The following is a 230,686-nucleotide window of genomic DNA, read 5'->3' as shown; positions in this document are numbered from 1 at the left end:
TATGTAACGGTGGAGACCGAAGGCAAGCTGACGCGGGGAATGACAGTTGCAGACAGACGGAAAAAGACGGATCGTCCAGCGAATGTACAAGTATTGGTGGGCGTTGACCGGGAAGCATTTATGAAGCTGATCTTTGATTCACTGGAAAAGCTTGATCAAGAGCTGCTGCTAGCGGCTGAAGGGAAGTAGCCTATGGCAGGATGGGAGAGACTTCAAGAGACCGTGCAGTTTGAAATTGCTCAGCGTGGAGAAGAAGGTTGCGAGATTGATGGGTTCGCGGATAAGCTAGCGGCTGCTGGTGCCGATGAGCTCAAGCTGATGCAGGTATACAATGAGCTAATGGAGCTTACGATTAGTGAGGATTTTCCGTATCAAGAGCCATCCTCTCTGGAGGAGATTCGTCAACTACGTCCAGAAGGTCCACGTAAGCTTGAGGCGGACTGGAGCGAGGCAGAATGGAGAGATAAGTTCTATGGAGCCTGGCTCGGTAGAAGTGTCGGCTGCGCACTCGGGAAACCGCTGGAGTATTGGGACTATCTCTATGGGAAAGATGGCCGTTCGGGCTGGGAGAATATTGAGCTATGGTTTCAGGGTGCGGACGCCTGGCCAATTACTGGCTATACGCCTGGGCATTCACGGGCAGAGGCTGAATATGGTCTTGGCTTAAGTGAATGGACATATGCGAGTACCCGCGAGACGATCAAGTATATGGAAAGCGATGACGATATTCGCTACACTGTCCTGGGTCTTATGCTGCTGGAGCAGAAGGGTCTGAACTGGGATTCTTGGGATATCGGAAAGCTGTGGCATACACATTTAACATATAGTCAGGTGTGCACGGCGGAGACACAGTCATATATGAATTTTGCGCAGGAGACCTCTCATCTGCATGGCGAGAAGCCTGCGGATTGGCTGGTGCGGCAGGAAAGAGTGCGGATGCACTTAAACCCTTACCGCGAGTGGATTGGTGCCGCTATACGCGCAGATGGACTGGCTTATGGCGCAGCAGGTTATCCTGAGCTTGCGGCAGAACTAGGCTGGCGCGACGCTTCATTTTCACATGTGAAAAATGGTATCTACGGTGAGATGTTGAATGCGGCGATGATATCGGCAGCTTTTGCAGAGAAGGATAATGAACGGATCCTAGAGATAGGCCTTAGTGAGATTCCGCGTACCAGTCGTTTGGCCAGTGATGTTTTGCGGGGGATAGATATTGCGCAGAAGGCCAAAAGTGAGCGGGAGTTGGTTCGTAACATTTGGGATACTTTTAGCCACTATGATGCAGTCCATACAAATAATAATGCTGCTCTTGTAGCTGCGTCGCTTGTTTATGGCGGGAATGACTTTGAAAAAACAGTTGTCACTTCCGTATATGGTGGAATGGATACAGACTGTAACGGGGCTACTGTGGGCTCAATTATGGGAGCGAAGCTTGGAGCAAGTAAGTTGCCGGCTTCATGGATCGAACCGCTTCACGATACGTTATATGCCGATCTGCCCGGATTTCATCCGATAGCGATTTCGGAATGTGCGGAACGCAGCTACCAAGTGTTCTTGAAGATTCGCAGAGAGCTTGGCGAAAAGGCATAAAAGATTTAGCGAGTATGGGACTCGATAGATCAGGGATTCAGGGATTACTATATGAATTATGGGATGTCTTAAGCTATTGGCTTAGACATCTTTTTTTGTGTAACAGCAGGTCTTTAATCACACTCCAACGAACCAAATGTAGCTTTAACTGCATTTCATACACTTAAAAAAACCAAATATGGCTATATTAACAGTGGAGCGTTTAGTGGTGGGGCAATAGGAGAATCATGATTTCAAGAGGGAAGGATTATCTTTGCTAACCCTTTTTATTTTATTAATAAATGTGTAAAAAGAGCCCGGTATAAAGGGGTTTTAGGTTTTCATCAACCTTCCTGGTATATCATTTAAAGAAAAATGATGACACAGCAGAAGAAATGTCTTATTATTTAAGGAGATTTTTAATAAAACAGATTTTAGAAAATTGTAATACAATGTCTCACTTGATGGAGGTTCATTATATAAGGGAAAGGAAGGGGGAGCTTCTAATACTGTCGCTGAGTCGGGTAAGTAAAGGGTACAAGCTGAAGGAAGGCATCTATCAGGCTGTAGATGAGGTATCGCTGGAGGTAAAGCAGGGATCCATTCATGGGATCATTGGTGAGAGTGGTGCGGGGAAATCTACGCTGCTGCGACTGATGAATCTTCTGGAACAGCCGGATGAGGGAACGGTTACCGTAGATGGCCACAACCTGACCGAAATGCCTAGTAAAGCACTGCGTAAAGCAAGGCAAAAGATTGGAATGATCTTTCAACAATTTAATCTTGTTTATAACGTCACTGTAGAGCGGAATGTTTCGATCCCGCTGGAGCTGGCAGATGTCCCAAAGCATGAACGAATGAAGCGTGTGAAGGAGTGTCTGGATTTTGTTGGACTGGCAGATAAGGCAAAACAATATCCGGCACAGCTCAGCGGAGGACAACGTCAGCGTGTTGCGATTGCCCGCGCGCTAGCGAACAGTCCGGGAATATTACTGTGTGACGAGCCAACGTCCTCCCTGGACCCTGGAACCACTACAGATATCTTGAACGTGCTGAAGCATGTGAATTCAAGTCTTGGAGTAACGGTTGTCATTGTTACGCATGAGATGGATGTTGTCAAAAGCATATGTACTCATGTATCGGTGATGGAAAAAGGGCGCATTGTAGATTCGTTCTCTCGTGAAGACGGTGAATTCCGTCCAGCGGCAGCCACTACCGGGACATACCGCGATCAGATTCTTGGTAAAGCGGGGGAAGATCATGTTTGATAGTGTACTTCAATATCAGGCACAGATGTGGGATTCGATTGGTGAAACCTTTGTGATGGTTGGTATTTCTGTTGGAGCGGCCGTGCTGCTGGGGCTTCCACTGGGTACCTTGTTGTTTTTTTTCCGAAAAGGGCAGCTTTATGAGAATACAACGTTGTCTCTGGTGCTCAACAGTATCGTTAATATTATCCGCTCTTTTCCGTTCCTGCTGCTGGTCGTTGCGCTAATTCCAGTCACTCGTTTCCTGGTCGGGACCGCCATTGGTACGATTGCAGCAGCGGTTCCATTATCTATAATCGCTATTGCCTATTATGCTCGGTTAGTGGAGCAGTCGTTGCTGGAGGTTCCTAAAGGGGTCATTGAAGCAGCATTATCGATGGGAGCCTCGAAGCTGGGCTTGATCTTTAAATTTCTGTATGTGGAAGCTCGTTCGGGTCTAGTCCTTGGACTTACTACTTCTACAATTAGCTTTATCTCCTTCTCGACCGTGATGGGAGTTGTTGGTGGGGGAGGGGTTGGTGATTTCGCTATCCGTTATGGTTATCAGCGTTTTGAGACGGAAGTGATGATCTATGCCATTCTAGTGATGATTGTATTAGTCCAATTGGTTCAGTTCACCGGGGGGACTATCGCAAGGCTGTTGGATAAGCGGTAATACAAAATAGTTCAATATATAAACTGGGGGTTAGTAGTACTAATGAAAAAATCAATGATACTTGTGCTTACATTAATGGTATTGGTCGTAGCGGGTTGTGGCTCTAATAAAGCAGCCGAGAACAATACTGCAAAAGGTAGTAATGATGAGTTAACCAAATTAAAGATCGCTACACTGATCCCACCTATGACAGAAATTCTGGATATTGTGAAGCCGCTCCTGAAGGAAGATGGCATTGATCTGGAGATCGTTGTTCTCTCTGATAATGTGCAGCCTAATGAGGCGTTGGCTAATAAAGAAGTAGACGCTAACTTTTTCCAACACGTTCCTTATATGAAGCAATATAATGAAAGCAAAGGCTCTAATCTGGTAGAGGTACAGCCTGTTTATGACGCTATTTATGGCGGATACTCCAAACGTTATAAGACTATAGCTGATCTTCCTGAAGGGGCTACGCTTGTAATGGCTAATGATCCATCTAACATCGGCCGTTCATTGCAAATGTTCGCTGCAGCTGATCTTATTAAGCTAAAAGAAGGCGTAGGCATTCAAGCCACACAAGCAGACATTACTGAAAATCCAAAAAAATTCAAGTTTGAAGAAGTCGATCTCCTAATGCTGGCCCGTATGCTTGATGATGGCGATCTGGTAGCCATGACTCCGGCTTATGCGAGCCCACTAGGATTGACACCGAAGAAAGATGCACTGATTACGGAAGGCGAAGATTCCGAATTCACAATTACTTTGGTGGCACGTGAAGATAACAAGGACTCTGACGCCATTCAAAAGCTGGCTAAACGGATCAGCGGTCCTGAAGTGAAAAAGTTCCTTGAGGATAATTACGCGGATATTGCGTTGCCTGCGTTTAAATAAGCTGAATATGGATCTATAAAAAAGGGCAGCCCGGCGATATTTACCGGGCTGCCCTTTTTGTAATAGGAGTATTTAGGTGTGTCTTACATTACTCGGCTTCTCTCAGCCGTTCCACAATGGATGCTTGGGATAACGTTTTATAGGCTCTCAGTGTCACTGTGTAAGCGAGAATTAACAAAATAGGAACGGTGAGGATAAACGGCAGCCAACTCATCTGAAATACCATAAAGGCCATATTTTCCGTGATGTTTTTGGAAAGGTTATAGGTCAGCAATACACCTAATGTTGAGGTTATGAGGACGGTTAGCAAAACGGTGTAGAATCCTTCAAGGATCAGCATACGTTTTAGCTGCTTTTTGGTCATGCCAATACTCTCCAGCATGGCAAGTTCATTCCGGCGGGAGACTACCCCGGTGAGTACAGTGTTGATATAATTCAGCACCCCGATTAGAGCAATGACCAGGCTAAGCCCATACCCGACGGTTTGAAAAATGCGAATGAATCCACCGAGCTCATCCTTGTAATCCTCCCTTGATTTTAAAGTTAATTCATCAGTTGAATCTGTTAAAGCTTTGACCACTTGTTCTACCTGGTCCAGCTTAGTCGGATCGACATGTAGTGTGGCTGAAACGATATTGGCTGGATCTGTACCCTTCGGCATTTCCTTCTGCAGCTCCGAAGCAGGGAGGAAGATGTTGTAACCTAACATAGAGTAAGATTTTGTTGTGGCAGCATATACTGCATCATGTTTTACTACTGCCATCACTTCATAAGATTTATCCGACTTCTCGAAAGTGACTGTATCTCCAGGATGATAATAGGTGCGGTAGCTATCTTCTTCTATAAACATGGCCTCAGATATGACCGCATATTTTCCTGAAGCAAACTTCTGCCTGTTAAACTCCCCTTCAATAATATCCTTGTCCACAAGATCATACCAGCCCGGATCTAATCCATATAAATGATTGTAGACCATCCCCCCCTTATCTAAAGTGGAGAGAAGATAAGGATGTGGGTCAGCAGCTGCCATTGGCTCCAAAATAGCCCGGACAGCATCATCGACAGGAGATGGAACATATCTGTGGTAAACCTTATCAACAGTTTCTACACCGTCAATTTTACTTAGATTGTTGGCGAATTCCTCTGAAAGCTTATATGGATCACCGTCTCGAGGTCCTGTAATACTGACTAGCACTTCATTCTGAACCACAAAATCACCGGAGATAAAGGCACGCAGATATTTATTCACATCCAGTGAGGAAATTACTGTAAAAATGGTACTGAACAAGATGATACTCAAGGAGAGTGAAGAGAGCATCAGGATCAGCTTCTTTTTGCTTCTGAACAGGTTGGAGAACGCCATGTTGTGAAGTTTTGCGCCATGTTTTGATTTTTTGGCATTCCGTTTTCCACCGCTGCTGACTCCGGCAAATTTTACAGCCTCTACCGGCGAGGTTCGCGAAGCCATTCGGCCCGGTTTGCTTGCGGCGATCCATACTGTCATAAACGAGAATGCTGCTGCACCAATAAATATCCACGGGCTAGCAGAATAGACATTATCAGTAGAACCGTTTAAAAATGAGGAGGCCATAGGGAGAATCAGCAGACCTAGCAGATACCCGAACCCCAATCCAAAAGGCAATGCGACGAGATAAAGTGACCGGGCCTGAATGGAGATGATCTTTTTCAGTTGTCGGGGTGTGGTACCGATGGTCTTTAGCAGCCCGTAAAATTTGACATCCCGCACGACGGAAATAAAAAAGATATTGTAGATTAGTAAATAGCCGCTCAGCATGGTGATAAGAATGACAACTGCATAAGGAATGATATTCAGTAGATTATCGGAGAGAGAAACACTTGTATAAGCCGGATTGACACCATAAGGTACATCCAGGCCGGTGTCCGTCAAAATCTTTTGTACCTTCTGTTCAATATTATAAGAATTATTAAACATCACCCCTAGACCTGCGGTGTTCACATAAGAACCCGTTGCCTCAGAGATGTCCGGGTCAATATGGGAAATGTTCTTCTGTGTAAATGCTTCGGATACAAAAGCCAATCCTGACATCGCCAAATTTTGATCGGTTTCGTAATATCCGGAGAGCTTAAAGTCTTGGCTTATGACTTTTTCACCAATGTCTATATCCAGCTTCACAGTCTGGCCTAACTCATGTTTTGCTCCTAGCAAGTCAAGCGCCCAAGTATTTAGGACGATTTCATTCTCTTGGGAGGGCAGTCCGCCGGCTATAAAGTTGATAAAACCGTGTTTGGCATAATTCTCGTCAATTCGAAGGACCTCTACCCGGTGATTCTTGAACAGACTGGTGCTTATATCGCCAACCTTAAGGAAGACGCCATACTCTTTGATGGATGGTTGATTCTTCAGCTTCTCCAACTCGGCAGGATTCAGATATTTGAAGCTTCCATGATAATCGCTGCCGGTAGTCTGCATTTGTGCGCGTTGCATCGATTTGTTAATACTGAGCGCCAAGGTAAACACGCTGGTGATCAAAAGCGTAGTCAGTACGATGGCACAGATGATAGTGAAATTGCGAGCACGGTTGGCTTTGAGGCTTTTTTTGGCTAAAGTAGCAATGGTCTTATGGTTATTCGTGCTGATCATGGCTGGCTCACTCCGGAGCTACGGAGTGAGCCAGTGAAAATGACGCCATCTTCAATACGGATAATACGGTCAGCAGTTTGAGCAATTTGTTCATTGTGTGTGATCATCACAATGGTTTGGTTGAATTTTTCACTCATCTGTTTAAGTAAAATCAGCACTTCTTGGCTTGTTTTGCTGTCCAGATTACCTGTAGGTTCATCTGCTAAGATGATTGAAGGTTTGGTCGCCAATGCTCTGGCTATTGCCACCCGTTGCTGCTGTCCGCCAGACAGATTAGAAGGTAGAGTATTCATCTTTTCCTGCAAGCCTAAAGTGCGGATGATTAGATCAAGATAAGTTTCGTCAATTTTGCCACCGTCCAGTTCAATGGGCAGCACAATATTCTCCCGCACATTTAGTATGGGTACCAAATTGTAATTCTGAAAAACAAACCCCACCGATCTGCGCCGAAAAATGGTCAGCTTCTCATCACTCATCGCAAAAATATCGTTCCCGTCCACGTAAACCTTGCCCTCTGTTGCCCGATCTAATCCGCCAAGCATATGAAGAAGAGTGCTTTTGCCGCTGCCGCTAGTGCCGACAATGGCGACAAACTCCCCTTTATCCACTGACAGTGATATACCGTCCAAAGCCTTAACGCTTGAGCCAACCTTTCCATAGTGTTTTTTTAAATTTTCAGTCTGTAGAATCGGCATAACTCTTCCCCTCCAATGAGATCTGTTTGTCCATGATTTAAGGGTAGCAAATCAATCTGACAGGAGAGTGTCTGAATTCTGACCATAATGACACATTCTATTTCAGCGCTGGGGCAGGTAAACAGAGAAAGTTGTACCTTTTCCAGTTTCAGAAATGACGTTGATATGGCCGCCTTGCGCCGTGATAATCTCTCTGGACAAAAACAACCCGATGCCGACCCCCTCGAATTCACGCGCTTGCTTTCCTCGGTAAAACCGCTTAAAGATGTGAGGGATTTCTTCGCTGGGGATTCCAAGTCCAGTATCGGTAAGGTGGAGACAGGTGAACATCTCGTTGCTTTCAGCAAGAACGGAAATTTGTCCGTTATGCGGTGTGTACTTCACAGCATTCTCGAGCAGGTTGAATAGTGCTTCACTTGTCCATTTGACATCGTGGCAGGCTAAGATGTGTGTCCCGCAGTCAATATTGATCGTAATTTGTTTGTTTTCCGCTTGTGCATAAATCTGGGATAAAGCCTGCGTCAGAGTTTGTATGAGCGGTTTCGCCTCAATCTGCTGTAGGGAGATCATTCCTGTTTCCAAACGTGATAATTTGATTAGAGACTGAATCAGCCAATCCAACTTATCTGACTGCGCTTTAATATGCTGTATGTAGTGCCGGACATTCTCATTTAGTCCGGGCATCTCTTCGAGCAACTGACTGAATACCATGATATTAGAGAGGGGGGTCTTGGTTTGATGGGAGATATCCGAGATCAGCTCTTTTATTTTGTTTTTCTCTGTTTGGATATTTCGTTCATTCGCCTTAGCCATCCCTATATACCGCTTTAGTTTATGTTCCATCGAAGACAGAGCGGTTTCTTCATAGTTAGTGAGTGGCGGCAGGTCATGTATAGCCCGTTCAATCGCAGTGTCCAAGGTCTGTATATAGATTGCGATCTGGCGGTTCCATAACCAGACCCATACGGCTCCTGTCGCTAATATACAGATGATAAATAGAGAAGTCAGTTGGAGCAGAGTGGGGTCGAACCCGTACAGAAACATTATACTGCCGATAAAACAGGCTACTAGTATAAGGATGATCAGTAAAAAGAGCCTATGAATTTGCTTGAAATTAGCAGGTGGGCTATTGGTTTTCATGGTTTTTGCCCTTCAGTCCACATGTATCCAAGTCCGTAAATGGTCTTGATATATTTGGGTGCTGCCGGGTCATCCTCAAGTTTAGCACGCAGCCGTTTGATGGCTACTGTCAATGCGTTTTCATCCACAAATTCGGCATCCTTGCTCCAGATCTTGTCTATCAGCTGTTCTCGGGTCAAAATATTGCCCGTATTCGTCACCAGCAGCCGCAGCAGTTTTTGCTCAGTTTTGCTCAGCTGGAGCGATTGTTTATTTTTGCTGTACTCCAGTTTCTCAAAATCGAGTTCTAAGGGACCCAATGTTATTTTTCCAGTCCCTAGTGATTCCGTTCTTCTGAGCACTGCCATTACTCTGGCGCGAAGCACCATTAGGCTGAATGGTTTAGTGATATAGTCATCGCCCCCCAATGCAAAACCGGTGATAATGTCGGACTCCATATCATTGGCGGTTAGGAAAATAATGGGTACGCGTGAGGTCTTGCGAAGTTGCTCGCAATAATCCAGTCCACTGCCGTCTGGCAGATTGATGTCCAGAATGATGAGATCAATAGGGTTAACTGCGAAAATATGCTCCGCCGCGGCAATATCGTAGGCTTGATGGATCATGACATTGTTTTGAGAAAGAGTGAGAGCGATCCCTTTATTTAAACTACGGTCGTCCTCAACGATCAGTATGTTCATAGTAATTCTCCTTTGTTTCTTATTTGATCATTATACATTCTCGGGATTTATTCGAAAGCGAGATTTTTATTTAGTAGACAGTTGAAAGTGGACTTTTCTTTATAATCTTTAAAAATGTTTTATTGTATATTAAATGTAATTTTCTAGAACAAATAGTTAGTATAGTCCTCAAAAAAAACATTGTAAACGAATTTTTTTATATAAAATAGTAAATTAATGGAATAAAGTGGATCTTGGAAAAAAATGTCGAAGCACACACTATTTATTCTAGTTATTGGTATTGCAAGAAATTTCACGACGGTATGACACATGAAGAATCAGATATTCTAAAGAAATAGAGGGGTTGTGCATGAGTATATTAAAAGCTAACGACTTGAGAAAGTATTACGGTAGTGAACCAAACCCTGTCAAAGCGTTGGATGGCATAACAATGAGTGTGGAGCAAGGTGAATTTGTGGCTATCGTTGGGACTTCCGGCAGCGGTAAGTCTACGCTACTGCATATGCTCGGGGGCCTTGATAATCCTACCTCTGGCACCGTAGAAGTGAATGGGAAAGAACTGTCAAAGATGAACAGTGATCAGCTTACGATTTTTAGACGTAAAAATATCGGGTTCATTTTTCAAAATTATAATCTAATGCCGATACTTAATGTCTACGAGAATATCGTTCTGCCGATTGAACTTGATGGAAACAAGGTGGATAAGGAGTATGTGAACATCATTGTAAGGATGTTAGGACTGAAGGAGAAGCTGAATAATTTACCCAACAATTTGTCTGGGGGCCAACAACAGCGTGTAGCAATTGCAAGGGCTTTAGCGATGAAGCCCGCTATTATCCTTGCCGATGAGCCCACTGGAAATTTGGATAGTCAAACAAGTGAAGAGGTAATCAAGCTGCTGGAAATGACTAGTCACCAACTAAATCAAACAATCATTATGATTACACATAACAACGAAATTTCCTTGCGTGCTGATCGGATTCTCCGTATGGAGGATGGGAAAATCGTGGATTAGAGAGGGAAAAAATGTATAGAAATCATTCTTCATCCGTCATCCGAAAATTATTTCAGAGATACTATAAGGCAAACAAAACCAGAAATATTATATTGGCATGCGCCATCATTCTTACGACCATTCTGATTACAGCAGCTTGCAGCACATTTTACAGTTACTTGAAATTATCTAAACATCAAGAAATGAAAGAAACCGGGACAAGTGCTAATGTTATTTTGAGTCGTCCAACACAGAATCAATTAGATTTATTAAGTAAATTTGATATTTTAAAGCCTGAAATGAATATTCAAACCAAAATGGGATCACTTGTCAATAATAAGGGACAGGCTGGGATTGATATACAGATGATCAGTTCTACAAATTGGGAGGAATATAGCGGATCACTTGTAGATAATATGCAGGGTACCTATCCTGCTAAAGGCAATGAAATCATGATGTCAACATGGCTGTTGAATAGGTTGGGATACTCAAAGCCGCAGACTGGAATGGAGGTTTCATTGTCTGTTGCTATCAGTGATATTTCAAAAAACGGCGACGCAGAGGTTCAGAGCCTTCCCTTTACTCTGTCTGGATTCTATGAGGACACGGTAAATATCAATTCTGAAAACAATCGAATTGTCTTTTTTTCAGAAACATTTTTAAGAGAACATCCGCAGGAAGTGCCGAATCTTGTAGGGTTATTATTTAAAGATACCAGACATTATCACGATAAAATCGAGCAGATTCGAGCCTCCATTGATTTGGATGGAAATCAGCAGTTGATTCCTTCATATGACGGTAAATTGAATATGAATGTCAAGGATTCACTGGTTGCAGTAATAATGGTTTTGTTTTTTATGTTTGATGGATACCTTATTATTTTCAACGTTGCGTATATCTCTATTACTCGAGACGTACGATTTTATGGGCTGCTGAAAATGCTGGGAATGACTAGTGCGCAAATCAAGCAAATTGTCTATTACAGTGTTGCTAAAGTAGCCTTTTTTGCCCTGCCTGTGGGGATGCTGTTGGGATGGGGGCTTTCATTTTACGTAGTGCCGCTTGCCTTATCTTCGTATGAGGGTTTCTCATCCATAGATAGGCAAGTCAACTTATGGGTGTTGCTCTTGGCCCTATTTTTCTCAGCGTTAACTCTATTTTTAAGCTATAGAGCACCTGCAAAGAAGGCAGGGAGAATTTCTCCGATTGAAGCGTCGAAACATACTGATACACAATCCGGAAAACAAAATTCAAGAGGTAGACATGGCGCGAAAATACCGTATATGTCGTTAAAAAATATACTCCGTAGTAAAAAAAGATTGCTTTTTGTTGTGTTAACGCTCTTCTTAGGCAGCACTGCACTTGTGGTGCTTTCCACATTTCTAAAATCCTTCAGTGCGGAGGAATACATCAATGCAGAGGTTAAATACGACATTGCTATGTATAACCAAATGACCAGAGCCAGTTTTAATCCAACAGAGGAGCAGCACTTTACTCCTGAGTTGTTGTCGCAAATTTCCGCAGTAAACGGGATCCGTGAACTCGAACGAACGACGGTAGTATCTATTTTCCAGCATTATTCAGATAGTACTCATGGTGAGTGGCTGCGAAATTACAATGAATTTCGTGCAGGTGTGAATGAGGAACTCAGAGATAAAAAACATTATGAGGAAGATCCTAAAACTAACTTTTGGGGTTTATTGATCGGCATTGATGATAAAAAACTGGAGGAGTATAACCGTACTGCTAAGAACCCGATTAATTTAAGCGACTTTTCCAAAGGGAAGATAGCATTGGTAACTGATATTAATGGGAATGGCATTCCAATAGGTGTACAGATACCCTTTACGGTAATTGACAACAACAAGAGCTATAAGGTGAAAATTGGCGGTCAAATGACGTTTGAACGTGATGCTATGAATAGTGGTGCTGCTCCATGGCTAATTGTGTCAAATAATGTTATCAACAAATATCATTCTGATGCTGTGATTTACTCTATTAAGATTAATGCGCAAAAAGGAAAAGAACAGGATGTGTTGAATGAGGTCAAACTCCTTACAAGCGGAGACAGCAGCATTTCACGCACCTCAAAAATTGAACAGGCAAAAGCGTTTGCTGACTTAAAGCAGTCTTTTTCCAATCTTTCTATTGTTATCATTATCATTTTAAGCAGCATCGGTGTTTTGAATTTTATTAACACTATATTAGTAAGCATTGTATCCAGAAAACAGGAGTTTGCTGTTCTAGCATCTATTGGCGCGACGAAGAAGCAGATTAAATGGCTGATCACCTTTGAAGGAATATGGTTTGCTCTAATTGCTTTTGTTCTTACATTAATAGTGGGTAGTGGCATTAGTTATCTGGTCTTTAATATATTGCATGAATATATAGGCTATGGAGTGTTTAGATATCCGGTTACCTCTTTAATCATATATTCGGGGGTTGTCTTGTTGATCTGTTCTATAATTCCTGGTTTGTTGTACAAATCTATTTCCCGTTCAAGTGTTATTGAACAGCTAAGACAAGCGGAATAATAATGTAAGGGAGGTGGGAACTTTGAAACACAATAGTGGAAAAACTATGAAAAAATTGGCAAAGCGCTCTCTTAAATCTAGCAAAAATTATTTTGCTATTCTGGCAATAGCCTTGGCTGCGATTATGTTCACCAGTGTATTTACTATTGCAGGGAGTTTGTTAGAGTCAATGAAAGACAACAAGATGAGAATCGCGGGGAGCAATGCTCATGGTGGATTTCATCAAATGTCTATGCCTGAGTATAAAAGAGTCTCTTCAGATTTAATGATTAAGGACATCTCCTATTCGGTTCTTATCGGTGATGCACAGGGGGCTGCCTTTTCTAAGTTACCTACAGAAGTGAGGTATGGTGAGGAAAAGTATGCAAAATGGGCGTATAGCTTACCACAGCTTGGAAACATGCCACAGCAAAAGAAAGACATAAGTGTAAGCACCTTGGTATTGGATGCGCTGGGTCTTCCCCATACATTAGGTCAATCTATTTCGTTAACCTTCAAAACAGATGAAAAAACAATAACAGATACCTTTACCGTTTGTGGAATTTGGGATGGAAATCCGCTCTCTTGGCGTCAAAATATTTGGCTTTCTCGTGAATATGCAGATTTAATAGCTCCTGTGGCAACTGAACCATGGAACAACCGTCCCAATGTGTACTCAGGCTATATCAACAGTCAATTTTGGTTTTCGAATACGTGGGATATTGAAACGAAATCTGAACAACTTGCCAGCAGAAGTGATTTTGATGGTCAAATAACTGTTAACGCTTCTTATGATATTCTAGGATCTGAACCTCAAAATATACTTCTAGGTTTCCTTGTAATCACAGTGATTTTCTTAGCTGGATATTTGTTAATCTACAATATATTCTATATTTCAATTGCACAAGAAATTAAATCTTATGGATTATTAAAAGTCATTGGGACAACTTCAAAACAAATCAAAAGAATGGTTCGTTATAAGGCAATATATCTTGCTTGTATCGGTATTCCTTTTGGACTAGTGATAGGTTGGACGATCGGTCGTTTTCTTGTTCCGGCTATTATCGATATTTTTGGTGAAGATATGCGCGTCGTAACAAGTGTACACCCGCTTATTTTTGCTATTGCCGCTATATTCAGCCTCTGCACAGTGTTATTAAGTTGCTTAGGGCCAGCAAAGGTTGCATCAAGGGTTTCTCCAATAGAAGCTCTAAGTTATGTTGAAGGAAAACAGGCGGGAGAACTAAGAAGAAAAAAGAAAAAAGCTCAACCAATAACATCCGTTCGTCTAGCAATGGCTAATTTAAAGAGGAACCCCCGAAAAGTGATCATCGTCACGCTTTCTTTTACACTTAGTTTGGTTATTCTTAATAGTACTTATGGTCTTGTGCATTCTTTTGATTTTAATAAGTTCATTGAGTTTCAGTCTGTTTCGGACTTTACGGTTGCTGATACTTCTATCATAAATAATTCGCCTCCATTTGATACTTCCGGTGTAAGCAATGAGTTCATAAAACAAGTAGAGTCATTGGACGGGCTTGAAAATAGCGGTAATGTTTATGTACTCCCTTTAACACAAAATTTAAGTGATCAGGCAATGTCTGCGCTGAAAAGAGAAGTCGGATTGATGAATGAAAAGGACCAAGAGGAATTTCTGAGTTCTCAGGAAATGGTGAAACGGAGATCAATAGTGAATACATTTGGTTTCAGTGAGTGGCCGGCACAGATGATTCAAGTAAAGGAAGGAGCTTTGGATCAAAAACGCTGGGAGAACGGAGAGGGAATCTATGTTACTAACTGTAAGAAATTCCTAGATGGTACAAGCAGCATTTATCATCCGGGAGATAAAGTTAAAGTGAGTTTTGGAAACGGAAAGGAAAAGGAATATGAAGTGCTTGCCATTGTTGATTTTCCGGGAGCTATTCACTCAGTGGCATATTATGATATAGGATTAGAGTATTTGTTGCCTTCGGATGAACTGCTTGCCCATGCAGATTCTATGCTGCCAATGTATACAATCTTTAACGTAGATGATGAACATTTAACTCAGACAGAAAAATGGCTGGAGGACTATTGCTTACATACGGATACCGGATTGGATTTCTATTCGAAGAATACTTCTAGAGAAACCTTTCGTAGTTTAATCTTTATGTATGAGGTGGTAGGAGGTGCATTTTGTATTCTGCTAGGTGTTATTGGGATTCTGAATTTCATAAATTCCATGCAAACTTCTATTTTAACCAGAAAACGAGAAATTGCCATGCTGCAATCAATAGCCATGACGGATAAGCAGGTAAAAGAAATGCTTATCTTTGAGGGGGGCGGGTATGCCTTCCTAGGGCTGATGTTTTCGATTGTGCTAGGAAGCTTGGCAAATACTACCCTAGTACCCGCAATGGGAGCAGAACTTGATTATTTTACTTGGACTTTTACATTAACCCCTATTTTACTTAGTATAATCCCCTTTATGCTGATCTCTATTGTAGTACCCGTTTTGTGTTACCATAGCATATCTAAGAAGACTATTATTGAAAGATTACGGAGCGAGGTTTTTTGATAAAGAGCCGCATAGTTAACCCTAAAGGAAAGTTCAAAAGGGCATCACCTATATAGGGTGGTGTCCTTTTAATTTTTGATGGGTAGCATTCCCATTTATATGTGCAAAGGTTGGTTATGAGCTACAACTAGCCCAACAGTGGTCTGTAGTCGTACAGCTACCTCGACTAAGGTCCAGTACGAAAAACCGTCGTTGGTCTGTTTTGAAAGTCTGCGATTTACCCTAGAATAAGGCTATAAGGTTAAGGACAACGAAAGGCGGTGAGAAAAAATGCAAAGAAGACAAGGAAACGGATTAGCGGTTGTACTGATTGTGATTGGTGCGGTTATGCTGCTCGGCATTGCGCTTCCTCTGATCCACGGAATGTTCAGATTACTTTTCCCGGTATTGCTGGTTGTTCTCGGGTACTACGGGATTAAGAGCGGACGCAAGATTATTGGTTGGGTACTGATGTTCATTGGTGTGATGTCCCTGATCGCGAAGCTTTCCTGGATCATTGGACCACTTCTAGGAGTGGCGTTGATCGTCTGGGGCGTATCAGCATTAAAGGGCAGAAGTAACAATGGTACTTATTAAGAAGCAATGTACTTAAACAAGAAGCAGGGAGGGAGCAGGAGATCATGAGTGTTTTTCGTCGCATGAGGGATATTACTGTAGCTAATCTAAACGAACGTCTGGAGCAAAGCCAAGATCCCGTGAAACTAATTGATCAATTTCTACATTCAACCCGTGAGGAAATCAGTGAAGCTGAAAGGCTGTACCAGCAATATGCTTCCCACACGAAGCAATTGCAGCAGCAAGTGAACCAAGCAACTGCCATGAGAAACAAACGTGAAGAGCAGGCGTTGTTGGCACTGAAAGCAGGCGAGGATCATCTCGCGAAGCTGGCTTTACAAGAAAAGATCATTCACGAGGAAAAACTGGAGCAATATAGCGGGCTGCTAGAACAGAGCAAGCAATCCTTGTTTGAACTTGAAGCACAGCTGAATGAGCTGAAAATAGAGTATCAAACGGTGTACAGCAAACGTCAGTATTATTCGGCACGAATGGAGTCGCTGCGATTGCAGCAACGGATGAATCAAAGAGCCAGTGCTTATGGCAATGGTGGTGATGTTCCCAAAATGTTCGGACGTCTGGAAGATCAGATGTCGGATTGGGAATTAGAAGCAAAGAGCTTGCGTGATTTGCGGCGCATGGGACAGGAATATGCGGTGCAAGCGGGTGAGACCGTAGCGACCGTACTCGAAAGAGAAATGGCTCGCCTAAAGGAAAAACTGAACAATGGTGGAAAGGAGTAGCGCTATGAGTCGATTGTATCGTTCAACAAGAGATAAAGTGATGACGGGTCTTGCAGGTGGATTATCTGAGACACTCGGTATTGATTCCACGTTATTCCGGATTCTATTACTGGTCAGCATTCCGTTTACAGGTGGTGCGGTGATTCCGGTATACTTCATTGCAGCAATGGTCATTCCTAAGGAACCGACGCATTATAATCCATTTGGACCAGGGCCTGGGGCACCGGGTGGCCCATTCGGCGGACCCTACTCAGGCAGACCGGAACATGGACACGGACCACAAGCTACTGGCGGATATGGACCTTATGGACGCCAGCCAAATTACAATCCTAATTTTGAGAAGAACAACGCTTATTCCGCACCGGACTCCGGTTTGGATGCGATGATGAAGGATATTGAGAAGAAGGCTTTGCAAAAAGAAGTAGAAGAACTCAAACAAAAACTGTCTAAATATGAGAAAGGGGAATTGTAAATCATGGGAGTATTTCAAAGAATTAAAGATATGACAAAAGCGTCGGTAAATGACTTGTTGGATAAGGTAGAGGACCCAATCGTAATGCTTAACCAATATCTGCGCGATATGGAGGCTGAAATTCACGAAGCAGAAGTAACAGTTGCTAAACAAATGGCTAACGAACGCCGTATGAAGCAACGTGTGGAAGAAGCAGCAAAAATGTCTGCACAACGTGGATCACAAGCTGAACTGGCACTGAAAAATGGCCAAGAAGAAGTAACTCGCAAGCTGTTGGAAGAAAAAATCTACTTTGACCAAAAGCAAGTGGAGTACAGTGATCTTCACGCACAAGCTGAAGTACACGCTAAGGAATTAGTGCAACAACTGCATGACATGAAGGATGAGTTCTACAAGCTGCGCAACAAACGTAACGAGCTTGTATCCCGTGCTCAAATGGCTAAAGCTAAAAAACAAATGTCGCAAATCAGCAGCGTACATTCCATTGAAAGTGGCAGTGCATCACTCGGATTCCACCGGATGGAAGAGAAAATTATGCAGCTTGAGGCTGAAGCAGATGTAATGCGTGCACCTTACAGCCCATCCGCTGCTTATAGCAAACCCGTTGATGTTGAGAAGCAACTGAAAGTGGATGAGCAATTGGCACTACTGAAAAACAAGCTGAATGATACACCCGCGGCTCCTTCTCTAAACAAAAAAGAACAATAAATCCTGTTCCTAAAACTTGGACGGATATGATATGCTGGACAAGAAGAAGCCATACGGTATGGATCTCCATACCGATATGGCTTTTATAGCGGCTAGCTATAATATTTAACGGTGATAATATTCCTCATCATAGTGACGGATATCTAACCGATAGTATAAAATGAGTTTTGCTTCGCAAAACTTTTAGGAGGTGCGAAATGGATAAACGAAACCGTTTGATTGCCATCGGACTGATTGCTGTTGGCTGCATGATGATTTTTGGTAGATGGCTCGGCTTTTTCTCCATTGTCGCGCTTCTGTTCCTGCTGCTGGGAGTCTACCGTACGACATCAGGCAAAGTAAAGCAGGGCTATAAACTGCTCGGGATAGGTGCTGTATTGCTTTTGCTGGACCATTTGGTGCTCGTGCTGGGGATTTGTTTAATCTCACTTGGGATGTTTTTTACCAAATCCAAAAGAGTACAGCGTAAGGAAGGGTTTATGCAGAAGCAGAACTTTTCATCCAGATTTGACTGGGACCGCTCACCTTGGGTGATGCACAGCCTTAGCTCTTGGCATGTACTGGGTGAGGCCGATGTGGATCTTTCATTAGCTATGGCGGATCATAAGGAAACGGTCATGCTGTTTCAAGGGATTTTTGGCGATATGGACATTAACCTGTCCGATGATTACGGCGTGGAAATTGAAGCTTTTGTGCTCTTTGGGTCCATTGAATTCGGCAACCAGCGAGATACAGGGATGTTGAACCGTCTGAATTGGAAATCAGCTAATTATGACAGCAGTGAATACAAAGTGAAATTTAGTGTTTCTTATTTAATGGGAGATCTAGATGTACGATTATCCTGAAAAGCTTGATAGAGAAGGGAGAGTCCCCCGCATGGAAAAAAAGAACAAAAACATGATATCACGCAGCATGGGTGAGGGGGCTCTGTTCTCTTTGGTCATGCTGCTTGTGATAATGTATGTCATGTATACATATGGCTATTTGAAGCCTTTTGAAAGCTGGAAATTTGGCGTGCGGACAGCGGTCACTCTAATTCTTCTGCCTATGGGCTTTGGGATTGGTTATGGCTTTTATCAGAGCTTTCGTGTGAAGCGGCAGTTGGAACGTCTTAGGCAGACCCTCGTATTATGGGAAAAGGGGAATTTGACGCTGTCCATGCCGGATCTAGGTGATGATGAGCTGGGAAGGCTCGGAGAACAGCTTGGCCGGATTAGCGGCAAATGGGAGAATCAAGTGACGACGCTGCAGCGGTTGTCCACGAATAACGCGAAGCTTGCGGAGCAGGCGCGGGTATCTGCTATTATGGAGGAACGGCAGCGGCTTGCGCGTGAACTGCACGACGCTGTTTCCCAGCAGCTATTTGCAATCTCCATGACTGCCACGGCGGTGGGCCGGACCTTGGAGAAAGATTTCGATAAAGCCCAGCGGCAAATTGCGCTTATAGAAGAAATGTCTGCCGTTGCCCAATCGGAGATGAGGGCATTGCTGCTGCATTTAAGACCTGTTTATTTGGAAGGAAAGGGCCTCGAACAAGGTCTGCAGGAATTGATCAAGGAGCTTAAGATCAAGGTTCCAATCGAAATTGTATTTGAAATGGACCCTGATGTGCAGCTGTTAAAAGGGGTAGAGAATCACTTGTTCCGTATCGTCCAAGAGGCGATTTCTAATACACTTCGTCATGCGAAGGCAGAAAAAATGGAAATCCGGCTGCATAGACGGGGAGATACAGTTCGCTTGACGTTGCGTGATGATGGGATCGGCTTTGAGATGGACGACACCAAACAAGCTTCCTATGGTTTGTCGAACATGCAGGAGCGGATTAATGAAATCGGAGGCTCCATTCAGTTCATCACCGCTCCGGGTAAAGGAATGCGTATTGAAATTACCGTTCCGTTAGTCAATGAATAATAGGAGGAAAGAGTAACCATGGAGATGGAGGAAGCAATTAAAGTACTACTCGTAGATGATCATGAAATGGTACGGATCGGACTAGCAGCTGTTTTAGGTACCGAGGATGGAATTGAGGTCGTAGGTGAAGCTGGAAGTGGAGAAGAAGGCATTCGGCTGGCTCAGGAGTACAATCCCGATGTGGTCTTAATGGATCTCGTAATGGATGGGATGGATGGCATAGAAACGACTAAACAGCTGATGAAGCAGTACCCAGAGATCAAAGTTATTGTTCTTACAAGCTATTTGGACGATGAAAAGATGTATCCTGTTATTGAAGCGGGCGCCTTTAGTTACCTGCTGAAGACTTCGCGGGCTAGTGAAGTGGCGGATGCGATCCGCGCTGCGGCAAGAGGACAGTCCGTGCTTGAGTCACAGGTGGCCTCTAAAATGATGAACCGTTTTAGAAACAATGCAAAAGGAGAATCACCTGCTTATAAAGAGCTTACGGAGCGCGAGATGGAAGTATTACGTCTGTTGGCGCAAGGTAAATCCAATCAGGATATTGCCGATCAACTAATTATTGGAATCAAAACTGTGAAATTTCATGTGACGAATATTCTCGCGAAGCTGGGCGTGGAAGACCGGACCCAAGCAGCAATTTATGCATATAAAAATGGACTAGCTGAATAACAATAAAGGACTGAAGCCTCTGCTTCAGTCCTTTTTATTGTACAAGAAAGTGTGTTTTGGGGCTCCCGCAAAGTACTTGAGTACGCATCGAAGTATAAACCCTCACTTGGTGGGGATATTTCAGGTATAGAATCTCCTAATTCGAACATACTGTCTAGTAGATTGCTAGAGAGGTTCGAAGGGAGAATGACATATGCGGAAGATGAAGCTGAACAACGGAACAAAAAAAGGGACTTTTTTTATAATGATAATCGTGTGCTGCGCTGCGGCTCTGCTAGTTAATCTGCAAAGTGTTAAAGCGAATTCACCCGTTCTTGATGAGGGCGATAACCAAGCTTCAACAGGAGCCGAACTGAATCATGCTCTTGTGAGCTTAATTGATCTCGGAAAAGAAACAACCGTTTCTGATTCACCGCTGCGTTTAGTGTTAAAGTGGCAGGGAGAAAGCAGCAATTACGCGGATCTGTCTGCCGAAGTTGCTAAGCTAAGCACAAGTCTCGGATTGAATGTACCGTCAGGTACTGAGGAAGATGGACATATGACGTATCGTACAGAAGCTGTAAAACCATATGAATCGCGGCTCTCCTTATTTTGGAGTGAGCTTAGCGAAGGCAACAGTTATGTGATTGTAACGTTAGAAGCGGCTGATCTGCAAAATGAAGCCAGCTTTCAAGCGGCTGCTCGTGAAGTAAGTATGATTCTTGAACAGAATAAAATTAAGGTGGAATGGAATGTATCCCTTCAAGGAAGCGCGCAAGAACAGGGAGCACCTGAAAAAGTTCTAGCACAGACGGAGTCATTGATGCATGACCGGTTTGAAGCTGTGACCGGAGGAGAAAGCTACAAGGATATCTCAACGGTTAGCCGTACGTATTCGATTCCTAATTTGAATCGCTTCGTGATGAGTGGAAATCAGTCAGTTTCTGCCCAAATCGCAGTGCATCATGAAGATCAGAAGGGGACAAACCGCGTAACTATAGGCTTTCCTTTAATAACCATCGAATATTGACATTTTTCTCTTATATAAGCGCAGATATAGTTAATAATAAGAAATATTAATTGAAATTTGCGAAATCCCGAGAGTATTTGTCAGGAATGTGATAGCATCCTTTTTAGGAATATGCTAAAATGACATAACGTCGTTATTCACCTTATGTTAGTACCGACGCTGAGCATGTCAATAAACTATATTACATACAGAAAGATGAGGAGCCATGGCTGAAAATCAAACCCTTGATGCACTGCACACACCCGGTGCTGTCTTTTTTATCTTTGGGGCAACCGGAGACTTAGCCCGGCGTAAGCTTTTCCCGGCGATTTACAGCTTGTACCGTGAAGGTAAGCTGGCACAAGATTTTGCGGTAATTGGCGTGGCGCGGCGCCCGCGTACTCAGGAAGAATTTAGAAGTGATGTGAAGGAATCCATCCTTGAATTCTGCCGTTACAAAGCGGGAGAAGAAAGCGAATGGAATGAGTTTGTTCAGCATTTCGAATACAAATCTCTGGACATTAACAATATTGATGGTTTCCGCGAGTTAAGAGCACAAACTGAAGTTCTTGAAGAGAAATTCAGTATTCCGGGCAATCGGATGTTCTATCTTGCGCTGGCGCCTGAATTGTTCGGCAGTGTCTCCTTCAATCTTAAAGCTGGCGGGATGCTGGATAGTACGGGTTGGAATCGCCTCGTAATTGAGAAGCCTTTTGGTTATAATCTGGAGTCGGCTGAACAGCTGAACGAACAGATTCGTCAGGTCTTCAAAGAAGAGGAAATTTACCGGATTGACCACTATCTTGGTAAAGAAATGGTACAGAATATCGAAGTGATTCGTTTTGCTAATGCTTTTTTCGAACCGCTCTGGAATAATAAACATATTGCCAATATTCAAATTACACTTGGCGAAACCGTAGGTGTAGAAGAACGCGGTGGTTACTATGACCATGCGGGAGCCTTACGGGACATGGGCCAGAATCATATACTGCAACTGCTGACTATGATTGCTATGGAACCACCAAGCCGTCTGCTCGCAGAAGATATTCGGGATGAGAAAGTGAAGGTACTTCGTTCCCTTCGTCCTTATGCGACATCTGATGAGGTGCGTGAGAATGTCGTAAGAGCACAATATATTCAAGGCTTACACCAAGGCAAAACCCTTCCTGCTTACCGTCAGGAAGATAAGGTTGACCCTGAGTCGAATACAGAGACGTATTTTGCTGCCCGTGTATTTGTAGATAACTTCCGCTGGGCTGGAGTTCCTTTCTACATCCGTACAGGTAAACGTCTCCCAGTGAAGACGACGGAAGTGGTAGTTGAGTTCAAAGGTATGCCAACCAACGTTTATTTGGGACAAAAGCATAAACTTGAGCCTAACCTCCTTGTAATCCGTGTGAACCCAATGGAAGGCATTTATGTAAAGATTAATGCCAAGAAACCAGGTTCAGAGTCTGAGATTCAACCGCTGGCTATGGACTTCTGTCAGAGCTGCCTGGTTGGAATCAATTCTCCGGAAGCATATGAGCGCTTGTTACATGATGCCGCACGCGGCGATTCCACTTATTTCACTCGTTGGGATGAGGTATCCTCGGCATGGTCATTCGTGGATCGTATTGCGAAAGCATGGAGCGAAGAGTCTAGCGACTTATCTTCTTATCCTGCTGGCTCTTGGGGTCCAGTGGAAGCAGATGAACTGCTTGCTAAAGAAGGTTTCCATTGGTGGCCTGTAAACGGCCAAGATGAAGATAATGTGGTTTGGCTGAAGAATAACTAAACCTTGAGTTAATGCTATCTCCCTGCAGAGGATGCAGGGAGATTTTTTGTAATGCTAAGATCTAAAAGATCGGACTTCAGGCGGTATTTAGGGGATCTGGGCACTGTTCTAATAACTGCACTTTGTACAATTAAAATCGCTTATCTCGTTGTGATTAGTTTTTTAGATGTATTTTCTGCAACTATAATCACCGGATAAGGCGGAAAAGCGTGCACAACTTATTTTTAATTGCATCAAATGCAACTAAAGGCTAATGAAAATGCTAATACTTCAAGTAAGTGTAGGAAATACATCTATTTTCTTGAGCGATGATATGTGGGGATCATAATCCAACCATTTGGGAGATATTTTGCGGCACGCGCTTTTTAGTAGATAATGTCTGCCGGATTTTGATATACTTTAGAGGATGCTTTCACTTGAAGCGGACTGGAGCTAGACCTAAGAGCTATTCATTCAGAAATGAAGGGGTATGAACAATGAGCAGAGCACCGATTTGATGAACCCCAGTGTAATTGAAGCAGAAGCAGGAATTTTATATATGAAGGGATATGTGTAATGAACAAAGCAATAGATCAGAAGCTGCAAAAGGAAGTGGATAGACGCAGAACCTTTGCGATCATTTCCCACCCGGATGCGGGTAAAACAACTTTAACGGAGAAACTGCTGTTATTCGGTGGCGCGATCCGTCTGGCGGGAACGGTTAAGGCCCGTAAAGCGAATAAACATGCGACGAGTGACTGGATGGAAATTGAGAAGCAGCGGGGGATTTCTGTAACGTCTTCCGTGATGCAGTTTGATTATTTGAATCATCGCGTGAACATTTTGGATACACCGGGTCACCAAGACTTCAGTGAGGACACCTACCGTACCCTAACTGCAGCGGATAGTGCGGTCATGCTTATTGACGTGGCAAAAGGTGTGGAAGCCCAAACCACCAAACTGTTTCAGGTATGTGCTAAACGGGGCATTCCGATCTTTACCTTCATTAACAAGCTGGACCGTGAAGGACGTAGCCCGTTTGATCTGATGGAAGAGCTGGAGCAGGTTCTTGGTATTCGTTCTGTGCCAATGAACTGGCCGATCGGTAGTGGTCGTGAGCTATGCGGCGTATATGACCGGATGAAAAATCAGGTAGAGCTGTTCCAAGGTGATGATCACTCCGTAATCAAGGTTCAAAAGGTTGACGGATACCGTGATCCAATCATTCGTGAAATGGCTGGAGAGTATCTGCATGATCAACTGTGTCAGGATCTGGAGCTGCTGGATGTAGCAGGCGATGCTTTTGACTATGAAAAAGTATTAAGTGGTGAACTCACACCTGTGTTCTTTGGCAGTGCGATCAACAATTTTGGCGTACAGACTTTCCTCGATAATTTCTTGGATCTGGCACCGAAGCCTGAACCACGCCGCAGTACTATAGGGGTAGTAGAACCAACGAATGAGAAATTCACTGGTTATGTGTTCAAAATTCAAGCGAACATGAACCCGGCTCACCGTGACCGGATTGCTTTCCTGCGTATTGTGTCCGGGAAATTCGAACGGGGTATGAGCGTGAAGCATGTACGTGCCGGTAAAGATATCAAGCTGGCGCAACCACAGCAATTTTTGGCGCAAGACCGCGATATCGTAGAGGAAGCTTATCCGGGAGATATCATCGGTCTGTTTGATCCAGGTATTTTTAGAATTGGTGATACCTTGAGCCAAGCAGGAGATATGGAATTCGATGAGCTGCCAACGTTCTCACCAGAGATTTTTGCTAAAGTGAGTATAAAAAATGCATTGAAATCAAAGCAGTTCCAGAAGGGTGTCGATCAGCTGACTGAAGAGGGCATGATCCAGGTGTTCCGCACGGTCAACTTTGACGATATTTTGCTTGGTGTAGTTGGACAACTGCAGTTTGAAGTGTTTGAGTACCGCATGAAGGGTGAATATGGTGTGGATGTTCAGTTGCAGAGAATGCCATACCAGTTTGCACGTTGGATCGTAGATGATACTAAGCCGGATGCGAGCAAATTCAGAATCAACTCAACGTTGGTGACGGATAAGAAGGGCAATTTTGTCGTGTTGTTCGAGAACGAATATGCTATGCGGACAGCGATGGATAAGAACCCGACAGCTAAATTCCTGGAAATGGCTCCAAAAGCATTACTATAATTAGGACGCTATAACTTTCTGAATGTAATAATAAAACCTCCGCCTCCATAGGTGAAGTTACACCATGGTGAGCGGAGGTTTTTTGACTAGTTGTGGTCAGTTTACGATGTGATATCCCCAGGGGTAATAGTCTCCAGGTGATCATGTAGCATGGTAACCAACCTATCTTGCTTAGCGGGATCTAAATCCTTCCAGATCATTTCGAACACGGCGCCAAGTCCCGGGAGTGCTGCCTCCGGACCATCCACAGAGCCTTCAATCATATGACGTAAATCCTCTTCAGATTGACCGTGCACTTTATGAATAATCGCCTGGCGCAAGTCAATGGTAACGGGCATAATGTACCTCCTTTTTTGAAAATATAGTGATATTGACCTCGTTATAATGTGCCCTGCAAAGGTGCTGGAAATTCAAGTTTTTGTCCAAATATAAGATAGTATAAGTTTGACACATATATATCATCCTTATATTCCTACGAGAAACGGTTGTCATCCATAAGGACGGCAATGACGTTTCTTCTTGGCTTATGCTATACTGTTTGAGATATAGAATGCTACGGGAGGTACATAGACATGGCCAAAAAACAATATGCCGTCATCGGTATGGGGCGTTTCGGATCTAGTGTTGCTAAGGCGCTCAGCGGCATGGGGTTTGATGTACTTGCGATTGATGCTGACGAGCAGCGAACACAGGAAATTTCAAGTATTGTAACTCATGCCGTATCTGCAGATTCCACGGATGAGGAGGCGCTGCGTGCCCTTGGTATTCGCAATTTTGATGTGGTGGTTGTAGCCATTGGCGAGGACATACAAGCTAGCATCCTGACAACACTTATCCTAAAAGACCTGGGTGTGCCTGCAATTCTGGCAAAAGCCAAAGGTGAACTGCACGGCAAAGTATTAAGCAAAATTGGTGCGGACAAGGTGATTTATCCTGAACGGGATATGGGAATGCGGGTTGCGCATCATCTTGCTTCGCCTAATATATTGGATTATATTGAGCTGTCGCCGGACTACAGTATTCTGGATATGAAGGTATCCGGACCGATGCTCGGAAAAAATCTACAGGAGCTCGACATCCGCGCAAGATTTGGCTGCAACGTAATGGCCATCCGCCAAGGTGAAGAAATGAACATCTCTCCCCGTGCAGAGGATCGCCTGATCGATGGCGATATCCTTGTTATTGTTGGGCATAAGGATAATTTGACGAAGCTGGAGATGGCGTATCAGTAGGAACAAAGAATAAATGGCAAGGCAGAAGAAAGGAAGACTTTATGGAAATCATGTCTCCGCAAAATACGCGGGTTAAAGAGTGGGCCGGGTTACAGGAGAAAAAGCATCGTGACAAGGCTCGTAAATATATCGTAGAGGGCGTTCATCTGGTTCAAGAAGCACTGCTGGCTGAAGCAGATGTGGAATGCCTAGCTTATGACCTCGACAAAGGAATGCCTGCTGAACTTAAGGGGCTGCTTCAGGCCGTTCAGGGAATGGAAGTGATTGGCGTTTCGGCGGCGATCATCTCAAAATGCAGCAGCACCAATACGCCGCAGCCGGTGTTCGCCATCGTGCGGAAGGAACAGCAGGCTGTAGAAGCTATCCTAGCGAAGAAGGATAGCCTTGTGGTTGTGCTGGACGGCGTGCAGGATCCCGGCAATGTCGGCACCATCATTCGCAGTGCGGATGCAGCGGGAGCAGACGGAGTGATCCTCGGACAAGGCTGTGCCGACCTCTATAATCCGAAGACCATCCGGTCCACGATGGGCTCGATGTTCCATCTTCCGGTGGTGGAGGGAGATTTAAGTGAGATTTTGCCACAGGCCCGGGAAAATGGGGCGCTGCTGGTGAGCACTTCGCTGCAGGGCGAAGAATCGTGCTATGAGCACGATTTTCAGGGCAGCCAGTGGCTGCTGATTGGCAGCGAAGGAAAAGGCATCTCGCCGGAAACGGCGCGACTCGTGGACAAGAGTATCATCATCCCGATGGCAGGCCGCGCGGAATCGCTGAACGCCGCAATGGCGGCGACGATTTTGCTGTTTGAGGGCATGAGACAGCGGGGATTTTAACAAATAAATAATTCCTGTCGATTTTCAATAAAACTGTCCAGGAATAAAAATTAGCATCCACAAGAAGACCAAAGACTGGAGAAGATCGATTCTTTCCTCGATCCATTTCCCAGTCTTTTTGTCGTTGCTGTAGAACATAATGCAGGATTTTCAACCTGTTTCTCGAATAATTACTCCATCAGTAACCCAAGCAGCTCAAGGGTTCAGAGGTTGTGGGAGGTCTTTACTCAAGCTTTTACTCAAGCCATTGCCCTGGTTTTTGAGAACCTGATCCCAGTGTTCCCCTGACATTTTCCCAGTCTTTTCAGACACTAATTTTTATTCGTTTTCGTTCACAATTGAACCAGTTTTCTTCCAGTTTTCTGCTCTTGTAACCTGACATGACGGGACACGAATTATTATCTCGAAAATGAAGGGGAAGCCTTGTGGGGAAAGGGATTGAGGCATGTTGTATGAGGGAAACATTTGGGACAGGAATTATTATGTTTTTACAAAGTAATAGGATTTTAGGCAAGAAAAAGTAAGGAGAGGACAGAATGGCGAAACATGGCGATGGATTGGGAATTGAAATTGTCAAAGCAGTAATAAACGGAGAGATTATTGAGCCAATTACTTTCCAAAAAGTGAAAGAGTTTTGTGATAAAAAAGGGATTCAGGCAAGTCAAAATCATATGCGAGTAATACTTTCGAATGCCACAGAGAATACGCATAGCCCGACTTATAAAAGATACTTTGAGCGTGTTGGAAGAGGCAAATATAAAATACTTCCTGAATATAGGCGACAACCGATGTATTACTGGTTGAATATCGATAAAGCAATATACGATTGGACGTTTTCCGATTTAATGGCAGGCAGGAGTCAATCTTATTCTAACCTTAACCCTAATGGAAGCAGACGAAAGAATGAAAAATGTTTCAAAAGTATTCAGATTGGAGATTTTGTAGTTGCATATGAAACAGGCGATACTAAGGCAATTACGACAATATGCCAAGTGATTGATAAGTATGAAGAGAATGATGAAATAATAGTCAATTTTCAGAAAATGAGAGATTTTAATGTGTTCTTAGACCTGGATTTAATGAGAAAAATGAAATCCTTGAGTGATTGCCAAGTCATTGGGAACCATAGAGGAACTTTGTTGGATCTTGAATCCAAGTATTTTGAATTGATTGTACAGATGCTCGAAGAACTAAATGCTCTTGAAAATTATCAGGAGGAGCTTCATGAAGCAGTGCGGAAATCTTTGTCCGATGGGAGCAAAGAAAGAAAAAAACGATTAGAAAGCAGAGATGTACTAATCCCTGAGTCGTATGAGACAATAACGAGAGTGTTCAAGCGTAATCCTGATGTAATTGCAGAGGCTCTCGTTAGAGCAAATGGAGTTTGTGAAAAATGTAAAAAGCCAGCCCCGTTTAGAAAGGCTGTAGACGGATCTCTATACCTTGAAGTTCATCATAAAATAAGATTGGCAGATGGCGGGGAGGATACTGTTAACAATGCAATTGCCGTTTGTCCAAATTGCCACAGAGAACTGCATTTTGGATCAATCGGCTGAAACAATATAAGGGTAGAATATATGGGACTTTGTTCAGGGGGGGAATTGATTGGAATTATTAGATCTCATACGATATGAAAACGAAAGTACATATGTAGATTTTAAGCGGAGTCAGTATGAGAACAAAGAGAGCTTCTTGAAGGATATTATGGCTATGGCGAATGCCAATACTGATATTGGTAAGAGATACATCATTATCGGGGTAAAGCATTCACCAAATGGTAGTAGGGAATTTTTCAGTATACCAAGGGATGAATTTAAGGATGATGCAGACTACCAGGATCTCGTCAGGCAAAATATTGAACCAGAGATTAAATTCATTTATAAATCCTTTGAGTTTGAAGAGCATCTTCTTGGCATTTTTGAAATCTCAGAATGTGAGCAACGCCCTTATGTGATGAAGAAGACTCAAGGAAAGCTTGAACAAGGAGCTTGTTATATTCGAAGGGGTTCCCAACAAGGACGCGTCATTCGAGCGGATTTGGAAATCATCTATGAAGAGCGATTTAAGAAGCAACGGGAAAGGAATGTCAAGTATTCATACCTTGATTTGTTGAAACACGAGTTTGAGAATAATAAAGCTCTACTGCATCATATGGAGCGATTTGCTTCTGGAGGGCCTGTCATCCCTGAGTTGTGGTCTCCCGCCGCTGAAATAGCAAATCACTTTATATTTGAAGCCTGGGATTCCATTATGAGATCAGGTATCATCGCTTCTCTTGAGTTTGATGAAATACAAACTTATCGTCAGGCTATACAGGCAATAAGAGAAGCCGTTTTCTACGTGCGGAAAGCTCATTCCAATTGGATTCGAGCTTTAACATGGAACGAACCTCTGTACGTGTCAGAAGCGGAGACAACTGAATTGAAGCAACCGATTTCACCAAATTTAATGCTTCAGCAAGACGTTCGGGAATGTGAGAAGGCAATTAACGATGCAGTAGAGGCAAGTAAACGTGCCATAGTACTTTTGAAATCAAGTCATGGTATTTTTTAGATTAAGCGAAAGGTTAGTTAATAAGTATCATTTCATGTAACTGAACAAGCCCTGCTGAATTGCCCCTAAAGGGGTATAAACGCAGGGCTTGATTTTATATCAGAATTAGAAGAGTTGTGACAATAGTTCCGCATCCTCCTCAGAAATCGGATTTTCAAGAGAGGGTGCTGGCTGGATTAATGTCTGAGCCGTGTTACATTGGCTTTGTAGAATCTCTGCAACAATTATTCTGACCTCTTCGTGCGATATGGATGAATGTTTGCCTCCACTAATATATGCATCTACAGCTTTTGTAATGAAATCACTTTTGTTAGAGATCCCGATCAAATACTCATATACGTGCTGGTACTCCTTTTTGAAAGAGATAGATAAGCGATTACGATTGCCCATGGTGTTTCGCCTCCAGAATGGTAAGAAAGCTCAGTACATTTGAATTTTGAGCGTTAATGGATATAGGGGCGGCGGCTGGGTATTCTTTGATTAGATGTTCTTTCAGTAACAAAGCACCTCCACCAATAAGATGAACCTCGGTATTTGCGAAGCTGACTTTACGAGAGCGAGCGAAATTAAAAATCTCTTTAACATGGTTTTCCATCAATTGTTCAATAATTTTTTTACTATCCTCCATCTTCTCCCCATTCATAATCAAGTATTTGTCTCGATGGATTGCTTCTACGTCCGCATCGGATATAGTTGTGCCGTACCTGGTTGAAAGCTTATCTGCAATTTTGCTACGTAGGATGTTTACTCCCAGATCAGCAGTGATCATTTTGTCGTAGCTTGGAATTAGTTTATTGAATTCCTGAATGTTGACATTAAGCGAACCGATATCGAAGATCAATACTCGTCTCTGACGAAAATAATTCAAGTCGCTATAAACGGCGCCAATACCTTCGGGTAGAAGATAAAGGGTTTCGATACGGAAGAGAAATGGCTTTTTGTTAATGATTATGCTCACTGTTTCACCATTGTTTCGAATGAAATCGTTGACCTCCGTCTTTTGTTTCTCGTTTTTATATAATCCAACTGGAATATTAACCGCCAATGCTATATTGCTTAATACAGTGTTTAGCTTTGATTTTTGAAGTAGCTGGGCAATAGCGAGGTATATACAGATTCGATGAGCATCCGATTTTTTGCTTAGAGCGAAATCCATCTTGCTCTCGTCCAGCATGTTCCCCACAATATAGCTCTTCCCTCCAAACTCGACCGTGTAAGAGCCAGGCGTTAATTCTGCTCCATTATTGTTGACTTCTTCGACCTTGGTCTGGAATTGTATATTGTGTATGCTGTCTTCTTTCATTACTGCTTTCGTGTAGCTCTTGCCGCTGTCTACGGCAATGAGAAAATTATTGTGCATTTTGGTCGCCCCCTTATTTGATAGTTTTATAGATTCTATGCAAAAATATGTGACCTAATCGCACAAGTTCGCATATTTTTGCATTTACGTGTCTGACGATATGCGATAATGTCGGATTGGAAGAGAGCAGAGAGAAAGGAATAGGGGGCAAATCAACTTTCGGAATACATTAACCTATATATAGGCGCAAAAAGTTCTTCGGTAGTTTCTTGAATGCAATCTTCATCAGAAAGTTGCAGAATCCCCGTTAGGAGCCAATCATCTATAGGATACTGGCAAAACATGCGTTAAGGTTATACTATTCGCCTTCGCTTTATGAATGATTGCAATCGACTGTAGGTGTTTTTTCAAGGCATTCATCTGATTGGTGATAAGCATTCATACTTGATAAGGAACGCTGCAACCAGCGTTAAGGGTACAATAAAAACATTTGTGAAAAGATTTTGGTTGCATGCAATCTTCGATAGTTCTTAGTACGACAACATCAAAGAGAGTGATGCGGAAACCACCAACGGAATACGGGAATAGCAAGGGGAATAATATAGTCCTTCATCAGTTTTTTTAAATTTTATTTGGCACAGATAGTTCAGAAATGATGCTGAAAAATCCAAGTGGATCATCTGTTTAATTGCAGAACTAATCAAACTATAATTAACAAGGATTAGACATGTATAACAAGAAGAATGCTTAATCCATACTGCAAAAATATACGATATGATTCGAATGCGATAATCTTTTCAAAGGAGGATTTATAAAAATGGCTGATATTGCAGCAGATATGGAGTTTGCTGAAGAGTTCAGAAGTTACTTATCGTGGACTTATGATAATCCCAGAGTAGTAAGCGATTGCTTATCCAGATGTCGGAGAGTGCAAAAATTTGAGGGAGATCTTTGGAGACATTATCAAGATGATAGAGGTCAGCTTCTTTTAGACAAATTGACCTACACACTTGAAGATGTTCAGAAATGCATGAAGCCGAAGCACTCTATCCCCATAAAAGGAACTAAAGGATTGAAATCTGTTTATGAGGGAACGCAATCCTTGATGCATTCAGTCAATAAATACTTTGAATTTTTAAGTCTACGATAATAGTCTATGATAATTCTGAAAAAGCAAAAACGGTCAGTCGATAATTTCAGTTGCGTCCCGCTGATTTCACTCACCTTTTTCTTTTGCCTTGCCTCTTTTTTAGTCGTGGAAAATAAATTTTCAATACAGTTACAAAGGAAACTGTATAATGTTTACAAATTTACTTCTAATGGGTAACATTGAGATTGGAGTTGTTTCAAACTCTGCTCCCAAAAGAGTGATCCATCACCTTGCCAGGGTTTTCTGGTGGATCACTCATTCTCTCATCCAGGAGGACTAAATGTGAAATTTACTGAAGAAGAACTTGAAAGTTTCCAACAGGTCATTGATAATTTGGAGTCAACTCATGCAAGCATATTGTTAAAGGTATTGTATTACTACGTCAAAAATGCATCGACTACCATAAGGTTTCAGTTGCAACCAAGCGTGTTGGAACGGCTTGAACAGCGGGATTATGACGAGTACGACCCTATAGTTTATGAGGACTTGAGAAAGTGTTGGAGGATCATCGCTGAAATAGTACAAGAAAAAGAGATAATTGATAGTGAGCATGACGACGATTTTGATGATGGGATCTATGCGGTTCCGAGTCCAAAATGTTTGCCAAAATACAATTTCCGAGAGGTGTTTCGATACAAGAAAGAAAACGGAATCGATGAATTGAGTAATGCTGATTTAAATAAATTCAGAATCACCCCAAAAGGCTTTGTTTGTCGATCGGTAGAAAAGGTAGAAGATGCCACCCACTAGTTACCAGCTTTCTGCAATCATCGCCAATGCGATGTGACACCCTATGAATTGTATCGGATTTTTCATGATCGGTACGGCGATGAATTTCTCATCCAGGATAATAACGACCAATTTTCACTAATCTATCTTTGGCACGTTGGTAGATTTGTGGTTCTTGAGGAGACTTGGAGGCCAGGGAATAGCGATGAATTAAAATACGTTGGGGGCGTTAGCGGGATGGTAAATCATTTTGATCATCAGGAAATCATTGCCACAAATTTGAGGTTGTTCATACGGGAGGAAGGCTATTCAAGACTGTCATTTTCAAAAGTAACAGGAGTGCCTCGAACTGCTGTTGATCAACTTTTGAGCGGTATAAATAACAATGTTTCAGAGTACAACGCACTTATCGAAAGGATAGTTCTCAGATTCAGCCTACCAAATGATTATTTTTTAAAAGAAATTGCTACACCAAAGCCCCCCGCAGTCAAGTTGAGTTCCGAAGCTCAAAAATTGATGGATGGTTTAGAAAATATTTTGGATATTTATTCTATGTATCTTGATTGAATAATTACCTGGATCAATTAACTACAAGTTTATAAGCAATATCGGTGTGTTGGAATGAAACTGAAAATTAAAGTGCTATGGATTAAGGCTTCCATGAAGAACAAGCGTAGTCATAGAGTTATGAATATGTTACTTAATATATATGAAAATGTCTTATTCACTTCGTCTCCTTATGAACAAAAATGGGGTGTGAGAAATGGTTCGAGTAAATCATAAACCCAAAAACCAGTCAAGATATGATACGAAGATACCTGAAATTGGGCGACGTGAAGTAGAACTATCAAAAGAAGCGTTACATTTATTGAGACTTGATCAGAATTTCATCTTTAGCAGTTGTCTAAAGCGGAATAATGGAGGTAAAAAAGAAGATGATTGATGATATCCAACACCTCATTGACATCAATGATCGAAATTCGGCATTCGAATATCTCAAATACAGCCAACAAAGAACAATGCGTGAAATTGCGTGTAGATTGATTTACAAAGGCATTGAGGATAATACCTTCATTTCTCAAATTACCTTTCGGCCCATTGCGGAGATCGAGGAATTACGCACCTCTTTGACGCTTGAAGAAGCGATGGTCGAGCTTGGCTTGTCCGAAAAGAGTCTTCGAAAATATATTCGGCGAGGACTTACCATGCATAATGGGAAAATCCCACGCTATGCGGTGGAAATCATGAGAGATCCCGCCTATTGCATCAAGATGCAATTTGAGTTTCAGCGAGAGAAGCTTGAAAATCAAACAAAAGAAGAGCGTATTGAGGATATCCGAGAACAAATTGTTGAGTTTGAAGATGAGTTTGGGGGAGAATTTGAAATAATATATGGGCATTTGTCCGATGAAGAGATTGATGAGATGGACAATAGTATTGATCTAAAAGTATGGAGAGATTTGGTTGAAGAGTTACTAAAAAACACAGATAATTGAGATGGTATAATTCTGTGTTTCTGACATTGGTTCACTCCTTGATTTGAATTAATTAGCATCCAGTTATAATAAAAGATGCTAATTGTATTCAAATGTTCCAACTTGTACAAAGGGAAACCTGCGCATCAGCTATGGATTAGAATGACTTCTTGTGCTGTTACAAAGCACTAAGTGGTAGTAGCAATTATTCAACAGTATAACTTCTTGTGCTTCTCACTTTGCGAGAAGAGGCTCCTACGCCTTGTGCGTGGAGCCTTTTTTTTGCACTCTTCTAAAGAACGTTATAATGCTGCAACTAAAAGTCTATAATCTATCATCCACGGGAAGAGGGGCTTCGTTTCTACGGGTGACATCTAATTTCGTGTCTTCCTGCGGAAATCCACTCAATAAGATTCACCGCGCTCTGTTGTGCTCGCCTGTGGCGACCGCTCGGCCTACGGCACTTACTGCAAAACAGAGCCGTAGAAACTCGCCCCTCCAGGGAAACCCCGTTGCCCATTGCATGGGCAAGCATTTCTGGCGAAATGCAAAAGCATTGTTGACACATCTGGCGATGTGTCAAGCGGCTCTGTTTGAGCCGCAAAAGCATGTTGCCGCCTAAATGATGCGGCAAGCGTCTCTATGTGACGCAAATACCCATCGACCATCTGCGATGGTCGTTTAAACAGATTGCCGCTGCGAGCGAATAGATCAAACAACAAAGGAGGTGATTACACTTATGGCGAGACGAAGCAAACCACTCGTCACGCAATTTTTCAATCGGGATCGGCTTGCATTCACAGCAATGCACAATGTTGGTCATGTCAGTCATGAACATTTGCGTCAATGCGGCTTGGCTGATTCTCGTATTTCAAATTTGATAAGAGACGGGCATATGGAAAAGGTAGCTTACAAAAAGAATGGGAAAGCCGAAGAATGTTATAAGCTCACTAAATCTGGGCGTGAAACTGCTGCTCGCCTTTGGGGATTGAGTTATGCGTATCATGCTCAATCCCCACTTCATGACTTATCAATAGCTGGAAAATATTTCAGTTTGCCGCAGGAATTACGAGAAAGTTGGAAAACGGAAATTCAAATTCGGAACGAGTTCTTTGAGCAATTGGAATTTCTTCGAGAGCAAGGGAAGGAAGGGGAGGCAAATCGGTATGAGAATATGTTTAATAAAGGCTTAATCTCAATGCCAGATGCCACCTACACCAGTGAGAGCAGTCAGGTTACAGGATTTGAGGTGATCACCAATTCCTATGGAATTGAGGAGTTAATGGCTAAAGAGGCTCTTGTTCAAATCATGAACTACAAATACGAAACAATCAGAATTTAATAAATGGGGGTGATAAATTATGACAATCTCAAACGCTAATAAACAAGCGATTTGTGAAAAATATAGAACTTATCTTGAAATTATTTATACTTTCGGTAACAAGGTAATGCTGATGAAGCAGTTGTACCAATATGCACAAGTGATGGGCATTGTAAGGAGTCTCTCGGCTTTTTATAGTTCTATCACGGAGCTTGTTAATGCCGATATTCTAAGAAGAGAGTCGTTCAACGCTTTCGGTAAGAAGTCCCAACTCCAAATGCTTGTGATGAGGAAATATGCTATTCGTTATTTAGAGGGGAAACATGATAGCTATAGTGTTGCGTCAGTTCCGAAGGCTCTGGGAAACGAACGGATTCTGCTCAGCATCTTTAAGAGTTGCTACATTCTCAATAAGATTGTTCCGCTAATCCAAAGAATCTCTAAGGAAGTCGCACTTGAGACGATCAATCAAAAATTAGAGCATCAACATAGCTCCGTTATTCACAATAAAAACCAGGGGCTATCCATCATATCTAAACTGCGAGTAGATATAACGCTCCAGGACCATCTGGATATGTTGTCAATTGATCAAGATATCGAAAGAATGGAAGCAATCAAGCGAAAAATGGAAGGAGGCTTAAGGAGGGGGTCAGAGGTATCCGATGGAAAAGGAAAAGGTCGAATTCAATCTTCTTCAGCATCACCCATTGATGATGTTGAGAATGTCACCGAGAAAAAGTTCGGGGATCCAAGCAAGAAAGAAAAGATCACTAACTATACCATTGATACGATGCTCGCTTTTAATGCATACATTGCACAGATCAGATTCGATGAAGGTCAAATTAAGATTTCGGTATTGATTTTCGATATCTACAACAAGTCAAACATTTATAAAATAGGAACCCATATCGCATGTATGTATCATATGTTCCGCAAATATTTCAAGAGTGAGCTTAAATTAGCGGTAGGCATCGTATCAATTGATAAATTCGCTTCAAAGCATTTGGAGACGCAGGCGAAATCAGCGGCCATCGATTTTGTTTCTAAAGAGCGGAAAGGTACGAGGCTATCTTATCTATTGGGAAACTGGCATGTTGATCAATTGATGCAAGAACAAATTGAAGTGTATTATATCGACTATAATATCACTAATGAGTTTCTGGATGGAATCAAACATGCGAACCTAATAAGGCGTTAATTGCTGGTGGTAGAAGCTGAGAAAGATGAAAGCAAATAACGGGAAAAGAATGGTTCGCTTATGGCGAACTTTTTCTTTATTATAAGATAAAGATACGAGAAATAAGGTGAGGGAGTAGTGTCAAAAAATCATGTGGAAAACTAAAAGAACTAAAGTCGATAAAGCAAAGATAGAAAAAGAAAATAAACAGAGAAGAGATCTCAAACACATACTAATGACTGCTCAAAGGATAATAAGCCAGACTACCACATACAAAGAAACTCATCCGATTTATTTGCTTATTAAGCAATTAGTCGATCTGGAATTGCATAGAAACATTTACAATTCCATTTCAACTCATGAGCCTAATAGGGTTGAAGATTTTAATAATTTCTACTTGCTTCCGTATAACTATAAATCAGATAAGGTTTATAATTTGATTTCTTCTAAGAGGAGGGAAAAAGACTACTTATACATAAATGAGCATGACAGATATGTTTCCTACGACTTGTTACTTATTGAATCTAAAATTGAAGGAAAAACCGCTTCTATTAAGTTGGGGTTTGATCCAATTTTAACAAGACCTTGGAATGAAGATAAATTGGTTAGAGCAATTTCTAATATTGGTTCTGGGAAGCCCTGTGGCGAATGGATTGAAGACAGTAATCATGATGCTGATCTGTGGCTTCCATTTGGAATTACCTTTGTTAACAATGGTAATCATTCCATAACAACGGGAGTACTCAATAATGAAGGATCGCTTAATGTCACAAGCATTTATGACATCAGTAAGATCTTTCCTCACATTTATTGTGACGGGGTTAACTATTTCAGAAGTAAAGATAATAGCTTATATGCTCCAGTCAGGAACTTCTCATTAGCCGCTATTTTTGAAATTGGCAGATTGATAAAAAGGAATGATTTTTCTGGAGAAAAAATAAAATTCAGGGATCTAACAAATCATTCATACACTTAATTTCCCGAGACTTCTGACTTACACTTCGAGTTGAAATATAATCTGAACATATCTGACTCAAATAATCAATATGAAGATGTGACTCTCATTAAATGAAGAACAGCCAATACAAATTCGGAAAGCGAATTGAACGCCCAGGCATGGTTGTCTGGGCAATTTTAATGTCGTTAGAATTGTGGTACTGATGGGGCCCTATTATGGTTATGTTCAATGAGAAATAGTAAAATGGTTATACTGGGGGAGCTGAAATGGAAGGCATACAAAAGATCCGTGATACAATTAATAGTTATGAGCGACTGCTTGAAATCATAGAGAAAAATGCAGATGGAGATAATATCTGTAAATTGATGAAAAAAGAAATATCTGCGCTATATGGGCTGTCATATACAGGAACATGCAAAAAATTGAAATTTCTCTTGAAATATGGACTTTTGGAATCGGTCAATGGCGGGATTTCACGAACCGAGAAGAAAGTGGTTCAAGATACACCGCTGTCACTGTTGCCGAAAGTTCTGCTGTTAATGGCGAAAGAGCCTGAAGTATACGACAGTCTCAAGCAACAAGCAGAGCTGCTGTCTGTATCCATGGAGGACGTTCAAACGGCTTGGGGTTTCTATTCTTACTTCTTCGGATCGAAATATCCGCAAGAGGAAGATCTGTTGCAATCCAGAGTAATTGATACATATTACTTAATAGATGCCAAAATGGTTGAAAAAATCGAAAACTCTGAATTAATTACAAATGTATTAAAATCCAAAAGTGTAAGCACTAAATATGCTCAGCGGGAGGAAAAAAATTCATGAAAAGATGCCTTCAAACTCTTTTTAAAATTGTTATTTCAGGTGTTAACCTTTCATCAGAATTTAAAATGACCGATACTATGCACAGCAATCAGGTCAGTGATGTGATTTGCAGCGTTGGAGAGGGGGGCACGGTTGTTATTAATGGAACCATTAGCGGTGAGGATAAAAACGAAAACTTTCTGATTGCGGAAGATTTAAAAGAGTATTTTCTTAGGTTATTTTCGTTGTTTGGAGTGAGTTGTCGTATCAAAAAGTTTGAAATAGATACGGCTACGGATTACTTGACTGCGCAAATTGAAATAAGTCCGCCCAAAGCAACGGTGGACGGTAGTAAAATCAATGCTCAAACGGCTAATGTAGCATCTCAGTATTTTGATCCTCATAAGTCGGCTTTGTATCATAATCTTGTCGAGTCCAATAATAGCATTGATATGCTTCATCGCTTTCGTTCACTTTTTTCTGCTTTTGATAGTTTGAGTCCGAAGAACATACAGGGTCACATTGACTATCATGCATTGAAAGCGGGCTATGCCGCTGAAATTGCAGTACGCTATCAAGGAATATTTATTAGCAGGTATATTGACATTGTAAATGAATTTTGCAACGCCAATCTTGAAGATGTTCGAGCTAATAAAAACTACTCAACATTGTTAAAGAATTCGAAACAGCGTTTAGGGAATACCAGTTTGATTGATGAGGAAGTTGCCTTCTATCTGTTAAAATGTATTCAAGTAATTCGAAACAAGGTTAATCATGGCGACTTTTCGGGATTAAATCGAAAAATAATTTCTGGTTCATACGAATTGCTGTTACCAATAGTACAGAAAATGTTCTGTGACTAATCGGTTTGTTAAGATAGAAAAATGGACATCGGAAAACAGGGAGGAATTCTACCTGCTGCTTCGTTGCTTTCAGCAATCCCATCCTGATTATATGGTAACATCTTCCCGAATTTGGTTGACAACTATTAATACATATCAAATCATGAGTCAGCCTTTCGGCTGGCTTTTTTAATACCGTTATGAAGGTAACTTAATTACACATTCAGGATAGGGAGGGTCCATAACCTCCACTGGTATTGACCACTTTGACTCCATGATATCCATGATTTCCACTGTCGAAAGATTGAGGTCATCAGCCTGTTCAATCGTTCGATTGAACTCACGTACAAACTTCAGTTCAGCCTCAATTTTGTGCGCCTCGACTTGAAGCCATTCCATAAATTCATCTGCTTCCGCCTCTGAAGGAAATGGATTCGCCGTTTTTTGGATTCCGAATATTGTACTGCCAATGCGTTCACCGCCCAAACTATAGATACTAAACTCCATGTCGAACTTATCAAAATTGACAGGTGTTAAAAAGAAGTATTCTTTCTTGTACGAAATCAGCCTTGTCATATTAAACCCTCCTGTTAAGTAAATTCATAAATCCAATCGATGGACATCCACAACAATAGGCATTCTCCTTTATTTTGAAATGTTTGATAAGCCATTTTTGCCAACCTGTTATTTTTGTTCTTCTATATGATAAGCACTTGAATGCGACAAAATAACTGTTAATTCGAATCTATTGTTCTTTTTTGGCTTCGATAATGTTACAAAGCAAACGTTATAGATATATGTTAAACCTCTTCTTACATCTCTGATAGATCCCCACCCTCCTGCATAGCATATAAGCGGATCAAAAAACGAGGAGGTGCATTTATGTACGGGCATCAATTATACAGGCTGCCGACGGATGAACAAGTTAAGTTCTTGAACGCTGAATTGAAAAAGGAAGATTATCAGATCCTCGAATCTTGCGGATGATTTGAGGGTCGACGAAGGCGATCTAAGAGAAGATTTGGCTGAACACGGTTGGTTTTATATCGCAGAGCTAAATCGATTCGTGAAAATCGAAGAACAGCAAGCTTCTTGAGTGGAAAATTTAAAAAAAGGCAGCTCACCAAGTGGGATCTGCCCTTTACCTTATGTATTCAACGGGCTAAGAACCTTAAAAAGTTATAGATTCAGCCTCCAGAAACTATAACAACAAAAGAAAAAGAGAGGCTTACCAACACTCCCCTGCCAAGATTGTGTTCAATACAAGCTCTCTCTTCATTCACTTATGAAGCATTATACTACAATGAACGAGAAAATATAATCATCGAATTGTTTGAGATGGTTCGATATTTGAAACGAGTGAATGAAAGAGGAACAGGCGAGTAATGGTAAGCCTCCAGGAAAAGGAGGCTATTTATCATGAGAGCAATAAGGGTTTTTAATCAAGTGCCAGTCCTAAAAGACGGGCAGATCGACAAGCAAGCAGAGAAGCATATTAGGTTTTTGAAGGCAGTACATCCGCAGCTTACGGATGAATACTGGAACGAAGGTCGAGTTGAGCTTCGACCGATAAAGCGTGATGCAAAGCTCAAGGACTACCTCAGAAGTTTTGGTACTTGGCATTTTGGCGATAAGGATGTTGCTGAATTGAGTAAATTTCTTCAACAGATTAATGGCAAGGGGGTTGATCTATACTTTTCCGCGTTTGCTTTTGACTACAGCATGGACGTGTTCAAGAAAGATGGGAAAAAATACGAAAAAGGGAAAATCAACAACGATAATGCTCTGTTTACAAGCATTTTGCCCATGGACTTTGACAGTATTACGGCAGAAGAATTTCTAATTGAGAAACAGCGGACACCGAAAGGAAAGCTGAAAAGAAAAATGCCAAAAAGGATATTGAAATTCTTGAGGTGAAGCAAATTAATGAGGAACAGTTGAAGTCTGTTTACAGCATGCTTGATTTTGAGCGGCTTCCGTTCGCAGTTCGGAAAATATTGGATGGAACTCAGGAAGGGCTTCGCAACAAAGTCATGTTTTTCATCATCCCATTTTTAAGGAACAAATTGGGGTTAGACATTCAAACGATAAGAGAAGTCATGATTCGTTGGGGAGAACGGTGCTCGCCAATTTTGGATGCCGATGAGATTTATAAAGAAGTAAACAGGATCTACGGATTGGGTTTTCAAGGGAAACATGGTGTGTACACGCAAGAGTTGTTTCGAGCATACGGATATCTGGATTTTGATCAATACAAGATCAGGGATGAGGTTGAGATTACAAACTCCTTTTTCGATGATTTCGCTGAAATGGCTGACGCATCCATTAGAATTTTTCTCTCAATGAAATTAGCGGCTGAACTGGGCGAAGTCAAGGAATTCAGCAAAAAGGATATTCAACATTTTGCAAATATGTCGGAGCGAACGATCGAACGCAATATTAAAGCTTTGGTTGGAAAGAAATATATATCAAAGCGAAGAGCGAATCGGAGGAAGGGGGAGGCTTATGTTTATTATCCGACCCCTTTCTTTAGTACGGGGAAGGGCTTTACTTCGTTTGGCAATGCTTTGTTAGAAAAAATGCTGAAAGAACTTACGGATGGCGAAATCAAGCTTTATTGCTATCTACGCCGCAAGTCAGGAAATCAAGAAGTGAGTTTTTGGGCGAGTCAGGAATATATTGCTGACAAGATCGGCAAAACTCAGCAAGGCATATCATTACTCACGGACAATCTCAACAAGAAAGGATTTATAAGGAAAATAACTGAAGTCAACGGCAAGATTAAACAAAGCAAATACATTTTGAAATTCTAAAGACCTGGCATTCAGGTCTTTTTTTTGTAAGGATTAACCGTCAATTATTTGTGTGGTTATTAATGCTGAAAAGCCTTGATACATATGGGTTTGCAAATATTAACCGTCAGTTATTTGTAGTATTAATAGAAACAGGAGAGGGAGCGAAGTGAGAGGATGCGAATATGGAAACAATACTTGAAACTGCAATACAACATTGAATTAATTTAATAGATGCGATACTTGTCTTTAATAGGTTGCATGCATATAACATAAAAACCAATAAACAAGGAGGCATATGCATGCACTTTAAATCTGTGGAGCACGAAAGACGATTCATTGGATTATGCTAAGGAGACAAAACGAATGTTAAGGACATTGAACGAAATTCGCTCTTCTACATTTTTTCAGAATCAGATTTGTTATACAAAAATATCGAGATGCTGTACAATTTTGAGGATCACACTATAAGGCTGGAGGCTTACGATCAAGCTTTCCTGACTGGCGGCATTCGTAGCTTGGTTGATTTGGCATTTAATCTGTACGGTTCGGATGCAGAGTGCGAGGTTCGCTATCTGTTCAACACGCTTGACGACCGCAACAGCATACTTGCATTACATGCAATCCAGTATCGTTTTCAAATTCCAGTTGAGATTGTCGATTTAAAATAAAGTAGAAGAGACATTAAGATGGAGAGGGAAGTGGTTATGGACGAAGAAAATAAATTTTTTTCATTAGTGTTAGATTTCTTGGGTGACGAAGCAGTGGAAGCCGAGGAATACGAAAGTGAATCCGTTCGTTGAATCTCAAAGATGTAAACTTTGAAATCGATGGAGCGAAGTGGGAAGAAGCCATTTTAAATTACTTAAAGCAAAATGGGTTTAATGATATCGGCTTTGAGTACGGGGTTGGGAATTGGGTTACAGTTTTTAACAAATGAGATGAGGGCATCGAATTCACTGATATTGGATTCGATGCCCTTTTGATATTGTTACAAAAGAAACCACATAGAAATATCATAAGAAACAGAGCTGGAAAATCAGCAAGGTTTAACAGCAATCATTAACTCGTCTCTCCAAAAAATTATGTTCAAACCTGTTAGCGACTATGATGTAGGGTTAACAACAAATCAGGATTCCTAACAGGGAGAATAATGGAGGGCTTAGATGGACGTGAAAATTACAGGGGAACTAAGTGAAGGAGAAACAGGTGGTTCTGATAAATTTGGACTTCTGATCAGGCATTACCGCAGGTTACGCAATTACTCGCTGAAGGATCTTGAAAATGCCAGTGGTGGATCAGTTAGCGCGGGCTATATTCATCGACTCGAAAGCGGCGAAAGAAATAGCCCGAGCATTAAAAAAATTATTGCACTGGGAAAAGCGTTGCGAATTCCAAGTAACGTATTGGTCGCAACCTTGCTTTATGAATTAGATGAAGAGGAGAAACCATTTTCGCTTTCTGAGGTGTTAATCCAGAACAGCTATTTTTTAGGGAGCGGAATGCTCAATGCAGAAAAAAAGCAGTTGCTTATACGCATTGTTGAGCATATCGATCATGCCGAATGGTCGCCGAAATCTAAAATGAAGGAGATGTATCAGCGCTTTCGGAGCTGGTTGATGATTTTAAACAGGCGGTCAATTGAACAGTGAGAAGTAAAGGAGCGAGCGATTCGCTCCTTTTTTCATACGATTTTTTGTTCAGTTGATAGAGGTAACACTCAAACTCTATTGCATTGTATGAGTAACCATGGAAAGTATGTAATAAGGAAGAAATTGTTTTGTTGGTTTGATATAATTAAAGTAATGGAGGTGAACCAATTTGATTTTCGATCTTTTTTCCAAAAGGGGCAAGAAACCTGATAAAGAGATTTTCATATACGATGATCTCCCAAAGAATTTTCGAATTCAGGTTATACATATTTGGTCTGATGCTATTGGAAAATGGTATTATGAAACCGATTATTTGGGCAAAGTTTATACCAGTCCATCGAATAATATCTGGCTTCAAATCCATAAACAATTGTGCAAAGAATACGGAATCTTTTCTCTTAGCGAGATGGGCGATAATCCCTTTGCCAAATGTCAATACTTCATTCAAAATACCACTACGGAGCAAGTATTAGATATCATTGAAATGAGCTTTTTGTGGATAGACAAGGTGATAAGCAGTTGGGAGCAATCAACTTTGCAAAAAGCCAAAATAACGCAAAGAGCTGAGGATGCAATTGAGGAACTTAATCAGCGTTTCCGCGAACATGCCATTGGCTATCAGTATATAGAAGGGCGAATTGTTAGAGTTGATTCGGAATATATTTACACCGAAGCTGTCCAGCCAGCAATTACTATGTTATCTGAAGAAGGATTCGAAGGGGCATCCCAGGAGTTCATGTCAGCGCATGAGCATTTCCGTAAGAAACGGTATAAAGAAGCTGTTTCAGATGCTCTGAAGGCGTTTGAAAGCGTCATGAAAACGATTTGTAAACGTAAAGGCTGGGAAGTCCGAGAAAACGCAACAGCAAAACCCCTCATAAATACGCTTTTTCAAAATGGGCTGCTATCAACAAGTCTACAAACACAATTTAGTTCTCTGAGGGATACTTTGGAGAGTGGGTTGCCTACTATTAGAAATAAAAATAGCGGACATGGACAAGGGGAGAATGTTGTCCATTTGCCTCCTCATTTGGTTGCGTATGCTCTACATCTCGCGGCTACAAACATTTTGTTTCTAATTGAATCCTACAAGGCTTTAGATTGAAGGAGCAACCTGAATCAAATACAGCAGGAGAATGGGGGAAGATGGAAAAGACAGGGCAAGTCAGGTTAGGGGATGATAGGGAAGAAACGTAGGGGGAAAAGCGTATAGCAGACGTATTCCAAGCGAGAAATAGGGCTTAAAAAGTTATGTGGACAGTTTTTTTAAAACTAAATCGCTAAAAGAGTGATTTTTGGAATCAAAACATAACAAACTTGCTGCATAACATATAATTATGATGACAGAATATGTTTAGAACAATAGATACTTGTCAGATTTCCGATTAGTCACTATAATTAGGTTATAGCTAACAAAAGTTAAAGCGTTTTGTCTTATGTAATGCAATTACTTTCCTGTAAAAAAAAGGAAACTCATTGCATATAGGACAAAGCGCTTTTTTTGTTGCCTAAAAACGAAAGGATGGTCTCAATGGAATTAGAATTTAGTTGCAAGATTGTTAAGTATGATCCAGGTGAAGACTTAAAACATAATGCTGTCGTTATTTTTGATTTCGACATTGAGGTGAATAGGCTTAGTGCTCTTGTGAAGGGTTTATTGGTTTCGCCCTTCTTACTACCAATTAAATCCATTGAATATATCGACAATAGTGTCGGCAAGTTTTCTGACTTTTATAATGGCGAAATTATCAGTCAAGCTACCATAGAATTTTATAATCTGAATGGTGTAGTAGTTTCTTTTAAAAATGGTCATATTCGAGGGTGGATAGAAGACGAAGTGTTAAATAAGTGGGGAGTGAGAAGTGTTAGTCAGTTTTTCGATGGTGATTTCCTCAAAGATGTAATATTAACGAACTATCGATTTGGTCGAGCACAATCTAAATTAACAGAAGCTTATATTATCTCAATAAAGTCTTGACATGAAGAAAAGGAGATGTGTGAATTGTTGAATCAGTTCAAGGAAGAATTACAGCGGGAGGGAAAAAGCCATCTCACGATTGAGGCGTATCTAACGGATATCGAACAGTTTCAGAGTTGGTTGCAAGGTACACTTGGATATGAAACTGATGCTATTACGGAAACAGATGTCAGGGAATATCGACAGTATTTGAATTTACAGAAGAAGCTTAAAGCAACCACTATCAATCGGAAACTGAAGAGCATTTTCTGTATCAGCGGTTTTTGTCTAAACAGGGCATTTGCAAAGAAGAGATCAGGTTAAAGCGGGTACTGTTAAAACATACGATAGACTTTGTTCACGAAGTTAAAGTGGTGGAGAAGCAAGAGTTATATCGGTTTAAGCGAACCATCGAGGCAGAAAACAACAAGCGGGACATCGTTATTTATTACCTGTTGTTTGGTACTGGGATTAGATGCTCAGAACTGGTCGCTATTGAACTGGATGACTTTTATCTGACAGAACGTAATGGAAAGAACAACTACAGCCATGTGCTTATTAGGAACGGTAAAGGAAGTAAATCTCGAAAAGTGAACTTGAATGCTCAAACCGTTAGTGCGATCAAGGACTATTTGGATGTCCGCCCGACTTCAGAATCAAACCGACTACTAATTGGTCAACGAGGACCGCTTACCAGGATGGCAATAAATAAGATATTGGAAAAATATAGTAAAAAGGCACAATTGGAAGAAAGGGTAAATCCACACTCCGCCAGACATACATTCTGTTCGCAATTGATCAAAAGTGGTGTTGATGCTAAAACGGTAGCCCTACTTTCGGGGCATAGCTCTATTGACATGATATATCGATTTTATGTTAGTAGCAGTGCGGAGGATAAACAACGGGCGGTCGATGGACTACAAATATAAATAAAGAGAGGTAGATAAATATGGAAAAAGATGTCTCATTTTTGATTGTCAGACGGTTAATCGAAGATATGCTTGGACGATATCTAATTGATGCAGTCATTGTCAAAGCTCGCGATAGAGAAGATCTGAACATCAAGGTCGGTATGTATGAAAAGTGGCGAGAACTTATATCCATTGGACTTCATAAGAACGGATTGATCCAGGAGCCTTATGTAGCAAAAAGAAATGATGAGCTGAAATATTGAGTGGATACACGCGGCAAGGCGGCTCAAAGATTGGGGATATTCAGAACATCAGGTCGCAGACGAGATCCTTTTATTAATGGAACTGTTGCGCGGCGGAGCAGGAACGATAAAAAATGCAATTGAGCGTTTCGAGAGCGGCATTCCAGAAGAACAAGGAAAAGGGCTGCTACTATTCAAGCATTTGCTTGCTACGAAACGAATCAAACTCGATATGGATAAGCCCATTGACCTGAATCAGGTCGTCGAAAGCATCGAGTTCGTTGATTGTAGTAAAAAGGGAAGTGATACATTTGCCAACGTTAGCAGTTAACACGTTACTTCAAATCGGAGGAGATCCGAAGCAAATTGAAAGGATTTTATGGATAGATGCTGGACGAGTCCATTGCTATGTCATAAATATCATTGCTGATCGTTCTCCTGAACTGCGGTTGATCCAGGATATTGAACGAGGATTGCAGGAGGAAGTTATCCATGTCGTCGATGATCAATGGTTTTCTCTTATCTGTGAAGAGTTTTTATCTGAAAAGGCAAGGGTGCAAATGGAGGGTGCATGGGGAGCTATTCAGGAATTAGTGGATAATGAGCCAGCCATATTTGATCAGCACCTCCGTAAGAGGCTGATTCAAGAAGCTTCGAGACTATCTGGACTAAGCCCGAAAACAATTGGACGCTATCTGAAATCTTTTTGGGGCAAAGGGAAGGTCAAGTATGCTTTAGCTCCTTCGTTTGATAAAAGAGGGGGAAGGGGGAAGACAAAGGCTTCAGGTCAAGCAAAGCGTGGAAGACCAAGGAAATACAGTCAAGATGAAGGAATCAATGTTAGCATGGAAATTGAACGCATTTTTCGAGTGTCCTTGAAGAAATACTACTACACTTCAAAAAAAGCACCGCTAAAGTTTGCCTACCAAAAGATGATACAAGAATTCTATAGTCAGGATAGCAAAATAGAGAATGGCGTAAAAATGCCTATTATTCATGATCCTAATGAATTGCCCACATATGCTCAGTTCAAATACTTCTTTAGAAAGGAAAACAACATCAAGAAGGAGATTTCGACTCGATACAGTTCAAAAAAGTATGAGTTGCTTCATCGTCCAGTATTGGGGAGTGCAACGGCAGAAGCAATTGGGCCAGGTTCACGCTATCTCCTTGACGGAAACAGTTTCGACCTGTATTTGGTTTCACGCATAAACCGCAATTGGATTATTGGCCGTCCCTGTCTGTATTATGTGCAGGATGTATTTAGTCGTATGGTCACTGGCATATATGTAGGTTTAGAAACAAGCTGGCTATCTGCGGCAATGGCTATTGCAAATTGTTGTGAAGATAAAGTAGAGTTTTGCAAACAGTACGGAATCGACATCCGCCCTGAAGAATGGGAGGCAAAGCATTTACCTGAAACCATTCTTGGGGATCGAGGAGAACTATTTACGAAAGATGCTGAGATGCTCATTAGCAGTCTTCACGTCAAAATTGAGAATACGTCCAGCTACAGAGGAGATTTAAAAGCAATTCTTGAACGGCATTTTAGAACAACAAATGATTTGACGAAAATGATGCTTCCTGGAAACATTAATCCTGACTTCAGGCAGAGAGGTCCTTCCTCACACGATTACAGATTAGACGCAAAATTAGACTTATATCAATTCGCCCAAGTTATTATCCGTTGTGTGCTATACCACAATAATCACTACTTACCAAATTATCCTCGCGAGGAAATGATGATTAGCGATGATGTGGAAAGCATCCCATCAAAAATCTGGCAGTGGGGTGTGAAGTTTCGATCGGGTAAATTGAGGGAAGTGCCGAAGGAAGTTGTTTTATTAAACTTACTTCCAACTGCTGAATGCCTGATCACTTTCCAAGGTTTAAAATTCAAAGGCTTGTTTTATAGCAGTCATACCGCACTCAAAGAGCGGTGGATGGAGAAGGCAAGAATAGGAACATGGAGGATTCCTGTCAGCTACGATCCGCGAAATTTGGGGACGATATATTTGCGTGGAATAGGCGAAAAAGGGTTTGAACCGTGCTATCTGTTAAGTCAGTACAATCAATTCAATGGTCGCACCCAAGAGGAAATTGAGTATTTGCAGGAGTTTGAGCGAATGCAGAAGGCACAACATGCTGAAAAAGAACTACAGCCTCAAATTGATCTGATTACGCACATCGAAGCTATTGTGCAGGAAGCGGAAAAGCAAACGAAGGAACAGCAAATCCCCACTTCAAAAGCAGAAAAAGTTCGTGGGATTCAGGAGCATCGGAACTTTGAAAAGCACTTTATTCAGAATGAGGATTCCATACATGCTCAGCTTGGAACTGAGGAACAAATCATTTCTAAGAACAAGCCAAATTCCGATATCATGGAGGACTATTTCAATGATTTTAATTTACTGAGGAAGGCTAAACGAGAGGAGGGGGAATATGGCTGAATGGGTACAGATTCCTGATGGGGTTTTAGCACAGGTGGCCCAATACTCTACCCAAGTAGTGGGTCAATACAAAGGCAACCCGCTTATTGAAGCGCAACCCTCGATAATGTCTAAGGGAGAGGTTGTACAAGCCTTGTCCAGCAGCTATCCGCACTTTGATGCTGATGAACGATATGCCGACAGCCATTTTCGGTTCCACATGATTCAGCAATTGCTTAGTTATTTTCAGCCTATGCCCCTACACATCGATCTCGAAAACAGAATTTCAAGATTGATTCGACAGGGCTACGTGAACCGCAATCCCATGAAACAGCATTATGCAAGTCAATTGGTTCAAGGGCATGCTGATATTCTACGTGGTCAAATCAGTCAAACCGTGCAAGCATTTTCTTCTGGTTTGACTATTGTAGGCATTAGCGGGATCGGAAAGAGTACGGCAATCAATCGCATATTAAGTTTAATGCCTCAAGTCATCAGTCATTCGGAGTACAACGGTATTCAGATAAGTACCTATCAAGCTCTTTTTCTGCGTTTGGAATGCCCTCCAGACGGCTCTATTAGAGGATTGATCAATAATTTTTTTGCGGAGATTGATCAACTTCTTGGGACGAATTACATGGATCGTTTTGGTAAGAACGGAAAGTTATCTGCCGCATCTCTGATGCCTATTGTTGCTCAAATTGCTCGTAGCTGTAACTTAGGACTTCTTGTAGTTGATGAAATCTAGAACTTGTCTGTAGCGAAAAGTGGTGGCTCGGAGAAGATGTTATCATTCTTCGTCTTATTGTCTAACGTAATTTCATTGCCAACAATCTTGATCGGAACGCCAAAAGCTCAAGCGCTTTTTTCAGATTTTCGTATAGCAAGACGTGGGAGCGGTCAGGGAGACGTAGTTTGGCTTCCAATGAAAAAAAACGAGTCGAGTTGGCGACTGTTCATTGAAGGAATATGGGACTACCAATGGGTGAGAAGTCCGATAACTTTAACAAAAGAGCTGGATGACGCAATGTATGAAGTGTGTTGTGGGATTACGGATATTGCTGTAAAAATTTTCATTTTGGCTCAAATTCGAGCAATTACATCAGGAACGGAGATGATAAGTCCAGAAATCATTCGAAGTGTAGCGAAGGATAATTTGAAATTGGTAGAGCCAATGCTGAATGCTCTTCGCACAGGCAATGCCGTCCAGATTGCGAAGTATGGTGATATCAATATTGCCCCAATTGACGGATTTGTCGCGGCTGAACAATCCAAGCTGGATTTGGGCAACATGCTTCAAACGTTCCAGCAAGCAAGGAAAGAGCAGCAGGTAAGTGCTGAACGATTAAAACAAGACGCAATAATGCGCTTAACTCTCTTGGGGATACCTGAAAAAGAAGCGAAGCAAAATGTCAGCAAGGTTCTGTCGGATAAGCCGCATGCTCAAAACATCCAAGAAGTTGTTCAGGAAGCTTATAAGCTCTATCTTGGTCTAATTGAAGAGAAGCAGAGTGACAGTAAGTCGCAGTTCCAATTTAATGAAGATCAAGATTTGAGAAAAATGGTCAAGGCAGGTAAAGAAATAGGGTCAACTGCATATCAGGTGCTTAAAGAAGCTGGATATATCGCATCTGATTTTTCATTGGACATTGGAAGTGAAATTGGATGATATTACAGTTTCCGATGCCTTACGGGGGCGAGCTATTATACAGTTTGCTTGCCAGAGCTGGTCTTCGTAGTGGAAATGTAAGTCACAGAGCTATATTGATAGATTTATTTGGAATGGACAGTTTCACAGCAAGTGTTGAATTACAGCCAGGTATTAGCAACATTATCTCGAACTTACCTGTTGGCTCAACGATATCAGCAGACCAACTCATCTTTCAGAATACGATGTACCCCTTCTTTACAGCCTTTCGAGATGAAGAGCAGGCACATAGGATATATAGTAGTTTACTTGATGAACATGGGCGAGATCTGCATAATGCAATTGGGCTTATGTCATCAGCCATAAAGCCGCTTACTCACTTCCAATTTTGCATACTGTGTAATCAGGAAGATATCAATAGACATGGTGAGTTATACTGGAGGCGGTTATTTCAAGTTCCAGGTGTTCATATCTGTGTAAAACATGGCATTTGGCTTTCAGAAAGTACGGTTTCAGCGAGAGGAAGCACAAAGTATGTTTTTACAGCTCCGACTCAAGATAATTGCTCTGATTATCATGTGCAAATGGTTGCGGACAAGGAAATGTTAGGGCAATACAGTTGCATCGTGAACAATATTGAGAAATTGTTCAATTTTAAATACCCTAATCGTCCGTTGGATTGGTTCTATTATCGCTACAAAAATCAGTTGATGTGGAAAGGATATACCTCTGAGAAGGGCAGAGTGGATCATCAGCGAGTCCAAAAAGATTTTGTTGATCATTATGGGAGTGAGTTGTTGAACATCCTCCAATCTTCAGTGAGCGGGGAAAGCACTTGGCTAAAGTTAATTTTTCAAAAGCATCGTAAAGGATTTCATCCGATTCGTCACATACTCGTTATGCAATTCCTTGGGTTGACGCCTGAAGATGTTTTTGACGCAGACACATTAGGAACATCAGTTGAGTATGGCAGCACGATATGTAAAGCTAAAAGAAAAATTATGAAGAAAACAATGACTGAAGAATATAGGGAACGTGCCAAAAAGGAAAGGCGAGAAGCTTGGTTGCAAATACGGAGCCAGTATCCCCACCATGGCAGATTAGAGCTAAGGAGACTCGATCCAAAGGTTTACGCTTGGCTCTACCTGTACGACCGAGAATTTCTTATTGAACACATGCCCGAAAAGATGCCACCGAAGGCTGGTTCCATGCGTCACGATTGGGATAAGCGGGATCAGGAAATTCTTGATCGGGTAACTGATATTGTTCAACAGTTGATGGACGAGAAAGGAAAGCCTCGACGTTTAACATTGAAACGAATTCAAGAAATTATGGAAGCGCAATGCCTGATGCCTAAACATTTGAAGAAGATGCCGCTAACTAAAATGTTCCTTGAACGGATGATAGAGGATTCTGAAACATTTCGTAAACGTAGAGTATTGTGGGCATTAGGGGAATTGAAATCGAACGATGAGGCACTAACTTTGAATAGGGTTAAGTTAAAAGCTGGGGTTAGTCAAATTCCAGAAGAATACTTGATTGAGCTTACTGCAATTGCCCAAAAATAAAAAAATGATCAAAGGCTTATGGAATGCAACTTCCATAAGCCTTCAATTTTGGAGTTGAATATATTCCGAAAAAAGACCTTTTCGGAATATATATACGGTCTTTATTCCTATATATTGCAGGACAATATTACCATTTGTCGAATTAATAAGAATATAAGGGAATTTTGTATAACTTAGTATTTTGCAAAACTAAAATAAGGGTTTCTATCTATGAATTTTAACAGGTCTATTAATAAAAAATAAGGAGGACTTTCTATGTGGGCAGATAACGCTTCTAAGATAGATATGCTTTCATTTGGACCCTATGCTGAATTATTACACGAAATTGCATTAAGTGAGAGGGTAAACCCATTAACAATTGGCCTATTTGGTAATTGGGGGAGTGGAAAGTCGACAGTTCTTAATCTGATTGAAAAGAAGATAACAACTGAAGCTAATAAAAAGGTTGCATCTATCTTTGTTAATGCGTGGATGTTTGAAGGATATGATGATGCGAAAACAGCATTAATGGAAGTGATTTTAAGAACATTAGAAGAAAATAAGGATGTCAACGAAAAGGTCGGAGGCGCACTCAAAAAGTTAAAAGATAGAGTGGATTGGTTTAGGTTGGGAGGGTTTGCCTTGAAAAAAGGAACTCCTCTGCTTCTAAGTGCGGCATTTGGAAATCCCATACCAATTATAATGGAAGGATTAAATACGTTTATTCCTAAAGATAAAAGTCAAGTAGAAGAGAAGATTGCACAATTAGCTGAAATGAAAGAATTTATAAAAGGTCTTCCTGAAGATAATGTGGTTCAGAATATCAGGAAATTTCGTGAAGAATTTGAACAAATGATGGTTGATTCAGGATTAGAAAATTTAATCATAATTATTGATGATTTAGACAGATGTAGTCCTGAACGAATTATTGAAACTATGGAAGCAATTAAATTATTTTTGTCTGTACAAAAAACAACTTTTATTATAGCAATAGATGAAGATGTTGTTAGTTATGCGGTACAACGAAAATATCCTAAGATTGATGATGCTTCATTGGATATTTCAAAGAATTACATAGAAAAAATAGTGCAAATGCCAATAAAAATACCTGAGCTATCTGACATTGAAGTGAAGAACTACTTATTACTATTAGTTTGTGAAATGTTCTTGAATGAGGAACATTTAGATAAGTTACTATCTGGACTGAGAGTAAGGAAAATTTTTGTTAAAGGAGAGATTATAAGTCAAGAAGAGATCCGTTCAATATTAGAACACGACGGTGAAATTTCAGATGCGCATTTTAAACCAGGTCATACTAAAGAAGATTTTGAACTGCAGTTGGACGTTTTTGGAAGAGTAGCTGATGTTATTTCATCTACGTTGAAAGGCAACCCCCGTCAAGCTAAAAGATTCTTGAATACCTTCTATTTAAGAAAGAAGCTGTCAGAGATACAGGATCTTGAACTTGATTTAGCAATACTTGCTAAGTTAATGGTTCTGGAATATACCAATATTGATCTCTTTAGAGAGATATATTCGTGGCATATAGCAAATGAGGGATTTGCCAGAGAGCTTGCACCGTTAGAAAGATACTCTATTGATCAAGAGACTGGAAATATTCAAGAAATGAAACAACTCTATAGTAATGCGTGGTTTAAGCCGATCATTCAACAATGGCTATTAGTAGAACCGACCCAGTTGTCTGAGGAGGATCTAAGACAATATTTCTATTTAGCAAAGGATTCAATCAAAGAGAAGAATATTTCAATGTTGAATCTAACGGCTGAAGAAAGAAAATGGGTCAACGACATATGTGTTGACGGCCTTCAAGAATCGTTAAGACAACAAAAAATAGAAGAGTTTAATAAAGCAGACGTTGATCATTCGAAAATTATAAAAGGAATTGTTGCAAAGTATCAATTAAACAAGGAATTTATCCTAAAGGTATTAGTTAGAATTTATCTATTGTTTCCTATTCATAGAGAAGAAATGATGAAAGAATTTAAGAAACTTAGAAAAGTTGAGATGTCTCCTACAAATATCATGCTTTTCAATTTAGTTAAACAAGTAAATACTCCTCATTATGATGAATTGAAAAAATATTTCACTGAAGAGGGAATTGTAGATGTAGAACTTTGGGATAGTGTAGCTAATAGAAGAAGGTAAATGGAGGGAAAGCATGGGAACTTCGAAAGGATACCTACCACCAACTGGGCACTTATGGAGTGATACAAAAAGAGCAGTTTCCAGCATGAATCGTAATAGCTATAGTAGTAGTTCTATTGGTAAAGCTGTTTCAAGCTTCTCCAAAGCGAATAGTGGAACCAGATCACAAGGAAATTCGGCAGTAGGAGCTTCTGGAGCTAAAGCTTTGAATTTTGCCGACCTTGTTAGGAGCATCGGACTAAATAATGCTCTCGACCAAGTGGGTTTAACACATTTGATAGGTCAAGATCCTCAGGCAGTATTTGAGGGTTTATTGAGTTATTTTTCAGAAGGTACAGATTCTCTCCAACAATCGATTGCTGATCAGGCTATGCAAGAATATATGGCAGAAATGATGGGGAGTGTACGAAGCAAAGAAGAACTTGATGATGCTTTTGCTAAATTGGAGACTGATTTGTTTATACAAGATTTTTTAACAAAATACGTTCAGGTATCATTCTTTACTAATTTTGCTGAAAAAATCAATGCTCTTTGTAAAGATATTGGACAAGCTTTGAAAATGCAGGAAAGAATCAAGGAGTTTATTAGACTTGAAATTGCAGATAATTATACACGAGATGGTATGAAGAATATGGATTGGAGAGGGAGAGAAGGAAGAGAGTATATAGAACGAAAGTGTGAAGATGTATGGGGAATTTTTGAACGGTGGGGTGATTCCGAATGAATGACATATGGATTGTGAAAAATGAACAGCAAGTAGATGCTCAAGGCATAACATTTAATCTGTCCTCTAAAAATAATAAGTCTAATATTAAGTCAGACATAGAGAACTTGTGGCGAATGTTTAGTTTGGAGAATGTATCTCCAATTATTGAGGATTTTTTAATAATTGGAATGGCAATCTTCACGGTCGATAAAAAGGTATCCAGAAAGTTTTCAACAGATGGGTGGAGCAGGGGGATAATTGTACATATTCCAGTTTTAGAATTACAGAAATGGCTAACCATTAAAACTAAGTTGGAGAAAACACTGTCTTTTTTAAGTGGGGATACTTGGAGCCTTTCATTCTATTCTACGGAAGAGAGATTCAGAGGTGATAAGATTAATAAAGATTATAGTGTTAAGAATCGAGACACCTTTGATTGTGTCTCTCTGTTTTCAGGGGGATTGGATTCGTTCTGTGGTGCATTAACGTTAATGGAAGAAAAGAAGAATCCATTATTCTTAGGTTTTAAAGAATATCCATTGCTTATAAAAAGGCAACAATCACTTTTCAAAGAAATACAACAAGCCTATGGACAGCAAAGCTCTGACTTTGTTCAATTCAGCGTTACACCAAGTAAGCCTATTAATATAAATGAAAGTGTTGCTGGTGAAAGTACAAGTAGAAGTAGATCTTTCCTGTTCATTGCAGGTGCAGTCGCAGTTGCTTCAATTATTGGAGAAAACACACCAGTATATATACCTGAAAATGGATTTATCGGTATCAATGTTCCTTTAACACAGAGTAGAAGTGGAAGTTGTAGCACCAGAACAACTCATCCATTTTTTCTGAAATTACTAAATGAGGTCCTTGATGAAATTGGAATTACTCATCAAGTAAAGAATTTTTATTCTGGAATGACAAAAGGAGAAATTGTTAAGGAACATAAAAATAATGTTGTTTTTCGAGAGAGGTTTAAGGAAACCTTATCATGTTCACATCCTTGCCAGGGGAGATATGATGGAGTTAGTCCACCTGTAAATTGCGGTTATTGTTATCCTTGCCTCATTCGCAGGGCATCGCTAATCGTCAATGATTTTTTTGATGATCATTATAATGTGAATTATGAGTTGAATAGAAGTTTTATCGAAGTAAATAATAAACTTGATGGGAAGGCAAGTGACCTCAAGGCGGTTTTGTTTACGTTAAAAAGATATGTAGATAAAAGACATGATCAATCGTTTATAAGAAGGTTACTACGTATACAAGGCCCTTTAACAAGCGAGGAAATAAACTCCTACGAGAGAGTTTATAGAGAATCTTTAAAAGAAATTTTACAAATGATTGATTATGAAGAAGTAACTAACGGTGGGGGATTAAAAAACTATATGGATCTAAAGGAAAGCTATGAAGAACTTAGTTGATTTTCATGTTCATATTGATTATTACCCAAATTACAAAACAATTTATGATTTCTATACTAATCAAAAGATCTATGCACTGTTTGTTACGAACTTTCCAGAAGTCTTTAAAAAGGCTATGGATACTTTTCCAGAATCAAAGTACGTCAAAATAGCATTAGGTTATCATCCAGAAATGATCAACATACGGCCATTCAAAAAAAAGGCTTTTGATGAATACCTCGATGAAACTAAGTATATAGGTGAAGTCGGACTGGACTTTTCCAAAGACCATATTAAGAATCGGGATGAACAAATTAAAATTTTTCGCCATATTTGTCGTAAAACCGCTGATACGAATAAAATAATGTCTGTTCATTCACGAAATGCAGAAATGGATGTTTTAGCAAACTTAAAGGAGTTTGGAATTAAGCATGCCGTTTTTCATTGGTATACTGGGAGCATAAAAAACCTACAGGAAGTTATTGAATCAAATTATTATTTATCTCTTAATCCATCAATGCTAAAGACAAAAAAGGGAAAGGAGATAGTTCAAAGTATACCTTTGCGACAAATTTTGATTGAGACTGATGGACCGTATAGTAAATATAATAATCGTCAGATTGTACCAGATGATATTCCTTCAATTTATCGTGATTTTGAATTCTTTTTAGGAATTGAAAATTTAAAAGAAATCGTTTTTGAAAATCTGAATAAATTGCTTATAAATCAACAAAAAAGATTTTAGACAATACTGTACTATCTCGGTTAACGTATTACGAAAACGTGTCTTTCCAGAATGTTTATACAATCATGACATACCAAATTAGAATGCGAATACGCAAGCAGGAGGCTACATTGTGACTAATATAAAGATTCAAGAACCTTTTAAATTTCTGAAACATTCTGAGGGGGCGGAAAAGTGGCACAAATCATTTGAAAAAATGTGTTCTGAAATTCTTCATGTTGAGCACAGCAATGATACAGTGATAAGAATTGATGGATCAGGTGGGGATGATGGAATCGATGTATTGGTTAAAGGTTCCGACACTAAAATGTCTATATATCAATGCAAGTTTTATACTGATACCTTTCATAAAGAAAAAATCTCTTCTTCCTTTTTGACTGCTCATAAAAAAAATAAGAACGATAACTTCAAACAATGGGTTTTAGTAATACCAAAGACACTGACTAACAATGAACGACTTTGGTGGGATGAATTTACTCAAGAACATAAAGACAAAGATATTGAATTTATAATATGGGATGAAGACAAGATAGTTTATCTGTTGAAGAAAAATCGTTTATATGATTCATATTTTTTGAATGAGAATGAACTTGAAGAACGCAGAAGATCTGAAGAGATGATTGCTGAGTGGAAAGAGGAAAGAAACTTATTTGAAGAAACCTCTTTTTATTTAAAAGCATATGATGTGTTTAAACGAAACAATATTTTATTTGTAAGCGGGCAATCCCAATCAGGAAAGACATCAATAGCGAGAAGCATATGTTGCTCGACAATAGAGGAAGACGAGCAACTCATAGTGTTACCTCTAACATTAAATAAGTTTAAAGATTATTATGATTCGTACAGAATAAAGAGGATATATCTATTCGATAATGCATTCGGTGAAAGAGAGGTGAAGAAAGAAAGATTTAGTGAAATAGACGAAGAAATGATTTCTTATTTAAACAAGGCTATTAGAGCGGGTTCTAAAGTTATTTTTACAAGTAGAGATTACATATTTAAAGAAGTTATAGATGGTGAAATATTAATAGGTTATTTCGACAAATTTCCGCAAATATTCAATAAACGAAATATTGTAAATATAGAAGATTACTCGCATATGGAAAAGAAAAATATTCTACTAAAACATGTTAACGCAAGCGATATGGAAGAACAAAAAAAACTTGTACTAAAAATCTATCTAAATAAAATTATTCATTTAGGAGAATTCACTCCTGAACTTATTCGAAGACTTGTAGATAATCATTTAAACGAAAATATCGAATTTAGTTGGTCAGGTATAGAATATTATTTTAAAAATCCGATTGCGTACATTATAACTTTGTTCAACGATCTTGAAAAAGATAAAAAAACAGCATTATTATTAATGCTTTTGAATGAAGGACAATTGCCGACACTTTTAGATGATGATTTTTTGAAAGGTAAAATAGAAATAATTCAGAAAAATGTTGATTCTTCAAGAATAAAAAATGCCTTAACTCATATACCGAGCAGTTTGATTAAACGAGAAATTATATCAAGCCAGACAGTTTGGAAGTTTCATCATCCAAGTATCGAAGAAGCTTTAGTTGAAAAGCTTGTGAATAATGTGAAGAAGAACGATCAGCAAATCGAACTTTTTTTGAAAGTTGCAGACTTTAGAACTTTAATTGATAATATAACAGTTGATCCTTCTAATGAGAATAGAATTTTTATTTCCAAAGAACTCTGGGGAAATATGTCTAAAAGGTTATTTGGAACTATAGGTAATACAAAAGCCAACTATGATTATTTCAAAGATAGCTATATTTTCAGAAAAGAAGATCTCGCAAGATTTTTTGCTGAGCAAACAAATGATGACTTTTTAGAATGGTTTAATGATGAATATAGCGATAGCCCTCAAGTATGGAAAGATCTTGTTTCAAAAAGCATATTTAATCAACTGCATAGCATAGGTTCGTACAAATTAGCTTACAGGTTGGATGAACTTGGCTTCCTTTCGTTAGATGTGAAACATGAAGTAATTGCAAATATTGAGGAAGTTGCAAGAGGAACTTTTGATGTAACTTTCTTAAAAGAAAACGATATGCAAAAATTCATAGGAGAAGAAAAAGCATTTGAGCTTCTTCAATACTATAAACATGAAGGTATAGCCTTAGCAGAAGCAGAAATGGATGGACTTTTCAACGATGATATTGACTTGAGTGGAGATTTAGAAGAAGCACTTGATTCTCATTTTGCGTCATGGCGCTCTTCAGTTGAATTATTGAGAGATAAGTTAAGCGAAGAAGGCTTATTAAAATCTGATTTAGATTGTGAATTTGAAAATTTGTTCGCTCAAGTAGAGGAATGGAAAGACGAAATTATACAAAATCATGAAATAGAGACTGAAGAAGAGTGTGGTCTTCGTGATGAAGTGCTAACAGAGTTTGTTCGTAAAGCAATTTATATTTCTTCGGAAAGTGATCTTGTACAACTGTTAAAAGAGTTGATAGATAAAATGGTAACCGATCTTTATTATAGTTATGAGGATGTAGTAATATATGTTGGTCAAGTTTTGAATTTAGAAGACATACAAGGTCATAGTGTAATAATAAATCTTAAAAAAGCTTTAATTCAATATGTAGAGAACAATGCTCATGATAATATTTAAGTAAGTAAAACCAATATCTACTTTTTAACAAATAAATAATTCCTGTCGATTTTCAATAAAACTGTCCAGGAATAAAAATTAGCATCCACAAGAAGACCAAAGACTGGAGAAGATCGATTCTTTCCTCGATCCATTTCCCAGTCTTTTGTCGTTGCTGTAGAACATAATGCAGGATTTTCAACCTGTTTCTCGAATAATTACTCCATCAGTAACCCAAGCAGCTCAAGGGTTCAGAGGTTGTGGGAGGTCTTTACTCAAGCTTTTACTCAAGCCATTGCCCTGGTTTTTGAGAACCTGATCCCAGTGTTCCCCTGACATTTTCCCAGTCTTTTCAGACACTAATTTTTATTCGTTTTCGTTCACAATTGAACCAGTTTTCTTCCAGTTTTCTGCTCTTGTAACCTGACATGACGGGACACGAATTATTATCTCGAAAATGAAGGGGAAGCCTTGTGGGGAAAGGGATTGAGGCATGTTGTATGAGGGAAACATTTGGGACAGGAATTATTATGTTTTTACAGGGATAAATTGTCACCGTTTGTAACGTAGTTTTCTCACACTAAATCCAGTCCTGATGATCAAGATAATCTTGATCATCAGGACTTTTTTATAATCCTGCAACAGTATTGGCTGCATATTAGGCTGGTCATTTCCATTCTCAATACTTATACATTCTTTAGAAATTACTGTTTTCCGAGTATTCATCTGTCATTCTTTTTTACGACAAATATATACGAATGTTGGAGGGAAAGTGTAAGGCACAAATTCAATTTTCTCAATAAGTAGTTGTTTAGCCCATTTTTTTTTCATGTGCAGCGAGTGCTGATATGCAACTAAAATTCCGCCTGGTTTAAGTGACTTAACAATCTGATGTAGGATTTTGTCACGCATTTCAGTTGAAAAATTAAAAAATGGTAATCCGCAAATTATGCAATCTAACTCACGGATGCCTTCCTGATTCAATTTCTTGAGTAAGTAGCTGGCGTTGGAATGGAAAATGCATTCCGGATAAATTGCTTTTAAGTGTTCTCTCATTTTTTTATTCCGCTCAAACAAAAGCACTTTTGTAGAATTCGTTAATTGTGATGTCATGAGATGTGTAATAGCACCTGTACCAGCTCCAAGCTCTGCAACGGCATTTACATTATGCCATAGTACAGACTGGACTATTTTATTGGCTAATAATTGCGAACTGGGTAGAATATTTCCTACCCGCTTTGGATCTTTGAGGAAGCCTTGTAAGAAAAGTAAGTATTCAGACATAATCAATTAGCAATCCTCTCCGAAAGGCAATCTCAGTTGGAATGTGAAGACGTCATGAGTGTGTTTAAGCGTTAAAGTACCCTTGTGCAACTCAGCAATATTCCTAGCTATCGAAAGACCAAGTCCTGCTCCGGTTTGAATTCCCTGACTTTTTCTTGAGTGGTCAACCTTATAAAATCGGTCAAATAGACGGTTTTCTTGATCCTGTGAGAGGGGAGTTCCTTTATTTTCAATCTCAATGGTACAGTGTTCAGGATCGGTTGTAATTCGTATGCTAATGCTTCCCGGGCTGATGGAATATTTTAAGGCGTTCATAAGTAGATTATCTATGGCTCTGGCTATTTTCTCACTGTCGATTAAGGTGATGATTGGACTCTTATCTATATCTTTTATAAGGTGGACATTGTTTTCTTGAGCGATCGGTTCGAATTCGAATAACAATTGATTCAAAAGCTGCGACAAATCGATTCTCTCCAGATTTAAACGGGAATCCACCGAATTAAGTCGGGTATATTCAAACAAATCATCGAGGAGTTTCTTCAAATGAAGCGCCTTGTTATAGGTGTTTTGAATAAAACGTGTGTATTCTTTTTTATCTTGGTACGATTCTGTACGTAAAAGCTCAATATACCCGATAATACTTGTAAGAGGGGTACGTAAGTCGTGTGAAATCCCCGTGATCATCTCCATCTTGGATTTTTCTATTTCGCGTTCCTTGATGATCTGTTGCTCTAAGCGCTCTGCCATCCGGTTGATGTTCAAAGCCACCAGTCCTAGTTCATCTTGGCGCACAACATTTACCCGATAACTCAAATTACCTTCGGATATAATCTGAAGTCCTTGTTCCAGCACAATTAAATCTTTGACGATTCGCCGGGTCAATGTAAAAAATGTAATAACGAATATAATGAAAAACATCGGAGTAAGAAGGTAGGCAAGAAAATTGAACACCCAATCCAATTTTGTTGCATTTCTAAAATGAAAGAACAAGATGCTAAGTGAGGTATTTATCGCAATGGTAATTATGAAACTCAACACCATCCTGATTAAGATATTGGATTGAATGCGTTTATTTATTTGTAGATTTCGTATGATTTTAATCAACTTTGTAACCAACTCCCCAGACTGTCTTAATATACAGAGGTTCTCTTGGATTTTCCTCTAATTTTTCTCTTAAGTTACGAATATGAACCATTACGGTATTGTCAGAATATCCGTAAGGCTCTTTCCATACACTCTCGTAAATTTGCTCCGAACTATAAACTTGCCCAGGCCGGCTTGCAAGCAGGGTTAAAATCGCAAACTCTAGTGGAGTTAATGAAACTTCAATTCCATTTAACTTTACGGAATGTTTATTTTTATCTATGATCAGGTTTTTAATTATAAGCAGAGAGTTGAATTCTTCCTTTCCAATTAAGGACTGACGCCGTAACTGAGCTTTTACACGGGCCAGTAGTTCCAGTGGATTAAACGGTTTGATCATGTAATCGTCTGCCCCGGTAGTTAGACCTGTGATTTTATCAATGTCCTCTTGCTTGGCTGAGAGCATAATAAGTGGGATATTTGATATTTCCCTAATTTTGAGACAGGCTGTGATACCGTCCATTTGAGGCATCATGACATCCAGGATAACTAATTGAATGGAAGTTGTTTGTATTGTACTCAATGCCTCTTGACCATCTGCAGCTTCAAGCACTTGGTAACCTTCATTTCTTAAATAAACATGAATCACATCTCGAATTTCAGAATCATCATCTGCAACAAGAATTGTATTCAATGGACGCTGCCCCTCTTCTATATTTATTTTATTATGTTTCCCTTTTACGACAGACGTAGACGAAAGCGGGAGGGAAATTAAATGGCACATATTTTATTGTATCAATATTAAAATATTCGGAGAGTTGCTTCTTCATTTGAAGTGAATACTGAAAGGCGATAAATAATCCCTCAGGTTTAAGGGATTGGTAGATCTGTTCAACCAATGTATTTCTTAATTCGGGCTCAAAATTGAAAAAGGGCAGCCCACTAAAAATACAATCCAACTGATGAATATGTGAACTTTTAATTGTTTCTACTAAACTAGCAGCATTATGATAACAGGAAAAGTCCGGATAGCTTGTCTTCAGGTTATGCCTCATGGTTTTATCCATCTCAAATAGTAACACTTTCGTTGTACTAGTTACCTTAGTATTGATTACACGGGTGATTGCACCTGTACCTGATCCAAGTTCAGCGACTGCTTTAACTTCATGCCAAGGGGCTTGGTTAACCATGCTGTGTGCCAGAAACCGGGAACTCGGGGTAACACTGCCTACCTGTTTTGGATCATGAATAAAACTTCTTAAAAATAAGAGTTTTTCATTGAAGCTCATTCGGAATTCCTCCATAATTTTAGAATTGATTTAGATGTTTATTAATTTTGATAGGATGTGATCTCCAAAGTACGTTCCTACAAAAAAGAACAGTAAGGTCCAACTTAAAGCACTGGGATATGAAATAAGGGCAAATCGTTTATAGCTTGTACCGCTGAGCCCGATCAACATGGGAATGATGTAACGTACAACTGGAATAAACATGCCGATATACATAGCTGTACGCCCACGTTTTTTTAGAATCTGCTCTGCTTTTTTAAAATGTCTGTTAGCTTCAAATTTGCACTTCAGCTTTTGCCCAAAGAATTTACCTGCAAAGTAGGCAACCGTAAAGGCCGTTAATAGCCCTGATAAAATGCAGAAATAAGTCATCCAGGAATTGATAATCCCCATGTGGCTTAGGGTAGCTCCAGTGAGGATTGTAATTTCATTAGGGATTGGAATTCCAAAAGGGCCTAACGTGAAAGCAAGATAAAAAATCAGATATCCATACTGATTGATTAGCTCTAAGACGGTATTACTGGCCAATATGCCACCTCCTTCGCTTACTTCAATACAGAAATCTTAACTAAAAAAACTGAGGAATTAGGTGGGGGAATTCTAAAGAAATCCTGAAGAGACTTAAAATTCGATAGGATTGGCCAAGTCTCTTATCCATAGGGGGCTAAATTATGATAGAAGAGGGGATCCGTTTCTGCCCTGCAATTTGAAATGTCGTTGATATCAAGGAATTAGTCCCACAGTCACAATAAAAAAGTCCTGAGGATCAAGAAACTCTTGATCCATCAGGACTTTTTACATAATGACCTACCCTTTCATCATCAAACGAAGCGAAACGATGATGAGAAAAACGGCTAATAGCTTTAAAAGCAGCTTGGCAGGAAGGCGTTTTGCCAGGCGTGCGCCAATTTGACCGCCGATAATTGCGCCAGGTGCTAGGGCTAACACCATAAACCATTCAACATTCAATAAAAAGGCATGTGTTGTGGTGCTTACGATAGCTGACAGGAAAATTTGAAGCATAGAAGTTGCAACAGCGATATGGGGGGCAAAGCCGAGAAGTAAGGTCATTGTCGGAACCATAAGACTCCCGCCGCCAATCCCAAATAGGCTTGCTACAAAGCCAACGAGAAAACTGATGATTATGCCGGTAGGCATATGATAAGCATATTCGAAATGAGCCCCGCTATTATCGGAAAAGCTTCGCTTCACGGTTGGTTTGAAAGGCCAATGGATGGGTTTGTTCGGCTTGAACAAGAGCAATAAAGCGACAAGGATTAAGAAAATACCGAAGCTTACGAAAAACATTCTCCCGCCCATTTGCTTGGTAAAGAGTGCACCTATTACTGAACCCGGAATCGAAACGGCGGCGAAGGTGAGCGCTGCTTGATAATCGATTCTCTTCTGCTTTGCGTACACATAAGTACTTGAGATGGAGTTGAAAAGCAGCATCGCCATTGATGTTCCAGCCAGATGTGAAGGCTCCATATCAGGAAAAAGGAAAGCCAACGCAGGCACAACGATGAACCCGCCGCCAAGTCCGACCAATGAACCGGAAATGCCAGCTGCTAGCCCGATGACTAAGAGCAGTAAGTAAGTTAGCACAACAGCATGTTCCTTCCTCTACGTGAATTTTACAATCATTTATCTTACCAGAAAAAACGTCCCGCAAATAAATTGTTTTTTAGCCAATTGCGCTGTTCTGCTGCTAAACGGGGATCATTGTCCATTTGGGACAGGATATCTTTTTTTACAAGTTTGCAGACGGATTGAACAATAGTTTGATCCTGGCTAGCATCTAACCAGAGAATTTCCGCAGACCGGGGATTAGGGGTGTATCGTTGCCAAGCAGGTTGTCCCTCAGCATTAGGATTACCGGTATATAGGAAATGCCGTAAATAGTCCCTCATTAGGGAAGAGAGCATGTTACGCCCAGGCTCGTTATGCTCGGAAATTACATCCGCAGGAAATCTTTCCTGGACACTGGAAAAGTCACCTGTATAGAAGGGGATGTCTGCACCATGCGGGGCACCCATAAGAAAACGGATATAAGGATCGATCACTCCGTCTCTTAACCCCCAGGCGAAGCGGTAAGCATAGATGGGCATCTCCGGAATCGCACTTAATAATATCTCTGTAGTCTGCTCTACATTAAATTCTGCATACAGATCGCTCCCATATTGGACTGCAGCTTCATAGAGCTTCTTTTCTTCCAGATTTCCAGCTAACTCTTCCTTTTGCACTAGGGAGAAGAAATGAGTATCCCATAAAGTGAACTCGGAGAATTCGCTGGCAGTGCTGCCAAGGATGATCGGCAGGGAAGGGTGATCGCGGTTATTTAGATTGTCGAAGCCACCAATAGGAATGACCGTGCCATCTTCGATCAAATGGGGAAAAGCAGCCATCTGAAGCCCCGTCTCACGAATGATTTCGACAAAGTGAAAGGCATTCTGACGATATAGGAAGGCGGAAATCTTATCCGCAGATTGTGTGGAAATCCATTCTCTTGCCTCATCTTGAGTGCTGACCATTCCTGTTTTTATTAATAACTCTGTTAAAATGTCATCTGCTTTTTCTTCGCTTTGCTCCGTAACAGCCGTTGTTAAACCTCCGCTCATAATAAAAAGCTTATGAAAGAGCCCTCTGCCCAGCGGTGAAAGGTAAGCAGCTAATGCATTTCTTGCACCTGCAGACTGGCCCCCTAATGTTATGTTCCCTGGATTTCCCCCAAAGCAAACAATGTTATTGTGCAGCCACTTTAGCGCATGAAGAACATCGAGGAGACCGTAATTTCCTGAGTCATCCAAGGGGTCCCCGGTTCGGAGTGAGGGATGCCGGAAAAATCCCATTGCTCCTAAACGGTAATTCACTGTAACCACTATACTATTTGTCTTACACGCCAATTCTCCACCTTGAAAATCCCGTCCCGAACCCCCAATATTTCCGCCGCCGTGGAGGAAGACGAATACGGGTAAGCCTGCCTCGGCATGATCCGGTCGCCAAATATTCAAAAAGAGGCAATCTTCACTGCCGCCAGGTTCCCCTTGAATGAATTGGACACTGCTATTATTAAAATGGCATGCAGGCAATACACCTGTCCAAGGTTCTATCTCACGCGGTGCTTTCCATCTGAGCTTATCTATGGGAGGTTCCGCATAAGGAATCCCTAACCATGCGATCGCCCCAAGTTCTGGCAGACGTATGCCCTTAAGCTGACCACTGGAGACTGTAATAATTTCTTCCATGGGTTCTCGTGTGCTCATTTATAGTTCCCCTTTCTCCTGCAGATTCTTATGTATTTTTAATTCTCTTTATTATAGTGTTCTGCTATGATGATGAAAAATATATTATTATATATAAAATACATAACTCTAAGGTTATAGAAGAGGTGGTTTCGTTGGATTTACTTTCGCTTCGGTACTTTCAAACGGTTGCAAAGCTTGAGAATATGACCCTGGCAGCCGAAATACTCCAAATCTCACAGCCTGCTATTAGTAAAATGATCAAAAATCTTGAGGGCGAATTAAACGTCAAATTGTTTGATCGCACAGGAAAATACATTCGATTAAATGAATATGGAAAGCGGTTTCTTGTGAAAGTTGATTTAGCCCTACAAACGTTAGAGGAGGGGAAAACAGAGCTATTGGACTTGTCTGAGCGACCGACAGGAACTGTAGTGATTTTTATCCAAGCGGGTTCCTATTTGCTTCCGGATATGATCACATTATTTCGTCAGAAGTACCCGGAAGCTCAATTCAAGCTATTGCAGCAGGATCAGGAGATCTCACGTTATCCGGCTTTTGATTTGTGTATTTCTTCTACTCCGCTCAAGATTCCAGGAACAGTGTCCACACCGGTATTAACGGAAGAAATCCTGCTGGCGGTTCCTAATGAGCACAGGCTCGCAACCCGTAAAAGTGTACGTCTGAATGAACTCGCGGAAGACGGTTTTATCAGTTTGAAAATAGGCAAGCAGCTGCGCGAAACGACGGATTCTCTCTGTCACGCCGCCGGATTTGCTCCGCGTATCATTTATGAATGCGATGAGCCTTCGATGGTACGCAGTCTAGTCCGTTCGGGACTAGGGGTTTCTTTTATCCCCGCTGTAACTTGGGGGGGTTCTCAAGGATCCTCTGTTGTGCTTCTTCCCATTGAAGAACCCATAAGTACCCGCACCATTGAAATCTCATGGTATACCAACCGGTACATGACTAATGTCGCTAAAAAGTTCAAGGCCTTTGTTGAGGATTATTACAAGCAGTTAGAAGAAGAGAAATTAAAAAATGAGTCAACTAACCCTAAGGCTTAATTGACTCATTGTCAGCAACGCTAATCATTTAATCCCTTACCCTCAAGGATTTGCGGGATGAATTTTTCAATTCGGGATACGCGGGTTTTGGATTGTTTCGCTTGAGAAAAATGATAAATATATGCGTTTTGCCGTCCAGGCGTTAAGGCTTCAAAAGCAGTTTTTAAGCCAGGAAGTTCAGCGAATTTAGTCTGAAGCTCTTCAGGAATGAGGTAATCCTCTTTCTTTTTTAATTCGACTTCCAAACCCGCTTTTTCAACTTCTATGGCATTTTGAATGTAGGCTTTCAGAACAGCTTCCATTTCAACGATTTGTTGCACATTCGTAAACCGAATTTGGCGCGCTGCCTGCACATTTTCTGTTTGTTGAATTAGAATCCCATTGGGATCCTGTAACAAGGCACCTTTGTGAAAGAGAAGCGCACAATATTCTTTAAATCCATGAATTAATACTATGTTTTTATCATCAAATGTGTAACATGGATGCATCCACTTATAATCTTCGGTCAGCCCGCAATCAAGCACGATCGTTCTCAACTGCTCATATTCTTCCCGCCATTGTTTCGCTTTACTTAAGAATTTATCAACCCTAGGATTCAATACATTATTTGTCATAAAAAACACCTATCTTCATCAAAATTTTCAATACAATTTTACTGTTTTTTTATGGAATGTACAGTCGGAATCTTCTGAGAATGGGCAACCTATGTTGTCTCCCGTTCGATCAGTTGGAACGATAGGGGCTGCAGCTCCATATCCAGTCCAAGCAGGGTTGGAGCCAGCAGAAGAAAGGCGTTCTCCGCCTGTCCCGCAATCGGATTCCGAACAGTGGTAATTCCGAGCGTCTGCGACAGCTCCGAATTATCAAAACCAACGATGGCTAGATCACGGGGCACATCCAGCTGCTGTCTACGTGCTTCGCTCAGAACGCCCACCGCCACCAAATCATTGGAGCACAGAATAGCATCCGGCTGATCGGGTTGTCCAATTAGGGTTCGCACCAATTGCTCTCCGTCACGGATTCCATAAATCGTGGAGTAATACCATTTCTCAACGATGGGAAGATTATATTTGGTCATGATTTGCTCATAAGCTAGTCGTCTACTCTGGGTATTTATGCTGCTTGGGCGGCCAAAAGCATTAGCGATACGCGTATAACCCCGCTCTATCAAATGCTCTAGAGCGAGTGCATATCCATCATATTGGTTCATGGCAACTGACGGTATTTCAGGATGGTCCATGCGTTGCCAAGACACAATCGGGCCGTATTTGCAGTAGGAAGTTATGACATTTTTATCGTTAACAGCGGTCAGAATAAGCAGAGCGTCGACTCTTTTTTGTTTGAGATCCTCGAAGGCCTGAAGTTCCTTTTGTTTATCACCGCCGGTGGTATAAATAATCGTCTGATACCCGTAACGGCCGGAAATTTCGACGAAGCTGTTCATGAAGCACAAAATAAGCTCGTTGAGGTCTAAGGTAATCATGCCGATTTGCTGGGTTTGGCCTTTGGATAAAGATATGGCATTCCGATTGGGAACATAGTCCGTCTCTTTCATAATGGCGAGAATTTTCTCCCTAGTTTCCTTGCTGACATGGGGAGAATCGTTCAGGACTCGGGATACCGTAGCTTTGGAAAAGCCCGACAGGTTAGCAATTTCGTCAAGTGTGGACATCGGCTTATCTCCTTTGCAAGATTAATCCTTGACATGTAACGCGTTCCAAGGTTTAGGATTCGGATTAGAGCAGTAAACCTATACTATCACAATAGCAAAGGCGGGAAGAAATATGAACTTACAATTTCCAGAAGGATTCCTATGGGGTGGGGCTGTAGCCGCTAACCAGCTTGAAGGGGCATATCAGGATGATGGCAAAGGCTGGTCTACCCAAGATGTCATGCCGCATGGCATTAAGTCTGCGCCTACAGAAGTTCCTACCGACGATAACATGAAGTTGATTGGTATCGATTTCTATCACCGATATAAAGAAGATATTAAGCTGTTTGCGGAAATGGGCTTTAAAGTATTCCGGACGTCTATTGCCTGGTCCCGGATTTTCCCGAAAGGGGACGAGCTGGAGCCGAATGAACAGGGCTTGCAGTTCTACGACGACCTGTTCGACGAGTGTCATAAATACGGCATCGAACCGCTAGTTACGATCTCCCATTATGAGACCCCGCTGCATTTGGCACGAGAGTATGATGGATGGGTTAACCGTAAGATGGTGGAATTTTACGAGCGTTATGTGAGAACGATCTTTAATCGTTACAAGAACAAGGTCAAATACTGGCTGACCTTTAATGAGATCAATTCTATCCTAGAGTTCCCATTTATGAGTGGCGGAATAAATACTCCATTGGAAAAATTGAGTAAGCAGGATCTGTATCAGGCCATTCACCATGAGTTCATTGCAAGTGCTTTGGCGGTAAAAATCGGTCATGAGATCAATCCTGATTTCAAAATAGGCTGCATGGTGCTGAGCATGCCAATTTATCCGCTCACTCCGCATCCGGACGACTTGATCAAGGCGATGCAAAGTGATCACAAAAATATGTTTTTTGCGGATGTTCATAGCAGAGGTTATTATCCAGGCTATATGAAACGGTTCTTTAAGGAAAATGGAATTCACATTCATTTCGAGCCAGGGGACGAGGAAATTCTAAAGCATACCGTGGATTTCATATCGTTCAGTTACTATATGAGCACATGTGAAACGGCTGATCCGGAGAAACAGATCAGAGGAGAAGGAAACCTGCTGGGCGGGGTACCGAATCCGTATCTGGAAGCGAGCGAATGGGGTTGGCAGATCGATCCGCAGGGCTTGCGTTATGTGATGAATATGTTCTATGACCGATACCAAAAACCGCTGTTTATCGTGGAAAATGGCCTTGGCGCCGTCGATCAGCTGGTTGTAGACGGGAACGGTGAGAAGATCGTAAACGATGATTACCGGATCAATTATTTGCAAGATCATTTGGTTCAAGTAGCGGAAGCTATTGCTGATGGCGTAGAAGTTATGGGATACACAAGCTGGGGCTGCATTGACTTGGTTAGCGCAACAAGCGCCGAGCTGAAGAAACGTTATGGTTTCATTTATGTAGATCGTCATGATGATGGTTCAGGTACACTGGAGAGATACCGTAAGAAGTCCTTCCACTGGTACAAAGAAGTAATTGAATCCAACGGACAAAGCCTGTTCTAAAAAAAAAGTCCTGATAATCAAGTTATTCTTGATTTATCAGGGTCTTTTTTTGTTATCCAATATTATACAGGCTCTGGTTTATTGTTGACATCATTAATTGAACATGTTAATTTGTAAATAATAAATTAATCGGATATCAGGATTGCTACTGCATAGCAGGCAAAACCTAAGTTTCATTTATGATTACGGGGATAATCTCTCTCGTACATAGATGTGATTTAGGTTTTTTTGTGTTCCCTGATATCGGTGATTAATTGATCTGTTACAAAGGGGTGTATAAAAATGAGTTATGAACAGCTAAGTAAAGACATTATCCAATCTGTCGGTGGGGAGAAAAATATTAACAATGTGATTCATTGTGCCACGCGACTAAGATTCACACTTAACGATGAGCAAAAAGCTGATAAAGAAAATTTGGAAAAAATGAAAGGGATTATTGGGGTAGTTAGCAAAGGGGGACAGTTTCAAGTTATAGTGGGTACCCATGTTGCTGATGTGTATAAAGAAATTGCCAAATCCATATCCCCTAACAGTGACTCTGGCGAGAACAAGGTAAAGAAACCTATAGGGACTCTGATTTTTGATGTTATTTCTAGAAGCTTTTCGCCTCTGATTGGTGCTTTAGCAGGTGCGGGTATGTTGAAAGCGCTATTAACCGTACTTGCATCGTTACATGTTCTAAGTGCGGATAGTGAAACTTACAAAGTATTAGCCGGCGCTAGTAATGCTGTGTTTTATTTTCTACCCATTTTCTTAGGAATTACGTTATCGATTAGGCTGGGTGTTAATGCTTATGTGGGTGGTAGTATCGGTGCGGCTTTACTTGAACCTAATATTACGGGATTAGCAAGTGTTGAATCTCCACATTTTTTAGGTATTCCTTTAGTAATTTCGGACTATTCATCAAGCGTGTTTCCGATTTTTATCGCCATCTGTATATACGCTTTATTGGATAAGCAGCTAAGAAAGTTTATACACAAGGATTTGCAGATGTTCTTGGTCCCTATGCTATGTTTGATTGTGATTGTTCCGTTAACTATTTTGGCTTTCGGACCGTTTGGCGTGAATGTAGGGAATTTAATTGGAGACGCTATTTTGTTCCTCAGTACGAAAAGCGGTATTGTTACAGGGGCAATTGTGGGAATAGCTTGGACGTATTTGACTGTACTCGGATTGCACTGGGGACTTGTGCCAATTATTCTTGAGAACATTGCTAAGGGTGGAGATCCGATATATGCAATGGCCGGCATGGCCATCTTCGCGCAGCTGGGTGTGGCGTTGGGTATCTTCCTGAAAACAAAGGACAAACAGTTGAAAACATTGGCCGGCAGTACATTTATACCAGGCGCGCTTTCAGGTGTAACAGAACCTATTATTTACGGTTTGCTGACTCGTTACAAACGGACTTTCATTTATGTAACCATTGCCGGCGGTGTAGGTGGAGCACTTAGTGGTCTTTTCAAAGTGAAGATGGAAGTCTTCGCATTTGTGAGCGTATTAAGTCTTCCCGCATTCTCTCCGCTGGTCGTTCAAGCGATTATAGCAGGTGTGACCATTGTATTGGCTATGGTAATTACCATGGTATTTGGTTATGAAGATAAAAAGAAAGTGAATATTGTAGAAGAAAAAACGAATACTGAAAAAAGCGAGGTTATCCTCCCTCACGCCGTTAAAAGTTCAACCGTTGTAAGCCCTCTGGCTGGTAACGTAATCCCGTTAACCTCAGTAGATGATGCTGCCTTTGCTTCTGAAGCAATGGGCAAGGGGATTGCAATTGAACCCACAGAAGGTAAGCTTTATTCACCGGTAAGTGGAGTTGTATCCACTATTTTCAGAACAGGTCATTGTATTGCGGTAGTATCGGATGAGGGTGTTGAGGTCTTGATTCATATCGGTATAGAAACCGTGAAGCTAAAAGGTAAATACTTTGATGTGAAGGTGCAAGAAGGAGCAACCGTTAAACAGGGTGATCTATTGATTGAGTTTGATTTTGAACAAATAAAAAATGAAGGTTATCAATGCACAACACCGATAATTATTACCAATACGGCTAATTATAGTGATGTGATTGGTACCAATAAAACAGTTATTACACCGGGCGAAGATTTGCTGACTGTTGTAGTGTGATCTATTGAAGAGTCATAAGGTATGAATGGAATCGATCTCTTAGTACTGCTACTTAGAGATCGATTTTTTATTATAGAATACTATAAAAAAGTGCTAGCTTCGTAAGATGAAAAGGTAAGGAGCTGTAATATGCGGATCGAAAAAGTGTTAAACAACAATGTTGTTACTGTCATAGATGACCAAAATTTTGAACTAGTAGTTATGGGAAGAGGACTGGCCTTTAAGAAAAAACGTGGAGACTTTTTAGAAGAAGATAAAATTGAAAAGATATTCACTTTAAGTAATCAAAAACTTTCAGATAAGCTAAAAACGCTGCTTTCCGAGATTCCAATCGAGCACATGGAGCTCTCAGAAGAGATTATTAACTTCGCCAAACTGCAGCTCGGTAAAATGCTGGATGACAGTATTTATGTTAGTCTGACAGATCATATCAGTTTTGCGCTGGAGAGATTCTCAAAAGGGATGAAGATTAAAAACGCCATGCTTTGGGAAATCAAAAAATTCTATAAAGAAGAATATGAGGTTGGGAAAGCTGCGCTTCAAATTATACATTCCAAGCTCGGAGTCAGACTTCCCGAAGATGAGGCCGGACATATTGCGCTCCATCTGGTGAATGCAGAACTAAATGAAGAGATGCCTAACATGGTGAATATCACCAAGATCATGAACGACATCCTAAATATCGTGAAGCGCCATTTCAGGCTAGAGTACGACGAGGAGTCCCTTGCTTATTACCGTTTTATCACTCATTTGAAATTTTTTGCACAACGTCTCATCAACGGTACTCCACCTCCTGATAATGAGAATGGCTTATTTATTTTGGTAAAGCAGCAGTATAAGGAAGCTTTCGCAAGCGTCGAGAAAATTAAAATCTATATTGATAAAACATATAATCGGGAGTTAACAAATGATGAAATGCTGTATCTGACCATACACATTGAAAGAATTACAAACCAGATCATGGAGTAGGGACGGTTAAGCATTAAATTTTAACTTTGACTTTCGGGAGAATCGCGTATAAGATTACTAATATGTTTTCTGTGATAATCATTATCAATAGATTGATAACGGTTATCATGGAATCAACTTCGAACGTTGAATCCAGGGGGATAAAGCAAATGCACAAAAGGTTAATTAGTTTATTTATGGTTATTGCTATTATATTGGTCGTATCAGGCTGTGGTACTAACCAAAAGAACAATTCAACATCGAACGCGGGAGCAACTGATAAACCAGCTGCTGAAAACGCGGGCAGTGAATCTACAAGCGGTCCTATTGTATTAAAGGATTCTAAAGGTGAGATTACGCTGGACAAACCTGCGCAAAGAGTTGTGGTATTGGAATGGACCTTTACGGAGGATGTTATTGCACTGGGAGTGCAGCCAGTAGGTAACGCAGATAACGAAAACTATAAGCTGTATGTGACTTCTGAAGCACCACTTGATGCAAACGTGACTGATGTTGGTTCCCGTGACGAGCCAGATCTGGAGACAATTGCTTCATTAAAGCCTGATCTGATTATTGCCAATACGGGTGGGCATGAAGGAATCTATGATCAACTTAAAAGTATCGCTCCAACATTGATTTTCGGCTTGTATCCGAATGAAGGAGAAGGTAATCAGTACACACTGATGGAAGATACTTTCAAAACAATTGCAGCGGCAGTAGGTAAAACAGCAGAAGCCGATAAGGTTCTTGCTGATTTGGATGCACATTATGCAGATGCAAAAGCAAAGCTGGCTGATGCAGGCAAAGAAGGCTTGAACTATGTACTGACACAAGCATACAGCTACCAGAATGCAGCAACGATGCGTCTTTTTACAGATAATTCACTTGCGGTACAAACTTTGGATCGGATCGGTCTGAAAAACGACTGGAAACCTGAAAATTTCGAAGTTTACGGATTCAGCACCTCTACAGTTGAAGCATTGCCTGCGGTTCAGGATACAAATCTGATCTATATCGTCCAAGAGGATGATAATATTTTCACGAAAGAACTGAAGGATAATTCCGTTTGGAATGGCCTTAACTTTGTGAAAGAGAATCGCACCTTCGGATTGAGCAGTACTACTTGGGTGTTCGGCGGTCCGATCTCCTCCAAAGTTATCGTGGATGAAGTTGTAAATACATTAACGAAATGAGTGCGGTTATGAACGAAAAGAGTAGCAAAGAAGCCTCTATCGGCATGAACTGGCGGATCATTGGAATATTTGGGGGCGGCTTTGCCGTCCTCTTCATTCTGTTCGTTTTAAGTTTGGGCTTTGGGGAAGCCAAGATCCCTGCAGCTACTGTAATAGATGGCTTGCTGAATCGCCAAGATATAATGGAACATAATCTGCTCTGGGATATCCGCATGCCACGTACAGTTATTGGTCTGCTGGCCGGGGCTGCTCTGGCTGTGGCTGGGGCATTATTGCAAACTATAACGAAGAACCCGCTTGCTTCCTCAGATACACTTGGGATTAATGCCGGGGCATACTTTATGGTCGTGCTTGGTATGGTAGCTTTTCCTGCTTTGCAGCATGAGTTTCCATTTTTGTTGGCAGTTGCAGGGGGACTGCTTGCTGCTTTAGCCGCTTATTTATTGAGTGGAGGCAAGGCGGCCACACCTGTTCGGCTGGCTTTGTCAGGTATGATCGTCTCCATGGTGCTCGGAGCGTTTACATCGGCCATACATATTTTTAAAAGAACAGAAACACAAAATCTGTTTTTATGGGGTTCAGGTTCCCTAATCCAGTTGGATTGGGACGGTGTTATATATGCCTGGCCTTTTGTCGTAGTGCTGCTATTGGCAGCGATATTTGCCGGCAGACAATTTGATGCGCTGGAGCTCGATGAGTCAACCGCTCGTTCACTTGGACAGCGAGTAGGGTTAATTCGGGCGACAGGACTTGGCCTATCGGTATTAATGGCTGCGGTTGTAGTCAGCGTGGTCGGACCGATTGGCTTCGTCGGCTTAGTGGCTCCCCATCTTGTCCGGCTTAGTGGAATTCGCAAGCATCGCCTGCTCATTCCTGCAAGCGCGTTGTGGGGAGCCTTGCTCATCACGGCAGCGGATACGCTAGCGCGTGTAGTGCGAAGCAGTGTGGGTGAAATGCCTGTTGGTGCAGTTATGGCGATTATTGGAGCCCCGTGGCTCATTTGGCTGGTACTCACCAAGATGAAAAATATATCGGGCTCAGGCGCTGGCCAATCATCGATGAGTATCGGTGGGGCGGGACTGCGTCTGCGCTTTGTGCCGACGGCTATAGTTATGACTGTGCTGCTGATTGCTATTATCCTGGTAAGCTTATCATTTGGGGGAACAAAAATACCGATCAGCGAATTGCTGAGCAGTCTGTTCCATAGGGGGGATCAATCCTATTCCGTCCTGCTGAATTTACGGCTTCCCCGTACACTCGTAGCGGCTGCAGGAGGGATCGCACTTGCAATCAGTGGTGTACTGATTCAGAGTGCTGTTCGAAATCCACTGGCAGATGCCTCTATTATTGGTGTGACCTCAGGGGCTGGCTTTGGTGCTTTGGCCGTAATGACCGTTTGGCCAGCATTGACGGTATTTGCAGTTCCGCTTGCCGCAATCGTGGGTGGGGCACTGGCTGCAGCTTTTGTCTTTTTTATGGCCTGGCGCAGGTCCTTGAATCCATCGGTTCTGATCTTGCTTGGAATTGCAGTTTCTGCTATTGCCTCTGCCGGAATCCAGGTCATGATCGTCAAAGGAAGTTTATGGAGCAGTAGCTCCTTAATTTGGTTAACGGGTTCGACTTATGGACGAAGCTGGAATCAATTTTACATCCTATTTGCATTCCTGCTTGTACTTGTTCCGATTGCATACTATTTGGGCCGAAAATGCGATTTGTTGGCATTTGGTGACGAGAGTTCAACAGGATTGGGCTTGCCGGTTCGAGGAACGCGGCTTTGGGCTATGATTATCGGCGTTTTGCTTGCAGCGGGAGCCGTTGCAAGTGTGGGAACAATTGGCTTTCTCGGACTCATGGCGCCGCATGCGGTGCGGATGATGATTGGTCATCATACGAGACGCTCGATTGTTTTGTCAGGATTACTTGGCGGCTTGATGCTCGTCATTGCCGATACGCTCGGAAGAACCATAATGGCGCCGAAAGAAATCCCTTCAGGCCTTATTATTATGCTGATTGGGGCTCCGTATTTCTTGTTTTTAATGTACCGGTCACAGGTTAGAAAAGTGTAGATTTTGTTATAAGAAAAAATCAGGGGGTGCCCCATCAGCCGTAAAATGGCTGCTGGGCACCCCCTGATTAATTAGAGCTTGCTCCATCAAGAACGCCTCAAACATCGTTTCATCTGTTTAAAATTCCCCTTCCTTACGCTACAGCTATCGGACACAGATGACCTTAAACGCAGCTTTATTTCGCATTTGAAGTGACAACGGACCGCATAGTCGCTATTGGCATGAAAAGCACCCGATTTGCCCTTCTTCCTATGAAATAACGTCATTGGAGTCCGAAACCAAGCTCCAAAGGCTAAAAATGCGCATATAACGTCATCTGATTCCGTAGGCCTCAACGAATGATGACAATTTATTGGTGCAGGCCACCAACGCCCATAAACAAAAAGCAGCGATTCTCCCATACCGGGGAAAGCTGCTTTTTTAATTGGATATTATCGATTTGTGAACAATTATTTAACTATTATTCTTAATTTTGTATATTTCCATTTGCTAGTTTATACTTTAATCTTATGCTGTAGAATTTTGGAAATAAGGAGTGGGATTATGTGAGGCTCTTCGACAGAAAAGGTGTACAAGACGACAGCAAAACTATTAACAACTCTGGCGAATTAAGAATCAACATTTTTTTCTTTAGCACTTTTATTATTTTTTGTGTGATTATCCTACGCCTTGCGGTCTTGCAATTTGTCGAAGGACCTACGTTATCTGAAGCTGAGGCTAATCGGGATACGAAAATAGTGGCATTATCGGCATTGAGAGGGAATATCCTCGCTGCTGATGGTGAGAAATTGGCATACTCAACGCCCGTTCAATCTTTGTACCTTACTTTGGATAAGGAATATACCGCAACAAAAACAGATAAAACTACGAAAAAAGTTACCTTAACTGCTGAGGCAAATAATAAATCAAAGGCGCTCGCCAGCAAGTTAGCAGAAGCCTTCGAAACTTATGGTGATCCTAATGAGAAAAAACTAACCACAGAAGAGATCCTTGAGTCTATGGATTTATATTCAAAAAAACTCTCTGGTTATGTAGCGAGAAGAATTAAATCAGGTTTAACTAAGAAAGAAATCGCTTATTTTTTAGAACACAAAAACGAATATCCAAACCTTGAAGTGATAGAGGAAAGCAGCAGGCATTATGATACCGATACGGTGGCTGTACAAGCTGTTGGCTACGTGAAATTTTTCAAATCCTCTACTAGTTTAGATCTTTATAAGGATGTACTTCAGGCGATGAAAAATAATCAGCACCCTGGACTTAACTATAAAGAGGATGAGCTAGTAGGCTTTGATGGCTTGGAGCTGCAATACCAGAAGGAGCTTCGGGGACAGAATGGTTATAAGGAAGTTTCTGTAGATCCGCAGAATATGGCAGAAAAAATTGTGAGTATTGAACCCCCGGTCAAAGGAAGCACTATCTGGACGACCCTTAATAAAAAAATTCAGCTGAAGACCGAAGAAGCCATTAAAGATCAGATTCAGTGGTTGCATTCACACACCGTTCAGGGAGAAACACATCCTGATGCTCTAACAGGTTACGCTGTAGCCATGGAAGTGGATACAGGTAATGTTATTGCTATGGCAAGTATGCCTGACTATGATACCAACAGCTGGGCTACGGGTTCGATCTCTCCAGAGGTGTATAAAAAAATTGAAAAGCATTACCAAAATGGAACAATAACTCCATACTCATCGGGAAGATCAGGGCATAATTTTGAATCTACTGTGCTGCTCGGTTCGACCATAAAACCATTGAGTGTGTTAATTGGCTTAAAAGAGGGCTTTATAAGTACTTCTTCTACCTATCAAGATAAAGGGATCACCTCATTTGGTAGAGAAGGACATGAGACTAATGTAAGGAACTCATCCAATCATGTATACGGCTCTTTGTATCCTTATACAGCCATTGAAAAATCTTCAAACGTATATATGGTTGATATGATCGGGAAAAAATTGTATGACAAATACAAGTCTAAGGGCATTGGGGTATGGGACACATATATGAAAGAATTCGGTCTAGGTGTTCCAACAGGGATAGGTTTACCAAGGGAATACTTGGGTGATCTGAATTATAAAGCTGAAGCTAAAGCGGGTTCAGTTCAGTCGGCACTTGTTTATGCTTCTTTTGGGCAGCAGGGACGTTATACCGTTCTTCAGTTGGCGCAATATGCGGCTACACTAGCCAATGAAGGGCAACGAATCAAACCACAGCTAGTAAGCAAGATCACGGACTCCAAAGGTAAAGTTATCAAAGAATTCAAACGGGAAGTGCTTGATGAAGTGACTACTTTCGATAAATCCTATTGGCGGGAGATAAAGAAAGGGATGAACAGTGACGTTAAAAGTGCCTTCGGAGATTTCCCCTATGATTTTGCGCGTAAAACAGGAACTTCACAACAGACGGATAGTAAAAACATAAACCGTGATAACGGAGTGTTTATAGCTTTTGCACCACGTGAAAATCCAAAACTTGCTGTAGCTGTAGTTATTCCTGAAGGCGGATTTGGATCTAGCAGTGCAGCACCTGTAGCGAGAAAAATTTTTGATGCTTATGATTGGGAGTACGGATTGGATGGAATTCCGAAGAAAAATGTGGATAAAAGTATCAGCGAATAACACAAAGGAGAGAGCGCACACTGCGCTTTCTTTTTCTTTTTACAGAGTGGTTTGTGGCGGATCGAAGGAACGGGTTCCAGATTAAAATATTGTAACCATAAAGCGTGAAACTTTTATCCTAGTAGGAGCGTCAAAAGGTTAGGAAAAAAATGTATTCGTCATTCCAGGAGGGTGAATCTGTGAAGAAGTTATGGATTTCTATTTTAGTGGGCTTATTAGTTTTGCCGATGATGTTTCAATCTTCAGTGAAAGCTGCTACTGCGCCCATCAGCATTTTTATTGACGGGGTTCGATTGTCCACAGATCAAGCACCGGTGATGGTAAATGGACGGACGATGGTACCCCTACGGGCAATCTTTGAAGCCTTTAATGCTACCATCAAGTGGAATCAGAAAACACAAACTGTAACTGCAACTAAAGATGATACAACGATTATGTTAAAGATTGGCTCAAAGACAGCCACGATTAACAATAAAGCTGTAACTCTAGATGTGCCGGGACAGAATTTGAAAGGAAGAACGATGGTTCCTACACGGTTTGTAAGTGAGTCATTGGGTCATGATGTGGGTTGGAATCCGAGCACCAAAGTAGTGACCATAACGACTTCCGGCGGTAAAACTGGAACTGTAAATCCGGCATCGAATGTGCAGTTAAAGGATGTAAGTGATAACGGTGACGGCCGTGATCTCCAGGTCAGCTTCACCCAATCTTCTAATGAAGCTCTTGTGGATCATTACCGGGTAATGATTGTAAAGGCTTGGAGCACTTTTAATATCTCATCTGCACAAAAGGTTACATCCGCCAATTATTCTACTGTTTTAGCTACAGGCACTAATCCTACGATTAGAATGACCGCAAATTCAAGGGATGTGGATGGTGACCTCATTAAAGGTAATCAAACCTATGTAGCTTATGTTTTCGCAGTGGGCAAAGGCAATAATACCAGCGCTCTCTCGTATAGTTCTTCGACTATATCGCTTAATACTAATACTGTAGTCGTTGCTCCAAGTAATGTACAAGTAAGTGATGTGAGCGATTATAGTGATGGCCGCGATTTAGCCGTAAGTTTTAATAAGGTATCGGATGAATCCAAGGTGAGTTCTTACCGGATATTTGTAGTCAAAGCTACTAATTATTCTTCTTTTAATTTGGCGGCAGCAAATGCTGTTAGCAGTTCAAATTACACACAGGTCAACAAAACAGGCTCCAATATCACTCAGATCCTATCGTCAGGAGCGAGGGATGTAGATGGAGCCCTCATTAAGACGGGAGTTGGTTACCGTGTGTTTGTTATGGGTGTAGATAGTGGCAGTAATACAGCCAATAATTTATTGTCTGCTGCTTCATCTGCGATTACGCTGTCCTCGGTCAATGTCTCTAATTTAAGTGTAAGCGACGTTAGTGACTTTGGAGATGGCCGTGATTTAAAAGTATCCTTTAACCACGCTACAGATGAAACGTATATTAGCCAGTACCGAATTCTAGTTGTGCCTACAGCTTATTCCAACAACTTTAGTTTATCTGAGGCGAATAATGTCTCCAGCTCTTACTACACAACGGTGAGCACAACAGGATCTAGCACCAGTCAAGTGTTAGCCTCGTCAGCAAGAGACGTGCGTGGTAATTTGATTAAGAATGGAACACCTTACAGAGTGTATGTGTTAACGATTGGAAGCGGGAAGAATTTGGGCACCAACATTCTCTCAACGGAGTCAACATTAATTACGTTGGTTGTCGACTACAATGTGAGTGCTGTCTACAATTTGGATGTAAGCGACGTAAATGATTATGATGATGGCCGTGATTTAAGAGTATCCTTTGACCACGCTACGAATGAAACGTATATTAGCCAGTATCGCATCCTGGTTGTACCTACTTCCTATTACAGCAGCTTCAGTTTATCTGACGCCAATAATGTGTACAGTTCCAACTACACAGCAGTGAGCACAACAGGATCCAGCACCAATCAAGTGTTAACCTCGTCATCAAGGGACGTGCGCGGTAACCTGATAAAGAGTGGAATCAATTACAGAGTATATGTATTAACCGTCGGAAGCGGGAATTACTCGGGCAGCAATGTTCTTTCTTCTGGTTCACCTTTAATTACGTTGAATGTAGATTACAAATTGGCTCCTATTTCGAGCTTGGATGTAAGGGACGTTAATGATTACGAAGACGGCAGGGATTTAAAAGTATCCTTTAACCATGCCACGGATGAAACGTACATTAGCCAGTATCGAATCCTGATTGTACCTACTTCCTATTACAGCAGCTTTAGTTTAACCCAGGCAAATGCGGTTTCTAGCTCCAATTACACAGCGGTAGGCACTTCAGGAAATAACACCAGTCAAGTCTTGGATTCTTCAGCCAGAGATGTAAACGGAAATTTAATAAAGAGTGGAATCAGTTACAGAGTGTATGTGTTGACGATTGGCAGCGGCAAGTACTCAGGCACTAATGTGTTGTCCTCAGAGTCGAATGCCATAACTTTATCCACTAAGCTGCCGGTAACCTCTGTCACCAATGTAACGTACAGTGTGGATGAGGGTAAAATACTAGTAAGTTTCAACCGTTCCTCTAACGAGTCTAACATTTCGGAATATCGAATTCTGGTGGTTCCGTCCAAACAAGGTTTTGGTTCAGCGGAAGCAATTGAGGTGAAATCCTCGTATTATACGTCGATAACGCCTAACGGAACGAATCCTACAATTGTAGCCTCGAGAAGAGATGTTAATGGTGCATTAATTGTTAAGGGTGTTAAATATAAAGTATATGTTCTTGCGGTAGCCAATAATAATGGCGTGCAGAGTGGTGGTCTTTCGGATTCAACGGAAGAGATTGAAATATAAGGATAGGGAATAAAATCATTATAATATAAGGCAAAAAACCTTCATTGAGCACTGGGCTTGATGAAGCGCTTTTTGCCTTGTTTTTTTGTTTTCTATTTTTTATAAAAATAGGGTTGCGATTATACACATTTAAAACATTTGGTTTAACCTATTGGAAGCGCTATAATTGAAAATAATTACATGCTTAAGGAGTCTATCATGAAAAGAGGCAGGATATTCTACAAGATTTTTGTTCCTATTCTGGTGCTGGGAATTGGCCTGGTTATTAGCTTCGGTGGCTATATTTATCTGACGACGATTAATTCGGTAAATGAAAGAGTAGCGGATGATAAACAGAGTTTAATTACTCAAATTAAAAACACCTTGGAACAGAAAATTCAGACCATCGAATACGCTTTTAATACTTACAGTACCACCAGTTCCTTCAGGGAGGTCGTGCAAAATCCGATCACCGAGCAGGATTTTGAGAAGTATCGCGAGATTAATTCCCAGCTTAACTACATTGCCAGCATGGGGATGGATTTTGTTAATTATTCTCTAATCAGTTTGGAGCAGAAATGGCAGATTTCCAATGGTAAGCTTTCACATTTAACGGAAGAAGAGAGCAGGACACTTTATGAGAGCTATATTAATAACCGTAGCCGGGGGTTGTTTTGGGTTAAGACGGATAAGGGTATCCGCTTTGTAAATACCCTGCCGGTATTCTCACAGACCAAACAGGCGATTGCCTTATCTGATATATCCCTTCAGACCTTGCAGAGCACCCTTCAGACCGAAGGAAACACACCGGTGTTTATTCTTAACCGGGAGGGTGAGCTTTTATATGAGTCGGAAACTGGAAAGTCCCTGCTGACTAATAATCAACTTAGCCATATCACTAATGTTGCTGGAGGCGGGGGGCAATTGGGGACGATTGCCATGGAGCGGGCTGATCACCAATCGATAAAAGCTATTTATGCTAAATCTTCTTATAATAATTGGATTTACGTAACTATTTTGGATAAATCAGAAATTTCTGATGCACTAAAGACAACCCGATTTGGGATTGTGATGATGGTACTGCTTATTACGTTGTTGATTGCGGTAGTCGCTTATGTGATCTCTTTGTATTTCACCAAGCCATTCCGGCAGATTCAGCGCCGATTATTGCCTGCCAATGCGGAGCTAGAGCCTAAGAATGAGGTAGACTGGATTATTAATTCGATTGATACCATCTTATCGGAGAAAGAAAGCCTAGAGGGTCTGATTGAGTCTGAGATGCCTAAGTTGGAAACTCAGTTTATTCTAAATCTGTTTCGTAGCCGGATATCCCAAGAAGAGCTTAATCTGGGTTTGCCTCGTTTCGGTTATGAGCTGTCACAGAATTCGGTGTATGCAACGCTGCTAATACAGCTGGATAACTATGGGGAACGGCAGGCTAGCGATAAGGATCTTCTGCTTGTAGCGGTTAACAAACTGGTGGAAGAGCTAATTCCGCAGGAGAAGCGGATGATTCCTATCCTATTAAATGACCGTACACAAGCAACCATCCTGATCTTTGAGGGAGCGAATGAACAGGAGAACCGGAGAATAGCACTGGACTATGCCAAGACAATTATTCGAACAGCTAGAGAGATCCTGAAACTATCCATTAGCGTTGGAATCAGCAATTTTTATGATAATTTATTGTTTAGTAGGGAAGCTTGCGAGATGAGTAAGCAGGCGCTGCATCATCGTTTAAATCTGGGCAAAGAGTCTATCATCTTCTATGAGGATATATCGAAGGTGATCTCGGGTCCAGTTCTACTGCATTATCCGTCTGAGTTTGAGTCCCAGTTATTTGACGCGATTCGGATTGGAGATGAAGAACAAGTCTCCTGTTCTCTGTATCCATTACTCGGGGAAATGATGAAGCACAGTAAGAACCCTTTGAATTTCGAAGTCACATTAATACGTTTCGTCAACAATCTGATTCAGTTGGAGCAGCTGCTGGGTGTAGAGGTTCTGCTGACAGAGGACAATTCTACGTTGTATCACCGATTGTTAGACATCCGTAATCCGGAAGAGATCGAACGCATTTTGGTCAAAGAAGTTATCCATCCGATGGTGACCAGCGTTAAGGAGAAGACAGACCGTCAGTTCCGCCTCTTATCCGATAAAATTGCGGTGATTGTCCGCTCGGAATTTGATCAGGACTTAACGCTAGAATTAATTGGTGATCGTCTCCATTACAGTCCGAACTATTTAAGCAGTATTTTCAAAAAAGAGTACGGGATGACGTTTAGCGAGTATCTGATGAACTATCGTCTGGAAATGGCTAAGAAGTGGCTGGTGGAAACGGATATGACCATTAAAGAGATTGCTGAAAGGCTGCAGTACCATAATCCACAGAACTTTATTCGATCCTTCCGTAAAAAAGAACATGTAACACCAGGTGCATACCGAACCCAGAAACAGGAGAAGTAAGGCGCTGAACACAAACAGCCAGCCCCGGGAGACCGGGGCTGGCTGTTTGTGCAGCTGCAATGTTTTAGCCTTTTACAGAACCCAGCAGGGCTCCTTTGGTGAAGTGTTTTTGTACGAAAGGATAGGCGAGCAGCATTGGAACGGTTGCGACTACGATAACCGCCATTTTGATGGTTTGAGCAGGTGGGATAATATCAACAGAAGCATTATCTCCCTGCATCCCGCTGGCGACGATAACAATTTGGCGCAGCAGGACTTGAATAGGCCACTTAGTGGAGTCTGTCATATATAAAATTGCACTCATATAAGTGTTCCAGTAAGCTACCCCGTAGAACAAGGAGAGGGTCGCGATAGATGGCATCGCCAGCGGAAGCATGATTTTGAAAAATACACCAAAATCATTAGAGCCGTCAATCTTGGCTGATTCCTCTAGCCCTTCCGGCAGCGCCTGGAAGAAGTTACGCATAATGATCAGGTTAAAAGCATTGATCGCAACAGGCATGATCATGGACCAGTAGGAATCGATTAATCCGAAATATTTAACTACCAGGAAAGTAGGGATCATTCCCCCGCTGAAGAGCATGGAGAACACGATTACGAAATTGATGAAATCTCTTCCGTATAGATATTTTCTAGATAATCCATAAGCCATTAAAGAGGTAAGAACCATACTGACAACTGTACCCACTAAGGTTACACCGATGGATACGCCAAGCCCTTTAAAAATAGTAGGCGTTGACAGTATATAACGGTAAGCATCCAAAGAGAATGTCGTCGGGAACAGGATGAAGCTTTTTTCTACTACCTCCTGTGTTGAAGCAAAGGAACTGGCAAACACATTGACAAAGGGTAAAAGACAGGCTAGGGCAATGAGTGTAAGCAGTGTGGTATTTACAATAGTAAACAGCCGGCTACCCATATTTTCTTTTTTAAAAGATGATTGCGACATGCAGATATCCTCCTTGTAATCGTTTCATTGAAACTTTAACAGGGGTCTGTTATTCCGTATATAATCATTAGCTTGGGCTTTGTTTTGGGAGGAAAAAGCGTGATAAGGCATAGATGATCTTTATGTATTGTAGTAATCACTATAAGATGCACGGGCCTGGAAAACCTTATAGCTGTAGGGTTCTCGGAGTATCAGTATCTGATGATTATATACGTAATGGACGAATGATCGTAATCTGGGAATCGTAAAGAAACGCGATCAAGGAGGCCGATCAGGTGAAAGAGGCAAACGTCACCATGCTGAACACGAAAGTTAATCCAGTAAGAAAAAAGCGAACGGGGCCTAGCTGGCTGAGTTTAAAAAGAAACAAGTTATTGTATCTAATGATACTCCCGGGATTTTTGTATTTTGTTATTTTTAAGTACCTGCCTATGGGCGGTCTTATCATTGCATTTCAGGACTATCAGCCGTTTCTGGGTATAGCGGATAGCCCGTGGGTAGGGTTTAAGCATTTCGTCCGATTGTTTACAGAACCTACCTTCTTTATGCTATTGAGTAATACACTTATCCTGTTTGCATTAAACATTTTTATTTTCTTCCCGCTACCTATTATAGTGGCGCTGATGCTTAACGAAGTTCAGCACAAGTTATTTAAGAGCACCATTCAAACGATTATTTATATCCCCCATTTCATGTCATGGGTTATCATCGTCTCCATTTCCTATGTATTTATGAATGTGGATGGAGGGGTGCTGAATGAGATGTTGGCGGCCCTTGGGATGCAGAAGATCAGCTTTTTGACTTCTCCTGAGTGGTTGCGTACCGTGTATATCGGACAGATCATTTGGAAAGAAATTGGTTGGTCAACCATTATTTATTTGGCAGCCATTACCGTAGTGGATACGCAGTTATATGAAGCAGCTGAGATGGATGGAGCGGCAAGATTACGCAAAACATGGCATATCACCTTGCCGGCGATTCGCCCAATCATTATTACCTTGCTTATTCTGAAGATTGGCCACACGCTGGATCTGGGCTTTGAGCATATGTACTTGCTGATCAATTCCTTGAACCGCGAAGTTGGAGAAATTTTCGATACCTATATCTATACAGCTGGTTTAAAGAACGGACAATTGAGTTTCAGTACCACAGTAGGTCTGTTCAAGGGTGTGGTTGGCTTGATTCTCGTTATGCTGTCGAACAAGTTAGCCAAAAAAATCGGCGAAGATGGTGTTTACTAGGCTTCATAGTATGCTGAATTCTTACCTCTGCCTTAAAGGCAGAGGTGGAAGATACAACACAAATACATTAGTAAAAGGGGTAATGTTGATGAATCGCAATTACAAAAAAATTGCAGCCTTAATGTTGTGTAGCGGGTTAGTACTCACTGCATGCGGAGGAGGCAATAACGCGAAGGAGTCAAATTCTTCAAATGAGGGAACGAATTCAACGGCTAAAACTACTGCCGCACCTGCAGATGTGCTAGATGCTAAAGCAAAGATTAGCTGGCTGAACATTTTACAAACGTCTACAACACCAACGGGTCCTATTCTGGATAAAATTGAAGAATTGACGAATACAGAGATTGAATTCTCATGGATTCCGGATCCTTCCAAAGAAGAACGTATTAATACTTCATTAGCATCGAATTCCCTAGCAGACATCGTTACCCTGACTATTCTTGATAACTCTTCTGTACGTAATGCACTGAAGGCCGGTATGTTCTGGGAAGTAAGTCCTTATCTTGATGAGTTCCCGAATTTGGCTAAAATTTCACAGGATACACGTACATCGGCATCGATTGCAGGTAAGCTGTACGGGGTTCCTTTCCAGAAGTCCTTGGCTAGAAACGGCGTTGTTCTCCGTAAAGATTGGCTGGATAAGCTTGGACTGCAGGTTCCAAAAACAACAGATGAGTTGATGGAAGTTGCGAAAGCGTTTACCGAAAAAGACCCTGATGGTAATGGCAAAAAGGATACCACAGGCTTCATGGACCGCAGCGATCTTGTATATGGAGCATTTAAGACATTGGGCTCATACTTTGGAACACCGAACTATTGGAGTGTAGATGATGCGGGTAAAATGACACCAGAGTTCGATACAGAGGCTTATGTCAAGACCATGGATTATATGAAGACTCTTTATGATGGTGGTTATATCAATCAGGATTTTGCTGTGACGGCTAAAACAGATCAGCAGCAGAATTTTGCGCAAGGAAAGGCTGGAATTTATGTGGGTGCCTTGTTTGACAGCAAGAACCTGCTGAATCTGTCTAAAGGCATACAGGATGGTATGGATTTGGTTATGGTTAACGATATCACTTCCACCGGTAATGAAGCGGATCGCGCCATTTGGGCTGGTAATAACGGAATTGGGGGACTGTTGTCTTTCCCGAAATCCGAAGTCAAGGATGAAAATGAATTAAGACGGATCTTGAAATTTGTTAATGATCTTATGAATGAAGATGTCTATGGCTTGATGACTTATGGTATTAAGGATGTCCACTATACAATCGATGGAGAACAAGCGGTTACGATTAAGGATACAGATCTCTGGAAGCAAGAAGTTCAGCCATTTTCGGCATCTCGTCCATTAGAGAATGGATTCATTATCCATGATGCTGATCCACTCAAAGTTGAAGCTGATAAGCTGATCGTTGAGAATGCTAAATATGCTGTACTGAATCCTGCTTACTCTCTGGAATCTGAGACCTATTCTACTCAAGGATCTGAGTTGCAGAAGATTATGACAGATGCCACTTATAAATATATCCTAGGTAAAATTGATTTGGACGGATTTAAAGCTGAGGTTGAAAAGTGGAAGAAATCCGGCGGCAGCAAAATCATTACTGAATATGAAGCTGCTTATAAAGCTGTAAATCCTTAAGAAGTACTACAGACTATATTCTAAGAAAATAGTAGAGGGGTCCTAAATGGGGTGGCTGCGTTTAGGACCATATCTATTCAAACAGGAGGAAAAAATGAAAGACAACAATGCACTTAGGAGTATGGGCTGGGGTGTTCGAATGGCAGATTCGATTATGGAGCGAACGCCAAGATTATATGAGGATAACGGATATCATGGAAAATGGTCTTATGATTATGGAGTCATCTTGAAGGGTTTTGAGCTGCTGTGGAGACAGACCGGGCAGGTTAAATATTATCAATTCATCAAAGATAATATGGATTATTTTATTGAGGAAGACGGCTCTGTGAAGGGATATCGCCTGAGCGAACATAATATTGATCACTTAAATAACGGAAAGATCCTATTTGTGCTCCATAAAGAAACTGGGTTAGCGAAATATAAAATGGCTGCAGATTTATTAAGAAAGCAGATAACAACGCATCCTCGAACCTCAGAAGGTGCGTTTTGGCATAAGAATGTATATCCTTATCAGATTTGGCTGGATGGCTTGTATATGGGCTCTCCTTTCTATCTGGAGTATTTACTTGAGTATGAAGGCGGCAAGGGTTTGGACGATGTGACCCGGCAATTTATTCTGTGCGAGCGTCATACCAAGGATGCTGAGACGGGTCTCCTGTTTCACGCATGGGATGAAAAGCGGGTACAGCCGTGGTGCGATCCTGAAACGGGGTTGTCTCCGAACTTTTGGGGGCGTTCGCTGGGGTGGTATGTGATGGCGCTAGTGGATGTACTCGGCATGCTCCCTAAGGAACACGCGGATTACGAGATCGTGGCACGTATACTGACAGATACGCTGACAGCGCTTCGTCAGGTTCAGGATGCGGATGCTGGAGTATGGTATCAGGTTGTAAACATGGGCGGCCGTAAAGGCAATTATTTGGAGGCTTCCGCCTCTAGCATGATCACCTATGCAATGGCTAAGGGCATTCGGATTGGTGTACTCGATGATAGTTGGTTCGAGACACTTGACCGTGCTTATCAAGGCCTTATTGCTGAATTTGTGCTGGAAACCAAAAATGGCTGGGTTAACCTGAATAAAAACTGCCAGGTCGCTGGACTCGGTGGTGAAGACCGGAGAGATGGTACTTACGCCTATTATATCAGTGAACCGATCGTAACCAATGATCAGAAGGGGCTTGGCGCATTCCTCCTGGCTTGTGGAGAATATGAATATTTGCAGCGTCCCGCCGTGACGAAAGGAAGCGAGTGAAGCACATGTCTATCTACAATATAAACGACTACGGAGCACATCCTAATCGTGCAGAGCCTTCAACGGAAGCGATAGCCAGTGCCATTCATGCGGCAAGCGAGGCAGGGGGAGGAACAGTTTATGTTCCTTCCGGGCACTATCAGACGGGTGCTATCTTCATGAAAAGCAATATTGAGCTGAAGCTCAGTCCTGGAGCTGTGCTTAGCTTCAGCTCTGATCCTAACGATTATCCGGTGGTGGATTCCCGTTGGGAGGGTGTGAAGCAGAACGTCCATGCTTCATGTATTTTTGGAATAAATCTAGAGAATGTATCGGTTACAGGTGCAGGCAAGCTGGATGGAAGGGGCGCACCTTGGTGGGATAAACATCGGAATTCTCCTGATTCACTGCTGTATCCCCGCCCGAAGCTTATCAGCTTCGACAACTGCCGTAGAGTCACGCTCAGAGATCTGACACTCGTGAACTCCCCAAGCTGGACTGTGAATCCTATCTGTTGCCATGATGTTACGATTGATAATCTGTCGATCTATAATCCGGCGGATTCGCCTAATACAGACGGTATTGACCCAGAATCCTGTGTGAATGTCCGCATCAGCAACTGCAATATCGATGTGGGTGATGACTGCATCGCCATTAAAGCAGGGACGGAGGATACGAAGGAGCGGGTTGCCTGCGAGAATATCACGATAACTAACTGCACGATGATTCATGGTCATGGCGGTGTGGTGCTGGGAAGCGAAATGAGCGGAGATATCCGTAATATCGTGATCAGCAATTGCGTGTTCAAGCAGACGGACCGCGGCATTCGGCTGAAGTCCAGACGCGGGCGCGGAGGTGTTGTCGAAGATATTCGTGTCAGCAATATCGTGATGGAGGACGTGATCTGTCCGTTTATTCTTAATCTTTATTATTTCTGCGGACCACGTGGTAAGGACAAATATGTATGGGATAAGAATCCTTATCCGGTGACGGAGGAGACCCCCTGCTTCCGACGGATTCATTTTGCTAATATTACTGCTCGGAATGTTCACGCGGCTGCAGGTTTTCTTTACGGCCTTGCGGAGCAATACATTTCAGAAATTACCTTTTCCGATATTGATATTTCCATGGCAGAGAATGCAATCCCTGGCCGTCCAGCCATGATGTCAGGAATCCAGGATATGAACAACCGTGGGTTCTATCTGGGCAACGTAAGAGATATTCGCTTCCGCCAAGTGACGATCGAGAATCATGAAGGACCGGCTTTTTATATTGAAAATGGAGAAACGGTAGATATCACCGGCTGCCAATCGAGAAACACCCGTAAAGTGGAAGAATTAGTGCAGCAAGTAACCGTTATCCCGTCACAGGAAGATCTAAGTGAGCAGACAGACTGATAATTGACAGGATAGACTGCAGATTTGCTTTGGGTGAAGGGTGCGGATGTATGGAAATAGGAAGGAGTATGAAGATGATTACAGATAACATTCAGACAGGAGTTATTCACAATCCCATATTAAAAGGCTTCAATCCTGACCCTTGTATTGTAAGAGCAGGGGAGATGTACTATATTGCTGTTTCTTCTTTTGAATGGCTGCCCGGTGTGAGGGTGTATCAATCAGCGGACTTAGCAGACTGGGAGCATTGCACAGATATTCTGACTCATCAGGTGGATCTGCGGGGAAATCCGAAAAATTGCAGTATCTGGGCTCCACAGCTTAGTTATTATGACGGTTTGTTTTATCTGATTTATACCGATGTTAAGAGCACCAAACGGCCTTTTAAAGACTGTCATAACTATCTGATCACTGCGGAGGGTATTGAGGGACCTTGGTCTGAACCGGTATACCTAAACAGCAGCGGGTTCGATCCATCTCTGTATCATGATGAGGATGGGCGCAAATGGCTGCTGAATGAGCTGTGGGATTACCGGATTACGGAGGGCAACAAGTCCTGCGGGATTGTAATTCAGGAGTACGATCCAGAGCAGTGCCAATTAATAGGTGAACCTGTGAAAATCTTTGATTGCACGCCGCTGAAGAAGACGGAAGCGCCGCATATTTACAAGCGGGGAGGTTATTACTACTTAATTACTGCAGAAGGCGGCACTGGATCGGGGCATGCCGTAACCGTAGCGCGCTCCAAGGCGCTGCTTGGTCCGTATGAGGTGGATCCGCTCAATCCGATGTTGACCTCTCGGGATAATCCCGAGCTGCCGCTTCAATGTGCCGGCCATGGAAGTCTGGTAGAGACACCAGAAGGTGAATGGTATATGGCCCATTTATGTACGCGACCCCTGGAAGGCGAATACGCCATACTGGGGAGAGAGACTGCCGTTCAGCAGGTGCACTGGAATGAGGAGGGCTGGTTAAGACTAACCTCAGGCGGAAATACACCACAGCTCAAGGTACCAGCACCTAAAGGAACACAGTTCCTGAACCAAGTGCGGACGCTTGAATTTGAGGATGATTTTAACGGCCCAGAATTGAAAAAGAACTGGAATACATTGCGGATTCCTAGGAATGAAAGCTGGTGTTCCCTTGCTGAAAGACCGGGCTGGTTAAGAATCAGGGCCGGGGAGTCCGTGCAGAGTCTGTTTGAGCATCATATTCTGGCTATTCGCCAGACGGATATAAGCTTCCGCGCTGAAACAGCGCTTGAATATGAACCGAATACTTATCTGCAGATGGCAGGACTACTGTTATACCTGAATGAGGATAACTATCTTTATGCGTATATCAGCCAGGAAGAAGGACGTGGCAAGGTGCTGCGGTTAATGCGCTGTCAGCGCGATGAATTCACTGCGGAGCCTGTAATGATTGAACTAAATGCAGGGGAGACAGTGCGGATCGCGGTTGAGGTGCAGGAAGTGACTGGGCAATTTGTTTATCTTAAGGGTGACGATACGGAGTGGAAGCCACTTGGCGATCCGCAGAATATCAGCTTTTTGTCGGGAGGCTTCACTGGGAACTTTGTTGGCATTGCGGCGCATGATATGCAGCAGTTCGGTGGGAGCAGTGCTGATTTCGCATATTTCCGTTATCAGGGCAAGGAATAATACACACGGCTTTACTAAGGAAGGGGTTGCTCTGAGGACAGGGCCCCCTTCTTATTCCAATAGATATTAGGAGGTCTTGTATGAAGAGAAAATGGTTATCCGGGGCGCTGGTTGCGAGTCTTCTTGCAACATGTATGCCATTTGGTGGTGTCGAGGCCGCTTCTTTGGAAGCGCTTCCTGCCTTTCCGGGCGCGGAAGGCGGCGGCAAATATGTAACCGGCGGAAGAGCTCAACCTGTGTATGAAGTAACGACGTTGGCTGATTATGGTATCAAGGAAACTCCGATCCCCGGCTCCTTCCGCGATGCGGTAAGCCAAAGTAATCGGACCATTGTTTTTCGAGTGGGGGGAACCATCCATCTGAAGGAATCCCTCAAGATTACCGGCTCAAATCTGACGATTGCCGGGCAAACGGCTCCAGGTGACGGAATTACAATTGCCGATTACACAACCTCTGTTGAAGCTGACAATATTATTATGCGCTATATGCGTTTCCGGTTAGGCGACCGGGTAGCTAGTGAAGATGATGCTTTTGGATCAAGGTACCATAAGGATCTTATTATCGATCATAGCTCATTCAGCTGGTCGGTGGATGAAGTGGTCAGTCTGTATGATAACGAGAATACTACTGTGCAATGGTCGATATCCGCTGAAAGTATGCTGATGACGACACACCAGAAGGGACGTCACGGCTACGGAGGAATCTGGGGTGGCAAAAATGCCAGTTTCCTTCACAATCTGATTGCTCATAGCACCAGCCGCAACCCCCGTTTGCCGACGGTGACCAAATTGGTGGACCTGACGGAAATGTCTAATAACGTTATCTATAACTGGGGATTCGCTTCTACCTATGGTGGGGGAGCAGAAGATTATCGATATAATATCACTAACAATTATTATAAAAATGGTCCAAACACCTACACCAGTGTAAAAAATCAATTGTTTGGGGAAGTGTCACCAGAAACCCGGTTGTTTATAGATGGGAACATCATGGATGGTAATCCGAAGGTTACTGAAGACAACTGGAAGGGTGTACAAAAGTATTCGGATATCTCTAAGCTTACGGAGCCGGCAAAGATGCCTAACCCATATACGGCAGTGTCGGCGGAAGAAGCCTACGCAAATGTAATGGCGGATGCTGGTGCCACTCTGCCAAGGCGTGATGCTTACGATGCGCGGGTCATTAATGATGTGAAGAATCGCACTGGACAGCATATTAATTCACCTATTGAAATAGGCGGTTACCCAGACTATACAGAGACAGCTTCCAATGTAATCGACATGGATCATGACGGTATGGATGACAGCTGGGAGATTGCTAATGGACTAGACCCTACCGATTCTGAGGATGGTAAGAAGACGACGTTATCTGCGGAGGGCTATACGAATCTAGAAGTGTATCTGAATGATCTGATTGTTTTGGGAAAAGCAGGGAATGAGCATACAGACAATCCTGTAACCGCTATCAATTATCCTGTGAATAACCAAATCATAGAGTCGGGCAACAATGTGAAGGTTACAGCCTCTGCCAGTGATAGCGATGGTATTGCTAAGGTGGAATTTATCGTTAATGGTGTGAAGCAAGCCGAAGCTACCACAGCACCTTATAGTTTCGATTGGAACAATGTGCAGGATGGTACCTATTATCTCGTTGTTCAGGCTATAGACAATAAGGGTCTCAAGACACAATCTGATAACGTGGCTATTCATGTCAACACGTCTGGATCCGTTCTTCCTTGGACTTCGGTGGATATTGGCCATCCAGGGATAGCGGGAGTGACTACGCTTCATCCGGATAGCGGGAAGATTACGCTCAAATCGGCTGGACTTATCGGAGCAACATCAGAGAGCGAAACGGCTGTTGATAACTTTCAGTTTGCTTATCAAACCCTGACAGGCAATGGTGAAATTATTGCTAGAATCGATTCTGTAACGGGAACTGACGATTATGCCAAAGCAGGTGTCATGATTCGTGATAATCTCAATGAGAACTCTAAAATGACAATGCTGGCAATCCCTTATGTCAAATATGGCAAGAAGGGAGTTATGATTACCCGCTCCACCACAGGAGCCAAGGTGGTAAAAACAGAACCGGACAGCTTCATCAATACACCTTATTGGGTGAAGCTGGTTCGTCTTGGTAACGAAGTGACAGGCCTGGTATCGCCGGATAAAGTAACATGGAGCAAGGTAGGCACGGTGAAGCTTGACCTGAATGATACGGTTTATTTTGGTCTGGCAGCCGATGCCGCTAAGGTAGATAACGAGGTTAATCGTTATAATGCATCTGTCTTCAGTGAGGTGGAGCTGAAACCGCTTAGTGATCAGTTTCCTACTGCGCCCCGTGGTCTTACAGCGACAGCAGGTGAGGAAAAAGTGAAGCTGAACTGGGAGGATGTTGGTTCTGCCAAGTCGTATAGTGTTAAACGTAGTGAGGTTTCAGGCGGTCCATACAAGACGATCAATACTGAAATTAAAGATAGCCTATATACTGATTCCGGACTCAGCTCCGGAAAAACTTATTACTACGTGGTCAGTGCAGTGAATGAGCTTGGTGAAAGCTTTGATTCCGATGAGGCCAGCGCTACGGCTGAAGGTGAAGCAGGTAATGTGTATTATGTGGATGAAGACTTTGAACAGGTTGCTGTGGGTGTGACACCAGAGTATTATGATGTGACTCCAAATCCACAGAGTGAAATTCAAAAGGTTATTGTATCTCCCACACCGTCTGACAGTAAGGGGAATACGTCAGATCAAGTGTTGAATGTGTTCGATGGTGCGAACGGCAGCGTGCAGTTTATCCGCAAATTCGCGCCAATTACGGGTGCACTCGTTATTGACACTGACTTTATGTTTGCGACAGAATCGGGAACCTCGGTGTTCCTGCAGGCCCAGAGTACAGATGGAAGCAAAACGGCATTCTCCATTGAGAGCAGAAAGCCAACGCTTCCTGAAGCTACAGGTAAATATACGCTAACCATGAGTAGGGGAAGCAGTCAGTATCATCAACTGATGAACTCTTATTCCCTAAAACAATGGTATAACCTGAAGCTAAAGGTGGATGTGAACAACGATAAAGTGGATGTATATATCGATGATCAGCCTGCGGGCTCTTTTCCGTTCACAACCACGAATTTCGCCAGCTATGGCATTGGGCGTATTTTGTCCAAGACACCGGGCGGCGGCTCAGGAAATTATTACTTAGATAATTTAAAGATCTATGTTGAGCCGATTGAAACACCGCTTGGACTGACTGGACTTCCAGGAAACCAAGCAGCCCAGCTATCCTGGCCTGCTCTTGAAGGGGCAACTTCCTACAATATTAAGAGAAGTCTTAAGAGCGGGGGGCCTTATGAGACTATTGCCAACGCTATTACAGAGACATCATATATTGATACTGAAGTTACCAACGAAACTACCTATTATTATGTTATCTCGGCGATGGCGCCCACTGGTGAATCGGGAAATTCCAATGAAATTAGTATTACCCCATCCGCTTTGGCGGTGAAATTGCCTGCGCCAGAATCGTTCGCGGCTATAAGCCGGAATGCTCAGCTGGATCTCAGCTGGAATGCTGTGGAGAATGCAGCCAGCTACAGCATCAAGAAGTGGAATGAGACTTCAGGCAGCTATGAACTCGTGGCAAAAGAAATCGCCGGCACAACTTACCGCGTCGGAGGTCTGGCCAACGGGCAAACCTACCGTTACGTCGTATCTGCAACAAATGTGGCCGGAGAGGGAAAAGAATCAGCGCCTGTTGAAGCTACTCCGCAATCTCCTTTGGGAACGCCTGTGGTTTCCATTGAAGCTGGTGACAGTGTAGTGAAACTAAGCTGGCCAGCGATTGAGGAGGCGAACCAGTATATTGTCAAACGTGCCTCATCGGCGAAAGGTCCTTATGAAGTGCTCGGGTCTGATTTATCAGACACAAGCTTTACTGATAGTGGGCTCGTAAACGGAACACCGTATTATTACAAAGTCAAAGCAATAAATGGTACCCGTAGTAGTCTAGATTCAGCTGTTGCCTCAGCGGTTCCATACCAGAATTCCGGCCAGCCGCAGGCTCCACAAGGAGTTAGTGCTGAGCCTGGCAACACTGATATCCATCTGACTTGGAATGTAGCTGATGGAGCTAGCAGCTATCAAATTCTACGCTCGGAGAGCGGTGGCAGTTATGCGGTCGTGGCCGACGGCATCGAAGCAACCGATTATACCGATAAAGGCTTGAGCAACGGGACTGCCTATCAATATGCGGTAATCGCCATCGGTGATAAGGGTGCCAGTCTTCCATCCGAGGTGGTCAAGGGAATTCCAGCTCCTGTCATTATTGTTGCTCAGAATGGGACAGGAGATTATAAAACGATTAATGACGCTATTCAAGCAGCACCTGATAATAGTGCCCTAACCACGATTATTAAAGTGAAGAACGGCACGTATAAGGAGAAGGTGCTTGTACCTTCTAGTAAGATGAATATTAGTATCATCGGTGAGAGCCGGGAAGGTACCGTACTTATTAACGGTGACTCCGCGAAAACCATTGGCTCAGATGGTAAAGAAATGGGCACCAGCGGCAGTTATACACTAAAGGCTGCTGCAACTGATTTCACACTGGAGAACATGACGGTTGAGAACAGTGCTGGGCGGGATGCCGGTCAGGCAGTCGCTTTATATGCTGAAGGAGACCGGGGAGTGTACAGAAATGTTAAGCTTCTAGGATATCAGGATACCCTGTTCGCAGATAAGGGAAGAGCCTATTTCGTCGACAGCCATATTGAAGGTACAGTGGACTTTATCTTCGGTAATTCCGCTGCCGTATTCGAGAATAATGTGATTCAAAGTGCGGGTGCTGGCTATGTTACTGCGCCTTCCACGGCAACGGGTAAGCCTGGTTATGTGTTCATCAATAATCGACTAACTGCCAGTGAGGGTGTTGCTGCTGGAACCGTTGATTTGGGCCGGCCATGGAGAGAATATGGCAGCTCTACCTTCATTGACACGGAGCTGGGAGCTCATATTCGTGCTACTGGCTGGCATGAATGGTATGAAGGTCGTTCCAAAACTGCACGGTTCTCTGAGTTTTTAAGTTACGGAGAGGGTGCTAATGCAGCTTCACGTTACAGCTGGTCCAAACAATTAACAGCAGAAGAGGCGGCTGCCTATACGATTGAAGCTGTGCTTGGTGGAAGTGATGGCTGGAATCCACAGCAATCCAAGATCTTAGTGGGTCAAGAGCAGATACCTGAGGCACATGTCTCTTCAATTACTGTAACGGGTAAAGATGGAATTAGCAGCATTGAGTCGAAGGGCGGTGCCTTGCAGCTGCAAGCCTCTGTGCTTCCAGAGAATGCGACGAATCCTAAAGTTATCTGGACGGTAACTGAAGCAGATGGGGTAACCTCTACGGATAAAGCGGTTATTAATGAGAAGGGCTTGCTGACAGCTAGAAAGAACGGTAGCGTACAAGTAACTGCGCGAGCTATAGATGGAAGTGGAGTATCCGGAAGCCTAGAGATTAACATCAGCGGACAAGATGAGATTGCCCGTAATCTGCCCGCTGCAACGCTGAACGGACCGGTCACAGTGGTGGCAGGACAGGATTTCACTTACCGTGTAGGGATTACAAATGTTACTACCTCCGTCTACAAGGAAGTGTATGCTGTAGACTTTACCATGGCATATGACGTATCTGGTGTGGAATTTGTATCTGCTCAGACCTTGCCAGACGGATTCAGCATCACTCATATTAATGAGGACAGTCCAGGTCTAATAACAGTTAGTGTAGCTGGAACGGAGGCAGGAAATATCCTGACCGATGATGCGGAATTCTTAGAAATGGTCTTCAAAGCGAAGAAGACAACCCGTGAAATCGCCGTGCCGCTTGGATTTATTTCTTTCCGGGGATCCAACACAGATGTTGATTTTGACATCCTGCATGAGGCACAGTCGGTTGTTCATGTCATGCCTATATCCGTCATGGAGATAAAAGTCTCCTCCAAAGATAATGTGAGCGAAATCAAGTCAGGGCAAACCCTGCAAATGGCAGCTGTAATCCTGCCGGACCATGCATCCGATCCAGCAGTGAGCTGGTCAGTAGTGAATGAGGATGGATCAGCTACTGAGCGAGCAACTATTACGGATACCGGCTTGCTCACTGCAATTGCAGCAGGCACGGTAACCGTGAGAGCGACAGCTAAAGATGGCTCCGGTGTTGTAGGTACGATGTCCATTGAGATTAAGGCAAAATCGCAGGTTTCAGAATCGGGCGGTACTTCATCTTCAACGACAGTCAAACCAGTGAAACAACCGGAACCAACTGTGAACGCAGATGGAGTTACTCTTTCCGTGACAGCGGATGTGAATGGTAAAGCTATTGCAGAGGTATCCTCAGCGATTCTGCAACAAGCAATTGGCTCAATGCAGAATGGAGTATTGAGAATCACAGTGAAGCCAGCCTCTGCCAGCTCGGTGGTTGAACTGACCTTGCCAGCTCGTGAGTTGGCTGGAGCGGGAGCAAAAGCAATTCAACTTTTAGAAATAGACATGGGATTGTCTACGTTCCGAATAAATGCTGACCTGCTTCTTGCGATGGCAGGATCTGACGCCGTAAGCGTTAAGCTTGTAGTTGGCAAAGTTGACGCGAAGACACTGTCGCTTCAGACAGATGTCGGGGATATTTATGAGTTTAAGTTCTTTGTTGATGGCAAACAGTTTGACAGCTTTGGGCGTGGACTGAAGGTTGAACGGGATTACAAACCAAAGACAACTTCAGGTGTAGAACAAATAGTAGTCTACCAAATCCGTGAAGACGGGACTGTGGAGGTGGTTAGAAACTCTCAGTTTAATCTGACAACTGGCAAGATCATCTTTAGACCAGACAATTCCAGCAGATTCGCAGTAGCATATGCGGAAAATTCCTTTAAGGATATCGCTGGACTAGGCTGGGCACAAAATAGCATTCAAGCCCTCGCCGCCAGAGACATCCTGAATGGCACCGGAGATCATAATTTCGGGCCACAGCTGAATGTAACTCGGGCACAGTTCTTGAAGATGCTGATGCTTGCATTAGAGCTAGAGGAAGGTAATGCGGCAAGTACATTTAAGGATGTTTCACTGGATGCTTGGTACTACAGCTCCGTTGCTGCTGCTCAGCAGCTAGGAATTATTCAGGGCAGATCTGATGGAACCTTCGGTGCTAATGAAACGATTAGCCGTGAGGAAATGGCGTTGATGGCTTATCGTGCAGCACAGCTCGCTAAGCTTACGGTCGTGGGAGTGGACCAGCCAGTGAATTTCAATGATGCCGCTGACGTTTCAGCCTACGCTCGTGAGGCTGTACAATTCATGAGCGGAGCAAAGATTATTCAAGGTGTGGGCAAAGATAACTTTGCACCTAAAGCCAATACAACTCGTGCTCAGGCAGCTGTTATTGTCTATCGATTGTTCCAGCTAAATCCTTAAATTTCAAGTTGACACCCTGTGTGATTTATCATATTATGATTGGAGTTGTTATAAGTAAATAAACCAAACTCTATCCAGTGGATGGAGTGGCGGAATTTTGTCAAAGATGTATTCTTTGGTTTCAATCGCCCCTTGTCATTTCGATGACAAGGGGCTTTATTATGTTAATGAGCTTGCTCAAGAGAAAGGGAAGAGGTTTACGATGAATATGAAGTTATTCAAATATGCTTTACTAGTTTTTTTAGGCGCTTGTAGTTATGGCTCACTCTCTACGATCGTCAAGCTTGGAATGAACGATGGTTTTAGAATGAAACAATTGGTAGGATCACAATACTTTTTTGGATGGTGTATGCTGCTCTTGCTGGTCTTATTATTTTCTCGAAAGAAATTAGGGTTAAAAACAGGCGGGAAATTATTAGCCGCTGGGATCACCATCAGTTTAACTGGCATATTTTATGGCTTCGCCGTTGAACAATTACCTGCTTCGATTGCGATTGTACTGTTATTCCAATTTACTTGGATCGGTGTAATTCTGGAGGCAGTTGTAGATCGAAAACTTCCTAGTCGGGAAAAAGTGATTTCGATGGTTATCCTTCTAATTGGTACAGTATTAGCGGGGGGCATCCTTGAGCCGAGTATAGGTGGAATTACGACCACTGGTGTGATTTTTGGCTTAATGTCAGCCGTGTCGTTTGCTTTCTATATTTTTGTGAGTGGAAGAGTAGCTACGCAGGTGCCTGCCGTTAATAAAAGCTTGTATATGACCACTAGTGCAATGGTTATTATTATGACTGTTTTTTCGCCTTCGTTTTTATATGACGGTGCGATTACCGATGGGCTTTGGAAATACGGCCTACCTCTAGGTTTGTTGGGCATCGTAATTCCAGTTCTGTTCTTTTCGATCGGGGTTCCGAAGCTGGGTTCAGGTCTAGGCGCGATTTTAGGGGCAGCGGAGTTACCGGCAGCTGTAGTAGCCTCCGTGTTAGTTCTGCAAGAAGAGGTATCATTACTTCGCTGGATCGGGATTATCGTAGTTCTGATCGGGATCGCAGCTCCACAAATCCTACCGATGGGGACAGGGAAAAAGTCATCCAAACCATCACCAAAACAATCACTCCGTAAGGTAGAACTTTAATCGGCAAACTGGCATCGATGGTATGATCTGATCCTGAGAGGATTAGATTATCTATCGGTGTTTTTTTTGTGGAAAAAAAGATTGGTGTTAATTTTTCTGGTATCGATAATGGATGTCTATTATATAGTGGTTCTATTCTTAACTAAATGGAGATGACCACTTATGAACACTAAAAACTATGACTATTTTAAAACGCTGCATGATCAAAAAAATCCACTGATCCTGTACAACTGCTGGGATGTAGCCTCGGCTAAAGCAATAGAGCAAGCTGGATCAAAGGCGCTAGCAACCAGCAGCTATTCCATGGCGGAAGCGTGGGGATATTCGGACGGTGAACAGCTTACATTTGAGCTTATGCTTTGGATGATATCAAAGATTGCCGAACGAGTAGCAGTTCCATTGACCGTAGACATCGAAGGTGGATATGCTATAGATGAGGATATTTTAGCGCATAACATGGAGCAGTTATTTCAATTAGATATCTGTGGTATCAATTTTGAAGATCAGATCGTAAATCATCCTAACAATGAACTATGGGAGACCAGCGAACAAAGCCGGAGGATCAAAACCATACAACAAGTAGCCTCCAAACTGCAAAAGCGCGTGTTTATTAACGCTAGAACGGATATCTTTTTCAAGGCTAAGGAACATTCGATGGATCTAGTGAATCAAGCTATAGAACGTACCTATGCTTATGCTGACGCTGGAGCGGATGGGATTTTTATACCGGGGCTCGCTGATCCAAGCTTGATTGAACAATTTGTTGAAAAATCGCCACTGCCTGTGAATATTATGGTTATGGACGGTATGCTTTCAAATCATGAATTGCAAAATATTGGCGTGAAACGGATTAGCTATGGACCGCGTAGTTTCTTTCAGGCACAACATAACCTCCAAGAAAATGCCCGGCAAACGCTTGATGCCTCAGGACTTTATTTAGAAATGAGCTAACCACACTATGATAACTAATGAGCAGGATATCGATAAATATTATAAGATGCTGGTCGAGAAAAATTCGAATTATGAGGGCGTATTTTTTGTAGGAGTGAAAACAACGGGCATCATGTGTAGGCCAACTTGTCCCGCTAAAAAGCCATTAAAAGAAAATTGTGAGTTTTTTGCTACAGCCAAGGAAGCCTTATTAGCTTCATATAGACCTTGTAAAAGGTGTCAGCCGCTATCCAATCCAACAAAAATGTCTCCTGAAGTAAAGCTGCTAGTAGAAGCTATTGAGAGCAATCCGGAACGAAAATGGACAGATAAAGATTTTGATGAGCTGTCTATTAGTGCAAACACGGCACGCCGCCAATTTAAGAAACAATTTGGAATGACCTTTATCGAATATGCACGTTCTAGACGTTTAGGACTGGCATTCAAACATATTAGGAATGGGGATTCAATCATTAACGCACAACTGGAAAGCGGGTACGATTCGAGCAATGGATTTAGGGATGCTTTTTCACGAACGATGGGGACTGTCCCGAATCATTCCAAGCAGATTAAAGTGCTGTACTGTACTTGGATAGAAACGATATTGGGTTCTATGCTGGCCATCTCCGATGAAGAGAGTCTTTTACTGCTGGAATTTGTGGATCGCAAGGGACTTGAAAATGAAATCAAGAGATTACGCACTCGCTTAAATTCAACTATATTACCTGAAAAGGTAGCCGTCCTTCACCAAATTGAGGAGGAATTGAAGCTGTATTTCACCGGTGAACTTACGGAATTTACAACGCCGGTTCGTTATCTGGGCTCAGACTTTCAGCAAAAGGTGTGGAATGAACTCCGGAAAATACCTCTGGGACAGACAGCTTCTTATAAGGAGCTTGCAGAGAAAATCAACAATCCTTCTGCTTGCCGCGCTGTAGCAAGGGCGAATGGCACCAATCAACTCTCAATCTTGGTTCCATGTCATCGAGTGATAAATAGCAATGGTGAATTGGGGGGCTATGGAGGCGGGCTTGCCAGAAAAGAATGGTTAATCAAACATGAGTCTAACCGCTCCTTAAAGGAGAATAATTTCATTTAACTACTTCTCTCTATTACGGAGAAAGTGATGGGTCCCCTTACTTCAAGGCAGGAGATTCATCACTTTCTGTACTTAAATATTGAACTAACATGTCCACAAATCGGTTAGCAATTTGAATATCCTGAAGTTCGTTGTTGAAATCGTCTTTGGAAATCAGGCTCATTTTCTGCAATAAACCCATCATAGACGTGAAGATGAAATGAGCAGTGGATAAGGGTTCTGTATCAAATTTTAATGATCCATCTTTAACTCCGGCCTCCAGAGCATCCATTAAGAAATGTCGTTCTTTACCCCGCATCACAAAATTTCTGTAATTTTCTTTGAGTTCTTTACTGTAATCATAGGCTTCAAAATGCAAATCGAATAGAAGAATGAATTTGATGTAACCTGGGTGTTGCCGGGCATAATCAATCCAAGCATTAAGCATCGAAGCAAGCATTTGCTTACCATTCATTTCAATTGAAGAAGGTGCGCTTCTAACAAATTGCGTCATGCTCTCCAGGATTTCCATCTGGACCTCAAAAATCAGTTCGTTCATGGACTGGAAATGCTTATAAAAGGTAACCCGGCTTACACCAGCCACGTCGCAGACATCCTTAATATTAACTTTGAGAAAGCTTTGCTTCATAAAAAGATCCTTCGCCGCAGCAATCAATTCTTCCCGGTTTCTGTTTTTTAAATTCTGGTGCCAGTTCTCAGTCATGGGTTACACTCCTTTTTTGTTCTTTTTTTGGTTTTTGTAAGGTGATGAAAAAGGCAGATGCCAGGATAATTGCCCCAAAAATATAGGGAATATCCATGTGTTTGTCAAACATCAATCCCGCTAAAATGGGTCCAAGTATGTTTCCAATGCTGGTATACGTTGTATTTAATCCGGCAGCATATCCTTGCCGATCACCAGCTGAGTTGGCAATCAATGTACTTACTGTGGGTCGTAAAAAAGCATTAAAAGCAAAAAATAAACCGGATACAACTAATAAATAACCTAAATTGATTTTGAATATCATCAACAATAAGGTTATAGCGGTCATCACCAATGATATACGTATAAGCTTTATCTCGCCAAGTCTCTTAATCAGATGATCAAGCAGCCAGATCTGCACAATAATGCCTATAATAGCACCAACCGTAATAATGATTGAGATTTTCGTTGCATCAAAACCGTATTTTTGTTCCACAAAAAGGGCGTACACCGTTTCATAATTCATCAGACCAAATGTCATGATCAGAATGAGCAGAAGATAGCGGAAATAGGACGTCCGGAATGAATTTACGATTTGATTACGAATGGATTCGCGAGGGGCCTGTTTGTTAACAGATTTCCGTTTTTCCTTTGGGAGTGTCTCTGGCATATAAAAACAAAGTATCGTAGCGATAAGCCCAAGTCCACCCGCAAAAAAATAAGGCATGCGTATGCCAAACCCAGCGATAATGCCGCCTAACCCTGGACCAAGCACCATACCCAAATTCATGGAAGCCCCCAAGTACCCCATACCTTTAGCGCGGGTTTCATGGGTAGTGATATCAGCGACGTAGGCCATATTGGAAGGAACCATGATTCCGATACCTATACCCCCAATAAATCTAGCGACATAGAGTAGGGGCAATGTCGTAGAGACAGCAAATATCAGATCTGAAAGTACCGTTAAAAACATTCCGGAAATGATCATTGATTTTCTTCCCCATTTATCCGAAAGCTGTCCCCCTATAGGTGAAAAAATAAACTGTGCTGCTCCAAAAGCTGCAATAAGATATCCGGCAGCAGCCCCTGACGCATTAAACAGCTTCAGATACTCAGGTAGAATGGGAATAACCATACCTTGCCCCAATAAAGCGATAAATAGATTCAACATCAGAATGAAAAGTGGAAATCTAGCAGTCTTAGATAAGCTGCTCATATCTTAGCCCTCCCATATGGTTTACACTATGTAATTCTTTACTCGATGTAAACCATGATAATGGAATGATGGGCCCTTGTAAAGGTGTATCTGAAATTTAGGATACGTCGTTTTTTGTACGTTTTTTCAAGTAAAAAAAGTACTGTTTTAAACAAAAGAAGGAAAATTTATGAATTCACATCATTATCCAAGTATGATAGCATGATCTATATATTTTGGTGTAAAGCGCGGGCTTAACTTAATAAGATTGGAGCGAACATCATGCTTAAGGTTCTGATCGTGGACGATGAACCCTGGGTTCTTGAGGGGCTAAGGACGATGATCGACTGGGAAAAATTCGGTTATGAAGTTTGTGGTGAAGCTCAAAACGGCACGGATGCGATGAGGCTTATCCAGGAGAATAAACCGGAACTGGTTCTTACGGATATTAATATGCCTGTAATTAACGGACTTGAGCTTATTACAAAGTTGAATGAGGTCATGGAGAAACCTCCTAAATTTGTGATTCTGTCTGGATATGATGACTTCAAGTATGCACGTACGGCATTGCGCCAGCGGGTAAATGAATATTTATTAAAACCCATTGATGATGAAGAAATAGAGGCTTTATTAAGCAGGATCACTCCAATAATCCAAAATGAAATCGCTTCCAATGAGGAGTTTGATAAAAAGCAATTTTTTATCGTAAATAATATCATCAACCGCCTGATCCAAGGGGAGTATAACGAAAATTTAGAGCTTCTAACCCGAAACACCTTGAAGCTTCAAGCGGATGCAGAGTTAATGTGTATTCTTATCGAACCGGCCTCCTCTATGAATCCATTCCAACCGCAGATAAGTGATTATTTTTCCGAGGAACACTTCTGCTTCTTTCAAGACGGATCGGGAAGAGCGGGGATCATTCTTCAGTCTGCTTCTATCGGCAATGAGAGCCTGGAGACTATCGTCAACCAGATGCATTCAGATCTCACTGAACAATCACAGGAGCTGGTCTTTTTAGCACTTAGCAGCAGAATGGTCGGGGTGAGCTCGATTCGAGAGATTTATAGGCAGGCACTTGAGGTATGGAAACGAAAAACGCATCAGCAGAAAAGAGGGGTCTTTTATTATAGTGAGCTTAGGAACCTGAAAAAGGAAGAACCTCATGAGGACCATTTCAGACAGCTGCTGCATAAGGTCCAAACGAATGATACGGAACAGATCCAGCCTTGTGTAAAAGAAGCGTTCACTGCTTTCGTTGAGAATCTGTTGACCCTTGAAGTTGTAAAAGCAAAAGTGGCCCATTTAGAGCTTACGATCTGTAGAATTATAGCTCAAATGAATGGAGACCCGGATACGATTATGATTAAGCTTCAGCAAGAATACGGAAATCTAGGTGAGCTTAGTGATTATTTTATATTAAGCCGTTATGTACAAAGTCTGTGTGAACGGGCTGCCGTCTATCTGTCTGAACTAGAGCAGCAGAATGAACAAAATACGATTTACAAGGTTATTCAGTATGTGGATCGGGAATTTCGGAATAAATTAAAGCTTCAGGATTTGGCACAACAATTTCATATTAATTCTACCTATTTGGGACAACTGTTCAGAAAGCAAACGGGTCAGGGTTTTAGTGAATACCTAAATGCCAAACGGATTGAAGAGGCAAAAAGTCTGCTGAAGCGAACACAGTTAAAGATATCGGATATAGCGGTGCAGGTGGGATTCTCTAACACTGATTATTTTATAGATAAGTTTAAGCTGCTTGTAGGGGTAGTACCATCCGTGTATAAAAATGAGAATAAGAACCAACAGCTCTAGGGGAAGCAAGGTGTTTCATATGGAGAGAAAAAAATTCAGATTTAGAAAAGTAGTGAATGATATTCCCTTGAATTATAAATTTTCCCTTATTTATATCATAGGTGTTCTTCTCCCTATCATTATTATTAACCTTGTTTTTTTGGATCGGATTTCCGATCTGATCAAATCGAGAGAGCAGCAGAATCTAGAGATATCCTTAGAAAGAGCCCGAAAGGATATTCATGACTTCATTGAAGGTGGGGTAGCTGTCAGCTATACGCTTTCTGCTGATAAGAACCTGTATGAATTGCTTGAGCGGACGTATGGGAACTCTATTGAATTCTATGACACTTTTGATGAACAGCTAAGAGGCCGCATGAATAGCTATATGCCGGTGAACAATCAGATTGAACGGATTACTGTATTCACGAACAATGATTCCATTGTTTCTGGCAGCAACTATCAGGTCATCAATGAAAAGGTTATGAATAGTGAATGGTATAAGCAGTCGAAGGCTGCGAATAAACATCTGTTTCTTGCCGCTTATCATATGAGTGACATCTCTAGTGTGATTTCTACAGCGCCTTATTTGAGTGTTATTGAGCGAATGGACGCTTACAGCTCATACAATAAATTTGAAAAGCTGCTTAGAATTGATTTGGATCTCAGTAAAATATATGACGTGATTATCAGAGAAAAAGATTACTTGAGTCTTTATCTGGTTAACGAGCAGGACGAGATTATTATGTCTGCCCAAAGCGGGTATCAAAGAGGCACCACGGAACCTTATCCCGTGTTCAAGCTGCAGGATGATGAGCGCAAGGAGGATGTGCATATTGTACCCGTCGGCGGAGCTAGTTATATAAAAGGCTGGCGGATAATAGGAATTACACAAGGTGAGCGTATTGCCCAAGCGATAATGGAGATTCGGATTTATGCAGGGATTCTGGCGTCTATTGTCACGCTAATCACAACCGCTTTTTTATATGTGATGTTAAGATCCTATAATTATCGGGTGAAACGGTTGTCCAGACATATGCAGAAAGTATCCAATGAGAAATTTGAGCTGATTCGGATTGATGAAGGTCAGGATGAGATCGGGGGCTTGATCCGTAATTTTAACAGGATGACCACTACCATTAATTCCTTGATCAATGATGTATATAAACTGGAGATTCAAAAAAATAATCTGGAGATGGAAAGAGTAAGAGCTGAACTGAATTTCCTGCAAAGCCAGATGAATCCGCATTTTCTGTTTAATACGTTAAATGCCATTTTGGTGGTCTGTACTAAAAATAATTACTCGGATGTTACGGATATCATTAAGAGTTTATCGAAATTACTTAGACGGCTGCTGAGCTGGAAAGAGGATCTCGTTACCTTGGAAGAAGAAATGACTTTCATCGAGATGTATTTGAAAATTGAAAAATTCCGGTTCAGGGATAAATTCGACTATCAATTTGAGATCGATGAGCAGTCGCTTCAATATAAGATTCCCAAGCTAAGCATGCAGCCGCTCGTTGAGAATTCCTGCAAACATGGTCTACAGGCCATAGAGGGACTAGGTGTGATAAAAGTGAAGACGTTAGTGGAGGAGGGACGATTAAAAGTTACCGTCTCTGATAACGGTAAAGGGATAGAGCCAGAGAAGCTGCAAGAATTATTAGGTAATGTTCAAAATGAAGCGTCATCAGGAACGAACATCGGAATCCGCAATGTGTACCGCCGATTAGAATTGTACTATGAAGATCAGGTCCGTTTTGATATCAGCAGCGTTCCGGATGAAGGGACCATTGTCACTTTTGACATTCCACTAAAACTCCTGGAACGGAAGAATAGCTAGAAAGTGAGGGACCTCCTATGAAATACAAAGTATTATTGATCGATGATGAGCCTAGTGCGCTTGAAGCGATGCAACTGTGGATTGATTGGCAGGAGCTTGGCTTTGAGGTATGTGGGACCTCCAGCAATGGCAAAGAGGGACTGGAGTTAATGAAACAGCTAGAGCCAGATCTTGTAATTACGGATGTTAATATGCCGCTAATGAATGGGCTGGAGATGGTCGCAGCTTGGCAACAAGCTGAGATTAAGGAGATCAAATTTGCCATACTAAGTGGTTATAGTGAGTTTGAATATGCCAAGACAGCTATACATTATGGAATTAATCATTATCTGATGAAGCCAGTGTTTCCCGAAGAGGCGGCAGAAGAATTGCTGGAGATATATCAGGAGCTGGAGCAGGAAGCTCAGAAGCGCAGTTTAAATCAAATAGCCTCCGCGGAGGAGGCTGTTTCTCTCCTGAAAGGAATGCTGCATGAGAAAGCTGAGCAGTCGAATCAGGAGGTACTTAACCGACTATCGAAAGGTAAAAGCCATTGGAATATTTGTTTGATACAGACAGAGCCGGTTTTATATACGGAGATCAGAGAGCAAGCCTCAGCCCTCCTAACCGATAAAGATTCTATGTTTCTGATGGATCTGGAGAGTCATTGTTTTGGAATCGTATATGGATACAATTCATTGTCCACTGAGGGAGCTGTGATCGATCAGATTGCAACTCCTTTGCTGAATGAACACCCCAAACAAGCTTTATATATTGCAACAGGTGCTGGTGTAGGCTCCTTGCTTCAGATCGGGAACAGTTTCCGAATGGCGAAAGAAGCATTAATGTATTATTTTTATTTTTCTGAAAATGTAGAGATCCTGACTTATCAGGAGATTAAGGATAGTCCCTTTAGTTATCATTATGATCAAATTCAACTGATGGATGACTTGATAAGACCGATTAACACCCTGGACTCCGCAGGCTTTAGCCAAGCTGTGAACTCGGCAGCCCGCAGTTTCCGGGAACAGCGCATCGCTCCAGAGGTTGTGAAGAAAATTGTTATTCATATGATGTATAAGATTATTGAGTTTACCTCGGAAGCCAGTGAAGTTCATGAGTCCTCCTTATCTAATCAAATTAGAATCCCCGCGATGTTAGACTCAATGATCACCTTGACGGACTTAATGCGTAATTTGCTATTCTGCGGCGAGGCCAGTATCGATATCCTTCTTAAGGAACAAAACCTAAAATCACAGGGGATTGTTCAGGAGATTAACAATTATATTGAAGAGCATTTTCGCGAATGTCTTACCATTAAGAGACTATCAGAGGTTTTTTTCCTGCACCCGGTATATCTGGGTCAATTATTGATCAAGAAGAACGGTATTAATTTCAATGAACAGCTGCATAACCTCCGAATAAAAGAGGCAGTACATTTACTTCAACAAAATAAATTAAAAAATAGTGAAATCGCTGAAAAAGTGGGCTATGGCAATTATAGTCAGTTCCTCAAGCAATTTGAAAAAAAGCTGCATATGAGCCCTAACGAATTTAAAAACACTAATACCTAAACTTTTTGGGGGTACATCTTTAATTCTGGCGTATTTTCAGAAGATTATCACCTCTATAATTTAACTTGTAAGGGCTTACAACATTGTTACACCAACAAATATATGGAGGTGCTTTATGGGGGGCAAGTTAATATCCAAATGGAAACTTAGTCTGATTGCTGTGTTATCCCTAAGCTTTACCTTAGCAGGGTGCGGAGGAAATAACAGCAACAATACGACGGCTAAAGGGGAAGACAAACCAGCAGAAACAGCCACTTCAACTGCTGCAGGAACAGATTCTGAGAAGATTGAACCTTTTGAAATTAGTATCTTTCTTGGAGAAGCAGGCCAGCAACCAACACCAGATAATAAAATTTATAAAATGATTAAAGAAAAAACAGGCGCATCCTTCAATTTCGAATTCTTAGCTGGGGATCTTAACCAGAAGTTAGGCGTAATGATTGCCGGTCAGGATTATCCGGATTTGATGACTGCCAATACTAAGCTGACAGGAGCGGAAGCTTTTATCCCGCTTGAAGATTTGATTGAACAATATGCTCCAAATTTGAAAGCGCATTACGCAGATTACTGGAACATGATGAAAGACCCGAATGATGGACATATTTATACGCTTCCGAATTATGGTGCGTATAACGGTAAAGTGAATACAACCTATTATGCAGGTCCTGCTTTCTGGATTCAGAAGGACATCCTGAAAGATGCTGGTTACCCACAGGTGAAGACCTTGGACGAGTATTTTGACCTCATTGTGAAATATAAAGAAAAAAATCCAACCATCGATGGAACGCCAACCATCGGATTCGAAATTCTTAACAACGACTGGAGAAACTGGGGGTTGTTTAACGCTCCTCAGCATCTGATCGGACACCCTAATGATGGCGGGGTAGTAGTTAATGATAACGTTGCAGAAATCTTCGCAGATAAAGACTATGCTAAGCAGTACTATCAAAAGCTTAATGAAATGAACCAATTGGGCGTTATCGACCAAGAAACATTTGTGCAAAACTACGATCAATATTTGGCGAAACTGTCTAGTGGAGCCGTTCTGGGAATGTTTGATCAGCACTGGAACTTTGGTTCAGCAGAAGATTCACTCCGGACACAAGGTAAAGATGAAAGAACTTATGTAGGACTTCCACTTGTGTTTGATACCAGCACTAAAGATTATTATCTGGATCGCCCAGCGCTGAACTTGAATAATGGCTTCGGGATCAGTATCAATGCCAAAAACCCTGAAAGAATTATTAAACTAATGGATACATTGATTCAAGAAGATTGGCAAAAAATCTTCACTTGGGGTATTGAAGGTGAAGATTATCAAGTGGAAAATGGCCGTTTTATAAGAAATGAAGAACAACGGAAGAACGCAGTTGATGCTACATGGAAGCTCAGCAACAAAGCAGATGCTTGGTATGCTACAGCTCCGAAATTGCAAGGATTCTTTGAGGATGGAAACTCAACAGATGCTGCGGCTCAACCAGAAGAATACCGGGCTGCACTCAAGCCGTATGACAAGGAAATCCTTGATGCTTATGGCTACAACAGTTATGTGGATTTCTTCAGCGAGCCTGAGCCGAACCCCGTAGCTTATCCAGCTTGGTCCATAGATCTTGTTGAAGGCTCAGATGCCAAAATTGCCGAAACGAAGCTGAATGAATTGCGAACCAAATACCTGCCAAAAGCAATCTTGGCCAGTCCATCAGAATTCGATAAGGTTTGGAATGACTTTGTTGGAGAAATTGGTAAAGCGAATGTCAAAGCCTATGAAGACAAAATCAATGAACAGCTTAAATGGAGATTTGATACTTGGAGTGTTAAATAGTTAGAGCTTGCTTAAAAATCAGAAAGTGGTGGCTTATTAGGCCAACCACTTTCTGAAATATATGGATGATGTGGGGAGAAAACATATATGGATGAGATATTAACGGGGAAAAAAGTTAACCGGCATCCTAAAAGAAAAAAGAAGCAACCGATTACTATGACCTTGATTAAGAATCAGAAACAGCTGATTTGGATGTCGGTTCCATTAATGCTTTATATTATACTATTTGCTTATGTTCCCATCTGGGGATGGACGATGGCTTTCCAAGATTATAAACCAGCTAGAGCATTTAGTGAACAAACATGGGTGGGTTTAAAACACTTCAAGTTTCTTTTTACGGACGATAGCTTTTTGAGAGTACTGCGCAATACGTTGGCCATGGGCCTAATTAATCTAGTTCTAGGATTTGTGACTGCGATAATACTGGCATTGCTGCTTAATGAGATCAAAAATGTATTTTGGAAAAGAACCGTTCAGACCATATCCTACTTGCCTCACTTCCTCTCTTGGATTATTGTAACAGGCATTGTAGCTACTTCTCTTTCGGTTAATGACGGGATTATCAACATCGTGCTCATGAAATTGCATCTCATTGATTCACCGATCCTTTGGTTGAGTGAAGGGAAGTATTTCTGGGGTATTGTAGGTGCTTCACACGTCTGGAAAGAAGTCGGATGGAGTACTATCATCTACTTGGCGGCTATCGCCTCTATTGATCCGGCTTTATATGAAGCTGCTGAGATTGATGGAGCGAACCGGTATAAGAAAATGCGTCATGTAACTTTGCCGGGCATGAAAGCAACCATTGTAATCCTGTTAATAATGTCCGTAGGACATGTACTGGAAGCTGGATTTGAGGTTCAGTACTTGTTAGGAAACGGGCTTGTCGTAGATTGGTCGGAAACGATTGATATATTTGTATTGAAATATGGTATAGCGCAAGGGAATTATTCCTTAGCTACCGCGGGTGGTATTTTCAAAACAGTCGTAAGTGTAACGTTGCTGCTATTAGCTAACTGGACTGCGAAGCGGCTAGGGGAAGAGAGGCTGTTATAATCATGGAAAAAACTCAATTGATTCCTCAAAAATCTCCAAAAAGTAATGCTGGAAACCGGATGAAAAATCTGAGGTTCGAACCCGTAGTGTTCAGCACCTTCAATACTATATTTATGGTTTGTCTAGTTATTGTTACCTTGTATCCATTCCTGAATACTATAGCAGTCTCCTTTAATGCGGGGAATGATACCATCCGCGGCGGCATTTATTTATGGCCTAGAGAGTGGACCATACAGAACTACAAAGCGGTTTTTGCCTCAGGTACAATTTATAATGCTTTTTGGATTTCGGTAGCACGAACAGTGATATCTACGATCCTGAATCTATTTTTAACCACGATGCTTGCGTATACGTTAAGCCGGAAAGAATATGTTTTCCGCAAACATATTACCTTTATATTCGTCCTTACCATGTATTTTAGTGCGGGTCTGATTCCAAACTATTTCCTTATGAAGGATCTTCATTTGCTCAATTCGTTCTGGGTATATGTAATCCCGTCCATGGTAAGTGCATTTAATATGATCGTTATCCGTACTTATATTGGTACCTTACATGAAAGTCTTATGGAATCTGCAAGAATCGACGGTGCCGGGGAATTCAAGATCTTCATGAAAGTAGTCTTCCCTTTGTGTAAACCTGTTCTTGCTACCATCGCCCTTTTTGTTGCAGTAGGTGCGTGGAACCAATGGTTTGATGCGTTTATCTACACCTCTTCCCGCCAGAACTTGAGTACATTGCAATATGAATTAATGAAGCTGCTATCCTCTACTATGAACTCGAACAGTAACCCTAGTGTAAATAACGGGACAGGGATGACTCAGGAGTCGGTACATGCCATGGTTACACCAATCTCCATACGGGCAGCCGTTACGATCGTTGCTTCGGTTCCAATTTTGCTAGTTTATCCATTCATGCAGAAATATTTTGTGGTCGGTCTAAATGTAGGAAGCGTGAAGGAATAAGGAGCTTGCAATCACTATTAAGTAATAGGAAGGTTGTCTGTTAAATTATGACCCCATCTTCAATCACATACACGAATCCGATACTTCCAGGCTTCTATCCTGATCCAAGTATCACTCGGGCAGGGGATGACTACTATTTAGTTTGCAGCTCCTTTGAGTATTTCCCTGGCGTACCTATTTTTCATAGTCAGGATTTGATTCACTGGACACAAATAGGTCATGTGCTCAATCGTGTAAGTCAGCTGGATACTCGTAAAAGCAAGAGCTCTGGAGGGATATTTGCCCCAACGATCCGCTATCATGAAGGAACGTTTTACATGATAACGACCGAAGTACACGGGAAAGGGAATTTCTATGTTACGGCTACGGACCCTGCGGGTCCGTGGTCAGATCCGATTAGTATTCCTTATGGAGGAATTGATCCTTCTCTAATGTTTGATGAGGATGGAAAAGTATATGTAACCACCCAGCAGGGGGCAGATTATGACTCCCATGCCATCCAATATGAGATAGATATCGCTACGGGAGCAGCATTAACAGAACCAGTTGTCATCTGGACTGGGGATGGCGGACCTTGGACGGAAGGCCCTCATTTGTACAAAATAAATGGAATGTACTATATCATGACGGCTTCAGGAGGAACGGCTAAGGAACATCGGGAGATCATTGGCCGCAGCTCCTCTCCTTATGGACCGTTTGAACGATTGCCGCATCCGATATTGACGCACAGCGGTACTGACAATCCCATTCAGTATTTAGGGCATGCCGATTTGATTGAGGATCGTAACGGGGATTGGTGGGCCGTATTCCTTGGAGTAAGACTAGTAGATACAAAATTCACTGTGCTTGGAAGAGAGACTTTCCTTGCTCCCGTAAGCTGGACTGAAGACGGATGGCCGATGATCGATAATAATGAAGACACAGTTGGACTGGAAATGAAGGTTTCACGTGTACCTGGTCAATCGCCAAAACCTAAGACTAGTGGAAGACATGATTTTGATGATCAAGTATTGCCGCTGGGATTAGCCTTTCTGCGGAATCCGGCTGAGGGAAGCTGGTCCTTAAACGAAAGACAGGGATGGTTATCTCTTCGAGGACAATCTGCAGGTCTCAGTGAAGTAGGCCAAGTGGCTTTTGTAGGCAGAAGACAGCAGCATACTTCGGCAGAATGGAGCACGCTGCTTGAAATGCCTTCATCTATTGCTGATGTGGAAGCTGGACTTTGCGCCAGATTAGATGAGAATGCTCATTATGAAATTGGACTTGTTCAAAAAAACGGGCAAACAGTGATTACAGCTCATGTGACTATGGATGGAGTAACCCATACAGTGGCAGAGGTTCCAACTACTGCCGAGCGAATTTATTTGAAAGTTAAGGCTGAGCTTACCGAATACAGCTTCCTTTATTCTTTGGATGGGCAGGAGTGGAATAAGCTATCAACAGCAGCAGCGTATCCATTATCTCCTCAAGCCGTAAAAGGAAATGGATTTACGGGTGTTCTTATCGGATTATATGCAACAGGTCATGGCAAGGTGGCTGAGGTGCCTGCCTACTTCGATTGGTTCGATTATCAGTCTTAATTATTCGAATACTGATATAAATGCTTTTGTCAGGAGGGAACTTGTTGAGACAAGCTAGTGATTACACAGAACCTGCACTAAAAACAATATTTGCTGAGGATTTCAAAATTGGTGCAGCCGTTAACCTGATGACGATAAAATCACAGGAGCACTTGCTCGCCTATCATTTCAATAGCATTACCGCTGAGAATGAGATGAAGTTTGAAAGTCTGCATCCGCTTGAAGACATTTATAACTTTAAACTAGCAGATCAGTTGGTTGCGTTCGCCCGAAAACATCATATGGCTATGCGTGGGCATACTTTAGTCTGGCATAACCAGACTACGGACTGGTTGTTTGAGGATAAGAAGGGCGGGTGTGTAAGCAAAGAGACATTGCTTGCACGGCTCAAATCACATATTCAGACCGTGGTTGGGCGTTACAAGGAAGATATCTATGCTTGGGATGTTGTAAATGAAGTTATTGCAGATGAAGGAGAAGAACTTCTTCGCCAGTCAAAGTGGCTGGATATTGTCGGACCGGAGTTTATCGGCAAAGCGTTTGAATTCGCTCATGAAGCCGATCCTAAGGCTTTATTATTCTACAACGACTATAACGAGTCTAATCCTCTTAAGCGTGACAAAATCTATAAAATGGTGAAGTCGCTGCTGGAACAAGGAGTGCCGATCCATGGCGTCGGATTGCAAGCCCACTGGAATCTATACGATCCGAGCTTAGACGATATACGTGCTGCTATTGAGAAGTATGCATCTTTAGGGCTTCAGCTCCAATTGACAGAGCTGGATGTGTCCATGTTCCGTTTCGATGACAAACGAATGGATTTAAAGGTCGCACCTGCCGAACTGCTCGAGCTGCAGGCAGAGCGCTATGAAGCGATGTTTGCTCTGTTGAAAGAATACCGCGACGTGATTAGCTCAGTCACTTTCTGGGGAGCAGCGGATGACTATACATGGCTGGACGGCTTCCCTGTTCGGGGACGGAAAAATTGGCCATTTCTATTCGATGAGCAGCATAATCCTAAGCGAGCGTATCACCAATTGCTTAACGCTGTCACCAAATCATAGAGCGGGTAACCTGCTCAAGCTTGCGAATCATGAACCCGTCCTTTTCAATCCAGGGCGGGTTATTTATACGGGAGGAATAAACATGACAAATATCGCTTATGAGGCTTGGCTCAATTATGGTCAGCTGAAATCAGGATCTCTATACAATCAATATATAGATTGGTGTGTTGAGTTGGTAGTAACGGAGGACAACGAGACGATTCAGGCGGCAGCCGCGGAATTCATACAGGGGATGACCTCTATGCTGGGCAAAGCGCCACTGCTCACAGCGAAACCTGAAGGACCGTGTATCGTTATAGGAACCTTCCAAGGGGGGAATCCATTAATTAGTAGAGTATTCGCAGGAGAACGAACCGATTCACTGGGTCCTGAAGGTTTCCTTATACGTACAAATGCTACTGAGCAATGTATCGCTGTCGGTGCTTCAACGCCTGTTGGAATATTGTATGGCGTATTCCATCTGTTACGGCTGATAGGAACAGAAAGCGAGATAGACGCTCTGAATTTGTCTATGAATCCGGTGAACGGCCTGCGAATGATTAATCACTGGGATAATTTTGATGGCAGTATTGAACGTGGCTATGCTGGACGGTCCTTTTTTTACGAGTCCAATCAATTTCTTAACGATACAAAGCGGCTGCGTGATTATGCCAGATTGATGTCCTCTGTGGGGATCAACGCGATTTCGATTAACAATGTGAATGTTCATGAGCTTGAATCTCTATTTATAACGGAGCAATATTTGCCTGATATCGCGTTAATTGCAGGAATATTCCGCGTATACGGAATTAAGCTATTCCTCAGTGCTAACTTCGCCAGCCCGATACAGATCGGAGCATTGGAGACAGCTGATCCACTGGACCCAGCGGTGCGGCAATGGTGGAAAGATAAGGCTGGTGAGGTTTATCGAGTGATCCCTGATTTTGGCGGGTTTGTGGTCAAAGCGGATTCAGAAAATCGACCTGGACCATTCACTTACGGGCGTGACCATGCCGATGGCGCTAATATGCTGGGAGAAGCACTGGAGCCGTTTGGCGGAATCGTGATTTGGCGTTGTTTCGTATATAACTGCAAGCAGGATTGGCGTGACCGTAAGACAGATCGGGCCAGAGCAGCGTATGATCATTTCAAACCATTGGATGGCCGATTTAATGATAATGTAGTGCTGCAAATCAAGAACGGACCGATGGATTTTCAAGTTAGAGAACCGGTATCTCCGCTGTTTGGCGCACTGGAACATACCAATCATCTGATGGAGTTTCAGATTGCTCAAGAATATACAGGGCAGCAGCGGCATCTCTGTTATCTCGTTCCACAGTGGAAAGAAGTCCTTGATTTCAATACTTATGCCAAAGGGCAAACTACGCTTGTGAAACATATTGTGGACGGATCGGTGTGGGGAAATAAGTATAATGGTGTGGCTGCTGTAACTAATGTCGGGGATGACATGAACTGGACGGGGCATGGGTTAGCTCAAGCCAATCTGTATGGATATGGGAGATTAATTTGGAATCCGGAGCTGACGGCAAAAGAAATAGCTGAGGAATGGATTCGCCTTACCTTTGGCACTGATAAAGGTCTAGTGGTTGCTATTCGCGGGATGTTAATGGACTCATGGAGGATTTACGAATCTTACACAGCTCCATTAGGTGTGGGCTGGATGGTTAATCCGGATCATCATTATGGGCCGAATGTGGATGGATATGAATACGCCAAGTGGGGAACGTACCATTATGCGGATCATAAGGGCATTGGTGTGGATCGTTCAGTCAAATCGGGAACGGGGTATAGCGGACAGTATATGGGTCTTAATGCATCAAATTATGAGAATCTAGCGTCTTGTCCAGAAGAGCTGCTGCTGTTCTTCCATCATGTTCCATACACGCATGTTCTGCAATCGGGGCAAACGGTTATACAACATATCTACGATACTCATTTCGAAGGGGCAGAGCAGGCTGCACAGCTTCTAGCAACATGGGAATCACTTGAAGGCAGCATGGATAGTGGATTGTATGTGCAAGTGAAGCAACGTCTTGAAGAGCAAGCAGAGCATGCGCAGGAATGGAGAGATCGGATCAATACGTATTTTTACCGTAAGAGCGGAATTGAGGATCTTAAAGGCAGAAAGATTTATTAGATTTTGAACCGAGGGATGATGATAGTGAGCCTCACGATTAGAGCGATTTTGAAAGATTTAATGGGAACTGTGGAACAGATAGAAGGGACTGTGGATATTCTGAACCCAGGGGAACCGGAAACTGAAGTCACAGGGATTATTACGGCCTTCTCTGCCACACAAAATATTGTGGAGCAAGCAATAGCGTTAGGAGCCAATTTGCTGATCACGCATGAAGGTGTATTTTATAGCCATCATGCAGCGAGCGAGTGGTTAGAAGGTGATCCGGTTTATCATGCGAAAAAAAGTCTGATCGAACATTCCCCAATAGCTATTTTTCGTTATCATGATTATTGGCATCGGCAAGAGCCGGATGGGATTATGATGGGTTTGCTGCGAGAGCTGGATTGGTCAGACTATGTGGAAGAGCAGCAAGCGGCTGCTACGATTCTCACTATTCCTGCTATGACTGTAATGGAAGCTGCTCAGTATATTAAAAGTAAGCTAGGCATCTCTTATGTACGCGCTGCTGGTGACCTGTCTCTGTCCTGCAAACGCGTAGGGATATTAATAGGTTACAGGGGAGGCGGGATGATGGCTATTCCGCTTTTTAATGATCACAATCTTGATTTAATTATCGCTGGAGAGGGACCAGAGTGGGAGACTCCGGAATATGTGCGGGATGCAGGGCACCAAGGCAGATCTAAAGCGCTCATCATGTTAGGTCATGCGGAGAGTGAAGCACCGGGGATGAAATATTTAGCTGAAATCTTAGCAGACAAATATCCCATGCTTCCTACCCGGTTCATTGCTGAACAACCCATCTATCAGATGGTTTAATCTGGGGAAATTAAGAGTGCGGAATAAATAAACATATTATGGAGAAAATGAAGGGAAACAGGTCACTGAGAAAGGAGTGTTTCAATGGAAATTCCTTTGGAGGCTGATGAAGTATTAAGTCGGATCAAAAAGCTGCAAAGCGACGGAAGCTCAATCAGTAAAAAACAAGTAAAGCAAAGCGACCCAGAGCTTATGAGAAGTGCGCTGTTCTTTTTTCCAAGCTGGGAGCATGCATTGAAAAACGCCGATCTTTTGTAGCCATAGTATTGTAAAAGGAAGCTAAGTGGACAGGGGGAGATCTCTGATTCTGCTTAGCTTTTTTCTTTTTTATGAAATCATTCGTGCTGTTCATGTGAAATAATATTAACAAGCTTGCCAAACGGATCGGGGACATAGAAACGACGAACACCCCAAGGTACAGAAACTGGCCCAATAGTGGTATTGAAGATTGTCGTTTCTTATTAAATAGGAAAGTACTGGTGAAGCACCCCCTTTTTCGCTTGCTTCAGAGCTGTTTTTCTAAAGAAAACGAGTAAACAAGAGCAAAAGAAAGAGAAAATGAAGAGTATGCTTAATATGAAATGAAAAGCATTGCTTTCAACATTATTTTGACCAGAGCCCTCCTTTACAAGAAAACCTTACAAGAGTATGATTCATCTCAGAACTGAGAATTATCTTAAATTTACAATTACATAAGCAATCCGCTTAATTTCCGTTTCTGGAAAGCGGGGGAACCAACAACTGGCAGCCGATGTGAGAGTCGGCACTGGTTATGGGGTGAATCCTGTTCCGGGTGCATAATATGCATCCCTGCAGGTAGGGCAACTCTCACTGCCCGAATCCGACAGCTAACCTCGTAAGCGTATGGAGAGAGGATGAATGGCGTGTTTAGTGATGAATAGCCACAGAGAATCCCTCTGTGGTTTTTTGCTGCGTTTTTAAGCAGATATAGTCGTAGAATTTATTATGAAAGAGGTGTTACCTTTGCCTATCGCTAAACTGAACGGAACTTCGCTCTATTATGAAATCAATGGAACTGGCACTCCGGTTGTGTTTATCCATGGACATGGATTAACACACAGTATGTTCAAACCACAGCTGGAGTATTTTTCCGATAAATATAAAGTGATTTTGTGCGATTTACGGGGGAATGGCAAGTCTGGTAAACTGCTGGAGGCCCCACATGAGATTATTGAGACGCAATGTCTGGATCTGATTATGCTGTTGAATGACCTAGGTATCCGTGAAGCAGTTTTTGTAGGAATCGCCTATGGTGGCTTAGTCGTTCAGCATATTGCCAAACAATATCCTGAGCGTGTAAAAGCAATTGTGGTCGCGGATAGCTTTTGTAGGACTCACGGATCAACAATAGTAGGGAAAATACAAACTATGGCAGCATATTGCAGTTTACTAATGTATTATCTCCCAAGCGAGCTGGTGTTGCCTTCGATTCGGATGATGTACCGAGAGCGCTGGAGTCTGGCCTACAATGAGATTAGAAGAGGACTGCTGGACAAACGCCCCCGGGAGTTATATCGGCAAAGGCTGGCTACGAGCCATGTTGATTACACCAGATGTTTAAAGGCTTTTAAACGTCCCGCTTTGTGTATTGTAGGGGACTTTAATGAATTTGGAGTGAATTGTATGAAGGAAATGGTGTCTCAGCTGCCGCAGGCGCAGTTGGCGATTATTCCGAACGCATTAGATCCAAGTAATCTGTGCCAACCGGAGCAATTCAATGCGATTCTTCAACGTTTCTTAGAGAAGCAGCAGGGCAGTCAGCAGATTAGCTGATCTATAGGGAGACCTTCACAAGCGAGCGTTTAAGTGAGAAAATAGGCGTCCCATAGCCAGGGCGGAATGAGCTGGCTATGGGTCGTCTTTCTGGGAAGAACTTTAGGGGAATTCTCCCTAAAATGAAGGAGATTATGGCTCCTAGAACGTAGATTAGGGAAATCCTCCCTAATAATAGGATGTTTTTAGCCATAAATGGGTATTTGCATGAATTTTTAGGGAGGAATTCCCTAAAAACCTCATTTTAAAGCGATTATCGATGAACATTAGGGAGGATTTCCCTAATATAATGGACATCCAATTAAAGGCTGGCTTATCCGTAGTGAAATCTACGAATGAGCCAGCCTTTGGTTATTTTACTAACGCTACTTAATGTCCCTACCCTACCACAGCACCAAATATAGCTCACCAGACGTGGGAAAGAACAGTAGGCCCTAAGTAGTGATGGTAAGTGTATAGAAGGAGGCGTAGTAAGCAACGCATCTGCTACTCTTGCATTTTGTACAATGCGATCTACTCGTGTAAGATTAAGATAATTCATACTAAAGGAGCTGAGTCATGATGTCTCAAGCTGAAACTATAAAACTGACTTCATTATCTTCAAAAGGGGGCTGCGGCTGCAAAATCGGTCCCGCCGATCTCATGCAGGTTATTCGTAGTCTGCCACCAACTGTTCCTAACCCGGATCTACTTGTAGGTCTTGATACTAGTGATGATGCAGGGGTGTATCGTTTAAGTGATGAATTAGCGTTAGTGCAAACTGTTGATTTTTTCACGCCGATCGTGGATGATCCCTATTCATTTGGTCAAATTGCAGCAGCCAATGCATTAAGCGATATTTATGCGATGGGTGGAAAGCCGCTTACGGTGCTTAATATTGTGGCCTTTCCTATTTCTGTTTTAGATAAAAGCATTCTCGGTGACATTTTGCGCGGTGCAGCGGATAAAGTACAGGAAGCAGGAGCTACTCTTGTGGGCGGACATTCCATCGACGATAAAGAGCCCAAATTCGGATTGGCCGTTACGGGCCTTGTGCATCCTGACAAAGTAAGAACGAATGCGGGCGCCAAGGTGGGAGACAAGCTGATTCTAACGAAGCCTATCGGTGTGGGGATCTTAACAACTTCCATTAAAAAGGATCAGCTATCTCCTGAAGAAACCACACGCCTTACGACAGTAATGTCTACTTTGAATAAAAAAGCGGCTGAAATCATGGAGCCTTATGATGTACATGCTTGTACAGATGTTACCGGATTTGGGCTACTGGGACATGCCTCGGAAATGGCTAAAGGGAGCGGCACGGGCCTGATCATTCGTCAAGGCGATGTACCGATGCTGCCAAGAGTAAGAGAGCTTGCGGAGCAGGGATTTGTTCCAGGAGGCACTAAGAATAACTTTGCCCATCTGGAAGGCAGCATTCTTTATCCGGAGGAGATGGACCAACTAAGCCGCTATATTCTATGTGACGCTGTGACTTCTGGCGGACTGCTGATCTCTGTGGCCCCTGAACAAAGCGAAGATTTGCTAAAAGAGTTAGTAGATGCAGGGGTAGAAGCGGCATTGATCGGAGAGGTAACGGAAGAGCATCCGGGTCAGATTACAGTTATAGCTGCTGTGGAATAACTGTTGTATATCAGCTTAGAGCAAATTATGAAGGTTAGCCACCAGAGGAGAGAGCATATTGTTTCAGGACATTACACTGGAAGAACTTAGAGTGTTAAAAAACAAGAAGCAGATCACCATTATTGATGTTAGATCTCCTTCTGAATATAAAGATGCAACGCTGCCGGATAGTTTGAATATTCCTTTTTTTGATGATCAGGAACGGGCTGAAGTAGGGACGTTGTATAAACAGACAAGTGTGCAGGCCGCGAAAGAACGTGGTTTGGAGATTGCTGCGGCAAAACTGCCTTCTTTTGTCAAAGAATTTGCAGCGATTCAAGGAGACAAAGCTGTATTCTGCTGGAGGGGAGGTATGCGCAGCCGTACAACTGCGACCGTACTCTCTTTAATGGATATTCATGCTTACCGGCTGATAGGCGGCTATAAGGCTTATCGTAAATGGGTGCTCGACGAATTGGAGTCCTATGAATGTAAGGCGAAGTCTTATGTGATTCACGGAAATACAGGCACAGGTAAAACCAATCTGTTACACCGCCTGAAAGCGCAAGGCTACCCCGTTCTGGATTTGGAAGGGATGGCAGGTCATCGTGGTTCTATTTTTGGTGAGATTGGCCTTCGTGCGAACAATCAAAAAACGTTCGATAGTCTTCTTTTAGAGGAGTTAATTAAGATCGGGGATTCTCCTTATGTACTATTTGAAGCGGAGAGCAAAAAGATTGGTAAGGTAGTAATGCCCCCATTTATGGCCGAGCAAAAAGAGAGCGGAACGCAGATCTGGATTGAGATGCCTTTGCATGCCAGAGTGGAGCAAATCCTTGAGGATTATCGGCCAGAAGAATACAAGGAGCAATGTATTTCTGCATTTCGGAGTATTAAATCCCGAATTCATATCCCTATTGCGGCAGAAATCGAGCGATGCTTGCAGGCAGATTTGTTCGGCGAAGCTGTGGCGCTGCTGTTAGAGTATTACTACGACCCTAGATACGATTATACGTCCACTCAGTATGAAGGCATTGAGAGAGTTACTTTTAAAGTGAATAATCTGGATGAAGCTGAGACTGCTGTGCGTTCTTTTTTTAAACATCAAGAAGTATAAGTTTCGCGTTATGGTTAAAGGGGGCTTTACTTAATATGATCTATTTAGATTACAACGCTACAACACCAGTAGATAAGGAAGTAGCAGAGGTTATGATCCCTTATCTTTACGGTCATTTTGGGAATCCTTCAAGCAGTCATTCTTTGGGGCGGGAAGCTAAACTCGGAATAGAGCAGGCAAGAACACAGGTGGCTGATTTCCTGAATTGTGCGCCGGGTGAGGTGCTTTTTACCAGTGGGGGTAGTGAGTCTAATAATACTGTCATTAAAGGAGTAGCCCAAACGTATCGCCATAAAGGTAATCACATTATCCTGTCTGCTATTGAGCATCCAGCGGTAATTAAACCTTGTCAGTACCTGGAGCAGATGGGATACAACCTGACTTATGTACCTGTTGACTCGTATGGAATGGTGCAGGTTGACGATGTGAAAAAGCAGCTCACGGACCAAACCATTCTGGTCTCCATCATGCACTCTAATAACGAAACGGGTACGATCCAGCCGATCAAGGAAATAGCTGAGGTCTGCCACCAACGGGGCATTCTTATTCATACAGATGCTTCACAATCTGCGGGAAAAGTAGACCTCGATGTAGCGGACTTGGGAGTGGATTTTCTAACGCTTGCAGGCCATAAATTATATGCGCCCAAAGGCATTGGAGCATTGTACATTCGGGACGGCATTCACATTGAGCCTTTGATACACGGTGCGGGCCATGAACAGGGGCGAAGAGCGGGGACAGAAAATACACCCTACATTATTGGCTTAGGAAAAGCCTGTGAGCTTGCTGCTGACTCTGATTCTAGAAAAAGAGTTAAGCAAGTTACGGAGTATTTCTATGGAAGACTGCAGGAGTCTTTTGGCGAAAAAATTCATTTGAATGGTCATAAACACAAGCGCTTGCCTAACACCCTTAACGTTAGTTTTCTTGGAGCAGTGGGTCATGAAATTATCGATTCCCTGGAAGCTGTGGCGGCTTCAACTGGCTCAGCGTGCCATTCCGGTGAAACGTTGATTTCGCCTGTTTTAAAGGCTATGCATGTGTCGGAGAATATTGGACGGGGAGCGGTTCGTTTTAGTGTGGGACGATATACGACTACAGCGGAAATCGATGAGGTCATCGATAAGCTGAAGGTGTATTTGTTATAAGCTGAAATCGTATTAGTTGTGAGGTTCGTTTTTGCAAACAGTGGCAAAGTGTGAATTCTAGTGAACGGACTATGATTCTCAGTGAACGGATTATGGCTCCCAGTGAATGGATTATGGCTCCCAGTGAATGGACTATGATTCTCAGTGAACGGATTATGATTCTCAGTGAACGGAGTAGCTATCGGACTCAGGCGCTCTTATTTGCAATATTTTCCTATTTTTGAGTTGCTATAGGACTCCATAGGCGTTATTAGTACAAAATAGACACTACTCAGTATCATTTCTGCCCAATAGTGCCTCTCAGGTCCGATAATCTCTCTAAACAGTGATAAATTAACGAATAGCGGCATCTGAGTCCGAAAGATCAAGCGTTGAATACGCATATTACAAAAAAAGCATCTGCCACCTCCTTCAAAAGGAATCGCAGATGCTTTTTTAACTTTTTTTTAGTGATTATACAATCGTAAAGCCAGCACTTGCATAACCAGTGACTGTATTTACAAGGGTAAGACCTGTAGCGGTGGCTGAGAATACCATAAGCAAACGTGTCTGTGGTGTTACAGTAAAATTGATACCATTCGTAATTCCGCTGACAAAAGTTCCAAGATTAATAGTACCGGTGATAGGTGGAAGTGGGACTGTTGCGCCTGGAATAGGAGTAAATGTGTTATTTGGTGTGGCAGATTGGTACAATTGCGCTGTTACATTTATCGTAGTACCAAGCAGCGATAAAGCTATGGTATTACTGAAGTAAGCGGCAATGGAAGTTATTACTCCTGCTCGAGGAGTTGAGAATGCAAAATTGATAAGCGGTCCAAGGAGAGTACCTGTCAAATCAATATTACCGCCAACAAGCGAAATGCCTGTGGCTGAACTTCCGAAGCCTACAAGGCTTGTTGTTCCAACCAAACCACCTAAAACCGTGGTCATAATAATAGGTCCTCCGGATGCCAGCGGAATAATTGCACCGTTACCGGTTGCACCAGTGACTCCGGTAATGCCAGTAGCTCCGATCGCGCCTGGATCACCCGTGGCACCCGTTACACCGGTAGCTCCGGCAACGCCGACCGCCCCCGGATCACCCGTCACCCCTGTGGCACCCGTAGCTCCGGCAACGCCGACCGCCCCCGGATCACCCGTCGCGCCCGTTGCCCCCGTAGCTCCGGCAACGCCGACCGCGCCCGGGTCGCCCGTCGCGCCCGTTGTACCAGCAGGGCCCGCCAAGCCGGCAGCACCCGTCGAGCCCGTCGCTCCAGTTGCTCCTACGCCTGGACCCGCTGGTCCTTGCGCACCTGTTGGTCCTTGAATCCCTTGCACACCCTGTGGTCCTTGAGGTCCCATCGCACCACCAGCGATTAACAAGTAATCTGGTGAACTGCCAGGTATTCCAGTAGGTCCAGAAACAGTAGCAATATAGGTGCTGCCATTGAAGGTTACTACTTGACCTGCTGGATAAGTAGGACTTTGTGCAGGATTAAAGATTACAATTCCTTGCAGCCCTACCCCTTGCGGACCCTGAGGTCCTTGAAGTCCAGGCGTTCCTTGAGGGCCTTGAGGGCCTTGTGGTCCTTGCGGTCCTTGGGGGCCTGTGGAGCCACCAGCAATTAATAAATAGTCTGGTGAACTTCCAGGTGTTCCCGTTGGTCCAGCAACAATAGCAATATAGGTACTGCCATTAAAGGTTACTACTTGACCTGCTGGATAAGTAGGGCTTAGTGCAGGATTAAAAGCAACAATTCCTTGCAGCCCTACCCCTGTGGTTCCCTTTGCGCCCGGAACCCCTTGCGCTCCTTGCGGACCCTGGGGACCCTGTGGCCCTTGAGGTCCAGTCACACCTTTAATCGGTAATCCAATTGCTTGTGTAATAGAAGCTTGAATATGTCTGATCTGAATAATCAGCTGATCTTTACAATTAGAGTCAATCTTCGTGGCGAGAATAAAAGATAATAACTCAGTTAACAACAGTTGAAGATTAGTGCCCACGCTTACGACAGAGAAGGGACTGACTTCGGTCGATACAATGGTTATCTCTACTACAGAAAGTAGCTCAGTTCTAAAAGGGCTGCATAACTTAGAGGTATGCAAGAATTCCAATAGTTCTCTTAACACTCTTTGGAGATTGGCAATATGAAGTGTTGTGGGATTCGTAAGTACGGGGGGCACCACTGCAGAGAGATCAGTGACTATTTTTAATAGTGCGTTACACTCCCTCTTTCTAATAGGACTGCTGATCCTTCCATGCTTGTTTAGGATAGCATCGCCTTTAAATGGTCTGTAATCAGGCATATTTCTATATCTCCTCCTTGAACTTCTCCTGTTCATTCCTTTAAAAAATGGGAACCTGCCCAATCAGCATATTCTGAGAAGCGGAAGTGGTTACAAAAATTGCCCTAAAAGCCGTTATTCCTGAAAGTCGTTATTAATGAAGTAATACAAAAAAGGCAGGCCACCGCTAATTACGGTAGTCTACCTTTTTAATAGATACGTTAAGTAGTCTCTCCCTTAATAAGAGTTACGTCTACAGTAGTGTTGTTGATTAGCTCTCCGTCAGCACTTTCGATCATTTGCAGGAGAGTATTGGTCAGCATGACCCCGATCCGATCACTAGGTTGCATAATGGTAGTCAATTTAGGACTCTGAAGCATGCGGGTAAAGCTGTGGTAATCATAACCGATGATTTTCAGTTGCTCGGGCACTCGAATGCCTTGCTGTTCAGCATAAATGTATAAAGCATAAGCCACAATATCATTACTGCAAAATACTCCGTCATATTCTCGAAGTTGGGCCGGAGAGATATTTTCGGTGACAAAGGACCAAAAATAATCAAAGGTAAGCTTGTTGTGCGCGCCTTCGATAATATCGTAAGTTACACCATGTTTCATACTTGTGATGACAAAAGCATCCCGACGGCGATTCGCTAGAATATCCAGATCTAGCGGGCCGGAGATATGTAGCAACCGTTTACAGCCCAGCTGTATCAAATGTTCGGTAGCTAGCTCACCACCGCGGTAATTATCCGATCCCACACAAGGGATATTGGAAGAAATAAAACGGTCAAAAGAGACAATAGGGAAAGGGACCTTTTTATAGCTTTCAATATTCATGGTGTGGCTGCACATGATAATGCCATCTACTTGATTCTGGCGAAGCATGCTAATATAGTTGGCTTCCTTCTCAGGATCGTCAAGAGAATTACATATTAGCAATTTATAGTTTTTTTCATTAGCACTCATTTCAACATACTTGATGAGATCGGAAAAGAAAGGGTGGTTCGAATCTGGAACAATAATCCCAATAAAAAAGGATTGATTCTTCTGTAAGGCTCTGGCGATTTGATTAGGATGATAATCTAAGGCGTCCATCGCTTTTTCAACTTTTTTTCGCGTCTCTTTGCTGATATATCCCCGGTTGTTCATTACTCTGGACACGGTAGCTACAGCAACGCCCGCCTCCTTGGCAACATCTTTAATACTTGCCATACCCTCATCCCCGTTTCATAAAATGCTCTAATCTATATTCTACAACTTTCTTGGATTGTTGACACTAATCGAGACTAACAATTGTAAAAGCATAGATAGTTTTTGATAGTTATAATAGGTATGTTATACGTTACCACAAATATATGGATATAATATTAAAAATCAATAATTATACCCATATTTTATTGATTTAATTATATGAAAACGTTTGACATATTATTTGCGCATCTATAAAATTGGTTTTGAATAAACCTTCATCTAGGGAGGAACAAGATTGTTAGGAGAACGCTTTCATAAGTTGCATTAGTTTGATGATTTCTCAGACCTTATGAAGCAAGAGTGTATAAATTGAAATAGAAGGAGAACCTCAATATGCAGATTAAAAATGAAGCTATGCTTATCACTTACGCAGATAGCATGGGAAACAGTTTAAAAGAACTAAACGAAGTACTGGATACACACTTGCAAGGAGTCGTGGGTGGGGTTCATTTATTGCCGTTTTACCCCTCTTCGGGCGACCGGGGATTTGCTCCGATGGATTATACCAAGGTTGATTCGGCTTTTGGCGACTGGGCGGAAATCGAAGAGATGAGCGAGAAGTTCTACATGATGTATGATTTCATGATCAATCACATTTCACAGCAGTCTCCATACTTTCAAGATTTCCTTGAGAAGAAGGATGCATCGCAATACAAGGATTTATTTATTCGTTACAAGGATTTCTGGCCTAACGGTGAACCAACTGAGGTTGATGTGGATTTAATTTATAAACGTAAACCGCGGGCGCCATACGTAGAGGTTACTTTTAAAGATGGGACGAAGGAAAAGGTTTGGTGTACGTTTGATGAGCAGCAGATCGATCTGGACGTGACTACCGAAACCACGAAGAAATTCGTGAAAGACAATCTGACCTTCCTTGCTGATAAAGGAGCATCGATTATCCGGCTGGACGCTTTTGCCTATGCCAACAAAAAGATGGGTACCAACTGCTTTTTCGTAGAACCGGATATTTGGGAAATGTTGAATTTGTCTAAAGAAGTAGTGGAGCCTTATGGCGTAATTGTTCTTCCGGAAATCCATGAGCATTACAGCATTCAATTGAAGATTGCAGACAAGGATTATTATGTCTATGATTTCGCCCTGCCAATGTTGGTATTACATGCTCTATACAGTGGAAAAGTAAATCGGCTTGCGCATTGGCTGGAAATCTGTCCGAGAAAACAATTCACTACCCTGGATACACATGACGGCATTGGCGTGGTGGATGTTAAGGATCTGATGACCGACGAAGAAGCTGAAATGACCAGAGAAAGCCTATATAGCCAAGGAGCGAATGTTAAGAAAAAATATAGCTCCGCCGCTTATAATAATCTGGATATTTATCAAATTAACTGCACTTATTATTCTGCACTTGGCAATGATGATCAGGCGTATCTTTTGGCCAGAGCTATTCAGTGCTTCGCCCCTGGTATTCCACAGATTTATTATGTAGGTCTCTTCGCTGGCGAGAATGATATTGAACTGCTCGAAAGCACAAAAGAAGGACGCAATATTAACCGCCATTATTATTCTAAAGATGAAATTGCTGCTGAGGTACAACGTCCTGTTGTTCAAAAGCTGTTCGCATTGTTGAAATTCAGAAATAGCTGTCCAGCTTTTAATGGTGAGATCAAGATTGTACAAGGTAGTGAGAATGAGCTGAACATCACTTGGAAAAATGAAAACAGTGTGGCGAAGCTTGAAGCTAATCTGTTGACCAAAGAATATACCATTCTTGCAGGTGAGAATGAAGCAAATATTGCGAAGGTATTTTAATATTTCACATGATATCGAAGGGTGTTCCAAAGGCCAATGTAATGGCTGCTGGAGCACCCTTCGTTTTGGAGTATAGGTGATTCATGTTATGAACTGTTTTTGGTCCGTCTGAATTCTATTGGTGTAAGGCTGAAGTTGCGTTTGAACATCCGGTGGAGATAAGAACTGCTAGTGAAGCCAGTTACTTCAGCAATATCCGATACCGATAAATCACTTTCTACAAGCAGGCGGCATACTTCCTTCATCCGTACCTCCATAATGACATCCACAATAGTGGTTAGGGTCTGCTGCTTATAAAGTCTGCTGACATAGATTGGAGACATATTAAGTTCATCGGCAATTTGGTTCAGACTCAAGCAAGGGTCCGTGTAAGATTGCTGAATGGTTTGGTTGATTTGCCGGATTAGATCGCTTTGCTTGGAGCTGCGCTTATCCGCTTGGAATTCCTGAATATGCTCGAAAAGCTGGTAAAAAGCCGCTTCAAATTCTTCTATCGTTTCATAATGTTCAAGCGAAGGCATCACCATCATCCCTTCGGTGGAGGTAGGACTAAGCTTCTTGATGTTATCGACGATTCGTTTAATCGTTAGCGTCACCCTTGAAACAGTAAGTTCCAGCACATGATAGGGATATTGCTCCATTTCACGTACCATTTCGGAGAAGTGACTGCGGGCTTCGTCTGTTCTGCCACTTGTGAGCGCATCGACCAGCTTTTTTTCGCTGTCAGCCGGGTAGGAGTAAAGATTGTTCTGAAGCTCGCTAATGCGCTCAGCATTGATCAAGCTGCCATGACCATAAAACAGTCTATGTTTGGAAGCTTCTCTGGCCTGACTGTACAGCCGGTTTAGTACATCTGGATTATCACTGATGGGGCTGTACACTAACGACAGTCCGATTTTTAGATAATCACAACAGGCCACGCGGATCTGCCGCAGCAGCACTTCAATTAGCTCGGTATCCAGATGTTCAGTGGAGGTCATGCTGCTAAGCAACATTACCACGCTATCGTCATTCATATCTACAGTTTCCACCTGATAAGTCTGTCCACAGATCTCTGAGGCAATATTCATGATGGCAAACTTGTACGGAAGGAGATAAGAGCCTCGTTCCTTTCGCAGAGCTTCGTACTCATCAATGCGTAGTAATACTAGCCGGTAGCCCTCGTTTAAATTAAAAGAAATACCCAGCTGTTGAACATCATTTTGCCGGCTGTTATGAGGAGATTTAATGCCAAGCACCAGATTGCGTAATGAATTCTGCCTGATCGTGAACATGCTGTTGCGTTTATCTGCCTCAAGGGTGTTCATTCGGCTTACGATCGAATCAATCGGCAGATAAAGCCGTTTGGACAGTACCCTAGAAATAACAAGACCGAACAATAAAATAATTAAAGAAATCAGAAGCGTAGTATTGCGGATATGATTGGTCTGTTCAGTAATTACCTCATAAGGAGTAATGCGCACATATTGCCAGCCAAGCGAATCGGGCGAAGTATAGGACACCAGTGATTTATTCCCTCTAAAAGGGGCAGTAAAATAGCCGGCAGAACGTGCTTTTACTTGATGCTCCAGCCAACTGTTTTCATCCCCGGAGAGCTTCTCCAATGTCAGCTTATTCCCCGACAGAAAACGGCCTTGGTCATCCAAAATGTAGGTACTGCCACTACCGGGTGTATTGCCGTTAGCCAGTTCTTTATTGATCCAAGCCGCGGATATGTTAACAATAACCGCAGAGTTAATAGAGCGGTCCCAATTGATCGCATCATAGCAAAGGTAAGTATAGACTGAGATGGTTTTTTTCTCAGGTTCATCTATGGAATAGGTTCGCGGAATCGGCGTAAATGTTTTGTAATCCTGATAATGATTCAGCATCTGAATAATTTCAGTGTCCACCAGTTCGCGGGTGGTGAATACGCCATTCTGGCCCTGTGCTGCCGAAATATAAACCGTGTCATTATTCGGATTATATACATAGATGGATTCAATATAAGGCATGGAATTTAAGTAGTTTCCGAGATCGGACATCGCCGCGGTTACCTCATAAATAGAGGGCTTGTTGTAGAACAACAGATGAGAAATCGTGCTGGTTCGATACAGTTGAAATGAAAGCGTTTGCGCGACTTCAGCCATGTTGACCACTTTTTTGCCAGTCTGGGTCAGATCCCTTAGATCGGAGCGAAAGGTTTGCGTCTTCTCGACGCCGATGTAGTACGTATAGTAAACAAAAGTAGAGATAAGAAGGGTTAACGATATGCACAGGGTTATGGTGGTGAGCAGCTTGCCATACAGTAGTCTTTTTCTCCGTAGATCATTATTCTTCATACCGTCCCCCCTGATCATCATATGACTTACTCGGACAAGACTCTGGATGAATTCATATTATGAAGTTCCTTTATTATAAGTCCCAAGAGTGAACAGAACAGTGGAGCAACCTTAGAATCCTGCATTTTTCCAATCTGAAGGGAGTGAACAAATTAAATATTCGTGTACAAAACAGTCTTTTCTACAAGGATTATAAGGAGTTAGCGAAGCTTGAGAAGCTCAGTGGGTCTCCGAAGACTTTTACATAAACATCCTGATTGTTCAGTTCCTGTTTCGCCAGTTTGTGCAGTAAGGCTTGTAAGCTTCACTTCTGTGTTCAGAAGAATCCCCCTATAGTGGAATTATGCAGTTTCTATATTAAGGGGAGTGAGAGATCTTGAGCCAAACCTCATCCAAAGGAATTTCAAACGTCGAACTTGGCATCCAGACTGATGGTAGAGCACGCTTACGAACGACAAGAAAGAAGAAAGGATTGTTGTATGAGCTGGTGCACAATCGGGTAATGTTTCTGATGCTGCTGCCCACCTTGATCTTTTTTCTGGTGAATTCCTATTTTCCAATGGTAGGCATCTATTATGCGTTCACTCAATTCGACTTCAACAGCAGCATGTTCAACTCCAAGTTTGTGGGATTACAGAATTTCGAGTTCCTCTGGAGATCCGGTACGCTGGTGAAGCTCACGATGAACACGATAGGATACAATATTGCTTTTATTGTACTAGGGAATGTGCTGGCAATTGTCTGTGCGATCCTGCTGAGTGAGCTCAATGGAAAATGGTTTAAAAAGATTAGCCAATCGGTAATGTTTCTGCCTTACTTTGTATCCTTTGTAATTCTCAGCGTAATTGTCTACAACTTGTTTAATTATGACAGCGGTTTCTTAAATACAATGCTTACCCAATTTGGCCTTGATCCGGTCGACGTTTACAGTAAACCTTGGGCATGGATCTTTCTGATCATTATCTTTTATCTATGGAAAAATCTTGGCTACAGCATGGTGATTTATCTGGCGGCGATTACGGGGATTAGTGACGAATATTATGAAGCGGCCAAAATTGATGGCGCTAATATTTTCCAACGGATTTGGTATATAACGGTGCCGATGCTGAAATCAACCTTTGTGGTGCTGCTGCTCTTTGCGCTCGGGAGTATTATGAAGGGCCAATTCGATCTTTTCTATCAATTAATAGGCAATAACGGGCTGCTCTACAATACGACGGATATCCTTGATACCTATGTATACCGTTCGCTTAAAGTAACCTTTGATGTGGGCATGGCAACGGCTGCCGGGGTCTATCAATCCTTGTTCGGCTTCGTCCTCATTATGACGGTCAACTACATTATCCGCAAAATAAACGATGACTACGCCCTGTTCTAGGAGGATAAGAAATGAAAATTCAAAAGGATAAATATACGCGAATGCTTCATTGGATTGCCTATGTGGTCATTATTGGCTTATCGATCGCTTGCCTGCTGCCCTTTTTGCTAATTATCTCTGCATCTTTGACCAGCAATGAGTCCATTATTCGCGATGGCTATCATCTGATTCCGGCACAGTTCTCACTGGAGGGCTACAAGACGGTATTCATCTTCCCGGATGAGGTGCTGCGGGCATATGCGGTCACAGTCAGCACAACTGCTATTGGAACGGTAATGGGACTTTTTTTCATGACTATGGCGGGTTATGTACTGGCGCGTAAAGATTTTAAATATCGAAATAGCTTTTCCTTCTATATATACTTTACGACTTTGTTTGGGGGAGGACTTGTCCCGTGGTACATCATGATTACGAAATACCTCGGTCTGCTGGATTCCTATGCGGTACTGGTGCTTCCAGGTCTGATGACGCCATTTTTGATCATTTTAATGAAAAACTTCATCAAATCAGCAGTTCCTGAGGAATTGTTCGATTCTGGCAAAATAGACGGGGCCGGTGATTTCCGGATTTACTGGCAGATTGTACTCAAGCTTTCCATGCCGGGCATCGCTACAGTCGGTTTGTTTCTGGCTTTGTATTACTGGAATGACTGGTTCACCTCTTCACTGTTCATCAATGATACGCATAAATATCAGCTGCAATTCTATCTGTACAATGTTATTAATTCAGCACAGTTTATCGCACAGATGGGGGCGGGAACCGGGGTGTCACTGGCTACGGAGGTCCCTGCTGAGTCTACCAAAATGGCGATGGCAATTGTCGTGACGGGACCTATTCTTTTTCTGTACCCGTTCGTTCAGCGTTATTTTGTCAAAGGCCTGACCATCGGCGCTGTAAAAGGTTAGAACCGCAACCTGCCCACTACCGGGTTAAGGTACAGTCGGCTAACATAGAAGCATAGTGAAAAGGGAGGATTCAGATGAATAAACAACGGGGCAAACGCATGTCTATTCTGCTTACGTCAGTACTGGGCTTGACGCTGCTGGCAGGCTGCGGGGGGAATTCTAATTCTGCAAACGGAGACAATGCGGCGGTAAAAGAGAGTAATAGCGGAGGAAACACAGCACAAAGTACGAACGCAGGGACGGAGGAGAAGACCGGACTGGACACTTCCAAAAAGGTCGAGCTGCAATTCTATATGCTAGGCGATGCGCCGAAGGACCTCTCAAGCATTGAAGCGGAAATTAACAAAATGGCCGAAGAGGATCTGAATGCAACCGTTAAATTCAACTATACAACCTGGACAGATTGGGATCAGAAATATAAGCTGCTGCTGTCGTCGGGTCAATCAATCGATCTGATCTTCACTGCGGACTGGACACAATATCAGGCTTATGCGAAAAAGGGAGCTTTTTTAGCTATTGATGATCTGCTGCCTAAAGCTGCCCCAGAACTCCAGCAATTCGTACCACAGGAAATGTGGGATGCTGTGAAGATTGATGGCAAGATTTACACCGTTCCAGCGACTTATAAGGAGTATGTAACGAACGGCTTCGTATGGCGTGAGGATCTGCGCAAGAAATACAATCTGCCTCAGCCGACAGATCTGGCTAGCTATGAAGCATACATGGAAGGAATCAAGAAAAATGAACCGCAGATGTCACCTGCTTCTTTTAACAGTGATGTAAGAGGTAACATTCATGATGTATATTCAACACTTACCGCACAGGTCGGCAGTCCCCTGCCTTATGGTATTGGTATTAAGTACGATGATCCTTCAAAAGCTTATCTGTATTGGGGCTCGGAGGAACATAAAGAAGAGCTGCTGACGATGAGACGCTGGCAGGAAAACGGATTGATTTCCAAAAACGTCCTGAACTTGAAGGATACCATCCAGGCTCCGATTATCGCGGGCAAGGCAGCAAGCATCTTCGGAGATAATCCGACTCGCTTCAACGATACGTTGATGAAGGTGAAAGCAGCACATCCGGATTGGGATCTAGGTTACTATCCTTATGGCAATACCATTGGTTATGCAACACCAGTTCATCCTATTCATAATGGTTTCGCCATTCCGAAGAGCAGCAAGAACCCTGAACGTGCACTGGCCTTCTATGAAAAAATGGTCATGGATAAACGTTATAATCAGCTGACACAATACGGTGTGGAAGGAAAGAACTATAAAATTGATGCGAACGGCTACTATGAACTTATTGGAGATGCTTCAACGAACGGTTTTACACGCGAGGGAATGAATGGCTGGGCCTGGCGGAATCCGGAGTTCATGCTATTTGATAAATCCTATGATGGCGTGAAGGAAATTTTCGCTGAGCTCGACAAAATTCAGAAGCCGGATATTTTCACCGGTTTTGCTGAGGATTATACCTCTTATCAGGCGGAAAAAGCAGCACTAGAGCAGGTGGAAAAGCAATACCTGTATCCATTGCAAGCTGGATTAGTAGAGGATGTTGATGCGGGTTTAGCCACCTTTATGGAAAAGGCTAAGCAAGCCGGTCTTGAGAAAATCCAGACCGAATATATCAAGCAATGGGATGCTTATGTGCAGGAGAAAGGTTTGAAATAATAAAAGTAGCAAGGGATGTTCCTTAAGCCTAATGGCAGGGAGCATCCCTTTTTTTGTGTTCTTTAACGTACTCAGATTTACGAGAAACGTTGACGGAATTCCCGTGGAGTGGTTCCTTCTATTCGAATAAAGCTGGAGCTGAAGTAAGGCGCCTGATTGAAGCCAACTTCCTCGGCTATACGGGCAATTGTGTAGCTGGTCTGCATCAGCAAAAGTTTACTTTGCTGAATCCGATAATGCAGCAGATATTCCATCGGCGCACAGCCGTATTCCTTCTTCATGCAACGAGCGATATATACAGGGTGAAAGCTTAGACTTTCCCCGAGCTGCTGCGCAGTGATATGCTCACGAAAATGGCTGCGTAAATAGGAGGCCGCTTGCTCTGCACATATTTTGGAGGGCGAGGGGCGCTCATGGCTGAGGGAGGCGGATAACTGCTGTATAACCTCCTGAAACAACAGCTGCTGCTGAAATGGAGTATCGCTTAAATGGGAATTAGGCACAAGCTGATTCAGCTGCGAGAGCAGCTCTTCCATCTTGGACGGCTGCAGCAGAGTTGTATATTGAGGCAAGCGTAAGCTAAACGGCCGGATATCAAATTCGTCAGATTGCAGGGAGTTCTCTATTTTGACGTTGTCTTTCTCAAGCCTAGCAGTCGTATCCTCGGTCATATTCCAGTCGCCCACCGTTTGGAAATGCAGCCAATAATAAGAGGTGGATTCCTTGCAGCTATCCGTACTGAAATGATGGCTGTCTGGACGAAGTAAGAGCGCCTGACCTGCTTTTACTTGAAAAGGGAGACCGCCTTCACTCATATATAAACAGCCTTGTTTAACTACAAGCAAATCGAACACCCGGGTATTATGGCGGCTCATATGATAATGGCCGGGGGAGAAAGTATGGAATCCGCTTACAATGTAGTACAGCAACGGAGGAACGGTGAAGTTCAAGATGTTCATGTCAGAAGCTCCTTTTAGTGAGGTTGGAATAATGTAATAATTGGTTTGAAATCTGTACCATCATCCAAAGTATATCATCTATAATTTAGTCTGACATAATGAATAAAGATGTTATTTTTTAGGCTAAGTCTGTAGGTATGGTTTACGAGGAGGGTTTGTATAGTGAAAAAAGAAAGACAGGGTTTTGGGCTCTGGGTATTGGCTTGGCCTATATTTATAGAGGTATTTCTACAGACTCTGCTGGGTACGGTAGATACATTAATGGTCAGCCGTATCTCTGATGATGCAGTCGCCGTAGTCGGCATTTCCAATCAATTGTTCGGTGCATTGACCACACTTTTTACAACATTTGCGGGTGGAGCGGGGATTCTGATCGCACAGAGAATGGGCTCCAAACGTTTTGGTGAAGCGCGCACGATTGCTATTATGGGGGTAACGGTTAGCCTCGTGTTGGGGATTGTCGTGAGTATTGTATTGTTTTTCTATGCGGGCCCTATTGGTGGGGTTCTAAATATAGCACCTGAGCTATTGTCACTTTCCAATGTCTATATCTCCTACGTCGGCGGTGGACTTTTTATGGTAGGGATGATCGCTTCCCTCGGTACCGCTATCCGGAACACAGGGAATACCAAAGGGCCGATGTACACAGGGATTATAATCAATGTCATCCATATAATTCTGAACTATATTTTTATATTTGGTGTATTCGGTCTGCCACAGCTAGGCCTTGCGGGCATCGCGATCTCCAGTATTGTCAGTAGACTGGTCGGAGTGATTATTCTCTACTCCTTATTCCGGCGTTCTTTCGAGATCAAGGTTAGACTTAGAGATTTCCGTATATTCAATGGCAAGCTGTTCAAGCAAATTCTGAAGATTGCCTGGCCTCTCGGGATCAATTCTTCCTGTTGGGTATTCTCCCAGCTTATTGTGTATTCCTTTCTGGCTGCACTTGGAGCCGAAGCGTTAGCAGCACGCACGTATCTTAACACCCTGGAGTCCTTTTGCTTCACGCTTGGTTATGCTTTTGCGCTGGCGGGGCAGATACAGATTGCTCATTTATTCGGAGCAGGCAAACTGAAAGAAGCTTACCGCAGTGCATATCGTACACTCTTCATTGGTTTGAGCATTGTGTCAGCTAACATGCTGTTACTATTCCTGTTCGGAAAACAACTGCTCGCTTATTTCACATCTGATCCGAAAATTATTGCGATCGGGGTTTCTTTGTTAGCTCTAAATCTATTGCTACAGCCCTCCAAAATGCTGAATATGGCCCTCGGCAACGCGCTGAATGCCATCGGGGATACGCGTTATACGATGTATACTTCCATCGTGTCTATGTCCCTCATTGGCGTGGGCTGCTCCTATTGGTTAGGAATCAGCTTCGGCTGGGGACTCATAGGAATCTATTGTTGTATGATAGCCGACGAATTGGTGAGAGGTTTGCTTGTTTTGGCGCGCTGGAGGGGGCGAAAGGTTCTCCGACAAGCAGACACCGGCTTGAGTGAAGAGAATGCTTCACTACATGGAGCGGGGAAAAGAAGCGCCTCGTTAACCACATAAGCGGGACTCTATAAGCCCAGCTTGATGGGCAATGGAGTGGTTTTAGAGTCAGATGTTGTTTGTGGAGTAGTGTTTTTGTTTCGGCAGTAGGGTGGTAGTAGTGCTGCAGTAGTGCTGCAGTAGTGCGACAGTAGTGCGACAGTAGTGTGATAGTAGGGAGGCTGTGGGAGGGCGGTAGTGGGGCGGTTGCGGGCGGGTCAGTGTGCTTTCGGACTCAGCTGCCGCTATTTGCTAATTTAGAGCCTTTTGCGGGTAGTTTCGGACTGGAGAGGCGCTATTCCTCGTAAAATGGCTCATAATGGGGTGATTTTGCGGCAATAGTGACTCTGGAGTCCGATAGCTTATGAAAAGAGACGTTTGTGCGGAAATAACGGCTCTGGAGTCCGAAAGCGACTTTGAAAGTCCAAGTAACACCGTGCACCCAAGCGACAACGAGCACTTCAAGTAACTTTGATCATCCCGAGTAGCGTCGAGGACTTCAAGTAACTTTGATCATCCCGAGTAGCGTCGAGCACTTCAAGTAACTTTGATCATCCCGAGTAACGGCGAGCACTTCAAGTAACTTTGATCATCCCGAGTAACGGCGAGCACTTCAAGTAACTTTGATCATCCCGAGTAACGTCGAGCACTCCAAGTAACACTAAGCATCCCGAGTAACGTCGAGCACTCCAAGTAACATTAAGCATCCCGAGTAACATCGAGCACTTCAAGTAACATAGATCAACTCTGTGGCTTAAAAATTGATTAGTTTAGGGGCAGTAGGGCGGTTGCGGGAGGTCTGGCGTTGTGCTTTCGGACTCAACTGCCGCTATTTGCTAATTTAGAGCCTTTTCCGGTTAGTTTCGGACTGGAGGGGCGCTATTCCTCGTGAAATGGCTCATAATGGGGTGATTTTGCGGCAATAGTGACTCTGGAGTCCGATAGCTTATGAAAAGAGACGTTTGTGCGGAAATAACGGCTCTGGAGTCCGAAAGCGACTTTGAAAGCCCAAGTAACACCGTGCACCCAAGCGACAACTAGCACTTCGAGTAACATTAAGCATCCAGAGTAACGTCGAGCACTTCAAGTAACATCGTGCACCCAAGCGACAACGAGCACTTCAAGTAACATTAAATTTGCTGATGTTTTTTTGAAAGAGGTTACCTCATGAGTAGAAATAGTTACTTCTGTGAGGGCCTCTTTTTTATGCGCGTATAAAGTTTAAGTTTGACGGTCCTCAAATTTGATTATTCATTCATATAGAGTTTGATTCTATGATATAAATGAGGTAGCCTTTATAGAATGGGTAGCCGTTATATAAATACATGTTAGTGAAGGGTTTGAGGGAAATGTTGTTGTCAAAATGGAGAGGGTTTTCGTTACTAGGGCTGCTCTTAATGCTTGTACTATTATCAGGCTGTTCTAAAGGAACAGCGCATGTCACAGTGAATAAGAATGGAAGCGTAGATTTTGCAGTGAATATGAAAGTGAATTCGCGGGCAGAAGCGTTGATTAGCGGAAAAATGGAAGATGCTCTGGTAAACAAACTTAAAGATCAGGGGATTGAGCTAGAGAAAAGCCAAGATGGAAAATCTACAGTCTATGAATTCATGAAATCTTATGCCTCTTTTGAGGAAATGAAAGCACTCTCTGGTGACTTAGATATTGTGGACCTGAAATTAGATACCAAAGATTATTGGGTTTATACCAAATATGATGTTGAGGCGAAGCCTAAATTAAATAGTTACATAGACACCATAATGGATAATATGGGATCGCTCAGCTTATCGAAGCCGATTATTCGGGCGTTTTTGCAAAACATGGCTTTTGACTTTAAATTAACGTTACCTGTGGATTTATATGGAGACAATAATGCAAATGTGGAGGACGGCAGAACCCTTACTTGGAATGTTACACTAGCGGATACAGAGCCAATTCAAATGCAGGTTTATGTGCCTAATGTATGGAATATCGTGATTGTGCTTATCATTTTAGTGGTGGTTATTGTAACTGCGATTATATTGTTTATCAGAAAAAGAAAGCAGCGTAATAGAAAACGGTTCTAAGTGGGTTCGTAAGGTTTCGGAAGTGCCGGGAAGCTAGGATGCTTTACCGGCCTTCTTTACTTTTTAGCAGGCACAGAGTTATAATTAGTACCAAGTACTAATATCAGATACTAATTGAAGAGGTGATTGGAATGACAGGTGCAAAAATTACCGCTATCGGAACCTATGTCCCAGCTAAAAGACTGACTAATGCCGATCTGGAACAGATCGTAGATACAAATAATGAATGGATTGTGCAACGGACCGGAATCCGTGAGCGTCGAATTAGTCGGCAGGATGAGTATACAAGTGATTTATGTGCAGCAGCTGTGCAGGATCTTATGACTCGTTATGGAAAAAGCGTTCAGGATGTCGATATGGTCCTGGTAGCTACGAGCACACCTGACTTTTCCTTTCCCTCAGTAGCTTCTTTGATTCAAAATCGTTTTAACATTCCACAGACTGCGGGTGCTATGGATTTGAGTGCAGCATGCGCGGGTTTTGTCTATGCACTGCATACTGCTCACAGTTATGTGGCTTCAGGAATGCATCGCAAGGTACTGGTTATTGGTGCGGATACGATCTCCAAGATTACGGATTATACTGACCGCAGTACATGTATTCTTTTTGGGGATGGAGCGGGAGCTGTACTTGTGGAAAGTGATGAGCAGTCGACGGGATTTTTGGGCTTCCAGCTGGCAAGTGATGGCGGTGGGGCACATCATGTGTACCGTACGGGGCTTGCCCATACTGTAAACAATATTGAGCTGGTAGATACACAAATGCTGGTACAGAACGGACGTGAAGTGTTTCGCTGGGCGGTCAGAACGGTTCCTTTAGGTGTGCAACAACTGCTTGAAAAAGCGGAGGTAACTCTGGAGGAAGTAGACTGGTTTATTCCACACAGCGCTAATATGCGCATGATTGAGCCAATTTGTGAGCGATTAAATTATCCGCTGGAGCAGGTGCTGCACAGTCTTGTGAATTTCGGCAATACTTCTGCTGCCACGATTCCTTTAGCACTCGATTTGGGCATCCGCGAGGGTAAAGTACAAAATGGACAAAAGATCCTGATGTATGGTTTTGGTGCCGGATTGACCCAGGCTGGACAATTGATTGAGTTGAATTTGGATCATCAGGTAGGGATACCTACTCCATATTAAGAGGTGGAATTTGGCGAGTTAATGTCCAATGAATGTTTATAACGAAACGTTTCGGTTAATCAATAAAAAGACAACGCCGTTTGCGGAAACCCGCTTACATTGGCTGTTGTCTTTTTTTTTGTTGATTACTGAGTATTTAATTGACTGCCACAGGATTCACGTACAATAAGCACAGGCTCCACTACAAACGATCCACCGCCAGACTGATTGTTAATCAAGTCATAGAGCATATGAGCAGCGAGGATGCCAAGTCGTTCTTTGTTCTGGCGGATGGTCGACAGTTTTGGACTGGTATATTTACAGGCTTCAATGTCGTCACAACCGATAATGGCAATATCTTCAGGAACGCTGAGGCCGTGTTCTTTCAAAGCCCGGATGGCTCCCAGAGCCAGCAAATCAGAAGCCGCAAAAATGGCTTTTGGTAAATTTCCGGCTTGAATTAATTGCTGCATAGCCGTATAACCGCTGGGCTCAAAGAAATCGTCGCCATGAACAAACCACTGACGGTTCAAAGTGAGGCCGAAGCTTTCAATAGCTTTGACATATCCGGATTCCCGCAGGTTAGAAATATCTGAATCCGCTGCACTTCCGATAAATCCAAGCTCTCTATAGCCAAGTAGATAAAAATGCTCCACGACCTTGGAAGAAACCTGAAAGTTATCTGACATCACAAAGCCGGATTTTTTGCCCTTTAGCTCAAGGTCGACCCCGATACAAGGAATACTGCTCATATCCAGATCGCGGATGGTAGGCTCCATCTTTTGCCCGGAAATAATGACACATCCATCCACATTAAAATGAACAGATCGAGCGAAATAATCGCCGCTGCTGATGAATTTCTCGTTGGAAAAGAAAATGAGATCGTAGCCCAGAACGCCCATCTGCTTTTTAAAGGAATTTAGCACTTCTACGAAAAAGGGATGGGTAAATTCGACATTAAGCTCGCCAGCAAAAATAACCCCGATCAGATTCGACTTCTTAGTTGCGAGTGTCTTGGCGGAGTTGGAAGGTGAATATCCGGTTTGTTCGATGATCTCCAAAACTCTTTGCTTGGTTTTTTCGGAAACATCGCTGTAATTGTTCATAATTTTCGAAACAGTCGAGACAGAAACGCCGGCCATTTCGGCAATCATTTTGATATTCATAGTTAATAAAGCCACCCTCCGCTAAATAGTTGAAATTTGAGAAAAAGACTGTTCTAGAGCGGTTATTTGCGAGTTATTATGAATAGGGTGAATAAAAATTCAATTATTTTCAGTCTATTATTATTGCCGAAACAAGTCAAATATATATTTCACTATGCAGATTTATTCCAAAACAATCTATGTAAAAAAATTCAAAATTACATCTTTACAAAAATAGAAAACTAAGCAACAATAGCATTGTCGAAACCGATTTCGATTTTTCGCTTGAATTACGAATATTACGAAATTCGAGGAGTGATGTTTAGGATGAAAAGGAATTTCACAGCAGCGCTTGCTGCTATGCTCCTTGTCACCGGGCTGCTATCACCGGTTGGGAGCATGAATGCTTCAGCGGCAGAGGGGTTAAAGGAAAACTCACCTGATTCAGCGGCAATGAAAGTGGAAAATGAACCAATCAATGGATTGAAAGCGTTTACCGATGTATCTCCAAGTCATTGGGCCGCAGGCCCATTACAGCGTTGGAGCGCAAATGGGATCATAAGCGGATATGACGACGGGTCGTTTCGTCCGGGTAAGGAAGTCACGAAGGCAGAATTCGCAGCTATTATGAATCGTATATTTAATTATCAGGAGCAATCGGATAAGGTTCCCGCTGATGTCCAGGCTACAGACTGGTATAAAAATGATATAGCCAAAGGGATTGCAGCTGGATATTTAAGCAGTGATCAGAAGAACAATATTTATCCTTCAAAAGCACTTTCGCGCGCTGAGGCGGCGTTAGCATTGGAGAAAGTGTTTCGTTTCAATGCAGACAAAAGCAGTACAGCAGCATTCACCGATCTGAACGGAGTCAGCGATGAAACCGCAAAAGCAATAGCTGTTCTATCGAGTGCAGGTTTTGTAAAAGGATATCCTGGAGGTTTGTTTAAGCCAGATGGTGGGATCACCCGTGCAGAGTTAGCTCAGTTGGCTGATCGAATGGTTTCGGGACTCCTCCTGAAATCAGGAGAGACTTCACTAGGAACAGTTAAGGGCAATGTAGTCATTAATCGGGCTGATGTGATTCTTAAAGACACGGTCATCCAAGGTAATCTTTATCTAACCGAGGGGATAGCTGACGGGAATGCAAAGCTTGAAGGTGTAAAGGTAACTGGGACTACTTTTGTACGGGGAGGCGGCGAGCAAAGTATCGGCTTACACCATACTTCTCTTGGACTGCTTCAAGTAGCCAAGCCTAATGGTAAGGTTCGGATTTATGCCAGCGGGTCGACAGCTGTGGGTACAGTGCAGCTGCTATCTGGGGCAATCTTGGAAGAAAGCAGCGATCTTACCGGGGCAGGGTTTGGGGATGTTGAGATGAATGTCGTTCCTCACAATATTTCGCTTCGCGGAACATTTGCAGCGGTTCGTTCGGCAGACTCAGCAGTCAGCGGTTCTTTGTTAAGAATCCTTGGAACTGTCGGCAGCCTTACTCTGGGAAGTCCGACCCAATTAACATTGGAGAACAATTCACAAGTGGCGGCACTAATCCTATCTACGAGCGCTGGAGGTACAGCAATTCAAGGCAGCGGAAGCGTAACCACAATAGATAACAAAGCCGATGGAGTAACGATTGGCGGTGTAGCATTAAAAAAAGGAAACACTGGCAAAACAACATTGCCAATAGCAAGCTCAGCGCCAAGCAGTTCGGGGAATGTAGGTCCAATATCGACACCAAACTCCACACCTGAAGCAACGGCGACACCTACGGCAACTGTTACGCCAATCGAAACACCAACACCAACACCAACACCAACACCAACAGCCACACCGACACCGACACCGACACCAACACCAACACCAACACCAACACCAACACCAACACCAACACCAACACCAACACCAACACCCACAGCCACGCCAACAGCCACGCCAACACCAACCACTGATCCGTGGACACTGGTGTGGGGGGATGAGTTTGATGATGGAGAGATTGATGCTACAAAGTGGACCTATGACCTTGGAGATGGTTCGCAATACAACAATCCAGGTTGGGGAAACAATGAGAAGCAGTGGTATACCAACGATGAGAAGAATGTAAAGGAACAGGACGGTAACCTGATCATTACGGCCCACAAAGAAGAAAAAGCTGGCAAACAATATACTTCTACACGGATTAAGACTAAAGGGTTGTTTAGTAAGAAATATGGGAAATTTGAAATTCGGGCCAAAGCACCTACTGGAAAAGGGTACTGGCCGGCGATCTGGATGCTGCCGGAGAACGATGTGTACGGGACTTGGGCTGCTTCCGGTGAGCTTGATATTATGGAAGGCTGGGGCAGTCGTCCAGACACGGTAGCGGGGACGATTCATTACGGCGGTATGGCGCCGAACAATGTATACTCCGGCAAAGAGTATGTATTTCCGGACAACGCTACGATTGAGCAGTTCCATACGTACTCTATTGAGTGGGAGCCGGGCGAAATTCGCTGGTATGTGGATGGTGAATTATATTCGACCAAAAATGACTGGTACAGCATCAGCAATGGGCAGCCTGCCAATAATGTGTATCCAGCGCCGTTTAATCAGAAGTTCCATTTGCTGATGAATCTGGCCGTAGGCGGTAACTTTGATGGTGATCCGACTAGCGAAACCGTATTTCCAAAATCGATGGAGATTGATTACGTTAGAGTCTACGAGCTGACAGGTCGTGAGTACCGCGAGCCTATTCCAGTTACACTGGAGAAGGCAGCCTATCCAGAAGGCTCCAAGCTTGCACTGGCAGACGGCAACATGGTTTATAACAACAATTATTCGGAGCAGGTGCCGGGGGATGGCGGTATGGGAATCCCGAATACCGCACATTGGGCACTTTATAAAGAAGCAGGGGCTGAAGCTACGGTTTCTACCGTTCCTATTGGGGAGCGCAATTATGTGAAGGTAGATATCAGCAGTGGCGGCGGCAATTTTTATTCGATTCAACCCCAAGCTATCGTATCTATAGCTAAAGGCAGGTTCTATAAACTCAGCTTCGATGCCAAAACCGATATGTCCCGCAGTATGAGCGTTCGGTTAACAGGTGGAGAATCTCGTGGATTTGCAGCGTATTCTCCATCGCTTAAGGTAGATCTAACTTCAGCGATGACGCATTACGAAACGATGTTTCAAATGAAGGAGAACTCAGATATTGCTGCACGCGTCGAGTTCAACGTGGGTACCAATACTTCACCGGTATGGTTTGGTAATGTCAGATTAGAAGAGATTGAGAATATTCAATTCCCGCATGATAGTGCGAAGGAACCGCTGCCCAACGGTAATCATCTGTACAATGGTACTTTCGATATTGGGGAACCCAATCGGATGAGTTATTGGCATACGGAAGCAGCTGGTGGTGCAACGGTAGAATCAAGCGTTAATGACAATGGCCAGTTAAAGCTACAGATTGGCGGCAGTGAAAATGGTGAGGTTCGGTTACTTCAGAAGGGAATTCAGCTCATTCAAGGGCAGGACTACGAGGTTACCTTCAATGCTTCAGTCTCCTCTGCACGCACAGGAACGGTCCAACTACTAGGAAAAGACGGCAGTGTACAGGCAGAACAACCGGTTAGCTTAAGCGAAGGTGAGCAAAAAATTAAAGCCACCTTTATCAATCTTAGAGGTGCAACCGATCATGAAGGACAATTCGTATTACTGTTAAACGGAGCTGTGGATACAGTCGTTCTGGATAACTTCCAGATGATACGTACTAGCTTCTATTTTGATCCATCGCTAATATATTACCCGCTCCTGAATGGTGAATTTAACTTTGGGTTTAGCGCCTGGGATCGCCTGTTGACAGAGCAGGGTGGTCAGAGCAGCGCTACGGTTGCAGATGGAGCAGCAAAATTTAGCATTACGAATACCGGCAGTCAGGCGTATTCTGTAATGTTGTTTCAGAACAACTTGAAAGCTGCTGCTGGAATGGATTATGTGGTTGAATTTGATGCCAGTTCAACCGTAATCCGCAAAATCGGGGTGAACGTAGAAAATGGTACGTATAAGGCCTCGTTCAGCAATATTGTGGAGGTAATGCCGGAGACGAATCATTACAGATTCGAATTCCGGCAAGGCAGCAAGGATACATTGTCTCTTAAATTCCTGCTTGGGAAGGTTGAGGGGATTAGTATTCCCCAAAACCATGATATTATCATTGACAATGTGAAATTTGAGATCAAAAATGCACCGGCCAAACCGCAGGAGCTGCTAAGCGACAGCAGCAATAACAGAGTTTCGCAGCCGATTGAGCTTACTTTTATCGATAATGAAAATTGGCGGAATCAAATCATGGCGGTAAAGGTTAACGGTACAACACTTAATGCAGAGCAGTACACTATTGAACCGGGGAAAATCACAATTGAAGCAGCAGTATTTCCGGCAGAAGGAAGTTATACCATTACTGTTGAGGCTGAACATTATGTTACTGCAACTGTCGCGCAGACTATTCTAGCTAATGATAACAATCTAGTTATCAATGGTTCGTTTGGCAGCGATAAGACGGGCTGGACTACATGGTCCGGAGAAGGTGGCGTCTCCGCGTTTAATGTGAAGGATGGCGTAGCTGAAATTCTGATTACGTCGGCCGGATGGGAGGTGTGGCATACACAATTTTTCCAAGAGGGTATTCCACTGGAGGGCGGAAAAACGTATGAGGTGAGCTTCAAAGCGAAATCAACGGTTCCGCGCCAAATTGTGTTAGAATACTCCAATACTTCAGCTGCTTCCGCGCAAGCTAAGTTTGATATTCATGCGGATTGGGCTACTTATACAGCACAATTTACGGTGTCGAACAGCAACCCGCTGAAGCTTAATTATCTGATCGGCAAAACGCTGGGCGCTGATCCTGCGGCTAATAGTACGCCGCATACGATTTCTTTTGACGATATTGTGGTCAGGGAGGTACAAGGGGGTCCACCAGTAATACCGCCAAGCGGTACGCTGGATAATGGAACCTTCGATGTAGATGCAACGGGCTGGAGCCAGTATTTTGACGGAATCGGATCTGCTTCTGTTCAAGAGGGGGAATTTGCTATCAACTTAACAGGTACCGGGCAAGCCCCTTATAGCGCACAGGTGGATTACGAAAATCTCAAGCTCGTTCAGGGAAAAACGTACACCTTGAAGTTTAAAGCTCGTTCTACAGTAAACCGCAATATTCAGGTAGCTGTGGAGCATAAAGGCGGGGACTACACCAAATATATGGAAGCTGAGCTTGTAGCCTTGACCCAGAATATGGACGAATACAGCTACACTTTTACAATGAATGGGGCTACAGACGCTGGTGTTCATCTGGTGTTTTTGCTAGGGCTTATAGATGGGAATAGTACGGAGACGAATAGTGAAATTAGCGCGGGCAGTACAATTTATTTGGATGATGTAAGCTTGATCGAAGGGTAAACGAAAAAAACGGCAGTGTTTTCCTTTTACAGGAGCACTGTCGTTTTTTTGTGTGTTTTTTGTGGGTTTGATTTAAGTTTCTTTAGGGATAAATTCAAAAATTTTGCCACTCTCAAAAGATTCTATTAGTTTCAGCAACCAGCGGTAGTAGTTAATGGATTCAGTTATTTTTTCTTCATCTGTATTTAAGAGCTGCATAAGTTTACTATCGTCACTATACTCTTTTTTCATATCGTTAATTTCTGCAAGTGATTTCGCTAGTGAGATCATATTACCTTCGACGGCTTTTCTCCATTTAATAGAGAAGTAATCACTGAAGTTCTGATGCCAGTCAGGCACAGTGGTGAACAAGTCTTTGCGCGTCCCTCTCCCCCATACTTTGTCGATCATTTTCAGATCTAGAAGGGTACGGACTCCCGTACTCATGGACGTTTTACTCATTCCCATTGTTTTGCTGAGCTCATCCAGTGTCACTGGACCTTGATTGAAGTACATATAACCGTATAAATGTCCAATAGACAAGGTAATGCCATACAGATCCATGTTTTTGCCGATAGAATCGATCACACGTTCACGGGCTTTACTAATCTTCTCTATTTGTTCGGGCGTAAGCCCTTCTAAATCGTTCATGATGTCCCTCCTGAGGAATAGGTCGATAGACTGCAACCTTATACAATGTATTGTAATCAAATCCCCCTCCATAAGTAAAGAATTCATGAATAAAGGAATTTGGCGTAAAACAGAGTATTCCATACATAAAGTTCGTAAAGTTAAAACTGTACACTAATTTTTATCCGTATATGGTGTTTGCATGAATTTTCAATAGTCCGGTAAACTACTATAAGTGAACTAAACCCGGATAACATTTCGGGAGAAGGAGGACGGCATGGCTATTATAGAGGTGAAACAACTAACCAAAGTATTCGGTCATGATGCGGGACGCGCGATTCCTTTATTAGAGCAAGGGATGTCGAAGGAAAAAATTGCTCAGGAATTGAAGTTGACAGTCGGAGTCAACAAAGCCGAATTCAGCATTGAAGAAGGAGAAATATTCGTCATTATGGGTTTGTCCGGCAGCGGTAAGTCGACGCTGGTTCGTTTGTTGAACCGCTTGATTGAGCCTACAGGGGGGCAAGTTCTTTTTAAAGGGAAAGATGTTGTGAAAATGAATCCGGAGCAGCTGCGCCAATTCAGACGGAAGAACATCGGCATGGTGTTTCAGAAGTTCGCATTATTTCCACATCGAAGCGTACTGGAGAATGCAGCATACGGGCTTGAAGTTCAGGGCGTAGATAAAAAGAAAAGAACTGAACTGGCAACAGAAGCCTTGCATCTGGTAGGTCTGAAAGGTTGGGAGAATCATCGTCCTGATCAACTCAGTGGAGGGATGCAGCAGCGTGTTGGACTGGCACGGGGCCTTGCTAACGACCCGGATATCCTGCTTATGGATGAGGCATTTAGTGCACTGGATCCGCTTATTCGTAAAGACATGCAGCAAGAGCTGCTGGAATTACAGGCCAGAGTGAAGAAGACCATCGTGTTTATCACTCATGATCTAGACGAAGCTTTGCGGATTGGAGATCGGATCGCACTGATGAAGGACGGAGTCATTGTGCAAATTGGTACACCGGAAGAAATCCTCATCCAACCTGCCAATAAATATGTAGAGCGATTCGTGGAGGATGTGGACTTGTCCAAGGTGTTGACTGCAGCTCATGTAATGCGTCAGCCGGAAACAGTCAGACCTGAACGCGGGCCTCGGGTAGCGCTTCAATTAATGCGTGACAGTGGTATATTCAGTCTGTATGTAGTGGACAAGGAAAATAAGCTTCTGGGTGTTATTACAGCTGAGGATGCCCTTAAGGCACTGAATGATAATAAATCTATTCTGGAAGTAACGCGGAGAGAAATCCCACGTGTACAACCGGAAACGCTACTCAATGATTTCTTTGAATTAATATCTGAGACACATTTGCCTGTAGCCGTCGTAGATGAAGCGGATAAATTGAAGGGTATTGTGATTAAAGGAGCCGTTCTTTCCGCACTCGCCGGCAACGCGGTACCGGAAGGAGGATTATAATGGACATTCCTAAACTGCCTTTGGGAAAGGCACTCGAGTGGTTGGAAAATTGGCTGACGACTTATTGTGGGCCCCTGTTTGACTTCATCCATTCGATTATCGGTGGTATGGTGGCTGGCATTGAAAATGCACTTACCTTCCTGCCAGCATTAGTACTTATCGTGCTTATTGCAGCTTTGTCTTATTGGATCGGTAAATGGCGCATGGCACTATTTGCGGTCATTGGGCTGCTTCTGATTGATAATCTTGGATTATGGGGACCTTCTATGCAGTCCTTGGCCCTTGTTCTAACCGCCTCGATATTGGCTGTAGTAATTGGTGTGCCGATTGGTATTTTATGTGCGCAGAGAAATACCGTTAGAAATATAGTTACGCCTATTTTGGACTTTATGCAGACGATGCCGGCTTTTGTATATTTATTGCCAGCAGTATCCTTTTTCTCACTGGGCGTAGTTCCAGGGGTTATTGCTTCGATTATTTTTGCAATTCCGCCAACGATTCGCTTGACCAATCTCGGAATTCGTCAGGTTTCGGAGGAACTGGTGGAGGCAGCAGATGCTTTCGGATCGACACCTACTCAGAAATTAGTTAAATTGCAGCTTCCGATCGCTTTACCAACAATTATGGCAGGTGTGAACCAGACCATTATGTTGTCACTGTCAATGGTTGTTATCTCATCGATGATTGGTGCACAGGGCGTGGGTGCCTATGTATACCGTGCGGTATCACAGGCTAAGACAGGAGACGGATTCGAAGCAGGGATTGCGATCGTTATTATCGCCATTCTGCTGGACCGTTTGACACAGAACGCACTAAAACCAAAACAAAGATAGGAGTTTTAAATAAATGAAGAAGAAAAATATAGGGGTATTCCTGTTAGTTATTATGATGATTGCTGTTATTGCTGGATGTTCTTCATCAAGTAAAGAGAAGGTAAAATTAGCATATGTAGCATGGGATTCGGAAATTGCGAGTACTTATGTAGTAAAGGAAGTACTTGAAACTAAGCTTGGAGCTACCGTTGAAATGCTGCAGGTAGATGCTGGTCCAATGTGGGCTGGGGTTGCAGACGGTAGTGCGGATGGAATGGTTGCAGCTTGGCTGCCAAGCACCCATGCGGCTTATTTAGAGAAGTACGGTGCAAAAATTGAAGATTTGGGTGCAAATCTAAATGGAACTAAGGTTGGCTTGGCTGTTCCGGCCTATATGGATATTAACTCTATTGAAGACTTGAAGAACAGTGATATGGCAGCAAAGCTGAACAATCGCATTATCGGCATTGAGCCAGGTGCCGGCATTATGACAACCACAGAAAAAGCTATCGCTGAATATGATCTTAGCGATTACACACTTCTTGAAAGCTCATCCGCAGCGATGGCTCAGGAACTGCAAAAGGCTTATGACAACAACGAGCCAATCGTTGTTACAGGCTGGACACCGCACTGGATGTTCGCTAATATGGATCTGAAATATCTGGAAGATCCAAAAGGGGTTTACGGTGCGGATGAACAGATCCACACGATGGTTCGCCAAGGTCTGAAAGATGACATGCCGAATGTCTACAAATTCCTGGATCAATTCGAATGGACAGCAGAAGATATGGCCAAAGTAATGATTGAGGTTCAGGGTGGGAAGTCACCAGAAGAAGCCGCTAAAACTTGGGTGGAGAGCAATCCGGATAAAGTGAATGCTTGGGTTGCAGGTATAGAATTGTAAGTAGATTAAAAACTGTGTTATGATGTGAAGAATAAATGGAAACAAAAATGTAACTTGTACGCTACTACTGTTCTTTACACATTACACTTCATAAGCAAGCTCATTCAATAAAACACCCCGTAAGGGGTGTTTTTCTTGGGAATATAAGCAAAGTATTACAAGCTCTTAGTGTACCTGCTTATATTTCAATAAGAATGGATACCTAGTTTACACACTTAGACTTATGCTTTGTCAAAGTAAATCAGGAGGCAGCTGCTGCAAGGAGTCAAGAGAGGAGACTGCTTCATGACAGAGACCATAAATACCTGGATTGATTGGCTGCTGCAAACGCTGGGCCTTAGCGGGCCATCTATTTTATTCGTGACCATCCCGCTCGCACTTTTGCAGAGTATATTAGGATTTTTTCCATTCGTAATTTTGATCGTGCTGCATGTCTCTGTTTTTAACGTAATTGGAGGCATGCTGATCAGTTGGCTGGCCTGTAATCTGGGCGGAATACTGATGTATTTTCTCATTCGGCGATATCTGTATAACTGGTTTGACCGAAAATGGAGAAGTAAACTGAAGCGCTATGATAAATGGCAACGTTACTTGGATCGATATGGGATTTGGACACTGGTGCTATTGCGTACGATCCCGATTATTCCGAATAATGTAATCAATTTCATGTCTGCTGTTTCACCGATTAAAGCCTCATCTTTTATATGGGGAACCGTACTTGGTAATTTGTCTTATATATGGTTATTCGGTACGATCGGATCCACCCTAATTGTTCCGCGTGAAGAATGGAATGGTTATCTTACCTGGTATGCGGTGTTTATAGCTATTCTCATTGGCATCTTTATTCGGCGTCATTGGGACCATTTGCAGGAGGATAAGCGGAGCAGAATGCACTAATATCATCTTCCCAGTTCATGATCTAAAGGATGAAGAACGTTACTTCAGGCGCAGTTTGCCGGAGGGAACGTTCTTCTTTTTTGTCCTCTTAGCGAATACCTTAAATTAAGTGGAGGTGGCTTGACCTCTGCGTAAGGCGGGAGGGACTATTGCAATGGGCAGATTGAAAAAATGGGGAAACCGAAGGCTGAGAATACCTGATCTAGGCCATTTTCGGCTGCCAAAAATAAATGGGGACACGAATCGGAGATTCTCAGCGAGAAGCTCCGCATTCAAGTCAAAACCCAGCCGGGCAGCGGTTAGGCCGCAGCGTACGCGCTTTGAAGCCAAACGTAGCAAAGGCCGCTTTAGATTATCCAGCCGGCCAGAGAGTAAGGTAACGGTTGCAGGCGGAAGAACACATAAGCCAAGAAGCCGACGTAAATTTTGGCTGATAGCCTCCTTAGTAATACTTGTGCTGGTGCTGCAATCCTTGCGCTATGTGGAGCTGCATATGAAACCGCCCATCCTGCATTTAGCACAAATACGTGTGAAGCAAATCGCTACGGAATCGATTAATAAGGCGATTACCTCACAGGTTGCGAATGGAGGGAATGCGGAAGAGCTAATTGATTGGAAGACGGATAAGAACGGGAAAATATCAGGGTTCATGCTCAACTACGCGGAGCATATGCGTATTACTTCGCAAGCGGCACAGGTCATTCAGTCTACGCTGCAGGAATTGCATAATCGAACAGAATATATTCCGCTGGGGCAAGCGCTGGGCAGTCCCCTTATTGCTTCTTATGGACCCGATATTCCGATCAAGATTGAACCACAAGGTGCGGTTAAGGTTGAACTCAGCACCCGCCAGCAAAACGCTGGGATCAATATGATTCTGGTCGAGGTATACATTCATATTGTGACAGAGGTTGCAGTCGTCATTCCTTTTGATATGGAGCCGCAGGTAGTGGATACAGAAATTCCTGTGTCTTATCTGATGGTTGTTGGAGATGTACCTATGTATTATTACGATAATCAAGGTCAACCTGTGGGGGCGAACGGCAGCAGTGCTCCGGGAATTGCCATTCCTGCTCCAGCTGTAGGCGGGGATAAGAGTGGAGTAGTGGATCAGGGCAAGGATACCTCCAGTAACAGTCAGAAAGATAACAGCTCGTCTCCAGCGGCAACCGATCCCGCGAGTACGGGGGCAGATCATACGGAAGAAGACAAAGGCGTGGGCGGAGGAAATTAAGGGGATATCACGCTTCAGCGCTCATAGACTATAGGTAGAACAGCTTTAATAAATGGAGCGTGAATCCTAATGTCGCAAGAATCTCTGAATGTGGAACGCTTGGCGGGAAGGTATGGGTTCTTGGAGCGCACGGGACTACTTCCACTGCCGAGTAAAGATGGACTTACCCTTGTAGTTGAGCTAAGCCGCCTGGAATGTGCCGCAGCTTGCTTACCCTTGCTGCTGCTCCATTCTGGAGAGTCTGTGCGCATTATTGCTGTGGCGATGACTCCTGATTTTCCTATGGAAACTTTAGCGGGACAGTTCTCACGGGAGCAGCCGATTCTCTTTTTTCCTTATGAAAAGGAGGAGTACATACCTAACCAGGCTTTGGCACAGATCGAAACCAGTTTCGCGGTTTTGCTTGAAGATTCGATCATGGTATCACCTGGCTGGCTAAGTGAGCTATTGTGGGTTCCTTTTGATGACGCTGCAGTTAAGGTGGTGGCCCCTCGCTCTTCAACCGAAAGAGGGGAAGGGAAGAAACGTCTTCACTTCGGCACCTATGATGAGTTTGCTGCTCATATAAGCTACAGTCTTGGCCGGCATCAAGGAGAGTGGCGAGAGATGGATGTACTAACGGGTTCTTGCCTCCTGTTCTCTAAAGAGCTGCTTCAGCGTATTGGAGGGTTGGACACCTCGCTTCAAGCGCGGCCTCTTATGATTGCCGATTGGTGTCTTCGAGCCCGGCAGTCTGGAGCCAAGCTGGCGCTAAGTGATGCTGTGTATGTTCATGCTATACACTCACTTGATAGGGGCCAGAGAAGGCTGAACGGACCAACACTTGCGGCTGGCTGGCAGGCGTACAGTACAAAATGGGCGCTGGAAGATGTCTTAGCAGCCGAAGAACATCTTGTACCGCAGAATGGATTCTTACAATCAACACAACCTGTTATTCCACTCGGTAAGGCATCCTTGGCAACGCCATTAGTGACGGCGATTGTTTATTGTGAAGAGGATGGGAATGGGGACCATCTTCCGCAGGAATGGGCAGCTACACAGGAGCAGCAGAGCTACAAGAATATTCGCTGGATCTGGATCAAGGACAGCTGGATGAACATAGCTTCCGGCTTGCCAGTAAATGAACAGGATGTAGTGATTGCAGTTCGTGGTCAAGAGGCTTGGCTGCGGGCTTTGAAGAATGCATCTGCATTATTTGAGAGTGAGATAACTGTGTATTTATCAGACTCTATCAGATATGAGAAATATTACGTTGAACGGGTAGTGAAGGCGATCACCCAAGGTTCCGCAGATCTGATCGTTAGTTTATCTACGGATATGGACGAAGAGGTGGGGCGGTTGCTTAGGGGGGACCCTTCGGGAATTGTTTTTCCATTAGAGCGAGTTGCTCATAAAGGCGGGAATGTGCCTGGAGTGATTACCTGTAAGGCGTCTACTTCGCACCAATTGCAGCTTCACCCTGAAGCTTCACTAACTATAGGTTATGTGGGGGATTTGTCCGAACCGCAGGGGAAGAAGGCAGATAGGAGCAGGGGCAAGGAGGCGCAGTCATGAAATATTTAATTCTGAGCAGAGGCTCCTGGGAGGAATACGAATATAAAAGACTGTTGGATCTTCTGCCCGAGCGGGAAGAGGTCTGTTTTGCCGGAAGAATGACTCTTGAGCAGCAGACTAACAGCCAGATCAAGCCGGTAATGATCGCGGATATTCATACTCTCAAGGCGAGGGAGTACACACTTCTGGTCTCTTCTCCCTATTGGCTACCAGAGGTTCTTTCTTTGCAAGCGGGATATATAGTGGCTTTGTTAGAGCGCTGTCCGGAAGAAGAAAATAAGGTCTTATGGGATAAATACAGCGGCTTGCTTGGAGCAAAGGCCGATCTAGTAGGAACCCGGTCAGAACGGATCTATTTGGAGCAGAGCTTGTGCAGGGAGAATGTTATTTATCTCGACGGGGATCAGCAGGAATCGTATGGAGTTGTATGTCAGCGCGAGCGGATTTATTTTCTGACAGATTATGAAGTGTTATGGAGTAAGGCGATTGGGAGCTTATGGCAGGAGGAGCCCCTCCTTGCTAAGGACTGGTTTAGGATTCAACTCCAGCTTAGGGCGGATTATTATACTTCGATGTGCGCCAAGCTGCCCAGCCAGCCTGTTGTACATTATTTGGCAGCATCTTATTTGTATTTGCTTGGGGACTCCACAGCGAATCGATATCTGGCGCAATCCTTTGAGTTAATGGTTCTGTATGAATATTTGGATTGCCTTATTTCACACTTCCGGTTTTTTTCTGCAATAGAAGCCAAGACAGGGAATCTGGAAACGGCGGTCCGCCAATTTGCGATTACAGCATTTACCGCAGAGGAGAAGCAAGCAGTAGAAAGGATGGAGGGCTGGCTCCATTCCGGGCAGGATGAACTGGTTCGCGCGGAGTTGTTCCACCTGAATGAGGATGAGGCAGCGGCGGTAAGAATTTTAAGTCCGCTAACTTCTTCCGAGGCAAAAGCGTTGCTGGTGCAAAATTATGTGCGGACTTTTCAATGGGAAAAGGCAATAGTGCTGCAACATGAGCAGGAAGAAAATGTGGATGAAGCCATGGAAGGCACCATACACTTGCTGTATGGCAGGCGGCACGAGGCCATTCGCAGCTTTTTAAATGCAGGAGGGCAAGACAATCAGGCATGGCCACTTTTGTCAGAGATGGCAGATCTCGAAGAGGCTGTAAGACGATTGAGAAGGAGAGTGGAGGATGAGTAGTCATAGAGGGCCACTCCGCAAAACATCAGGCAACCGTCTGACCGCTATTATGCAGGTTAGGAACGAAGCCGGAAGATATTTAGAGCAGGTGCTGGAGGAATTAAGTGAGTTCGTGGATGATATTGTGATCGTGGATGATGGAAGTACAGATCATACGGCTCAGTTATGTCTCTCTTTTGCCAAAGTTAAGAAGCTCGTAACCCTGCAAAGCTCTTTGTTTAACCGTGAATGGGAGCTACGGCAAACATTGTGGGAGCTGGCGGTATCTACGAATCCGGATTGGCTGCTGTCTGTGGATGCCGATGAATTCTATGAAGAGTCTGCTAAACGGGAGATGAGGCGACTCATCGATCAGGATGTGTATGACTGGGTATCCTTCCGATTATTTGATTTTTGGGGCGGCACCACACATTACCGTGAAGATGAGCATTGGAATATCCACACGAAGCATACCCGTACACTAGTCCGCTATTTGCCGAACTTTCATTATTTTTTTCCGAAAATGGATCATCATGTGCCAAGACTTCCGCTCTCTTATTCGGTATTGCCGGGGTTTCTTACCGAGCTGCGTGTGAAACATTATGGTTGGGCGATATCCCCTGAGGAGCTTCGGCGAAAATACTCGCGTTACCTGGAGCTTGATCCAGAGGGGCGCTGGGGTAGTCTGGAGCAGTACGAATCTATCCTTGATGAGCAGCCCCATCTGGTGGAATGGCAAGAGGAGCTTTGAAATCCGCATCTGATCTGCCAACCGGCTAAGTCCGGCTGGCAGATCTCAGAAGCAGCGCAGAAGGGATATGAGCTGATGGTATCCCTTGCGGATATACTTCTGCTGCGAGCTGCAGCTTGTAATAAGCGAGGCTCACGGCTGCGGTAGCCCCCCCGACTCTACGCAAAGCGGCTTCATCCTCTACATGAAGGATGGGCATCTCTCCACAGGAGTAGGCTATCGCAGCGTATAATTGCCACTCGGTACAGTCCGCAGGTGTATGATATTGAGGGTGCTTGCTGACATAAATAGAGCACCATTGTTTTTTTATGGAGGTGGGGGCTTCAAGTAATCCGTAGAGTAAGGGCTGCGGCAGACTGGACCAGTGTAAGGAAGATCCTTCCGAATGGCGATAAAGTGCTAATAAACTATTCCAAGCACCAGTCTGAAGCAGCAATTGTGCTGCATAGCTTAGATCCGAAAGATCAGCTTTAAGGCTATAATTCCCTGCTAAAATATGATGGATCGATAAAATCCCCGGTCTGTAAGGCAATAGACAGACAAGCCAGCGCATGGCAGACTCTGTATCTCCAATACGGCAAGAGAAAGCCCACAGATAGCCAAGTACAAAGGATCGGTTGGAAAGATGGGAAGGATCATGAAGCAGCTGTTCAAGCGGTGCGAGTGTCTGAAGATGTTCCGGTTGATTGTTTATTTCCAGAATCGCCTGCAATGCAGTCTGAACAGATGAGGGTAACTGGCTGGCTGTAGAAAGCTCAGCTTGCCATTCCGGATCGCGGGCATTGAGCGCTGCGGGCAGAAGATAAGTCAAAGTATCAGGAGATAAAGAGTGCAGATGGTTGTGGGTCAATGCTCGTAGTTGTGCCTTCTCTCCAGATAGAAGGCTTAGTGGGATGAGTTCTTTCCACGCCTCGTTATAATCAGGCTTATGTTGTATGGCAGCCTCGTAATGTCTCCACGCATCCGGATATTGGTATAACTTCTCACAGACTCTTCCGGCTAGTAGTTCTGTCCGATACGTTCCACTGCCTGAGGAAGAAGGGTATTTATGTGCTGTATTTCCGCTCTGAAGTGCGTTCTCCAAGAAATGCTTGGCTGAGCTGAGCTTCCCTTGTTCCAGTAACAGGAGGGCATAGCTTTCTAATAAATCAGTGAAATCGGGAAAAAGACCGCTCCCCGTACGAAAAACTTCCTCGGCTTCCTGCTTTCGGCCACATAGTTGTAAGGCGTACGCCGTCTTAAGGTAAATATCTGAGACATAACCGGAAGGGGCTGGAGCATCGGTGAGCAGCGGAAGGAGGATCTCTGCCGCTTCTTTATATTGACCCTGCTGATAATACTCTGCCCCTAACGCGTAACGAAGAAAAAGATGGTTCGGTTGAAGCCGCAGACCCCTGTTGATGAGTGCTAAATTGCGGTTATATTTATTTTTACGCATCAGTTCATCTTCTAAATATCCGTAGTGGAAAATACGCAAATCTGCATAAGTGATCTCCCCAGCTGGAAGCTCCCAAATGCTGCTGGCAATCTCCTCATGAATACTTCCACGAAAAATAATTCTTTTATCATTTTTGAATAATCGACAGACATGATCTGTAACAAAATCCGCTTCAGGTATTTCACCGACATAGTGGATAATGGGCAGCCAATACCCATGAATATACTCGGCACCAAGCAAGGGCTGGAGCAGCTCCTCACTCCAATGATCCACAGCCTCATCAGCATCCAGTACCAGAACCCAAGCGGAAGTTGCATACTCTAGGCTTATATTCCGCGCTTTGGAAAAATCATTTTCCCAAGGAATGTCGATAATCTTTGCACCGAACCTCTGAGCGATTTCTTTACTGTTATCCTCTGAGCCTGTATCCGCAATGATAATCTCAGACACTAGCCCGCGCACAGAGGATAAGCATTTCTCCAGATGGTTTGCCTCGTTCTTAATAATCATGCAAAGTGTGATATCCGGTGTGGTCATAGGAATACGTCCTTCCTAATCTGAAACTCTGGGCAGTGGAAGTGCGAGTCGCACTCTTTTAGCCGCTGGAGAATAGGGGGTTGAAGAAGTGAGGGAGGCAAGCAGACGATCCGCCAACAAAAGCTCCGAACGCCCTGGGTGATAGGCTGGGTTGAATAACGAGTCATTAGATGAGGACTGCCCTGTGGTCTTCATCAGCTGTTTTGCTGCCTCTTCACATCCCTCAATCCGCAATAAATCTAAGAGAAGTCCGCTTTTAGCGGCTGTGTATTCGGGTAGATGAGCGTGAAGCCAGCCCAAAATTTCATTTTCGCGCTCAGCACATTTTAAGGCTCGGATCAGTCGGGTTATAATGGGCGTTGGCTCGGGATGAAGCTGAGCAGCTTTGGTATAACAGACACAGGCCTCGGTCTCATCGCCTATTTCTTCGCATAACTGTCCCAGCAAATAAAATGTCAAATAAGATCCGAATCCGGACTCGGTATGGTAACCGGAAGGAGCTTCTCCAATGACTAAGGCTTGCAGCAATGCTGTTTTGGCCTCAACTAGGGCCCCCATTTGAAACAGCAGCACACCTTTGATATGAGCCAAGTCAGGATAATCTGGATGTAAGGTTATCCCTGAGTCGCAAGCTTCCAGCGCCGCGTTGAAATCTTTTAATTCTGCCAGGCAGCGGATTTGATATTTGTGCAGCAGATGAACATAACTTGTGTCGGGTGGAGCTTCGTTAAGTGATCTTTTGATATGCTCTAGAGCCGGTTGATATTCACTAAGCCGCATATATTCAACAGCCATATTGAAATGGTGGAAGGGGTCATTGGGATTTAACTTTAGCTGTTCCTTGAGCAGCTCTACATTTCGTTTGATCTTATCTTTTTTTGCTACTACGCCGTCTGCATAACCGTAATGATGGATGACTACGTTGCTTAAATGCATAGCTGCTTTGGGTGTAGCTCTTACGATCGTTTCTGCAATCTGTTCGTGGATGATGCCGCTGAAACGGTACTGCGGGCGGTTACGGAATAGCCGGATAATCGGATTAACAGTAATGGTCTGGGAAGCTGCGGTTAAACCTTTATGATTATGAATGCGCAGAAAAAAAGCTTCATACTCCAAATGCTCCGCACACAGCAACAGCTCCCCCTTACTTTTCGCATCCAGTTCCTCGTCTCCATCCAGAATGAGAATCCATTGTCCGTGGGCTTGCTGAAGACCCGCGTTGCGGGCAGCGGCAAAATCGCCATTCCAAGGATGGTGAACAACTTTAGCTCCAAAGCTTAGAGCAATTTGTAGCGTGGAGTCAGTAGAGCCAGTATCGACTACAATAATCTCATCGGCGACACCACGTACACTTTTTAAACATTGGCTTAGGTTATCTGCTTCGTTCTTAACGATCATGCATAGAGAAATCAGAGGTTTTTGGCTGGGCATGCTCATTTGGCTGTCCTCCCCTCACTCTGGCGGAAGCTCCACTGTGTATGCCACGGTGTACGATTTAGTAAAAAGATGGATTTATGGATGGCACCAATATCCGTTTGCAGTGGACCATGAACGTTAGCTGCATCCAAGCTGTTCAGTGCCTCCTCCATGCTAAGCTTCGCTTGTTGAAGGTAACAGAGTGCTAAACCCACTCGGGCAGCCTCATGCTCAGGCATCTGCTCCAGCGCTTGTTGAAACCATTCACTGGATTCCGTGTAATGCCCCTTGTCAAAGACCATCTCACCTATATAAAAAAGAACCTTCGCATCAGCCGCTTGATCGCTAACTAACCTGATAAAATGCTCACCGGCTGCATTCCTATTCCCTTCTTTATATAATGCTGCGGCTAATTCAGACCGAAAGGTAGGGAACAGCTTTATCAAAGCTTCGCTTAACGCGGGCTGGTGTAGTTTTACTGATTGTTCGATCAAATCTGAAATGAATGAGGAATGTAATGTTAATGAATCTACCTCTGCTTCAGCGGGATCTACCTTTTGTTGCTGGTGGCACTTCTGAATGTATTGCAGTCCGAAACGGAGTTCGTCTGGTGCATAGGTTAGCAGGTCATTGTGGAATTCTCCAAAAAGCGCCCAAGAGCAAATAGCCCAGAGGGTAGCCCACTTTTTCAGATATTCTAAATCATGGTTATCTTGCGTAGCTAAGGAGGTCATTTGTCTTATGGTTGCATAGGCGTCCTCTAGCTTGCCGGTGATCAGGAGTGAAGAGATCATCCAATTTGCCGTCTCTAATTCCAAGGGAAAAGTGTCTCGGGATAAGTTAGTGATGGTCTCATTAGCATTTATCGCAAATAAGCTGTCAATGATTGCAGCTCGTTGGGCAGCATTAGTTGGGGGGACGAGTTGTATCAGCAAGCTGGCAATCTCCTCGTCGGGTACAGCTAAGCGTTGAAAAGCAGAAGCTATTCCCTGCAAGGCAGGCCTATATAAAGAGTGGTGTTGAAGCGCACGGTGGTAGAATCTCGCAGCGTCCTCCTGAAGCTCAAGCCGCTCTGAGATTAAGCCTAGTCGATAAAGTGGGCGGAAGGTGTTCATCCCTTGCTCAGATACATATTTTTGACTAACCTGATCTCCAGAAATGGATGCTGCACGCTGATAAGCTTGAAAAGCACGTTCTAACAAGCCTTGACTCTCCAAAGATTGGCCTAATAAAAAATGCAGGTCAGGGTAATCCTCATAACGCTCCAATTCAGACAACAGCAAGGGATCTATGATATTGGTTTTTCCTTGAGTCAGATAAATTTTACAGAGATCTCTAATCATCGTAGGACGGTAAGAAGCTTCAAGTGGCACATGGTGAAGGGTCTGGCGAAGTAATGTCTCTGCTTCCTGAAGACGACCGTCCTGACAGCAGGTGACTGCTAAATTATACGAGTGAAAAGGATCTTCCGGTTGTTCGGCTAAAGCGAGTCGCAGCAGCTGCTCATTGCGTTTGATTTTATTTTTTCGTGCCATGATTTCCGGCAAATATCCGAAGTGTTCAATCTCAATATCACTATGCACAATCGCCGAGATGTTATGTGATTTAAGAATTGCAGCGTCAATTCCTTCATGAATTCTTCCGCTATATCGATAACCCTGTCCATTTCGGAATATACGAACCGCACTGTGCTTTACCTTATCCTCAGGCCGAACGCCAAGCCAATTATCAATGTGTACTGTAAAAGCCTGAGCTTGCGTGTTTTGCAGGAGGCTGCGGAGTTCCGGAAGTGGAGTTTGCAGGCGTTCATCGGCATCAAGGACTAGAATCCAATCGGTATCCGCCTGATCGAGACCTTCGTTACGTGCTGCAGCAAAGTTTTCTGTCCATTCCCGTTGGAATACTCTAGCCCCGTGCGCTTGGGAAATAGCTATGGATTCGTCAGTAGAGCCTGTATCTATGATCACAATCTCGTCAACACCTGCTACGCTTGTGAGACAGTGGGGCAGAAGATCAGCTTCATTGTTAACGATGAGGTGGACGCCAAGCGTAATATTGTTCACGTTGTTTCCTCCTTGTTACATATGTAGAAGTAGAAATCAGCTTTTGCTATCAAAAGAAAAAGCGCATGGATATCCATGCACTCTTTCGTTACAACATATGATGGGCATCTGCATTACGTTCCCTGTGCGTTGAAACTTACATTGATTGTTGAGGCGGCCCCTGCATTCGTTGATTGATAGGATAAGCGTGTATATTTCAGGAATCTGGCTGGAACTATGACATCGATAGAACCTGCTGCTAAAGGATTATCTCCTGTGGTATCGACGAAATAGTTCGTTCCGTCAGCACTGATTTCTACTCGTGTGTTGACTGGGTTAGCTCCAGTGTTATTGATGAAAAAGGAATAGGTCCCCAATACGCTCGTAGTCACTGCTGGCAGTGGAGTATAGGCATTAGCAGTTGCAATACCCGTCGTCGTCTGTTCGATAAAGCTGCGTTGTGAAATAGAGGTCACACTACTGAGCGTACCAGCCGTAATGGTGGCTCCAAGCACGCTGGTAATGGTCCCGTTTAAGAGGTTGGTGACCGTACCTGCGGAGGACAGAGTACCCGCAGTGATCGTAGCTCCGAGCACGCTGGTAATGGTCCCGTTTAAGAGATTGGTTACTGTACCAGCCGAAGACAGAGTACCGGCTGTGATCGTAGCTCCAAGTACGCTGGTAATGGTCCCGTTTAGGAGGTTGGTGACCGTTCCTGCTGAGGACAAAGTACCCGCGGTGATCGTAGCTCCAAGTACGTTAGTAATCGTGCCTTCGAGAATGTTAGTAATGGTACCTGCTGAGGATAGGGTACCAGCTGTGATCGTAGCTCCTAGCACACTAGTAATGGTCCCGTTAAGGATATTGGTGACCGTACCTGCTGAGGACAAAGTCCCCGCGGTAATAGTTGCGCCTAGTACACTAGTAATGGTACCAGCCGTAATCGTAGCTCCGAGCACGCTAGTAATCGTGCCTTCGAGAATGTTAGTAATGGTACCTGCGGAAGACAAAGTACCAGCTGTGATGGTAGCTCCAAGTACGCTAGTAATAGTCCCGTTAAGAATGTTGGTAACCGTACCTGCGGAGGACAAAGTACCCGCAGTGATGGTAGCCCCGAGCACGTTAGTAATGGTACCTTCGAGAATGTTAGTAATGGTACCTGCGGAAGACAAAGTACCAGCTGTGATGGTAGCTCCAAGTACGCTAGTAATGGTCCCGTTAAGAATGTTGGTAACCGTACCTGCGGAGGACAAAGTACCCGCAGTGATGGTAGCTCCGAGTACGCTAGTGATCGTCCCGTTAAGAATGTTGGTAACTGTTCCTGCTGATGACAAAGTACCCGCAGTGATGGTAGCTCCGAGTATATTGGAAATCGTACCATCTAGGATAATTGTCGTTAGATTTCCGCCTGGATCTGTAGTGAGCGGATGATCAATCAGCGAGGCATCCCGGCCAAAAATAAGCGTTCGTAGATTATCGGGATTAGCTTGAAAAGAGCTGTAGTTAGGCAAAGTTCCTCGTCCCTCTCTTATAAAATTGTTAACTCATACCTATAGACTGGGCTTGGACGTATACATCAATTTTGCCTAAACTCGTTGACTGTTGCGTGGAGGCGGATATCCGAGTCCACTTTAAAAATCTGCTTGGCACTAGCACCTTCATTTCTTTTGCAGCCACGATCTCTTCTGAATCTATAAAAGAATCAAAACTGTTCGGACTAATCTCCAAGCGGACGCTAACAGGGTGGTCTCCTTGGTTCATAACTGCGTAAGAGATCATCGTTTTGGTTCCGCTTTTTTGCCAAGGCAGAGGTGAAATGGAGCTGGACACGGGGAATCCGATAAATTGATGCTCGGAAAATAAAGGACTGATCGTCACCTTACGGCGGTTTCTTCGACCCTTTGGAGGTGGAAATGATTGCGGATTTCTAGAACAATTCCCCTGTTTTTTTGAGTGTTTTATTTTGCTGCGCTTTTTTAGTTCCAGACCGTTATGGATTTCATTCACCTCCTACGGGTTTTCTGGAACCCTATCCATAAAAGGACCCTAACCGTCGTTTGAGCCCTGAGCATCAATAAACCGCAGTTCAATAAGCCGCGAACCGTTAGGGACAATCCTTAGCCATTCGAATGGTGATAATAATATATGGTGAAAAATAAGAGGTGATTGGGCTGGAAAAGCAAAAATACGCACATTCCCAAACAACCTGTTACTTAGAGCGGCATAAAATAAGATAAGCTCAAGTACGGGGAGGATAGCGCATGCCAAACGATTCAGTCTTTAATCAGAGTAGCCAGCCACTCTTTACAGAACAAGTCAACACGTATGTTGCACCTGGTATAGATTCAGCTCCGGAGGGAGGAGCGGCTAAGGCGGGGCTATTGTTTGGAATCCCTTTTACTTCTACGGTAACGACTGCTGCACCGTTAGTTGTTCAGATTAGTAATCCGGCAGGCAGCGGACGTACATTGTATGTATCCCGGGTTGCAGCTAGCTCGGCAACAGCTGCTGTTACTTTATCTCTGCTTCGGAACGCTACGGTCACCGGGACTACCGTTACACCGATAAATTTTAATTTTGGAAGTGCGTTAACCAGTGTGATGACGGCCAGAACCTCGACTGCTGCCCCTACGGGAGGTCCGGCCACTCTAGTATCTTTATTACTGGCAGCGGGGCCCGTCATTGTTGATTTTACTGGACAAATCGTTGTTCCTCCCGGAAATTCTATAACCACGTCCATCACGATTGCATCGGGAACTTCAGCAGCGACAACATCTATTAGTTGGTGGGAATATTAGAAATGGGAGGGGATAATCATGCCTAATCAATATGTGTTTAACGACAATGATCAACCTCTTTTTGTGGATATGGTCAATACCTTCCAATCTCCGGATATCAGCGCGCCACCTGAAATAAGTGCTTCGAAGGCTGCGGTCTTGTATTCTACCAACACATCCGCGTCTAGTTTGGTCGTACTTAGTCTTATTTCTGCAATTACTTCTATTCGGATTAGTAATGCTGCTGGTAGCGGGAAAACCGTATATATCTCTCGTATTAGCGGCAGTATCGGCGGATCTTCTCTGCTATCGGCTATGTCTGGAAGCTTTACAATTGTAAAAGGAGGGACGTTAACCTCTCCTGCAACCTTGACACCAACCAATAATAATCTCGGAAGCGCGGCTACAAGTGCGATGACCGTTCAATCTTCAACAGCGGCAATTAGCGGGGGGACGACGCTTTACAATTATCAATTAGCTCCAGGCGCTTTCTCACAGAACTTTACGGGCAGCATCATCGTTCCGCCGGGGACTGCTATTTGTGCTAACGTAACTTCATCTAGCTCGGCTGTAGGCTTAACGATTACTTCTGCACTTGGTCTTCTTTGGTGGGAGCAATAGAGTTTATATTTTTTTTTGAACCTATAACGGTGGTAAACCTTGACATCATTTGGTTAAGGTTTTACATAGAAGGTTGGAATGAATAGAAAATAAAGGGGATTGGCATTATACAATAAAGTTGGAATTCAGTATGGAATGTGAAAAGAGGGACAATTATGGAAAGTTGTTTATTTATTCATGGCTTTACCGGAGGTGAGCATGAAATCTCTCCCTTGTCCCAGTTTATGGAGCAGCATAATTATCGTTCCAGAACATTTACCCTGAAGGGGCACGGGGGCAGCAGGAATGATCTACTGCATTCGGATCGACATGATTGGCAGCAAAGTGCTGAGGATGAATTAACAGAGCTGTTAAAGACAAATGACGGCGTTCATCTGATCGGTTTTTCAACCGGTGCTCTTATTGCTTCACATCTTTCCGTGCGCTATAAACCTTGGATTAAATCTCTCACTTTGTTGTCTACCCCTGTGTTTCCGCTGAATCCTGTAGAAATTATTAAGACCCTTGGGAGCTTTTCCATGCTAAAAACTTATATTAGTAAATTCAGTTCAACGCCTCCAAAAGCAACTCGAGAGTTCCAGCGATTGGTTCGTGAGAGCTTTTCTGTCTATCCGCATATTGAGACTCCAACCCTGATCGTGCAAGGAAAAAGAGATCATCTAGTGAAGACTAGAAGCGCCGATTACCTACGACATCATATGATCAAGGCGACCCAAAAACAGGTGCTGATGGTCGACAACAGTGGTCATATGGTGTGCCATTGTGAAGAGAAGGACCGAATTATGAATGAGGTCTTGCAGTTTATTCAGACGGCGGGACGCTGAACTCAAACAGTAAATATTCAACCCCAAGAGCTTCCTAAATAGGAGCTCTTTTTTTGTTGTGCATTTCAATTTTAAGGCTTGACAATGCGTCTTGTGTCATGGTAATTTTTAGTAGGGAAACCGGTTTCCCTAAAATTCGTTTGTTTCTATGCCAAAAACATCGCTGGAAAGGTCGTTTTTAATCCAAGAAGTAGGTTTTAGTGTGTTATGAATACGCTTTAATAAGAGAGGGAGATGCGCGCGATGAAACGTAAGTTATGGTACGTGCCCGTTCTGATTACATCTATTCTTCTTTCTACTGTGATTAATTTATTCGTCTTAGCGCCACAACAGGCAGATGCAGCCAGCATCGGTACGATTAACGAGAATGATACCATTTATCAGATTATGGTTGACCGGTTTAATGACGGGGACTCTTCCAACAATGCTACGGGAGCGGCAATTCGCTATGGCGAGAACTCTGAAGAAGATTTCCGTTATATGAAAGGCGGAGATTGGCAAGGAGTGATCGACAAGCTGTCTTATATTAAAAATATGGGCTACACCGCGATCTGGATTTCCCCAGTGGCGGAGCCGCAAATGACGAATCGGGAGAACAATGGCAGTGGTAAAAACACGGCGTATCACGGGTACAACGTTAAGGACCCTAACGCAGCCAATCCCTACTTCGGTACAAAGGAGAAGCTGAAGGAGTTAGTGGATTCCGCACATGCGGTTGGCATCAAGGTGGTTATAGACGTTGTGCCAAACCATATCGGGGATTATATGCTGGGTACCCAAGCCTACTATGATATCCCTAGTCTGCAGCCAGCAGCTCCTTTCAATAACCCGGCTTGGTATCACCATAACGGAGATATCAACTGGTCTTTGGCAGACGGAAGATACGATCAATGGGCACAGGATTACTTAGAAAATCATGATTTAGGCGGACTGGATGACATTGACTTCGATGTCCCTGCTGCTAAAAAGGCCATATTTGATTCGATTAAAGGCTGGTTTGACTATACAGGGGCAGATGGTGCGCGTGTAGACGCAGCCAAGCTGATGAAGCCGACTGATATTGGTGAATTGCAAAATTATCTGGGGGTTAATACCTTTGGCGAGAATTTTGACGGCAATGCTGAATTTGTCTCGCGCTGGGTCGGCAACAACAAGGAGTGGGGCATGCTTGATTTCCCAATGTTCTTCTCCGTTCTAAATAGCTTCGCATATGGGCAGTCTTTTGACTCCAATATTAAAAGCACCTTGGCACAGGATTCCTACTATAACGGAAATGCCAATCACATGGTTACCTTTATCGACAATCATGACCGCAATCGTTTTCTCACAGAAGCTGGAGGAAGCGTAGATAAGCTGCAGAACGCTTTGAGTTTTATTTTTACAGTGCGTGGAACACCCGTTGTCTTCCAAGGTACGGAACAGAACAAAGGCAATGGTAATGGGCAGATTATGACGGGAGGCATCGCCGATACCTGGAACCGCTGGTCAATGGTGAAACGGGATGCAAACGGCAATGTAATAGAGAATTATTTTAATGAGAATGCCAGCACCTACAAGCACGTAGCCAAACTTAATGAGATTCGGAAAAATAATCCGGCACTCCGTACAGGCACTCAACGTGAAATGTGGTCTGCACAGAACTTATATGCTTTTTCACGTCGTATTGACACTGGAACTAATCTGGGGCAGGAAGTTATCTCCGTATTCAGTAATAAATCCAGCGGCTCGCAGACCGTTACCATTCCACTGCGTGCAGAGAGCAGCTTGGCAGTCGGGACGGTTCTTTATAACCAGTTGAACACTTCGGATACGGTAACCGTACAATCGGGTGGAGCAACTGGCAAGCAGATCACTGTAACCGTGGGTGCAAATGCAGCCAAAATCTATGCCAAACAACAGCTTCCTACAGATACAGTTGCTCCAACTGTACCCACTAACGTGACCGCAACCGTTCAAAATGCATCCAGTGCTTTAGTAAGCTGGACCGCTTCCACCGACAATGTAGGTGTGACCGGATATGAAATTTATCGCAACGGCGTAAAAGTGGGTACATCCGCAACTACTTCATATACGGATAACGGATTATCTGCCAGTACTACGTATGACTATACGGTAAAAGCAATGGATGCAGCAGGCAATCTATCCCTCCTTAGCGCGATTGCTTCAGTGACAACACCAGCGGGGAACAGTGTCACTATTTACTATAAGCAGGGCTATACCTCGCCTTATATTCATTATCGTCCTGCAGGAGGAACTTGGACGACATCACCGGGTGTGGCGATACCTGTCTCTGATGTAGCAGGCTACAACAAAATAACGATTAATATTGGCTCAGCCAGCCAGCTTGAAGCTTGCTTTAACAATGGCAGCGGCACTTGGGACAGTAACGGGGGCAGCAACTATTTATTTAGTGCCGGCACCTGGACCTATACACCAACTGGCAATATTCAATCGGGTGGACCCGTGACGCCGACACCAACGGTAACGCCGACACCGACACCGACGGTAACACCAACGCCAACTCCGACGGTAACGCCGACACCGACACCAACCGTAACGCCAACACCGACGCCAACGGTAACGCCGACACCGACACCAACCGTAACGCCAACACCAACACCAACGGCAACACCTGTCGGCAGCACGGCAACGATCTATTATAAGAATGCGGCTTATAGCAGCTCTTATATCCATTATAAGCTCGATGGTTCAACGGTCTGGACGACGTCTCCAGGCGAGCAGCTTCAAGCTTCTGCTTTTACAGGATATAAGGCGGTTACGATTCAGTTGGACACGGCAGCTGGGCTGACCGCAGCCTTTAATAATGGCAGTGGCACATGGGATAACAATGGAGGCAATAACTATCATTTTGCTGCGGGCACCTGGAGTATGGTGAATGGTAACATCACCGCAGGAGAGCCACAAGCGGATAGTGTTACATTCCGAGCAACTGTTCCTGCGTCTACTCCTGTGAGTGATCCCGTTTATCTCTCCGGTTCCTTCAATAGCTGGAATGCGGCAGATCCGAACTACCAACTGACGAAGGGTAGTGATGGTATTTACTCCATCACACTAAGTCTACCGGCGGGAACAGCAATTCAATACAAAGTTACACGAGGTGCTTGGACTAATGTGGAGGTGAATTCGAATGGATCGGATCTTTCCAATCGAACCCTTACGCCATCAGGCGGTGCACAAACCGTAAATCTGACGGTTCAGCGCTGGAAGGATCTATAAGCTTCATAATATCTACAGCTTAAACACACCAAGGAGCGGCTCCCGTATGGGGCCGCTCCTTGGTAAGCAGTATGAAGCTTTTTAATTGCATAAAGTACAATTAAACTTTCTGTTTGAAGCTGGTAGAAAGATTTAACTGTATTTTGTGCAGTAGAATTCAGGAAAAAGGCTGTTTTTTGCCGATTTCACGAGTTTTGACTGCACAAAGTGCAATTAAATCGAATGTTACCCATCCTATAAGGATATCTATTGCACAAAATGCAATTAAATCCGATGTAGCCATTTTGGCTACTCAAATTCTATCAAGCTAAAGCAGTTACTCCAGACAATCAAGCCGAATCAGCACGCAGCGCAATAAAGTTCAGTCAGCTACACAAGCTCAATCAAGCTCAGTTAGTTACTCAAACAATCAAACCGAAACAGCACGCAGCGCAATAAAGTTCAGTCAGCTACACAAGCTCAATCAAGCTCAGTTAGTTACTCAAGATAATCAAACCGAAACAGCACTCAGCGCAACCAAGCTTCCTGCCTCTTCACTAAGTTCCCGCCGGGAACTGGGATCTCATAGTTGACTCACGAGGAATGAGTTCTGGCTCGAGAAGCAAATGCCTAGAGGGTATGTTGTTGTTACGAATGCGTTGCATCAGCAGCTCGCCTGAAGATATCCCCAGCTGGAAGGTGTCGATATTTAGCGAGGTTAGAGGAGGCGTAGTGTAACGGGACAGAGGATATTCATCAAATGCGGCAATGCCGAGCTGTGAGGGAACATGAATATCCAGTGATTTTGCAGCTTGAAGCACCCCGAAGGCAACATAGCTGTTCATGCATACTACGGAGTCTGGTCGATCTTCGCTCTGTAGAAGCTCAAGTGCAGCAAGATAGCTCTCATGTTCATCAGCCTTACAATTGATAATCCATTGCTGCTGATCGGCAAGATCTGCTTGCTGCAATGCTTGCAAATATCCACTCAGACGATGAGTATAAATCTTTTCCTGCTGCTGCCCGCCTATGAAGGCTATTTTGGAGTACCCCTGCTTTATTAAATGTGAGGTCAGCATGCTGCCGCCTGCTTCATTATCGAAATCAACCCAGCTTCCGGGAGTCATAATTTCGCCGATGGAGATGTAGGGAAACTCCAAGCGGTTCAGTTCTTCGCAAAGCTCTTCCGTTAGTACGGAGTTATTCGCTATGATTCCGTCGACACGTTTGCTGAATACAAGTCTATTTAGAAAATGTCCTTCCGGACTACTATGCTGCACATTGGAAATAGTCAGCTCGTATTTTAAAGGTGCAATTACACTTTCTATTCCACCGATGATGTTGTAGAAAAACTGGTTTAGAAATTCACTTTCCTTGGACATATCGACCAGAAGACCAATATTACAGCTGCTTTGTCTGGCTAATCCGGTAGCGATACTACTTGGTGTATAGTTCATTTGCTTCATAATTTCGCGAACTTTGTGTTTCGTTTCCTGTGATATTTTTGGGGAATCGTTTAATACTTTGGATACGGTAGATTTAGCCACATTGGCTGCTTTGGCAATATCAGAAATGGTTACTTTCATTGTCTTCCCCTCATAATCCGGAACGGTATTTGTAACCATAATAACACAAATTTAGCAGTCTCTCTAATCACAATAAGTCTCATAGATTTAACGATAAAAGTATAAAAAGGAGTTTAGAAGTTATGCCTCATACATGGTTTTTATATCATACAAGTGAAGATCCGTTTGCCTATCCTATGGGTACGGGCATCTTGAAGCTCAGACTGTTCACGCAAGCTGGACAACAATTATCCTGTACCGTCATCTACTCAGACCGTTATGATTCTCCGGGGCATGAAGTTCCTTTGCAGATGGAGCGGATTGGGTCGGCAGGTGTTTATGAGATACATGAAGCGGTCATTGAGACCCCTACTAAAAAATGCAGATATCTATTCCATGTAACTAATCCTGCTGGTGAATATGTCTGGTATGGAGAGAGAGGGGCGTCGGAGAACCGGGAACGCGCGGGTTCTTTTCAATATGCATATCTCCATCATTCTGAGGCGTTGAAGTTACCTTCATGGAGCATGGATGCAGTAACCTATCAAATCTATCCCAGCAGTTATAACGAAGGGACCTTACAAGGCATCTCTGACAAAATGCCCTACCTGCAACAGTTAGGAGTAAACGTTGTTTATATGACGCCTGTATTTGAGTCTCCTTCAGAACATAAATATAATACCTCCGATTACTATAAGGTTGATCCAGTATTTGGGGATACGGAAGGATTGAAGGCACTGGTCAGCCAGGCGCACAGGCATGGAATCAAAGTGATTTTAGATGCTGTGTTTAATCATTCGGGAGATCGCTTTTTCGCGTTTAAGGATGTGTTGGCAAAAGGAGAGCAATCTCCGTATAAAGATTGGTTCTTCATTCATTCCTTTCCGGTTACGCAGACTCCTGTACCCAATTATGAAACGTTTGCCAAAGCTGAAGCGCATATGCCAAAGCTGAACATGGATAATCCGGATACGGCGAATTACATGATTGAGGTTGCGAAGTATTGGGTGCGCGAGACAGGGATTGACGGCTGGCGTCTGGATGTGGCCAATGAAGTTAATCCGCGTTTTTGGTCCCGGTTTCGGCAAGAACTCAAATCTGAATATCCTGAAATCCTGCTGATCGGTGAGATTATGCATGCTTCTGGGCCATGGCTTAGAGGGGATCAGTTCGATGGAGGAATGAATTATGTGCTTCGTGATGCAGTATTAGAATTTTTTGCGGAACAATCGACGGGGCCAGTTCGCTTTATGGAGCAATTGCTCCATCAGGAGGCGTTGTATAATGACCAGGCGAATTCGGCTATGTTTCAGTTGCTTGGCAGCCATGATACCCTGCGGTTTCTTACGGCATGTAAAGAAGGTGGGCGTGGTTGGGACCGCTTGGGTACCGCTGTTGAACGTATGATGCTGGCTGTTTTTTTCCAGATGACCTATATCGGCATTCCAATGATCTATTACGGGGATGAGGTTGGGATGGAAGGGGCGACGGACCCCCACTGTAGAAAAGCTATGATATGGCAAGAACAAGCTCAGAATGCAGTGCTGCATAAGTGGTATCAACAGTTGATTTCTCTGAGAAAAAGTCATGAGGTTCTGCGCAAAGGCTCCTTCCGTCCTTGGTTTACTGATGAAGTTCGTAATGTGCTTGGTTACATACGAGGTGTGGAGCACGAAAAGATAGGGCTGATTATCAATAATTCTCCAAACCCTTACCAACTAGAGCTTAGCCCATATCGAGCTGATAAGAACGAATTAACTGATTTATTGTCTGGAGTAATTTTTAAAAATAATAATAAGCTTACGGTCAGCATTGAACCATTCGGCTGTTTGATGTTGTATTAAAAAAGAAAAGGCCCCTCTCTAAGGAAAGGGACCTTATTCTAATTTACGGCACTTTTTTTGCTTCTTTTGTTCTTTAAGTCTCTATATTCCTGATTCTCCCATTGTTTCAGCAACGGAAACGGATCAAAAGCCCATTCGGTAATTCCGCGATCGCGGTAAATGCCAAAATGTAGATGCGGAGGAAATTTCCCTTGAGTTCCGGGATTGCCGTAACCCGAGCTGCCTACCCAGCCAATAATCTCACCGGGGGTGACTATATCTCCGCGAGAAATGGTTTTGTTATATCCAGATAGATGAGCGTAATAATGGTAACGGTTCTCAATATCGCGAATCCCGATTCTCCAGCCGCCGTATCGGTTCCAGCCTTTTGTCTCCACTAAGCCAAAGCAGGTGCTTCGGACGGGCACTCCTTGAGGTGCAAATAAATCTGTTCCTTCATGGATACGTGCTCCACCCCAGCTTCTTCCAGTGCCCCAAGTGCTACGATAAGAATAAAGGTTACTTAAGGGAAGCGGGAAGGCATTGCCGGATAGGTCCAGCCGTCCAAAATGTTCATATAACTTCGCGAACTGGGTAATGCGCTGCGAGGCGCGGCCATTGTGATAATACTCCCAGACCCCGATACTGAAATCACTAGCGGATTGTCCATACTTCAATAAGTGTCTAGCCATGCTATAGAGAACGTCCGCATCATTCTCTGGATCAGCAATGCCGTCTCCTGAGCCATCACTGCCAAAACCATCAAAGAAGCTAATGGAGTTCGGGGAAGTATCCCCTTGATCCGGATTGAGTGGACCAGCCCATACCGGTGCCGGGATCTTTATGGCTGTAAGGCGCGTGGAGACAGGCTGCCCTGAGGCTCCCTTTTTGGCGAGCGTGCGTTCATATTGATCAATGGCTGCGAACCTAAACCACGGGATACCAGTAGCTGCGCTCATTTGCTCATAAATCTGTCTACGGCCAGACCATTGCGCTTCTTTGCTAGCACTAGCGGGATCCCCGCTGCTCATCACCGGTTGGATTGTAGGCCGCGCTACAGCTGCTGAAACGGGAAGGTTTAAACCACCCCAGAGGATAGCGGCCGCGGACAGGCATAACAGGGTTCTCCGGTCTTTAATATTCTTAAATAGGGCCAGCAAGATAACAGCCTCCTTTTGTCCGGGCATTAAATTGAATGTAGTCACTTCGGATGAAGCTTTTTTATAGATTGGTGCAAAATGCTACTTTTTATCCGTTCTTGTCTAAAGGTACCAGAAAAATCTCGCTGGAAACTCCAGATGATACACCCTGCATATTTCACAAAAACAGGCAATTGTAAATCGCACATGTTATAATATGAGGCAGCAACTTTCATCTGCAGCATCACATTCAGGAGGAAGCGGGGTTTATCATTTTGTCTAATAAAACAGCAAAGCAACCTAAACCGGATTGGATTAAGATTAAGCTAACTACCGGTGACAACTATCAGGAAATCAAAAGCATGATGCGTTCCAAAACTTTACATACCGTATGTGAAGAAGCTAGGTGTCCGAATATTTATGAATGCTGGGCAAACCGTACGGCTACCTTCATGATTTTAGGTGATATTTGTACACGCGCATGCCGTTTTTGTGCAGTGAATACAGGGATGCCTACAGAACTGGACCTGCAGGAGCCTGAACGTGTAGCTGAAGCTGCAGAGAAAATGAATCTTCGTCACTGTGTGGTGACTAGTGTGGCCCGCGATGATCTTGCGGATGGTGGCGCTCAGATTTTTGCTGAGACGGTAGCGGCGATTCGTAAACGCCTTCCGTTATGTAGTGTTGAAGTGCTTATTCCAGACTTTTTAGGAGACCGGAATAGTCTTGAGATTGTCATGAACAGTAATCCAGACATTCTTAATCATAATATTGAGACCGTGGAACGGATGTCAGATCGTGTACGGGCTAAAGCGAAGTACCCTCGTTCCTTGGAATTGCTGCGCAGAGCCAAGGAAATGAAACCCAATATTCCAACCAAATCGAGCATCATGCTTGGTGTCGGTGAAGAGTGGAATGAGATTTTACAAGCAATGGATGATTTGCGAGCCGTAAATTGTGATATATTGACTTTAGGACAATATTTGCAACCCACTCCAAAACACTTAAATGTGGAGAAATATTATCCACCGGAGGAATTTGCACTGTTGAAGGAAGAGGGAATGAAGCGTGGCTTCAGCCACGTGGAATCAGGCCCGCTAGTTCGCAGCTCTTATCATGCGCATGAGCAGGTGAAGTCTGCAGCTCAAGCTCGCGAGGAGCGTGCGGTTTCTTCTAGCTAATTATTGCTTTTCTGTGGTTTAATTCACGGAGAATGTTAGTAAGAGGAGGAAGAAGCGACAGCGTTCTGATATCTCTGCTCTTAGGTTACCCATAAAAATCGTTGATTTGCGTCATCGGAGGGGAATATTGGTGCTGTAGGAGCGGTTCTAGAACAGCGACCGAAAGCCCAATATTCCACATAGATGGCGGCATAATCAACGCCACGATACCCAAAGAAAGGCAGGCGACAAAAGGTTTGATCGTAATAGGCGGAAAAGGCTATGAACTTATGTTGGATCATAAGGATGGTTGGAATCCGGAGGCGTTTCGCGGGAGATATAGCGAGGTGCTGGAAAGATACGACTATATTATCGGTGACTGGGGTTACAGTCAGTTGCGTTTGAAAGGTTTTTACCGGGACAACCATCCTAAGGTGAATCGGGATACAGCGATTTCGGGTATGGTTGATTATATTAATGAATATTGCAATTTTGGCTGCGCTTATTTTGTGCTGCATAAATTGAAAGAGGTACCACAGGAAGGCATGTTCAAGGATATTTTAATCAAAGAAATACCAGAGCCGAGTGATGAAGAGGCCTTGGAGCAAGAAGGGGAAGCTAGTGATGAAGCGGCTGCAGATAAAGAGTTCTCTGTTAAAGAAACATCCTCTAAGCAAGGCTCGAATCACTCATTGGCATTTAAAGAGATGACTTCTTCTAAGGACAATATGGCGAAGGATAGACCTGTGAGAGAACATCAGAGCCGAAATCACCGGGGCAAGGATTCACAGGGCAAGAAATCCAAAAAGGATTTCCAAGGCAGACCGCCACAAGGTCAGTCTCAGAAGCCCCAAAACACACCAAAACCTCAAAGCGCTCAAAACAACCAAAACAACCAAAACATAGAAAATTCACAACCTTAATGATGAAAGCTGAACCATAAGTAGAGTCCTTCTACGAATGAGCCAGCTTTTTTTCTTATAAAAAATAGCAGAGCAGCGTTTCTCCCGGTACTTGGAGATCGCTGCTCTGCTGTTGCTGTGCCGCTCGGTGTTGCTGTGCCGCTCGGTGTTGCTGTGCCGCTCGGTGTTGCTGTGCCGCTCGGTGTTGCTGTGCCGCTCGGTGTTGCTGTGCTGCTGTGTGTTGCTCTGCTGCTCTTTGCTGTTAGTCGTTGGCTGCTTGACCCAGCAGTTTCATCATCCCCTAAGGCTTAAGGACCCAGATGCCGTTATTTGCGAATTTTCAGCCTTTTGAGCGGGGTTTCGGACTCCAATGATGCTATTCGTTAGAAAGAGGCGTAATTATGGTGTTTTTCATACCAATAGCGACTATGGGGTCCGATAGCATAACAAATATGGATTAATATTGCGTTTAGGGTCATCCATGTCCGATAGGTGCTACAGATGTTTCGTAGGTGCAAATATTATCAAACTAAACAAAGAACAGAAGTTGTCTCAACGGCCATTTCATGGCTTATGTGACAACTCCTGTTTTTACTCATTGGTGCTTGATTCAGCAGCTTAATGATTAGTGAGATTAAGGATCTATTTTACAGATAATTTCAATTGTTTCTGTGTTGCATTGTAACTCCATACAAGCGCAGGGAACTTCTTCTTAAAGGCATTTAATTCAATGAAGGTCTCGCCGTTCTGAGAAAGCGCCTCTTTGGAGGACAATGTAAAGCCGGTCGCTTTACCTGCCCCGTTCGTTACGATGACTTTTTTGTTCTTGGCATCCCATGTGATGTCGCCTTCGATCAGTGCACCTAATACGAGCGAAGAAGCATAAGTCTTATCTCCTTGCTTTATTAGACCCACATTACCAGCAAAGGCAACCCCGTTGACGTTCAAGATATGATGATCACCGGAAACCTCAATGCTTTTCATTCCTGCAATCTGAAGAGCGGTAATCAGCTGTGCAGTTTTGCCTTTAACCTCAATATCCGGTGCAAGGCCGATGTGATTAAAGTCTTCTTTATTTGGAGTTAGGTATTTCTGCGTAGTCAGCTTCAGCATGTCTCCATTAGACATTGGAAGCAGGCTCTGAATACGTGCTTTGCCGAAAGAACGAGTGCCTACGACGGTAGCGAGCTTATTGTCACGTAATGCGCCAGTAAGCGCCTCAGAAGCGCTGGCAGTGTACTCATTCGTTAGAATAACGACGGGTACACCTATTTTGCTGCCGCTGGTAATCGTTACTGGAGTAAGTGCTCCGGTTTGATCGGAGGTATACATCATGATGCCTTTATCCATAAAATTGGAGGTAATGTTGTATGCCGAATCCATATAGCCGCCTAAGTTGTCACGCAAATCAAGCACCATCGATTTCATACCTGCTGCGCGCATCTTTTTCAGCATGGCGGCGAATTCTTCATCGGAATTCTGTGTGAAACCGCTCAGTGTGATGTAGGCTATTTTCTGTCCAACAATGGTTCCGGTAACGGAAGTTGAGCTGATTTCATTCCGGGTTACACGAAATGATTTAGACACTCCATTCCGGAGCACCTGCAGAGTGACCTTGGTGCCTGCGGCTCCGCTTAACTCGTCACCTTCAGTCTCTTCAACGGGGATTCCGTTAATTTTGACTATCGTATCGCCGCGTTTCAGACCTGCTTGTTCTGCAGGCGAACCGGGTGTTATGTCTTCGATGTAGAGTTCTGTTGCGGTATATTGCAATCTAACACCAATACCAACGTATTCCAGATCAACATCATGTTCAAATTGTGCCGCTTCCTCGGTATTGAAGTATTGGCTATAGGGATCATCCAGGGTGTTCACCATGCCGTCAATGGCTCCACGAATCAAGGTATCCTTATCTACACCGGAGAGGTTATAGTTCTCCAGAATATTCATGACTTCATTGATAAGATCACGGTTATCTGTAGATGCCTGAGCGGCATCGGCAGCAGACACCACTGGAGCAAAAGTTAGGGATAAAGCCAGACAGCTGCCTAGAAGTGCACTTATTACTTTATTGGATTTCATGGAATCATACGCCCTTTTTATATAATTTATAAGATAAGAAAGTATACACTGCACGAATTAACTTTCTGTGACGTATGGTTGTTAGGATTTCACAAGTTTATAGTAAACGCTGTAGGTGTTATCAGTAGTCCATACCCCGTTATCCGACTTGGATAAAATGAAGATCGTGCCTTGCTCAAAAGTTTCCTCTTCACTGGCATCCTTCTCTTTGCTTTCTACATAAATAGCTGCTTCTTTGGCGCTAAAATAGTAGATACTCGAAACGCTTGGAGTATAAATGACGTCATATGAAGTAAAGAAATCTTCCAGATCTTCCTTAAGGGAAGTATCATATTCTTCTCCGTATGAAGTCATGGTGGAAAGAACAGCGGCCGAATTTTGTTCATTCATAGCTTGATAATATTTGGTGATATTACCTTTGATGGCATCCGCATCATTTTGAGGAATGTTAGCTGCTGTTTTTAGAGCTTGTTCACGAGTCAGCAGTATCACGGAGCTTTGGGATTCCACAGATGATATTTTCCAGCTTCCATTCTTGCGGATAAGTGTATACATGTATTCGTCCTCTGTATCTGGCGTATAGGCCCCACCTGTCCGGCGAGAGCTTTCCAGTGTATAGACAGTAGCGTCATTGCCTGAAATATCAATGATTTCCAAACTCTCAATAGTATTTTTTATGTCAAAAATCTCAAAGGATGCATTAAGATCCGCCACCGAGTCCGCATTAGAGGATTCTGAATCCATAAGGGAATAGAAGCTAATTGCTTTTTCTTCATTGAAATATTTATTAGACAAACGGATTAATGCTGTAATCGCTGCTTCGTCCTTATCTTTGGATACTGGGGTGGTGATTTGCACGCTTCTGCTGGTTGAATTCCAGACGGCTGTGCCTCCGGTTGCCTCTGCGATAAAACGTAAAGGAATGTATGTAGTGCCAGCTGAGGAGACTGGTGCGGTGGTCAGTTTTTTCACGGTTCCGTTAACGGTTGCGCGGTTGCTGCCAATTTTCAGGCTGATCGCCAGATTTGAACTTTTACCTGTTACTGTTCCAGTCTTGGCATCCCAAAGCACCTGAAGTCCAAGCTTTTCGAAGATGACCCGGAAAGGGACAAGTACAGAATTGTTCGCTAAGTATGGGGTTCCTGCGGTAAAGGAAACCTTACTGCCGTTGATATAAACATCAATCGGTTTTGAAGCAGCAAAAGCCGGGACCGCCAGTATCAGGGCCAGAAGACTTATGCTCAAGAGGGATAATAATTTTTTCAACAGTACTCTCTCCTTTTATGTAACTCTTTGTAAAATAGCCTCATTATACCATTTGATTTCTCTCTATGTCTATCAATTGGTGTTAGTTTTGTCACACCAAAAATAGCCGGAGATATTGAAATCTCCAGCTTTTTGATCCCCTGATCTCAGACTAAGAAAGCTTCACGGACACGGTTCCAGAACGGAAACGGACGATACCTTGCAAAGCTGACTTTTTTGTCTGAAACTTGACAGCGTACTGAAATCAGGTCATCAACAGGAATGTTGTTATGATCTACGGTGAGCAGCAAACGCTGGTCTTTACATGAAAAAATGTCACAATGATGATGCTTCGGCAGTAGTAGCGGAGAGCCCATTGTCCGGAATACACGGTTGTTAATAGACGCGATTTCGGCAATCTGCAGCGCTTCTATTGAAGGGTGAACCATAGCGCCCCCAAGGCTTTTGTTATAAGCGGTGCTGCCAGAGGGAGTTGAAATACAAAGTCCATCGCCCCGGAACATTTCGAAGGTGACATCATTGATGTCGATTTGGATCATTATAGTTCCATCCACCCCTTTAAGGGTAAATTCGTTGAGGGCAATGTGAGACGAAGATCCCGATTTTTTGTGAATCTCCAGCTCTATTAATGGATATTTCACAATGCGCGGTATTTGCGGCTCAGTATCACCGGTTCCGCACATATAATCGATTAAGGTGGGCAGCTCTTCTGCTTGCCAGTCCGCATAGAAGCCGAGGTGTCCTGTGTGCACACCTACAAAGGCTAAGTTGGGAATCTGATCGATAAAGGTATGAAAAGCGTGCAGCATTGTGCCGTCTCCACCTATCGAGATGACGATTTCCGGAGACTCGGCATCCAGTTGCAAATCCCGCTCCGCCGCCAGCTTGTGAAATTGCTCGGCAAGTTTGATTGACAGCTCATCACCGCGGTCCAGAACATAATATCTCAAGATGTACAAGCTCCTTTATATAATTCCGTCATACACCGATCATAATCAATCTTGCCCCGGAACACAATATGTAATCAACTTCGGCGCATCAATCGGAGCATTGCCATAAAGACAGGAATAAGCAGTGACACTAGAAGAGCAGCGGCCAGTATAAGACTCAGTAGAGCTAGGTTGGCAGTGACACCAGAGGCTGAAGGTGTAAAGGCGGTGGAGGCTGGCAGAGAGACCCAGGCAGAAGACAATCCTGATCCCATCACAGGCTTCCATAGCAGCACCACGAGACCTGCTGCGAGTACGGCATGTATTAGTCTCGCAGTTAAGAAAGGCAGATAACGCAGCCCGGTACCGTTCAAAATACTGGCGACTTGGGCATGTACAGATAATCCGCCCCAAGAGAGAATAAAGGCAGCTGCTGCGACCTTGAATTGAAGCGGGATGGAAGAAGCGGCTTCACCAGCAGAACGGGCACCTATGGTGACCTCGAATAATCCGCTGATCAAGGCCTGAGCTAATTCGGGAGGCCCTCCAACAAGGGAGACGAGAGATCCGGCCAGGCTAAATAGTGAGGGCAGGATTCCGGCACGGGCAAGCAGCTCCATTAGCACGTTGAAGAATACAACCAGACCCCCTACGACAATAATAAGCTGTAGCGAGGATTGGATCGCTCCTTTTAACAGCTCTCCGAAGCTACGTCCATCCTTGCGCCGGGCTTCGGACATCGCAAGGAGTGCGGCATGTATTCTGCCGAATCCTTGTTTTGCTGGAGCAGAGGGGACGTCAGAACTACTTTTTGTTGGGTCTTGGGTGGGGGTCTTTTGTTCCTTACGTCCATGAAATGACATTAGGAGACCAACCATTAAGCCACTTCCGTAGTGGGCTAGTGCCAATATTAGCCCCAAAGAAGCATCGCGAAAGAACCCAACGGATACCGCCCCTAATAGAAAAATAGGATCGGAGGAGGTTGTAAATGCTACAAGGCGTTCACCTTCGATTCTGCTGATCAGCTTCTGCTCCCGCAGCTTAGCGGTTAATTTGGCTCCAACGGGATATCCTGATACATATCCCATGGCCGCGACAAAACCACCGCTGCCTGGTATACCGAAGAGGGGACGCATCAGTGGATCAAGTAAAGCGCCGAAGAGATGGACAATGCCTAAGCCTAGCATGATTTCAGAAATGACGAAGAAGGGAAACAGTGAAGGGAAGAGCACGTCCCACCAGATGGCCAGGCCACGTAAGGCTGCGGCAAGAGATGCTTCAGGATGAAGTAACATAAGCAGCATACAACCTGCCAATATGAATCCCAGCAGCGGGCCGCCAATCTTTTTAAAAGTCATAATTAACGCCTCCTGGTCTATGGTTAGATGTATGCAAAAAGAGGGACAAACAGCACAAAAAAATGGAGAAAGCGGTTACAATTATCTGTGCTTTTTCGCAGGAATTATGATATTATGTAATAAATAAATGCACCCTCTGTTACACGATTAAATGGGATGGAGTGATGGCGATGAGCGTTATAGCCGGAGTTCTCGTTTGTGCTTTTGTATATGTAATCCGGGTCTCTCTCGTCCCTCCTGGTGATGAGGAATTTAGGACCTACTAACCTTACTCTTCAGGCGCTGAACTATAGTTTAGCGCCTTTTTTCTGTAGTTTAGAGAGCACTTTCGACGGATATCCGTGTTATGCTTATCTTTGGTATAATAAAATAAGTAACGTTTCATTAATATAGAAGAAGGCTGGTAACCTCAATGAATCCAAATGAGAGTATATATGACAATCTAGGGGGGGCTGAAGCACTACATCGGTTGGTGGAAGTGTTCTATGCCAAGGTACAGCTTCATCCGCAGCTGGGACCCTTGTTCCCTGAAGATATTACTCCAGTTCTGGAGAAGCAATATCAATTCCTGACACAGTTTTTTGGCGGGGGTCCACTTTATTCGGAATTACATGGACATCCCATGATGAGAGCAAGGCATATGCATATTCCTATTACTCCAGAACGTGCTGAGGAGTGGCTACAATGTATGAAAGAGGCTCTGGTGGAGACTGGAGTCGAAGAACCACTGCGTTCATTCGTGCTTAGCCGCCTTGCAGGTCCTGCACATCATTTTGTTAACATGCCCCAGGAATAATAAGGGACAGGTTGATCCTGAAAGGAATGAGAGTACTTGACAGAGTTAATACCCCTATATTCTATTAAGGTCAAGTGTTGCAACTGTGAAAATGAATTTTCAACCTCGCGGGTACGCCCTAGTCTAAAAAAGGCTATTCGGCGTGATGCTGATTTCTGCGCGTATTATAAAAATGAGAATCCGGATTATTATGTTGTACGGGTCTGCCCCAATTGCGGGTTTGCCTCCACAGAAAATTCGGCTGACAAGCTGACGGAACGCCAGCGCAAGGCATTTAATGAACAGGTAGGGAAACGCTGGAAGAGCCGGGACTTTGGAGAGAAACGAGACTGGGAAACTGCGCTCGAGACCTATAAGCTGGCGCTTTTATGTGCTCAAAGTATTAACGATAAAGATCGGATTATCGCAAGTCTGCTGCATCATATTGCTTGGCTCTATCGCTATCAAGGGGAGACTGAGCAGGAGAAGCGTTTTTTACGCTATTCTTTGGACGAGTATGTTAAGGTCTATGAAATAGATGGCATTGCCGGCAATGATGCCCGGCTCATGTACCTGATCGGCGAACTTAATCGGCGGATCGGAGAATACTCAGTGGCTGTAATGTGGTTCTCCCGTCTGATCAATGATCAGAAGATCATGGATGCGGCGATGATTCGAGCGGCACGTGAGCAGTGGGTTATTTTACGGGAGCAAATGCGTGCTGAGGCTCTAGATGTTGAAGTTGATATCGAAGGCTTGTCTTCAAGTTCATAATGTTTGCGAACAACAAAAAGCGCAGAAGAGAATTAAATTCTCCTCTGCGCTTTGTAGAAAGAAAATGTTAGGATTTGCTTATCTGACAGCTCGATCGAACAAAAGGTAATCGCCGTCATTATCTATAACTGTAGGACTGGCGCTGCAGCAGGGGAAGACGAGCAGTTTTTTCTTGCCGTCACGAACGATTTGTAATTCTTTTGGCTTCATAGGCAGAAGCACATTCTCTGAGTTGCAGAATGGACAGTATTGCACATACATATCGCCTAGAATGATGTCATAAGGCCAGGTATGACTAAATGGAATCATTGTGAGTCCTTCCCAGAAGGAGTCTCTTCATTTTCGCCCTCAGTTTGTGGGGGATTTTCTTTTTTGGATAGCTCCGCTATTTTTTGTAGTAAAATATGTTGGGGCATATGCATCAAGTGTTCCAAAGGAACGCCTAGTTGCTTGGATAACGTAATGGCTGTTTCCGGTGAAATTTGTAGTGGCTTCATATGGATGCCCTCCTAAAGTTTATCGGCTATAAATGTTCAGATATCGTTATTCACTTTACCATGGTGTTAAGACAATTACAAAGAAAGTCAAATGAAAGCAAAGGAATGGTGAGTACACATGAAACAACCGTTATCACTGACTTGGGAACTTGATACTATTTTTCCGGGGGGTTCTTCGTCTGCACAGTTAGAAGGGTTCTTGAGCAAGCTTGAAAAAGATATTTTATCCTTGCAAGGCTTTGTGAAGGATGCTGTGGCACCAACGGATGTTGCGTCTACCAAAGCATTGGATGAGGTTATAGCATTGCTTCAGAGCTGTTCAGGAAGACTTGTGGAGGTCACTTCCTTCGCAGACTGTCTAGGCGCTCAGAATCAGATGGACAAGGGTGCGGTAAGGCTGGCGGCCAAAGTGACAAGCATGCGCGCCGGATTCGAAGGGATCAGCTCGCAATTTAGCAATGTCCTTCGTCAGACTACGGACAAGGTATGGGCTGAGTGGATGGCTCGTCCAGAGATTGCTCCTTTAACGTTCGTACTGAGCGAGAGCCGTGATTTGGCCCGTGAGAAGATGAGCCCTGAGCTGGAAAGCTTAGCGTTGGAATTAGCTGTTGACGGATATCATGGATGGAGCGGGCACTATGATACGATTGTTAGCTCAATCAAGATCCCATTTGAGGATGAAGAAGGAACAAAGCTGCTATCTGCTGGCCAAGCTTTTAATAAGCTGGATGATCCAGATCCAAAAGTGCGTCAAACGATGTTCCATAAATGGGAAGAGGCTTGGACTGAAGCGGCAGATAATTGCGCGGATACCTTAAATCACTTAGCAGGCTTCCGCCTGAAGCTCTATAAGGGCAGAGGCTGGGACGATGTTCTGAAAGATCCGCTCAGCATCAATCGTATGACACAGGACACCTTAAATACAATGTGGGACGTGATTACGAATAGCAAACCTGTACTTGTGTCCTACCTTCAGCGTAAAGCCAAGCTGCTGGGGCTGGATTCTCTCTCATGGGTCGATGTCGAAGCTCCTGTAGGCAAATCCTCCGGCAAGATCCCTTATGATCAAGCTGCGAAGGATATCGTCACACAGTTCCGTAAATTTAGTCCTAAGATGGCTGAGTTTGCAGAGCGTGCCTTTGATAATAACTGGATCGAGGTTGAGGATCGTAATGGCAAACGCCCTGGTGGATTCTGTACTTCCTTCCCTGAGAGTAAAGAATCACGGATATTCATGACTTACAGCGGCACACCTTCCAATGTTTCAACATTGGCCCATGAGCTGGGACATGCTTATCATTCCTACCTGCTTGATGATCAACCTGTATTTAATCAGAATTATGCAATGAACGTTGCAGAGACCGCTTCAACCTTTGCAGAAGTGATTGTATCTGATGCTCAGGTTAAAGCTGCGGGCAATGCAGAGGAGAAGCTGGCTCTGCTTGAAACGAAGATACAGAACAGTGTGGCATTCTTTATGAACATTCACGCTCGATTCTTGTTCGAGACTCGCTTTTATGAGAAACGTAAGGAAGGTCTTGTAAATGCTGAGGAACTGTCCGCTCTGATGGTGGAAGCACAGAAAGAAGCTTTCTGTGGTGTGCTTTCTGAATACCATCCTCACTTCTGGGCGTCGAAGCTGCATTTCTATATCACAGATGTACCTTTCTATAATTTTCCGTACACCGTTGGTTATATGTTCAGTACAGGCTTATATCGTCTGGCATTACAAGAGGGAGCTTCCTTTGCAGACAAATACGATAGCTTGTTGCAGGATACCGGCGTGATGACATTGGAGGATTTGGTGCTCAAACATTTGGGTGTGGATCTGACAAAACCGGATTTCTGGCAAGGAGCTACAGATCTGATCGTGGCTGATATTACCGAGTTCTTGGAGATGACAGAGCATTTAGCGTGAAATGTCTAAAATAAGACAAATTTCAGGACACAAAAAATAACGGAATTTCAGTGTGAACACGCAAAGACCCCGGTTAAGGGGTCTTTTTTTAATGCTTAAATGTCGAAAACCCCCGGTTTATAAAAATTAATATACGAATGATCCATGAATTTTGCGCATTACTAGGGATAATAACCCAATTTTGTAGAATAATGTTGTTTGACGTATTTAAGGGGTCTATAATGAGCCTTGAGCCTTATAAAAGGCTTGCATGGAAGACAAATGAGCTCAGCTCAAAAAGCTTAAGTAAGCGCTTACTAAGCCGATTTGTACGAAGTAAACTCGAAGTAGCTAAGCTCACAAAACTTTTAGGAGGAAAGATATGCTTAAGACAGAACAGCTATCATTAGCAAGACAGATGGATTTGGTGTTTAGGGAACTGCAAGAGGAATTGTCAGGACTATCTTCCGGTACGGTATTTGTGCAAATACGAAATAATACCATTGGCAAATTCGGCATACGTCATCATCCTTTAGCCGGTCGGGGGGGTGGATTCACAGAAGTGAAGGAAGGAATAACGGAGAGCCAGCAGTCTTCTTTTCGTCTAATGGCACTGGAGAGTCTGAAATACAAACGCCGTTGGACTCATGGTGAGATCAGCTATGAATTCGCTATAAGACAGGGCAAGCTAATCGTAGATGCTACGCTGGAGTCTAATTATAATATGGCGAATCTGATGATTCGATCTCCCCGTAATGCTTACGCCGAGAGTGCTGATCAATTTTTAAGTTAAACGTTTTACATAAAAATTGTTTGCAGCTGGGACTATAGGCTATAAATTAGAAAAACCCCCCACAGCTTCTAGAAGAAGTGTGAGAGGTTTGAAAGCTAGTCGGCAATAGGCTGTTTAAGACCTCTGCCGGATAAAACACTTAAGATAACGATGTTACTGACGACCGGACAGTTGTTGTTCTGCCAGTTGTACTAGACGTTTAGTGATGTAACCTCCCAAAGAACCAGTTTCGCGGGAAGTGTAGTTCCCGTAATAACCGTCAGCTGGGATCGTTACTCCAAGCTCTTGTGCTGCTTCATATTTCAATTGTTGCAACGCTGCATTTGCTTGAGGAACTACAAGGTTATTGGAACGGCTGCTACGACCTTGACCTGCTTGACCCATGTGTGTCACCTCCTTCGCCCGTTGTGAAGATAGTATGAGCGCTAAGAGGCTAATTCATGCATGCTATCGAAAGGTTTTAAGGATGGTAATTATTAGTCGATTAAAAGTAAGGGTAGAAAGCCCAAATAACTAAGCTCGCACAAAAAATCGGCCTTCTCTTACGTAAACGCAAGGGAAGACCGATATAATGTATATCTGCTTTAATTCTCGGGATAGATCATTTCCAGCATAGTGGACAGCTCAAGACTTTGACCTGGTTCTACCTTCAGCAAGCCCGTGAAGGAAGGGTCATCGGAAACGTTAGGAGCATCCGGGAGCCAGGTGTAAGGTTCGATGCACAGAAATTGGTCGGCTGGTCCTTTGGTATACAGGACCCAGTGGCGGAAATGATTCTCGTCAGCTGTATAACGAAGACCATAACCATCATCGCGTAATAGCAAGGCTTCTACGGGCTGCTTGTCACCAATACGTAGAGCAGTATCAAAATTAGTTCCCTGGAGGTTGATTCCAGAATTTAGAGAATCTAGATCACCAAGTGGAATTAGATTGCCGCTAGGGAGCAATTCATCGTTTAGTTCATAAATGCTGTTTACGGGCAGCTTGAGATTCCAGCGTTCAGGTTCTCCATCGATCATAAACCAGGTGTGATAGCCGATCCCAAAGGGAATACGATGATCGCCGAGATTTGTAACCTTTAAAGTCTGGCTGAGCCGGGCATCCTGAAGCCTGAATGTCATTTCGAATTTGAGTGGAATGGGAAATTGCTCCATCCAGTGCGGATCATCTTCAGTTAGGAATTCAGTAGTGACTGCACAACCGTCCTCGTCTTCTTCAATATCGCTGACACACCAGGATTGAGTCCGGTGTAGGCCATGGATATGATTGTCACCTGCGGTATTCTGGTCAAATTGATAACTTGTACCCTCGAATTGAAATTTTCCTTTACGAATTCTTCCGGGTGGAATTAAGAGCGGGATGCCAAAATGGTAAGGTTTTTGCATAAAGAAAGCTTGATCGCTTTCATCAGGCCGCCGCAGAATTTCCCGCTGTTCCTTTACATCAAACAATGAAATCACGTTGTTTCCTAGTCGCGGCAAAAGCGTGACTTCCAGTTCGCGGCTGTGCAAAATATAAGTATCATAACCGCCCCACTGCCCTTTGGTCACCTGTTTCATGAGATATGCTCCTTTATCGTAACTGTAATCGAATAGAACATGGATAACCTTATCATAACAGATTTATGCGGAAGTGGTTAAGTGATTTGACAACTTCTCTTTATGGTTCTATGATGAAGGCATTAAATTATGATGAGAATGTGATGACGGGGACAAGTAGACAGGAAATGCACCTTCAGAAAGCCGGTGGTTGATGCGAACCGGTAGGACACTCCTGATGAATGGACCCCTGAGCGCCGCGCTTGAACGGGAGCAAGATGCCCTAGTAGACCGGCCGGATCTTCCCCGTTAACGGAAGACTAAGGCTGTTTCCTTTTGACTATACAAAGGTTAAGCAGCGAATAAGGGTGGCACCACGGTCTCACGTCCCTTGCGGATGAGGCTTTTTTTGCGTTCTCGGAAATTGGAAATCACATCTAACGGAGGTCTATATTATGTTGAAAAAAGTAATGTCAGGCATACAACCGAGCGGTTCTCTAACTTTGGGTAACTATATCGGAGCGCTGAAAAATTTTGTGAAGCTGCAAGACGATCATCAATGTTTCTTTATGGTTGTCGATATGCATGCGATCACCGTTGCTCAAGATCCTGCGGCATTGCGTGAGCAGTCTGAAGCTGTAGCTGCACTCTTTATCGCGGCAGGAATTGATCCTGTGCGTTCGAATGTATATATGCAGTCTCATGTGCCTCAGCATGCGGAATTGGGCTGGATCATGACTACGCTAACGGCAATGGGCGAGCTTGAGCGTATGACACAGTTCAAAGATAAATCATCAGGTAAGGATTCGGTTGGCGCGGGCCTATTCGTATATCCTTCTTTAATGGCAGCAGATATTCTTGTTTATAATGCGGATCTTGTGCCAGTAGGTGAAGATCAGAAGCAGCACTTGGAGTTGACCCGTGATTTAGCTGGCCGATTCAATAACCGTTTTGGCGAATTCTTTACGATTCCTGAACCGTATATCCCTGAAGTGGGCGCACGCATTATGTCTCTGGATGATGGCACTAAAAAAATGAGCAAGAGCAGCCCGAATGCAGGCAGCTATATTGCCCTGTTGGATTCGCCGGATGTGATCCGTAAAAAAATCAGCCGCGCAACGACTGATTCTGGACGTGAAGTGATCTTTGATCCGGCTAACAAGCCAGAGATCAGTAACTTGATGAGTATTTACTCGGAATGTTCTGGAATGTCCCTTCAGCAAATTGCCGATCGTTATGAGGGACAAATGTATGGTGGCTTTAAGAAGGATCTTGGGGAAGTGGTTGTATCCACACTTGAGCCTTTGCAACAAAGATATCATGAAATTCGCAGTTCAGGTGCGATCACTGATATTCTTGCCGAAGGTGCTGAACGCGCACGTATTGTTGCAGCTGAGACGTTGAATGGCGTAAAAGAGCGGATGGGCTTTCTGCCAGCTCGTTAATCTTAGTCAGAGCTTAAGCTTTCCTGTTTGCGTCTAATTCTGGCTTTGAGGATAAATCCCCAGCCAATATTCATTACGCAAAGAAAACCAAGCAGAAGTGCCAGCCAGAAGCTATAGCTGATCGCGATTGAAGCGGCAGTGAGAATAAGAATAGAAGAACAAGCGAACCAAAGTGAGAGTCCTTTACCCATTAAGAGCCTTCCTTTCCGTGTCTGCTAAAATGAATCCCGGAGTATTATAAAATACTCCGGGATTTTTTGTGATTATAGAATAGATCTCTCAGTAAGTCTACAGTTTCATCGTAAAGAACCAGGGTCGATGGAGAATCGTTTGTCGAGCTTATCACTGCTAAGCCAGCCTACATAAGTATTTAAAGGTTTATATTGGTTATCCATAACTAATACAGCCACAAAAGGGTATTGTTTGCGGTGTAAATAACGAACGTCTCCCCAACGCACCATATATCCTGAAGGAAGCTCCTCCACTTCGGCAACCGCATAAGAGGTGAAATATAGAAAGGACTGAATATCTGGATGCGACTTGGATATTTCCACAGCGGGATGATTCGAGCAGACCGCATGTTTGAACCATTCCAGGCGGTTGTTCAGTAGCTGTCCAACGTCATAGCTGCCGTCTTTTTTCACTTTAACTACGTTCCAGCGTTTAAGTGAAATTGTAGGGATTACAATATAACGTTCACCAGCATTATGGTGTATATCTTTAAGCTTGATGTTTCGTGTAAGGCGGGCATGAACAACCGTTCTCCAAATATAATAAAGAATGGTACAGGCATAAAGCGTAATAAATAAAGGTTTGGGCGGCACAATCCCAGTGATCCAGAGTAGAATAGCTGCGATATGGCTGCCAAAAATAAATGGATCGAAAATGTGGATGATATTCCAGGCAATCCATTTCTCAGTAAATGGACGGGCGGCCTGGGTTCCATAGGTGTTAAACAGATCAGAGAAGACGTGCACGCCTACGCCTATGAAACCCCAGAGTGCAACATGGCTTAAAGCTGCCAAATCAGTAAATCCAAACAGAGGCCCTAAGACTAGGGCAATCAGAGCGGGCCACAAAATTAGAAAAGGCAAGGAGTGTGTGATTCCCCGGTGATTACGAATATATATTGCATTGTCCTTTAGTCTTAATGCGGTATCGGCATCAGGAGCTTGTGAGCCTAAAATCGTAGCCAGCATAACGGCCCCGGCCAGTTTAGGGTCAGAAGCAACGACAGGATCTACGAATGAAAGTCCGGCTAACCCTATGCCCATAACTAAATGTGTAGCGGTGTCCATTGGTCAGTTCTCCTTTGTTGTTCGGAAGTACATTATTAATAATTACCCAAATACAGCTTAGGTTATTAACGGGCTGGAAATAAATATTGTCACGTAATTGTCAAATTCATGAACATACTGTGCCATGACTGTCAAAGTCTCCTCGGGTTTGATATGATAAAGTTAACAGCGAAGTCTATTTAGTGCTTCGGCTAGAACGTTAGAAGTTCGTTTAGAAGGAGGATCATTTGGTGTGGATAATCATATAACATTTCAAGCTTCTTCCGATTCTGCAGCTATGTCTGCAAAATCTCCACCGGAAGGTGCAAGTTGGCGTGATTTCATTACCGTAACAAAACCCGGTATTATCCGATCTAACCTCATCGCTGCCTTTGCAGGATATTGGCTGGCTTCAGGTTGGGATGTTCAATACGGCAGATTAGTTCTGACTCTGCTCGGTACAATGCTGGTTATGGCTTCGGCCTGTGTTTTTAATAACTATTTCGACCGTGACCTGGACATGAAGATGGAAAGAACGCGCGATCGGGGGCTTCCTACAGGACGACTGAAACCCAAAACCGTATTGCTGTATGCTATTGGGCTAGGGATTGCGGGCTTGATTGTACTGTTTGCTTTTTCCGGAGTTTTAGCCGGTCTGTTCGGGATTGTAGGGATGTTCGTTTACGTTGTAGTATACACCCTTTGGTTGAAACGGACATCAACATGGAGCACTTCAGTAGGTGCGATCTCTGGAGCTATGCCACCGGTAATTGGCTACGTTGCAGTTACGGGAACAGTTGATCTAGGGGCTTGGCTGATGTTTGCGATGTTGTTTCTGTGGCAACCTCCCCATTTCTGGGCACTCGGGATTAGACGTAAAGAAGAATATAGAGCCGCTGGATTTCCGCTGCTGCCTGTAGTCAAAGGAACACGTCGTACGAAGTTTCAAATGATTCCTTATGTAGCACTGTTGCTGCCTATTCCAGTGTTAATGTACGCCTACGATTATGCAGGCATTTTTTATCTGGTGATTTCAACAGCGCTGTCCCTGGCTTGGTTAATCATAACCTTGATGGGCTTTGCAGCAAAAGATGACGAAGTCTGGGCGAAGAAGAACTTCCTCTTCTCCATTAACTACCTAACGGTAAGTTTGATCGTACTTGTATTGAATACGATTCACGGTTAAGAAGAGGGAGGGTATTATTGTCCGTGCAGACCTTTAAGCGTTATAAATGGACCTGGATTCTACTATTGCTTGCTTTGGTAATGGCTGGTTATCTGGCAGTTAATTCTTTGAATTTAGGAAAAGAAAAACTGCCGGTAATCGGAGAAGTGCAGGACTTTTCACTTGAAAATGTGGATGGAGACCAGATTACTCTGGCTGATACACAAGGTAAGGCGCGGCTGGTATACTTTTTTTTCACACAATGTCCGGATGTATGTCCTATAACTACGTTTCTGTTATCTCAGACGCAGAAAATTCTGGTCGACGATGGCAGCTTTGGAAAAGATACGGCGTTCGTCTCCATTTCTTTTGATCCAGAGAATGATACGCGTGAAGCCATTAAAAGCTTTGCGGACCGTTTTCAGGCAGATTATAAGGGTTGGTACTTCTTACGGGGGGATCAGGAAGTCATTCGTAAGCTGGCAACTGATTCTTTTAAAGTACTAATTGCAGGGAATAGTAAAGAAAATTTCGTACATGCCAATCGCATAGCATTGGTTGATCGAGACAATCGTCTCCGTGCATTGTATGACGCAGGGGATACGGATAACATAACGCCTGAATTTCTTGCCGATAGGCTGAATGAATTGGCTCGTGAATAGAACATAACCGCATAACAGAAACGCCTTTTTCGAATCCCATTTATTGAAGGATAACGAAAAAGGCGTTTTTAATTTCTTAGGCAATATATCGCGAATCAAAAAGGAATGGGTTCAGGGTAAATGATGAACTCTTCCAGACCCGCTTTTTCAAGCTGATTAATATTGTATTCATCTGGAGTGCCTTCCACTCCGGCATAACCCCGGCGTGTATAGATGTGACCAGCATCGGGAAAGGCATCGCGGAGAATCCCGCGTATTTTTTTGCCTGAACTGTCGTTATCCATATAAAGATATACTTCTCCATCTCCTACTTTTTGTCGCAGGGACTCGAGTTTGAGCGTATTTAATGTACCAAAGGTACAGAGGATTTCGACTTCCGGTACCAGCACGCGTCGTAATCTGCTGCGATCGTTTTTGCCTTCGACAATAATCGTAATGGACATTTGCTGACAATCACCTCCGGAAATGAAGTCTGAACTTACAGACTCATTATAGTTTACCGAAGGAGGAGCAGTTTTAACAACTGTTTCTACAGGAAAATCTTCATTCCCCGGGAAATGTCGTAAAAACAATAAATCATGCGGCCCTCCCATTCCATTTGGAAGAGTAGGTAGACAGTTTGGTTGAATTTTTTGGCGGAAGCAGTAATAGTGCAACCATCAGCAATAGAAAGGCAATGAAATAAGGTGAAACAACGGCTCTTAATTGTCCTGCGGCCACAGGGCCTGCGAATGCGCCTAGTGACATGGCTATCGACTGCATGGAGAAGGTGCGTCCCATACGTCCTGGTCCACCTAGACTAATAAAGAGCGATGCCATTGCAGGAAATAATATTCCTTTGGCTGCACCCAGCATAAAGAGAATAACGGATGCGGGAATGCTGTGAAGTGAGGCGAGCGCAAAAAAACAAAGGGCCATTCCTAGCAAGGCCACGGCTATTCTTCCTCCTGGGGAAAAGCGGTTCAGGAAGAACAAACTGAGTGTTACCAAAGCCCCTAAGCTAAGGAGCGATAAAAGAATGCCTGTGGAAACAATGCTATTACTTCCGGTCTGAGATAGAGGAAGTTCAAAGAACAGAACCCCTTGTGAACAAGAAACGAAAAAAGGCAGCAGATAATAACGTTTGGAAACTGGATTGGCATCGGATATAGGGACCGAAGGAAGATCCTGTTTTTTTAAAGGAGGTGCTGCAGAGTTTACAGGGCGTACTAAACGCCGGGCAGGTGCCGGTACACTGAAAAAAGCCATGATGCCTGTAGCGATAAGCAGCCATCCCAATGTGGTGAAGGTGCCGGAATAGCCAGCTTTAGCTACGATAAAGGCCCCCGCTGCTGGGGATACCACTGAAGCTAAGGTATGAACGATACCATGTCCGGACATATATTTCCCCTGCTCAGTAGCATCAGATGATAATGAAGCCAGCAAGGTCATGCACGCTGGAGAGAGGAAGGCGAGCGCGAACCCGCTTGCTGCTCGTAGCATCAGCAAATGCCACGGAAGCTGAGCATGAGCCTGCAGCAGTAGAATGGCTCCCGCAGTAACAAGGCTAAAGACGATGTAGCGGCGGCTGCCATTACGATCGACGAGTACGCCTGCGAGCAAATTGCCAGGAAGATGGGTTAACGAATACATACCCATCATCCAGCCAATAAAGGCGGGTCCCGCACCAAGAGAGATGGCAAAGGGCGTTAGAATAGGATACTGTGCATGTAAATCAAAAAACGCCAGAAAAAGAAACAGGTACAGCCACAGCGCAGTTTTCACAGGGAAACACCTCCGAGAGCCACCTACAATAAAGATTAATGCAGGAAGGCGGATTTTAAGAAGATCAAATTTAAGCAACTACTTGTACTTTACGTGGGACAGAGAGGGCTTATACCGCTTTTTTAATTCCTATAAGCAGGTATACCTTTCTCTGGCTGTGGAACCATGAATTATGATGGGCATTCATGTATAATAATTAATATTGGCGTCATGTCTATAGAGGAGATAATCCTTAGGACGAAACTAGGTGATAGGGGTGTTGTGAGGTTGATGGATCCAGAGGTGTGGTCACAGTTTATTAGAGAGAATTGGTTAGTTATTGTTATTGCGCTCATTCTGTTGTTCGCGGTTGTTAATTTGGTCAAAACGATGTTGAAATGGGCGATTGTCATTATTATCGTTGTAGGTCTATTCATCTATAGTGGTGTGACAATGGACCAAATTGGTAACGCTGTGAATAAGGTGGCAGATGGAACGGTAAGTACGGTGAAGAAGGAAGCACAAGAGGTTATGCTTAAAGAGGCGCAGGATGCGAAGTACACTTCAAATGGTGACGGAACATTTACGATCACAACTCCGAATATTGAAGTGAAAGGTACTACTGGCGAAGATAAGGTAGAGGTTACTTTCCGCGGAGTTAGTCTTGGGAAGTGGAGTATTACTGATACCACACAAACATTTATCGAGGAAGCTCGGAAACATCAATAAACGGCTTCAGTTTAAATCATTATCAAAAACAAGCAAGCGGGCGACTGAAAGGGGAGATTGGATATGATAAACGGTTGGTTGACTAGTCTGAGTGATGCAAATATCATCTCCATCGCCCTCCTGCTGGTAGTAGTCTTTTCACTATTGCAAGGCTGGAGCAGAGGGTTCTCAAGTGCTACCGGAAGATTATTCGGTCTGCTGGGAACAGGACTGTATACAATAGCTTCTTTGGTGCTGGCCATTCCTGCTGCGGCTTATCTCAATCCTCATGTACAGACTTGGGCAGCAGGAATAAGTCTGCCTGATAAACAGCTGACCCAGTGGCAGCAAATTTATTATACGGCTGTGTCTGTGCTGGCGGAATCGCCGCTGGTGCGGTTTCTATTGTTGTTATTGCTCTCTTATATCTTAATTCGCATGCTTCTGGGATTGTTGTCTATGCTGCTCCCATTCCATCAGCTACGGCGCACCAAGACATTTAAGGACAGAAAGATTACGCAAGTAAGCCGTATGGGCGGAGCTATCATAGGATTAATTATAGGCTTGACTCGTGGTTTAATTATTGTGCTTGCTCTCTTCATTTGTGTTGGCCTAAATCCAGAAAGTCAATTTAGCCGTTATGTGGAATCTTCTCCGATCTACAGTCAAAGCGCTGCCGCTGTATTTGAGCCCTTTGTTGGGGAGACCGTGCAGAAAAAGCTGCCTATTCTGACGAAGACCGTTGCAGCTGAGATGAATGATATCCTGCGCAGAAAATATGAAGTTATTGATCATGACATTCCACAAGATATTGTGGGTGCGGCTGAAGATATTATTGGACAAGCGCAAGGAGACGAGAAGAAAGCCAAACTACTGTATGATTGGGTAGGAACACGAGTAACTTATGATTACGCCAAAGCGGAAAATTATGAAAAAAATAGAATTTGGCATGAACAGACCCCGCAGGATACCTTCGACACACGCATAGGGGTATGTATTGATTATGCCCGTCTTTACGCTGTAATGGCCCGCTCCCAAGGATTGCAGGTGCGCGTTGTAACGGGTCAAGGCTATGATGGTCGAGGCGGGTATGGCGCACATGCCTGGAATGAAGTTTATATAAGTGACCGGCAAGCTTGGATTCCATTGGATCCCACTTGGGCGAGCAGTGGAGATTGGTTTAATCCGAAGGATTTTGACGATACGCATATTAGGGAGAACGCACTCTGAGTGAGGGCGCCGCACTCCTTCCGTGTGGTACAATAAACTCATACCAACCGCTCTAACACAAATGCGAGTGCAATGCTCACAATCAGCTTCTTAGAAATCACCTTCATTATAAGAGCAATGTCGCTGGCTAAGGCAATTCAGACATTATTTTTATATAGAAGGGAAGAAAGCTGGTGAGCTTTGGGAAGCAGCTCCCGCCTGCGGACGGGAAATCTTCGAAACATTCTGTAGGTCTGAGATTGAATCTGTTTTTCTTTGGCACTTTTTTTATTTTTTGTATCATTATTGTGCGTCTTGCAGGTTTGCAGTTTACTGAGGGAGCTTTGCTGACAGAAGAAGAGATCAAACGGGATACGAAGTTTGTTCCGCTGGCAGCCATGCGAGGGATTATTTTTGCTGCCGGGGGTGAGCAGATAGCCTATTCTACACCTGTTGAGTCGCTCTATCTTACCCTAAATAAGGAATATACAGCTAAAACTACCGATAAAGTAACGGGTGAAACCTCACTAACGGAAAAAGCGAAAAATAAGTCTAATGACCTTGCAGCAAGATTAGTAGCGGAGTTTGAGAAATATGGAAGTGCAGATGCCCCTAAGTTAACGCAGCAGGACGTGCTGGATTTACTTGATCTGGACTTTAAAAAGTATCTGGGTTATGTACCGCGTCGTATAAAAGCAGGGCTAACTTCAGAAGAAATAGCTTATTTCATGGAACACAAGGATGAATATCCAGGTATTACCATTGTGGAAGAAAGTGTACGCCACTACGATAAAGATACGGTAGCTGTGCAGACGGTGGGTTTTGGTAAACCTTTTAAATCAACCGAAGACATAGCGATGTACAAAAATATTCGTAGTGCAATGAAAGACAATTCTTCACCGGGACTTATGTATAAAACGGAAGAATATGTAGGATTTGATGGTCTGGAAATGCAGTATCAACGCGAACTGCGCGGAGAAAATGGTTATCAGGTCATTTCGGTCACTCCTCAAAATATGGCTGAGAAGGTAGAACAGACCGTTCCCCCTATAAAAGGCAATAACATTTGGATGACCATTAATAAGAATGTTCAGATGAAGACTGAACAGGCCATATTGGATCAGATTAAATGGCTGCATACCAATGCTGTTCAAGGCGAAACTCATCCTGATGCTTTAACAGGTTATGCAGTAGCAATGGAAGTAGAGACTGGGAATATTGTCGCTATGGCGAGTATGCCTGATTACGATTCGAATGTATGGACAAAGGACTCACTGCCTACATCTGTCTGGAATAAAATTATGAATAATCATCTGAATGGTACAATTACCTCGAATTCTTCCGGGAGATCGGGTCATGATTTTAGCTCACTTGTATTCTTGGGATCGACCATTAAACCGTTAAGTGTATTAATTGGTTTAAATGAAGGATTTTTTAACACCTCGAGCACCTATCCCGATGTGGGGATTACCTATTTCGGTAAGGATGATAAATCATCGGTTAGAAATTCATCAGGTCACGTCTATGGAAAATTGTATCCGGCTGATGCTATCAAGCAATCCTCTAACGTATTTATGGTAGATATGGTCGGAAAGCAACTATACAAAAAATACCAGGGGGATAAAGGTGTAGAGGTCTGGGACGAATATATGAAAAAGTTCGGACTGGGTGTGTCAACACAAAGTGGTCTTCCCGGTGAATCACCAGGTCAGATTAACTATACAGATTTCAAGGCTGCAGGGAGCTCACAGGCCGCGCTCGTCTACGCATCTTTTGGCCAGCAAGGCAGTTATACTACATTACAGCTTGCCCAGTATGCTACTACACTTGCAAATGAAGGTGTTCGAATTAAACCGCAGCTTGTAAGTAAGATTACTGATGCGCAAGGTAAGGTGGTTAAGGAATTTAAAAAAGAAGTGCTTAATAGCGTAACCTTTGATAAATCGTTCTGGAGAGAAATCAAACAGGGAATGAGCAGTAAAGTTAGTGCTTTTGACGATTTTCCTTATGATTTTGCCCGTAAGACAGGAACCTCTGAAAAAACGGATAGAAAAAATATAAACCGTGATAACGGGGTCTTTATTGCCTTTGCTCCACGTGAGAATCCGAAGCTGGCTGTAGCGGTTGTGATTCCGGAAGGCGGCTTTGGCTCCAATAGTGCAGCTCCGGTTGCCCGTAAGATTTTTGATGCTTATGATTGGGAATATGGGCTGGATGGGGTTCCGAAGAAGAATATTCCACCTGTGGCAGATCCCGTTCAAGAACAATAAGCTTAAATTAGAGAAAAAGGAGAGAAAAACTGTGAGTTTTTTCCGTAAGCAGGCCTCACCTCCTGACGAGACCAGCAGCAAAAGTTCCATTGGCCTGCGACTCAACGTGTTTTTCTTTAGCACGTTCGTTATATTTTGCGTAATCATCATCCGACTAGCTGTTCTGCAGTTCGTGGAAGGTCCAACTTTAACTGAGGTAGAGACGAGTAGAGATACTAAAAATGTACCGTTAGCTTCCATGAGAGGGGTTATATACGCTGCAGGTGGTGAGAAGCTAGCTTATTCCACACCTGTTCAATCGCTGTATATCACACTCAATAAAGAGTATACGGCTAAGGAAACAGATAAAGTCACCGGTAAAACAACGCTGACCCCAGAGGCTAAGGCCAAGTCTGATGCATTGGCAGCCAAGCTGGTAGCTGATTTCAATAAATATGGGGATCCAAATGCAGAGAAGATGACGGAGAAAGATGTAATTGATGCGTTGGATTTATATTTCCGTAAATCACTTGGCTTTATGGCACGGCGAATTAAGGCTGATCTGACTACTGAAGAAGTTGCTTATTTCATGGAACATAAAGGAGAATATCCGGGGCTTGAGATTGTCGAGGAGAGCATTCGTCATTACGATAAAGATACGGTTGCTGTACAGACGATTGGTTATATCAAACCCTTCAAATCCGCGAACAGTCTTAATATTTATAAAAACATTCTAAGTGCTATGAAAAACAATCCGGAGCCAGGGCTAACGTATAAGGATGATGAATTTGTTGGATTCGATGGGCTGGAGCTGAAATATCAGCGTGAGCTTCGCGGGCAAAACGGCTATCAGGAAATTTCTGTCAATCCGCAGAATATGGCGGAGAAAATTGAGCGTGTCGTTCCGCCTGTCAAAGGAAATGACATCTGGACAACGATTAATAAGAACGTTCAGATGAAGACAGAACAGGCGATAACAGATCAGCTCAAATGGTTGCACTCTAATACCGTACAAGGCAGAACGCATCCGAATGCTTTAACGGGATATGCAGTAGCGATGGAAGTGGATACTGGCAATATTGTTGCTATGGCGAGTATGCCTGACTATGATACGAATGTTTGGACAACGGGTTCTTTATCTGCAGATGTCTGGAACAGTATTATGGATAACTATCAGAACGGCACGATAACTCCTATTTCTTCAGGAACCTCAGGGAACGGACTAAGATCTGTATTGCTTCTAGGTTCAACGATTAAACCTTTGAGTGTACTCGTGGGCCTGAATGAAGGGTTGTTTTCAACTTCATCGTATTATCAGGATAAAGGTTTTGCGACTTTTGGTAAGTCTGGGCATGAAACGAAGGTAAGAAACTCTTCTAACCACGTATATGGTTCTTTGGATCCTGCTAGAGCCATTGAGAAATCCTCGAATGCATTTATGGTCGATATGGTCGGTAAAAGATTGTATGACAAATATAAAAGCAAGGGGATAGACATCTGGGATGTCTATATGAAAGAGTTCGGCCTTGGTGTATCTACGGGAATTGACCTGCCAAATGAATTCTTGGGTCAAAGAAACTATACCAATATAGAAGCTGCTGGTAGTGCGCAGTCCGCACTGGTCTATGCCTCTTTCGGACAACAAGGAAGTTATACAGTAATGCAGCTTGCGCAGTATGTTACAACACTTGCTAATGAAGGACAGCGGATTAAACCTCAACTGGTTAGCAAGATTACTGATGCAGATGGAAATATAATCAAAGAATTTAAACGTGAGGTGCTTGATGAAGTAACAAACTTCGATAAGTCCTACTGGAATGAAATTAAGCAGGGGATGCGAAGTGAAGTTAGTGCTTTTTCTGATTTCCCTTATGACTTTGCCCGTAAGACGGGAACCTCTCAGCAAGTAGCTAAGGGTGAAATTCGCGATAATGGGGTATTTATTGCATATGCTCCACGTAATAATCCTAAGTTGGCTGTGGCGGTTGTAATCCCTGAAGGTGGTTTTGGTTCACAAAGTGCGGCACCAGTCGCACGTAAAATATTTGATGCCTATGATTGGGAATATGGCCTTGATGGAGTTCCAAAGAAAAGTCTCCAGTCTGGCAATAATACTAATGATAATGCGAAGGAGGGAGAGACTACAGGTACCGAGTAACTCTGACCCTATGGCTAAGATGTAAAAAAATAAACAGCTTCTCAAATGAGAGCATACAAGAATGGAGGGGTGGCAAATGATTGCCAAATACCGCCTGCTTGCATTGGATATGGATGGAACCCTACTGAATGATGAACAGATAATTACACCCACAACGGTGGAATGGATTCAAAAGGCGGTCAACGCAGGCGTTCATGTCTGTCTGTCGACAGGCCGGGCATTTGTAAGTGCCTTACCCTATGCAGAGCAGCTAGGTTTAGAGACACCGATGATCACTGTGAACGGCAGTGAGGTGTGGAGAGCGCCACATGAAATATACCGGAGATCACTAATGGATCCCAAGCTGGTACAAGAAATGTATGATCTTGCAAAAGCAGATGACATCTGGTTCTGGGCTTATTCTCTGGACGAAGTTCTTAAACAGGATAACTGGGATGGGGATGTAACGGGTAGAGAATGGCTTAAGTTCGGTTATCATACTGAAGATGATGAGCTTCGTCATAAGCTGTTGCTTCGTCTTCAAGATATGGGTGGACTGGAGATTACGAACTCTTCTCCGCACAATCTGGAGATTAATCCTCTAGGCGTGAATAAGGCAGCAGGAATAAAGGAAGTCTGCAAGCTGCTGGGAATAGAAATGTCGCAAGTTGTAGCTGTGGGCGACAGCCTTAACGATCTGGCGGCGATCCAGCAGGCTGGGCTTGGGGTTGCCATGGGCAATGCGCAAAAGACGGTTAAACAAGAGGCTGATGTTGTGGTGGCGACCAATAATCAAGACGGGATTGCCGAGGTCATCCAAAAGTATATCTTTACCGAAGCTGCAGCCTCTGTAGGCAGCAAATAATAAAAGCAGTACTGCGAAGTGAATCCATGGAGCATTATGCTAGTAGGAGGTTAAGGAATTGACGATCCTGGGTTGGATTCTTATTATTGTTTTGTTTGCTGTAGGATTGGCAGGGGCTGTGTATCCCATACTGCCGGGTGCGTTAGCGATCTATCTTGCCTTTTTTGTATACGGCTGGTTCTTTTCTTTTGAGCCCTTTGGGGTTTGGTTCTGGATTATTCAAACACTGATCGTTGTAGTTCTTTTTGTTGCTGATTATGTTGTAGGAGCGTGGGGTGTCAAAAAATTTGGCGGTTCACGTTCATCGATTATCGGGAGCACGATAGGGCTGATCTTGGGACCTTTTGTTATTCCGGCTTTTGGTCTTATCATTGGACCATTTCTAGGGGCTTTTATTGGAGAACTGATCGTGGGATCTTCCCCGTCTAAAGCTGCTAAGGTAAGTGTTGGCTCCATACTCGGCTTATTTAGCAGCACCTTGGTCAAAATCGTGTTGCAGGTAATTATGGTCGTCCTCTTTTTTATATGGGTCGCCCGGTTTTAATTTAACAGTGAAGAAGGGGAAAGAGTTTGTCCAAGAAAGAGTCTTTTGTTAAAGGCACGCTTATCCTTGCTGCTGCAGCTTTGGTGGCAAGGGTACTCGGGCTTGTCCAGCGGGTGCCGCTGGAGCATTTATTTAATGATGTTGGTAATGCTTCATTTACGCAGGCAAACACAGTTTATTTGATGTTATTACCGCTGGCTACAGCAGGGATTCCAAGTACATTAAGTAAAATGGTATCTGAGCGTTATGCACTGAATAGGCCAAATGAAGCTCAACAGGTGTATCGGGCGGCATTAATGTTTGGTGTTGTAGTTGGCGTAATTATGAGCGCATTGTTATACATAGGTGCTCCTTATTATGCAGAATATGCAAAAGTTCCTGAAAGTACTTTGGCGATCCGGGCCATAGCTCCGGCACTCCTACTCTTCCCTTCTATAGCAATGATGCGTGGGTACTTTCAAGGGCGGAATAATATGATGGCTGGTGGCATCTCTCAAATTGTGGAGCAGATCGCGAGGGTATCTACAGCTGTTCTTCTGGCATTTGTATTGTTACAAAAAGGGTACGACAACACTTGGATGGCTGCTGGAGCATCATTCGGTAGTGTATTTGGTAGTGTTGGTGCTTTTGGTGTAATGCTCTATTACGCTATGAAATTACGGCGTAGTGAGGGGCAAACTGCGTTATACGAAACGAATGAAGCGAAGCTTCCTCTATTTGGAATTTATAAGGATATATTTAAATTATCCATTCCTATCGTGCTATCTTCAGTTACGGTTCCAGTAGTGAACTTTATTGATACATCTTTAATTGTACCGTTACTGAGTGGACAAGTTGGTGTAGCTGATGCCACACGTGCTTTGGGTATTTTCGGGAGTCGGGCACAGAGTGTCGCCGGGATTCCGCCGGTTCTTTCTATAGCACTGAGCACTTCACTAATACCAATTATTTCAGCTGCATATGCCCGTCGGGATGAGAAACATCTAAAAGGGCAAGTGACGTTAGCGCTTCGTATCTCTATTTTAACAGGAGCACCGATTGTTCTATCACTCGTAGTTGCTGCATATTCAGTTAATGGCCTCTTATTCAGTAGTTTAGATGGCAGTGGTATCGTAGCCATGCTTACTTTAGGAACGATCTTTCAGATTACGATGATGACAACGAACTCTATTTTGTTAGGTATGGGCAAATCGCGAATTTCCATGTATTATGTGTTAGCGGGTATTATTGTAAAATTAGTGGCAAGCTTATTACTTAGTAAGGTATTTGGCATCTACGGAATCATCGGTGCAACAGCACTTTGTTTCGTGGTCATTACTTTGCTTAACTTACGTATGCTGAAATCGATTGTGTCTTTTGAAATTATGGGCAAACGTTGGGGCGGTTTCGTGATTGCGGTACTTGTGTCCGGCGGGATTGGTTATGGCTTGAATGAGGCTGGGATTCTGTTAACAGATCTGATGCCTGCACGTTTGGCGTTTCTGATCACTTGTCTTGTTGTAGGAGCCGCTGTTGTTGTTATTTATCTAGTACTGCTTATTGTGCTGGGCGTGCTGACTAAACAGGAAATCTCCAGTTATCCGCGGGCGCTGCAAAAATTATTGAATCCGCTGATGAAGTTACAGCCTGCACGTGTTCGTATGAGAGAATAGGTTTGACTTCTACACTGCATTTTGCTTCACTTAAAGAGTAGAAAATAGACAGATATTGAAGAAGGGACTGAGTAAATCATGGACAAAATTAGTTCTCCTGCTGAATTTCAGGTAGCCATTCAATCACCTCGATTAACAGTGGCCATCTTCAAGGCTGACTGGTGCTCGGATTGCAAATTTATCGATCCTTTTATCCCAGAGGTAGAGCAGTCTTATGCAGACCGCCTTACACTGGTTGAGGTAGATGTTGATGCCGTGGGCGATGTTAGTCAAGAACAAAATATTATGGGTATTCCAAGCTTCGTCGCATATTCGGATGGACGGGAATTGGTTAGATTCGTTAATAAATTGCGCAAATCCCGTGAAGAGATTGAGAATTTCCTTGATAAAGCGGTCCAAGTGCATCAAAGCCTTCAAAAGTAATTCCTAAGGAACCACCGCTTTCGCCTGTTTGTGCAAAAGCGGTGGTTTTTTGAAATATAAGTCTGGCTGCTTCTTCATTACTAAAAACTGCGGGTGATATTTTTGACGACAAATCAGTTGAAATGGCTTAGTTATCTTACTTGCCTTATCATGTTCCTCGCTGTACTCGGAGGAGCGGTAGTGACGAAGACTGGATCGGGCTTGGAATGCGGAAATGAATGGCCGCTCTGTCATGGAAAATTAATTCCGGCTTATACTATAGGCTCGATGATTGAATACACCCATCGCTTGTTTAGCGGTTTGGCAGGGTTATTCTCACTTGCCTCGATGTTTGCTTTTTGGCGTTATGCTCGTACGCGGCGCGATTTGCTGGGATATGCATTTATGACCTTAGTATTCGTCATCGTTCAAGGTGGTATGGGAGCGCTTGCAGTAATTAAATCCCAATCCGCTGCTGTAATGGCGTTGCATATGGGTTTTTCTTTGATCGCCTTTTCAAGCGCTATGATGTTGGCTCTTGGAACCAAGAGATGGCATGAAGCGCGCGAGTATGATCATAAGCTGGAGGCTCAAAAGAAGCCCGTAAGTAAGGCTTTTCGCAATTTAACCTGTTTTACTGCCATCTATTCTTATATTGTCGTGTATATTGGAGCCTTTGTAAGTCATACGGATTCACAAGGCGGGTGTTCGGGTTGGCCGCTTTGTAATGGAGAATGGGTTCCGGAGCTTTCCGGAGGTGTAGGTGTTGTTTTTACGCATCGGATTGCGGCTTTAATCTTATTCATGCTTACTGCGCTGCTTGGGCATTTAGCATTTTGGAAACATAAGGATTATCCAGAGCTTAGAGCGCTGGGTGTAGCTGCAGTGCTGTTATGCTTGATGCAGGTATTTAGTGGGGCGGCTGTGGTTTACACTCTAGATAATGAAAGGCTGTACATATTTGCCGCTTTGGCTCATATTTTACTGATTGCCAGTTTGTTTGGTGTCTTATGTTATATGAGTGTAAGAGTCTGGCAGCTAAATCGCGCGAGTAGTGTCGTGTCTGGAAAAAATGTAACGAGCCCAATGATTCCACCGCCTTGGTAGAACATTCCCTCCGTGGATAGAGGTGCTTCACCCGCGGAATAATAAAGTGGAAATCGGTATATCGTGGAGCTGATTGGCCGATGCTTACGTCGCGAGTTTTGTACGAAGCAGTCCATGGAAGCAGACGCTGAACAAAACTTTAGGAGGACTGGGATATGCTGCGGGTATTACTTGGAGAGCCGCCTCGAAAGAACAGCGGTGTGTTGGCTGATGCGATGGAGAATATGGCCACTTTTGCAGCATTGCTGCGCAAGGAAATGAGTGCCCATGAGGATAATGACCATGAATACCGCAAGCTGGAGATTTGGACACGTGGGCTGATTTCCTCTCTGGATGAACTGGAGCAAAGTTGGTTCGCGGCCGCTTTTTACCGGAAATTAGTGATTGCGGGTTATATGGATGATATGACACCGGTGGAACAGGGCGATTATGCACGTTATGTTTATTTTTATAAAGATGGCTTTATCCGGGTTTTCTCTCTTCTGGACAAGCTTGGGACGGTACTGAATCATTTTTATGATCTCAAAACATCCAAATTAAAAACGCACTTTTCTTACTTTACAGTGCTGCGTCAGCTTCAATTATTGAATGTGCATCCTGCATTAGCGGATCAACTGGAAGAGATTAAGAACTCCTACCGCGATCCATTGGAGAATTTACGCAAGCGCAGAAATGCTGAAATTCATTATATGAATTCCGAAATGCAGGATGATTTGTGGCAGCGGCACCAAGGTCTGCATGACAAAATTCAGCTCGAGGATCTGGATAGCCATCTTGAGGATTTAAAACAATCGCTCGAAATGAACTGTAAGACATTAATCGCGGCATTCAGCTACAGCAATGAACAGCTGCGTAAGGAAATAAGCAAGGTAAAGAGCATAAAATCGTAATTGTTCAATATATTTCCTTTTGACAAAAATCGATAAACTCACTATACTTATGCTTGCATTAAAGTATGTACGATTTCAGAAAAAATATAATTTCATAACTTTATCTTATCGAGAGCGGCGGAGGGATAGGCCCGATGAAGCCCGGCAACCGATTTGTAACCAGCGCGGGAAGCGTTGTACAAATGTCATGGTGCTAATTCCTACAATGGCGCAGGTTGCGGTCGTTGGCAGATGAGAAGGCATTGTCTTAATAAACCCACAGAGCCTCTTGCGATCTGCATCGATCGTTGGAGGTTTTTTTGTATAGAATAAGTGAAGTATAAAGGGGGGGCGACGAGAGTTGATTAATCTAAAAGGGATAACAAAGGTTTATGGAAAAGGGAGTAATGCGGCAACAGCACTTTCTGGATTGAATCTGTCCATCGAGAAAGGTGAAATATTCGGAGTCATCGGCCACTCTGGAGCCGGGAAAAGTACATTGATCCGTTGCATTAATCTGTTGGAACGTCCGACAGAAGGAGAGGTCTGGGTAGACGGTGTTGAGCTAACCAGTCTTAACCAAGGTCAGCTGCAGGAACAGCGGCGCAAGATTGGGATGATTTTTCAACATTTCAATTTGCTGTCTTCAGCGACCGTGTACGATAATATTGCCTTTCCACTGCGCCTTGCAGGTACGTCGAGAACAGCTATTGATACAAAAGTCAAAGACCTGCTCGCTCTAGTTGGGCTTGAAGAACATAAAGATAAGTTTCCTTCTCAGTTATCTGGAGGACAAAAGCAGCGGGTCGGCATCGCCCGGGCACTAGCCAGTGACCCTGATGTGCTGCTGTGTGACGAGGCCACTTCTGCGCTTGATCCCCAGACAACAGATTCCATTCTTAAGCTGCTACTCGATATTAATAAAAGATTCCATTTGACCATTGTGCTGATCACACATGAAATGCATGTAATCCAGAGCATCTGCGACCGTGTCGCGGTCATTCATGGTGGTGGGATTGTTGAGCAAGGCAAAGTTACAGAGGTATTTCTCAAGCCGCAGCATGAGGTTACACGCGATTTCATCCGCAGTGAGACACAGAATGAAGGACCTCTTCGAGTGGCGCTTGATGCTGCTGCAGGGGATAACTCTCAAGCTGTCAAAATTACTTTTTTCGGAGAAAAAACTTACGGCTCGGCACTATCCGATGTCGTGCGTGATACGGGTGTAAGCTTTGCAATCTTACATGGTACCATCTCAACGATTAAAGATGTGCCTTATGGACAGATGATTGTGCGGTTCGAAGGGCCAGCTGAGGCGATTGCTGTAACGATCTCCAGACTAATTGCTCAAGGCCTTGATGTGGAGGTGATTTCGTAATGAATTTTGCAGATCTAAATTGGCAAGAAATGATGGATGCTACGGTTGCTACTATAAAAATGATATTTTTTTCCGGATTGTTCACAATTATTCTTGGTTTACCACTCGGAATTCTATTGTATTTATGGGGGAAATCGAATAGTATAGTAATCAGAGTAACTTACTCGGTCTTATCATTACTTGTAAATATCCTACGTTCCGTACCCTTTATCATTTTGATGGTGGCTCTAATTCCTTTCAGCAAAGCCGTTGTTGGAACCTCCATTGGTGTACTCGGTACGATTCCACCTCTGGTGATTGGTGCAGCTCCGTTTTTTGCCCGTTTGGTAGAGACGTCGTTAAGAGAGGTAGACCGCGGAGTCATCGAAGCCGCACAAGGTATGGGAGCATCGACGAACCAAATCGTTATGCGTGTTCTTTTGCCAGAAGCTCGTCCAGGTCTGCTAGCTGGAGTTACGATCACACTGGTTACACTGGTCTCCTATACAGCAATGGCTGGTATGGTTGGGGGCGGCGGATTAGGTGACTTGGCGATTCGTTACGGCTACCACCGCTATGAGACGGAGATTATGATTGTTTCTATAATATTTATTGTCGTACTGGTGCAATTGCTACAAATGGCCGGTGACCGACTCGTAAAACATTACACACGGAAATAAGGTACATCCATATATATCCTTATTCAATACAAAATATAGATTAGAGGGGGATTTACAATGAAAAAAGTACTACTTACATTTTTTAGCCTGACACTGGTTGCGGTGCTTGCGGCTTGCGGTAACAACAATGCATCTAATAATGCTGGGAGCTCGGCTGCTACAACAGCACCAAACGCAGAAGCAACAAGTGAACCTACTAAAGATCCAGTGAAATTGGTGATTGGTGCCTCACCTGTTCCTCATGCTGAAATTTTGAAGGCTATTGCTCCATTGCTTGAAAAAGATGGAATTACACTTGAAATCAAAGAATTCACTGACTATATTCAACCTAACGTGCAGCTTGATGAGAAGGAGTTAGACGCTAACTTTTTCCAACACCAACCGTATCTGGATGACCAAAACAAAAATAATAAAACCGACCTGGTTTCTGTTGCATCCGTTCACGTTGAACCTTTTGGAGCTTATTCCAAAAAAATCAAATCGATCGATGAGTTGGCTGATGGTGCAAAAGTTGCCATTCCGAACGATGCTACTAACGGTGGCCGTGCACTAATCCTACTTGCAAAAAATGGTCTGATTACCTTGAAAGATGATACAAACATTGCTGCAACAAAAGCAGATATCACTGAAAACAAGAAAAATCTCGACATCATTGAGTTGGAAGCAGCTATGCTCCCACGTCAACTGGATGAGGTAGACCTTGCTTTGATCAACACGAACTTTGCACTAGACGCTGGTCTTGTGCCAACTAAAGATGCATTGTTCATCGAGGGTGTAGATTCCCCTTATGCTAACATTTTGGTAACCCGTCAAGACAATAAAGATTCCGAAGCCATCAAAAAGCTGGTTGCTGCCCTGAATTCTCCAGAAGCTAAAGCTTTCATTGAAGAAAAGTACGAAGGTGCGATCATTCCAGCGTTTTAAGGAATGAAGCTAAATTCGTCTATAGTCATAACAAGAACCCGCAGCCAAGTTGGCTTGCGGGTTTTATGTTCTAAGGTTGTGAGAGAATGTTAAATCCTCTATAATAAGAAAATCCCGATCTCCTTTACAGGAGAATCGGGAGGGTTATTGAACGGGATTTAGAATACTTGAACTACTTCTTCAACGCCTTCTACTTCTTCAAGGAGGGCGCGTTCAATCCCGGCTTTCAAGGTGATCGTGGAGCTTGGGCAGCTGCCGCAGGCACCCATAAGTTTCAACTTAACGATGCCGTCTTCCACATCGACCAGTTCTACGTCACCGCCATCGCGCTGCAGGAACGGACGAAGCTTATCCAGCACTTCTAGTACTTCATCATACATTTCGGTGCTTTGTGCATTCTCACTCATTTCTCAATCACTCCTTTCGTAAGTTCATTATAGTACAAAAAGTTAAAAAATAAAATGGTTAGGCGGAATAGGGAGATCATCATGAGACCAATTATTGAATTTTGTTCCAGCAACATGGGTCACGGAACAGACAAGCTAATGCATAAGCTGGAGGAAAATCCAGATTATGATGTCATTGAATACGGATGTCTGAACAATTGTGGAGAGTGTTATTTAATGCCTTTCGCCATGGTTGAAGGTGACATTATTGCAGCAGAAACTGTTGCAGAGCTAGAAGAGAAAATTGAGGCCAAGATCAAAGAGCTTGAGGCTTGGTTTAATATAGATCTTGACTAAATTTCTCGAGAAAAAAAGAGGGAGCACTCCATAATCTAAATTATGGAGTGCTCCCTCTTTTTGGAACCTTACTTGAACAAAATCCACCAATTTGATCGATTAGGCAACATATTGGAGAGTGCAGGGGCTACCGTGAAGGTGCCACCGGACTCAGGCGACCTTATATTGAGTGTTTTCCTACATTTGGATTGCTATCGGACCCCATAGTCACTATTCACCTGAAAAACAGCATAAATGAACCTCATTATAAGCAATAACTTCACTGGAGTCCGAAACTCTCCTTCAAAGGCTGAAAATTTGCAAATAAGGTCATCTGAGTCCGAAGGGTATACGCACCAATAACGTAAGGAAGCTACTCTCGTGTTTATCTGAGAGTAGCTTCCTTTAATACTTATGAACCAATCATAGGCTTATCCTAAAGTGCGTTTCGACATCCAGAGCACTCCGCTCTTGAGGATGCGGGGAACCCGTCCTTTGACGGAGCGTTGTCCCATAAGTCCGAATCCTGCTTTTTTTCCTAGTGACCCTAAAGTACCCTTCAGGCGAATAGGATGAAGCTTAGGAGTCTCACCGCGCCAGGTCGCTTGGATAACCTGAGCTACCTGCTCACCCTGTGCTCCAGCGGCTTGTGCGCTTGGTGCGAATGGCAGACTGGCACAGTCACCAATCACATATACCTCCGGATAATCCGGTATACGATAATACTCATCCAGCATAATCCGTCCACCGCGGTCCTTCGACACATTCAAATCTTGAACTACTTTTACAGGTTGAATCCCTGCGGTCCATACTGTCACATCTGAAAGGATTTCCTCGGTACCGTTAAAAATCGAATCCTTCTCTACATGAGATACAGAGATTCGTCCCAGCGTTTGCACCTGATGGTGATGAAACCATTCCTCTACGTACTGTGACAGCTTTGCCGGAAAGGCAGACAAAACACGTTCACCGCGATCCAGAATAGCGATGTTAAGGTCTGGACGGCTTTCCCGAAGCTCTGCGGCTAATTCAACACCGCTCAATCCTCCACCTACGATGTTTATCGTTCCGTAAGGCTTCACATCATTTAAACGGCGGTAGGTTTCCCGAGTACCAGCAAAGGTCTGGATGCTGCAGGTATATTGATCAGCACCAGGGATGTTGTGGTAATTGTCGGTACAGCCAAGAGCAATGGCTAGGAGATCATAAGATACAATCTCACCGGACTCCATACTGACTATTTTGCTCTCCAAATCAATGGAACTCACTTCACCGTACCGGACAGTAAGCCGGGGGTGAACCGGAAAATGAATGCGCAGGTGATAATCAGTTACGGTACCTGCGGCGAGCGCATAATATTCCGTTTTGATTCCTTGATAAGGCATTCGGTCAATTAAGATAATTTCAACATCATGAGGAAGATGATTATTGAGTAATTCTTGAATTAAGGCTAGGCCGCCGTAGCCACCGCCAAGAACGAGTATTGTTCTCATGCTGACCGAACTTCCTTTCCAATATGGGATAACAAATCTCAGGTAGTCTTCTTATTCGTATACCTTAACTTCATTATAGAAAGTGTCACGTTCGACAGGAATTCGTCCAGCACCTTTCACTAGCCAGATCAATTCGTCGCGAGTCAGACCTTCCGGTGTTAAGGCGCCAGCCGCGTGGCTGATACGTTCTTTTAGAATTGTGCCATGCACATCTGATGCACCGAAGTTCAGCGCAACTTGAGTAAGCTGGGGGCCAATGTTAATGAAGTACGCTTTGATGTGATCGAAATTGTCCAACATCAATCTGCTGATCGCAATGGTCTTCAGATCCTCATAAGCAGAGTTGCGGCGCATGATGCCAGCGTTTTTATTCTTAGGCTGCATGGACAATGGAATGAATACCATAAAGCCATTGGTTTCGTCCTGCAAATCACGGATTTGCATCATATGGCGGATACGGTCTTCATGAGATTCAATGGAGCCGTACAGCATAGTGGTATGGGTCTTCATCCCAAGCTGATGTGCTGTCCGATGGACTTCCAGATATTCTTCCACATTAGCTTTGTCTACACGCATTTTTTTACGATATTGGTCGGATAATATTTCTGCACCACCACCGGTGAGTGTTTTCAGTCCAGCAGCACGCAATTGTTCCAGTACCTCACGAATACTCAAACCGCTAATACGGGTGAAAAAATCAATTTCAGCGGCAGTGTAGGCTTTTAAGGTAACCTCAGGGAAACGTTCGTTCAAAGCTTTTAAAGAATCCACATAATATTGGAAGGGAACCTTGTCGTTATGGCCACCAACAATATGGAATTCGCGTACGCCTGGGTGGATATGCTGTTCGACATATTGCACCATTTCCTGACCGGAAAGGGTATAGGCTCCCTCTTCTCCATCATCTTTGCGGAAATTGCAGAATGCACAGTGCGATTCGCAAACATTGGTGAAATATAGACTCATGTTTTCGATAAAATATACCCGATTGTGATTCTTGGCGATATTGACTTCATTCGCTAGCTGGCCAATGGTAAGTAAATCGTTGCTTTGATATAAATAAACGCCATCTTCCAAATTCAATCTTTCGCCGCTGCGAACCTTATCAATAATGTTCGCCATTCGGGCATCCGTGTGGGGGGTAAAAAGAGTAGACATATTATGATTTCCTCCTGAAAGTTTACGAGCAGATTGCTCGAAGATAAATTCCAGACGTACCCAAGTGGTAGCTGTTCATTCTAAAAAAGAAAGAGGCGAGCTTGCCTCCGTGACAAATTTCCGAATTTTTACTTAGAGTGCCTTCCCTATTATAAACCTACTCTCCTAAGGGTATCAACAGCTTGATATTGATGGTGTTTTTTGCTGTGAAGGGTCATGCCGAAGGCAGTTGTGACTTGAGGGTAACGGAATAGTCGGTTATACTGAATTTATCAAGCATAAACGTCATTGGCATCCTTATAAAGTTGATAAGCGTTTAAGCGAGAAATATAAGACATAAAGAATAGGTGCAACACTTATACTTTCTTATATTTTTAAGAAATAACTTTTGGCCGGAAGGTCCCTTAAACATAAGTTTCCGCTTATGAAGGGAGACGAATTTGTAGGAGGATGAGATCATGATTAATATTAGTGAAAAGGCAGCAGAACAATTAAAGGCGATGCTTGCTGAACAAGAAGTACCGAACATGTTCCTCCGTATTGGAGTAACGCCCGGCGGTTGCAGTGGATTCTCGTACGCTATGGGCTTTGATGATAATGAAACCGATCAGGACGTATATATGGACATTCAAGACATGAAAGTGGTTGTGGAGAAGGAGAACCTTCGTTACCTGGATGGTCTCGAAATCGACTTTGAAGAATCCGGCATGACGGGTGGTTTCACCATCAACAACCCTAACGCTACTGCAACTTGCGGCTGCGGTTCAAGCTTCCGGACAGCTACGGATGCAGGGAAACCTAACGAAGAGCCTTGCTAATCACAGCAATCACGGCTCCAAGCCCCGTGTTGGATTCTAACAACACAGGCTTGGAGTTTTTTTTATTCTCAATGACAAAAATCATCACAAGGAGTTCGGAAATGGAAATGGAAATCAGAAAATTAAAAGCTGGTGAACAGCCTCCATTAGAATTACTTCTATTAGCAGATCCTTCGGAGAGCTTAGTTAACGGATATTTACAAAGAGGGTTATGTTGTGTGGCTGAGGTCGATAACAGCATCATCGGAGTCTACGTTGTGCTGCAGACAAGACCGGAGACTGTAGAAATCGTAAATATCGCCGTCGACGAAAATAAACACGGGCAAGGAATAGGTAAGCAGCTGCTGAACCATGCGATTCAGAATGCCAAGCTGCTTGGAGCAAAAACCATTGAAATTGGCACAGGTAATTCGAGTGTTGGACAATTGGCACTTTATCAGAAATGTGGATTCAGAATCACCGGCATTGATAGAGATTTTTTTATTAGGCATTACAGTGAAGAAATCTTTGAAAATGGGATTCAAGTCATAGATATGATACGCCTGTCGCTGGATTTATGAGTAATAGGGGAATTTCTCAGAAGTCATTTAATGGGCGCTGGGGTAGTTCTTTATTCTTTTACATAGGAAGCAAACGATATATCGCTAACCATGTATCACAAACGATATATCGCTAACCATGTATCACGAACGATATATCGCTAACCATGTATCGCAAGCCATGTATCGGACACAGATGACCCTAAACGCCGCATTTTCCCATATTTGTGGTGCCAACGGACCGCATTGCCGCTATTGCTATGAAAATCAGTAAATATGAAGCTCTTTCTAAGCGATAGTGTCACTGGAGTCCGAAACCACGCCTCAAAGGTTGAAAATCTGCAAATAACGTCATCTGGGTCCGAAATGCTCATGGGTTAACGACACTGTTGAAGCAGATAGCTATTGTTTAAAAACACAGAGCAGCGATTCTCCACATAACTGGAGAATCGCTGCTCTGTTGTTTTTTTCGATGGTCGGACCGTCTGTGCATAGAAATAAGCTGTTTATAGGCAGTCCCTGCGTACATTAGGCTGGAATAATAAACTTGTAATTAATCATAAATACGATGAGTGCTGCAGCTCCAAGGGAGAAGGCGATACAGCCCGTACCCAGTGCTCTGCGTTTGTCTTTAATAAATTTAAAGCCAATGGCGCAGATCAGTATAGTCGTTCCAGCCAATACAATGGACATCCCAAGCATAGCCACCCAATATAAAACCTCAAAAAACTGTGCCATTCTGAGCCCTCCCCGCGCTGTGCTTTTTAGTGATTCTGTTAGTACTCACTATAATAGTAGAAATTGAAAATGTAACCGCTATTAATAATACAACGATTTTGAAGATTATTCTAGTTATAGTGAACTCATCCATTAAGATAATGATGTCGAATTTCTTGAGAACTGAATCTACAAAATCCGCGGTTGTACCCTGTCGCTGTCGACTGATGCTGTGCTAAACACTAAGCCCTTTTTGCTAAGAGCGGCATCTTACACGGACAATCATACAAGAGGGCGAGACCTTCTCTGAGTAATGTATAGGGTAGGCTGGATTGTGAAGGGAGGGAAAGGACGATGGCAGGAAGACAATTGGCCAGTAAGTGGCTGAAGACAGAGGCGTTGCTGACCGACGCTCGGGTTGCACCCTATATCCCAATGACGAGGGGGTACAGGGCAGAAACGCTCCTGGCAATGCTTCGTAGATATGGAAATGTTGTCATTAAACCTATTGTGGGTGGCGGAGGTTACGGTGTAATCAAAGTTTTTCGGGATAGTCGCGGTTATGGATTCACCTATATGGACAGAACTCGAATTTACAAGGATTTTGGATCCATGAGACGTGCGCTTAATACTGTGAAGGCAAGACGCAGATATTTGATTCAACAAGGGATTTCCCTGGCGAGAATCGGTGGACGGCCTATTGATTATCGGGTCAAAGTAGTTAAGAATGGTGAGGTTTGGGAATTTCGCTCCATGGTAGGGAGATTGGCTCGGCCAGGTCTGTTCGTAACCAATCTTTGTAAAGGGGGAACGATGCTATCATGTCGTGAAGGACTTCGTAGATCGTTGCCGCGGATTAAAGCTTCAGCGAAGAAAGCAGAAATGCGGAGACTAACCCATGTATGTATCGGAATTATGGAACGGCATTTTCCGGGAATAGGTGAGCTGGGCTTTGATTATGCTGTGGATTATTCGGGGAAAATATGGATTTTGGAGGTTAATACAAGACCTCAATAAATTAACAATTATTTTAAGAATTGACGATAATAGAGTAGTAAGATAAAATTGCGTTTAGTTGCGTTCTTTTGGGGTAAATAACATTGTAATTTATTTACAATAAAAATATATTTTTAGCTGTATACAAGTGGTTCAATCCTGTGTATAACTATTATCCCCATAGTCCACTGTGTAGCTAGTACCTTTATAACGCTTACACACATTTTATACACAGGATTTCCACATGTACTTGTGGATAACGCGAACGCTTGTTCGAAAAATGATAGTTTGATATGATAGATTCAGATCCAAATAAAGGAAAGGTAGATGAAGTTTATGGTTGAATTGTCGGATGAGATGCTGCTTGACTCTTACCATAGAGCAATAGAGCTGCAACTAGAGCATGATTTCATCGCTCTTCTACTCGTTGAAATTCGCAAACGAAACTTACACTCTCCAGTACATGCGGTTCTTCATTAAAAAGCGCAAAGGATAACTTTGTAGCAGGCTACATATATAAAACCGCGAGGCACAAACAAACATAAAAGGGTATCCTCACAGGCTGTTATCAACAGGTCTGTAAGAATACCCTTTTTTATTGTGTTAATAGATTAGAGTTTCATATTACTGCTGTGACCCGGTGAAAGCTTCGCTTCTGGATCAATGTACACCTTAGCATTATTCACAGCCGTTGGAGCTTCGCCAAATCCTACAGCAATCAGCTTCAGCTTACCAGGATAAGTTGTGATATCGCCGGCAGCAAAAATGCCTGGAATGCTTGTTTCCATACGCGAGTCAACAACAATGGAGTTCCCCTCAATATCAATACCCCATTCGGCAATAGGACCTAGGGAAGAGATGAATCCGAAGTTAACAATAACGCTGTCCACTTCAATTTCTTGAGTTTCTTTGGTCTTGATATTTGACAATGTAACCTTGGTAATGAACTCATCACCATGCAGCTCTGTAATTTCAGTAGGGGTAACTACGTTAACCTTGGAAGCCATCAGGTTCTCAACGCTATGTTCATGAGCACGGAATTTATCCCGGCGGTGAATCAGGGTTACCTGTTCAGCGATGGGTTCCAGCATGAGCGCCCAGTCAACTGCAGAGTCACCGCCACCGCTGATCAGAACTTTTTTATCTTTAAAGGCATTTAGATCATTTACAAAATAATGGAGGTTTGCTTTTTCAAAACGTCCAGCGTTGGGTAATTCCAAACGACGAGGTTCAAATGCACCTACACCAGCTGTAATGATGATCGCCTTACTGTGGTATTCGGCTACATCGGTTGTAACCACAAAATGACGTTCGTCCCGTTTTTGAACAGAAATCACTTTCTCCTCCAGCCGGATATTGGATTGGAACATATCCATTTGCCGAGACAGGTTGTCGACCAATTCTTGTGCTGTTACTTTTGGAAAACCTGCCACATCATAAATGTATTTTTCTGGATAAAGGGCAGCAAGTTGTCCCCCCAATTGGGGCATACTTTCAATAAGGGTTACTGATGCCTGACGCATTCCGCCGTAAAATGCGGCAAACATGCCAGCTGGCCCGCCACCTATGATTAAAAGGTCGCTCATAGGAACGCTGGATTGCTCTTGGGTCACGGGATATTACACCTCCGAGTTGATATATTCATTTTGCCATACTTGTGTACCTACTTATTATAATCATTGTGACACATACCTGCAAAGAAAGACTTTAGAAGTCAATAAAAGTGTGACGTTTTTTAGTATTTTAATGTTTGATTAATGCTACACTAAGGTTTACAATGGATATGGTCAATTTAGAAATGCTTCAAGTTTGATTGGAATTTCTTCTAAATATAAGTGTATAAATTCACAAAAAGGACCGTACATTGTTTCAATAAAAAATACAAAGACAGATTTACCTCTTGGAAGGAGCCGGAACATGAGTAGTATTCCCAAAATCGTTATCTTAGGCGCGGGCTATGGGGGTATTTTGACCGCACAGCGCTTGCAGAAGGCTTTGAATTATAATGAAGCGGATGTCACGCTTGTAAACCGTCACGAGTACCACTATTTTACTACCCATCTACATATGCCTGCGGCGGGTACGGACAGTATTGAACACACTCGGGTGTCCATTTCGAAACTAATCGATGAATTCAAGATTGACCTCGTGAAGTCATCTGTTCAGGAAATTCGTACTCAGCAGAAAAAGATTATTTTGGAGGATGGTACCCTATCGTACGATTATCTTGTCATTGCTTTAGGTGGAGAGCCTGAAACATTTGGTATTCCTGGACTTGATAAATACGCACTGACAATCCGGAGCATCAATTCCGTTCGTTTAATTCGCGAGCATATTGAATATCAATTCGCTAAGTACAAGAACGAGAACAATGCTCAGGAGCATATTAATTTTGTTGTCGGTGGTGCCGGCTTTAGCGGTATCGAATTTGTAGCTGAATTAGCTGACCGTATCCCTGGACTGTGTAAAGAATATGACGTTGATCCAAGTATGGTTAATATATATAACGTAGAGGCTGCTCCGACAGCACTGCCTGGTTTTGCTCCTGAGCTTGTGGAGTATGCGATGGACTTGCTCACCAAAAAGGGAGTTACCTTCAAGATGGGTGTTGCGATCAAGGAGTGTCTGCCAAACGGGGTAATTCTGGCATCAGGCGAAGAAATCAAAGCCTCCACAATTATTTGGACAGGCGGAATCCGTGGCAATCGTCTTATTGAGGCTGCCGGATTTGAAGCTATGCGTGGGCGCGTGAAGGTAGATGAATATCTACGTGCACCGGGCCAAGAGAATATCTTCATTATTGGTGATGGCTCCCTTATGATTAATCCGGAAGGACGCCCTTACCCGCCAACCGCTCAAATTGCTATGCAGCAGGGTGAATGCTGTGCGCATAATTTGGTGGCGGCAATCCGCAATCAACAGCCGAAGAAATTCGCATTCAGCAATAAAGGAACCGTAGCTTCCCTAGGCAAAGGCCAAGGAATCGCTGTAGTAGGCAGCAAAACTTACAAGGGCTGGACTGCAGCTCAGTTGAAAAAAGTTGTAGATATGCGCTACTTGTTCATTATCGGCGGAATTCCGCTGGTTCTGAAAAAAGGAAGATTCTTATAAGATGCGCCATTGCAGCGTACAGGTACGCGGACTGCTGACTCGTGAAGAATTGGACCGTTATAACGGACTGATAGAGGTTGGATCTTATCTGGAGGATCAGAACCAGTATGATCTGGCTTATATCGTTCAGAAGGAAATTGATCTGCTCATTCTCCCTGGTATCGAACGCCTGAAGGATAAAGGGCGCGCTCGGGATCGGGCCACGGCTGAATATCTGGAAAGTTTACGTGAAGATGATGAGGATAACGAAGATGAGGATTCAGGAACTTCGGTGTCTTAATCTAATCATATGGCAGTTAAAAAGGGTGTGTCTCCATGCGAACTGGAGACACACCCTTTTTTTGTTGTTACAGCTTGAGCATTTCTTCAAAAGATTCTTCAGTCAGCAGATTGCCGACATAAAAAGGTCCGAATTCGCCGTAGCGAGCACTTACTTCGTCAAAACGCATTTCGTATACCAGCTTTTTGAATTGCAGTGCATCTTCAGCGAACAGAGTCACGCCCCATTCCCAGTCATCAAAACCGACGGAGCCGGTAATAATTTGCTTCACTTTACCTGCATATGAACGTCCAATTAACCCGTGTGAAGCCATGAGCTCCCGGCGTTTGTCCATATCAAGCATGTACCAGTTATCGGCAAGCTCGCGTTTTTTGTTCATAGGATAGAAACAGATGTGTTTCGCTTGCGGTAAAATAGGCTTTAAACGTGCGGCAACATGCGGATTCTGCATAGGGTCGCTGCCGTCGCTGCCACTGCCACCAGCAGCGTAGTTGCTTAATTCAACAATACTTACATATGAATAAGCTTTGGTTGTATATTGAGCAAAAGCGATTTTGTTAAAGGCGGTCTCAAGCTGGTTCAAAGCTTCTAGGCTTTCGCGCAAAAACATCATTACAAAATCAGCCTTTTGGCCCACTATGGAGTATACTGCGGTGCTGCCTTCTTTAGCTTCCTCAACAGGGCTCCATTCCTGCATAAAAGCATGTAGTTCTTCCAGGGCAACGGCACGTTCTTCATCATCTGCTGCCGTCCAAGCGGTCCAGTTCAGAGAGCGGAAGTCATGCAGTGCATACCAGCCTTCCAGTGTCAAAGCGGCTTCGATCATGATCTCACTCCTTAAAAGTTTTACGAAGCATAAGCCTCGCTGAAATAACATCGCGTAAAACTTGCTTCGAAAGCATACGCTTAGTTTTACGAAGCATAAGCCTCGCTGAAATAACATCGCGTAAAACTCGCAATTGAAGCATAAACTTAGTCTTACGAAGCATCTGCTTCATAGGCTATGTATGATCTGATTAATCTACTTGCATTGTATCGCAATCAAGCCGCCAAGAGCAAACGGAGGCATCCTCTAAGTGTGCGAATTAGTGCGTGAATTTGAATAAAGTTCATTGCTTCGTGACATTTTTTCTAGTAAACTTACTACTAGCTTGTAAAAGATGTGCGCTTCTTTATAGAAAGGGGTGGAGACGGTAAGATGGGATTTATTCCAGTGTTTATCCTAGCCGTTTTATTCTTTGTGATGATGTTTGGTATCGGCTTTATTCTTAACATGTTAATGAAGACAACCTGGTTTCCCGCTTATCTATTCGTACTTATTATTCTACCCGTCGTAATCTATTCTATTTGGGATAGAAACGCGATGTCGCTCTGGGAGCATCTCTCCAGTTTCCACTTTGTTGATTATCTTACAGGTGTCGCTGGTCTTGCAGGTGCTATACTTAGTGGATGGACCATTCAAAAGCTGCGCTTTGGCGGTTACAAGATGTTTTAAAGATTCGAAAGAGCCTATGTTATGAATCAGTCTTATATTTCTGCGAGAAACGGGATACCTTCCTCTTTAGAGGACGGCGAAGCCGTTTCTTCTTGTTTAATAGAGGTAGATATTCGTAAGAAGAAGTTGATTATATTGCGAAAAGAGTCGAAATTGGGATTTTATTTACATTTTCGCTATGTTAATTTGTGATAGAATAGAATCCTGTATGAATTCGTGTAAACAAGGGGGTATCCGTAGATGCGGATGAGTAACTTACATCATTTCACCGAACATCATCGGTACTGCGTTTCCCGCGAATTTGGTCTTAGTGTTATAGATGGACGTATGCTTAGCTCTGTATATCAACCTATGGTAGGAGCCTTTGCAATCAGTTTCTATCGCTTGCTGGTTGAACATGTGCCAGCAGATAGCATTGGCTATTCTGGAGTGGAGCAACAGCGCAGGCTATTTATGACTTTGGGTGTTGAACCCAATGAGAAAGGCCGCAAATATTTAATTGATCAGGCTTCCCGGTTAGAAGCAGTGGGTCTGTTGCAGACCTGTCGAATCTATGTGCCGGAAACAGATGATTATTTATATGAATATGAGCTAATGCCGCCGCTATCGCCAGCCGACTTTTTTGCCACTCAGCATTTAACCTTGCTGTTACGTGATAAGATTGGCAAATTTGCTGTGCTGTCCTTACGGGAACAGTTCTGGAATCGCGAACCGGAAGAGTGGAGTCGCAGATCTATAGGCAAAGAGAATATTTCCGTGCCTTTTTATGATATTTTTCAACTTAATACACATGTCATTGATTATGAGCTGGAGCAAGCTTTGGCAGAGGTAGCCTCTGTTCGACAGCCCGGCACGCTTGAATCCGGAGAGCAGGCAATCGGATACAGTGACATTATTTTGCGTTTTCCACGGGAGTCTGTGAATCGGGCTCATGTAGAAAAACTGCGCTTTGACCATACTCAAATGGGTGTAATTAACTATGTTGCTCATAAATACGAACTGAGTCCGCAGGATTTATGTCGTTTGCTGGATGAGGATGGAGTGTTCTCACCGGAGGGCGAGGTCATGCTGGATGCGTTGCAATATAAAGCGAGCCAACATTTCAGGCAAGATATGAAACGACAGGAAAAACGTGAAATTGCAGCTGCAAAAGTTGTTTCTATCCGGTCCAGTGCAACCGAAGAGAATGATGATTCTATAGCACCACCAGAGCAATCTGTTGAGATGGAGTATTATGTAGAAGTACCGCCACAATTTTTGTCCAAATGTGACATTCACCAATATAATATGATGCTGCGGAACGAACCTTATACGAGACTGCTACAAACCTTTTTCCCGGGTGCAGTGCCCAGCCATCTGATGGATATGTTCGAGAAAATAGATCTGAACTATAAGCTGAGCGGTGAAGTAATTAATGTACTCATTCATTATTTAATGACTATGGTAGCCTCGGGTGGAGAACAGCGGATGAACCGCAATTTTGTAGAGGCTATCGCCTCCAATATGCTGGTGAAACAAGTGAACACCTACGAGAAGGCTGTAAGATATATTAGAGATCAGTCCAAAGTGAAGGGCAAGGGGACAACGGCTAATGCTGCTGGAGGAACACGATCACGTTCTTATGCCAAAAATACAGGCCGCTCCAATAAACCGGAAATTCCGATTGTGCTGGATGATGGAAGTGCTGGAACAGTATCGGAAGAGGAATTCGCGGCGATGATGAAGAAAGCGGCAGAAATTAAGGCTAGTAAGAAAAAAGGCGTATCGCAAACGCCTTAATGAAAGAGAGGTGGAACAATGGAGTCTATGGGCGATGTACTTCGTTCGATCAACAATCCAACTCTACGGCAGCGTCAACGCGATCTTGAACAGGGGTTATTCAATCATCCACTTGTGAAGGCATTACAGTCCGAACATCCTGAACTGGACGAATCACGACTGCGGCTTCATATGAGTCGCCTGTATCAATATGTAGAGGAAAGCCGAAACTGTGCGAACTGCCCAGGACTAGAGAAGTGTCCAAATGATTTTCCTGGCCATTATAGTAAACTAACGGTAGAAACTGTGAATGGTTCAGTGGATCTATATGAACGCAAGACGGCATGCCGGCTTAAAGTGGCACAAGATAATCAGGATAACATCCGCAAACGTATTCGTAGCTTTTATGTGGACGAGCGTGTACTTAACGGCGGTTATGATGAGATAGATATTATGGGCAAAGACCCGCGCCGGGTCTCGGCTGTGAATAAAATATTTGATTATATCACGAATGTTAAAGAGGAAGGCCTGACTTCACGCGGCATTTATTTACATGGCTCTTTCGGAACAGGCAAAACTTTTTTGATGTGTTATTTGCTGCATGAGCTTGCTGTTGCTGGATATACCGGAGTGATCGTATACATGCCAGACTTTATAGAGGACTTGAAATCGATCATGATGGATGGCCAGAAGATGAAGGAAACTGTTGATACGATGAAAAACTGCGATTTACTTATTTTTGATGACATTGGTGCGGAAAATTTGAATCCTTGGGCTCGTGATCATGTACTTGGGGCGATCTTGAATTATCGGATGAACCGCAAACCAACCTTCTACACCTCGAATTATCCGTTGGATGGCTTGGAGAAACATCTTAGCTTTACGAGCAAAGATGGTGAAGAGGTCTATAAAGGCCAACGACTAATGGATCGCATTGCTCCTTTTGTGGATGTTCTTCCACTGCATGGGGAAAATCAAAGAGGGGCCAATAGATAAGCCTGGAATATTCATAATGTAAAATTCAAAAGAGCAGTGATTCCCCTTTTATTGGAGGATCGCTGCTCTTCGTTTTTTTAGTTATTCGAACTCAAACGCCGCTTTCTCTCTGCTACGAAGCAGGATCGCCTTAAGTCCTGATTGTTTTTCACTTGTCCAAACACACTTTCCGTTTGCAACATCTGGCAGGCATACTGAATTTGATCGATAATTAGGGAAAGTCTCCCTAAAATTCAGAGGTTTCTGCTCATTAGACTACTAATTAGGGAATATCTCCCTAAAAATGAACTGATTCGTCAGCGAAAACAGATATTCTCCCGATTATTAGGGAGGAATTCCCTGATTCCGTTCATTTATAGCAATTATCGGCTATAATCAGGGAGGTTTTCCCCCATTATTCTCAAAAAAAGAAGCCGTCCCATAAGTAGCATTCACTACTTTTGAGACAGCTTCTTTTTATTGTGCGATGATTCCTTTATTCCGAGAGAATGAATTTAAGGATGACCATTCCGAAAAAGACAACCGTCATAAACGTGGTCATTCCGAAAAATCCGGTCATTAAATCCCCAAGATCATTGCGGGGTTCTTCGTTGATATGTTCTCGTGGGTCCCGTACTTGCGCGTTAACATCCATAGTTTCTGCCTCCTTACAGGGACAAGCCCTGTATTATTAGATGCAAATTGACATTTGTTTATGAAATAAGTCATTGACAATTAATGCGCTTTCTTTAAGTATACCGAAATGCTGGGGAGGTTGTAAAGAAAAGAGTACGCAAAAAAAATACATTGAAGGCAATATAATTGCGAGTGATATTTCACATATCCCATAAAGATATGTTATACTTGTAATGTGTCGGTAAGTGGTAATTTGGTTATCATATTACATGAAACAATTTATTAACTCATATTTCGGAGCAGCTTCCATGAACTAAGCTTTGGCTTAAGATGTGCGTAATGCTTCGCAAAACTTAAAGGAGGAACAATATCATGGCTATCGTGAACGTGTCTGACCAATCCTTCAGTAACGAAGTGGAAGGTCAAGGTACTGTAGTAGTAGACTTCTGGGCTCCTTGGTGTGGTCCTTGTAAAATGCTCGCTCCAATCTTGGATGAATTGTCCACAGAGCTCGGAGACGACGTGAAAATTGCAAAATTGAATGTGGATGAGAATCCGGAAACGGCTTCCCGTTTTGGTGTTATGAGTATCCCAACTCTGATCTTCTTCAAAGATGGTCAACCGGTAGATAAAGTTGTGGGACTGAACTCCAAAGAATCCCTGAAAAATATCGTAGCAAAACATCAATAATTGATAGATGCTACTGTTCGGGCCTCGGCCCTGCCACTCAGCGCCTTCGGTTCATTCCGGAGGCGTTTTGTGTGCTGAATGCCAACTAATCATGGGTCCAATTTAGCTGGAGGGGATCATTTTGGACAATATCCGCAATAAACTGGCACTACTACCCGATCTGCCTGGCTGCTATCTGATGAAGAATCAGGAAGGCACTATTATTTATGTGGGCAAAGCGAAGGTACTCAAGAATCGGGTGCGGTCTTATTTTACAGGCAGTCATAATGGTAAAACGCAGCGGCTTGTCGCTAATATTGCTGATTTTGAATATATCGTTACGTCCAGTAACATGGAAGCGCTCATTCTAGAGTGTAATCTGATTAAGAAACATATGCCGCGTTATAATGTGCTTCTAAAAGACGACAAGACGTTTCCTTATATAAAAATAACGAATGAAACTCACCCGCGCCTTGAGGTTACACGCCGGGTGATTAAAGATAAAGCAAAATATTTTGGCCCTTATCCTAATGCTTATGCTGCTCAGCAGACAAAAAAGCTCCTAGATCGTATGTACCCGCTTCGTAAATGCGGCGTGATGCCAAAGGAGGTCTGTCTTTACTATCACATGGGCCAGTGTCTGGCACCGTGTGAGAAAGAGGTTCAGAAATCCGAGTATGAGCAGATTACGCAGGACATCGCTGCTTTTCTAGGCGGAGGTCATGAGGCGGTTAAAAAGGATTTACAGCAAAAAATGCAGGAAGCTGCTGAGGAATTATATTTTGAGCGGGCGAAGGAACTGCGGGATCAGATTATCCATATCGATGCATTGATGGAAAAGCAGAAGATCAACACTACAGATACTAAGGACCGGGACGTATTTGGTTATGCTGTAGACAAGGGATGGATGTGTGTGCAGATTCTGTACATGAGACAAGGGAAGATGATTCAGCGCCATTCCTCCGTGTTCCCGTTCTATGGTGAAGCCTACAGTGACTTTATGTCTTATGTGACACAGTATTATAGTGATAATCCCGCTTTGCCGCAGGAGATCCTGCTGCCTGATGTGCTAGATGAGGAGTCTCTGGCTAATAAAGAGACTAAACCCGAGATCGCCATAGCTGCTCCAGCAGAAGCGGATTTACAACAGGGTGAAGATACTCCTGAATCTGCTGAAGAGGCTGAGGCACGTGCGACGGCGGCGGAGGAAGCTGCGGAAGCTGGGATCGTCGATGCCGCTGGCGGCGCCTCCATTCTGCAGGAGTGGCTGGGCATTAAGGTGCTTGTACCACAACGCGGTCTTAAGAAGCAGATGGTTGGCATGGCTTGCCAAAATGCAAGAGTGGCTATCGACGAGAAATTCCGGCTGATTGAACGGGATGAAGAGCGTACCTCTGGAGCAGCGATCAGCTTAGGCGAGAGCTTGGGGCTTGAACGCTTGAGCCGTATTGAGGCGTTCGATAACTCGAACATTCAGGGGACTAACCCGGTCTCTGCGATGGTTGTCTTCATTGATGGCAAGCCTGCACGAAAAGAGTATCGTAAATATAAGGTTCGTACGGTAGTGGGTGCGGATGATTATGGAACGATGCGCGAGGTCATTCGGCGGCGATATGAACGGGTATTGAAGGAGAATCTTCCGATACCGGATCTTATCGTGGTCGATGGAGGGAAAGGGCAAATCTCCTCTGCTATTGATATTCTGGAGAATGAACTGGGATTATTCATTCCGGTCTGCGGCCTTGTTAAGGATGATAAGCATAAGACGGCTCAGCTTTTAGTTGGAGATCCGCCAGAGCCTGTCGCGCTAGCCCGGGACAGTCAGGAATTTTACCTTTTGCAACGGATTCAGGATGAGGTCCATAGGTTCGCGATCACCTTCCACCGTGAACAGCGCGGGAAGTCCATGGTTACCTCCAAGCTGGACTCTATACCTGGTATAGGTGAGAAGCGCCGTAAAGCGCTGCTTAAGCATTTCGGATCGCTTAAGAAAATTAAAGAAGCCTCGGTGGATGATTTCCGTACACTTTCTATTGGAGAAAAGCTGGCAAGACAAATTCTTGATGCGCTCAAGGATGAAGAGCCAACCTCATAGCAACGGAAACAAAAGAAAAAGGGGATCACAGCAGCGATTAAAAGCTGCTATGATCCCCTTTTTTTAATTTTGTTATAGGATGTACACTCTTTTATTTTCTTAAATCAAAGAAGAAGGCTCCACCGGCTTAGGCTTCTGTGGTGGATTAAATCGATAGACGATGTAAGCGACTATGAACGGCATAATAATCGCGAAGATACCCGCGCCTACATTTACGCTCTCCTTCATAAAGATCAGCGTAGCGCCCATCAGGATGCTGTCAAACACGACATGGCTGAACATGACAGCAATAAACCCGTAACGAAGGAAAATATAGCTGAACAGCAGCCCGATTACAGTCAGCTCAATGGGACGGGAGCTGATGGGATAGATCGGATATAACGTATGGCCAAACGCCCAAACCAGCGTGGTGATCAAGCAAGCGATAAAAGTGTTCCGGAACACCTTTTTCAGCATAGGAATTCCGAAAAAGCGATAAATGGCTTCCTCAGATAAACCAGCGAGCCATGCGACGATAGGCAGAAGCCAAGCATATCTCATGTTATAAGGAGATTGGGTGG

The 230,686-nt window shown here is 43.3% G+C and carries 191 protein-coding genes, 2 pseudogenes, 2 riboswitches and 1 other annotated feature (2 of these 196 cut by a window edge); of the genes and pseudogenes, 139 read left to right on the top strand and 54 right to left on the bottom strand.

Annotation, left to right across the window (positions count from 1 at the left end; translation table 11 throughout):
• The 5 genes from NST25_RS26755 to NST25_RS26735 form a co-directional block, all read left to right on the top strand.
• Positions 1-189, top strand: partial view of a nucleoside hydrolase gene (locus NST25_RS26755; RefSeq protein ID WP_076184827.1) — the final stretch only. Its footprint begins 768 nt before the window's first position; 189 of the gene's 957 nt are visible here — the last part of the coding sequence; its start codon lies beyond the left edge, outside the window; the stop codon is at positions 187-189.
• 3 nt (positions 190-192) lie between these two features.
• Positions 193-1,590 (top strand): ADP-ribosylglycohydrolase family protein, encoded by a 1,398-nt coding sequence (locus NST25_RS26750; RefSeq protein ID WP_076302375.1) that lies wholly within the window; start codon positions 193-195, stop codon positions 1,588-1,590.
• Between the two features lie 485 nt (positions 1,591-2,075).
• On the top strand, positions 2,076-2,837 hold the full coding sequence (locus tag NST25_RS26745) for an ATP-binding cassette domain-containing protein (protein ID WP_081388367.1): 762 nt from the start codon (positions 2,076-2,078) through the stop codon (positions 2,835-2,837).
• On the top strand, positions 2,830-3,492 hold the full coding sequence (locus NST25_RS26740) for a methionine ABC transporter permease (protein ID WP_036685560.1): 663 nt from the start codon (positions 2,830-2,832) through the stop codon (positions 3,490-3,492). Before NST25_RS26745 ends, NST25_RS26740 begins: the two co-directional genes overlap by 8 nt.
• A gap of 42 nt (positions 3,493-3,534) precedes the next feature.
• Positions 3,535-4,365 carry a MetQ/NlpA family ABC transporter substrate-binding protein gene (locus tag NST25_RS26735; protein WP_076308850.1) on the top strand — a complete coding sequence of 277 codons (831 nt, stop codon included), beginning with the start codon at positions 3,535-3,537 and terminating at the stop codon, positions 4,363-4,365.
• An 88-nt stretch (positions 4,366-4,453) separates the two neighbouring features.
• Here the strand turns inward: NST25_RS26735 and NST25_RS26730 are convergent, their stop codons facing one another.
• The 4 genes from NST25_RS26730 to NST25_RS26715 form a co-directional block, all read right to left on the bottom strand.
• Entirely contained in the window at positions 4,454-6,988 is a 2,535-nt protein-coding gene (locus NST25_RS26730) for an ABC transporter permease (RefSeq protein WP_076308851.1), read from the bottom strand.
• Positions 6,985-7,683 (bottom strand): ABC transporter ATP-binding protein, encoded by a 699-nt coding sequence (locus tag NST25_RS26725; RefSeq protein ID WP_076308852.1) that lies wholly within the window; start codon positions 7,681-7,683, stop codon positions 6,985-6,987. The genes NST25_RS26730 and NST25_RS26725 overlap by 4 nt, the downstream gene beginning before the upstream one ends.
• A gap of 102 nt (positions 7,684-7,785) precedes the next feature.
• On the bottom strand, positions 7,786-8,823 hold the full coding sequence (locus NST25_RS26720; protein ID WP_076130303.1) for a HAMP domain-containing sensor histidine kinase: 1,038 nt from the start codon (positions 8,821-8,823) through the stop codon (positions 7,786-7,788).
• Entirely contained in the window at positions 8,820-9,503 is a 684-nt protein-coding gene (locus tag NST25_RS26715) for a response regulator transcription factor (protein ID WP_076130304.1), read from the bottom strand. Before NST25_RS26715 ends, NST25_RS26720 begins: the two co-directional genes overlap by 4 nt.
• A 349-nt stretch (positions 9,504-9,852) precedes the next feature.
• On the opposite strand from NST25_RS26715, the gene NST25_RS26710 reads away from it, so the two are divergent.
• The 13 genes from NST25_RS26710 to NST25_RS26650 all read left to right on the top strand — a co-directional run bounded on the left by NST25_RS26710 (position 9,853) and on the right by NST25_RS26650 (position 25,547).
• A complete protein-coding gene (locus NST25_RS26710; protein WP_076130305.1) occupies positions 9,853-10,518 on the top strand; it encodes an ABC transporter ATP-binding protein in 666 nt (221 codons plus the stop codon).
• Positions 10,519-10,529: 11 nt separating this feature from the next.
• On the top strand, positions 10,530-13,031 hold the full coding sequence (locus tag NST25_RS26705) for an ABC transporter permease (protein ID WP_340392871.1): 2,502 nt from the start codon (positions 10,530-10,532) through the stop codon (positions 13,029-13,031).
• A gap of 22 nt (positions 13,032-13,053) precedes the next feature.
• Positions 13,054-15,567, top strand: coding sequence for an ABC transporter permease (locus NST25_RS26700; protein WP_217696589.1), 2,514 nt, complete (start codon positions 13,054-13,056; stop codon positions 15,565-15,567).
• A 270-nt stretch (positions 15,568-15,837) separates the two neighbouring features.
• Complete coding sequence (locus NST25_RS26695; protein ID WP_036685544.1) at positions 15,838-16,143, top strand: hypothetical protein; 306 nt, start codon at positions 15,838-15,840, stop codon at positions 16,141-16,143.
• A gap of 44 nt (positions 16,144-16,187) precedes the next feature.
• Positions 16,188-16,865, top strand: coding sequence for a PspA/IM30 family protein (locus tag NST25_RS26690; protein WP_036685541.1), 678 nt, complete (start codon positions 16,188-16,190; stop codon positions 16,863-16,865).
• A 4-nt stretch (positions 16,866-16,869) separates the two neighbouring features.
• Complete coding sequence (locus NST25_RS26685) at positions 16,870-17,337, top strand: PspC domain-containing protein (protein ID WP_076184838.1); 468 nt, start codon at positions 16,870-16,872, stop codon at positions 17,335-17,337.
• A gap of 3 nt (positions 17,338-17,340) precedes the next feature.
• Positions 17,341-18,045, top strand: coding sequence for a PspA/IM30 family protein (locus NST25_RS26680; RefSeq protein ID WP_036685540.1), 705 nt, complete (start codon positions 17,341-17,343; stop codon positions 18,043-18,045).
• Between the two features lie 197 nt (positions 18,046-18,242).
• Positions 18,243-18,890 (top strand): cell wall-active antibiotics response protein LiaF, encoded by a 648-nt coding sequence (gene liaF, locus NST25_RS26675; protein WP_036685537.1) that lies wholly within the window; start codon positions 18,243-18,245, stop codon positions 18,888-18,890.
• Positions 18,891-18,921: 31 nt separating this feature from the next.
• Positions 18,922-19,956, top strand: a complete 1,035-nt coding sequence (locus NST25_RS26670; protein ID WP_076130326.1) for a sensor histidine kinase — start codon at positions 18,922-18,924, stop codon at positions 19,954-19,956.
• A gap of 18 nt (positions 19,957-19,974) precedes the next feature.
• Positions 19,975-20,628, top strand: coding sequence for a response regulator transcription factor (locus NST25_RS26665; protein WP_036685532.1), 654 nt, complete (start codon positions 19,975-19,977; stop codon positions 20,626-20,628).
• Between the two features lie 193 nt (positions 20,629-20,821).
• A complete protein-coding gene (locus NST25_RS26660; protein ID WP_339188505.1) occupies positions 20,822-21,637 on the top strand; it encodes a YwmB family TATA-box binding protein in 816 nt (271 codons plus the stop codon).
• A gap of 205 nt (positions 21,638-21,842) precedes the next feature.
• Positions 21,843-23,393, top strand: a complete 1,551-nt coding sequence (gene zwf / locus NST25_RS26655) for a glucose-6-phosphate dehydrogenase (protein WP_036685526.1) — start codon at positions 21,843-21,845, stop codon at positions 23,391-23,393.
• 555 nt (positions 23,394-23,948) lie between these two features.
• Entirely contained in the window at positions 23,949-25,547 is a 1,599-nt protein-coding gene (locus tag NST25_RS26650; protein ID WP_076130309.1) for a peptide chain release factor 3, read from the top strand.
• Positions 25,548-25,648: 101 nt separating this feature from the next.
• Here the strand turns inward: NST25_RS26650 and NST25_RS26645 are convergent, their stop codons facing one another.
• On the bottom strand, positions 25,649-25,885 hold the full coding sequence (locus NST25_RS26645; protein WP_076130310.1) for a small acid-soluble spore protein SspI: 237 nt from the start codon (positions 25,883-25,885) through the stop codon (positions 25,649-25,651).
• Positions 25,886-26,119: 234 nt separating this feature from the next.
• On the opposite strand from NST25_RS26645, the gene NST25_RS26640 reads away from it, so the two are divergent.
• The 4 genes from NST25_RS26640 (at position 26,120) to NST25_RS26625 (ending at position 30,162) form a co-directional block, all read left to right on the top strand.
• Positions 26,120-26,779, top strand: a complete 660-nt coding sequence (locus NST25_RS26640) for a TrkA family potassium uptake protein (protein WP_036685517.1) — start codon at positions 26,120-26,122, stop codon at positions 26,777-26,779.
• A gap of 41 nt (positions 26,780-26,820) precedes the next feature.
• Complete coding sequence (locus NST25_RS26635; RefSeq protein ID WP_340392869.1) at positions 26,821-27,609, top strand: RNA methyltransferase; 789 nt, start codon at positions 26,821-26,823, stop codon at positions 27,607-27,609.
• 536 nt (positions 27,610-28,145) lie between these two features.
• On the top strand, positions 28,146-29,165 hold the full coding sequence (locus tag NST25_RS26630; RefSeq protein ID WP_340392868.1) for an HNH endonuclease signature motif containing protein: 1,020 nt from the start codon (positions 28,146-28,148) through the stop codon (positions 29,163-29,165).
• Positions 29,166-29,214: 49 nt separating this feature from the next.
• Positions 29,215-30,162 carry an ATP-binding protein gene (locus NST25_RS26625; protein WP_340392866.1) on the top strand — a complete coding sequence of 316 codons (948 nt, stop codon included), beginning with the start codon at positions 29,215-29,217 and terminating at the stop codon, positions 30,160-30,162.
• A 105-nt stretch (positions 30,163-30,267) separates the two neighbouring features.
• Here the strand turns inward: NST25_RS26625 and NST25_RS26620 are convergent, their stop codons facing one another.
• Positions 30,268-30,552 (bottom strand): hypothetical protein, encoded by a 285-nt coding sequence (locus NST25_RS26620; protein ID WP_340392863.1) that lies wholly within the window; start codon positions 30,550-30,552, stop codon positions 30,268-30,270.
• Complete coding sequence (locus tag NST25_RS26615; RefSeq protein ID WP_340392862.1) at positions 30,539-31,522, bottom strand: ParM/StbA family protein; 984 nt, start codon at positions 31,520-31,522, stop codon at positions 30,539-30,541. The genes NST25_RS26620 and NST25_RS26615 overlap by 14 nt, the downstream gene beginning before the upstream one ends.
• 757 nt (positions 31,523-32,279) lie before the next feature.
• Here NST25_RS26615 and NST25_RS26610 point away from each other — a divergent pair.
• From NST25_RS26610 to NST25_RS26570, 9 genes are all read left to right on the top strand, one after another.
• Positions 32,280-32,612, top strand: a complete 333-nt coding sequence (locus tag NST25_RS26610; protein ID WP_340392860.1) for a hypothetical protein — start codon at positions 32,280-32,282, stop codon at positions 32,610-32,612.
• Between the two features lie 282 nt (positions 32,613-32,894).
• A complete protein-coding gene (locus NST25_RS26605) occupies positions 32,895-33,362 on the top strand; it encodes a hypothetical protein (protein ID WP_340392859.1) in 468 nt (155 codons plus the stop codon).
• 216 nt (positions 33,363-33,578) lie between these two features.
• A complete protein-coding gene (locus tag NST25_RS26600; RefSeq protein ID WP_340392858.1) occupies positions 33,579-33,908 on the top strand; it encodes a hypothetical protein in 330 nt (109 codons plus the stop codon).
• Positions 33,909-34,276: 368 nt separating this feature from the next.
• Positions 34,277-34,837, top strand: coding sequence for a hypothetical protein (locus NST25_RS26595; RefSeq protein ID WP_340392857.1), 561 nt, complete (start codon positions 34,277-34,279; stop codon positions 34,835-34,837).
• Positions 34,838-35,711: 874 nt separating this feature from the next.
• Positions 35,712-36,158, top strand: coding sequence for a hypothetical protein (locus NST25_RS26590; RefSeq protein WP_340392856.1), 447 nt, complete (start codon positions 35,712-35,714; stop codon positions 36,156-36,158).
• 19 nt (positions 36,159-36,177) lie between these two features.
• Positions 36,178-37,335 carry a hypothetical protein gene (locus NST25_RS26585; protein ID WP_340392855.1) on the top strand — a complete coding sequence of 386 codons (1,158 nt, stop codon included), beginning with the start codon at positions 36,178-36,180 and terminating at the stop codon, positions 37,333-37,335.
• Positions 37,336-37,465: 130 nt separating this feature from the next.
• Positions 37,466-38,290 (top strand): DUF6710 family protein, encoded by an 825-nt coding sequence (locus NST25_RS26580; RefSeq protein ID WP_340392854.1) that lies wholly within the window; start codon positions 37,466-37,468, stop codon positions 38,288-38,290.
• A gap of 248 nt (positions 38,291-38,538) precedes the next feature.
• Positions 38,539-39,093, top strand: coding sequence for a hypothetical protein (locus tag NST25_RS26575; protein ID WP_340392853.1), 555 nt, complete (start codon positions 38,539-38,541; stop codon positions 39,091-39,093).
• Complete coding sequence (locus NST25_RS26570; protein WP_340392852.1) at positions 39,090-39,935, top strand: hypothetical protein; 846 nt, start codon at positions 39,090-39,092, stop codon at positions 39,933-39,935. Before NST25_RS26575 ends, NST25_RS26570 begins: the two co-directional genes overlap by 4 nt.
• Positions 39,936-40,112: 177 nt before the next feature.
• Here the strand turns inward: NST25_RS26570 and NST25_RS26565 are convergent, their stop codons facing one another.
• Positions 40,113-40,490 carry a hypothetical protein gene (locus tag NST25_RS26565; protein WP_340392849.1) on the bottom strand — a complete coding sequence of 126 codons (378 nt, stop codon included), beginning with the start codon at positions 40,488-40,490 and terminating at the stop codon, positions 40,113-40,115.
• 843 nt (positions 40,491-41,333) lie between these two features.
• On the opposite strand from NST25_RS26565, the gene NST25_RS26560 reads away from it, so the two are divergent.
• The 19 genes and pseudogenes from NST25_RS26560 to NST25_RS26470 all read left to right on the top strand — a co-directional run bounded on the left by NST25_RS26560 (position 41,334) and on the right by NST25_RS26470 (position 60,741).
• Positions 41,334-41,831: a hypothetical protein gene (locus NST25_RS26560; protein ID WP_340392848.1), complete on the top strand. Its 498-nt coding sequence runs from the start codon at positions 41,334-41,336 to the stop codon at positions 41,829-41,831.
• 80 nt (positions 41,832-41,911) lie between these two features.
• The gene (locus NST25_RS26555) at positions 41,912-42,727 is read left to right on the top strand and encodes a helix-turn-helix domain-containing protein (protein WP_340392847.1); all 816 of its coding nucleotides are present in this window, start codon (positions 41,912-41,914) and stop codon (positions 42,725-42,727) included.
• Positions 42,728-43,077: 350 nt separating this feature from the next.
• A pseudogene (locus NST25_RS26550) lies at positions 43,078-43,377 on the top strand (DUF6075 family protein); the annotation flags it as partial.
• Positions 43,378-43,872: 495 nt separating this feature from the next.
• Positions 43,873-44,358, top strand: a complete 486-nt coding sequence (locus tag NST25_RS26545) for a helix-turn-helix transcriptional regulator (protein WP_340392846.1) — start codon at positions 43,873-43,875, stop codon at positions 44,356-44,358.
• A gap of 169 nt (positions 44,359-44,527) precedes the next feature.
• Positions 44,528-45,463 (top strand): hypothetical protein, encoded by a 936-nt coding sequence (locus NST25_RS26540; RefSeq protein WP_340392844.1) that lies wholly within the window; start codon positions 44,528-44,530, stop codon positions 45,461-45,463.
• A gap of 426 nt (positions 45,464-45,889) precedes the next feature.
• Entirely contained in the window at positions 45,890-46,336 is a 447-nt protein-coding gene (locus NST25_RS26535; protein WP_340392842.1) for a hypothetical protein, read from the top strand.
• A gap of 24 nt (positions 46,337-46,360) precedes the next feature.
• Positions 46,361-46,639: a phage integrase N-terminal SAM-like domain-containing protein gene (locus tag NST25_RS26530; RefSeq protein WP_340392841.1), complete on the top strand. Its 279-nt coding sequence runs from the start codon at positions 46,361-46,363 to the stop codon at positions 46,637-46,639.
• Between the two features lie 50 nt (positions 46,640-46,689).
• The gene (locus tag NST25_RS26525) at positions 46,690-47,244 is read left to right on the top strand and encodes a tyrosine-type recombinase/integrase (protein ID WP_340392840.1); all 555 of its coding nucleotides are present in this window, start codon (positions 46,690-46,692) and stop codon (positions 47,242-47,244) included.
• Between the two features lie 20 nt (positions 47,245-47,264).
• Positions 47,265-47,489 (top strand): hypothetical protein, encoded by a 225-nt coding sequence (locus tag NST25_RS26520; RefSeq protein WP_340392838.1) that lies wholly within the window; start codon positions 47,265-47,267, stop codon positions 47,487-47,489.
• On the top strand, positions 47,485-47,799 hold the full coding sequence (locus NST25_RS26515) for a TnsA endonuclease C-terminal domain-containing protein (RefSeq protein WP_340394471.1): 315 nt from the start codon (positions 47,485-47,487) through the stop codon (positions 47,797-47,799). Before NST25_RS26520 ends, NST25_RS26515 begins: the two co-directional genes overlap by 5 nt.
• Positions 47,780-49,918, top strand: a complete 2,139-nt coding sequence (locus NST25_RS26510; RefSeq protein WP_340392836.1) for a Mu transposase C-terminal domain-containing protein — start codon at positions 47,780-47,782, stop codon at positions 49,916-49,918. Before NST25_RS26515 ends, NST25_RS26510 begins: the two co-directional genes overlap by 20 nt.
• On the top strand, positions 49,911-50,645 hold the full coding sequence (locus tag NST25_RS26505) for an ATP-binding protein (protein WP_340392834.1): 735 nt from the start codon (positions 49,911-49,913) through the stop codon (positions 50,643-50,645). The genes NST25_RS26510 and NST25_RS26505 overlap by 8 nt, the downstream gene beginning before the upstream one ends.
• Before the next feature lie 36 nt (positions 50,646-50,681).
• Positions 50,682-51,566, top strand: coding sequence for a hypothetical protein (locus NST25_RS26500; protein ID WP_340392832.1), 885 nt, complete (start codon positions 50,682-50,684; stop codon positions 51,564-51,566).
• Complete coding sequence (locus tag NST25_RS26495; RefSeq protein WP_340392830.1) at positions 51,563-53,113, top strand: TnsD family Tn7-like transposition protein; 1,551 nt, start codon at positions 51,563-51,565, stop codon at positions 53,111-53,113. The genes NST25_RS26500 and NST25_RS26495 overlap by 4 nt, the downstream gene beginning before the upstream one ends.
• A gap of 255 nt (positions 53,114-53,368) precedes the next feature.
• Positions 53,369-55,258 (top strand): P-loop NTPase fold protein, encoded by a 1,890-nt coding sequence (locus NST25_RS26490; RefSeq protein WP_340392829.1) that lies wholly within the window; start codon positions 53,369-53,371, stop codon positions 55,256-55,258.
• A 13-nt stretch (positions 55,259-55,271) separates the two neighbouring features.
• Positions 55,272-55,982 carry a hypothetical protein gene (locus tag NST25_RS26485; protein WP_340392828.1) on the top strand — a complete coding sequence of 237 codons (711 nt, stop codon included), beginning with the start codon at positions 55,272-55,274 and terminating at the stop codon, positions 55,980-55,982.
• Positions 55,979-57,385 (top strand): Qat anti-phage system QueC-like protein QatC, encoded by a 1,407-nt coding sequence (qatC, locus tag NST25_RS26480; RefSeq protein WP_340392827.1) that lies wholly within the window; start codon positions 55,979-55,981, stop codon positions 57,383-57,385. Before NST25_RS26485 ends, qatC begins: the two co-directional genes overlap by 4 nt.
• On the top strand, positions 57,369-58,109 hold the full coding sequence (locus NST25_RS26475; RefSeq protein WP_340392826.1) for a TatD family hydrolase: 741 nt from the start codon (positions 57,369-57,371) through the stop codon (positions 58,107-58,109). The genes qatC and NST25_RS26475 overlap by 17 nt, the downstream gene beginning before the upstream one ends.
• A 112-nt stretch (positions 58,110-58,221) precedes the next feature.
• Complete coding sequence (locus tag NST25_RS26470; RefSeq protein WP_340392825.1) at positions 58,222-60,741, top strand: hypothetical protein; 2,520 nt, start codon at positions 58,222-58,224, stop codon at positions 60,739-60,741.
• Positions 60,742-61,449: 708 nt separating this feature from the next.
• Here the strand turns inward: NST25_RS26470 and NST25_RS26465 are convergent.
• From NST25_RS26465 to NST25_RS26435, 7 genes are all read right to left on the bottom strand, one after another.
• Positions 61,450-62,004 (bottom strand): methyltransferase domain-containing protein, encoded by a 555-nt coding sequence (locus NST25_RS26465; RefSeq protein WP_339191296.1) that lies wholly within the window; start codon positions 62,002-62,004, stop codon positions 61,450-61,452.
• A 6-nt stretch (positions 62,005-62,010) separates the two neighbouring features.
• Positions 62,011-63,045 (bottom strand): HAMP domain-containing sensor histidine kinase, encoded by a 1,035-nt coding sequence (locus NST25_RS26460; protein WP_340394470.1) that lies wholly within the window; start codon positions 63,043-63,045, stop codon positions 62,011-62,013.
• A 55-nt stretch (positions 63,046-63,100) separates the two neighbouring features.
• Positions 63,101-63,781 carry a response regulator transcription factor gene (locus tag NST25_RS26455; protein ID WP_339188500.1) on the bottom strand — a complete coding sequence of 227 codons (681 nt, stop codon included), beginning with the start codon at positions 63,779-63,781 and terminating at the stop codon, positions 63,101-63,103.
• A gap of 31 nt (positions 63,782-63,812) precedes the next feature.
• On the bottom strand, positions 63,813-64,376 hold the full coding sequence (locus tag NST25_RS26450; protein ID WP_076144587.1) for a methyltransferase domain-containing protein: 564 nt from the start codon (positions 64,374-64,376) through the stop codon (positions 63,813-63,815).
• Positions 64,377-64,406: 30 nt separating this feature from the next.
• Positions 64,407-64,904, bottom strand: coding sequence for a DedA family protein (locus NST25_RS26445; protein ID WP_076130315.1), 498 nt, complete (start codon positions 64,902-64,904; stop codon positions 64,407-64,409).
• Positions 64,905-65,183: 279 nt separating this feature from the next.
• Positions 65,184-65,981: a sulfite exporter TauE/SafE family protein gene (locus tag NST25_RS26440; protein ID WP_076098819.1), complete on the bottom strand. Its 798-nt coding sequence runs from the start codon at positions 65,979-65,981 to the stop codon at positions 65,184-65,186.
• A 44-nt stretch (positions 65,982-66,025) separates the two neighbouring features.
• Positions 66,026-67,639, bottom strand: a complete 1,614-nt coding sequence (locus NST25_RS26435) for a carboxylesterase family protein (protein WP_339188498.1) — start codon at positions 67,637-67,639, stop codon at positions 66,026-66,028.
• Between the two features lie 134 nt (positions 67,640-67,773).
• Between NST25_RS26435 and NST25_RS26430 the strand changes: the two genes are divergently transcribed.
• Complete coding sequence (locus NST25_RS26430) at positions 67,774-68,685, top strand: LysR family transcriptional regulator (RefSeq protein ID WP_076302381.1); 912 nt, start codon at positions 67,774-67,776, stop codon at positions 68,683-68,685.
• Between the two features lie 20 nt (positions 68,686-68,705).
• On the opposite strand, the gene NST25_RS26425 is transcribed toward NST25_RS26430, so the two are convergent.
• The gene (locus NST25_RS26425) at positions 68,706-69,299 is read right to left on the bottom strand and encodes a YdeI family protein (RefSeq protein ID WP_076098816.1); all 594 of its coding nucleotides are present in this window, start codon (positions 69,297-69,299) and stop codon (positions 68,706-68,708) included.
• Between the two features lie 89 nt (positions 69,300-69,388).
• Complete coding sequence (locus tag NST25_RS26420) at positions 69,389-70,357, bottom strand: LacI family DNA-binding transcriptional regulator (protein ID WP_339188496.1); 969 nt, start codon at positions 70,355-70,357, stop codon at positions 69,389-69,391.
• A gap of 112 nt (positions 70,358-70,469) precedes the next feature.
• Between NST25_RS26420 and ascB the strand changes: the two genes are divergently transcribed.
• The 8 genes from ascB to NST25_RS26380 all read left to right on the top strand — a co-directional run bounded on the left by ascB (position 70,470) and on the right by NST25_RS26380 (position 86,128).
• Positions 70,470-71,882: a 6-phospho-beta-glucosidase gene (gene ascB, locus NST25_RS26415; protein ID WP_076220000.1), complete on the top strand. Its 1,413-nt coding sequence runs from the start codon at positions 70,470-70,472 to the stop codon at positions 71,880-71,882.
• Positions 71,883-72,164: 282 nt separating this feature from the next.
• The gene (locus tag NST25_RS26410) at positions 72,165-74,009 is read left to right on the top strand and encodes a beta-glucoside-specific PTS transporter subunit IIABC (RefSeq protein WP_076302384.1); all 1,845 of its coding nucleotides are present in this window, start codon (positions 72,165-72,167) and stop codon (positions 74,007-74,009) included.
• A gap of 129 nt (positions 74,010-74,138) precedes the next feature.
• Positions 74,139-74,978, top strand: coding sequence for a PRD domain-containing protein (locus tag NST25_RS26405; protein ID WP_076144575.1), 840 nt, complete (start codon positions 74,139-74,141; stop codon positions 74,976-74,978).
• 149 nt (positions 74,979-75,127) lie between these two features.
• Positions 75,128-76,150: an iron-siderophore ABC transporter substrate-binding protein gene (locus NST25_RS26400; RefSeq protein WP_076130322.1), complete on the top strand. Its 1,023-nt coding sequence runs from the start codon at positions 75,128-75,130 to the stop codon at positions 76,148-76,150.
• An 8-nt stretch (positions 76,151-76,158) separates the two neighbouring features.
• A complete protein-coding gene (locus NST25_RS26395; RefSeq protein ID WP_076098846.1) occupies positions 76,159-78,216 on the top strand; it encodes an iron ABC transporter permease in 2,058 nt (685 codons plus the stop codon).
• Positions 78,217-78,761: 545 nt separating this feature from the next.
• Entirely contained in the window at positions 78,762-80,834 is a 2,073-nt protein-coding gene (locus NST25_RS26390) for a penicillin-binding transpeptidase domain-containing protein (protein ID WP_076280127.1), read from the top strand.
• Between the two features lie 179 nt (positions 80,835-81,013).
• The gene (locus NST25_RS26385; RefSeq protein ID WP_339188487.1) at positions 81,014-83,683 is read left to right on the top strand and encodes a copper amine oxidase N-terminal domain-containing protein; all 2,670 of its coding nucleotides are present in this window, start codon (positions 81,014-81,016) and stop codon (positions 83,681-83,683) included.
• A 198-nt stretch (positions 83,684-83,881) separates the two neighbouring features.
• Positions 83,882-86,128, top strand: a complete 2,247-nt coding sequence (locus tag NST25_RS26380) for an AraC family transcriptional regulator (protein WP_036685428.1) — start codon at positions 83,882-83,884, stop codon at positions 86,126-86,128.
• Between the two features lie 64 nt (positions 86,129-86,192).
• On the opposite strand, the gene NST25_RS26375 is transcribed toward NST25_RS26380, so the two are convergent.
• Entirely contained in the window at positions 86,193-87,077 is an 885-nt protein-coding gene (locus NST25_RS26375; protein WP_076130456.1) for a carbohydrate ABC transporter permease, read from the bottom strand.
• Between the two features lie 275 nt (positions 87,078-87,352).
• Between NST25_RS26375 and NST25_RS26370 the strand changes: the two genes are divergently transcribed.
• From NST25_RS26370 to NST25_RS26330, 9 genes are all read left to right on the top strand, one after another.
• Positions 87,353-88,318 carry an ABC transporter permease subunit gene (locus tag NST25_RS26370; RefSeq protein ID WP_305953707.1) on the top strand — a complete coding sequence of 322 codons (966 nt, stop codon included), beginning with the start codon at positions 87,353-87,355 and terminating at the stop codon, positions 88,316-88,318.
• Between the two features lie 88 nt (positions 88,319-88,406).
• Positions 88,407-89,963 (top strand): extracellular solute-binding protein, encoded by a 1,557-nt coding sequence (locus NST25_RS26365; protein WP_076130457.1) that lies wholly within the window; start codon positions 88,407-88,409, stop codon positions 89,961-89,963.
• 94 nt (positions 89,964-90,057) lie between these two features.
• On the top strand, positions 90,058-91,215 hold the full coding sequence (locus NST25_RS26360) for a glycoside hydrolase family 88 protein (protein WP_340392820.1): 1,158 nt from the start codon (positions 90,058-90,060) through the stop codon (positions 91,213-91,215).
• Between the two features lie 5 nt (positions 91,216-91,220).
• The gene (locus tag NST25_RS26355) at positions 91,221-92,591 is read left to right on the top strand and encodes a glycoside hydrolase family 28 protein (RefSeq protein WP_340392818.1); all 1,371 of its coding nucleotides are present in this window, start codon (positions 91,221-91,223) and stop codon (positions 92,589-92,591) included.
• A 74-nt stretch (positions 92,592-92,665) separates the two neighbouring features.
• Complete coding sequence (locus NST25_RS26350; protein WP_076184803.1) at positions 92,666-94,252, top strand: glycoside hydrolase family 43 protein; 1,587 nt, start codon at positions 92,666-92,668, stop codon at positions 94,250-94,252.
• Between the two features lie 80 nt (positions 94,253-94,332).
• Positions 94,333-101,709 carry a pectinesterase family protein gene (locus NST25_RS26345; RefSeq protein WP_340392817.1) on the top strand — a complete coding sequence of 2,459 codons (7,377 nt, stop codon included), beginning with the start codon at positions 94,333-94,335 and terminating at the stop codon, positions 101,707-101,709.
• Positions 101,710-101,917: 208 nt separating this feature from the next.
• Positions 101,918-102,844: a DMT family transporter gene (locus tag NST25_RS26340; RefSeq protein ID WP_076130480.1), complete on the top strand. Its 927-nt coding sequence runs from the start codon at positions 101,918-101,920 to the stop codon at positions 102,842-102,844.
• A gap of 162 nt (positions 102,845-103,006) precedes the next feature.
• The gene (locus tag NST25_RS26335; protein ID WP_076130461.1) at positions 103,007-103,795 is read left to right on the top strand and encodes an isocitrate lyase/phosphoenolpyruvate mutase family protein; all 789 of its coding nucleotides are present in this window, start codon (positions 103,007-103,009) and stop codon (positions 103,793-103,795) included.
• Positions 103,796-103,802: 7 nt separating this feature from the next.
• Positions 103,803-104,873 (top strand): trifunctional transcriptional activator/DNA repair protein Ada/methylated-DNA--[protein]-cysteine S-methyltransferase, encoded by a 1,071-nt coding sequence (locus tag NST25_RS26330; RefSeq protein WP_340392815.1) that lies wholly within the window; start codon positions 103,803-103,805, stop codon positions 104,871-104,873.
• A gap of 37 nt (positions 104,874-104,910) precedes the next feature.
• On the opposite strand, the gene NST25_RS26325 is transcribed toward NST25_RS26330, so the two are convergent.
• Together NST25_RS26325 and NST25_RS26320 are read right to left on the bottom strand one after the other, a co-directional pair.
• On the bottom strand, positions 104,911-105,576 hold the full coding sequence (locus NST25_RS26325; protein ID WP_076194117.1) for a TetR/AcrR family transcriptional regulator: 666 nt from the start codon (positions 105,574-105,576) through the stop codon (positions 104,911-104,913).
• Complete coding sequence (locus NST25_RS26320; RefSeq protein ID WP_340392813.1) at positions 105,569-106,771, bottom strand: MFS transporter; 1,203 nt, start codon at positions 106,769-106,771, stop codon at positions 105,569-105,571. The genes NST25_RS26325 and NST25_RS26320 overlap by 8 nt, the downstream gene beginning before the upstream one ends.
• 261 nt (positions 106,772-107,032) lie before the next feature.
• On the opposite strand from NST25_RS26320, the gene NST25_RS26315 reads away from it, so the two are divergent.
• The 11 genes from NST25_RS26315 to NST25_RS26265 all read left to right on the top strand — a co-directional run bounded on the left by NST25_RS26315 (position 107,033) and on the right by NST25_RS26265 (position 121,644).
• Positions 107,033-108,571: a response regulator gene (locus tag NST25_RS26315; RefSeq protein WP_076194119.1), complete on the top strand. Its 1,539-nt coding sequence runs from the start codon at positions 107,033-107,035 to the stop codon at positions 108,569-108,571.
• A gap of 19 nt (positions 108,572-108,590) precedes the next feature.
• Positions 108,591-110,393: a sensor histidine kinase gene (locus NST25_RS26310; protein ID WP_076184836.1), complete on the top strand. Its 1,803-nt coding sequence runs from the start codon at positions 108,591-108,593 to the stop codon at positions 110,391-110,393.
• 17 nt (positions 110,394-110,410) lie between these two features.
• Positions 110,411-111,946 carry a response regulator gene (locus tag NST25_RS26305; RefSeq protein WP_340392811.1) on the top strand — a complete coding sequence of 512 codons (1,536 nt, stop codon included), beginning with the start codon at positions 110,411-110,413 and terminating at the stop codon, positions 111,944-111,946.
• 115 nt (positions 111,947-112,061) lie between these two features.
• Entirely contained in the window at positions 112,062-113,768 is a 1,707-nt protein-coding gene (locus NST25_RS26300; RefSeq protein ID WP_076184796.1) for a sugar ABC transporter substrate-binding protein, read from the top strand.
• Positions 113,769-113,855: 87 nt separating this feature from the next.
• The gene (locus tag NST25_RS26295) at positions 113,856-114,824 is read left to right on the top strand and encodes an ABC transporter permease subunit (RefSeq protein ID WP_076130468.1); all 969 of its coding nucleotides are present in this window, start codon (positions 113,856-113,858) and stop codon (positions 114,822-114,824) included.
• A gap of 59 nt (positions 114,825-114,883) precedes the next feature.
• Complete coding sequence (locus NST25_RS26290) at positions 114,884-115,786, top strand: carbohydrate ABC transporter permease (RefSeq protein WP_139329891.1); 903 nt, start codon at positions 114,884-114,886, stop codon at positions 115,784-115,786.
• Between the two features lie 47 nt (positions 115,787-115,833).
• Positions 115,834-117,366 (top strand): glycoside hydrolase family 43 protein, encoded by a 1,533-nt coding sequence (locus tag NST25_RS26285; protein WP_340392810.1) that lies wholly within the window; start codon positions 115,834-115,836, stop codon positions 117,364-117,366.
• Positions 117,367-117,410: 44 nt separating this feature from the next.
• Positions 117,411-118,430 (top strand): endo-1,4-beta-xylanase, encoded by a 1,020-nt coding sequence (locus tag NST25_RS26280; protein ID WP_340392809.1) that lies wholly within the window; start codon positions 117,411-117,413, stop codon positions 118,428-118,430.
• An 82-nt stretch (positions 118,431-118,512) separates the two neighbouring features.
• Positions 118,513-120,567, top strand: a complete 2,055-nt coding sequence (locus tag NST25_RS26275; RefSeq protein WP_340392808.1) for an alpha-glucuronidase family glycosyl hydrolase — start codon at positions 118,513-118,515, stop codon at positions 120,565-120,567.
• A gap of 18 nt (positions 120,568-120,585) precedes the next feature.
• On the top strand, positions 120,586-121,386 hold the full coding sequence (locus NST25_RS26270; protein WP_076280140.1) for a Nif3-like dinuclear metal center hexameric protein: 801 nt from the start codon (positions 120,586-120,588) through the stop codon (positions 121,384-121,386).
• 84 nt (positions 121,387-121,470) lie between these two features.
• Positions 121,471-121,644 (top strand): hypothetical protein, encoded by a 174-nt coding sequence (locus tag NST25_RS26265; protein ID WP_169744809.1) that lies wholly within the window; start codon positions 121,471-121,473, stop codon positions 121,642-121,644.
• 77 nt (positions 121,645-121,721) lie between these two features.
• Here NST25_RS26265 and NST25_RS26260 read toward each other — a convergent pair.
• A pseudogene (locus NST25_RS26260) lies at positions 121,722-121,817 on the bottom strand (glyoxalase); the annotation flags it as partial.
• A gap of 261 nt (positions 121,818-122,078) precedes the next feature.
• Positions 122,079-122,265, top strand: a riboswitch (cyclic di-AMP (ydaO/yuaA leader).
• Positions 122,266-122,370: 105 nt separating this feature from the next.
• On the opposite strand from NST25_RS26260, the gene NST25_RS26255 reads away from it, so the two are divergent.
• The 4 genes from NST25_RS26255 to NST25_RS26240 all read left to right on the top strand — a co-directional run bounded on the left by NST25_RS26255 (position 122,371) and on the right by NST25_RS26240 (position 127,047).
• Positions 122,371-123,180: an alpha/beta hydrolase gene (locus tag NST25_RS26255; protein WP_076130474.1), complete on the top strand. Its 810-nt coding sequence runs from the start codon at positions 122,371-122,373 to the stop codon at positions 123,178-123,180.
• A gap of 561 nt (positions 123,181-123,741) precedes the next feature.
• Positions 123,742-124,803 (top strand): selenide, water dikinase SelD, encoded by a 1,062-nt coding sequence (gene selD, locus NST25_RS26250; RefSeq protein WP_076184790.1) that lies wholly within the window; start codon positions 123,742-123,744, stop codon positions 124,801-124,803.
• Between the two features lie 58 nt (positions 124,804-124,861).
• Positions 124,862-125,899: a tRNA 2-selenouridine(34) synthase MnmH gene (gene mnmH / locus NST25_RS26245; RefSeq protein WP_340392805.1), complete on the top strand. Its 1,038-nt coding sequence runs from the start codon at positions 124,862-124,864 to the stop codon at positions 125,897-125,899.
• Between the two features lie 35 nt (positions 125,900-125,934).
• A complete protein-coding gene (locus tag NST25_RS26240) occupies positions 125,935-127,047 on the top strand; it encodes a cysteine desulfurase family protein (RefSeq protein WP_076221014.1) in 1,113 nt (370 codons plus the stop codon).
• A 453-nt stretch (positions 127,048-127,500) separates the two neighbouring features.
• Here NST25_RS26240 and NST25_RS26235 read toward each other — a convergent pair whose 3' ends face one another.
• Together NST25_RS26235 and NST25_RS26230 are read right to left on the bottom strand one after the other, a co-directional pair.
• Complete coding sequence (locus NST25_RS26235) at positions 127,501-129,333, bottom strand: exosporium glycoprotein BclB-related protein (protein ID WP_340392803.1); 1,833 nt, start codon at positions 129,331-129,333, stop codon at positions 127,501-127,503.
• 200 nt (positions 129,334-129,533) lie between these two features.
• Positions 129,534-130,526: a LacI family DNA-binding transcriptional regulator gene (locus NST25_RS26230; RefSeq protein WP_076128039.1), complete on the bottom strand. Its 993-nt coding sequence runs from the start codon at positions 130,524-130,526 to the stop codon at positions 129,534-129,536.
• Positions 130,527-130,898: 372 nt separating this feature from the next.
• Between NST25_RS26230 and gtfA the strand changes: the two genes are divergently transcribed.
• Entirely contained in the window at positions 130,899-132,341 is a 1,443-nt protein-coding gene (gtfA, locus tag NST25_RS26225; RefSeq protein WP_340392802.1) for a sucrose phosphorylase, read from the top strand.
• Between the two features lie 86 nt (positions 132,342-132,427).
• Here the strand turns inward: gtfA and NST25_RS26220 are convergent, their stop codons facing one another.
• Positions 132,428-134,662 (bottom strand): AraC family transcriptional regulator, encoded by a 2,235-nt coding sequence (locus NST25_RS26220; RefSeq protein WP_340392801.1) that lies wholly within the window; start codon positions 134,660-134,662, stop codon positions 132,428-132,430.
• Positions 134,663-135,164: 502 nt separating this feature from the next.
• On the opposite strand from NST25_RS26220, the gene NST25_RS26215 reads away from it, so the two are divergent.
• The 3 genes from NST25_RS26215 to NST25_RS26205 all read left to right on the top strand — a co-directional run bounded on the left by NST25_RS26215 (position 135,165) and on the right by NST25_RS26205 (position 138,624).
• A complete protein-coding gene (locus NST25_RS26215; RefSeq protein ID WP_094903677.1) occupies positions 135,165-136,040 on the top strand; it encodes an ABC transporter permease subunit in 876 nt (291 codons plus the stop codon).
• Positions 136,041-136,051: 11 nt separating this feature from the next.
• Positions 136,052-136,945, top strand: a complete 894-nt coding sequence (locus tag NST25_RS26210; RefSeq protein WP_036685379.1) for a carbohydrate ABC transporter permease — start codon at positions 136,052-136,054, stop codon at positions 136,943-136,945.
• 68 nt (positions 136,946-137,013) lie between these two features.
• The gene (locus NST25_RS26205; RefSeq protein WP_139329889.1) at positions 137,014-138,624 is read left to right on the top strand and encodes an extracellular solute-binding protein; all 1,611 of its coding nucleotides are present in this window, start codon (positions 137,014-137,016) and stop codon (positions 138,622-138,624) included.
• 77 nt (positions 138,625-138,701) lie between these two features.
• On the opposite strand, the gene NST25_RS26200 is transcribed toward NST25_RS26205, so the two are convergent.
• Positions 138,702-139,583 (bottom strand): AraC family transcriptional regulator, encoded by an 882-nt coding sequence (locus NST25_RS26200; protein WP_076306995.1) that lies wholly within the window; start codon positions 139,581-139,583, stop codon positions 138,702-138,704.
• Between the two features lie 162 nt (positions 139,584-139,745).
• Here NST25_RS26200 and NST25_RS26195 point away from each other — a divergent pair, with 162 nt between their 5' ends.
• From NST25_RS26195 to NST25_RS26185, 3 genes are all read left to right on the top strand, one after another.
• Positions 139,746-141,143, top strand: coding sequence for an MATE family efflux transporter (locus NST25_RS26195; protein ID WP_340392799.1), 1,398 nt, complete (start codon positions 139,746-139,748; stop codon positions 141,141-141,143).
• A 1,328-nt stretch (positions 141,144-142,471) separates the two neighbouring features.
• A complete protein-coding gene (locus tag NST25_RS26190) occupies positions 142,472-143,188 on the top strand; it encodes a hypothetical protein (protein ID WP_175623587.1) in 717 nt (238 codons plus the stop codon).
• Between the two features lie 131 nt (positions 143,189-143,319).
• On the top strand, positions 143,320-144,330 hold the full coding sequence (locus NST25_RS26185) for a ketoacyl-ACP synthase III (RefSeq protein WP_076128027.1): 1,011 nt from the start codon (positions 143,320-143,322) through the stop codon (positions 144,328-144,330).
• 125 nt (positions 144,331-144,455) lie between these two features.
• Here the strand turns inward: NST25_RS26185 and NST25_RS26180 are convergent, their stop codons facing one another.
• Complete coding sequence (locus NST25_RS26180) at positions 144,456-145,475, bottom strand: LacI family DNA-binding transcriptional regulator (RefSeq protein WP_076128026.1); 1,020 nt, start codon at positions 145,473-145,475, stop codon at positions 144,456-144,458.
• Positions 145,476-145,781: 306 nt separating this feature from the next.
• Here NST25_RS26180 and NST25_RS26175 point away from each other — a divergent pair, with 306 nt between their 5' ends.
• Positions 145,782-150,887 carry a carbohydrate binding domain-containing protein gene (locus NST25_RS26175; protein WP_340392798.1) on the top strand — a complete coding sequence of 1,702 codons (5,106 nt, stop codon included), beginning with the start codon at positions 145,782-145,784 and terminating at the stop codon, positions 150,885-150,887.
• A 72-nt stretch (positions 150,888-150,959) separates the two neighbouring features.
• Here the strand turns inward: NST25_RS26175 and NST25_RS26170 are convergent, their stop codons facing one another.
• On the bottom strand, positions 150,960-151,517 hold the full coding sequence (locus NST25_RS26170; protein WP_036685364.1) for a transcriptional regulator: 558 nt from the start codon (positions 151,515-151,517) through the stop codon (positions 150,960-150,962).
• Between the two features lie 256 nt (positions 151,518-151,773).
• Between NST25_RS26170 and NST25_RS26165 the strand changes: the two genes are divergently transcribed.
• From NST25_RS26165 to NST25_RS26130, 8 genes are all read left to right on the top strand, one after another.
• Positions 151,774-152,967, top strand: coding sequence for a glycine betaine/L-proline ABC transporter ATP-binding protein (locus NST25_RS26165; RefSeq protein ID WP_036685362.1), 1,194 nt, complete (start codon positions 151,774-151,776; stop codon positions 152,965-152,967).
• The gene (locus NST25_RS26160; RefSeq protein ID WP_076099393.1) at positions 152,967-153,800 is read left to right on the top strand and encodes a proline/glycine betaine ABC transporter permease; all 834 of its coding nucleotides are present in this window, start codon (positions 152,967-152,969) and stop codon (positions 153,798-153,800) included. Before NST25_RS26165 ends, NST25_RS26160 begins: the two co-directional genes overlap by 1 nt.
• 13 nt (positions 153,801-153,813) lie before the next feature.
• Complete coding sequence (locus tag NST25_RS26155; protein WP_038573223.1) at positions 153,814-154,683, top strand: glycine betaine ABC transporter substrate-binding protein; 870 nt, start codon at positions 153,814-153,816, stop codon at positions 154,681-154,683.
• 285 nt (positions 154,684-154,968) lie between these two features.
• A complete protein-coding gene (locus NST25_RS26150; RefSeq protein ID WP_076099392.1) occupies positions 154,969-155,580 on the top strand; it encodes a VTT domain-containing protein in 612 nt (203 codons plus the stop codon).
• Between the two features lie 154 nt (positions 155,581-155,734).
• On the top strand, positions 155,735-156,814 hold the full coding sequence (gene yunB / locus NST25_RS26145) for a sporulation protein YunB (RefSeq protein WP_339281405.1): 1,080 nt from the start codon (positions 155,735-155,737) through the stop codon (positions 156,812-156,814).
• Positions 156,815-156,883: 69 nt separating this feature from the next.
• Complete coding sequence (locus NST25_RS26140) at positions 156,884-158,368, top strand: hypothetical protein (RefSeq protein ID WP_340392796.1); 1,485 nt, start codon at positions 156,884-156,886, stop codon at positions 158,366-158,368.
• Entirely contained in the window at positions 158,365-159,570 is a 1,206-nt protein-coding gene (locus NST25_RS26135; protein ID WP_340392794.1) for a hypothetical protein, read from the top strand. The genes NST25_RS26140 and NST25_RS26135 overlap by 4 nt, the downstream gene beginning before the upstream one ends.
• On the top strand, positions 159,563-160,300 hold the full coding sequence (locus tag NST25_RS26130; protein WP_076193397.1) for a glycosyltransferase: 738 nt from the start codon (positions 159,563-159,565) through the stop codon (positions 160,298-160,300). The genes NST25_RS26135 and NST25_RS26130 overlap by 8 nt, the downstream gene beginning before the upstream one ends.
• A gap of 25 nt (positions 160,301-160,325) precedes the next feature.
• Here the strand turns inward: NST25_RS26130 and NST25_RS26125 are convergent, their stop codons facing one another.
• The 5 genes from NST25_RS26125 to NST25_RS26105 form a co-directional block, all read right to left on the bottom strand.
• On the bottom strand, positions 160,326-162,275 hold the full coding sequence (locus NST25_RS26125; protein WP_076193395.1) for a glycosyltransferase: 1,950 nt from the start codon (positions 162,273-162,275) through the stop codon (positions 160,326-160,328).
• A gap of 15 nt (positions 162,276-162,290) precedes the next feature.
• On the bottom strand, positions 162,291-163,712 hold the full coding sequence (locus tag NST25_RS26120) for a glycosyltransferase (RefSeq protein WP_340392792.1): 1,422 nt from the start codon (positions 163,710-163,712) through the stop codon (positions 162,291-162,293).
• Positions 163,709-165,754, bottom strand: a complete 2,046-nt coding sequence (locus NST25_RS26115) for a glycosyltransferase (protein ID WP_340392790.1) — start codon at positions 165,752-165,754, stop codon at positions 163,709-163,711. Before NST25_RS26115 ends, NST25_RS26120 begins: the two co-directional genes overlap by 4 nt.
• A gap of 113 nt (positions 165,755-165,867) precedes the next feature.
• Positions 165,868-167,244, bottom strand: a complete 1,377-nt coding sequence (locus NST25_RS26110; protein WP_340392789.1) for a DUF6385 domain-containing protein — start codon at positions 167,242-167,244, stop codon at positions 165,868-165,870.
• Positions 167,245-167,272: 28 nt separating this feature from the next.
• Positions 167,273-167,611: a DUF6385 domain-containing protein gene (locus NST25_RS26105; protein WP_340392788.1), complete on the bottom strand. Its 339-nt coding sequence runs from the start codon at positions 167,609-167,611 to the stop codon at positions 167,273-167,275.
• A gap of 383 nt (positions 167,612-167,994) precedes the next feature.
• Between NST25_RS26105 and NST25_RS26100 the strand changes: the two genes are divergently transcribed.
• From NST25_RS26100 to NST25_RS26085, 4 genes are all read left to right on the top strand, one after another.
• Positions 167,995-168,531, top strand: a complete 537-nt coding sequence (locus tag NST25_RS26100) for a hypothetical protein (protein WP_076128012.1) — start codon at positions 167,995-167,997, stop codon at positions 168,529-168,531.
• Positions 168,532-168,549: 18 nt separating this feature from the next.
• Entirely contained in the window at positions 168,550-169,131 is a 582-nt protein-coding gene (locus NST25_RS26095) for a hypothetical protein (protein ID WP_036685335.1), read from the top strand.
• 155 nt (positions 169,132-169,286) lie between these two features.
• Positions 169,287-169,955, top strand: a complete 669-nt coding sequence (locus NST25_RS26090) for an alpha/beta fold hydrolase (protein ID WP_036685332.1) — start codon at positions 169,287-169,289, stop codon at positions 169,953-169,955.
• A 243-nt stretch (positions 169,956-170,198) separates the two neighbouring features.
• The gene (locus NST25_RS26085) at positions 170,199-173,192 is read left to right on the top strand and encodes a carbohydrate binding domain-containing protein (RefSeq protein ID WP_076193390.1); all 2,994 of its coding nucleotides are present in this window, start codon (positions 170,199-170,201) and stop codon (positions 173,190-173,192) included.
• Positions 173,193-173,728: 536 nt separating this feature from the next.
• Here NST25_RS26085 and NST25_RS26080 read toward each other — a convergent pair.
• Positions 173,729-174,757, bottom strand: a complete 1,029-nt coding sequence (locus NST25_RS26080; protein WP_340392785.1) for a LacI family DNA-binding transcriptional regulator — start codon at positions 174,755-174,757, stop codon at positions 173,729-173,731.
• Between the two features lie 122 nt (positions 174,758-174,879).
• Here NST25_RS26080 and NST25_RS26075 point away from each other — a divergent pair, with 122 nt between their 5' ends.
• Positions 174,880-176,580 (top strand): glycoside hydrolase family 13 protein, encoded by a 1,701-nt coding sequence (locus NST25_RS26075; protein WP_076128007.1) that lies wholly within the window; start codon positions 174,880-174,882, stop codon positions 176,578-176,580.
• 38 nt (positions 176,581-176,618) lie between these two features.
• On the opposite strand, the gene NST25_RS26070 is transcribed toward NST25_RS26075, so the two are convergent.
• Positions 176,619-177,719, bottom strand: a complete 1,101-nt coding sequence (locus NST25_RS26070) for a M23 family metallopeptidase (protein ID WP_076099379.1) — start codon at positions 177,717-177,719, stop codon at positions 176,619-176,621.
• 254 nt (positions 177,720-177,973) lie between these two features.
• On the opposite strand from NST25_RS26070, the gene lipA reads away from it, so the two are divergent.
• The 3 genes from lipA to NST25_RS26055 all read left to right on the top strand — a co-directional run bounded on the left by lipA (position 177,974) and on the right by NST25_RS26055 (position 180,072).
• Positions 177,974-178,879 (top strand): lipoyl synthase, encoded by a 906-nt coding sequence (gene lipA, locus NST25_RS26065; RefSeq protein WP_036685320.1) that lies wholly within the window; start codon positions 177,974-177,976, stop codon positions 178,877-178,879.
• 236 nt (positions 178,880-179,115) lie between these two features.
• On the top strand, positions 179,116-179,781 hold the full coding sequence (locus tag NST25_RS26060) for a YutD family protein (protein ID WP_081387240.1): 666 nt from the start codon (positions 179,116-179,118) through the stop codon (positions 179,779-179,781).
• Between the two features lie 135 nt (positions 179,782-179,916).
• Positions 179,917-180,072, top strand: coding sequence for a hypothetical protein (locus NST25_RS26055; RefSeq protein ID WP_339281403.1), 156 nt, complete (start codon positions 179,917-179,919; stop codon positions 180,070-180,072).
• A gap of 330 nt (positions 180,073-180,402) precedes the next feature.
• On the opposite strand, the gene NST25_RS26050 is transcribed toward NST25_RS26055, so the two are convergent.
• The 4 genes from NST25_RS26050 to ylbJ all read right to left on the bottom strand — a co-directional run bounded on the left by NST25_RS26050 (position 180,403) and on the right by ylbJ (position 185,395).
• Positions 180,403-181,842, bottom strand: a complete 1,440-nt coding sequence (locus NST25_RS26050; protein ID WP_076128004.1) for a S41 family peptidase — start codon at positions 181,840-181,842, stop codon at positions 180,403-180,405.
• Positions 181,843-181,923: 81 nt separating this feature from the next.
• The gene (locus tag NST25_RS26045) at positions 181,924-183,108 is read right to left on the bottom strand and encodes a copper amine oxidase N-terminal domain-containing protein (protein WP_076193388.1); all 1,185 of its coding nucleotides are present in this window, start codon (positions 183,106-183,108) and stop codon (positions 181,924-181,926) included.
• A 146-nt stretch (positions 183,109-183,254) separates the two neighbouring features.
• Positions 183,255-184,058 carry an NAD kinase gene (locus NST25_RS26040; RefSeq protein WP_076193385.1) on the bottom strand — a complete coding sequence of 268 codons (804 nt, stop codon included), beginning with the start codon at positions 184,056-184,058 and terminating at the stop codon, positions 183,255-183,257.
• A 74-nt stretch (positions 184,059-184,132) separates the two neighbouring features.
• Positions 184,133-185,395, bottom strand: a complete 1,263-nt coding sequence (gene ylbJ / locus NST25_RS26035; protein WP_076193383.1) for a sporulation integral membrane protein YlbJ — start codon at positions 185,393-185,395, stop codon at positions 184,133-184,135.
• A 412-nt stretch (positions 185,396-185,807) separates the two neighbouring features.
• On the opposite strand from ylbJ, the gene NST25_RS26030 reads away from it, so the two are divergent.
• Together NST25_RS26030 and NST25_RS26025 are read left to right on the top strand one after the other, a co-directional pair.
• A complete protein-coding gene (locus NST25_RS26030; protein ID WP_076134176.1) occupies positions 185,808-186,191 on the top strand; it encodes a globin in 384 nt (127 codons plus the stop codon).
• Between the two features lie 36 nt (positions 186,192-186,227).
• A complete protein-coding gene (locus tag NST25_RS26025) occupies positions 186,228-186,944 on the top strand; it encodes a DUF2225 domain-containing protein (protein WP_036685310.1) in 717 nt (238 codons plus the stop codon).
• A 78-nt stretch (positions 186,945-187,022) separates the two neighbouring features.
• Here NST25_RS26025 and NST25_RS26020 read toward each other — a convergent pair whose 3' ends face one another.
• Both NST25_RS26020 and NST25_RS26015 read right to left on the bottom strand, forming a co-directional pair.
• On the bottom strand, positions 187,023-187,253 hold the full coding sequence (locus tag NST25_RS26020) for a hypothetical protein (RefSeq protein ID WP_036685307.1): 231 nt from the start codon (positions 187,251-187,253) through the stop codon (positions 187,023-187,025).
• Positions 187,250-187,441, bottom strand: a complete 192-nt coding sequence (locus tag NST25_RS26015; protein WP_036685305.1) for a YycC family protein — start codon at positions 187,439-187,441, stop codon at positions 187,250-187,252. Before NST25_RS26015 ends, NST25_RS26020 begins: the two co-directional genes overlap by 4 nt.
• A 118-nt stretch (positions 187,442-187,559) precedes the next feature.
• On the opposite strand from NST25_RS26015, the gene NST25_RS26010 reads away from it, so the two are divergent.
• Together NST25_RS26010 and NST25_RS26005 are read left to right on the top strand one after the other, a co-directional pair.
• A complete protein-coding gene (locus NST25_RS26010) occupies positions 187,560-189,359 on the top strand; it encodes a M3 family oligoendopeptidase (protein WP_340392782.1) in 1,800 nt (599 codons plus the stop codon).
• A gap of 361 nt (positions 189,360-189,720) precedes the next feature.
• Entirely contained in the window at positions 189,721-190,131 is a 411-nt protein-coding gene (locus tag NST25_RS26005; RefSeq protein ID WP_036685297.1) for a hypothetical protein, read from the top strand.
• A gap of 153 nt (positions 190,132-190,284) precedes the next feature.
• On the opposite strand, the gene NST25_RS26000 is transcribed toward NST25_RS26005, so the two are convergent.
• Together NST25_RS26000 and NST25_RS25995 are read right to left on the bottom strand one after the other, a co-directional pair.
• On the bottom strand, positions 190,285-190,515 hold the full coding sequence (locus NST25_RS26000) for an alpha/beta-type small acid-soluble spore protein (RefSeq protein WP_036685295.1): 231 nt from the start codon (positions 190,513-190,515) through the stop codon (positions 190,285-190,287).
• A 200-nt stretch (positions 190,516-190,715) separates the two neighbouring features.
• The gene (locus NST25_RS25995; protein ID WP_076184767.1) at positions 190,716-191,690 is read right to left on the bottom strand and encodes an aldose 1-epimerase; all 975 of its coding nucleotides are present in this window, start codon (positions 191,688-191,690) and stop codon (positions 190,716-190,718) included.
• 134 nt (positions 191,691-191,824) lie between these two features.
• Positions 191,825-192,064 (top strand) — a binding site (T-box leader).
• A 63-nt stretch (positions 192,065-192,127) separates the two neighbouring features.
• Between NST25_RS25995 and trpS the strand changes: the two genes are divergently transcribed.
• Positions 192,128-193,114, top strand: a complete 987-nt coding sequence (trpS, locus tag NST25_RS25990) for a tryptophan--tRNA ligase (RefSeq protein WP_036685592.1) — start codon at positions 192,128-192,130, stop codon at positions 193,112-193,114.
• A gap of 2 nt (positions 193,115-193,116) precedes the next feature.
• On the opposite strand, the gene NST25_RS25985 is transcribed toward trpS, so the two are convergent.
• On the bottom strand, positions 193,117-193,305 hold the full coding sequence (locus NST25_RS25985) for a hypothetical protein (protein WP_036685291.1): 189 nt from the start codon (positions 193,303-193,305) through the stop codon (positions 193,117-193,119).
• 105 nt (positions 193,306-193,410) lie between these two features.
• The gene (locus tag NST25_RS25980; RefSeq protein ID WP_076218717.1) at positions 193,411-194,412 is read right to left on the bottom strand and encodes a metal-dependent hydrolase; all 1,002 of its coding nucleotides are present in this window, start codon (positions 194,410-194,412) and stop codon (positions 193,411-193,413) included.
• Between the two features lie 232 nt (positions 194,413-194,644).
• Between NST25_RS25980 and cyoE the strand changes: the two genes are divergently transcribed.
• Both cyoE and NST25_RS25970 read left to right on the top strand, forming a co-directional pair.
• Positions 194,645-195,577, top strand: coding sequence for a heme o synthase (cyoE, locus tag NST25_RS25975; protein WP_036685285.1), 933 nt, complete (start codon positions 194,645-194,647; stop codon positions 195,575-195,577).
• 23 nt (positions 195,578-195,600) lie between these two features.
• Positions 195,601-196,218 (top strand): SCO family protein, encoded by a 618-nt coding sequence (locus NST25_RS25970; protein WP_036685589.1) that lies wholly within the window; start codon positions 195,601-195,603, stop codon positions 196,216-196,218.
• A gap of 95 nt (positions 196,219-196,313) precedes the next feature.
• On the opposite strand, the gene NST25_RS25965 is transcribed toward NST25_RS25970, so the two are convergent.
• Both NST25_RS25965 and NST25_RS25960 read right to left on the bottom strand, forming a co-directional pair.
• Positions 196,314-196,661, bottom strand: a complete 348-nt coding sequence (locus NST25_RS25965) for a DNA primase (RefSeq protein ID WP_036685586.1) — start codon at positions 196,659-196,661, stop codon at positions 196,314-196,316.
• Between the two features lie 133 nt (positions 196,662-196,794).
• A complete protein-coding gene (locus NST25_RS25960) occupies positions 196,795-197,982 on the bottom strand; it encodes an MFS transporter (RefSeq protein ID WP_076127992.1) in 1,188 nt (395 codons plus the stop codon).
• Positions 197,983-198,252: 270 nt separating this feature from the next.
• Between NST25_RS25960 and NST25_RS25955 the strand changes: the two genes are divergently transcribed.
• From NST25_RS25955 to NST25_RS25895, 13 genes are all read left to right on the top strand, one after another.
• On the top strand, positions 198,253-198,690 hold the full coding sequence (locus tag NST25_RS25955; RefSeq protein ID WP_076127990.1) for a hypothetical protein: 438 nt from the start codon (positions 198,253-198,255) through the stop codon (positions 198,688-198,690).
• Between the two features lie 63 nt (positions 198,691-198,753).
• A complete protein-coding gene (locus NST25_RS25950; RefSeq protein ID WP_076127989.1) occupies positions 198,754-199,899 on the top strand; it encodes a transglutaminase-like domain-containing protein in 1,146 nt (381 codons plus the stop codon).
• A 173-nt stretch (positions 199,900-200,072) separates the two neighbouring features.
• A complete protein-coding gene (locus tag NST25_RS25945; RefSeq protein ID WP_254857062.1) occupies positions 200,073-202,148 on the top strand; it encodes a penicillin-binding transpeptidase domain-containing protein in 2,076 nt (691 codons plus the stop codon).
• 31 nt (positions 202,149-202,179) lie between these two features.
• Positions 202,180-204,285 (top strand): penicillin-binding transpeptidase domain-containing protein, encoded by a 2,106-nt coding sequence (locus tag NST25_RS25940; RefSeq protein WP_076127985.1) that lies wholly within the window; start codon positions 202,180-202,182, stop codon positions 204,283-204,285.
• Between the two features lie 76 nt (positions 204,286-204,361).
• Entirely contained in the window at positions 204,362-205,129 is a 768-nt protein-coding gene (locus tag NST25_RS25935) for a Cof-type HAD-IIB family hydrolase (protein ID WP_036685270.1), read from the top strand.
• A gap of 58 nt (positions 205,130-205,187) precedes the next feature.
• On the top strand, positions 205,188-205,673 hold the full coding sequence (locus tag NST25_RS25930) for a DUF456 family protein (RefSeq protein ID WP_038573189.1): 486 nt from the start codon (positions 205,188-205,190) through the stop codon (positions 205,671-205,673).
• A 26-nt stretch (positions 205,674-205,699) separates the two neighbouring features.
• The gene (locus NST25_RS25925; protein WP_076184764.1) at positions 205,700-207,325 is read left to right on the top strand and encodes a polysaccharide biosynthesis protein; all 1,626 of its coding nucleotides are present in this window, start codon (positions 205,700-205,702) and stop codon (positions 207,323-207,325) included.
• 78 nt (positions 207,326-207,403) lie between these two features.
• Complete coding sequence (locus NST25_RS25920; protein ID WP_076127982.1) at positions 207,404-207,748, top strand: thioredoxin family protein; 345 nt, start codon at positions 207,404-207,406, stop codon at positions 207,746-207,748.
• A gap of 102 nt (positions 207,749-207,850) precedes the next feature.
• Complete coding sequence (locus NST25_RS25915; protein WP_076281935.1) at positions 207,851-208,834, top strand: heme A synthase; 984 nt, start codon at positions 207,851-207,853, stop codon at positions 208,832-208,834.
• A 155-nt stretch (positions 208,835-208,989) separates the two neighbouring features.
• Positions 208,990-209,724, top strand: a complete 735-nt coding sequence (locus NST25_RS25910) for a Cthe_2314 family HEPN domain-containing protein (RefSeq protein WP_076127978.1) — start codon at positions 208,990-208,992, stop codon at positions 209,722-209,724.
• A 102-nt stretch (positions 209,725-209,826) separates the two neighbouring features.
• Positions 209,827-209,962, top strand: a riboswitch (SAM riboswitch).
• 102 nt (positions 209,963-210,064) lie between these two features.
• Entirely contained in the window at positions 210,065-211,081 is a 1,017-nt protein-coding gene (locus NST25_RS25905; protein WP_076127976.1) for a methionine ABC transporter ATP-binding protein, read from the top strand.
• Complete coding sequence (locus NST25_RS25900; RefSeq protein ID WP_076099375.1) at positions 211,081-211,740, top strand: methionine ABC transporter permease; 660 nt, start codon at positions 211,081-211,083, stop codon at positions 211,738-211,740. The genes NST25_RS25905 and NST25_RS25900 overlap by 1 nt, the downstream gene beginning before the upstream one ends.
• A gap of 57 nt (positions 211,741-211,797) precedes the next feature.
• Positions 211,798-212,664 (top strand): MetQ/NlpA family ABC transporter substrate-binding protein, encoded by an 867-nt coding sequence (locus NST25_RS25895; protein WP_036685252.1) that lies wholly within the window; start codon positions 211,798-211,800, stop codon positions 212,662-212,664.
• 158 nt (positions 212,665-212,822) lie between these two features.
• Here NST25_RS25895 and NST25_RS25890 read toward each other — a convergent pair whose 3' ends face one another.
• Positions 212,823-213,071: a NifU family protein gene (locus NST25_RS25890; protein ID WP_036685249.1), complete on the bottom strand. Its 249-nt coding sequence runs from the start codon at positions 213,069-213,071 to the stop codon at positions 212,823-212,825.
• Positions 213,072-213,152: 81 nt separating this feature from the next.
• On the opposite strand from NST25_RS25890, the gene NST25_RS25885 reads away from it, so the two are divergent.
• Positions 213,153-213,407 (top strand): YuzB family protein, encoded by a 255-nt coding sequence (locus NST25_RS25885; protein ID WP_076099374.1) that lies wholly within the window; start codon positions 213,153-213,155, stop codon positions 213,405-213,407.
• Between the two features lie 410 nt (positions 213,408-213,817).
• Here NST25_RS25885 and NST25_RS25880 read toward each other — a convergent pair whose 3' ends face one another.
• Together NST25_RS25880 and mqnE are read right to left on the bottom strand one after the other, a co-directional pair.
• A complete protein-coding gene (locus NST25_RS25880; RefSeq protein ID WP_076099373.1) occupies positions 213,818-214,879 on the bottom strand; it encodes an NAD(P)/FAD-dependent oxidoreductase in 1,062 nt (353 codons plus the stop codon).
• Positions 214,880-214,930: 51 nt separating this feature from the next.
• Positions 214,931-216,037: an aminofutalosine synthase MqnE gene (mqnE, locus tag NST25_RS25875; protein ID WP_036685236.1), complete on the bottom strand. Its 1,107-nt coding sequence runs from the start codon at positions 216,035-216,037 to the stop codon at positions 214,931-214,933.
• Between the two features lie 458 nt (positions 216,038-216,495).
• Here mqnE and NST25_RS25870 point away from each other — a divergent pair, with 458 nt between their 5' ends.
• Both NST25_RS25870 and NST25_RS25865 read left to right on the top strand, forming a co-directional pair.
• Positions 216,496-216,855: an iron-sulfur cluster assembly accessory protein gene (locus NST25_RS25870; RefSeq protein WP_036685235.1), complete on the top strand. Its 360-nt coding sequence runs from the start codon at positions 216,496-216,498 to the stop codon at positions 216,853-216,855.
• Between the two features lie 107 nt (positions 216,856-216,962).
• Positions 216,963-217,415 carry a GNAT family N-acetyltransferase gene (locus NST25_RS25865; RefSeq protein WP_076128052.1) on the top strand — a complete coding sequence of 151 codons (453 nt, stop codon included), beginning with the start codon at positions 216,963-216,965 and terminating at the stop codon, positions 217,413-217,415.
• A gap of 507 nt (positions 217,416-217,922) precedes the next feature.
• Here the strand turns inward: NST25_RS25865 and NST25_RS25860 are convergent.
• Positions 217,923-218,132: a hypothetical protein gene (locus tag NST25_RS25860; RefSeq protein WP_036685233.1), complete on the bottom strand. Its 210-nt coding sequence runs from the start codon at positions 218,130-218,132 to the stop codon at positions 217,923-217,925.
• Positions 218,133-218,465: 333 nt separating this feature from the next.
• Here NST25_RS25860 and NST25_RS25855 point away from each other — a divergent pair, with 333 nt between their 5' ends.
• The gene (locus tag NST25_RS25855) at positions 218,466-219,128 is read left to right on the top strand and encodes a YheC/YheD family protein (protein WP_076127972.1); all 663 of its coding nucleotides are present in this window, start codon (positions 218,466-218,468) and stop codon (positions 219,126-219,128) included.
• 315 nt (positions 219,129-219,443) lie between these two features.
• Complete coding sequence (gene sda, locus NST25_RS25850; protein WP_036685584.1) at positions 219,444-219,587, top strand: sporulation histidine kinase inhibitor Sda; 144 nt, start codon at positions 219,444-219,446, stop codon at positions 219,585-219,587.
• A gap of 131 nt (positions 219,588-219,718) precedes the next feature.
• Here the strand turns inward: sda and NST25_RS25845 are convergent, their stop codons facing one another.
• Positions 219,719-220,693, bottom strand: coding sequence for an NAD(P)/FAD-dependent oxidoreductase (locus NST25_RS25845; RefSeq protein WP_076128050.1), 975 nt, complete (start codon positions 220,691-220,693; stop codon positions 219,719-219,721).
• A 331-nt stretch (positions 220,694-221,024) separates the two neighbouring features.
• Here NST25_RS25845 and NST25_RS25840 point away from each other — a divergent pair, with 331 nt between their 5' ends.
• Positions 221,025-222,218 carry an NAD(P)/FAD-dependent oxidoreductase gene (locus tag NST25_RS25840; RefSeq protein WP_036685230.1) on the top strand — a complete coding sequence of 398 codons (1,194 nt, stop codon included), beginning with the start codon at positions 221,025-221,027 and terminating at the stop codon, positions 222,216-222,218.
• 1 nt (position 222,219) lies between these two features.
• Positions 222,220-222,498, top strand: a complete 279-nt coding sequence (locus NST25_RS25835) for a hypothetical protein (protein WP_036685228.1) — start codon at positions 222,220-222,222, stop codon at positions 222,496-222,498.
• 67 nt (positions 222,499-222,565) lie between these two features.
• Here NST25_RS25835 and hemQ read toward each other — a convergent pair whose 3' ends face one another.
• Positions 222,566-223,324 carry a hydrogen peroxide-dependent heme synthase gene (gene hemQ / locus NST25_RS25830; RefSeq protein WP_036685226.1) on the bottom strand — a complete coding sequence of 253 codons (759 nt, stop codon included), beginning with the start codon at positions 223,322-223,324 and terminating at the stop codon, positions 222,566-222,568.
• A 372-nt stretch (positions 223,325-223,696) separates the two neighbouring features.
• Between hemQ and NST25_RS25825 the strand changes: the two genes are divergently transcribed.
• The 3 genes from NST25_RS25825 to dnaI all read left to right on the top strand — a co-directional run bounded on the left by NST25_RS25825 (position 223,697) and on the right by dnaI (position 226,747).
• On the top strand, positions 223,697-223,993 hold the full coding sequence (locus NST25_RS25825) for a YuiB family protein (RefSeq protein ID WP_036685224.1): 297 nt from the start codon (positions 223,697-223,699) through the stop codon (positions 223,991-223,993).
• A 240-nt stretch (positions 223,994-224,233) separates the two neighbouring features.
• The gene (locus tag NST25_RS25820) at positions 224,234-225,772 is read left to right on the top strand and encodes a DnaD domain protein (RefSeq protein ID WP_076193307.1); all 1,539 of its coding nucleotides are present in this window, start codon (positions 224,234-224,236) and stop codon (positions 225,770-225,772) included.
• Positions 225,773-225,790: 18 nt separating this feature from the next.
• Positions 225,791-226,747 (top strand): primosomal protein DnaI, encoded by a 957-nt coding sequence (dnaI, locus tag NST25_RS25815; RefSeq protein WP_076134190.1) that lies wholly within the window; start codon positions 225,791-225,793, stop codon positions 226,745-226,747.
• A 475-nt stretch (positions 226,748-227,222) separates the two neighbouring features.
• On the opposite strand, the gene NST25_RS25810 is transcribed toward dnaI, so the two are convergent.
• On the bottom strand, positions 227,223-227,381 hold the full coding sequence (locus tag NST25_RS25810) for a YqzM family protein (RefSeq protein WP_094902239.1): 159 nt from the start codon (positions 227,379-227,381) through the stop codon (positions 227,223-227,225).
• 353 nt (positions 227,382-227,734) lie between these two features.
• On the opposite strand from NST25_RS25810, the gene trxA reads away from it, so the two are divergent.
• Positions 227,735-228,052 carry a thioredoxin gene (trxA, locus tag NST25_RS25805; RefSeq protein WP_036679814.1) on the top strand — a complete coding sequence of 106 codons (318 nt, stop codon included), beginning with the start codon at positions 227,735-227,737 and terminating at the stop codon, positions 228,050-228,052.
• A gap of 121 nt (positions 228,053-228,173) precedes the next feature.
• Complete coding sequence (gene uvrC, locus NST25_RS25800; RefSeq protein WP_340392773.1) at positions 228,174-230,126, top strand: excinuclease ABC subunit UvrC; 1,953 nt, start codon at positions 228,174-228,176, stop codon at positions 230,124-230,126.
• A 99-nt stretch (positions 230,127-230,225) separates the two neighbouring features.
• On the opposite strand, the gene NST25_RS25795 is transcribed toward uvrC, so the two are convergent.
• Positions 230,226-230,686 carry the end of a CPBP family intramembrane glutamic endopeptidase gene (locus NST25_RS25795; RefSeq protein WP_340392771.1) on the bottom strand. Its footprint extends 1,216 nt past the window's final position, so the window shows 461 of its 1,677 coding nt (coding positions 1,217-1,677); the start codon falls outside the window, past its right edge; the stop codon is at positions 230,226-230,228.

The sequence above is a fragment of the Paenibacillus sp. FSL E2-0190 genome (assembly GCF_037992965.1).
GTDB lineage: Bacteria > Bacillota > Bacilli > Paenibacillales > Paenibacillaceae > Paenibacillus_AQ > Paenibacillus_AQ odorifer.
This window is presented reverse-complemented; position numbering and strand designations above follow the sequence as displayed.

Bases quoted from the DNA above. Each gene is read 5' to 3' on its own strand.
- NST25_RS26750 (WP_076302375.1), top strand. From the start codon at position 193: ATGGCAGGATGGGAGAGACTTCAAGAGACCGTGCAGTTTGAAATTGCT.
- NST25_RS26740 (WP_036685560.1), top strand. From the start codon at position 2,830: ATGTTTGATAGTGTACTTCAATATCAGGCACAGATGTGGGATTCGATT.
- NST25_RS26735 (WP_076308850.1), top strand. From the start codon at position 3,535: ATGAAAAAATCAATGATACTTGTGCTTACATTAATGGTATTGGTCGTA.
- NST25_RS26730 (WP_076308851.1), bottom strand. From the start codon at position 6,988: ATGATCAGCACGAATAACCATAAGACCATTGCTACTTTAGCCAAAAAA.
- NST25_RS26725 (WP_076308852.1), bottom strand. From the start codon at position 7,683: ATGCCGATTCTACAGACTGAAAATTTAAAAAAACACTATGGAAAGGTT.
- NST25_RS26720 (WP_076130303.1), bottom strand. From the start codon at position 8,823: ATGAAAACCAATAGCCCACCTGCTAATTTCAAGCAAATTCATAGGCTC.
- NST25_RS26715 (WP_076130304.1), bottom strand. From the start codon at position 9,503: ATGAACATACTGATCGTTGAGGACGACCGTAGTTTAAATAAAGGGATC.
- NST25_RS26710 (WP_076130305.1), top strand. From the start codon at position 9,853: ATGAGTATATTAAAAGCTAACGACTTGAGAAAGTATTACGGTAGTGAA.
- NST25_RS26705 (WP_340392871.1), top strand. From the start codon at position 10,530: ATGTATAGAAATCATTCTTCATCCGTCATCCGAAAATTATTTCAGAGA.
- NST25_RS26695 (WP_036685544.1), top strand. From the start codon at position 15,838: ATGCAAAGAAGACAAGGAAACGGATTAGCGGTTGTACTGATTGTGATT.
- NST25_RS26690 (WP_036685541.1), top strand. From the start codon at position 16,188: ATGAGTGTTTTTCGTCGCATGAGGGATATTACTGTAGCTAATCTAAAC.
- NST25_RS26685 (WP_076184838.1), top strand. From the start codon at position 16,870: ATGAGTCGATTGTATCGTTCAACAAGAGATAAAGTGATGACGGGTCTT.
- NST25_RS26680 (WP_036685540.1), top strand. From the start codon at position 17,341: ATGGGAGTATTTCAAAGAATTAAAGATATGACAAAAGCGTCGGTAAAT.
- liaF (WP_036685537.1), top strand. From the start codon at position 18,243: ATGGATAAACGAAACCGTTTGATTGCCATCGGACTGATTGCTGTTGGC.
- NST25_RS26670 (WP_076130326.1), top strand. From the start codon at position 18,922: ATGGAAAAAAAGAACAAAAACATGATATCACGCAGCATGGGTGAGGGG.
- NST25_RS26665 (WP_036685532.1), top strand. From the start codon at position 19,975: ATGGAGATGGAGGAAGCAATTAAAGTACTACTCGTAGATGATCATGAA.
- NST25_RS26660 (WP_339188505.1), top strand. From the start codon at position 20,822: ATGCGGAAGATGAAGCTGAACAACGGAACAAAAAAAGGGACTTTTTTT.
- zwf (WP_036685526.1), top strand. From the start codon at position 21,843: ATGGCTGAAAATCAAACCCTTGATGCACTGCACACACCCGGTGCTGTC.
- NST25_RS26650 (WP_076130309.1), top strand. From the start codon at position 23,949: ATGAACAAAGCAATAGATCAGAAGCTGCAAAAGGAAGTGGATAGACGC.
- NST25_RS26645 (WP_076130310.1), bottom strand. From the start codon at position 25,885: ATGCCCGTTACCATTGACTTGCGCCAGGCGATTATTCATAAAGTGCAC.
- NST25_RS26640 (WP_036685517.1), top strand. From the start codon at position 26,120: ATGGCCAAAAAACAATATGCCGTCATCGGTATGGGGCGTTTCGGATCT.
- NST25_RS26635 (WP_340392869.1), top strand. From the start codon at position 26,821: ATGGAAATCATGTCTCCGCAAAATACGCGGGTTAAAGAGTGGGCCGGG.
- NST25_RS26630 (WP_340392868.1), top strand. From the start codon at position 28,146: ATGGCGAAACATGGCGATGGATTGGGAATTGAAATTGTCAAAGCAGTA.
- NST25_RS26620 (WP_340392863.1), bottom strand. From the start codon at position 30,552: ATGGGCAATCGTAATCGCTTATCTATCTCTTTCAAAAAGGAGTACCAG.
- NST25_RS26615 (WP_340392862.1), bottom strand. From the start codon at position 31,522: ATGCACAATAATTTTCTCATTGCCGTAGACAGCGGCAAGAGCTACACG.
- NST25_RS26610 (WP_340392860.1), top strand. From the start codon at position 32,280: ATGGCTGATATTGCAGCAGATATGGAGTTTGCTGAAGAGTTCAGAAGT.
- NST25_RS26600 (WP_340392858.1), top strand. From the start codon at position 33,579: ATGGTAAATCATTTTGATCATCAGGAAATCATTGCCACAAATTTGAGG.
- NST25_RS26595 (WP_340392857.1), top strand. From the start codon at position 34,277: ATGATTGATGATATCCAACACCTCATTGACATCAATGATCGAAATTCG.
- NST25_RS26590 (WP_340392856.1), top strand. From the start codon at position 35,712: ATGGAAAAGGTAGCTTACAAAAAGAATGGGAAAGCCGAAGAATGTTAT.
- NST25_RS26585 (WP_340392855.1), top strand. From the start codon at position 36,178: ATGACAATCTCAAACGCTAATAAACAAGCGATTTGTGAAAAATATAGA.
- NST25_RS26580 (WP_340392854.1), top strand. From the start codon at position 37,466: ATGTGGAAAACTAAAAGAACTAAAGTCGATAAAGCAAAGATAGAAAAA.
- NST25_RS26575 (WP_340392853.1), top strand. From the start codon at position 38,539: ATGGAAGGCATACAAAAGATCCGTGATACAATTAATAGTTATGAGCGA.
- NST25_RS26570 (WP_340392852.1), top strand. From the start codon at position 39,090: ATGAAAAGATGCCTTCAAACTCTTTTTAAAATTGTTATTTCAGGTGTT.
- NST25_RS26565 (WP_340392849.1), bottom strand. From the start codon at position 40,490: ATGACAAGGCTGATTTCGTACAAGAAAGAATACTTCTTTTTAACACCT.
- NST25_RS26560 (WP_340392848.1), top strand. From the start codon at position 41,334: ATGAGAGCAATAAGGGTTTTTAATCAAGTGCCAGTCCTAAAAGACGGG.
- NST25_RS26545 (WP_340392846.1), top strand. From the start codon at position 43,873: ATGGACGTGAAAATTACAGGGGAACTAAGTGAAGGAGAAACAGGTGGT.
- NST25_RS26535 (WP_340392842.1), top strand. From the start codon at position 45,890: ATGGAATTAGAATTTAGTTGCAAGATTGTTAAGTATGATCCAGGTGAA.
- NST25_RS26520 (WP_340392838.1), top strand. From the start codon at position 47,265: ATGGAAAAAGATGTCTCATTTTTGATTGTCAGACGGTTAATCGAAGAT.
- NST25_RS26505 (WP_340392834.1), top strand. From the start codon at position 49,911: ATGGCTGAATGGGTACAGATTCCTGATGGGGTTTTAGCACAGGTGGCC.
- NST25_RS26500 (WP_340392832.1), top strand. From the start codon at position 50,682: ATGTTATCATTCTTCGTCTTATTGTCTAACGTAATTTCATTGCCAACA.
- NST25_RS26495 (WP_340392830.1), top strand. From the start codon at position 51,563: ATGATATTACAGTTTCCGATGCCTTACGGGGGCGAGCTATTATACAGT.
- NST25_RS26490 (WP_340392829.1), top strand. From the start codon at position 53,369: ATGTGGGCAGATAACGCTTCTAAGATAGATATGCTTTCATTTGGACCC.
- NST25_RS26485 (WP_340392828.1), top strand. From the start codon at position 55,272: ATGGGAACTTCGAAAGGATACCTACCACCAACTGGGCACTTATGGAGT.
- qatC (WP_340392827.1), top strand. From the start codon at position 55,979: ATGAATGACATATGGATTGTGAAAAATGAACAGCAAGTAGATGCTCAA.
- NST25_RS26475 (WP_340392826.1), top strand. From the start codon at position 57,369: ATGAAGAACTTAGTTGATTTTCATGTTCATATTGATTATTACCCAAAT.
- NST25_RS26465 (WP_339191296.1), bottom strand. From the start codon at position 62,004: ATGTCTGAATACTTACTTTTCTTACAAGGCTTCCTCAAAGATCCAAAG.
- NST25_RS26460 (WP_340394470.1), bottom strand. From the start codon at position 63,045: ATGGTGTTGAGTTTCATAATTACCATTGCGATAAATACCTCACTTAGC.
- NST25_RS26450 (WP_076144587.1), bottom strand. From the start codon at position 64,376: ATGAGCTTCAATGAAAAACTCTTATTTTTAAGAAGTTTTATTCATGAT.
- NST25_RS26435 (WP_339188498.1), bottom strand. From the start codon at position 67,639: ATGAGCACACGAGAACCCATGGAAGAAATTATTACAGTCTCCAGTGGT.
- NST25_RS26425 (WP_076098816.1), bottom strand. From the start codon at position 69,299: ATGACAAATAATGTATTGAATCCTAGGGTTGATAAATTCTTAAGTAAA.
- NST25_RS26420 (WP_339188496.1), bottom strand. From the start codon at position 70,357: ATGTCCACACTTGACGAAATTGCTAACCTGTCGGGCTTTTCCAAAGCT.
- ascB (WP_076220000.1), top strand. From the start codon at position 70,470: ATGAACTTACAATTTCCAGAAGGATTCCTATGGGGTGGGGCTGTAGCC.
- NST25_RS26410 (WP_076302384.1), top strand. From the start codon at position 72,165: ATGAGTTATGAACAGCTAAGTAAAGACATTATCCAATCTGTCGGTGGG.
- NST25_RS26405 (WP_076144575.1), top strand. From the start codon at position 74,139: ATGCGGATCGAAAAAGTGTTAAACAACAATGTTGTTACTGTCATAGAT.
- NST25_RS26400 (WP_076130322.1), top strand. From the start codon at position 75,128: ATGCACAAAAGGTTAATTAGTTTATTTATGGTTATTGCTATTATATTG.
- NST25_RS26395 (WP_076098846.1), top strand. From the start codon at position 76,159: ATGAACGAAAAGAGTAGCAAAGAAGCCTCTATCGGCATGAACTGGCGG.
- NST25_RS26380 (WP_036685428.1), top strand. From the start codon at position 83,882: ATGAAAAGAGGCAGGATATTCTACAAGATTTTTGTTCCTATTCTGGTG.
- NST25_RS26375 (WP_076130456.1), bottom strand. From the start codon at position 87,077: ATGTCGCAATCATCTTTTAAAAAAGAAAATATGGGTAGCCGGCTGTTT.
- NST25_RS26365 (WP_076130457.1), top strand. From the start codon at position 88,407: ATGAATCGCAATTACAAAAAAATTGCAGCCTTAATGTTGTGTAGCGGG.
- NST25_RS26360 (WP_340392820.1), top strand. From the start codon at position 90,058: ATGAAAGACAACAATGCACTTAGGAGTATGGGCTGGGGTGTTCGAATG.
- NST25_RS26355 (WP_340392818.1), top strand. From the start codon at position 91,221: ATGTCTATCTACAATATAAACGACTACGGAGCACATCCTAATCGTGCA.
- NST25_RS26350 (WP_076184803.1), top strand. From the start codon at position 92,666: ATGATTACAGATAACATTCAGACAGGAGTTATTCACAATCCCATATTA.
- NST25_RS26345 (WP_340392817.1), top strand. From the start codon at position 94,333: ATGAAGAGAAAATGGTTATCCGGGGCGCTGGTTGCGAGTCTTCTTGCA.
- NST25_RS26340 (WP_076130480.1), top strand. From the start codon at position 101,918: ATGAAGTTATTCAAATATGCTTTACTAGTTTTTTTAGGCGCTTGTAGT.
- NST25_RS26335 (WP_076130461.1), top strand. From the start codon at position 103,007: ATGAACACTAAAAACTATGACTATTTTAAAACGCTGCATGATCAAAAA.
- NST25_RS26330 (WP_340392815.1), top strand. From the start codon at position 103,803: ATGATAACTAATGAGCAGGATATCGATAAATATTATAAGATGCTGGTC.
- NST25_RS26325 (WP_076194117.1), bottom strand. From the start codon at position 105,576: ATGACTGAGAACTGGCACCAGAATTTAAAAAACAGAAACCGGGAAGAA.
- NST25_RS26320 (WP_340392813.1), bottom strand. From the start codon at position 106,771: ATGAGCAGCTTATCTAAGACTGCTAGATTTCCACTTTTCATTCTGATG.
- NST25_RS26315 (WP_076194119.1), top strand. From the start codon at position 107,033: ATGCTTAAGGTTCTGATCGTGGACGATGAACCCTGGGTTCTTGAGGGG.
- NST25_RS26310 (WP_076184836.1), top strand. From the start codon at position 108,591: ATGGAGAGAAAAAAATTCAGATTTAGAAAAGTAGTGAATGATATTCCC.
- NST25_RS26305 (WP_340392811.1), top strand. From the start codon at position 110,411: ATGAAATACAAAGTATTATTGATCGATGATGAGCCTAGTGCGCTTGAA.
- NST25_RS26300 (WP_076184796.1), top strand. From the start codon at position 112,062: ATGGGGGGCAAGTTAATATCCAAATGGAAACTTAGTCTGATTGCTGTG.
- NST25_RS26295 (WP_076130468.1), top strand. From the start codon at position 113,856: ATGGATGAGATATTAACGGGGAAAAAAGTTAACCGGCATCCTAAAAGA.
- NST25_RS26290 (WP_139329891.1), top strand. From the start codon at position 114,884: ATGAAAAATCTGAGGTTCGAACCCGTAGTGTTCAGCACCTTCAATACT.
- NST25_RS26285 (WP_340392810.1), top strand. From the start codon at position 115,834: ATGACCCCATCTTCAATCACATACACGAATCCGATACTTCCAGGCTTC.
- NST25_RS26275 (WP_340392808.1), top strand. From the start codon at position 118,513: ATGACAAATATCGCTTATGAGGCTTGGCTCAATTATGGTCAGCTGAAA.
- NST25_RS26270 (WP_076280140.1), top strand. From the start codon at position 120,586: ATGATAGTGAGCCTCACGATTAGAGCGATTTTGAAAGATTTAATGGGA.
- NST25_RS26265 (WP_169744809.1), top strand. From the start codon at position 121,471: ATGGAAATTCCTTTGGAGGCTGATGAAGTATTAAGTCGGATCAAAAAG.
- selD (WP_076184790.1), top strand. From the start codon at position 123,742: ATGTCTCAAGCTGAAACTATAAAACTGACTTCATTATCTTCAAAAGGG.
- NST25_RS26240 (WP_076221014.1), top strand. From the start codon at position 125,935: ATGATCTATTTAGATTACAACGCTACAACACCAGTAGATAAGGAAGTA.
- NST25_RS26235 (WP_340392803.1), bottom strand. From the start codon at position 129,333: ATGCCTGATTACAGACCATTTAAAGGCGATGCTATCCTAAACAAGCAT.
- NST25_RS26230 (WP_076128039.1), bottom strand. From the start codon at position 130,526: ATGGCAAGTATTAAAGATGTTGCCAAGGAGGCGGGCGTTGCTGTAGCT.
- gtfA (WP_340392802.1), top strand. From the start codon at position 130,899: ATGCAGATTAAAAATGAAGCTATGCTTATCACTTACGCAGATAGCATG.
- NST25_RS26220 (WP_340392801.1), bottom strand. From the start codon at position 134,662: ATGAAGAATAATGATCTACGGAGAAAAAGACTACTGTATGGCAAGCTG.
- NST25_RS26215 (WP_094903677.1), top strand. From the start codon at position 135,165: ATGTTTCTGATGCTGCTGCCCACCTTGATCTTTTTTCTGGTGAATTCC.
- NST25_RS26210 (WP_036685379.1), top strand. From the start codon at position 136,052: ATGAAAATTCAAAAGGATAAATATACGCGAATGCTTCATTGGATTGCC.
- NST25_RS26200 (WP_076306995.1), bottom strand. From the start codon at position 139,583: ATGAACATCTTGAACTTCACCGTTCCTCCGTTGCTGTACTACATTGTA.
- NST25_RS26190 (WP_175623587.1), top strand. From the start codon at position 142,472: ATGTTGTTGTCAAAATGGAGAGGGTTTTCGTTACTAGGGCTGCTCTTA.
- NST25_RS26185 (WP_076128027.1), top strand. From the start codon at position 143,320: ATGACAGGTGCAAAAATTACCGCTATCGGAACCTATGTCCCAGCTAAA.
- NST25_RS26180 (WP_076128026.1), bottom strand. From the start codon at position 145,475: ATGAATATCAAAATGATTGCCGAAATGGCCGGCGTTTCTGTCTCGACT.
- NST25_RS26175 (WP_340392798.1), top strand. From the start codon at position 145,782: ATGAAAAGGAATTTCACAGCAGCGCTTGCTGCTATGCTCCTTGTCACC.
- NST25_RS26170 (WP_036685364.1), bottom strand. From the start codon at position 151,517: ATGAACGATTTAGAAGGGCTTACGCCCGAACAAATAGAGAAGATTAGT.
- NST25_RS26165 (WP_036685362.1), top strand. From the start codon at position 151,774: ATGGCTATTATAGAGGTGAAACAACTAACCAAAGTATTCGGTCATGAT.
- NST25_RS26160 (WP_076099393.1), top strand. From the start codon at position 152,967: ATGGACATTCCTAAACTGCCTTTGGGAAAGGCACTCGAGTGGTTGGAA.
- NST25_RS26155 (WP_038573223.1), top strand. From the start codon at position 153,814: ATGAAGAAGAAAAATATAGGGGTATTCCTGTTAGTTATTATGATGATT.
- NST25_RS26150 (WP_076099392.1), top strand. From the start codon at position 154,969: ATGACAGAGACCATAAATACCTGGATTGATTGGCTGCTGCAAACGCTG.
- yunB (WP_339281405.1), top strand. From the start codon at position 155,735: ATGGGCAGATTGAAAAAATGGGGAAACCGAAGGCTGAGAATACCTGAT.
- NST25_RS26140 (WP_340392796.1), top strand. From the start codon at position 156,884: ATGTCGCAAGAATCTCTGAATGTGGAACGCTTGGCGGGAAGGTATGGG.
- NST25_RS26135 (WP_340392794.1), top strand. From the start codon at position 158,365: ATGAAATATTTAATTCTGAGCAGAGGCTCCTGGGAGGAATACGAATAT.
- NST25_RS26130 (WP_076193397.1), top strand. From the start codon at position 159,563: ATGAGTAGTCATAGAGGGCCACTCCGCAAAACATCAGGCAACCGTCTG.
- NST25_RS26125 (WP_076193395.1), bottom strand. From the start codon at position 162,275: ATGACCACACCGGATATCACACTTTGCATGATTATTAAGAACGAGGCA.
- NST25_RS26120 (WP_340392792.1), bottom strand. From the start codon at position 163,712: ATGAGCATGCCCAGCCAAAAACCTCTGATTTCTCTATGCATGATCGTT.
- NST25_RS26100 (WP_076128012.1), top strand. From the start codon at position 167,995: ATGCCAAACGATTCAGTCTTTAATCAGAGTAGCCAGCCACTCTTTACA.
- NST25_RS26095 (WP_036685335.1), top strand. From the start codon at position 168,550: ATGCCTAATCAATATGTGTTTAACGACAATGATCAACCTCTTTTTGTG.
- NST25_RS26090 (WP_036685332.1), top strand. From the start codon at position 169,287: ATGGAAAGTTGTTTATTTATTCATGGCTTTACCGGAGGTGAGCATGAA.
- NST25_RS26085 (WP_076193390.1), top strand. From the start codon at position 170,199: ATGAAACGTAAGTTATGGTACGTGCCCGTTCTGATTACATCTATTCTT.
- NST25_RS26080 (WP_340392785.1), bottom strand. From the start codon at position 174,757: ATGAAAGTAACCATTTCTGATATTGCCAAAGCAGCCAATGTGGCTAAA.
- NST25_RS26075 (WP_076128007.1), top strand. From the start codon at position 174,880: ATGCCTCATACATGGTTTTTATATCATACAAGTGAAGATCCGTTTGCC.
- NST25_RS26050 (WP_076128004.1), bottom strand. From the start codon at position 181,842: ATGAAATCCAATAAAGTAATAAGTGCACTTCTAGGCAGCTGTCTGGCT.
- ylbJ (WP_076193383.1), bottom strand. From the start codon at position 185,395: ATGACTTTTAAAAAGATTGGCGGCCCGCTGCTGGGATTCATATTGGCA.
- NST25_RS26030 (WP_076134176.1), top strand. From the start codon at position 185,808: ATGAATCCAAATGAGAGTATATATGACAATCTAGGGGGGGCTGAAGCA.
- NST25_RS26020 (WP_036685307.1), bottom strand. From the start codon at position 187,253: ATGATTCCATTTAGTCATACCTGGCCTTATGACATCATTCTAGGCGAT.
- NST25_RS26015 (WP_036685305.1), bottom strand. From the start codon at position 187,441: ATGAAGCCACTACAAATTTCACCGGAAACAGCCATTACGTTATCCAAG.
- NST25_RS26010 (WP_340392782.1), top strand. From the start codon at position 187,560: ATGAAACAACCGTTATCACTGACTTGGGAACTTGATACTATTTTTCCG.
- NST25_RS26005 (WP_036685297.1), top strand. From the start codon at position 189,721: ATGCTTAAGACAGAACAGCTATCATTAGCAAGACAGATGGATTTGGTG.
- NST25_RS26000 (WP_036685295.1), bottom strand. From the start codon at position 190,515: ATGGGTCAAGCAGGTCAAGGTCGTAGCAGCCGTTCCAATAACCTTGTA.
- NST25_RS25995 (WP_076184767.1), bottom strand. From the start codon at position 191,690: ATGAAACAGGTGACCAAAGGGCAGTGGGGCGGTTATGATACTTATATT.
- NST25_RS25985 (WP_036685291.1), bottom strand. From the start codon at position 193,305: ATGGGTAAAGGACTCTCACTTTGGTTCGCTTGTTCTTCTATTCTTATT.
- NST25_RS25980 (WP_076218717.1), bottom strand. From the start codon at position 194,412: ATGGACACCGCTACACATTTAGTTATGGGCATAGGGTTAGCCGGACTT.
- NST25_RS25965 (WP_036685586.1), bottom strand. From the start codon at position 196,661: ATGTCCATTACGATTATTGTCGAAGGCAAAAACGATCGCAGCAGATTA.
- NST25_RS25955 (WP_076127990.1), top strand. From the start codon at position 198,253: ATGGATCCAGAGGTGTGGTCACAGTTTATTAGAGAGAATTGGTTAGTT.
- NST25_RS25950 (WP_076127989.1), top strand. From the start codon at position 198,754: ATGATAAACGGTTGGTTGACTAGTCTGAGTGATGCAAATATCATCTCC.
- NST25_RS25935 (WP_036685270.1), top strand. From the start codon at position 204,362: ATGATTGCCAAATACCGCCTGCTTGCATTGGATATGGATGGAACCCTA.
- NST25_RS25920 (WP_076127982.1), top strand. From the start codon at position 207,404: ATGGACAAAATTAGTTCTCCTGCTGAATTTCAGGTAGCCATTCAATCA.
- NST25_RS25910 (WP_076127978.1), top strand. From the start codon at position 208,990: ATGCTGCGGGTATTACTTGGAGAGCCGCCTCGAAAGAACAGCGGTGTG.
- NST25_RS25900 (WP_076099375.1), top strand. From the start codon at position 211,081: ATGAATTTTGCAGATCTAAATTGGCAAGAAATGATGGATGCTACGGTT.
- NST25_RS25895 (WP_036685252.1), top strand. From the start codon at position 211,798: ATGAAAAAAGTACTACTTACATTTTTTAGCCTGACACTGGTTGCGGTG.
- NST25_RS25890 (WP_036685249.1), bottom strand. From the start codon at position 213,071: ATGAGTGAGAATGCACAAAGCACCGAAATGTATGATGAAGTACTAGAA.
- NST25_RS25885 (WP_076099374.1), top strand. From the start codon at position 213,153: ATGAGACCAATTATTGAATTTTGTTCCAGCAACATGGGTCACGGAACA.
- NST25_RS25880 (WP_076099373.1), bottom strand. From the start codon at position 214,879: ATGAGAACAATACTCGTTCTTGGCGGTGGCTACGGCGGCCTAGCCTTA.
- mqnE (WP_036685236.1), bottom strand. From the start codon at position 216,037: ATGTCTACTCTTTTTACCCCCCACACGGATGCCCGAATGGCGAACATT.
- NST25_RS25870 (WP_036685235.1), top strand. From the start codon at position 216,496: ATGATTAATATTAGTGAAAAGGCAGCAGAACAATTAAAGGCGATGCTT.
- NST25_RS25865 (WP_076128052.1), top strand. From the start codon at position 216,963: ATGGAAATCAGAAAATTAAAAGCTGGTGAACAGCCTCCATTAGAATTA.
- NST25_RS25860 (WP_036685233.1), bottom strand. From the start codon at position 218,132: ATGGCACAGTTTTTTGAGGTTTTATATTGGGTGGCTATGCTTGGGATG.
- NST25_RS25855 (WP_076127972.1), top strand. From the start codon at position 218,466: ATGGCAGGAAGACAATTGGCCAGTAAGTGGCTGAAGACAGAGGCGTTG.
- sda (WP_036685584.1), top strand. From the start codon at position 219,444: ATGGTTGAATTGTCGGATGAGATGCTGCTTGACTCTTACCATAGAGCA.
- NST25_RS25845 (WP_076128050.1), bottom strand. From the start codon at position 220,693: ATGAGCGACCTTTTAATCATAGGTGGCGGGCCAGCTGGCATGTTTGCC.
- NST25_RS25840 (WP_036685230.1), top strand. From the start codon at position 221,025: ATGAGTAGTATTCCCAAAATCGTTATCTTAGGCGCGGGCTATGGGGGT.
- NST25_RS25835 (WP_036685228.1), top strand. From the start codon at position 222,220: ATGCGCCATTGCAGCGTACAGGTACGCGGACTGCTGACTCGTGAAGAA.
- hemQ (WP_036685226.1), bottom strand. From the start codon at position 223,324: ATGATCGAAGCCGCTTTGACACTGGAAGGCTGGTATGCACTGCATGAC.
- NST25_RS25825 (WP_036685224.1), top strand. From the start codon at position 223,697: ATGGGATTTATTCCAGTGTTTATCCTAGCCGTTTTATTCTTTGTGATG.
- NST25_RS25820 (WP_076193307.1), top strand. From the start codon at position 224,234: ATGCGGATGAGTAACTTACATCATTTCACCGAACATCATCGGTACTGC.
- dnaI (WP_076134190.1), top strand. From the start codon at position 225,791: ATGGAGTCTATGGGCGATGTACTTCGTTCGATCAACAATCCAACTCTA.
- NST25_RS25810 (WP_094902239.1), bottom strand. From the start codon at position 227,381: ATGGATGTTAACGCGCAAGTACGGGACCCACGAGAACATATCAACGAA.
- trxA (WP_036679814.1), top strand. From the start codon at position 227,735: ATGGCTATCGTGAACGTGTCTGACCAATCCTTCAGTAACGAAGTGGAA.